This is a genomic window from Cellulophaga sp. RHA_52, assembly GCF_007827205.1.
GTDB classification, from domain to species: domain Bacteria; phylum Bacteroidota; class Bacteroidia; order Flavobacteriales; family Flavobacteriaceae; genus Cellulophaga; species Cellulophaga lytica.
On record NZ_VIRZ01000001.1, the window covers coordinates 2493564 to 2724249 of the forward strand.

The 230686-nt window shown below is 31.9% G+C and carries 200 protein-coding genes, 2 tRNA genes and 1 pseudogene (2 of these 203 only partly in view); 106 read left to right on the forward strand and 97 right to left on the reverse strand.

Features of this window, described 5'->3' with window-relative positions:
* On the forward strand, positions 1-804 hold the final stretch of the coding sequence (ccsA, locus tag JM80_RS11075; protein ID WP_186439766.1) for a cytochrome c biogenesis protein CcsA. 2394 nt of this gene lie to the left of the window's left edge; only the last 804 of its 3198 coding nucleotides appear in the window; the start codon falls outside the window, past its left edge; its stop codon occupies positions 802-804.
* A gap of 1 nt (position 805) precedes the next feature.
* Here ccsA and JM80_RS11080 read toward each other — a convergent pair whose 3' ends face one another.
* Positions 806-1606, reverse strand: coding sequence for a hypothetical protein (locus JM80_RS11080; RefSeq protein ID WP_013622706.1), 801 nt, complete (start codon positions 1604-1606; stop codon positions 806-808).
* A 138-nt stretch (positions 1607-1744) separates the two neighbouring features.
* On the opposite strand from JM80_RS11080, the gene JM80_RS11085 reads away from it, so the two are divergent.
* Positions 1745-2896, forward strand: a complete 1152-nt coding sequence (locus JM80_RS11085) for a PLP-dependent aspartate aminotransferase family protein (protein ID WP_144710111.1) — start codon at positions 1745-1747, stop codon at positions 2894-2896.
* A gap of 13 nt (positions 2897-2909) precedes the next feature.
* Positions 2910-3626: a bacillithiol biosynthesis deacetylase BshB1 gene (gene bshB1 / locus JM80_RS11090; protein WP_013622704.1), complete on the forward strand. Its 717-nt coding sequence runs from the start codon at positions 2910-2912 to the stop codon at positions 3624-3626.
* 3 nt (positions 3627-3629) lie between these two features.
* On the opposite strand, the gene JM80_RS11095 is transcribed toward bshB1, so the two are convergent.
* Positions 3630-5684 (reverse strand): ATP-binding protein, encoded by a 2055-nt coding sequence (locus tag JM80_RS11095; RefSeq protein WP_144710113.1) that lies wholly within the window; start codon positions 5682-5684, stop codon positions 3630-3632.
* 135 nt (positions 5685-5819) lie between these two features.
* The gene (locus tag JM80_RS11100) at positions 5820-7886 is read right to left on the reverse strand and encodes an ATP-binding protein (protein ID WP_144710115.1); all 2067 of its coding nucleotides are present in this window, start codon (positions 7884-7886) and stop codon (positions 5820-5822) included.
* Between the two features lie 275 nt (positions 7887-8161).
* Here JM80_RS11100 and JM80_RS11105 point away from each other — a divergent pair.
* A tRNA-His gene (locus JM80_RS11105) sits at positions 8162-8237 on the forward strand.
* 105 nt (positions 8238-8342) lie between these two features.
* Here JM80_RS11105 and JM80_RS11110 read toward each other — a convergent pair.
* The 3 genes from JM80_RS11110 to JM80_RS11115 form a co-directional block, all read right to left on the reverse strand.
* Positions 8343-9245 (reverse strand): IS3 family transposase, encoded by a 903-nt coding sequence (locus JM80_RS11110; RefSeq protein WP_222428954.1) that lies wholly within the window; start codon positions 9243-9245, stop codon positions 8343-8345.
* The gene (locus JM80_RS16530) at positions 9209-9643 is read right to left on the reverse strand and encodes a hypothetical protein (RefSeq protein ID WP_034647405.1); all 435 of its coding nucleotides are present in this window, start codon (positions 9641-9643) and stop codon (positions 9209-9211) included. The genes JM80_RS11110 and JM80_RS16530 overlap by 37 nt, the downstream gene beginning before the upstream one ends.
* Positions 9644-9749: 106 nt before the next feature.
* On the reverse strand, positions 9750-11312 hold the full coding sequence (locus JM80_RS11115) for a M28 family peptidase (protein ID WP_144710117.1): 1563 nt from the start codon (positions 11310-11312) through the stop codon (positions 9750-9752).
* Positions 11313-11966: 654 nt separating this feature from the next.
* Here JM80_RS11115 and JM80_RS11120 point away from each other — a divergent pair.
* Positions 11967-13904 (forward strand): hypothetical protein, encoded by a 1938-nt coding sequence (locus JM80_RS11120; protein ID WP_144710119.1) that lies wholly within the window; start codon positions 11967-11969, stop codon positions 13902-13904.
* Between the two features lie 77 nt (positions 13905-13981).
* Here JM80_RS11120 and JM80_RS11125 read toward each other — a convergent pair whose 3' ends face one another.
* Positions 13982-15121, reverse strand: coding sequence for a sodium:calcium antiporter (locus JM80_RS11125; protein WP_013622699.1), 1140 nt, complete (start codon positions 15119-15121; stop codon positions 13982-13984).
* 149 nt (positions 15122-15270) lie between these two features.
* Between JM80_RS11125 and JM80_RS11130 the strand changes: the two genes are divergently transcribed.
* Entirely contained in the window at positions 15271-16155 is an 885-nt protein-coding gene (locus JM80_RS11130; protein WP_144710121.1) for a sterol desaturase family protein, read from the forward strand.
* Here the strand turns inward: JM80_RS11130 and JM80_RS11135 are convergent.
* From JM80_RS11135 to JM80_RS11195, 13 genes are all read right to left on the reverse strand, one after another.
* Complete coding sequence (locus tag JM80_RS11135) at positions 16152-17105, reverse strand: aldo/keto reductase (protein ID WP_144710123.1); 954 nt, start codon at positions 17103-17105, stop codon at positions 16152-16154. The genes JM80_RS11130 and JM80_RS11135 overlap by 4 nt on opposite strands.
* Positions 17106-17118: 13 nt before the next feature.
* Positions 17119-18057 carry an L-histidine N(alpha)-methyltransferase gene (locus tag JM80_RS11140; RefSeq protein WP_144710125.1) on the reverse strand — a complete coding sequence of 313 codons (939 nt, stop codon included), beginning with the start codon at positions 18055-18057 and terminating at the stop codon, positions 17119-17121.
* A gap of 1 nt (position 18058) precedes the next feature.
* The gene (gene egtB, locus JM80_RS11145) at positions 18059-19207 is read right to left on the reverse strand and encodes an ergothioneine biosynthesis protein EgtB (RefSeq protein ID WP_144710127.1); all 1149 of its coding nucleotides are present in this window, start codon (positions 19205-19207) and stop codon (positions 18059-18061) included.
* The gene (locus tag JM80_RS11150; protein WP_144710129.1) at positions 19200-20420 is read right to left on the reverse strand and encodes a bifunctional alpha/beta hydrolase/OsmC family protein; all 1221 of its coding nucleotides are present in this window, start codon (positions 20418-20420) and stop codon (positions 19200-19202) included. Before JM80_RS11150 ends, egtB begins: the two co-directional genes overlap by 8 nt.
* Positions 20421-20946: 526 nt before the next feature.
* Complete coding sequence (locus JM80_RS11155) at positions 20947-21228, reverse strand: DUF427 domain-containing protein (RefSeq protein WP_013622693.1); 282 nt, start codon at positions 21226-21228, stop codon at positions 20947-20949.
* 108 nt (positions 21229-21336) lie between these two features.
* Positions 21337-22071, reverse strand: a complete 735-nt coding sequence (locus tag JM80_RS11160; RefSeq protein WP_144710131.1) for a flavodoxin family protein — start codon at positions 22069-22071, stop codon at positions 21337-21339.
* Positions 22072-22098: 27 nt separating this feature from the next.
* Positions 22099-23661, reverse strand: a complete 1563-nt coding sequence (locus JM80_RS11165; RefSeq protein ID WP_144710133.1) for a YdiU family protein — start codon at positions 23659-23661, stop codon at positions 22099-22101.
* A gap of 3 nt (positions 23662-23664) precedes the next feature.
* On the reverse strand, positions 23665-23940 hold the full coding sequence (locus JM80_RS11170; protein WP_013622690.1) for a GNAT family N-acetyltransferase: 276 nt from the start codon (positions 23938-23940) through the stop codon (positions 23665-23667).
* Positions 23941-23999: 59 nt separating this feature from the next.
* Positions 24000-24551, reverse strand: coding sequence for a peptide-methionine (S)-S-oxide reductase MsrA (msrA, locus tag JM80_RS11175; protein WP_013622689.1), 552 nt, complete (start codon positions 24549-24551; stop codon positions 24000-24002).
* Positions 24541-25008, reverse strand: a complete 468-nt coding sequence (gene msrB, locus JM80_RS11180; protein WP_013622688.1) for a peptide-methionine (R)-S-oxide reductase MsrB — start codon at positions 25006-25008, stop codon at positions 24541-24543. Before msrB ends, msrA begins: the two co-directional genes overlap by 11 nt.
* A 162-nt stretch (positions 25009-25170) precedes the next feature.
* Complete coding sequence (locus JM80_RS11185) at positions 25171-25596, reverse strand: 3D domain-containing protein (RefSeq protein WP_013622687.1); 426 nt, start codon at positions 25594-25596, stop codon at positions 25171-25173.
* Between the two features lie 111 nt (positions 25597-25707).
* A complete protein-coding gene (locus JM80_RS11190; RefSeq protein ID WP_144710135.1) occupies positions 25708-27939 on the reverse strand; it encodes a carboxypeptidase-like regulatory domain-containing protein in 2232 nt (743 codons plus the stop codon).
* Positions 27940-28106: 167 nt separating this feature from the next.
* Complete coding sequence (locus JM80_RS11195; protein ID WP_144710137.1) at positions 28107-28541, reverse strand: hypothetical protein; 435 nt, start codon at positions 28539-28541, stop codon at positions 28107-28109.
* A gap of 188 nt (positions 28542-28729) precedes the next feature.
* Between JM80_RS11195 and JM80_RS16445 the strand changes: the two genes are divergently transcribed.
* Positions 28730-28879 carry a hypothetical protein gene (locus JM80_RS16445; protein WP_013622684.1) on the forward strand — a complete coding sequence of 50 codons (150 nt, stop codon included), beginning with the start codon at positions 28730-28732 and terminating at the stop codon, positions 28877-28879.
* 120 nt (positions 28880-28999) lie between these two features.
* Here JM80_RS16445 and JM80_RS11200 read toward each other — a convergent pair whose 3' ends face one another.
* Positions 29000-30556 (reverse strand): NAD(P)/FAD-dependent oxidoreductase, encoded by a 1557-nt coding sequence (locus JM80_RS11200; RefSeq protein ID WP_144710139.1) that lies wholly within the window; start codon positions 30554-30556, stop codon positions 29000-29002.
* Positions 30557-30802: 246 nt separating this feature from the next.
* Between JM80_RS11200 and JM80_RS11205 the strand changes: the two genes are divergently transcribed.
* From JM80_RS11205 to JM80_RS11215, 3 genes are read left to right on the forward strand one after another with little or no spacing between them, the layout of a single operon-like run.
* The gene (locus JM80_RS11205; RefSeq protein ID WP_144710141.1) at positions 30803-31405 is read left to right on the forward strand and encodes a SatD family protein; all 603 of its coding nucleotides are present in this window, start codon (positions 30803-30805) and stop codon (positions 31403-31405) included.
* A complete protein-coding gene (locus JM80_RS11210) occupies positions 31399-32115 on the forward strand; it encodes a DUF3307 domain-containing protein (protein ID WP_034645480.1) in 717 nt (238 codons plus the stop codon). The genes JM80_RS11205 and JM80_RS11210 overlap by 7 nt, the downstream gene beginning before the upstream one ends.
* A gap of 11 nt (positions 32116-32126) precedes the next feature.
* Entirely contained in the window at positions 32127-32867 is a 741-nt protein-coding gene (locus JM80_RS11215; RefSeq protein WP_013622680.1) for a hypothetical protein, read from the forward strand.
* A 146-nt stretch (positions 32868-33013) separates the two neighbouring features.
* Here the strand turns inward: JM80_RS11215 and JM80_RS11220 are convergent, their stop codons facing one another.
* The 5 genes from JM80_RS11220 to JM80_RS11240 all read right to left on the reverse strand — a co-directional run bounded on the left by JM80_RS11220 (position 33014) and on the right by JM80_RS11240 (position 39994).
* A complete protein-coding gene (locus tag JM80_RS11220) occupies positions 33014-33643 on the reverse strand; it encodes a response regulator transcription factor (protein WP_013622679.1) in 630 nt (209 codons plus the stop codon).
* Between the two features lie 881 nt (positions 33644-34524).
* The gene (locus tag JM80_RS11225; protein ID WP_144710144.1) at positions 34525-36585 is read right to left on the reverse strand and encodes a type IX secretion system membrane protein PorP/SprF; all 2061 of its coding nucleotides are present in this window, start codon (positions 36583-36585) and stop codon (positions 34525-34527) included.
* 109 nt (positions 36586-36694) lie between these two features.
* Positions 36695-37912, reverse strand: coding sequence for a PD40 domain-containing protein (locus JM80_RS11230; RefSeq protein ID WP_013622677.1), 1218 nt, complete (start codon positions 37910-37912; stop codon positions 36695-36697).
* Between the two features lie 138 nt (positions 37913-38050).
* Entirely contained in the window at positions 38051-38431 is a 381-nt protein-coding gene (locus tag JM80_RS11235; protein ID WP_013622676.1) for a response regulator, read from the reverse strand.
* A 3-nt stretch (positions 38432-38434) separates the two neighbouring features.
* Positions 38435-39994 (reverse strand): sensor histidine kinase, encoded by a 1560-nt coding sequence (locus tag JM80_RS11240; RefSeq protein WP_144710146.1) that lies wholly within the window; start codon positions 39992-39994, stop codon positions 38435-38437.
* 969 nt (positions 39995-40963) lie between these two features.
* On the opposite strand from JM80_RS11240, the gene JM80_RS11245 reads away from it, so the two are divergent.
* Together JM80_RS11245 and JM80_RS11250 are read left to right on the forward strand one after the other, a co-directional pair.
* Positions 40964-44566 carry a carbohydrate-binding protein gene (locus JM80_RS11245; RefSeq protein ID WP_186439767.1) on the forward strand — a complete coding sequence of 1201 codons (3603 nt, stop codon included), beginning with the start codon at positions 40964-40966 and terminating at the stop codon, positions 44564-44566.
* A gap of 58 nt (positions 44567-44624) precedes the next feature.
* Complete coding sequence (locus tag JM80_RS11250; protein ID WP_144710150.1) at positions 44625-47363, forward strand: right-handed parallel beta-helix repeat-containing protein; 2739 nt, start codon at positions 44625-44627, stop codon at positions 47361-47363.
* Between the two features lie 103 nt (positions 47364-47466).
* Here the strand turns inward: JM80_RS11250 and JM80_RS11255 are convergent, their stop codons facing one another.
* From JM80_RS11255 to JM80_RS11315, 13 genes and pseudogenes are all read right to left on the reverse strand, one after another.
* Positions 47467-48294 carry an immunity 49 family protein gene (locus JM80_RS11255; RefSeq protein ID WP_144710152.1) on the reverse strand — a complete coding sequence of 276 codons (828 nt, stop codon included), beginning with the start codon at positions 48292-48294 and terminating at the stop codon, positions 47467-47469.
* Between the two features lie 10 nt (positions 48295-48304).
* On the reverse strand, positions 48305-48562 hold the full coding sequence (locus JM80_RS11260) for a hypothetical protein (RefSeq protein WP_144710154.1): 258 nt from the start codon (positions 48560-48562) through the stop codon (positions 48305-48307).
* Between the two features lie 6 nt (positions 48563-48568).
* Positions 48569-50941, reverse strand: a complete 2373-nt coding sequence (locus JM80_RS11265) for a hypothetical protein (protein ID WP_144710156.1) — start codon at positions 50939-50941, stop codon at positions 48569-48571.
* Positions 50942-50984: 43 nt separating this feature from the next.
* Positions 50985-51842 (reverse strand): hypothetical protein, encoded by an 858-nt coding sequence (locus JM80_RS11270; RefSeq protein ID WP_144710158.1) that lies wholly within the window; start codon positions 51840-51842, stop codon positions 50985-50987.
* Positions 51843-51883: 41 nt separating this feature from the next.
* Positions 51884-51997 (reverse strand): annotated as a pseudogene (locus JM80_RS11275) (transposase); the annotation flags it as partial.
* A gap of 81 nt (positions 51998-52078) precedes the next feature.
* The gene (locus JM80_RS11280) at positions 52079-52705 is read right to left on the reverse strand and encodes a hypothetical protein (protein ID WP_144710160.1); all 627 of its coding nucleotides are present in this window, start codon (positions 52703-52705) and stop codon (positions 52079-52081) included.
* Positions 52706-52718: 13 nt separating this feature from the next.
* Complete coding sequence (locus tag JM80_RS11285; protein ID WP_144710162.1) at positions 52719-53420, reverse strand: hypothetical protein; 702 nt, start codon at positions 53418-53420, stop codon at positions 52719-52721.
* Positions 53417-53923, reverse strand: a complete 507-nt coding sequence (locus tag JM80_RS11290) for a hypothetical protein (protein ID WP_144710164.1) — start codon at positions 53921-53923, stop codon at positions 53417-53419. Before JM80_RS11290 ends, JM80_RS11285 begins: the two co-directional genes overlap by 4 nt.
* Positions 53924-53925: 2 nt before the next feature.
* Positions 53926-57048, reverse strand: coding sequence for a hypothetical protein (locus tag JM80_RS11295; protein ID WP_144710166.1), 3123 nt, complete (start codon positions 57046-57048; stop codon positions 53926-53928).
* A gap of 1 nt (position 57049) precedes the next feature.
* Positions 57050-58417 carry a PKD domain-containing protein gene (locus JM80_RS11300; RefSeq protein ID WP_144711211.1) on the reverse strand — a complete coding sequence of 456 codons (1368 nt, stop codon included), beginning with the start codon at positions 58415-58417 and terminating at the stop codon, positions 57050-57052.
* A 1-nt stretch (position 58418) separates the two neighbouring features.
* Positions 58419-61781, reverse strand: coding sequence for a T9SS type A sorting domain-containing protein (locus tag JM80_RS11305; protein WP_144710168.1), 3363 nt, complete (start codon positions 61779-61781; stop codon positions 58419-58421).
* 3 nt (positions 61782-61784) lie between these two features.
* Positions 61785-63863: a hypothetical protein gene (locus JM80_RS11310; protein WP_144710170.1), complete on the reverse strand. Its 2079-nt coding sequence runs from the start codon at positions 63861-63863 to the stop codon at positions 61785-61787.
* Positions 63863-68584 (reverse strand): hypothetical protein, encoded by a 4722-nt coding sequence (locus JM80_RS11315; protein WP_144710172.1) that lies wholly within the window; start codon positions 68582-68584, stop codon positions 63863-63865. The genes JM80_RS11310 and JM80_RS11315 overlap by 1 nt, the downstream gene beginning before the upstream one ends.
* A 335-nt stretch (positions 68585-68919) precedes the next feature.
* Between JM80_RS11315 and JM80_RS11320 the strand changes: the two genes are divergently transcribed.
* From JM80_RS11320 to JM80_RS11380, 13 genes are all read left to right on the forward strand, one after another.
* On the forward strand, positions 68920-69906 hold the full coding sequence (locus tag JM80_RS11320) for a GntR family transcriptional regulator (RefSeq protein ID WP_144710174.1): 987 nt from the start codon (positions 68920-68922) through the stop codon (positions 69904-69906).
* Positions 69907-69908: 2 nt separating this feature from the next.
* Entirely contained in the window at positions 69909-71393 is a 1485-nt protein-coding gene (locus JM80_RS11325; RefSeq protein ID WP_089118552.1) for a xylulokinase, read from the forward strand.
* A 1-nt stretch (position 71394) separates the two neighbouring features.
* Positions 71395-72720: a xylose isomerase gene (gene xylA / locus JM80_RS11330; RefSeq protein ID WP_034646410.1), complete on the forward strand. Its 1326-nt coding sequence runs from the start codon at positions 71395-71397 to the stop codon at positions 72718-72720.
* A gap of 83 nt (positions 72721-72803) precedes the next feature.
* On the forward strand, positions 72804-74222 hold the full coding sequence (xylE, locus tag JM80_RS11335; protein WP_144710176.1) for a D-xylose transporter XylE: 1419 nt from the start codon (positions 72804-72806) through the stop codon (positions 74220-74222).
* A 330-nt stretch (positions 74223-74552) separates the two neighbouring features.
* Positions 74553-87404 carry a T9SS type B sorting domain-containing protein gene (locus JM80_RS11340; protein ID WP_144710178.1) on the forward strand — a complete coding sequence of 4284 codons (12852 nt, stop codon included), beginning with the start codon at positions 74553-74555 and terminating at the stop codon, positions 87402-87404.
* 119 nt (positions 87405-87523) lie between these two features.
* Complete coding sequence (locus JM80_RS11345; protein WP_034646407.1) at positions 87524-87718, forward strand: hypothetical protein; 195 nt, start codon at positions 87524-87526, stop codon at positions 87716-87718.
* 126 nt (positions 87719-87844) lie between these two features.
* On the forward strand, positions 87845-88711 hold the full coding sequence (locus JM80_RS11350) for a DUF4238 domain-containing protein (RefSeq protein ID WP_144710180.1): 867 nt from the start codon (positions 87845-87847) through the stop codon (positions 88709-88711).
* Between the two features lie 28 nt (positions 88712-88739).
* Positions 88740-89954, forward strand: coding sequence for a DUF4272 domain-containing protein (locus JM80_RS11355; protein WP_144710182.1), 1215 nt, complete (start codon positions 88740-88742; stop codon positions 89952-89954).
* A 123-nt stretch (positions 89955-90077) separates the two neighbouring features.
* A complete protein-coding gene (locus tag JM80_RS11360; RefSeq protein ID WP_144710184.1) occupies positions 90078-90695 on the forward strand; it encodes a hypothetical protein in 618 nt (205 codons plus the stop codon).
* 40 nt (positions 90696-90735) lie between these two features.
* The gene (locus tag JM80_RS11365) at positions 90736-91224 is read left to right on the forward strand and encodes an AAA family ATPase (protein WP_013622644.1); all 489 of its coding nucleotides are present in this window, start codon (positions 90736-90738) and stop codon (positions 91222-91224) included.
* Positions 91225-91247: 23 nt separating this feature from the next.
* Positions 91248-91631 carry a hypothetical protein gene (locus tag JM80_RS11370; protein ID WP_144710186.1) on the forward strand — a complete coding sequence of 128 codons (384 nt, stop codon included), beginning with the start codon at positions 91248-91250 and terminating at the stop codon, positions 91629-91631.
* Between the two features lie 21 nt (positions 91632-91652).
* Complete coding sequence (locus JM80_RS11375; RefSeq protein WP_144710188.1) at positions 91653-92336, forward strand: hypothetical protein; 684 nt, start codon at positions 91653-91655, stop codon at positions 92334-92336.
* Between the two features lie 124 nt (positions 92337-92460).
* Positions 92461-93066, forward strand: a complete 606-nt coding sequence (locus JM80_RS11380; RefSeq protein ID WP_038506932.1) for a DUF3592 domain-containing protein — start codon at positions 92461-92463, stop codon at positions 93064-93066.
* On the opposite strand, the gene JM80_RS11385 is transcribed toward JM80_RS11380, so the two are convergent.
* On the reverse strand, positions 93063-93872 hold the full coding sequence (locus JM80_RS11385) for a hypothetical protein (protein WP_144710190.1): 810 nt from the start codon (positions 93870-93872) through the stop codon (positions 93063-93065). The genes JM80_RS11380 and JM80_RS11385 overlap by 4 nt on opposite strands.
* 47 nt (positions 93873-93919) lie before the next feature.
* A complete protein-coding gene (locus JM80_RS11390) occupies positions 93920-94372 on the reverse strand; it encodes a hypothetical protein (RefSeq protein WP_144710192.1) in 453 nt (150 codons plus the stop codon).
* A 163-nt stretch (positions 94373-94535) separates the two neighbouring features.
* Between JM80_RS11390 and JM80_RS11395 the strand changes: the two genes are divergently transcribed.
* From JM80_RS11395 to JM80_RS11450, 11 genes are all read left to right on the forward strand, one after another.
* Positions 94536-96380, forward strand: coding sequence for a tetratricopeptide repeat protein (locus JM80_RS11395; protein ID WP_144710194.1), 1845 nt, complete (start codon positions 94536-94538; stop codon positions 96378-96380).
* Positions 96377-97111: a LytTR family DNA-binding domain-containing protein gene (locus JM80_RS11400; RefSeq protein WP_013622637.1), complete on the forward strand. Its 735-nt coding sequence runs from the start codon at positions 96377-96379 to the stop codon at positions 97109-97111. Before JM80_RS11395 ends, JM80_RS11400 begins: the two co-directional genes overlap by 4 nt.
* Positions 97112-97219: 108 nt before the next feature.
* Positions 97220-97630, forward strand: a complete 411-nt coding sequence (locus JM80_RS11405; protein WP_034646399.1) for a hypothetical protein — start codon at positions 97220-97222, stop codon at positions 97628-97630.
* A 12-nt stretch (positions 97631-97642) separates the two neighbouring features.
* Positions 97643-98104 (forward strand): DUF3806 domain-containing protein, encoded by a 462-nt coding sequence (locus JM80_RS11410; RefSeq protein WP_013622635.1) that lies wholly within the window; start codon positions 97643-97645, stop codon positions 98102-98104.
* A 14-nt stretch (positions 98105-98118) separates the two neighbouring features.
* Positions 98119-98673, forward strand: coding sequence for a hypothetical protein (locus JM80_RS11415; protein WP_144710196.1), 555 nt, complete (start codon positions 98119-98121; stop codon positions 98671-98673).
* A 25-nt stretch (positions 98674-98698) separates the two neighbouring features.
* Positions 98699-99409, forward strand: coding sequence for a DUF6882 domain-containing protein (locus tag JM80_RS11420; RefSeq protein WP_144710198.1), 711 nt, complete (start codon positions 98699-98701; stop codon positions 99407-99409).
* 287 nt (positions 99410-99696) lie between these two features.
* A complete protein-coding gene (locus tag JM80_RS11425; RefSeq protein WP_144710200.1) occupies positions 99697-101154 on the forward strand; it encodes an SH3 domain-containing protein in 1458 nt (485 codons plus the stop codon).
* A 139-nt stretch (positions 101155-101293) separates the two neighbouring features.
* On the forward strand, positions 101294-101785 hold the full coding sequence (locus JM80_RS11430; protein WP_144710202.1) for a hypothetical protein: 492 nt from the start codon (positions 101294-101296) through the stop codon (positions 101783-101785).
* Between the two features lies 1 nt (position 101786).
* Complete coding sequence (locus JM80_RS11435; RefSeq protein ID WP_144710204.1) at positions 101787-102371, forward strand: DUF1287 domain-containing protein; 585 nt, start codon at positions 101787-101789, stop codon at positions 102369-102371.
* A gap of 524 nt (positions 102372-102895) precedes the next feature.
* On the forward strand, positions 102896-103495 hold the full coding sequence (locus tag JM80_RS11445) for a DUF4272 domain-containing protein (RefSeq protein ID WP_144710206.1): 600 nt from the start codon (positions 102896-102898) through the stop codon (positions 103493-103495).
* A gap of 137 nt (positions 103496-103632) precedes the next feature.
* Complete coding sequence (locus JM80_RS11450) at positions 103633-105480, forward strand: PLP-dependent transferase (RefSeq protein WP_144710208.1); 1848 nt, start codon at positions 103633-103635, stop codon at positions 105478-105480.
* Positions 105481-106043: 563 nt separating this feature from the next.
* Here JM80_RS11450 and JM80_RS11455 read toward each other — a convergent pair.
* Positions 106044-107078, reverse strand: coding sequence for an NAD(P)/FAD-dependent oxidoreductase (locus tag JM80_RS11455; RefSeq protein ID WP_013622626.1), 1035 nt, complete (start codon positions 107076-107078; stop codon positions 106044-106046).
* 281 nt (positions 107079-107359) lie between these two features.
* Between JM80_RS11455 and JM80_RS11460 the strand changes: the two genes are divergently transcribed.
* The 3 genes from JM80_RS11460 (at position 107360) to JM80_RS11470 (ending at position 109157) form a co-directional block, all read left to right on the forward strand.
* On the forward strand, positions 107360-108169 hold the full coding sequence (locus JM80_RS11460) for a hypothetical protein (RefSeq protein WP_144710210.1): 810 nt from the start codon (positions 107360-107362) through the stop codon (positions 108167-108169).
* Between the two features lie 47 nt (positions 108170-108216).
* A complete protein-coding gene (locus JM80_RS11465) occupies positions 108217-108474 on the forward strand; it encodes a hypothetical protein (protein ID WP_051456111.1) in 258 nt (85 codons plus the stop codon).
* A 140-nt stretch (positions 108475-108614) separates the two neighbouring features.
* Positions 108615-109157, forward strand: coding sequence for a hypothetical protein (locus tag JM80_RS11470; protein ID WP_144710212.1), 543 nt, complete (start codon positions 108615-108617; stop codon positions 109155-109157).
* Positions 109158-109287: 130 nt separating this feature from the next.
* Here the strand turns inward: JM80_RS11470 and JM80_RS11475 are convergent, their stop codons facing one another.
* A complete protein-coding gene (locus JM80_RS11475; protein ID WP_034646388.1) occupies positions 109288-109680 on the reverse strand; it encodes a hypothetical protein in 393 nt (130 codons plus the stop codon).
* Positions 109681-109883: 203 nt separating this feature from the next.
* Here JM80_RS11475 and JM80_RS11480 point away from each other — a divergent pair, with 203 nt between their 5' ends.
* The 8 genes from JM80_RS11480 (at position 109884) to JM80_RS11515 (ending at position 116026) form a co-directional block, all read left to right on the forward strand.
* Complete coding sequence (locus JM80_RS11480; protein ID WP_144710214.1) at positions 109884-110342, forward strand: hypothetical protein; 459 nt, start codon at positions 109884-109886, stop codon at positions 110340-110342.
* 17 nt (positions 110343-110359) lie between these two features.
* The gene (locus tag JM80_RS11485) at positions 110360-110554 is read left to right on the forward strand and encodes a hypothetical protein (RefSeq protein WP_144710216.1); all 195 of its coding nucleotides are present in this window, start codon (positions 110360-110362) and stop codon (positions 110552-110554) included.
* Positions 110555-110585: 31 nt separating this feature from the next.
* A complete protein-coding gene (locus tag JM80_RS11490; RefSeq protein ID WP_144710218.1) occupies positions 110586-110951 on the forward strand; it encodes an arsenate reductase family protein in 366 nt (121 codons plus the stop codon).
* An 89-nt stretch (positions 110952-111040) separates the two neighbouring features.
* Positions 111041-111886, forward strand: coding sequence for a universal stress protein (locus JM80_RS11495; RefSeq protein WP_144710220.1), 846 nt, complete (start codon positions 111041-111043; stop codon positions 111884-111886).
* Positions 111887-112027: 141 nt separating this feature from the next.
* Positions 112028-112879 carry a universal stress protein gene (locus JM80_RS11500; protein ID WP_144710222.1) on the forward strand — a complete coding sequence of 284 codons (852 nt, stop codon included), beginning with the start codon at positions 112028-112030 and terminating at the stop codon, positions 112877-112879.
* 199 nt (positions 112880-113078) lie between these two features.
* Positions 113079-113387 carry a helix-turn-helix domain-containing protein gene (locus JM80_RS11505; protein ID WP_144710224.1) on the forward strand — a complete coding sequence of 103 codons (309 nt, stop codon included), beginning with the start codon at positions 113079-113081 and terminating at the stop codon, positions 113385-113387.
* Positions 113377-114624 (forward strand): DNA cytosine methyltransferase, encoded by a 1248-nt coding sequence (locus JM80_RS11510; protein ID WP_144710226.1) that lies wholly within the window; start codon positions 113377-113379, stop codon positions 114622-114624. Before JM80_RS11505 ends, JM80_RS11510 begins: the two co-directional genes overlap by 11 nt.
* On the forward strand, positions 114617-116026 hold the full coding sequence (locus JM80_RS11515) for a Sau3AI family type II restriction endonuclease (protein WP_144710228.1): 1410 nt from the start codon (positions 114617-114619) through the stop codon (positions 116024-116026). The genes JM80_RS11510 and JM80_RS11515 overlap by 8 nt, the downstream gene beginning before the upstream one ends.
* 22 nt (positions 116027-116048) lie before the next feature.
* Here the strand turns inward: JM80_RS11515 and JM80_RS11520 are convergent, their stop codons facing one another.
* Positions 116049-117095, reverse strand: a complete 1047-nt coding sequence (locus JM80_RS11520) for a polysaccharide lyase family 7 protein (protein ID WP_144710230.1) — start codon at positions 117093-117095, stop codon at positions 116049-116051.
* 120 nt (positions 117096-117215) lie between these two features.
* Here JM80_RS11520 and JM80_RS11525 point away from each other — a divergent pair, with 120 nt between their 5' ends.
* Positions 117216-117674, forward strand: a complete 459-nt coding sequence (locus tag JM80_RS11525; RefSeq protein ID WP_013622609.1) for an RNA methyltransferase — start codon at positions 117216-117218, stop codon at positions 117672-117674.
* 154 nt (positions 117675-117828) lie between these two features.
* Positions 117829-117913 (forward strand) — tRNA-Ser (locus JM80_RS11530).
* A 431-nt stretch (positions 117914-118344) separates the two neighbouring features.
* On the opposite strand, the gene JM80_RS11535 is transcribed toward JM80_RS11530, so the two are convergent.
* From JM80_RS11535 to JM80_RS11565, 7 genes are all read right to left on the reverse strand, one after another.
* Positions 118345-119109 (reverse strand): RDD family protein, encoded by a 765-nt coding sequence (locus tag JM80_RS11535; RefSeq protein WP_144710232.1) that lies wholly within the window; start codon positions 119107-119109, stop codon positions 118345-118347.
* 95 nt (positions 119110-119204) lie between these two features.
* Positions 119205-119702: a hypothetical protein gene (locus tag JM80_RS11540; RefSeq protein WP_034646369.1), complete on the reverse strand. Its 498-nt coding sequence runs from the start codon at positions 119700-119702 to the stop codon at positions 119205-119207.
* 600 nt (positions 119703-120302) lie between these two features.
* Entirely contained in the window at positions 120303-120683 is a 381-nt protein-coding gene (locus tag JM80_RS11545) for a Fur family transcriptional regulator (protein ID WP_013622605.1), read from the reverse strand.
* A 92-nt stretch (positions 120684-120775) separates the two neighbouring features.
* Positions 120776-121255, reverse strand: coding sequence for a DUF4625 domain-containing protein (locus tag JM80_RS11550; protein WP_144710234.1), 480 nt, complete (start codon positions 121253-121255; stop codon positions 120776-120778).
* Between the two features lie 53 nt (positions 121256-121308).
* Positions 121309-122097, reverse strand: a complete 789-nt coding sequence (locus tag JM80_RS11555) for a DUF4625 domain-containing protein (RefSeq protein ID WP_144710236.1) — start codon at positions 122095-122097, stop codon at positions 121309-121311.
* Between the two features lie 28 nt (positions 122098-122125).
* Positions 122126-124483: a TonB-dependent receptor gene (locus JM80_RS11560; RefSeq protein WP_144710238.1), complete on the reverse strand. Its 2358-nt coding sequence runs from the start codon at positions 124481-124483 to the stop codon at positions 122126-122128.
* A 173-nt stretch (positions 124484-124656) separates the two neighbouring features.
* Complete coding sequence (locus JM80_RS11565) at positions 124657-124980, reverse strand: hypothetical protein (RefSeq protein WP_144710240.1); 324 nt, start codon at positions 124978-124980, stop codon at positions 124657-124659.
* 266 nt (positions 124981-125246) lie between these two features.
* Between JM80_RS11565 and JM80_RS11570 the strand changes: the two genes are divergently transcribed.
* From JM80_RS11570 to JM80_RS11580, 3 genes are all read left to right on the forward strand, one after another.
* Positions 125247-125999 (forward strand): sulfite exporter TauE/SafE family protein, encoded by a 753-nt coding sequence (locus JM80_RS11570; RefSeq protein ID WP_089118489.1) that lies wholly within the window; start codon positions 125247-125249, stop codon positions 125997-125999.
* 15 nt (positions 126000-126014) lie between these two features.
* Entirely contained in the window at positions 126015-126647 is a 633-nt protein-coding gene (locus tag JM80_RS11575; protein WP_013622599.1) for a nitroreductase family protein, read from the forward strand.
* Between the two features lie 79 nt (positions 126648-126726).
* The gene (locus tag JM80_RS11580; protein ID WP_034646628.1) at positions 126727-127920 is read left to right on the forward strand and encodes a DegT/DnrJ/EryC1/StrS aminotransferase family protein; all 1194 of its coding nucleotides are present in this window, start codon (positions 126727-126729) and stop codon (positions 127918-127920) included.
* Between the two features lie 80 nt (positions 127921-128000).
* Here the strand turns inward: JM80_RS11580 and ribB are convergent, their stop codons facing one another.
* Genes ribB through tpx form a run of 6 tightly spaced genes read right to left on the reverse strand, consistent with a single transcriptional unit; the run spans position 128001 to position 134614 of the window.
* Positions 128001-129131, reverse strand: coding sequence for a 3,4-dihydroxy-2-butanone-4-phosphate synthase (gene ribB / locus JM80_RS11585; protein WP_013622597.1), 1131 nt, complete (start codon positions 129129-129131; stop codon positions 128001-128003).
* Positions 129121-130626, reverse strand: coding sequence for an LptF/LptG family permease (locus JM80_RS11590; protein ID WP_081457539.1), 1506 nt, complete (start codon positions 130624-130626; stop codon positions 129121-129123). The genes ribB and JM80_RS11590 overlap by 11 nt, the downstream gene beginning before the upstream one ends.
* 4 nt (positions 130627-130630) lie before the next feature.
* Positions 130631-131272, reverse strand: coding sequence for an outer membrane lipoprotein carrier protein LolA (locus tag JM80_RS11595; RefSeq protein ID WP_034646632.1), 642 nt, complete (start codon positions 131270-131272; stop codon positions 130631-130633).
* A 20-nt stretch (positions 131273-131292) separates the two neighbouring features.
* Positions 131293-133704, reverse strand: coding sequence for a DNA translocase FtsK (locus JM80_RS11600; RefSeq protein WP_013622594.1), 2412 nt, complete (start codon positions 133702-133704; stop codon positions 131293-131295).
* Between the two features lie 39 nt (positions 133705-133743).
* Entirely contained in the window at positions 133744-134115 is a 372-nt protein-coding gene (locus JM80_RS11605) for a diacylglycerol kinase (protein WP_013622593.1), read from the reverse strand.
* Between the two features lies 1 nt (position 134116).
* A complete protein-coding gene (gene tpx / locus JM80_RS11610; RefSeq protein WP_013622592.1) occupies positions 134117-134614 on the reverse strand; it encodes a thiol peroxidase in 498 nt (165 codons plus the stop codon).
* A gap of 228 nt (positions 134615-134842) precedes the next feature.
* Between tpx and JM80_RS11615 the strand changes: the two genes are divergently transcribed.
* Together JM80_RS11615 and JM80_RS11620 are read left to right on the forward strand one after the other, a co-directional pair.
* Positions 134843-136300 carry a catalase gene (locus JM80_RS11615; RefSeq protein WP_013622591.1) on the forward strand — a complete coding sequence of 486 codons (1458 nt, stop codon included), beginning with the start codon at positions 134843-134845 and terminating at the stop codon, positions 136298-136300.
* Positions 136301-136362: 62 nt separating this feature from the next.
* Complete coding sequence (locus JM80_RS11620; protein ID WP_144710242.1) at positions 136363-136836, forward strand: ankyrin repeat domain-containing protein; 474 nt, start codon at positions 136363-136365, stop codon at positions 136834-136836.
* A 140-nt stretch (positions 136837-136976) separates the two neighbouring features.
* On the opposite strand, the gene JM80_RS11625 is transcribed toward JM80_RS11620, so the two are convergent.
* The 5 genes from JM80_RS11625 to JM80_RS11645 form a co-directional block, all read right to left on the reverse strand.
* Positions 136977-137234, reverse strand: coding sequence for a hypothetical protein (locus JM80_RS11625; RefSeq protein WP_013622589.1), 258 nt, complete (start codon positions 137232-137234; stop codon positions 136977-136979).
* On the reverse strand, positions 137215-137529 hold the full coding sequence (locus tag JM80_RS11630; RefSeq protein WP_013622588.1) for a thioredoxin family protein: 315 nt from the start codon (positions 137527-137529) through the stop codon (positions 137215-137217). The genes JM80_RS11625 and JM80_RS11630 overlap by 20 nt, the downstream gene beginning before the upstream one ends.
* A gap of 7 nt (positions 137530-137536) precedes the next feature.
* Positions 137537-138181: a peroxiredoxin gene (locus tag JM80_RS11635; RefSeq protein WP_013622587.1), complete on the reverse strand. Its 645-nt coding sequence runs from the start codon at positions 138179-138181 to the stop codon at positions 137537-137539.
* A 118-nt stretch (positions 138182-138299) separates the two neighbouring features.
* On the reverse strand, positions 138300-139964 hold the full coding sequence (locus tag JM80_RS11640) for a Na+/H+ antiporter NhaC family protein (protein WP_144710244.1): 1665 nt from the start codon (positions 139962-139964) through the stop codon (positions 138300-138302).
* 84 nt (positions 139965-140048) lie between these two features.
* Entirely contained in the window at positions 140049-141251 is a 1203-nt protein-coding gene (locus JM80_RS11645) for an aminotransferase class I/II-fold pyridoxal phosphate-dependent enzyme (RefSeq protein ID WP_144710246.1), read from the reverse strand.
* 158 nt (positions 141252-141409) lie between these two features.
* On the opposite strand from JM80_RS11645, the gene JM80_RS11650 reads away from it, so the two are divergent.
* Entirely contained in the window at positions 141410-141877 is a 468-nt protein-coding gene (locus JM80_RS11650; protein WP_013622584.1) for an Lrp/AsnC family transcriptional regulator, read from the forward strand.
* Positions 141878-141996: 119 nt separating this feature from the next.
* A complete protein-coding gene (lpdA, locus tag JM80_RS11655; protein ID WP_034646639.1) occupies positions 141997-143397 on the forward strand; it encodes a dihydrolipoyl dehydrogenase in 1401 nt (466 codons plus the stop codon).
* A gap of 54 nt (positions 143398-143451) precedes the next feature.
* Here the strand turns inward: lpdA and thiD are convergent, their stop codons facing one another.
* From thiD to JM80_RS11670, 3 genes are all read right to left on the reverse strand, one after another.
* Positions 143452-144270, reverse strand: coding sequence for a bifunctional hydroxymethylpyrimidine kinase/phosphomethylpyrimidine kinase (thiD, locus tag JM80_RS11660; protein ID WP_144710249.1), 819 nt, complete (start codon positions 144268-144270; stop codon positions 143452-143454).
* Positions 144271-144413: 143 nt separating this feature from the next.
* Complete coding sequence (locus JM80_RS11665) at positions 144414-144644, reverse strand: CDGSH iron-sulfur domain-containing protein (RefSeq protein WP_013622581.1); 231 nt, start codon at positions 144642-144644, stop codon at positions 144414-144416.
* Between the two features lie 58 nt (positions 144645-144702).
* Positions 144703-145821, reverse strand: a complete 1119-nt coding sequence (locus tag JM80_RS11670; protein ID WP_144710251.1) for a heparan-alpha-glucosaminide N-acetyltransferase domain-containing protein — start codon at positions 145819-145821, stop codon at positions 144703-144705.
* Positions 145822-145944: 123 nt separating this feature from the next.
* On the opposite strand from JM80_RS11670, the gene JM80_RS11675 reads away from it, so the two are divergent.
* The 9 genes from JM80_RS11675 (at position 145945) to JM80_RS11715 (ending at position 156873) form a co-directional block, all read left to right on the forward strand.
* Complete coding sequence (locus JM80_RS11675; RefSeq protein ID WP_144710253.1) at positions 145945-146475, forward strand: NADPH-dependent FMN reductase; 531 nt, start codon at positions 145945-145947, stop codon at positions 146473-146475.
* Between the two features lie 9 nt (positions 146476-146484).
* Positions 146485-147789, forward strand: a complete 1305-nt coding sequence (pabB, locus tag JM80_RS11680) for an aminodeoxychorismate synthase component I (protein ID WP_144710255.1) — start codon at positions 146485-146487, stop codon at positions 147787-147789.
* A 20-nt stretch (positions 147790-147809) separates the two neighbouring features.
* Positions 147810-149114, forward strand: a complete 1305-nt coding sequence (tilS, locus tag JM80_RS11685; RefSeq protein ID WP_144710257.1) for a tRNA lysidine(34) synthetase TilS — start codon at positions 147810-147812, stop codon at positions 149112-149114.
* Positions 149115-149199: 85 nt separating this feature from the next.
* The gene (locus tag JM80_RS11690; RefSeq protein WP_144710259.1) at positions 149200-151599 is read left to right on the forward strand and encodes a penicillin acylase family protein; all 2400 of its coding nucleotides are present in this window, start codon (positions 149200-149202) and stop codon (positions 151597-151599) included.
* An 85-nt stretch (positions 151600-151684) separates the two neighbouring features.
* Entirely contained in the window at positions 151685-153220 is a 1536-nt protein-coding gene (locus tag JM80_RS11695; RefSeq protein ID WP_144710261.1) for a YifB family Mg chelatase-like AAA ATPase, read from the forward strand.
* A 110-nt stretch (positions 153221-153330) separates the two neighbouring features.
* Entirely contained in the window at positions 153331-154563 is a 1233-nt protein-coding gene (locus JM80_RS11700; protein WP_144710263.1) for an Nramp family divalent metal transporter, read from the forward strand.
* Positions 154563-155303: a 5-oxoprolinase subunit PxpA gene (gene pxpA, locus JM80_RS11705; RefSeq protein WP_144710265.1), complete on the forward strand. Its 741-nt coding sequence runs from the start codon at positions 154563-154565 to the stop codon at positions 155301-155303. Before JM80_RS11700 ends, pxpA begins: the two co-directional genes overlap by 1 nt.
* Positions 155304-155306: 3 nt before the next feature.
* On the forward strand, positions 155307-156035 hold the full coding sequence (pxpB, locus tag JM80_RS11710) for a 5-oxoprolinase subunit PxpB (RefSeq protein ID WP_144710267.1): 729 nt from the start codon (positions 155307-155309) through the stop codon (positions 156033-156035).
* Complete coding sequence (locus tag JM80_RS11715) at positions 156016-156873, forward strand: biotin-dependent carboxyltransferase family protein (RefSeq protein ID WP_370511817.1); 858 nt, start codon at positions 156016-156018, stop codon at positions 156871-156873. The genes pxpB and JM80_RS11715 overlap by 20 nt, the downstream gene beginning before the upstream one ends.
* Positions 156874-156914: 41 nt before the next feature.
* Here the strand turns inward: JM80_RS11715 and JM80_RS11720 are convergent, their stop codons facing one another.
* From JM80_RS11720 to JM80_RS11730, 3 genes are read right to left on the reverse strand one after another with little or no spacing between them, the layout of a single operon-like run.
* Positions 156915-157679 (reverse strand): TIGR02757 family protein, encoded by a 765-nt coding sequence (locus JM80_RS11720; RefSeq protein ID WP_034646652.1) that lies wholly within the window; start codon positions 157677-157679, stop codon positions 156915-156917.
* Positions 157679-158236, reverse strand: a complete 558-nt coding sequence (locus tag JM80_RS11725) for a CPBP family intramembrane glutamic endopeptidase (protein ID WP_075695643.1) — start codon at positions 158234-158236, stop codon at positions 157679-157681. Before JM80_RS11725 ends, JM80_RS11720 begins: the two co-directional genes overlap by 1 nt.
* 1 nt (position 158237) lies before the next feature.
* Entirely contained in the window at positions 158238-158900 is a 663-nt protein-coding gene (locus JM80_RS11730; protein ID WP_013622566.1) for an ABC transporter ATP-binding protein, read from the reverse strand.
* 162 nt (positions 158901-159062) lie between these two features.
* Between JM80_RS11730 and folE the strand changes: the two genes are divergently transcribed.
* Genes folE through JM80_RS11755 form a run of 5 tightly spaced genes read left to right on the forward strand, consistent with a single transcriptional unit; the run spans position 159063 to position 161930 of the window.
* On the forward strand, positions 159063-159662 hold the full coding sequence (gene folE, locus JM80_RS11735) for a GTP cyclohydrolase I FolE (protein WP_013622565.1): 600 nt from the start codon (positions 159063-159065) through the stop codon (positions 159660-159662).
* A 54-nt stretch (positions 159663-159716) separates the two neighbouring features.
* Positions 159717-160019 carry a hypothetical protein gene (locus tag JM80_RS11740; RefSeq protein WP_013622564.1) on the forward strand — a complete coding sequence of 101 codons (303 nt, stop codon included), beginning with the start codon at positions 159717-159719 and terminating at the stop codon, positions 160017-160019.
* Between the two features lies 1 nt (position 160020).
* Positions 160021-160206: a hypothetical protein gene (locus JM80_RS11745; protein ID WP_013622563.1), complete on the forward strand. Its 186-nt coding sequence runs from the start codon at positions 160021-160023 to the stop codon at positions 160204-160206.
* A 21-nt stretch (positions 160207-160227) separates the two neighbouring features.
* The gene (locus tag JM80_RS11750; RefSeq protein ID WP_144710269.1) at positions 160228-161448 is read left to right on the forward strand and encodes a sulfite oxidase; all 1221 of its coding nucleotides are present in this window, start codon (positions 160228-160230) and stop codon (positions 161446-161448) included.
* Entirely contained in the window at positions 161448-161930 is a 483-nt protein-coding gene (locus tag JM80_RS11755) for a hypothetical protein (protein ID WP_034646657.1), read from the forward strand. The genes JM80_RS11750 and JM80_RS11755 overlap by 1 nt, the downstream gene beginning before the upstream one ends.
* Positions 161931-162056: 126 nt before the next feature.
* Here the strand turns inward: JM80_RS11755 and JM80_RS11760 are convergent, their stop codons facing one another.
* From JM80_RS11760 to JM80_RS11815, 12 genes are all read right to left on the reverse strand, one after another.
* A complete protein-coding gene (locus JM80_RS11760) occupies positions 162057-163301 on the reverse strand; it encodes a hypothetical protein (protein ID WP_144710272.1) in 1245 nt (414 codons plus the stop codon).
* Positions 163302-163316: 15 nt separating this feature from the next.
* The gene (locus tag JM80_RS11765; RefSeq protein ID WP_034646660.1) at positions 163317-164801 is read right to left on the reverse strand and encodes a calcineurin-like phosphoesterase family protein; all 1485 of its coding nucleotides are present in this window, start codon (positions 164799-164801) and stop codon (positions 163317-163319) included.
* Positions 164802-164811: 10 nt separating this feature from the next.
* Complete coding sequence (locus JM80_RS11770; RefSeq protein WP_013622558.1) at positions 164812-166242, reverse strand: SusD/RagB family nutrient-binding outer membrane lipoprotein; 1431 nt, start codon at positions 166240-166242, stop codon at positions 164812-164814.
* A gap of 18 nt (positions 166243-166260) precedes the next feature.
* On the reverse strand, positions 166261-169692 hold the full coding sequence (locus tag JM80_RS11775; RefSeq protein ID WP_144710274.1) for a SusC/RagA family TonB-linked outer membrane protein: 3432 nt from the start codon (positions 169690-169692) through the stop codon (positions 166261-166263).
* 142 nt (positions 169693-169834) lie between these two features.
* Positions 169835-170773 (reverse strand): FecR family protein, encoded by a 939-nt coding sequence (locus tag JM80_RS11780; protein ID WP_144710276.1) that lies wholly within the window; start codon positions 170771-170773, stop codon positions 169835-169837.
* Positions 170774-170882: 109 nt separating this feature from the next.
* Entirely contained in the window at positions 170883-171461 is a 579-nt protein-coding gene (locus tag JM80_RS11785) for an RNA polymerase sigma-70 factor (RefSeq protein ID WP_013622555.1), read from the reverse strand.
* A 113-nt stretch (positions 171462-171574) separates the two neighbouring features.
* Complete coding sequence (locus JM80_RS11790) at positions 171575-171892, reverse strand: DUF6787 family protein (RefSeq protein ID WP_013622554.1); 318 nt, start codon at positions 171890-171892, stop codon at positions 171575-171577.
* Positions 171893-171924: 32 nt separating this feature from the next.
* The gene (locus tag JM80_RS11795) at positions 171925-172377 is read right to left on the reverse strand and encodes a DUF6146 family protein (protein WP_034646665.1); all 453 of its coding nucleotides are present in this window, start codon (positions 172375-172377) and stop codon (positions 171925-171927) included.
* An 81-nt stretch (positions 172378-172458) separates the two neighbouring features.
* Positions 172459-173103, reverse strand: a complete 645-nt coding sequence (locus tag JM80_RS11800) for a DUF937 domain-containing protein (RefSeq protein WP_013622552.1) — start codon at positions 173101-173103, stop codon at positions 172459-172461.
* 82 nt (positions 173104-173185) lie between these two features.
* The gene (locus tag JM80_RS11805) at positions 173186-174139 is read right to left on the reverse strand and encodes an NAD(P)-dependent oxidoreductase (RefSeq protein WP_013622551.1); all 954 of its coding nucleotides are present in this window, start codon (positions 174137-174139) and stop codon (positions 173186-173188) included.
* Positions 174140-174166: 27 nt separating this feature from the next.
* On the reverse strand, positions 174167-175231 hold the full coding sequence (gene serC / locus JM80_RS11810; RefSeq protein ID WP_013622550.1) for a 3-phosphoserine/phosphohydroxythreonine transaminase: 1065 nt from the start codon (positions 175229-175231) through the stop codon (positions 174167-174169).
* Between the two features lie 161 nt (positions 175232-175392).
* Positions 175393-176454: an acyl-CoA reductase gene (locus JM80_RS11815; protein WP_013622549.1), complete on the reverse strand. Its 1062-nt coding sequence runs from the start codon at positions 176452-176454 to the stop codon at positions 175393-175395.
* Between the two features lie 87 nt (positions 176455-176541).
* Between JM80_RS11815 and JM80_RS11820 the strand changes: the two genes are divergently transcribed.
* Positions 176542-176895, forward strand: coding sequence for a 4Fe-4S dicluster domain-containing protein (locus tag JM80_RS11820; RefSeq protein ID WP_013622548.1), 354 nt, complete (start codon positions 176542-176544; stop codon positions 176893-176895).
* 86 nt (positions 176896-176981) lie between these two features.
* On the opposite strand, the gene JM80_RS11825 is transcribed toward JM80_RS11820, so the two are convergent.
* Complete coding sequence (locus tag JM80_RS11825) at positions 176982-179672, reverse strand: TonB-dependent receptor (protein ID WP_144710278.1); 2691 nt, start codon at positions 179670-179672, stop codon at positions 176982-176984.
* A gap of 108 nt (positions 179673-179780) precedes the next feature.
* On the opposite strand from JM80_RS11825, the gene ychF reads away from it, so the two are divergent.
* The 4 genes from ychF (at position 179781) to JM80_RS11845 (ending at position 186640) form a co-directional block, all read left to right on the forward strand.
* A complete protein-coding gene (gene ychF / locus JM80_RS11830) occupies positions 179781-180875 on the forward strand; it encodes a redox-regulated ATPase YchF (protein WP_013622546.1) in 1095 nt (364 codons plus the stop codon).
* 229 nt (positions 180876-181104) lie between these two features.
* On the forward strand, positions 181105-182961 hold the full coding sequence (locus JM80_RS11835; RefSeq protein ID WP_013622545.1) for a DNA topoisomerase IV subunit B: 1857 nt from the start codon (positions 181105-181107) through the stop codon (positions 182959-182961).
* Positions 182962-182992: 31 nt separating this feature from the next.
* Positions 182993-185632 carry a DNA gyrase/topoisomerase IV subunit A gene (locus tag JM80_RS11840; protein WP_089118462.1) on the forward strand — a complete coding sequence of 880 codons (2640 nt, stop codon included), beginning with the start codon at positions 182993-182995 and terminating at the stop codon, positions 185630-185632.
* Between the two features lie 48 nt (positions 185633-185680).
* Entirely contained in the window at positions 185681-186640 is a 960-nt protein-coding gene (locus tag JM80_RS11845; protein WP_013622543.1) for a sterol desaturase family protein, read from the forward strand.
* 152 nt (positions 186641-186792) lie between these two features.
* Here the strand turns inward: JM80_RS11845 and JM80_RS11850 are convergent, their stop codons facing one another.
* Positions 186793-187173, reverse strand: coding sequence for a hypothetical protein (locus JM80_RS11850; protein WP_013622542.1), 381 nt, complete (start codon positions 187171-187173; stop codon positions 186793-186795).
* A 64-nt stretch (positions 187174-187237) separates the two neighbouring features.
* On the reverse strand, positions 187238-187585 hold the full coding sequence (locus JM80_RS11855) for a helix-turn-helix transcriptional regulator (RefSeq protein ID WP_144710280.1): 348 nt from the start codon (positions 187583-187585) through the stop codon (positions 187238-187240).
* A gap of 301 nt (positions 187586-187886) precedes the next feature.
* On the opposite strand from JM80_RS11855, the gene JM80_RS11860 reads away from it, so the two are divergent.
* The 3 genes from JM80_RS11860 (at position 187887) to JM80_RS11870 (ending at position 190178) form a co-directional block, all read left to right on the forward strand.
* Positions 187887-189002: a M14 metallopeptidase family protein gene (locus JM80_RS11860; RefSeq protein ID WP_144710282.1), complete on the forward strand. Its 1116-nt coding sequence runs from the start codon at positions 187887-187889 to the stop codon at positions 189000-189002.
* Between the two features lie 107 nt (positions 189003-189109).
* A complete protein-coding gene (locus JM80_RS11865; protein WP_013622539.1) occupies positions 189110-189589 on the forward strand; it encodes an Lrp/AsnC family transcriptional regulator in 480 nt (159 codons plus the stop codon).
* Between the two features lie 73 nt (positions 189590-189662).
* On the forward strand, positions 189663-190178 hold the full coding sequence (locus JM80_RS11870) for a DinB family protein (protein ID WP_013622538.1): 516 nt from the start codon (positions 189663-189665) through the stop codon (positions 190176-190178).
* A gap of 20 nt (positions 190179-190198) precedes the next feature.
* Here the strand turns inward: JM80_RS11870 and JM80_RS11875 are convergent, their stop codons facing one another.
* Positions 190199-190495: a hypothetical protein gene (locus JM80_RS11875; protein ID WP_013622537.1), complete on the reverse strand. Its 297-nt coding sequence runs from the start codon at positions 190493-190495 to the stop codon at positions 190199-190201.
* A gap of 98 nt (positions 190496-190593) precedes the next feature.
* On the reverse strand, positions 190594-191655 hold the full coding sequence (aroB, locus tag JM80_RS11880) for a 3-dehydroquinate synthase (protein ID WP_089118901.1): 1062 nt from the start codon (positions 191653-191655) through the stop codon (positions 190594-190596).
* A gap of 94 nt (positions 191656-191749) precedes the next feature.
* On the opposite strand from aroB, the gene JM80_RS11885 reads away from it, so the two are divergent.
* Positions 191750-192916: a proline dehydrogenase family protein gene (locus JM80_RS11885; protein WP_013622535.1), complete on the forward strand. Its 1167-nt coding sequence runs from the start codon at positions 191750-191752 to the stop codon at positions 192914-192916.
* 70 nt (positions 192917-192986) lie between these two features.
* On the opposite strand, the gene JM80_RS11890 is transcribed toward JM80_RS11885, so the two are convergent.
* The 4 genes from JM80_RS11890 to JM80_RS11905 form a co-directional block, all read right to left on the reverse strand.
* Positions 192987-193373, reverse strand: a complete 387-nt coding sequence (locus tag JM80_RS11890; RefSeq protein ID WP_013622534.1) for a hypothetical protein — start codon at positions 193371-193373, stop codon at positions 192987-192989.
* A 1-nt stretch (position 193374) separates the two neighbouring features.
* Positions 193375-194574 carry an alanine dehydrogenase gene (locus tag JM80_RS11895; RefSeq protein WP_013622533.1) on the reverse strand — a complete coding sequence of 400 codons (1200 nt, stop codon included), beginning with the start codon at positions 194572-194574 and terminating at the stop codon, positions 193375-193377.
* Positions 194575-194659: 85 nt separating this feature from the next.
* The gene (gene tsaE, locus JM80_RS11900) at positions 194660-195067 is read right to left on the reverse strand and encodes a tRNA (adenosine(37)-N6)-threonylcarbamoyltransferase complex ATPase subunit type 1 TsaE (RefSeq protein ID WP_034643420.1); all 408 of its coding nucleotides are present in this window, start codon (positions 195065-195067) and stop codon (positions 194660-194662) included.
* 53 nt (positions 195068-195120) lie between these two features.
* Positions 195121-196665, reverse strand: coding sequence for a bifunctional response regulator/alkaline phosphatase family protein (locus JM80_RS11905; RefSeq protein WP_144710283.1), 1545 nt, complete (start codon positions 196663-196665; stop codon positions 195121-195123).
* A gap of 37 nt (positions 196666-196702) precedes the next feature.
* Between JM80_RS11905 and JM80_RS11910 the strand changes: the two genes are divergently transcribed.
* The 19 genes from JM80_RS11910 to hisIE all read left to right on the forward strand — a co-directional run bounded on the left by JM80_RS11910 (position 196703) and on the right by hisIE (position 215656).
* The gene (locus JM80_RS11910) at positions 196703-197929 is read left to right on the forward strand and encodes an HD domain-containing protein (protein ID WP_144710285.1); all 1227 of its coding nucleotides are present in this window, start codon (positions 196703-196705) and stop codon (positions 197927-197929) included.
* Positions 197930-198153: 224 nt separating this feature from the next.
* Positions 198154-199179 carry a UDP-3-O-(3-hydroxymyristoyl)glucosamine N-acyltransferase gene (lpxD, locus tag JM80_RS11915; RefSeq protein WP_013622529.1) on the forward strand — a complete coding sequence of 342 codons (1026 nt, stop codon included), beginning with the start codon at positions 198154-198156 and terminating at the stop codon, positions 199177-199179.
* Positions 199169-200572 (forward strand): bifunctional UDP-3-O-[3-hydroxymyristoyl] N-acetylglucosamine deacetylase/3-hydroxyacyl-ACP dehydratase, encoded by a 1404-nt coding sequence (locus JM80_RS11920; protein ID WP_034643431.1) that lies wholly within the window; start codon positions 199169-199171, stop codon positions 200570-200572. The genes lpxD and JM80_RS11920 overlap by 11 nt, the downstream gene beginning before the upstream one ends.
* Position 200573: 1 nt before the next feature.
* Positions 200574-201359, forward strand: a complete 786-nt coding sequence (gene lpxA, locus JM80_RS11925; RefSeq protein WP_013622527.1) for an acyl-ACP--UDP-N-acetylglucosamine O-acyltransferase — start codon at positions 200574-200576, stop codon at positions 201357-201359.
* Between the two features lie 8 nt (positions 201360-201367).
* Positions 201368-201934 carry an elongation factor P gene (efp, locus tag JM80_RS11930; RefSeq protein ID WP_013622526.1) on the forward strand — a complete coding sequence of 189 codons (567 nt, stop codon included), beginning with the start codon at positions 201368-201370 and terminating at the stop codon, positions 201932-201934.
* A 45-nt stretch (positions 201935-201979) separates the two neighbouring features.
* Entirely contained in the window at positions 201980-202915 is a 936-nt protein-coding gene (locus tag JM80_RS11935) for a UDP-3-O-(3-hydroxymyristoyl)glucosamine N-acyltransferase (protein ID WP_013622525.1), read from the forward strand.
* A gap of 70 nt (positions 202916-202985) precedes the next feature.
* Positions 202986-203858 (forward strand): succinate--CoA ligase subunit alpha, encoded by an 873-nt coding sequence (gene sucD, locus JM80_RS11940; protein ID WP_013622524.1) that lies wholly within the window; start codon positions 202986-202988, stop codon positions 203856-203858.
* A 106-nt stretch (positions 203859-203964) separates the two neighbouring features.
* Positions 203965-204417, forward strand: a complete 453-nt coding sequence (locus JM80_RS11945; RefSeq protein ID WP_013622523.1) for a DUF1569 domain-containing protein — start codon at positions 203965-203967, stop codon at positions 204415-204417.
* A gap of 134 nt (positions 204418-204551) precedes the next feature.
* Positions 204552-205298 (forward strand): 3-oxoacyl-[acyl-carrier-protein] reductase, encoded by a 747-nt coding sequence (fabG, locus tag JM80_RS11950; RefSeq protein ID WP_013622522.1) that lies wholly within the window; start codon positions 204552-204554, stop codon positions 205296-205298.
* A 43-nt stretch (positions 205299-205341) separates the two neighbouring features.
* On the forward strand, positions 205342-207378 hold the full coding sequence (locus tag JM80_RS11955) for a VWA domain-containing protein (protein WP_144710287.1): 2037 nt from the start codon (positions 205342-205344) through the stop codon (positions 207376-207378).
* An 8-nt stretch (positions 207379-207386) separates the two neighbouring features.
* Complete coding sequence (locus tag JM80_RS11960; RefSeq protein WP_013622520.1) at positions 207387-208202, forward strand: prohibitin family protein; 816 nt, start codon at positions 207387-207389, stop codon at positions 208200-208202.
* 253 nt (positions 208203-208455) lie between these two features.
* The gene (gene hisG / locus JM80_RS11965) at positions 208456-209313 is read left to right on the forward strand and encodes an ATP phosphoribosyltransferase (RefSeq protein WP_144710291.1); all 858 of its coding nucleotides are present in this window, start codon (positions 208456-208458) and stop codon (positions 209311-209313) included.
* Positions 209313-210596, forward strand: a complete 1284-nt coding sequence (hisD, locus tag JM80_RS11970; RefSeq protein WP_144710293.1) for a histidinol dehydrogenase — start codon at positions 209313-209315, stop codon at positions 210594-210596. The genes hisG and hisD overlap by 1 nt, the downstream gene beginning before the upstream one ends.
* Positions 210596-211645 carry a histidinol-phosphate transaminase gene (gene hisC / locus JM80_RS11975; protein ID WP_144710295.1) on the forward strand — a complete coding sequence of 350 codons (1050 nt, stop codon included), beginning with the start codon at positions 210596-210598 and terminating at the stop codon, positions 211643-211645. Before hisD ends, hisC begins: the two co-directional genes overlap by 1 nt.
* Positions 211646-211687: 42 nt before the next feature.
* Entirely contained in the window at positions 211688-212821 is a 1134-nt protein-coding gene (gene hisB, locus JM80_RS11980; RefSeq protein ID WP_013622516.1) for a bifunctional histidinol-phosphatase/imidazoleglycerol-phosphate dehydratase HisB, read from the forward strand.
* Between the two features lie 25 nt (positions 212822-212846).
* A complete protein-coding gene (hisH, locus tag JM80_RS11985; RefSeq protein WP_034643453.1) occupies positions 212847-213428 on the forward strand; it encodes an imidazole glycerol phosphate synthase subunit HisH in 582 nt (193 codons plus the stop codon).
* A 65-nt stretch (positions 213429-213493) separates the two neighbouring features.
* On the forward strand, positions 213494-214222 hold the full coding sequence (gene hisA / locus JM80_RS11990) for a 1-(5-phosphoribosyl)-5-[(5-phosphoribosylamino)methylideneamino]imidazole-4-carboxamide isomerase (protein ID WP_144710297.1): 729 nt from the start codon (positions 213494-213496) through the stop codon (positions 214220-214222).
* A 70-nt stretch (positions 214223-214292) separates the two neighbouring features.
* Complete coding sequence (gene hisF, locus JM80_RS11995) at positions 214293-215048, forward strand: imidazole glycerol phosphate synthase subunit HisF (protein ID WP_144710299.1); 756 nt, start codon at positions 214293-214295, stop codon at positions 215046-215048.
* 11 nt (positions 215049-215059) lie between these two features.
* Complete coding sequence (gene hisIE, locus JM80_RS12000) at positions 215060-215656, forward strand: bifunctional phosphoribosyl-AMP cyclohydrolase/phosphoribosyl-ATP diphosphatase HisIE (protein ID WP_144710301.1); 597 nt, start codon at positions 215060-215062, stop codon at positions 215654-215656.
* Here the strand turns inward: hisIE and JM80_RS12005 are convergent.
* The gene (locus tag JM80_RS12005; protein ID WP_075695619.1) at positions 215653-217140 is read right to left on the reverse strand and encodes a HAMP domain-containing sensor histidine kinase; all 1488 of its coding nucleotides are present in this window, start codon (positions 217138-217140) and stop codon (positions 215653-215655) included. The two genes, hisIE and JM80_RS12005, sit on opposite strands and share 4 nt — an antisense overlap.
* A gap of 2 nt (positions 217141-217142) precedes the next feature.
* Positions 217143-217835, reverse strand: a complete 693-nt coding sequence (locus JM80_RS12010; RefSeq protein ID WP_144710303.1) for a response regulator transcription factor — start codon at positions 217833-217835, stop codon at positions 217143-217145.
* A 217-nt stretch (positions 217836-218052) separates the two neighbouring features.
* Between JM80_RS12010 and JM80_RS12015 the strand changes: the two genes are divergently transcribed.
* Positions 218053-218934: an anti-sigma factor gene (locus JM80_RS12015; RefSeq protein WP_144710305.1), complete on the forward strand. Its 882-nt coding sequence runs from the start codon at positions 218053-218055 to the stop codon at positions 218932-218934.
* An 82-nt stretch (positions 218935-219016) separates the two neighbouring features.
* Here JM80_RS12015 and JM80_RS12020 read toward each other — a convergent pair whose 3' ends face one another.
* On the reverse strand, positions 219017-219502 hold the full coding sequence (locus tag JM80_RS12020; RefSeq protein ID WP_013622508.1) for a hypothetical protein: 486 nt from the start codon (positions 219500-219502) through the stop codon (positions 219017-219019).
* A gap of 191 nt (positions 219503-219693) precedes the next feature.
* Entirely contained in the window at positions 219694-220134 is a 441-nt protein-coding gene (locus JM80_RS12025) for a hypothetical protein (RefSeq protein WP_034643469.1), read from the reverse strand.
* 85 nt (positions 220135-220219) lie between these two features.
* Between JM80_RS12025 and truA the strand changes: the two genes are divergently transcribed.
* Positions 220220-221014 (forward strand): tRNA pseudouridine(38-40) synthase TruA, encoded by a 795-nt coding sequence (gene truA / locus JM80_RS12030; protein ID WP_255436770.1) that lies wholly within the window; start codon positions 220220-220222, stop codon positions 221012-221014.
* 29 nt (positions 221015-221043) lie between these two features.
* Here the strand turns inward: truA and cysM are convergent, their stop codons facing one another.
* Both cysM and JM80_RS12040 read right to left on the reverse strand, forming a co-directional pair.
* Positions 221044-221925, reverse strand: coding sequence for a cysteine synthase CysM (gene cysM / locus JM80_RS12035; protein ID WP_144710309.1), 882 nt, complete (start codon positions 221923-221925; stop codon positions 221044-221046).
* Positions 221918-222709: a serine O-acetyltransferase gene (locus tag JM80_RS12040; protein WP_013622504.1), complete on the reverse strand. Its 792-nt coding sequence runs from the start codon at positions 222707-222709 to the stop codon at positions 221918-221920. Before JM80_RS12040 ends, cysM begins: the two co-directional genes overlap by 8 nt.
* A gap of 98 nt (positions 222710-222807) precedes the next feature.
* Here JM80_RS12040 and JM80_RS12045 point away from each other — a divergent pair, with 98 nt between their 5' ends.
* A complete protein-coding gene (locus JM80_RS12045) occupies positions 222808-223488 on the forward strand; it encodes a DUF2461 domain-containing protein (RefSeq protein WP_013622503.1) in 681 nt (226 codons plus the stop codon).
* Here JM80_RS12045 and JM80_RS12050 read toward each other — a convergent pair.
* Positions 223480-223887: a hypothetical protein gene (locus tag JM80_RS12050; RefSeq protein WP_034643478.1), complete on the reverse strand. Its 408-nt coding sequence runs from the start codon at positions 223885-223887 to the stop codon at positions 223480-223482. The genes JM80_RS12045 and JM80_RS12050 overlap by 9 nt on opposite strands.
* A gap of 102 nt (positions 223888-223989) precedes the next feature.
* Between JM80_RS12050 and JM80_RS12055 the strand changes: the two genes are divergently transcribed.
* From JM80_RS12055 to JM80_RS12065, 3 genes are all read left to right on the forward strand, one after another.
* Complete coding sequence (locus JM80_RS12055) at positions 223990-224886, forward strand: DUF72 domain-containing protein (protein WP_034643481.1); 897 nt, start codon at positions 223990-223992, stop codon at positions 224884-224886.
* 31 nt (positions 224887-224917) lie between these two features.
* On the forward strand, positions 224918-225307 hold the full coding sequence (locus JM80_RS12060) for an acyl-CoA thioesterase (protein ID WP_013622500.1): 390 nt from the start codon (positions 224918-224920) through the stop codon (positions 225305-225307).
* Positions 225308-225594: 287 nt separating this feature from the next.
* Complete coding sequence (locus JM80_RS12065) at positions 225595-227256, forward strand: response regulator (protein WP_144710312.1); 1662 nt, start codon at positions 225595-225597, stop codon at positions 227254-227256.
* Positions 227257-227717: 461 nt separating this feature from the next.
* Here JM80_RS12065 and JM80_RS12070 read toward each other — a convergent pair whose 3' ends face one another.
* Complete coding sequence (locus JM80_RS12070; protein WP_013622496.1) at positions 227718-228581, reverse strand: RNA polymerase sigma factor RpoD/SigA; 864 nt, start codon at positions 228579-228581, stop codon at positions 227718-227720.
* Positions 228582-228770: 189 nt separating this feature from the next.
* Here JM80_RS12070 and JM80_RS12075 point away from each other — a divergent pair, with 189 nt between their 5' ends.
* Positions 228771-229280, forward strand: a complete 510-nt coding sequence (locus JM80_RS12075) for a DUF6155 family protein (RefSeq protein WP_144710314.1) — start codon at positions 228771-228773, stop codon at positions 229278-229280.
* A gap of 149 nt (positions 229281-229429) precedes the next feature.
* On the forward strand, positions 229430-230686 hold the 5' portion of the coding sequence (locus JM80_RS12080) for a DEAD/DEAH box helicase (RefSeq protein WP_013622494.1). 255 nt of this gene lie beyond the right edge of the window; only the first 1257 of its 1512 coding nucleotides appear in the window; the start codon lies at positions 229430-229432; the stop codon falls past the right edge of the window.

The following is a 230686-nucleotide window of genomic DNA, read 5'->3' on the forward strand; positions in this document are numbered from 1 at the left end:
ACAATATACTTATTGTTTATATGGCATACGGCAGGCTTAATTTTGCGTTGGTATATTTCTGGGCACGCTCCTTGGAGTGATGCTTATGAGAGTATTATTTATGTGGCTTGGGCAACCCTAGGAATGGGTTTACTTTTTGCGCGTAAAAGTAATTTAACTATTGCCGCAGCTACATTTGTAACTGCAATGTTGTTATGGATAGCACACCAAAACTGGGTAGATCCATCTATATCTAACCTAGTGCCTGTATTAGATAGTTATTGGTTAATGATACACGTTGCTGTAATTGTGGGTAGTTACGGCCCTTTAACTGTGGGGATGATTCTTGGTGTTACATCGTTAATTTTAATAATACTAACAAATAAAAAGAACAAAGCTCGTATGGATCTTAACTTAAAAGAGTTAACTATAATTAATGAGCTTGTTTTAACAACAGGACTTGTTATGCTTACTATAGGAAACTTTTTAGGCGGTATGTGGGCAAATGAAAGTTGGGGACGTTATTGGGGCTGGGATCCTAAAGAAACTTGGGCCTTAATATCTATTATGATTTATGCGTTTGTTGTGCATATGAGAATTGTACCTGGCTTGCGCGGCAGATGGTTATTTAATTTTGCTAGTATAGTAGCTTTTGCAAGTATTATGATGACATATTTTGGGGTAAACTTTTACTTAGCAGGTTTGCATAGTTATGCTAGTGGTGCACAGGTAATTACCCCAATGTTTATATGGTATACAGCAGCAGGTGTAGCAATACTTGGTGCAATAAGTTACTGGAGGTATAAAGTAAACTATTCTAAATAGTTTACTTTCCGCCATTAGCTTGCAAGTCAGCTATACATTGTGGATCTAACGTTGGTATTTGACCTCCAGTAATGGAGTTTAAAAGTCCCTCACCTGTTTCTGCTGTCCAAAACATTAAACAATCTTCTACATTACAATGTTTGCCGTGTGCAGTGTCTTGGTGATCTGTTTGCATGTTAGAACCAACATTAACTAAACCAAGTAAATGCCCAAATTCATGATTAAGCACAGTAGAAGATAGTACTGTCCTGCTAGGAGCCAAGGGTTTGTTGCTAAACGATTTAACGGTGTTTTCAAAAATAGCAAAAGATGTGTTTTGGTAAGCAATACCTAAAACCGATCCGTTTTCTGTGTTATTAGCATATTCCGCATCTAAATAAATACCAAAAACGGCTATTTTATCATCTGTATTGTATTGGGTACGCAGGTTGTTTTCCATAGCAATAATATCATCTACAGTGTAGGATGTTTTTGCCGGAACCGTTATTTCTTCAAGACGTAATTCCCATCCTTTAGATTTATTTAATCGTTCTGTAACAAATTTTTTAAAGTTCTCTATAGTTTCATCTGTAGGTTTGTAATCTTTTACGTAGAATATTTCAAAAACAGTAGATTTGTAAGTGGAGTTAGAAAGTAAATCATTAGCAGAGGAACCAACGTTTTTTCTGTTTCTTTCTTTAATTTCTTCTGTTATAATATCATTATTACCATCTGTAAAAGAAGGAGTAGATTCGCTATCTGTAGAGCAAGCAATAAAAGAACTGCATATTAAAATGCTGTAAACTATAGTTTTAAATGTCATTTGTTGGTATTTATTCAATTTTTTATACTGTTGTTACATTTATATACGGTGTGTAATGCAAAATAGATTTGTTAGGTTGTTTAGGTTCTAAATTTGTAACTTTGATAGACCAACTAAAATAGAACTAAAACAATAAAAATGAAGCAATCTAAGGCAGGTTTAAATACAATTTGTACACACACAGGAGAGGTAGAGGATAAGCAGTTTAAAGGAGCAGTGTCTCCATTATATATGAGTTCTTCTTACGCTTTTGAAGGTGTAGATGTAAAAAGATATCCAAGGTATTTTAATACTCCAAACCAAGAAGCCTTATGTAAAAAAGTTGCAGCATTAGAACATACAGAAGCAGGATTAATTTTTGGAAGCGGAATGGCAGCGGTAAGCACATCATTAATGGCTTTTTTACACGCTGGAGATCATATTGTTTTGCAAAAAACATTATATGGAGGTACTTATAATTTAATTGAAGAAGAGTTTGCTAAGTTTGGAATAGAATACTCTTTAACAGACGGCTTAAAACCTGAAGATTTTGAAGCTAAAATTAAAAAAAATACCAAGGTTATTTATATAGAAACACCATCTAACCCTTTACTAACTATTACAGATTTAAAAGCTGTTGCTTTATTGGCTAAAAAGTATAATTTGGTTTCTATGATAGATAATACATTTGCTAGTCCTGTTAATCAAAATCCAATAGATTTTGGTATTGATGTTGTAATACACAGTGCTACTAAATATATGGGCGGACATTCAGACATTTGTGCAGGTGCTGTAGCATCATCAGCTAAAAATATAGATAAGATTTTTCAGCTAGCTAAAAATTTTGGAGGTAGTTTAAGTGATTATACAGTATGGTTGTTAGAGCGTAGTATGAAAACTATGGGAATACGAGTAAAAGCCCAAAATGAAAATGCACAAAAAATGGCAGAATATCTACATCAAAATAAAAATGTAGAAAAGGTGTATTATCCAGGTTTACAGTCGCATCCAGATTATGAGTTAGCAAAGTCTCAAATGAAAGGTTTTGGAGGTATGTTATCTTTTGAGCTTAAGAACGACATAGATGCTATGGATTTCCAAAATGCATTACAACTTATAAAGCCATCTATGAGTTTAGCGGGTGTAGAGAGTACAGTGTTATCTCCAACCTTAACATCTCATTCATTATTAAGTGCAGAGGAAAGAGAAAAACAAGGAATTAAAGATGGTTTAATTCGTTTTTCTGTGGGTATTGAAGAAGTAGAAGATTTAATAGCTGATATAGAACAAGCATTAGCTAAAGTAAAATAGATTATACTATAAAATGAAATTAGATATATTAGTTTTTGGGGCACACCCAGATGATGCAGAGCTAGGAGCAGGAGCAACAATAGCAAAAGAAATAGCCAACGGTAAAAAAGTTGGTATTGTAGACTTAACAAGGGGTGAGTTAGGTACTAGAGGTACGGCAGAAACTAGAGATGAAGAGGCAGCGGAAGCAGCTAAGATTTTAGGGGTTAGTGTACGAGAAAATTTAGCATTTGAGGATGGTTTTTTTGTAAATGATAAAGCACATCAATTACAAATAATAAAAATGGTACGTAAATACCAACCAGATATTGTGTTGTGTAATGCTATTGATGATAGGCATATAGACCACGGTAAAGGTAGTAAGTTAGTTAGCGATGCTTGTTTTTTAAGTGGATTATTAAAAATTGAAACAGACTTAAATGGTGAGTCGCAACAAAAATGGAGACCTAAGCACGTTTATCATTATATACAGTGGAAAAATATTGAGCCAGATTTTGTTGTAGATGTTACAGGTTTTATAGATACTAAGGTAAAGTCTGTTTTAGCTTACAAAACACAGTTTTATGACACTAATAGTAAGGCGCCACAAACACCTATTACCAGTCAAAATTTTTTGCAAAGTGTAACTTACAGAGCTCAAGATTTAGGCCGTTTAATAGGGGTAGACCACGCAGAGGGTTTTACTGTAGAACGTTACCCGGGTGTAAATAGCTTAAGTGATTTAATTTAAGAGTTAAATCTCTTTTTTTGGTAGTTCAAAATAAAAAGTACTACCTTCTCCCAAGGTACTTTCTACCCAGATAGTACCTTGGTTGTTTGTAATCATTTCTTTGCATAAAGGAAGTCCTAAACCGGTTCCTTTTTCATTGTTTGTACCATAAGATACAGCAATGGCATTATCATTTGAGAACAATTCTTCAATTAACTCTGGTTTTATACCTATACCAGAGTCCTGTATACTAATAATCCAACTATTTGTAGTTTCTTTTGCGTTAATTGTAATATTACCACCTGTTTTGGTAAACTTTATTGCATTACTAAGCAAGTTACGCACCACAACGCTCATCTGGTTTTTATCTGCCCAAATAATGGCATTTTCTGGTATTGTATTGGTTATTTTTATATTTTTATTTTCTGCTAGTTCTGCAAGTAAATTAATATTGTTATGTGCTAAGTTGTACATTTTTGCATTGCTTGGCGTGGTAGAGCCTCCGTTCATTTGTGTTCTACTCCATGAAAGTAGGTTTGTTAGTGTAAAAAATAATGCATCTACATCACTCTTCAATTTGGGTATGAACCGCATAAAGTCTTCAGCTTCTACATCTTTAGCAACAAACATATCTAACAGGCTTTGTAATGCTGCAATTGGATTTCTTAAATCGTGTCCAATAATAGAGAAGAGTTTATCCTTAGTCTTGTTTATATTTTCGAGTTCATTTTCTCTCTTTTTTAAAACCTTAGTTTGCTCTATTAATTGGTTATACAGTTTTTTTCTAGTATTAGCCTGAATTTTTATAAGTAATAAAATAAAGCTTAATACTACCAAGGCAGCAATTGCTATGTAAAGATAGTTCTGGTGCTTATCTATCTCTTTTTTAGCATCAGCTTCTGTATCTCTTTTTTGTCTTTCGTATTCAGTTCTTGTTTTAAAAGCGCCTAAACTGTTGCTATTTTCTCTTCTTAAGATAGAGTCAGATGTTTTTTTAAACATCTCTAAGCTCTCTAAAGCTAAATCAGTATCATTATTTTGTTTGTGTATTAGGTATAGAGTTTCGTACGCTTCTTCAAGTTCTTCAAGTAAGTTAAACCTAGATCCAATTTCTATAGCTTTGTTAACAGATTCTTCAGCCTTGTCTGTTTGTTTTAAACCTAAATAAGCTTTGGCTTTTGCATTTTCTAAAGACACTACAGTTCGGTCATCTGTTAAGTCATTTAAAATATTTTCACTAATATCTAGCCATTTTAAAGCAAATTTGGGTTGATTTTGCTGTATTAAAATTCTTGCCTTGTTAATGTAACAGTAGGATAGCCATTCTTTATCATTATGTTTTTCAAAAGTAGCTATGCTATTGTCTATGTATTTTGTAGCTAAATCTAATTGATTGGTTCTAATATATATATCAGACATATTAGCATGTGTTTCTGCTATATATATTGGGTTTCCAATTTCTTTATTCAACTTGTCAACCTCTTTGTAAAGAGCTATACTTTGTTTGTAATCTTTTTGAGTTGCATATAAGCTTGCAGTGTTGTCTTTTATAAAGGAAAGTAGTACTTTGTTGTTATTGGCCAATGCTATGTCAGAACCTTCTAAGTATGCTTTTAGCGCATCACTATTTTTACCTATGTAAGCGTTTTCAGATCCTATTTGGTTTAAAATATTTATTTGTCCTCTAATGTAGTCTCCTTCTCTTGCAAGTTTTAAAGCTTCATTTAATTGCTGTAGTGCTAATTCTGAGTTTCCTTGATAAGAATTGTAATATGCTAAATGAGCTATTGCATCTGCTTTTCCTTTTTTATAATTTATGGTATTACTTAGTTTGTAAACCCTTTCAGAAATAGATTTTAAGCTATCAATATTATCATAAGTGTAGTGGCTTGATAGAGATGTGAGTAAATCTATGTAGTGTTTTTTGTCTTCCTTTGATTTTATGTTTTTTGAAGCCTTTTCAACTAAATCTGTAATACTGTCAATTTTAGTCTGCGAATTACCAGTTAGCACTAAAAAACATACAAGAGTAAACAGAAGAATTTTTTTGTGTAAATAATTATGTAAACCTGCGTTCATATTCTGGTAAAAAATGGGTAAAAATGCCTAGCAATATATTGATAACGAATGAGTTTAACAAGTATTTTAATCTAAAAATACAATTTGTATATTATTTGCAGAGCTAGATTATGAATACTAAAATAAATCATCAAATTATAGGGTGTATTGATAATTGTCTTCTCCTTTAGGAACGGTAAAATAAAAAATAGTTCCTTTTCCTAATTTACTTTTTGCCCATAAATTTCCACCATTATTTTCTACCATTTCTTTACTTAAAGAAATTCCTAAACCAGTACCTTTTTCATTATCAGTACCAAAAGTAGTGTGACTTTGATTTGAAGCAAATACTTTGCTTAAATCCTCTTCACTCATACCAATACCTGTATCTTTAATAGTAACTTCAATAAATTGGTATTTTTCTTGGGCGTCTATTGTTATTTTGCCTCCTTTTGGTGTAAACTTAAGCGCATTACTAATTATGTTTCTAATAACAATATCTATTTGGTTGGGGTCAGAAAAAATTATAGTATTTTCTGGGATTTCATTAATTAATGTAATGTTTTTCTTTTTAGCGGTTTCTGCTAATAAATTTATATTGTTTTCTGCTAGTGTATTTAATTCTGCTAGGGTTGTATTGGTAGTAGCACCATTCATTTGTGTTTGCCCCCAAGATAATAGGTTATTTAGGGTAAAGGAAATATGGTCTACGTCTTTAATTAATTTAGGTACAAAATCTCTAAATTCAGTTATGGCTAAGTCACCAGATTTCATCATTTTTAATACATCTAACAAGGCGCCAATTGGTCCTCTTAGGTCATGTGCAATTATAGAAAATAACTTGTCTTTGGTTTCATTAATTTCTTGTAATTCTTCCTCTCTGTTTTCTAAAACAACCTGTTTTAACTGTAACTCTGTGTTAAGCTTTTTATGCGCTTTTCTACTTCTAGACATCATAAATGTAATAATAGCCCATATTATTAAAATAGATGAACCTATGTATATAGCACTCCTTAGTTTAGCGTTTTCTAACTTGTCTACTACTTCTTTAGTTTCTTTTTGTTTATCTCTTTCTATTTTTGTCTGTAGCATTAACAAGCTGCGCTTGTTTTCGTTCCTGGATAATGAGTCGGTTACTTTTTCATATAATTCATGAAAGAAAAGTGATTTTTCAAAATCTTTTTTATGTTTATTTATTTTGTATAAAATATCTGCAGCACTTTCTAAGTTTTTTATAGAATTAAGTTCTTTAGCATTGTTATAAGCTGTAAGTGCATATAATTCTGCTGTATCTGTATTGTTGTTGCCAAAGTGGGCATACGCCAATCCGCTCAATAAGGTTAATTTATCTCTGTTATTTTTAATTTGGTCATATAAATGAAAACTCTGATCATACCAACGAATGGCCCATTCATATTTCTTTTGCTTTAAATAGATATCTCCTTTAACTCTGTATGATTTGGCTATCCATCTTATGTTATTATATTCTTCAAAAATGCTTATACTTTTATTAATATTAAACATTGCGTTATTAATGTTTCCTATTTCACTTTGTAGATAAGCATAGTTACATAATGTTTTTGCAGAATTAAAATCGTTTTTTAGAGTTAAATTAAGTTTTAAAGACTTTTCTAAAAATAGTAAGGCTTGGTCATAATCTTTTTGGGCAGAGTAGAGGTTAGCAATGTTCTCATTCATAACAGAAAGCATTCTGTTGTTGTTGCTTTTTTCTGCCAGTTCTACACCTTCTAAATAGATGGCTAAAGAATTTGCATAATCTCCAAAGTAATAATAAGACTGTGCAAAATTATTCATAATAGATAGCTGTAAATGGCTATCATTTATTTTTTTACTTTCTTCTAATGCTTGGTTGTATAATTTATTAGCCTTTTTACTATTTCCGGCATCAGAGTAATAATTTGCGGTGTGTAGCAAGGCATTGCTTATTCCGTAGCTATATTCTAACTGTTCACTAAGTTTTAAAGCCTCATTAGCTAAACTTAATAAACTGTCTGAATTGTAAAAACGTAACCTTTTGGCTCTATTATTTAGAGTGTTTACATATATAGTGTCTTTAGGCACTATGTCATTACTAACTTTGGGAGTTTTGCCCTCGCTAGCATTTATTGTACAACTAAAAAGTAGTATACACGTAAAAACTAACTTAAAAAACAGCTTTTTGTTAGTTAAAAAATACACTTTGTTTTTAATTTCTGAAGGCATTAATTTTTTTAATATTCTTATGGTATAACTTAAACGTGAATTTATAAGTAAGCTTATGCTTTGACTAATTTATGTTGTGAAATGTCATTTTTTGTGTGTTTGAACTGTTTTTTTTAACCTATCATCGACTTTAAAAAAATAAAGCACAGGGGTAAAATTACGATAAATATTGATAATTAGCACATTACAATCTATTTTTTAAATTAGTGAAAATATGATGCAAAATTGTTTGATAGATAAAATAAAAAAAATTATCTTTGCATCCGCTTACAAATGGTGGATGTAGCTCAGCTGGTTAGAGTATCGGTTTGTGGTACCGAGGGTCGCCGGTTCGAACCCGGTCTTCCACCCAAAAGCAAAGCCTTATCAATTTTGATGAGGCTTTTTTGTTTTAAAAACTTAATTTTGACTAGTCCTAAATAATCGATACAGATTATTAAAGATTAAATTTATTATTTAAATCTCATTGAAACTAGTTTCAATGAGATTTTTTGATTTGTATTGTTTCATTATGATTTTGTTTTGCTGATGCATAAGCTCTGGTGTTAACATGTGGTTTGATAAATGTGGCCTTAAGTTGTTGTAAATGCAAATAGCTTGTTCTACCAATTTTCTCTTCATAGGTAACGACTGTAAATGTTTTGCAACGTTGAACTCTTGTTTGAGTATACCATTGATCCTTTCTGCAATTGCATTTTCATAAGGGTCGTATTTTTCGGTCATACTGGATTTAATTGCGTTTTGCGACAATAGGTTCTGATATTCATTAGAACAATATTGCAACCCTCTATCAGAGTGGTGAATAAGTGGTTCATCTTTATACATCCTATTGTTCAAAGCCATCTCCAAAGCTTTTATGGTTCCATCAACTGCCAGACTTTCCGATACATTATATCCTATTATTTTTTTAGAATAAGCATCTGTTATTAATGCTAGATAAGATGGGTTGTTTCTAGAACCTAAATAGGTTATATCGCTAACCCATACTTGTTCTGGTCGATTAATTTCAACATTGCAAACAATATTCTTATGCTTTCTAAATCGATGGTGAGAATCTGTAGTTATCTGATATGATCTTTTAGGTTTTATAAGCATATGATTTGCTTTGAGTATTCTAAAGAGTTTATCTCTGCCAACATTTAAAACAATGAGTTTGTCTTTCAATATATAATACAATTTTCTAGTACCTATTTTAGGCATAATACTACGAATACTGCGCACTAAAGCAATCACTTGTTTTACTATATGCTGATTTTTAGTCCTAGATTTTACAGCTCTATAATATACCTGTCTATTTAGCCTGAGTAAGTTACAGGTGGAAACTATTGTTTCTTTTTGTTCTTCTTTGAAGCGTTCAATAACTCGGGCGTGTAATTTTTTCTGATAGCAATATCATATTCTTTTTCCGCCATATCTACTAACATATCAAAAATGATTACCTTTTTATCAGCTCTTTCAGCTAAGTGCTCGGCACGAGCCTTTTGCTTTTCCAAAAGTTTAACTTTAGCCTCTAACTCAACGATTCTTTGTTCTGGTGTTTTTGCCACGTTTACTACGGATAGGTTTTCCCAATCAAAGGTACCATATTTTCGTAACCAAGATGTGATTGTCGATCTTGCTTGTATGCCATATTTAAGGTGAGCCGAAAGTCTATCCAGCTTACCAGATTCAATTTCCTCTACTACTTGAAGTTTAAAAGAAAGCGAGTAGTCTTTTTGGGTTCTTTTTGTATAACCCGTCTTTACTGATGTATTCATTACACTAAGTTTTAGTGTATCGCTATGTTAGGACGGGACATTTTAATCTATAAAAAAACCTCTGCTAAATAAGCAGAGGTTTTTATTTGTGTTTAAGTTGTTTGCCTTATTCTGTAGCTTTGTCTACAACTAATCTGTTTGCTCTGTTTGCAATTTCCCATGCTGTATAAAAAACCAATCTAGTTCTGTTTTCTAACAAGTCATAGTTAATTTTATCTGGCGTATCAGACGGTTGGTGGTAATCGTCATGAGTACCATTAAAATAAAAAATAATTGGAATATTATTTTTTGCAAAGTTGTAGTGGTCACTTCTGTAGTAAAAACGGTTAGGGTCGTTCTCATCATTATAAGTATAGTCTAAAACAACGTTTGTGTATTTTTTGTTTACTTCTTCAGATAAGTTATGTAATTCAGTACTTAATTTATCAGAACCAATAAGGTAAATGTAGTTTCTGTCTCCTTCACGCTTAGGATCTATTCTACCAACCATATCAATATTAAGGTTGGCAACAGTGTTTTCTAAAGGAAAAATTGGGTCTACATCTGTATAGTGTTGAGATCCTAGTAAACCTTTTTCTTCACCAGTTACATGTAAAAATACAACAGAACGTTTAGGACCATTACCATCTAATTCTGCTTTTTTAAATGCTTCAGCAATTTCTAATAAAGCAACAGTTCCAGAACCATCATCATCAGCACCATTATTAATTTGTCCGTCTGCAGATACACCAATATGGTCTAAATGAGAAGATATTACAAGGTATTCATTTGGTTTTTCAGAACCTTTAATGTAAGCTACAACATTCTCAGACTTAACATCTTTGTTTCCACTTTTTAAATCTACATTTAAAGTAGTGCTAACAACCTTAGGAGTGTTGTCTGTAGCAATGTTTGCAACAATAGCATTTGCTAAAGAACTATTAACTAAAATAGTGGCAAATTTGTTAGGTTTAGCTGGTTTAGGAGAAATTCTTTCTCTACCACTTTTTTGCATTTGAGCAAAATATTGTTGGTATCTTGGGTAGTTACTTTCATCATAAAAAATAATACCTGTGGCACCTTTTTCTTTAGCAACTTCTGCACGTTTTGCTAAAGCTTCAGAAGCATTACTCCATGAAGATTTTTTTGTAGATCCAGATACTACATATGTACCGTCTTCATTTTTAGGCTCACCAACTTTAGCTACAACAATTTTATCTGCAACGTCTAAGTTTTTGTAATCAGAGTAGTTTTCTTCATCTATACCGTAACCAACATATACAACATTAGTGTAGTCGCCAGTAGCAGCACTTGTAGCAACATAATCCTCTCCTAATTTATATTCTTTACCGTTAACGCTAAGTGAACCTGTAGGAAGCTTAGAAATTTCTAAGGGAACATCCTGAAAATAGTTACCATCTGCTTTTGCTGGTTTAATACCTAAGCCTACGTATTCTTTTTTTATGTACTCTATAGCTTTCTTTTGTCCTGGTTTACCTGTTTCACGTCCTTCAAACTCGTCAGATGCATACGTGTATAAGTGAGCTTTTAATTCGGCTTCAGTAATAGTTTTACCATAAGTTTCTGGATTGGCCTCTACAGCTTTTTCCGTTTTCTTTTCTCCTGTAGTTTTCTGAGTAGAATTACAGCTTATAGCCAGAGCTAAGGCTATAAATGCTAGTTTTTTCATATTTGGATTTTTAATTGTTCTTGTAATCTGAAAAGTACTAAAAAAAGAGGATATAACTATACAGATATTATTGTTTGTTAAAAAAGCAGTTTTAGCGCTTAATAATTATAAATTAAATTTAAATTATATTCTTTTTTAAGAGTATTTTCATATTTACTATTAAAGTTGTGTGAATTAAATAATGTGTAAAATCTTAATTAATTGCTGTTTTAGGTTAGATTTTGATACTTCATTTCTTTTATTAACATAAACACTATGTTTTATTCATCAATAATTCTTCTTTTTAACTTTTGTATTAAAATTTAGTTAAGAAATTTACCTTTAGTGCAATATCTTTTTAATAAATCTGTTATTTTAACTTAAATAGTAATTTGATTTACAGAAGTTTATACAAACATTTTACTCTTGCAATCAGTCTTAAAATCTAGTCTTTAAGATGTAATGTTTTGATATGTAGGCACTTAGTGTTAGTGTAGGTTTTTGTAGTTTTAAAAAGCTACAAACGTAAACTTTAACTTGTTAATATTTAATGATAATAGGTTGTTGTTTTAGATGAAGAGGATTATGAGGTTTTTACAGCAAAAAGAATAAAAAGTTAATAGCTGAGAAAAAAATACATCAAAATTTTAAAACTAAACAAACCAACCTTTATTTATGAAAAACTCTTTTTCTGAACGCTTAAATTATAAAGCAGAACGTTTTTTAAGCAAAGGAGGCTCATCAATATTTAAGAGTCTTTTAATTATTTTTATTATTGTATTTATATTTCTTGTTGGACTGCGTTTATTACTCATAAATCTTTTTCCAAGTTTAGATTATACTGGAAATGTTTTTAGAGATATTTGGGTTACTTTTTTAGAAATGACAGACCCTGGAAATATGAACCAGGATAATGAAGCACCTACATTTTTAAAAGTACTAACGGTTTTGTCTGGTTTAACAGGTGTTATTTTACTGTCTATGCTAATTGGTTTTATTACTACGGCTTTAGATACTATGTTGTATGATTTTAGAAAGGGTAGAGGTAAAGTTATAGAAAACAACCACACTATTATTTTAGGATGGAATGAGCGTGTTGTAGATGTAATTAGAGAGTTAATTTTAGCAAATGAGAGCGAGTCTAAAGCTTCTGTAGTTATTTTATCTAATACAGATAAGGAAGAAATGGATAATTTAATTACCAAACGTTTGCCAGATATGATGACAACAGAGGTAATTACTACACAAGGAGATTATGCCAATATTAATGAGCTTAAGCGTATAAATTTAGAGTCTGCCAGGTCTATAATTATACTTGCTAGTTGTTCTGAAAGTGCTACGTTAAGTAAAAAGAAAGCTAGTGATGTACAATCTGTTAAATCTATTTTGGCAATAACTGCTTGCCAAAATGGTAAAAATGAACTGCCAATTATTGCAGAGATTTTTACAAAAGAAAAAAGAGATATTATAAGCTTTTTTGAAGACGATAATATTATTGCTATTGATAGCTGGAATATTATGGGTAAACTTTTAATACAAACTTCTTTAACCAGTGGTTTAGACTCTGTTTATAAAGAAATTTTGTCTTTTGATGGTTGTGAAATATATTTTTATGAAGATGAATGGAATAATGTTCCTTTTGGTGAGTTAAGTTATTATTTAAAAGATGGTATTCCACTTGGTATTTATACCCAAGAGGAAGGTTTGGTTTTAAGGCCACCGTTAAATACCGTACTTGCTAATGGAGATTCTGTGGTAATTTTAGCAGAAGATGATTCTACTATTTCTTTTGAAGGAAAACAACATTTTTTTCCTGATAGAGATAAAAAAATTATAGATGTTCGTTTAGAACAAAAGAAAAAAAGAATTTTAATTTTAGGATGGCATAAAGTAGCAGAAGTTTTTATAGAAGAGGCTACAGATTATTTGTTAGAAGGTTCTGATTTTGATATTTTATTTGATAATCCTACAGATGAGTTAACAGAAGTTGTAACAGAAATAAAAGGTTTGTTTCCAGATTTTAATATCAATTTACACAACTCTAACCCTTTAGATTTACATAAGCTTGAAGAAATTAAACCTGCCAGTTATGATACCGTTGTAATATTGTCTCAGAGTATGGAGGAGCAATCTGCAGATAAAATTGATTCTGATACTTTAATTATTTTGCTTTTATTACGTAAACTAGTAGAAACCGCAGATGGTTTACATATTATAACGCAAGTTTTAAACTCAGAAAATCAAGAAATTATTACGCAAACTAATGTAGATGATTTTATAATTAGTAATAAGCTAATTACAATGATTTTAGCGCAATTAAGTGAAGAAGCCCTAATGAAAACTTTTTATGACGATATTTTTTCTGAAGACGGAAGTGAAATTTATGTAAAACCAGCAACACTTTATTTTGATACTTTTCCGCAGAAAATAAGTTTTGCTGATGCTATTTTTTGCGCACAACAAAGAGATGAAATTTGTTTAGGAATACGAAAAGGTAACTTAAGTAAGAGTTTAAATGATAATTTTGGTATCACTTTAAATTTATCTAAAAACGCAGAAATAGAATTGTTAGAAAATGATTTTTTAATTGTTTTGTCTGAAGACGAATTGTAATACTTAATTTTGTTTTTGCAACAAAAGAAAGGTGCTTATTATACTGTAATAAGCACCTTTCTTTGTAATATACTTTATTATAATAATGCTGTAAACCAATGAGATATTTGTGATAATCCATTAGAAACTTCACTAATTAATGGTATGTCATAACTTAATCCTTTACCAACAGAGTACACTACAAATAATACATAAAGTAGTAGTAATAGTTTTGCGTGTATGCCTTTTATTCCTTTTTTAGAAAAAATAAATATAAAAAATACTATAATAGTTAAAATAAGGAGTAACACGCGTAACTGACCTATGTTTTCAATAGTATCTGCACTCATTTCTATTGGTCCGTATATTAACGTAAATAAAAACAACGGAAAACCTAGCGCAAAGCAAACATCAAAAATATTACTGCCTAGCGCATTTGCAACAGCATCATCATAATTTCCTTTCATAGCGTCTTTGTAAGATATAATAGTATCTGGCACACTTGTAGCTGCAGATGCTAAAACAACAGATACAAAATAAATAGGCATACCAGTAGCGGCACCAAACTCTTGGCAAGCTTCTACCAACCAAAAACAAGCTAAACCAATAAATAAAACAGATATTAGTAATAGTAATATGGCTTTTAGTTGGTTAATTTTAGAATTTCCAAGAACCACTGTGGCTAAATCTCCTTTAAATAAAGCAACTGCTCTGTTACCGCCATCGGCTTCTTCTTCGTAATCGTTTTCTACTTCGCCTGGCCCTTGACTGAGCAACATATAGCCAACATAAACAAAATAAAGCGCCATTAAAATTAAGCCATGAATCCAATTTAAAGATGTACCGCTTATTACAAAAATTAAGGCAAGTTCTGCTAAAATTAAAGAAATACCGTCTCTATATATTACTTTTTTAGAAACCTCAATTTTAGAGGTTATTTTTTTTCCTATAACAACTAATATTACTACTGCAGGTATAATCATGGCATTAAAAACAGCACTACCAGCTGTTGTACCTATTCCTCCAGAAAAGCCATCTTTATCTTTTAATACAAATAAAAAAAATAGTGTTGTAAACAATTCTGGCAAACTGCTTCCTATGGCGTTTATAGTGGCACCTTTAATGCCTTCCTTCATGTTTCTGCCTAAGTAATTAGAAGCCATTTCAAAACCATCACAGGCTCTCCAAATTATTATACAAGTAATTAAAATTAATCCAAGTGAAGTTAAGATTGCCATAAATAGTTTTTGGTTTTGGGTAAATTTAAATAAATAAAAGGTAAAATGTTAAAAAATGTTTTTAGCAGACGTTAAATGCAGTTAATATGTAACTAATGTTGCATTCTGTTTGTTAGAAAATGCAGATATTTACGACTCTTATTTTTGTTATGAATAATTATTTAGAAGCTTTTACAAATGCGTTTTCAGGATCATTAAGTTGGACATGGAAATCTATTGTTTTTGATGTGCCTTGGTATACCAATTACTTTTGGGGTTTACTACTTATATCTTTACTTGTTTGGGGATTAGAAATTATGTTTCCTTGGCGAAAAAACCAATCAATATTTAGAAAAGATTTTTGGTTAGATTTTTTTTATATGTTTTTTAACTTCTTTGTTTTTTCAATAATAATAAGTGGTTTTTATAAAACTTTAGAGTTGTTTTTTGGTTCTTTTGGTATTACGGTAAAAAGCTTGGCTGTTGTAGATATATCTAAGTGGAGTATGGGCTTGCAACTTTTGGTGTTTTTTATTGTTTTAGACTTTGTACAGTGGTTTACACACGTATTGTTGCATAAGTTGCCAGTATTGTGGAATTTTCACAAAGTACACCATAGTGTAAAAGAAATGGGTTTTGCAGCTCACTTGCGTTACCATTGGATGGAAAACGTATTGTATAAGCCATTAAAAACCTTTGGAGTATTAATTTTAGGAGGTTTTGAACCTGAGCAAGCTTTTGTGGTTCACTTTTTTGCTATAACAATAGGGCACTTTAACCATTCTAATATTAAAATAACGTGGGGACCGTTAAAATATATATTTAATAATCCTGTAATGCATTTGTATCACCATGCATATACATTGCCAAAGGGGTCTTACGGGGTTAATTTTGGAATTAGTTTAAGTTTGTGGGATTATATTTTTAAAACAAATTATATTCCTGAAGATAGTGGTACTGTACGTTTAGGTTTTGAGGGTGATGAGCATTTTCCTAAAGGATTTGTAAAGCAAAATTTATACGGTTTTACAAAAGATAAAAAACATACATCTTAGTTCCATTTTAGGGAGCTACGTTCTTCCCAGTAATTATTAGGGTTAGTTTTTAGTTGTTTTAATTTCTCTAAATCGCTTTTACTTAAAACAATATCTAAAGCTTTGTAATTACTGTCTAATTGTACTGTGTTTGATGCACCACTTAGCAAATAGGTTGGCTCTAATGCATCAATAATAAAACGTAATGCAATTGCATCTACACTTACATTATGGTTGTTAGCTAGCGCTTCCAGCGTTTTATAATTTTTTTGATAGTTTTTAAAAGCATCACTCTTAAAAACTCTACCGTTAGCCAAAGACTCTTTTACAATTACTGTTTTGTTTTCTTTTAATAATTGATTTAAAATAGGGTAGGTAGACTGCTCTAAAACGTTGTACGTTACTTGGAAACTTGTAAATAAATCTTCTCCGTTAACTTTTACGCCTAAAGCTTTTTCTATTACATTGCTTTGTTGTGTTCCGCTAGTAGATATACCAATAGTTAATCCTGTTTCTTTTTTTATAGTGTACAGCTCTTCTAAGACATTAGTGTTGTCTAAAATTCCACTTTCTAAGGTAGCCGAGTGTACTTGGTATATGCCTAATTCTGGTAATAAGTTTTTTGATGTTTGCCATTGCTCTTTTAGTTTAGCTAAAGAGTGCTCTTTAATTTCATGCTTGCCATTAAAACCTATTTCCCAATTGGCAACATAGGTGTAACCCCATTTAGTGCCTAAAACAAGGTCTTTGTGTTCTCTTTGATTTTTCCAGTCTAGTAAAAATTGTTCTCCTTTACCGTATGATGGTGCAGTGTCAAAATACCGTATTCCTAACTCGTAGGCGTGGTCTAGCATTGTAAAGGCATTTTCTTTAAATGCAGCAACAGACTTATTTACATTAGTTGTTCTAATGTTTATATAATCTGGTCTTCCTAATGCTGCTAGACCTAATCCAAGTTTGGTGTTTTTCAATTTTTATATACTTTTATTTAACCCATAGACTGTCAGTAAAGTAATGTTTGCAATCTAAAAAGTTGGTTGCAACAGTGTAGTTTGTTTTTAGTGCTAACTCTTCAATCTCAGTAAGATCATATTTTTTAGATAATTCTGTCCAAATAAGCTCATTCTGATTAAAACTGATTACTTTATCTAGTTTTTTTAAGTAAACTTGTTGCTTTTTTAAGCTTACTATATAGCTTTTAACTTCTCCGTTAGTAGGGTTGTAGTGGCAATAAAAGTCAAAATCATCAATTTTAAAATCTGCTTCTAGCTCTCTGTTAATTCGTAGCAAAAGGTTAAGGTTAAAACGTTTTGTTATTCCGTCTTTATCAAAATATGCATTGTGTATAGTAATAGGATTCTTTTTTAGGTCTATACCAATTAGCAACTTATCTTTAGGTTTCATATTGTTATTAAAAAGCTGTAGTAGTTCTGTTGCTTCACCATAAGTATAATTACCTATGTTACTACCTAAAAATAGGAGTAAACTAGGGGTGCTATCTTGTTTAAGTTCTTTAAGCATTTTAAAGTAGTCGCCAATTTTAGGTTTAATGGATACATTTGGTAAGCGTTCTTTTAACTTATCTGTAAGCATATCTATAGCTTCTTTACTAATGTCTATAGGAATGTAATGAAAAGCAATATTGTTTTGCTCTAAATATTCTAATAGTTTAAAGGTTTTAAATCCGTCACCAGCACCAAATTCTATAATGTTAAACGGTACGTTAAATTGTAATGCATCTACAATTTGTTTGGCTTGAAGTGATAAAATCTCAAATTCACTATCTGTTAAATAATATGATTGCATATGCATAATTTCCTGAAAAATTCTGCTTCCAGCATCGTCATAAAAGTATTTGGAAGATAGGTGTTTTTTTGGCGCAGTAAGGCCATCTAATATATCTTTATCAAAGGTATAATCCATATTATTGTGCAAGTCTTATTCCAGAAAATAACCAGCGCATATCTGCCTGAAAAAAGTTTCTGTATGTTTTTCTACTGTGGTTTTCTGGTGTTGCTATAGAGGCTCCTCTAAGCACGTGTTGGTTAATCATAAACTTACCATTGTATTCACCTAAAGCACCAGGAGCTTTAGAGAAATTTGGGTAAGGTAAATATGCACTATTGGTCCATTCCCAAAGCTGACCGTAATTTAGGTGCTCTGCAGCAATTTCCCACTCAAACTCTGTAGGTAGGCGCATTTGCTTCCATTCTGCATAGGCATAGGCTTCATACATACTAATGTGTGTAACTGGCTTGTTTGGCTCTACAGGCTTAAAACCATTTAATGTATAGTAGTGCCAGGTGTCTTTAACTTTGTGCCAGTATAAAGGAGCAGTAATGTTGTTTTTGGTAATAAAATCCCATCCTTCTGCGTGCCATAGGTTAAAGTTGGAGTAACCGCCAGCTTGTATAAATGCAATGTATTCTGCATTAGTGGTTAAATTGTTGCTAATTTTAAATTGATGAAGATATGTTTTGTGTACGCCTAGTTCATTATCAAAACTAAAACCAGTTGTGTTATGTCCAATTTGGTATACGCCCTCTTTAATAGTAATAAACTCTTGCTTTTGTGTTATGTCATTTAATGCAATACTATTTTTAAGGGTAGGAAATGTAGGCTGATTGCCAAAAATGTATTTTATATCATAGTAAAATAACTCTTGGTGTTGTTGTTCATGGTTTATACCAAGTTCTATAATTTCTAGAGCTTTTTTAGAAGGATTGCTATCTAAAAAAACAACCATTTTACTGTCTACATAATTCCTGTATGCATACACTTCCTTTACAGTTGGGCGTGTCATTAATCCTCTGTTAGGACGTAAAACACGTTCGCCTGCATTGTTGTAATAGCTATTAAAAAGATAAGCAAAATCGTCATTGTAAACGGTATATTCTGAGCTAAATTCTTTTAAAACAAATTGCTCAAAAAACCAAGTGGTATGTGCTAAATGCCATTTAGGAGGCGACACAAATTCTGTTGGTTGTACGGAATAATCTTCGGTTTCTAAATTAGAACAGAGTGTTAAAAATTGGTTGCGAGTGTTTAAGTAAGCACTTTTTATGTTAATCATTTACGAGTACGGTATCTATTATAATATCACTTTGTAATGTTCTGTGAACAGGGCATTTAGACGCTATCTCTTTAAGTCTTTGTTTTTTTTTATCATCTAGGTTTCCAACAAACTTTAATTTCTTAGAAAGATGATCATATTTGGTTGGTTTGTCTACATCAAGCATTAAATCTGCACTGTGTTTTTTTGCATACGTAATATAAACAAAAACTTCTTGCAAATCCCATTTTTTGCGCTGCGCGTACATTTTTAAAGTCATTACAGTACAGGCGGCTAAACCAGCGCTTAAAAAATCATAAGGAGACGGGCCAAAATCATCACCAATATTCTCTGGTTCATCTGCAATTAAGGTGTGTTTTTTAGTCTGTATAGTTGTTGTGAAATTATCTTCTAATAAATTTAAATGTCCTACTAGTTGTTCTCCTTCTGTAGATAGCATTTCATTTTCTTTTGGCTCAAAATAACGTTGTACCCAAGTACCAATAACATTACCAGCATAAATACTGTCGGTTGGGTTTGTTAGTAGGTGATCTGCTTGGTCTAAACTAACAAAGCTTTTAGGGTGGTGTGCGTTTAAATAAAGCTCTTGTGCATTGTCTACACCAACAATGGTGTCTATAGGTGAATGTAGAATTAAAATGGGCTTACGGAGTTCTTTTGTTATTTTTGGTAAGTCTGTTTTGCTAAAGTCCTCTGCAAACTCCTTGTTTATTTTAAAAGGTCTGCCACCAATGTTAACTTCTACGTTTCCTTTTTCTGGAATACTGCTAACATCGTGGGTAAATAAATGTGTTACGTGACTAGCAGTAGAAGGGGCGCCAATAGTAGCAACGGCTTTAATATTTGCTAATTTAGACGCTGCAACAATAACTGCTGCACCACCAAGAGAATGCCCTACTAATAGGGAAGGAGCGCTATAGTTTTCAGTTAGGTAATTGTTTACCGCAATTAAGTCATCTACATTTGCTGAAAAATGACTATCTGCAAATTCTCCTTCACTGCGCCCAAGTCCTGTAAAATCAAACCTAAGAACCCCAAAACCGTGCGTTGTAAGAGACCTGCTAATGTTTTTTACAGCTGTTAATGTGCTGCTACAGGTAAAACAATGTGCAAAAATGGCAAAGTAGTTTGGTTTTTGGTTGGCAGGTAGCTCTAAGTAGGCTTGTAGCTGTAAACCATTTTTATTTTTTATGTGTAATCTAGTGCTCTTCATTCATTAATTTTTTAGTGTTTATGTGCTTAGAAAATTGTAATAAAAGCAATTGTGATTTTGATAGAATCAAGGTTTTGTAAAATGGTTTTTTTAAGATTTGTGTTAAGGTAATTTTTATATTCTTTTTGTAATGGTTTAAGTGCTAAAAACTGATAAATCTGTGTTGTAATTTTTTATAATTTAAACTTGAAAAGTTTTTTTGATGCTATCTATTTTCTGTGCTTTTTTCTGTTTAAAAACATCTTATATACTTATTGGTATTTTTTTTGTAAAACGCATTATTTAAATAGTTTAAATACACATTAAGTTATTGTTATCCAGATTTTTATTAATTTTTAATTAAACTTATCATTTAACTGTTTAGGTGTCGATTTTATTGACGCTATATCTGAATAGAAAAACAAAACCTTTCGTTATATTTTACATCCTAATAACAATTTTAAAATAGCATTTGCTTACTAATGGTAACCTGTGCTTGAGGTTATCTTATAAAGTGAATCTTCTGCTATTTTAAGCAAAAAAAATACTATTCTACTACTTCTACACCTTTCCAAAAAGCTACATAACCTTCTATTGGTTTTGCCATTTTAGAAACTTCTGGATAGTGCCAAGCAGCATCTTTATTTTCATTACCGTTTACAGTAACGGTATAATAATGAGCTTTGCCTTTCCAGGGGCAAGTAGTGTGTGTATTTGTTGGTGTAAAAAACTCTTGCTTAATGCTCTCTTTAGGGAAATAATGATTGTTTTCTATAACTACAGTGTCATTGCTCTCTGCTATTATGGTATTGTTCCAAATTGCTTTCATAAATGTGGTTTTTAAATGTTTTTATTGTTGTTGGTGATTTTGTCGGAAATAGTAGCTTAAAATTACAGTGCAACTATAGCGTTGCTATGCAGTTTATTAGCTGTTTTATTAGCGGTATTCAGGATTTTCAAAGTTCCATTTTTTACCATTATCCCAGCCTTCTCTAGAGTTTCCGTAACTAGGGTAACCTCCTTGTTCTTTTAGCATTTTAGCTAAGTGCATAAGGTTGTAGGTCATAAATGTTGTATTTCTATTTGTAAAGTCAGACTGCAAGCCAACAGGATTGTCTAATTTTTCTCCTTTCCACTTGGTGTCACCATAGCTAGGGCCTGGTCCAACTTCGCCAATCCAACCAGCATCAGCCTGTGGTGGTATAGAATATCCAATATGCTGCATAGCATATAAAATACCCATAGCACAGTGCTTTACACCGTCTTCATTACCTGTAATAATGGTACCACCTACTTTTCCGTAAAACAAATATTGTCCTTTATCATTAGTCATACCACTCATAGCATACAGTCTTTCAATAAGTTTTTGCGCTACAGAAGACTTTTCTCCTAACCAAATTGGGGTGCCAATGATAAGTATATCAGCATCTATAATTTTTTTAAACAGCTCTGGCCATTCATCTTTATCCCAGCCGTGTTCTGTCATATCTGGGTAAACACCAGTAGCAACATCGTGATCTACAAGTCGTAATTGTTCTACAGTAACATTCTCTTTGCGCATTATTTGCTTAGAAACCTCCATAAGTTTAGAAGTATGACTTATTGATGGTGATTTTTTTAGCGTACAATTAATGTACATTGCTTTTAAGTTGCTGAAATCTGTTTTATTCATAGTGTTATTTTTAATTTAGACCAGAAGTTATGAGCTACAGGATAACATAGAACAACCAACCTTATGTTTTGCCCAATCTGGTCTTTTGGCAAACCATTTTTGATGTTCTGGTTGTTCTTTATAAGGATTTTTTAAAAGTTGATATAACTCGTCTAATACAGCATAGTTGCCATTGTCCGCAGCGTCAATTGCAAGTTGCGCCATATAGTTGCGTAATACGTATTTAGGGTTAGTTAGGTTCATCTTTACTTTACGCTCATTATCTGTTGTTTTTTCTAACTTTAATCTGCTAGCATAAGAAGTAAACCAATTGTTCCAATGTGTTTTTACATCATCTGTTAGTGTGTTTGTATTATAAAAAGCCTCTTTAATGCTGTTTAGAGCTTCTTTAGGAGCGTTTTTGTTAAAAGTGGATAAGTTCCTGTAGAAGATAGTCATATCGGTTTCTACGCGCTGTAAATTCTCTTCAAGCTGTTCTATAAGTTTATAATCTGTGTCAAATTCTGTAAACAAACCAATTTTAGAACGCATCATTTTTAAAGAAGCCTTATCATAACCTAGTTTGTAATCATCTAAAATAGCTTCTAGGGGAGCAGCTTCATTAACCAATGGAAATAAAGCATTTGCCAATTGAAAAAGATTCCACAAACCAACATTAGGTTGGTTGTTGTAGCGGTAACGTCTGTTTTCTGCGTCTGTAGTATTTGGTGTCCAGTCCGGATTATAATCGTCTAACCAGCCATATGGACCATAATCTATGGTTAGTCCTAGAATAGACATATTATCGGTATTCATAACACCGTGTACAAAACCTACACGTTGCCAATGTACAATCATTTCTAAAGTACGTTCTGCAACTTCTTTAAAAAAAGCTATATAAGTTTCTTTAGACGGATTGCCTAAATGAGAATAATGATTTTTTATAGTGTAATTTACTAGCGTAGTTAAGGTAGAAATATCTTCTTTGGCTGCTAATAACTGAAAACTTCCAAAACGTAGAAAACTAGGAGCAACCCTAGTAACAACGGCACCTTTTTCATAAGCTGCATTGCCATTGTATAACATATCTCTTAACACATTATCTCCTGTAAGCGCTAAAGAGAGGGCTCTTGTTGTTGGTACGCCTAAGTGGTACATAGCTTCGCTACACAAGTACTCTCTAACAGAAGAACGTAAAACAGCTAAACCATCTGCTGATCTAGAATACGGAGTTTCTCCTGCACCTTTAAGCTGTAAAGCCCATATTTTGTTATTGTGTTCTACCTCAGCTAAATTTATAGCTCTACCATCGCCTAATTGTCCGGCCCAATTTCCAAATTGATGTCCGCCATAACACATAGCATATGGTTTGGTATTTGGCATAACGCTGTTTCCTGTAAAAACGTTTAAAAACTCTTTGGTAGCACTGTCTTTTTTTGTTAATCCAAGCGTGCGTAGCATATCATCAGAAACGTGAATTATTTCTGGGTTTGCAGTTTTTTTAGGTGTAACATAAGAAAAACACGCATTAGAAACCTGCCTTCTAGAATTTTCTAAAATAGGATCTGCGGGTAATTGCGATGTAAATCTATCTTTTAGGTTAAACTTCATTATTTAGGCTTGTTCAATTATAGTACTCCACTTGTCACTTCTTTTAGCAATAGCCTTAACGTATCCACAAACAGCTACAGCTTTGTACCCTTGTGTGGTAAGCAGCTCAAAAGTTTGTTCTACTAAAACTTTGCCTATACCTTTACCTCTTAAGCTGGTAGGTACTTCAGAATATACTAAGTACATTTTTCCATCTTTAAGCTTGTAATCTACAAATGCTGTATCACCCTCAACATTCATAGTAAATTTTTGATTTTCTTTATCGTGTATAACTTTCATTCTTTCTAAAATTTAAAATACCTGTAAGTCATAAAGAATTACAGGTATTATATGTTGTATTAAGCTGTTATGCTTTTTAATTTATCTGCGTGCATTTGTCGTAGTTTAGCTAGTTTAGGGTCTATGACTACAGTACAGTACCCCATTGTTTTATTATTTTGGTAAAAACGTTGATGTTCTTCTTCTGCATCATAAAAAACACCAATAGGGCTAAGTTCTGTAACAATAGGATCTGTGTAATACGGAGCCATTTCTGCTAAAACAACCTCAGCAAGTTCTTTTTGTTTAGGATTATGATAATAAATTACAGATCTGTATTGTGTGCCAGCATCTGCACCTTGTCTGTTTAGCGTAGTAGGATTGTGTGTAGTCATAAAAATAACTAGTAAATCTTGGTACGCTATTTCTGCGGCATTGTAGGTAACTTGTACCACCTCTGCATGACCAGTTAAACCAGAGCATATTTCTCTGTATGTTGGTCTGCCAGGTGCAATACCACCCGTGTAACCAGAAACTACCTTTTCTACACCTTTAACCTCATTAAAAACTGCTTCTGTACACCAAAAGCATCCTCCACCAACAGTTAATGTTTCTAATTTTCTATTCATCATTATTCTTTTCTTTCTCTTTTTGTAATTGTAATGCTTCAGAATTTATACAATAGCGTAGGCCAGTAGGTTCTGGTCCGTCTGGAAAAATATGTCCTAAATGTGCGTTACATGTATTACATAAAACTTCTACCCTTATCATACCAAAACTTGTATCTTTTATGTACTTAATAGCATTTTCCTTAATAGGCTGTGTAAAACTAGGCCAGCCAGAATTGGACTTAAATTTTATGCTAGAGTTAAATAAAGGTGTGTTACAGCAAACACAATTGTATTGTCCGTTTGTAAAAGAACTACACAAAGCACCACTATGCGCTGGCTCTGTACCTTTTTTACGTGTAATTCTGTATTGTTCTGGTGTTAGCAATTGTTTCCACTCAATATCTGACTTTTCAACTTTAAAATCGGGCTCTAAATTGCCTTTAACTGTAAAGTGAATTACATTTTTCCAAGTTAACATAAATCAATTTCCTTTCTACATTATAATTGTTATACTAGTGTTATTTTATTTGTAATATTTTGTCGTATTAAAATTACTTTCCTATCATTTACAAGCTAATGCAAATATTAACTAAATACTAGTATAATAGGTTTTTTTAAAGATAAGAAGAACGCTTTAAAATTAAGGTGTTTTTAAGCTATCTTTAAGAATTTTGTACTGTAAATTAATTTTTTTAACACCGTACTCTATAGCTTTTTTTACATCTGTTCCCATATAAATATCTATTCGGTTACGCCATTTAGAATGCATTTTATCTTTTACCAAATAAGTGCCACTAAACCCTTCTAGTTTTACTTCAGTATTTCTGTTTAAACCTAATTTTAAAAGATCTTTAGAAACAGCTATGTATTTGTCTCCGGGTTTAAGACTGTCTCCCCAAGCAGCAATAGTTGGGGTAGAAGAGGTTTGGTATGCCAAAGAGTTGTATGCAGTTGCTTTAACGCTAAGTGTTTTCCAAACATATGGGTTTTCTTTCTTTTCTACACTTTTGTTAGCACAAGAAAAGAGTGTTATACAGCATAAAACAAAGAAAAAGTTCCTAATCATTAAACTAAATATACTATAATTCTATAAAAAATGGTGTCTGTGTTTGGACAGATAAAAAATAAACCCACAACAAATGCTGTGGGTTTACTAGGTGCAATAAAAATACCGTTTTTAAAAAGTTACGGAAACTTTAGCTTTTAAAAAGAACGGAGTACCTGGTGTAAAATGAATTTCATCTATAGGATTATCTTCATTAAATAACCTTGTTTCTGTAGCAAACTGACTCTCGTTCCACTCTGTGTCAAACAAATTCTCTATAATAACTCCGTATGTCCAGTTTTTAGTATTGTAACTAATATTAAAATCTGATACAAAGTAACCGTCTGCAACAATAGAGTTATCTTCATTAGCAGGTCTGTCTTTTACGTATCTGTAATTTAATCCGCCAGAAAACTTACCTAAGTTTTTAAAAGTTACACCACCAGCAGCGGTTAATGAAGGAGCCAATGGTATGTAATCTTCACCATCTGCTTCTTCTGTGCTTCTGGCGTAAGCGTAGTTTGCATCACTATACAAATACAAATTAGGGTTTATGTTGTATCTAAAACCTAAATCTACACCATAACGTTGTGTTTTTCCACTAGGTTCTACAACTCCAGCATCACCAACATATACAAATTCTTGTTCTAAAAATAAGCTCCATAAAGCAGCGTTAATAACTAATTTAGATGATGGTTTAAGAATAACACCCAAATCGTTACCATAAGCAGCAGGTAATATCTCTTTACCATTGTTAGCAGTAACCACGCGTGTGTCATTAGAATGAAAACCAATACCCGATTTTAAAAATAACTGCACGCTAGGAGAAGCAGCATAAATAAAGTTTAACTTAGGACTAACAAAAACCTTGTCTTCACTTAAACTGGTGTATGTAGCTTGTAGTTTATCTATATAGTCGTTTTTAAAATAATCTAAACGCAAACCAGGATTAATTGTCCATCTGTTTTTCTTGTACGTAGCGTTTACAAAACTATACATATTAACTTCATCAATATCACCTAAAGCGTAAGTTTCTAAAGTAGTTTGCCTATTAGCTGTGTGAGATAGCTCCACGTCATTAACATCATCATACCTAAAACCAACACCAGCTTCTAATTTTAACTGTGAGTTATCTTTATTAAAGTGATAATTATGAGCGTAAACAGATTCTGCTCCAAAAATACTACGAGACTCTTTTTGTTTTATTTGATCTCCATTTATAGGATCTTCTAGAAAGAAGGTAAAGTTAGAGAACAACTCAAAGTCGTACTTAGATACAAATGCCTTTGAAGTAAGAGACTCGTGATCATTAAATTGTTTGGTGTGATTAAACCATAGGTTAGACCTGCTAGTTTTACCACCTTCAGTATCATCTATAGCGCCAAACCTACCAATTAATCCTTGGTCTACCGCACGCTGAGGTATTTGACCAGAAGCATCCCATTTACTTTGAAAATGACTAGCTGTAATAGTAAACTCTTGATCGTCATAATTATTAAAGTTATAACGGCCCATTAGATTAATTCTATTAAAATTCTGAGGAGAATCAAAAACACCATCTGTAAGTACAAGCTCAGAAGCTAAATACATATTATTTTGTTCTTCATCTAACAACTTAAGCATACTTACTGCACGTAAGCTGTTAAATTGTCCGGCTTCTACAGATAATAAATTGTTGTCTAATTTTTTCTTGGTTTTTAAGTTAACATAACCTGCAGTGTTAAAATTACCAACATTTGCGTAATAAGGGCCTTTGCCAAAATCTATGTTATCTATAGTTTCTGGTATAATAAAGTGCATATCTGCATAACCTTGTCCGTGTGCATGAGATACCATATTTACTGGTAAGCCATCTACGCTTATGGCAACGTCTGTACCGTGGTCAATATCAAACCCGCGTAAAAATATTTGTTCTGCTTTACCACCACCAGCATGCTGACCAATAATTAGTCCAGGAACTTTACGTAAAATTTCTTGTGATGACTTTACAGGATTTGTTTTAACATCTACATTTAAAAATGTACTTAAGGTATTAACATTAGAAACCAAAACTACTTGGTCTAAAGACACAGCACTTTCTGTTAAACTAATTTTTACAGTAGTGTTTAAGTGTTTCTCTGTAATTGTAATTTCTTTTGTTGCGTACCCTAGATTGTAAAAGAAAACAACGTCATTTAAAGAAACATTATTTAATTTAAAATAACCAGATGTATTAGAGTAGGTGTAATTACCTGTTGTTTGGTTGTACACACTAACACCTTCTATAGGTGTGTTGTTGTTAGATACTATTGTACCTTTTAACTCGTGTGCTTGTATACTGCCAATACCTGTTAAGAGCAGTAGTATTGCTATAAAATTTTTCATTTGTTGTAGTTTGTTGTAAAAAGTACCCTGTTTAAAACTGTAATATTGTTCTAAATTTAGGATACCAGTAATGTATATACATAGCTAACTTATAGGCATAAAACAGCCTGTAGTAACTAGTACTTTTATAAAATAATTATGAATTTGTCTGCTGTTTATAAGCAGTGTTAAGCAAATGGGCTTTTGGGTGGTTTTTTTGCTGCTAATATGTAGCCTTTTGCAGTTTTATATGGGCTAGTATATATATAATTAGTGGGTAGTATACTATAATTTTTAATAGTGTAAGTAGTTGTGTCTACAATATGTTTATCTATTTTAACTTGCTGTACAAGACCATCATTAGAATTGTTTTCTGCTTCACTAAAAAGATTGTTTATAAATGTAATTATTTGATGCTCGTGGTCTTGAGCGTGTGTATGACTATGGTTATGCCCCGCTGTTGAGGTATGACTATGTGTATGTACAGCAACTGTATGGGAGTCTATAGCGTGAGAAATAGCGTGTAAACCATCTTTAATTTGATGTTGCAATGGATGTAGCACATACAATAAGCTTATACTTATTGCTATAATTTTTAATATATATTGTTTGCTACGTATCATTATATGCTTTAAAACAACTTTGTTACTATTGTATTTTTAAGTGTTATTTTTGCAGCTACCAAAGCTATAAAAACTAATACACTCTTGCCATACTAACGAGATAATTTGAAGTAGGGTTTTAAAAAAAGTAAAAAAAAGATAAGTTTTTGTTTTAGGTTGATATAAAAGTGTTTAAAAAAGAGCTAGTTATGGGTAAAACAGGAAAAGAAAAAAATACATTAAATAAGGCTAAACACTCTAAGTTAATGGCCAGAAAAATAAATAAGAAGAAAAAAGAAGAAGCTTTACGTAAAGAACGCTTAAAAGCTATTATAAAAAAAGCGCAACAGAACAACTAAAGTTAGGAACTACTAAGTAAAATGCATTAAGTCTTGTGTTGTGGTATTGTTTATTTAAAACAATGTAATATTACAATAGCCTAAAGCTTATTGCTAAAGGCTAGTTTTAGTCATTATAAATTATATTTTTGCAACTGCTGCTTCTGCACATCTTTCGCCATCCATAGCAGCAGAAATTATACCACCTGCATAGCCACCGCCTTCACCACAAGGAAATAAACCTTTAATTTCTGGGTGTTCTAATTTTTCTGTTCTTGGAATATTAACAGGAGATGAGGTTCTAGATTCTACCCCAATAATATTAGCTTCAGAGGTGTAATACCCATTCATTTTATCTCCAAATGCTTTAAATCCGCCTCGTAAACGACTTCCAATTAGTTTAGGAAATAAAGAGTGTAGTGGAGCAGATTTTAATCCTGGTTGGTATGATGTTTCATTTAGTGTTGTAGATAATCTTCCTTCTACAAAATCTGTTAATCGTTGTGCAGGTGCAACTTGACTTCTTCCGCCTGCGGTAAAAGCTAGTTTTTCTAGGTCTTTCTGGTATTCTAACCCTTTTAAAACCCCAAACTTATTGTATTTAGGAATATCTTCATCAACATTAATTTCTACAACAATACCAGAGTTTGCATATAAATTATTTCGTTTAGATGGAGACATACCATTTACCACAACCTCTCCAGGAGCTGTTGCAGCAGGTACTATAAATCCGCCTGGGCACATACAAAATGAGTATACACCTCTTCCTTTTACTTGTTCTACAAGGCTGTATGCAGCTGCGGGTAGTAACTCATCTCTTTGTCCGCTGCAATGGTATTGTATGCTGTCTATTATATGTTGCGGATGTTCTACACGTACACCCATAGCAAAAGATTTAGCTTGTAATGCAATTTCTTTTTTATGTAGTAAATAATAAATATCTCTAGCAGAATGTCCGGTAGCTAGTATTACACTATTTACCGCCATTTCATTTCCATTTTCTAAAATAATAGCTTTTAAAGTGTTATTTTTTATATCAAAATCTATCACTTTAGTATTAAAATGGACTTCACCACCATACTTTATAATATTTTCTCTAATATTTTGTACCAGCTTTGGAAGTTTATTTGTGCCTATGTGTGGGTGTGCATCTACTAAAATTTGGTCTGTTGCACCGTGGTATACTAGGTTTTCAAAAATTCTACGTACATCTCCACGTTTAAGGCTTCTGGTATATAACTTACCATCAGAGTATGTGCCGGCACCACCTTCGCCAAAACAATAATTAGAGTCTTGGTTTACAATGTGCTCTTGGTTAATGGCTTTTAAATCTCTACGTCTGTTTTGTACATTATTACCACGTTCTAAAACAATAGGTTTATACCCTAATTCTATACAACGTAATGCAGCGTACATACCTGCGGGACCAAAACCTATAATATGCACTTCTTTAGCATTAGAAACATCTTTATAGTTAAAAGTATAGTTGCTATTTTCTGGTGCAGGTTCTTGTATGTATACTGTAACTTTATAATTAAAATAAATGGTAGCTTTACGTGCATCTATAGACTTACGATCTATTTTTAGAGCTGTAATTTCTGTTTCAGGAATACCTAAATATTTAGCAGCTTTTTTTGTTAGAATACCTTGTATTGGTTCTTCTTTTAATGTAGTTCTAAGCTGAATGTTTCTTACCATACCGCAAAAGTACTATTTTAAAAGAGTATCTCTTTTTTGTTAGTTAATTATTTTAGGTTGATGCTATAATTTGACTCATCATTTATATTAATTACTATTTTTGTAAATATAATATTGTTAAAAAAATCTATTTTTAAATTGATACACTCTTTTATATGTTTAAACGCATATATTTTAAATTATATGTTATATGGCATATAATTGCAATTATATGTTAAATAGCATATATTTGATAAAAAATAAAAAATGATAGCAGTTATAACAGGAGACATTATTAATTCTAGAGCAGAAGATGTAGGTGTTTGGTTACCAGAGCTTAAGACTGAGTTGAAAAAAATAGGCTCAGATCCAAAAGATTGGGAAATATATAGAGGAGATAGTTTTCAGCTAAAAACAACACCAGAACAAGCTTTAAAAATAGCTTTAGTATTAAAAACTGTTTTAAAGCAATTTAAGACTTTAGATGTTAGAATGGCAATTGGTATAGGAGAAGAAAGTTATACATCAGAAAAGGTAACAGAGGCAAATGGTAGTGCTTACATAAATTCTGGTGAGTGTTTTGAAGACCTAAAAAAACAAACTTTGGCAATTAAAACACCTTGGCAAGAGTTTAATATCGTTTTAAATTTAGTGTTAGATGTATTGGAGCTTACTATAAATAATTGGACACCTAATTATGCACTTTTAATAAAAGAAAGCTTAAAAGATACCAGTGTAACGCAAAAAGAGTTAGCAGATAGGTTAGACAAAAAGCAAAGCAATATTAGTACTAGTTTAAAAAAAGCTGGTTTTGATGAAATTTTAAAAATATTAGATTACTATAACACACAAATAAAAAAACTATGTTAGTACTTACATTAAAGTTGCTTTTAGCTCATATTTTGGGTGATTTTGTGTTGCAACCAAATAAATGGATAAAAGACAAGCTAGAGAAAAAACAAAAGTCGGCTTACTTGTACTGGCATATAGTTATACACTTACTAGCCTTAATGGTAGTTTTAGAATTTAATACAAATTACTTTATTGGTATTGCTACTATTGTAATTACACATTATTTAATAGACTTAGCAAAATTAATATTGCAAAATGATGGTAATGCTAGAGTCTTATTTTTTCTAGATCAATTGCTACATTTATTAGTGTTAGTAATTGTAGCTACTACTTATACAGATTATAGTTTAAACTTAGCTTACCTAACAGCTCCTAATGTAATATTATTTTTAATAGCAATTTTTTTACTAACAAATGTATCTGCTATTCTTATGAAAGTAATAATATCTAAATGGAAATTAGAAGACGAATCTAAAAAATCACTTAAAAACGCAGGTGCATATATAGGTGTTTTAGAGCGCTTGTTTATTTTTATGTTTATAGTACTAGGGCAGTGGAGTGGTATTGGCTTTTTATTAACAGCAAAATCTGTTTTTAGGTTTGGAGATTTATCTAAAGCAAACGACCGTAAATTAACAGAATACATACTTATTGGTACCTTAATAAGTTTTGGTTTAGCCATTTTAATAGCCTTAGGCTATAAGTTTATGTTACAACAATTGCCATAATTAAATTTGTTATGAAGCAAAAAAACAAGCAAGAGTCTACTTCTAAAATGCAGAAAATGTTACATTTAGATTATAGGAGAGATGATGATATTTGGTTAACAAACACGCAAACTTTGCGAAGATTAATAGGAGTTTTAGGTATAGCTTTGCCTATTTTATTGTTTGCTTTTTTATGGGTAACAGCAGAACACACAAGTACTTTAGAGTCTATTAGCCATTATTACTACACACGCGCAAACCCTATATTTATTATAGTTGTGAGTATAATGGCAATATTTTTAATGGTGTATAAGGGCAGAGAGCCTATAGATTTTTACATTTCTTTTGTTGCAGGTGTTTTTGCTATTCTACTATTATTATTCCCTACAGATAATATAGCTATTACCTGTTGTGATGCAGATGCAGCCTATAGTGTAACTTATATACAAGATAATACTTGGCGGGTACGTTTTCATTACATAGCTGCTGCTATATTTTTATTGAGCCTAAATTATATGTCGCTTTTTGTTTTTACAAGGTCAGATAAGCCAAAAGCAGAACGAACAAAAGAAAAAAAACAGCGAAATACAATTTATAAAATAACAGGTGCAATTATGTTTTGTGCTTTGCTTGTAATAATGCTTGGCTTACTAAAAGTAATACCAGAAGATGTATATTACCAAAACCACATTACCTTTTGGATGGAAACCATAGCAATAGAGTGCTTTGGAATTGCCTGGTTGGTAAAAGGAGAAACAATTTTTACAGACTAAAAATATAAAACCCCTGAAAAAATCAACAATTTCAAGGGTCTTATGGTAAAATATGGACAATCTACATAAATAGTTTACACTATTTAAATTTTAGTATAAGCAAAAGCATAAGTAGGTTTTGTTTGTTTTTGCTATACTGTTTTGCTTTAAGCACAATCTAACTGTCTAAGCTTGTCCAGTGCTTCAGACTTAGAGTTTACGTTAAGTTTTAAATATATATTTTGTATATGAAAGTTAACAGCACTTGCAGTAACAAATAGTTTTTCTGCAATAGTTTTGTAGGTTTCTCCTTCAAATAAAAGATCAATAATTTCATTTTCTCTTTTAGAAAACTCATTAAAAGACTTTCTTTGAAACATTGATATAACTTGCTTAGCAATATCATTACTAATTGCTGCACCATCAATTTTAATAGAGTTTAGTGCATCATACAGTCTCATTTCTGTTAAAGGTTTGGTTAAATAACCGTTTGCACCGTTTTTAAATGCTTTTTTAATTAGTGTAAAATCATTTTGTTCACTAACAATAATAATTTTTGCGTTTACAGCTTTCTTTTTAAATTTAATTAATACATCTATACCACCAAATTCTTCTTCTGGAATATCTGTGATAATAATATCTGGTGCTACTGTAGTAGAAGACCTTAGGGCTTCTTTTGCAGAACCATAAATACCAATTAAGTTGTAGTCTGAGTATAGACTAAAATAATGTTTGTACGTTTTTTTAAACAGCGGATCGTTATCTATTACAATAACATTTAAATTTTTTGTTTGCATAAGTTGGGGGTTTTTGCATACTATAATAGCATACAGGTTAAGTTTATAAGTGAAATTTGGGGTTGTATTTAATTTTAAAATAGAAAATAGAAATCCAGTCTTAACTTATTTTTTACAATAATTAAGTGCAATTTATTAGTCAGAAATTATAATTAAAATTAAAAGGGTAGGGGTACTCTTTATTTTAATTTTAGTTATAATACCTACTATAAACTATAGCTTTCTAGTACTATCAAAAAATTAAATACAGAGATTATTATACCGTTTACAGCGTAGATTATCATTTTTTTGTAGGTGAAAAAATGACTGCTGATCGCAGGTTTTGTAGGTTTGTTTTTGGTTACTTTTTGTAATGTAAAAAAGCTTCATATAATTTGGGTTTTTGGGGGTGAAAGAAACCTTTTTACAAGTTTCTAAAATCTATTTTTTAGAGTAAATAAATACTATATTTTAAAAATGTAACTCTTTTCTTAACGTTCATTTTAATAGAAAAGATTTACCTAATTAAATAGGTTCTATACTATTTATTTGTTTCTCTATACTAAAGATATGACTTTTGCGTTATTTGACAAAATTTAAAAAGTAGGTAATTTCTGGTTTAAAATGGGTTAGTGTGTATTTCGTCGTTACTTTAATGCTTTTAACCGTATATTATAAAAGGCCTAATCGATAAAGTGTTAAAATTTTAACTTATTATTTAGAATGGTTCTAAAGTAATTTTTTAGATGAACTACACTTTTTTGTAAAAAAAAATAGTCCAAAAGACAAGTATAAGAACGTTATATACTTTGTCTTTTAGGACTACCCGCAACCCCCGATGCGTAATTTTCACTTATAAAATAACCCAATTTATACTCTAGGGAGAGTCAACTTATATTGTATTAATCTTCATATATATTTGCAGCTGTTGCTGTAGATGCAGAATAAGTAGGTTTGTCTACTTTTAAAATCCATTTTTCATCTTGGTATTTACCGTTAAGGTTAGATGCGTAAGCGTCTTCTGCTTCTTCCATATAGTTGTAATCTGCTATGTATACATAGTAAAGATCATTTTCTTTATTGTAAAATTGTTTTGCATCAATGTTTTGCTTTTTAAGTTTTGTCATAAAAGCATCTAAATACTTTTTAGTTTTGTAAACATTTGCAATTACGTAGTATCCAGACTTAACACCATCCATATCAGACTGGTTTACTACTTTTAAAGGAATTTCTTTAAATTTTTTGTTATCAGTTTTAGCAGCAACTGTGTTAGTTGTAGTTGTTTTATCTGCATCTAACTTATAAGTAACCTTTTTAGTTGTTTTAGCAGCTACAGCATTGTTTGGTACAGTATTAACCTGTTGTGCTGTAGTTTGTATGTTTTGCTTAATATCGTTTCTTAAAATACGTACAATAGTTTCAAACTTTTTTTCTAATTCTGCGCTACGTGCATTTTCAATAGAATCTTGTCTTAAAATAAGCTCATCTAATATTAATCTGTTTTGGTAAGCTAAAGAGTTCTCATCTTCTTGTACTGTTGTTTCTGTGACAGCTTTAGATTTAGCAGCTTTTTTGTTTTTACGGTTGTTTTTTCTTTTTTTACTGTTTAATGTTACGCTTTGAGACTCAAAGTTTTTAACCATTGTGTTAAACTTGTCTTGCACTGCGTTTTTAGGACCAACAGTTTTTACAGTACCAGCATATGCATTTTGCGTGCTTTTTGTTGTAGGTGTAGTGTTATTAACTGTACTAGTTGTGTTTTTAGCTTCTGGTGTATTTTTTTTATTTCTTTTTAAACTATTTTGTTTTGTAATTAGTGCTAAAATCTCATTTTCTCTTTTTTTGTTAGAAATAGCCATTTTAGTAGCATCTTTTCCGCTTTCTAAAGCAACAATTCTTTCTTTATCTCTTTTTTGATCTTCCATAAGGGCTAAAATTTGCTCCTCATAGTTTTTAATAATATTATCTACTTTACTATCATAAGACTCTTGCTTATCATTTGTAGCAAAAGCAGGACCGTTATTTTTAAATGTATATGCTAAAGATAACTCGTGGTTCCAGCCTAAGTCTGTTTCCTTGTTCATTACATCTTTTTCTAACAAATAACCTAAAGACATTTTGTTGTTTAAGTTAAAACCAAGTCCCATAGAAATACCGTGCTCATTATCTATAGTAGATTGTAACCATCCGTACTTAGGTAAATCTAATAACATAGAACCTACATAAGATATTCCTCCGTTTTCATTTTTACCAACCTGTACAAGTGGCATAAACCTACCTTCTGCAAATAAACCTCTAGTAGCGCTAAACGGTTGCGTGTACTGTAATGATGCTTTAACACTTCTGTCATTAAAATTAGTAGAAAAAGCATTTGTTGTTTGGTTGTATTTTACCAAATCTTTAGCGTAGATACCAACATCAAACCTACCAACAGATAGTGTAATAGCTGGTTGTATAGCTAATTTACTTTCCTTTTTTGCATCTATTAACTGTAAATCGTTATCATCTGCAATAACTCTGTTTTTATCTAAACCTTCGTTAAAGTAAGTTACGTTAGCACCAAAAGTAAGTTTACTTTTTTCACTTAACTGTACTGCTGTAGCATAGTTTGCATTAAAACCAAACTCTTGTACAACACCTGCCCACTGGCTGTAAATACCAATACCAAAAGCGGCATTGTCGTTAATTTTACTACTAAAACCTACAAAATAGTTTTGTACATTATCATCAAAAGTAGCGTACTGGTTTCTGTGTAAAATGTTTAAGTAAGATTTGTTTTCTCTTACCAAAGAAAAGGTAGGATTTATTAAAAATCTATTAAAAAACAATTGATTGTGATAAGAATTGTTTGAACTATTTTCTGAAACTGTAGCCTCTTGTGCTGTTAATGTTTGTATGCTTAGTAAAATAGATACTAAAACTAGTAAACAGATTTTGTGAGTAAATGAAACTTGACTTTTCATAGTAGTAAAAATTACGGTTATTTTGGGGTGAAAAATGTAAGTACTTTTTTGCCTAAGTACAGTAAAGAAATATAAACTAAGGGGGTAGGTTGTTTATATAACTTGGGTCTTAATCTTCAAAAACAGATGTTGAATAGTTTATTGAAGATTCATCATTAACAGCTTCTAGAGAGTTAAAATCTCTGTTTTTGTTAGTGTATGTAAATGCTACTCTTTCTACATTTCCTTGTCCACGGTTAGACATTACGTAGCCCATTCCGTTTTTAGATTGTAAATCCAAAGAGAAATCGTCTTTATCACTATTAATTCTGCTACCTAAATTTGCAGCAATACCAACTTTACGCTGACCAACTTCTACCATGTAAATATCTAATCCTCCGTAGCCTTTGTGACCATTTGAAGCAAAAAATAATGAGTTTCCGTTTACAATTTTAGGATATAAATCGTTTTTTTCTGTGTTTACTTTTTGACCTAAGTTTTTTGCAACTCCAAAGTCACCGTTTGCTTTAATTGAAGCAACATAAATATCAAACTTACCAAAAGTACCAGGCATATTAGATGCAAAAAATAAACGTTTTCCGTCTGCAGAAACTGTTGGGTGCATTGCAGAGTAATTTTTTGGAGCTAAAGCAATTTCTTTAACGTTTTTCCATTGTCCGTTTACATTTTCTGCTCTATATATTTTATGTACCAATTCTTTTTTAGAGAAAATGCCAGTTGCTGGCTTTACATAAACACCTTTACTAAAGTAAGCTGTTTTACCATCTGCAGTAACTGCTACAGGTGTTTTATAAGCGTTGTGCTTGTCTGTAATTTCTTCTAAATAATTGTTTTGCTGTGTTACAGTCTCTAAAGAAGAGTTTCCTTTTGGGTTAAAACTATACTCACCATACTTACCCGTATAAGTAGTATTGTTTTTTTGCTTAGTAGTTTTGTAATCATTAGCTACAGCAGCCATCCAATCTTTATTGGTGTTGTGAGCATCTTTAGTTGTACTAACACCAACTTTTTTTAGTGCAAATTGGTAACGCTCTTGGTAACTTTTGTTTAGCATTTTGTCTTTACTAACATCTTTTAGCTTTTTGTACCAAAAAGCGGCAGTTTCATACTTTTTTACTAAAAAGTTAGCGTTACCTAGATCTTCGTAAATTTCTTTGTCTGTGTAACCTAAACTTTTAAGTTTTTTGTAGTTGTCTACTCTCTTTTTTACTTCAACAGTAGTTGTTTTAGAAGCGTTACTTGCAACTGTATTTTGTGCAGATAACGAATAGCAGAAGAATGTAGAAATACATACTATAGCTGCTTTGTGGGTTATAAAATTTTTCATAAGATAGGGGTTAAATTATCACTACATCAAAGATCTAGAATTAACCCGTTACCTGTACTAGTAAATATTCATAGGTTTTTGCTAAAAAAGGTCATTTCATCGATTAAATAACGCTTTTTTGAGTTGAAATGCACTTTTCTATGGTTTTTCGGTCAATTTACTGCATATAATTTCAAACTCTGCTTTAAGCTGATTTTCATCTATTGGTTTACGAATTATGTGCATTGGTTTTGTTTTTTCTGCACGTTTTATAGTAGAAGCATCAGAATTGCCTGTTATAAATACAAAAGGTATCTTATAATCTTTATTTATTATCTCTGCAACTTCAATACCATCTTTATCTCCGCTTAAACCTATATCTAATAATATAATGTCTGGTGAAAAAAAACGCAAAGCAGAAATAGCTTCGTTACTATTGCTTGCGGTTCTTACAATATTTTCGTCTATAGATTCTATTATGCTCTCTATAAACATTTGTATAATCATATTATCTTCTACAATGAGTACTTTTAATGCCATAATTTATGATGTTTGTTCAATTTCTTGAAATGTGATGATGTAATTTGTTCCTTTCTTAGAGTTATCTTTTTCAATATTACCTCTAAGTTGTAGGGCTAGTTTGTGTATCAATTTTAATCCTAGTGATTTAGTGTTTCTAAAATTGATGCTTTTAGGAAATCCTATTCCGTTATCTCCTATTAGTAATAAAAAATTAGGATACACTAATTTTTTAACCTCAATGCTTAAAGTTCCTCCTTCTTCATCTTTAAATCCATACTTTAAGGAGTTTGTAATTATCTCGTTAATCATTAAACCCAATGGTACAGAGGTGTCTAAGTTTAAATACAAATCTGTAGCTTTAATATCTAGTTTAATGTTAGTATCATTACCTTTCATAGATATTAGCATAGTATTTGCTAATTGCTCCATATACTCTCCATAATTAATTCTGCTTAAGTCATTAGACCTGTAAAGCATTTCATGAATTATGGCCATAGAGTTTATTCTATACTGGCTGTACCTAAAAAGAGCTTTTGTTTCTTCGTCTTTAATAAAGCTAGACTGTAAACTTAGTAGGCTTGTAATTACTTGTAAGTTGTTTTTAACTCTGTGGTGTATTTCTTTAAGTAATGTATCTCTTTCAGATAATCTGTTTTCTACAGTTTGGTTAAGGTTAGATATATTTTCATTATTAATATATAAAGAATATACAATAATTAAAAAAATGAGTAATCCTAAATTTAGTAATCCTGCATTTTTATAGGTCTCAAATTTAAATCTAGCCAAGTTTTTTTCTGTATCTTCTAATTTAGTACTGGTATATATAGTCCAAGGGTGGTTGCCCTCTAAACTTACAGTTTTAGACATATATATATTGTTTCCTTTAGCGTCTTTTGTTGTTAAGTCTACCTTAGAGGGCTTATATAAATTGTTATGGTCACCATAAAAAACTTCTCCTTTAGAGTTTAGTAATGTTAAGTTGTAAGTGTCTAAATTTTTAAACCAATTTTTAGCATTTAAGTTTAACCCAACAATTCCTTGTAATTTATTATCTACATATACAGGAGTAAAAAAGCGAATTGTTGGTCTGTAAGGTTTTTCTATCTTTTGTTTCTCTATATTAAGATCTAAATGAGAAATGTATACTTCATTTTTTTTAGCTTTAATAGATTCTTTAAAATAATACCTATTAGACTTGTCTTGGTATTTATTAGAAGAAGCTAAAGAATCTATATCTACGCGTATAACCTCTATACCTTCTTTATTTATTAGCCTTGCCTGAAAGTAATTGGGATCTATATCTATAAAAGTTTTTAGCTTTTTTTCTATTTCTACAGCAGAAGTATTACTTTTTAAATCTAACTGTATTAGTTTACTTATATAAAGCACATTTTTTTTACTAATACTATAGAGCTCATTTAATTTAGACTCTGTTTCTACTAGTTTATTGTTAGATTTTATGTTTTCTACTAACATTATGTTATTAGTGTACGTTTGTACTTGATTATATGAAACATTCCATATAATTACTGTTATTAGTAAGAATAATATTACAGAGACTATAATTAGTTTTTTTCCCATAAAGTAAGGTTAAAAAAAGGGGTTAGTATGTAACTAAGGTAAATGGTACTCATGAATTTACGAAAATACTTCTAATTATAATAAGATTTATTAAGTACAGAAAACTGTAAACTTTGTTATAATAGTATAAAAAGCAGAGATTTAATGGTAATTAGTAGTATTTATTGTATAGATGGTAGCTTACAGTACATTAAAAGTTATGACTTAAAAATGTTAATGTTTTGTAAATTAACTATTTAGTGTACAATTGTTAATTTTAAAGTTACTTTTAGCACACTATTTTAAGCACTAAAAGCACACTTAAAGAAGAAGTTAATTCTTGTTAAATTAGTGGTTAAATCCCAATTTAATTATTTATTAAGCTACTGTATTTCTATAATTCTGAATTATTGTTAATTTTTTTTATTTATATGAATTATTTTTTATTATTAAGTAAGAAATAACTTACCTTTACTGTATCCCCAAAGAATTTTTTTATCAACTTAATTATTTACAAAATGAAAACAATTGTACTTAAGTTCTACTACATTGCTAAAAACGAGCTTTGGGCTTGTTATTCTTTAATCACTCATTATTTAACATTTTATCATTTTTCATCTTTTAGTACGAGTTAAAAAAGTACTGTTTGGTAAAATATAGGGCGTATCTATTTAGTCTGTTCATAAGGTTAAATGCGCAAAATGGGCTAATACTATTAGCTACATAACGGATAACCTATGTTTTAACTGAATATTCTTTTTGTTGATACATAAAAAAATAATGAATCTTGTGACTCTACTGTTCAGTTTTTTAACAAAACTACATAGGCCTTAAATAATTTCTTATGCATAGTTGTTTGTACACTTAAGCCATAGCTAAGCTATTATTTATATGTCTTTTAGTAATGTAAAAAACAAAGTCTTAAACTTTTTTTACAGTCATAAGTCGTTTGTTACTAATTGTTTAATTCTTAATTTAAATTTTACTACTATGAAATTTTTTAAACCTCATCTATTAACGGTATTCATACTTTTTGGTATGTTTTTAAGTGCTCAAACTCCAGAAGGAGAGCTAAAACGGTGGCACAAATTATCAATAACTTTTAACGGACCAAGTACATCAGAAACCGCTAATCCTAATCCTTTTTCAGATTACAGATTAGACGTAACTTTTACACACAAAAACAGCAACAGAAGTTTTACTGTACCTGGGTACTATGCAGCTTGTGGTAACGCAGAAAATACGGGTTGTAATTCTGGTAATAAATGGAGAGTACATTTTACACCAGATGATATAGGACTTTGGAACTGGACAGCAGTTTTTAAATCTGGTACTAACGTTGCAATTAATAGTGGCGGTAGCAGTGGTGGTTTTATGGATGGTACAACAGGTAGTTTTACCATTAGTGAATCTAATAAAACAGGCAGAGACTTTAGAAATAAAGATTTGGGTAGACTACAATATGTGGGAGAACACTATCTTAAGCATACTGGTACAAACCCAAATAACCCTAACGGAGCTTGGTTTTTAAAAGTTGGGGCAGATTCTCCTGAAAACCGTTTCCATTATGTAGATTTTGATGGTACTCCGGGCAATACAGCTGGTGGTAATAAAAGTAAAACCTGGCAAGCACATGTTACAGACTATAATGCTACAGATGCAAGTGCGTATACTTGGAACAGTGGTAAAGGTAAAGGTATTTTAGGATCTATAAACTATTTGCACGGGCAAGGTGCCAACGTAATCTCTTTTTTAACATGGGCAGCTGGTGGTGATGATGGTGCTGTTTTTCCACACATATTAAAAGGGTCATCATCAGATTACTCTAGCGCAAGCAAATCTGAACAGTGGAATAAGCTACATAAAGATAGGTTTGATGTATCTAAACTTGCCCAATGGGAGAAAGTAATGGAGTATGCAGATAAAAAAGGTATGTACTTACATTTTAAAACAATGGAAACAGAAAATTGTGAAAAAATGGATGGTCATACTTTTGGTAGGGAACGTAAGTTATACTACCGCGAGTTAATTGCCAGGTTTGCACACCATTTAGCATTAAACTGGAACCTATCTGAAGAATCTACCATTAAAGATGAAGTGGTAAAATCTACTATAAATTATATTAAAAATTTAGATGCATATAACAACCATATTGTTTTACATACATACCCAGGTCAGCAAGACCAAAGGTATAACCCATTAATAGGTAACAAGTCTAACTTAACAGGTGTGTCTGTACAAACAAGTCAAAATAATGTACATAAAGATATACGTAGATGGGTAATAAACTCAAGAAATACAGGTAAAAAATGGGTGGTAGCAAATGATGAGCAAGGTACTGCATCACAAGGTATAATGGTCTCGGACAAACAAGTTAGAGAAAAAGTACTTTGGGCAACTTTTTTAGCTGGTGGTGCTGGTGTAGAATATTACAGTGGTTATACTAGTAATGATGGTGACCTTAATGGCCAAGATCATAGAAAAAGAGGTGCTAAGTATAAAGAAGGTAGTTATGCGCTCTCTTTTTTTAATACACATTTACAGCCATACTTAACAGAAATGATTTCTGCAGATAATGTTACGGCAGATAATAATGACTATGTATTTACTAAAGAAGGTAAAATATATGCTATTTACAGACCCAATGGCGGTAGTACATCTTTAAGTTTGCCAAGTGTTAATAATAAGTATAATGTACAGTGGTTTAACCCTAGAGCAGGAGGTAATTTATCAGCAAAAACAACCTTAGGTAATAATTTGGTAGCACCAGATACTAATGACTGGGTTGCGTTAATTACAAGCAAAAATGATGATGGCAATACTGTTTGTGATAATGTATTAACATCTACCTTAACAAACGATGCTTATTTGCAAGGAACAACTAGGTTTAACAACGCAGAATTAAGAGTAGAAAGTGGTAGAAGACTAGCTTACCTAAAGTTTACAGTACCTACAACCTCTAAAACAGTTACAAGTGTAAAGTTACAACTTACAGTTTCTAGTGATTCTGGCAATGGTTTAATAGAGGTTTTTAAAGGAAGCTCTACTAACTGGACAGAGGCTAATTTGTCTAACACAAACAAACCTGCAGAAGGCACAAAATTAGGGCAATTAAACACTACTTATAGTGTAGGTAGTACTTATGATTGGAACTTAACTGATGTAACACCTGGGGAAACCATTACTTTAATACTAAAGCAAACTGCGGGTAATGATGTGTCTTTTTCATCAAAAGAAGGGGCTACATCTCCTAAATTAATTTTAGAGGTTGAATGCGATGAAGCTAACGGAGCAGTAAATAACAATATTTTATTGCCTGGAATTTTAGAAGCAGAAAACTTTACAGATCAATTGGGTACACAAGTAGAAAACACATCTGATGTTGGTGGAGGAAAAAACATAGGCTATATAGAAGATGGAGATTATACCAATTATAAAGTAAATGTAGCGCAAGCAGGTACTTACAAAATACAGACAAAAGTAGCAACAAATACAACAGGAGGTACAATTAAAATTGATGCAGATGGTACTAATATTGGTGAACTTACTGTAGTAAATACTGGAGGTTGGCAAACTTGGAAAACGGTAACTGCAACTGTTAATTTAGAAGCGGGGGAGCAAACACTTCAATTGAACTTTACAGGTGATTCTGGTTATTTATTTAATGTAAACAAACTAATTTTTGAAGAAGATGTTACTACAGTAGAACCTGGTAATGATTGTATTGCTGTAGAAAAAAATGGAGTAGTAGCTGTAGAAGCAGAACATTTTTTCAGTCAATCTAAAGATGACGATAGAAAATGGTATACTTTTAATGAAACCACAACAGGTACTCCAACTCCAGATCCAGATTCAAATCACTATAGCGAAGCAAGTGGTAATGGGTATTTAGAAATTTTACCAGATACAAGAGTAACTCATAGCGACCCTCTTAATGCTCAAAATTTTTCTAATGAACCAGGAAAAATAGCAATAGTAAATTATAAAGTTAAGTTTACTAGTCCAGGAAAATATTTTGTTTGGGTAAGAGCACATTCTACAGGATCTGAAGATAACGGTGTACACGTTGGTATTAATGGAACTTGGCCAGCTTCTGGGCAAAAAATGCAATGGTGTACTGGTAAGCAACAATGGACTTGGGAGAGTAAGCAACGTACAAATGCAAATCATTGTGGCGAAGCGCAAAAAATCTTTATTGATGTACCAACAGCAGGAGTGCATACAATTTCTTTTTCAATGAGAGAGGATGGATTTGAGATGGATAAGTTTGTACTTTCTAAGACCTATACTAAACCTGTAGGATCTGGACCAGAAGAAGTATTAGAGGGTTGTTCTAATTCTGAAAGCGCAAGTGTGGCTTTAAAAATCAATGAAAGTAAAGTTGTTGTTTTTCCTAATCCAGCACAAGAATACGTAACAGTATCTGGTGTTAGTGTAGGTAAGCAAATTATTTTGTATGATTTTTCAGGGAATGTAATTCTTAAAAAAAGAGCAACAAATGATTCAGAAACACTAATTGTATCTGGTTTAAAAGCTGGTAAATATATTATTGGTGTAGAAGGAGAAAAGGGTATTCATTTTATAAAAAAATAACAACAACCAAAAGCCGCTTAACTTAAATAGTTAAGCGGTTTTTTTAACATTATAAACTATGATATTAATTAAACAACAATTAAAAACCTATTTATTAGGTATGTTTTTAGTATTATGCAGTACAACTGTATTTGCACAAAAAAACTACTATGTAAGTGCCTCTGGTAACGACTCTAATAACGGTACATCTGCCGCTACGCCCTGGAAAACTATAAATAAAGTAAACAGTCAAAAAAGCAAAATTAATGCTGGTGATGTTATTAATTTTAATAAAGGAGATGTGTTTTATGGCTCTTTAGATTTAAAGGGAAAAAAAGGCTCGTCTAGCAAAGCTATTGTTTTAAAAGCATATGGTTCTGGTAATAAACCAATACTTAGGGCAGCAAAAAAAATAAATAACTGGACACGCCATAATGGCAACATTTGGAAAACAAATTTAGCTAAGGTTAATAATGGCAGAATACCATCGTTATTTTTAAACAACCAAGCACAACAAATAGGTAGAGAGCCAAATGTTAGTGCAGCTAATGGCGGTTACAGAACAATAAAATCTCATGCAGGAAATAATAAATCTATTTCAGAAGCATCAAGTTTACCTTATGCATCAAATAGGTTTAAAGGAGGTGAAATTACCATTAGAACTACAGATGACAATGTTAAGGTAGAAACTGTGACATCTCATGGAGGTACAACGGTAAATTTTAGTTTATCAGACCCTAGTGCAGGTTTTGAAAACAATATCGAAAACAATTTTGGATACTTTTTTCAGAATCACGTTAATACACTAGACCAAAATGGTGAGTGGGCACATGATACAAACGCTGGTGTTTTGTATTTGTATAGCAATAGCAACCCTAACAATTTAAATGTAGAAATACCAGCAGGGGATGAGGCATTGGCTTTAAATAATACCAATTATATTAAAATTCAGGATTTAAGAGTAGAAGGAGGTTTAAGTCAGACTCTAGCTATTAGCGGTGCTTCTAACTTAACTATTACAAACTGTAATTTTTACAATGGAAATAATTACTTGTCTTTAGGTTTTACCTTAAGCAATATAAAAGTAACAAATACTGTTTTTGAAGAAAGTAATAACGTTGCTATACGTTGGGAGGGTATAAATGGACTAACTTTTACAAATAATAAGGTGCAAAATATAGGTATGCGCTCTGGTATGGGTGCGCCAGGTTTTATTGGGTATACAGGAGTTAGGTTTATTAGTAAATCTGGATTTTCTACTAACATTATAGAAAAAAATACAATTAAAGATATAGGCTATCATGCATTAAATTTTGGTGGTGGTAACTTAAAAATTAGGTATAACAATATTAGTAATTATTGCTATACCAAAGATGATGGTGGTGGTATATATTCTGTAGGTAATAAAAACGGAAATAACAGTATTTATAACAATATGGTACATGATTCTCCTGGTGCCATTAGAGGTATACCTGCCGGAAGAGGTGTTAAAACAGCTGGTATTTACATAGATAATGACTCTCAAAACCAGTTAATTTATGAAAATACGGTATATAACATTGTAGGCTGGGGTTTAATGGCAAACCTGTCTAGTAAAAATACAATTAAAGACAATACGGTTTATAATTGTGATAATGGGTTAGTACTATCTACCTATAATAATAGTTTTGGTGCTGGTGGTAGTGTAGCAAAATCAACAAATAATACAGTTACTAATAATATTTTGTTTTGTAAAAAACCAAACCAGTTTTCTGCAAGGTATACCAACCAAATTACAGATGCTGGTTTTAATACTTTTTTAGGAGATGTAAATAGTAATTATTATTGTATGCCCTTTAATGGAAGTAAACAAATTAGTATAAGAGCTGGCAGACAAAATACAGAGTATAACTTAAATGAATTTAAATCAAAATATCCTAATTACGAGAAAAAAGGAAAGAGTGCTCCGGTTACTTTTGCAGCAACAGCAAATCCAAATACTTTTATAAAATTTGTAGTAAATACAACAGGTGTGGCAAAATCTGTAAGTTTAGGATCTACAGATTATGTAGATGCAAAGCATAATAATTACACAGGAAATATAACTGTAGCTCCTTATTCTGCTATTGTATTGTTAAAAGGAAAAGCAGATGCAGGTTCGCCAGTTACCTCTCAGTTAATAGATAATGGAATGTATACTATAGAGTCTGTAACTTCTAACCAAAGATTATTGTCTAGAGCCTTAGAGACATTTAACGCTAAAATGGTAAATCCGGGTAATTATGATGATCAAAAATGGATTTTTACGCATTTAGGTGATAATGTATATACTATAAAAAACAAAGCAAACAATAGATTTTTAGAAGTGCCTTATGCTAAATGTGAAAACGGAATTCAAGTAGCAACTTATACAAGTGCTGCTGGCAAACATCAACAATGGAAAGTTATAGAAAACGGAACTAATGTATACGGCTTATTGCCTAACCACTGCCAAACACAAGGTTTAGACCGTAATAACGGAACACTTAATACCAATGCAATAACTTATACTTATGAAAAAGGAAATGGCAACCAAAAATGGAAAATAGTACCAACAACAGCTAGTTTAAGAAGCAGTGAAGTTGTTTTAACAGTATATCCTAATCCTGCAAGTGAATTAATAAAAGTAGCAGGAGTAAAAGTAGGAGATAAGCTTGTAGTTAGGAATATGAATGGTGTTGTTGTAAAAGAGATGAATGCAACAGCAGAAGAAGCAGTTATTATTTTAGATAATTTAAAAACTGGAATGTATATTATTTCTATACCAGGAACAGAAAGTAAACAGTTTTATAAACAGTAATACTTTAAAAATTAGTAAAATGCCACCTGAATGTACCATTTGGGTGGTTTTTTAATTTGCTGTTACTCTGCTTACTCTTTACGGCACTAGCGTGACGCTCGCGCTAGTGGGGTTCATCCTTCAAAAAATCATAGGGTATTTCGTAATTATCTAAAGGCTCAATTGGCAATATTTCCTTAGGGACAAGCGGAGAATTAACTTCTACTTCTATGCCTTGTCTCCAAGCAAGTTTTGCATAACCCAATGCAGGTTGAGAAACATATTGAGCTAAGACATCATTAGTATTTCTTTTCTTATGAATTTTAGGACTTACCAACTGCTCTAAAAGTTCCTCACATTTAGATTTATCTTTTGACAAAAGAGCTTTATAAAAATCATAATCGATTTTTAACTCTTGTTTATTCTTTGGTAGTTTAGAGAGAGTTAAAGTTTCAATGATATTTAGATTTCTTTCAATCCCTTGGACATCATTAGCCATAAAAAATTGAACTGTATTACACCAAACAGCATCTTTTCCTTTTAACACGTTTTCATCCATACTGGGCATTCGCCCCCAGGCATTATATCTTAATTTCGAATACGTCTTAATTAAAATTTCATTATCGCTCAAAATAGGGTAGACAATATAAGGAAGTCCAAAATCAAATAATGTATCATTAAATTTTTTAACTCTCATTTTGTCAAGAAGTGATGCTATATAGAAATGTAGTTTACTTTGCATATAATCTTTATCATTAATTGCTTTGACAGCTAAGTCTACCTCCAAGAATCTAAAATTCAACCCCATTGGCTTTAAATTTCTCTCATCATCACTAATATGTTGAATCCAAATATCGGTACTCTTTAATTTATCAGAAATTCTATCGTTAATTGTTATCATATTTAAAAGTCCCCCCGCTATCGCAAGCATCTTGCTTGTGCCGTTAAACAAACTAAAAGTTTTACTTATTTTTACTAAAGTCCCTTATTATTTTATAAATATAATAGCTACTTAAAACAAGTAAAGTTCCTTTACCTAAAAATACACCAAATTTGTTGTTGTGTAGGTATCTTAATATTGCTTCTAACAAACCGGCTCTCCAACTAGAAGGAAATTCCTCCATAGGAGTCCAAAAGTCATAAATATAGTAGAGAAACTCTAAACAGAGTACCGCAAATAAGTTATGTAACAGCTCTTGTGTTTTTTCTGAGAGTTTCATTATAACCTATTTCTTAATCTGCTTATGGTATAAATCAGCTAAATAATACTCTAAAAAGTTTACAATGTCTACTTCGGTTTTACCATTGGTGTACATCAAATAAACTTTGTTTATATGCTTGTCTTTAAACGCAGTTAAACGTGTACTATTAATTTCATCCATAATGTCCCAAGTACGCATACCTTCTAGCATATTTCTATGGTTGTCAAAACGCTCATTAACAACCTTTAGTTTTTCTACAGAAGCTTTTGTTTTTTTAACTTTAGGGTCGTTATTCTCAGCATTTAAACGTATAAACTCTTTTTCTAGTTTGTAGTCTATATCTTCTGCATCTTTAACCAACTTGTTATAAGCACGTAGTACAAAGTCGTTGTATTTTTCCTGAAAATCTTTAAAATCTTCTAAGGACTTTAAATAGATAATAGCTTGCTCTTTGTAAACCGCATCTTTTTTACCAATAGCCTTAATCATATTATCTGCCAAGCCTCTTAACTCAAGGTTTTTATCGTCTGGTATTTTTCCAAAGTTAGGATCTTTGGTTAGTTGTAAAATGGTGTCTGTAATATTATTAGCATAATCTACATACTTGTATTTTTTGTAATTAATAGTAATAATACTGTCTCTAGTTTTACGTTTTTTGTCTTTTTTACCCCATTTAATTTTAGGTTTTTTAACGTCAAAAGAATAGTTGTAAGAGAAGGTTGCTGTAAATTCTTTTAGACCAGAAACCGTTGGTGTGGTTCTAAAAAGTTGAACTGCATTTAGGCTAAAATTGTGCTTTTCTAATAATATGTAAGACACACCACCTCTAAAGTTAGTTATGTTAGTAGTGCCACCAGTGTTTTCAGTTTTATTGTAGGATGATGCTAAAACCGATTTTAACTTATTGTCAAAAAAGCCTTTTTTAACGCTTAGAGTAGGACCCCAAGTAGTAGCATCTTCACGACCAATGGTATTGTATGTGCCATTTAATGATGGTGTAATATTTAGGTTTAACTCTGTAAAACCAATAGTGTAGGAGGTAGCTATGTTATGAAAAGTAGATGCATCACCAATCCTAACAATTCCACCTTGCTCGTTGGCAATATCACTTACATTGTAGTTTAAATTTATATTCTCTTTTTTTGTTTTAGAGCTCGATAAAATATAATTGATATTTAAATTTGCATTCTGCGATATCTGCTTGTAGTTTAAAGAATCAGTAGCATTGTCTAGTAAATTATCATCGTTAATATCATCAAACTGATTGGTTCTAACGTTGGTATAAGTACTAAAGTTAGAGTAGGAGCCAGTAAATGTTAAACGCTCTGATGCCGTATAGGTTGCATTTGCAGCACCAACAAATCTGCTTGTAGGGTTTGCTTTTTGGTCGTCTAAATCATCTCTCTGAAAACCGACATTAAAGCTTAAATTAACTTTGTTGTTAAATAGTGGTCTAGATAAGTTTAGTGTAATATTCTCAAAATCGTTATTAAAAAAATAAGCACCTAAAGTCTCGTAACCAGGATCTACACGCTCATAATTAACACCAAGGTTAGCTTGGTAAAACGAGTAATTTACACCTAATTTATACGCATTGTAATATTCTGTAGAAGCTCGGTTTTTAAAAAAGCTTCCCAACAAACCTTTTTTACCGCTAGAGGTCTCTTGTGCTCTAGTATCTTGTGTTATGGCAGTTGTAGCATATTCTGCACGCAACTCTAAGTTTTTAGATAGGTCTACACTACCTTCAAAACCAAGAACAAGGTTTTCTTTAGGTAACACACCTTCTTCATCTGGGTTAATATCAATAGAGTTTTCTCTGTCCGATGCATAAAACGTAGACACACCTACACTGTATTTATCTTGCTCAAACACCGTTTTAAACCCATAACCCATTCTTTGGTATGCAACAACAGCACGCTCATCTTCTACAGGTTCTGTGGCCTTTAAAAGCCGTCCATACATTGCACTAAATGTAAAACCTTTGCTAGGTGTTAGTTCTACACCACCACCAGTAAACTGGTGTCCGCTTAGGGTATATGGAGAAAATGTCATATTTACATCTCCAATGTGTGCAGTAATCCACTTGTATTTAGGGTGTAAGCTTAGCCTGTTAAAATTAAAAGGCAATTGGTAGCCTAGTTTTTCACCTTGGTTAGAGTAGCTATAACTAACAGGAATAGAAAAATTATAGTAACTAAAATTCAAATTACCTTGTGCGTAGTACGTAAAAGGTTCTCTGTTGTTTCTTTGGTTACTACTGTAAAATACAGAACTAGCGGAAATACCTCCGCCTACTTTAAAAGGCGAAGATTTTCCAAAAGTTTCTAAATCTACACTTTGCGATATGGCAAGTGTAGGTAGTAGTATAAAAAGTGAAAGTAGTAGGTTTTTCAAGAAAAAAGTTGGTTGGTGTTTATAGTAGTTGTAAAAACAAGAATTATAGTTTTTCTCTTAAAATATGGTTTATAGCCATAGCTTTTAAAACCTCTTCTTTGGTTTTTAATTTGTCTAGTTTATCACTTTCTTCTTTTCTAAAAGGAACGTATGTTTTGTAATTATAGGTTACGTATGATGCCAAAGGCACTCTTTTTGCATTTAATAAGTACGTTTTTTTATACGTAGTATTATTTGCAAATGTTTTATACTCATACACACCGTAACCAATTAATAGTGGCTCACTATCTGGGTTTTCTTCTGTAGCAGTATTTTGGTAAATTTCTAACTCAGTAGCAGTAACCATCATAGTACTTTTAATACTAGTTGTTTGCTTAGGAGCATAGGTTTTTATAAAAATATCACGGTTTTCAAAGTCTCTTTCTACTTTGTAGCCAATGTGTTTTTTAAGTTCTTTTTCTTTGTTTTGTAGCTCTACCAATTTTGTTGGTATTTTGGTAGATTTAGCAATTAAATTAGGAATATTAGCTTCATTATAGCCATTACTATTTAAAAAGCCAGCTTCTACCAAGTACTTTACAATTCTTTTTTGCGTAATGTAAAAGCCTTTTTCTACTATAGCAAGTGTGTCTTGTATTTTGTCTCCTGTAACCACGTGGTAGTCTTTAGTTTCATCATCATGAAATAAGATAGACTTGTAAACAAAAGTTTTTACTTTAAAAAGCGGATTACCATCTACGTCTGATATTTGGTAGTATTTAGGTTTTTCTGTTTTTACCTTTTCTATGTTTGCAATTTTCACTTTATCTAAAAATATCTCTCCTTTTTTTTCTTTTATTTTCTGTGCGGTAGCACCAAGAGATACTAAAAATAATGAGGCAATAAGCAATTGTTTTTTCATAATTATATGTAATTTATTTGGGTGATTTTTATTGTTGATTCTTCTTCTAATACATTAAAATAAGTTTGTCTAGTAAATACATCTATCCAATAAACAGTAGCAAAACTTACAAAGTAAGCTGCTGTTGGATTATTAAATTTGTATTTTCTGCTCATTTTACTTTTATATTGTTTTGTTGCTCTGCTTACTCTTTACGTCAGGAGCTGGATGATTGTTCTAGCGGGGAATGTAAAGACTTACTCTAAATACTTACTTAATTCTGTCTTATTCTGTTTTAGAACCTCTGCTAGTTTTTTTGTGTTAATGACACCATTATCTTTAACTAAAGATTTTAACCTATTAATGTCAGTATATTTAGGGTCATTATTTGCATTGTAGAATTGAAATAATATATCTAAATTTGAGTTTAATAGAATTTGTTCTAGAATTTTTATTTCTTCATTGGAAATAGATAATTCTTCCCAATTTGTTGATGTTTTTACTGTTTTAAATATTAAATTTTCTGAGATAGATTCCTTTGAACGTGTTCTGTATTTGATCAAGTATATTTGTTTAGTATTAATAGCTACTACTAAACGAGAATTCATAATAATTTCAAAAGTTATTGAATCTTTTTTATTTTTAGAAAGTTTTTCTTCATATTGGCTAGTTAAGAGTCCTTCAGGTATAGATGAACTTAAATTCCTAGTAATGATTGAATCTTCTTTACTTGAGTTTAACTTGTAGCTATACGCATTGGAGTAAAGATATTTCTTATTAAAAGTTAACTTACCTTTTTCTCCTAAAAATTTTTTGTAATCAAGTTGAGAAAATACAGATTGAGATAATAAGAAAAACAGTATTGTAATTTTTATAAATTTCATATTATTTATTTTTCTACCAAGTTTTTGGGTCTTTATACATTGTAATTTTAGTGTCATCAACTTCAGGACTGTACCAACTAGCAAATTCTTTTTCAAGAAGTAATAGATCGAGTATACCATCATTAGAAACTCTATTGGAGATAGCTATAATATTAGGGACATCTGAATTTTGTAAAACAATACCTTTTATGACTTCCGTTTTCATACGCATAACAATTATAGAAAGAGTTGATAATGAGGGATGAGAGGTTTTTTGCCATCTACCATCATTTAATTGCATAACAGCAGCCCCTGATAGTACTTCAGTATCTTCGAAATGAGTAAAAAATTTAATAATAACAGTGGGTACTCCACCAATATTTAATTTTAATTTATGTATAAGTTCAAAATAATTTTTATCCTTATTCATCGATTTTACTTTGTCAAAGTGGCTTTGCTTTTTTTCTGAGGCTTTTTCCGCACCTCCCAAAGTGTTATAGTTTACCCACTCTTGATCTGTAGCAGAAAGAATTGACTCTAGTAATTGTTCTGGGTATTCATTTGTTACATTTTCCTTTTTTTTATAAATGGCTTTAGCAAAAGTGTTTTTTGGGTATTCATAGAAAGAAATTTCTGATTCTTCTGGGTAACTTAAAATTAAGTTAGCATCTTCTTGTGATCTAACTAGACTAGATGTAATTATTGTGAGTAATAGTAAAAAATTTATTTTTTTCATTTTTTTCTTAATTTAATCCATTTTTTTATTTGCCAAATTATTGAATATAAAGCAATTGATAATAGTAAAATGTTAATAGTAATTTGTGTTAAGTAGCCATCAATGTTGATGTCTGTATCTTCTTCTAAAGCAAATTGACCATCTATTCGTGGATGATACCAAATAAGTAAAGAGTCGTTATGTTTTTTTAAATAGTTTAAAGCTTCATTATTTTTTCTAATTTCATTAGAATTAGGAAATAAAGCATCAGTATTATTCACACTTGTAATTTTTTTTTCATTACCATAATAAAAGTAATATGTTAGTATATTTCTGTTTCCTGCTTTACTGGAGCCTTCATCAGAACTTATCACTAATGAGTCTATAACAACTTCTTTTTTTATAAAATCGCTTTTATTTATTAAATATTTAGATTTTTGACTTATGTTAATTAGAGTAAATGGAATACATAAAATATTAATTAGTAGTGTTATGGTTATTATAAATTTTAGTGCTTTTTTCATTATTAAAATGTATGTTCAATTTTAGATATAGGTATTTTATCAGTTATAGAAATACTTTCATTCCAATTTACAAGTTCGAATTCTAGTGTTCCTTTAGTTTGTATTACAATTTCACCCGAAAGTACTACTGGAGGAATGTAAAATTCAGCGATTAAATTTTTTGATTCAAAGTTGTAGTTCCCTGATCCCGCTATACAAGCAGAAGCTTTAAAGTCTACGTTAAAATCTAATAAGTTTTTGGCAACCAATAGCTCAACTCCAATACCTGCATTTATACATCCTGTAGCTTTTAGTTCAAAATAACTTTCATCTTTACTGTAAGTAGTACTTTCAATATACTTTTTTCGTTCTACACCTCCCTCTGCTGAAATTGAAAAACCAAAATTTATATAAGGACCAATTTTTAAAATACCAGACCTGTTGAGAGGTTCTAAGACAGGAATAGGAATAGTAATATCAGGAGATGTAACTGAAATACCTCCACTAACATTTTCTTTTTCTAATAAATAATATAGTCGTGAATTTATATCTTCTTCATTTACTTGACTACCATTTATTTTTATATCATCTATTTCAAAATCGATGTCACCAATAGGTAATATTTTATCTGCGAGTTCAAGATTATCCTCTATGTCATTAAAGCTTTTGGTTATTAGTTGACTTATAAAAGGAGGCATAAAACTCCAAGATTTTTCTCTACCATCAAACCAAACTATATCAATACCTTTTTCTACTAAATTAGGTTTACCTGCTTTAACATTTACAGAATAATTAGTATCCTGTTCTGTTAGGTTTAAATGAATGTCTTTTTTTCCGTAATTTTTGCCGAGATTACTTTGTTGTTTAGGTTCTTCATAATACCACACAATATCTTGTGATGAAATGTCACCTTGTGATAGATTAGGTCTTATATAAATACTAAAGTCTACCTTACGTTTTTCATTTACGAAAGGAGTTGATGATTTTTGTAAATATAGTTTTTCACCTGTTTTAGCAACTCTCTTTTTGTGATCTTCGCCTTGAGGTTTTGCATAAATGTCAACAAGCTCAAAATCTTCTAATTCTCTTTTTATTGTTATTTTTATGTTCTTATTGTTATAGTTAGCTACAATATCAAGTAAATAGACATTTTTCATATCAATGCCTAAATTATCATATTTTGTATCGTTAGTTACAAATGCAGAAGTATTGTCAGTACCTCCTTTTAAGACTTGCCAGTTAAATGTAGCATCTTTTGGGTAGTTTTTTAGTGTAAAAGCATAATGTGAATTGTTTTTATCATAAGGAACTTCTATAATATCATTATTATTATAATCTACGCCATTATAGACAATTACAACACCTTCTTCTGAAGATTCATTATTATCAGAATCTTCATTTGTATTTTCATTATTAGCTTCATTTGATGAGTCATTGCTATTTTGTCCTTCTGTAGAATTTGAGTTATTATTTGACGAGCTGTTACTATTGCTATTAGTGTTGTTGCTTGTATTAGAGCTATTGTTGTTTGTATTGTTAGTAGTTGAGCTGTACTCAGTATCTGTGTATTCAGGTGTTGGTGCATTTTCTTCATTATCAACTTCAAAAACGCTTGCTATAATCTCACTAGCACTTTCGGCTAAATCTCCAATGGCATCTAACTCATTGGCTATATCATCCATACCTCCCCATTCTTCATCATACTCCGTTTCTACAATACCATTGGTTAATTGCTTGTCTGTATTTATTTGTATGTTGTTAAAAGTAACCCTTATTTGTGTGTCTCCTAAATAAGGTACTACTATAAAGCCCCAACCTGTGTAATTGCCATTGCCGCCGTTTACTTCTTTTACAGTTACAGGAAAATCACCTGCTGTAAAAACATCATTAACGCCTAGTAGTTGTAGTGGGTCTTGGTTGGTAATTACAATTTCTGGTGGTATGCCGCAATTGTACTCATTAGCGTCTTCTTTACCAGGAGTTGTAAATGTGTTTATAGCCGAGTAGCTGTAGCCTCCGTTTTGTACACATTGGCCACCAACTCTATACTCATACGTAGTTTCAGCTTCTAAAAAGAATAATTTCTTTTTGGTTTCCTCAGTTTCAGACTCAAACCACACATTATTACTACCGCCTTCTTTTCTAAATTGTATTTGGTAGTTAATATGGTCTGGGTTTTGTTGCCACGTAATTTCTTCTGTGGTTGTACCTTCAGACTTTGCTAAAATATACTGTGGAGCATCGCACTTGCCAGTATAGGTAAAGTAAAAAATTTCGCTATAACCACCATTTTTAAATACAGCAGTTTCACTAATGCCATCGCTAACAACAGCACGTACACGCCATCCGTATGTTTTGCCTTCTAACAAACTAGTTTCCCCTGGGCCGTAGAGTAGGGTATTGGCAAAACCTGTAGTTTGGTATAAGTTGGGTGAAGCTAAAAAAGCTGCTTGTGGGTCTACGTTAGTATCCCAAAGTTCACGCAGTTCAAACTCATATTCTACACCAGTTGCATTTACGTGTCTTGGTGTCCATTGAAAAATAATATTTTGAGGATCTCTAGCAGGTACTTGTTCCCCGTTTTGTGGTAAATTTAAAAAAGGAGGATCGTTAAGAACTAAGTAAACAGGATAGCATTTTTTTTCTGATAAAGGTCTTCCTGTTGTCCAATCAAAAACCTCAAAACAAAACTGATACAGGCCATCTGGTAGCGGTTTGCTGTATTCACTAGGTGTAATGCCATCTAAGTTTTGTAAGTCAAAATACGGTTGTAAATCTAGGTTAGATAAGCGCAACGGAATACCACCAGTTAATTGTATTGGCGCAGCATTTTGAACAAAATCTTTAGATTGTATGTTTACACTGTTGCCAGAGATAGAAAATCGTAAACGCACTTGTAAGTCGGACTCATTAACATCTGTTAAAAGCAAGTTTACCAGTAGTTTTTCTGTGGTAGAAGTACTGTAGTCAGACAGTTTTAAACTGTAAGGAGGTGTTAGCTGTGGCGATACTTGTACAGGGAATAATTGTGCCGATGCTACAGAACTCGTAAGTAGTACGAGCATTACTAATGCGACACCTAAAAACTTGTTTATAGGTGCACTTAATAAGCTTGTTTTAAAAGGTATTAAATTACGTATTTTCATCTTACTGTTTCTGTATTTTAATATCGGTTAGTATGTAAGAGGCTTGTCCGTCTTTTACATATTCTTTTATTTTTATAGCACCATTTCTACCATCTGCAGTAGTAAACAATACAATTCTAGGTACTGTAGCATCTGTAAAATGCTGCGATCCTCCGTTTGTTTCTGTAACGGTTAAATTGCTTAAAACGCTATCGTCTACCATAGCATCAAACTCTGCAACAGTTAGTAATGTAGAGCAGCCACATTGTTCTTGAGAATTTATAATACGTGTGTTTTGTGCATTTGCTAATGCAGGAAACGTAGTAGTGCTTAAATCGTCTGGAGAAACAAATTTGTTAAAAGTAAAATCTTCGCCCAAGCCAAAAAATACAATATCTATTAAGCTACCATCTATAGCGCCTAGTTCTTCTTTAGTGTAGATTTCTCTGGTTGTGGCAGAATAAAAAGCACCTATAGCATTGTTGTTATGTGCAGTGTTAATTCCGAATTTTATATCCGTTAAAGTTCTAATATTAGTATCGGCTAAAAGTTCTATAGTTTTAGAAATAGATTTTGATTCTTTGCCGTTAGAAACTGTTAACGTAAGCGTTTGTGTGCCTTCTACGTTAAAAGTAACAGTTGGGTTTTCTTCTGTACTAGTTGATGGTGTAGCATTAGTAAAGCTCCAGTTGTACGTTAAAACACCTGTACTATTGTTTTGCATTGTAAGGGTTACTGGAATTTGAAGATCATCATCTTGAAAAGCAACTTCCCAATCAAAGTTAGCCAATAACCCATCTGCAACGGTTATTGTTTTTTCTAGTTGATGGGTTTCTTTACCGTTACCAACCACTAATGTTATAAGATGATCGCCAGGTTCATTAAAAACTACTGTTCCTGGTTGTTCCTCTGTTGAAGTTTCTGGAGTACCACCTGCAAACATCCAATTATAAGTTGTAGCTCCTTTTGTGTTATTGGTTATTAAAACTGATGCAGGTGCAAAATTATTAGTTTGTATTTCGGCATCAAAAGCAACTTCTACAGCAGCATCTATACTAAATGTAATTTCTTTACTATCTGCAGAGTCATCTTTATTTGATGCGTCTAAACGTATGGTATAGTCACCTTTAGTATTGTAGACTAAAGCACCAGGATTTCTATCTGTACTAGATTCCCTATCCGCTCCAACAAAAGACCAAGAGTAGGCGTCTGCGCCAACAGTTTTGTTTAAAACTTTAACCGTAACAGGTATAGAATAATCTTCATTAATTATAGCAATTTCAAAATCTATAACAACAGGTACAGCTTGCTCTTGTGTACAACCAGTATACAAAAGTAAAATTGCAATTAAATTACAATAGTAAAGCGTTATTTTTTTAGAGTTAAGCATACTAGTTAATAATAATTTTTCTGATTTCACTCCCTTTAGCAGTTTCTAGTAACAAAACATATGTTCCAGAAGCTAATGTTGTACCATATTCTAGATTAAAATTAACAGCAGCTTTTTCTTTACGCTCGTTTACCAAACCTTGAGACGCCATACTAAATATTTTAAGTGAAATAGGGCTAGCCTCAGAAAGTAAAATATCTACATAAAATTGGCCACTAGAAGGGTTAGGATATATTTTAAACTCTTGAATGAAAGGCGTTTCAGCATCGCCAATATCTGGAATGTTTTCTGCTTCGCCAATAATAATAGTTTTCATATAGTCTAAGAAACAAGTTCCTTGGTTAGAGCGTAGCAATATATCATAAGAACCAGGTTCATCAAACAAAAGAATAACATTTTCATCTGTTTTAGCAATAACTACAGCTTCCTCTGGTAAAAACCATTCTACTTTATCGCCTATAGGTTCACTAATATTTACCAAAGCTAATTCTTCACCAGCAAAAGCCTGAGTACTTACAATAAAGTGAGCATCTATTGGCGTATCTGATACTGTAATTACAATACTATCACCACCATTACAACCAAGTAAAGTTGTAACTTCTACAGTATAAGTGCCAGCTTCTGTAACTTCAATGCTAGGCTTTGTACTTGTAAATCCGTTATCTGATGTCCATAAATATGTGGTGCCACTACCTTGGTATGTTGCATCTAAAACAACACTTTGTCCGCCACAAAGTAATCTGTCTTCTCCTAAGCTAATTAAATCTGGACTAGGATTTTCTAATGTAATTTCTACTGTTTCTGAACATAAATTAGCGTCTGAAACTGTAATGGTATATGTACCTGCGGTTAAGTTGTTGGCGTAAAAACCAGTCTGACTAGGTATAACATTACCATCTTTAAGCCAATTGTATGTGTAATCTTCTAATCCGCCACTAATACCTAAAGATATTACACCGTCTGATCCGTTGTTACAAACAGGATCGTTTTCTTCTAAAATAGCAACTTGAAGTGGGTTAGGAGCATCAATTATAACTTGACTTGTAGCCTGACACCCCTTTTCGTCAGTAACAAAAAGAAGGTAAGTTCCTTTTTCAAGATTTTCAATTCTAGGTTCCGTAGAACCGTTAGACCAGTTTAATGTATACGAACCAGTTCCACCAGTGATTGTAGCTTCTGCCCAACCTTCAGTGCCATCAGAACATAATAAATCTCCTTTGGTGAAAGTAATTACAAAAGGTTCAGGATCTAGTAAGTCGTGAATAACATCCGTCTCATTAACCAAACTATTGTTTACATAATTACCAATAACAATACCGTTTGCATCTCTAATATTTACTGAGTAACGAGCAGCAGTTAAATTGCTGATAATACTATCTTTTTCTTCTGTAAGTATTTGAAAAACTCCGTTTTCATCTTCTTTTTTCCAAGTATAATAATATGGTAATCCACTATTTGCTAAAGCATCTAATTTAATACCACCTGTAGCGTGAGCAACTAATTGTCCGTCTCCAACAGGATTGTTAAACTCATTTAAACTGTTACAAGAAACAGGGTTTGCTTCTTCAATAGTAAGTAGTAATTCATCAGGATCTTCTATAGAAAAATCTCCTTCAGCAAAACAAGTAGTTTTTTGTGTTGCTTGCGTATGGTTAGCGTCTGTTACAGTTAAAGTATACGTGCCTTCTCCAATATTGTTTAAAGTAAAAGTTTGACTTTCTTCAACGTCATCAAAAGTAGTATTAGAAGCATAACCATCTCCAAATACAGTTCCGGCTGAGTTTTTCCAAACTACCGTATATGGACCAGTACCACCAGTTACAATGGCAGTAATACGGCCATCAGTGAAGCCATTTGCGGTAGCGTCATTACTTTCGTTTAATCTATCTACTGTTACTTGTAAAAATCCTAAAGCTAATATGTTGTTAGGTTCTTCAGTTGTTACTGTTAATTCCTTATCCTCATCTTGAACAGGAACATACTCACCCTCTACTAATATTAAGTTTTTAGCAACACATTGGTTGCCATCCATAACCTTAATTTTGTTAAGTCCTGCAGACAAGTTATTTATTCTATGTGTATGTGTATCTTCAAAATCTTTCCAACCGTCATCAGTACCATCAGGCTTAATTACCAGATACTGATAATTACCTTCTGTACCACCCTCAGCGGTAACTAAAACGGTACCATCTTGCCCATTTTTACAGTTTACTTTAGTAGAGTCTGAAAGATCAAAGCTAACATAATGTGGTTCATAAACATCAAAATCAATTTTATGATTATCACCATCAGCGAAAAGGGTAGTACCGCCAAGAAATTCAATACGAAAACCATCATCAGTACTTCCTGGTAGCCCCGTTATTGTTAATCTATCATTAACAATATCATCAGCAGTAATATTATTAAATTTTGGGTCTATGGTTATTTTAGAATATAAAGGCTCTCCATTTACATCGGTACCTGTTTCTTCAGATAAGTCTAAAACTTCTAATGCAAAACTTTCTCCAGGCTCTAAATTTTCATCAAAAACAAGTGTTATTTCTGCGTCATCTGTACCGTTACATTGTAAGCCAGTATTATTTTCAATAGCAGTAATATGGGGTGCAGATGGGAGGATTTTAAATACATTATTGGTTGGAGACTCTAAATCACCACACGTATTAACTCTAATTGCTAAAAATTTACCAATAGTACTTTCATCTAAAAAACTAGAAGGAGTTAAAGAAAATGAAGTTTGACCTTGAGTAGCAGTTGAAAAGGGCATATTTAACCAATTGTTATTGGATATATCACTTTCGTTATCTACAACTTGATATTGCCAATTGTAGATAGATGTGTTAAAGCCCATTGAATTAGCTGTGACACTAACATCAAATTCATCTTCATAACCAATTAGGTCACTAGGTGGTGTTTCTAGTTCTATTACAGGATTAATATCGTAATCTAAACTAATTGATAATCTAGCATCCCCTCCATCATCGTTCCCTTGTATATGTCCCTGGTAAATACAACCAGTTGTTGGAACGGTACTTGTTATATCTAAAGATGCGGTATCACCATTACAATCTCTAGGAAATCCTCCTTTCTCATGAAGAAAAGAATGGAAGAAAACACTTTTTATTCTTTTACTTACTATTTTTGTTAAGAGTAAAGCTGCTGTTTTGTCATCATTATAGACTTCATAAATTCTCTCTTGTGTATTGTCGTAGTAAGTTATATCAATCCATAAATTGTTTGTGCCGCACCTATCATCATCATGATATTCGTCAAATACATAATTGTAAATTTTTAATTCATAGGATTGACTTAATAGAGAGTTGGAAACACCTAAAAAGATAATGAATAAAAGAAATAATTTTTTCATAGCTTAATAATTTACTTCTATAGTCTCCAAAGTTCCAAAACTACCATTAGCAAATACAGGGCGTACTTGGTAGATATAGATATTATTAGGAGATATATTGTTGTCTATAATTTTTGTAAGTGATGCAGTTAATTGCTTCCAAGTAGAAGGTTTTCCTTCTTTTTTAGATTTAAAAATGACCAATTCCTTAATTTCCGATGGTAATTTTCGCCAGTTTAGTGTAATGCTGTTTTGCTCTCTGTCTACTGTTGCGTTTAAACCCTTTAAAACTTTGTCTTCTGTATTAGAAGCTGTTTCTATGGTTAGGGTAGGTGAGTCCGCAGATATCAGTCCGCTATCATCTATCGCCTGAATTTTATAGGTGTATTTTGTTGCAGCTGCTACTTTAGTGTCTTCAAAATTTGTGATAGTGTCATTTGTTTCAAAAACAAGTTCCCATTCGCCCACAGTGCTTTTATTTTTACGGTAAAGTTGGTGCCTGTCTACATCTGCACTTACACTTTTAATCCAAGAAAGCGAAACTCCATCTTTATTAACCTTATATTTTTTAAAAATAGGGGAAGATGGTGGTACAACATCTGGCTTTTTAATTTCTAACACCTCAGAGTAGTCTGAGTTATTGTATCTGTTATCTACAGCTACTACAGTATAGTATACTTTATCGTTTAAAGATTTAACTTGTACGGTATCTTTAAACTTATTTGTGGTAACCGGATCTATCGTAATTTGTGCGTATTCTTCGTTTTTTATATTACCTCTAAAAACGCGGTAGCCTAGCATATCCTTTTCTGTGTTTGGTTCCCAAGTAATTGTAGTTATTCCTAAACTATCCATAACACCAATTAGTCCAACTGGTTTTGCAGGCGGAATAGAATCTACAAACTGAACTAAAGCAGAAAACGATGCTGTTTCTGTACTATCTTTACCTACCGCAATTACTTTTATATAATTGGTAGCGTAAGGCGCAGTAATGTTTGCAGACCTTGTTTGTGGTGTTATTCCTTTTTTAATAATTTCATATTTGCCATTATCTTTTGTAGCAGCTCTTATTTGAAATTCAGCTACTTCCGGTTCTTTTTCTTTTGGAAACTCCCAGAATATATCGGCATTGGTATCTCCTATTAACTTATGATTGGTAATAAAAGGTGTAGCTGTTAGAGCTTTTTGACCTTGACCAACGATAGGTTTAGATGGCTTACCTTGCTCTCCAAAAGGCGAAACGCCTAATACTCTATAGTAGTATTTTTTGTTGTTTTGGGCTAAAGTATCTACATAATACATACGTTTTGTGGGCGAATCTTCTGTGTTGTTTAGATTTACTAATGGTAAGTCGTCTAAGCGCTTATAATTGGTACCATCTTCAGAACGTTCTACATAGTACGTTGCGTAAATGCTTTTAAATAGTTCATATTCCCACGTAAGCAATACCTCTTTATCTTTAAAAACACCCACTAAATCTATAGGAGCGGGTAGTGGCTCTGTATTAGAAGCTTCAATATAAATTAAACCTTCTTTTACGTTGGTTGCTAACTCTGCGGGAATAGCAGATTTTACACGATATAAATAGCCTTCATTACTTTTAATATTTGTGTCTTCAAAACCCAAGCCAGCTAATTTTGCCGCTTCAAAATTCATATCAGCAGCAAATAAAGCAAAAGAATAACGCTGTTCTAATTGTTGTACTTTATTTACAATAGCCATTAGTTCACCTTCATCTGTACCTACTTCAAAATCTTCACCGTGAATTGCTTGTGCTAGTATAGCGGCATTATCATTAGCCATAGAAATTTCTTCCCAAGATGCTACAGGAGCAGGTTTTAAAGTGCCAGTAACAATAGTTTTTTGTTCTGGTGCGTCTAACCTTTTACCATCTCTGTATACTGTAAAGCGTTCTAGTGTATAACCATAAGTATTTGCTCTTTGCCATACTACAGCATCTGTTGGTGCCCAACGCACTAAAATTTTGCCTTGTTGAGCTCTGGCAATAACTTGTATAGAAGGCGTTGTAATGCTATCTTGTTGTTGTGAATAAGCAGAGAACATTACAAATAAAGAAAAAAAGAAAAATATTTTTTTTATCATTAGTCTAAATCTAATAGATTTTTAAAGTTTACAGTTTCAGATGTACCCAATTTATTTCCAGGTAAAACATATTGTACTTTTATAGTATATGTTCCTTTTGGAATAAAAATATACTCTGTATCTAGTATTGCTGAATTTGGGTTAGTTAACGTAATTATACCATCTACATAATCATTTAAAACATTGGTTTTAGTAGTAGTGTAGTCTAATTTATAGATTTCAGGCAAATTATACCTAAACGGAAAATGTGTTCTTGTCCATCCTTTATTAATACCGTATGCGATGTTTGTAACATAATTTGTAAACAACGGTAATGCTCTTTTTGGAGGTAAACCATATGGATCTTCTGGGCGTTCTATTTTATATGCACCTGAACTGTATTTTTGATATAAAATTGGATTAATGTCTTGCTTAAAATAACTGTCATTTAAGTCGGATTCTGCAACTACCATTGGTTTGTTATCTGTATAGGCAGTACCTACTAGCTCTGCAGTTTCAAAAGCCTCGTGGTTATCTATAGCGTTATATAGGTAAACCACATCATTTGCAATTTTACCCCAACCATAGTTATTAACTTTTATTGCTTTTATCTTTTTAGCAAAAGTGTTGTAAGCACTACTACTAAAATTATAACCTATACGTTCTATACTACCATCTTTAGAAACAGATTGCGCATTATTATCTGTAACAGTAACTGTATTATCATCACCAAAATCTGTATTGTTTTCTGTTCTAGTAGATGTAGATTCTGAACTTGCATTTTTTGGTTTACTAAAAATAGATAATGAATAATTTGTAGATTTATCTAATGTTGGTAAAGTATAATTAATTGTGTTACTAGTATTGTTGTATGAAAATTCAGGTTTTTCTTCTTCACCTGTTTCACTAATTAATGCTAATTCACTTTTCCATTGCGAATCGTCAAACAAATAATCTTGACCTTGTTTTAATTGTATATAACCTTTATTATACTCTTTAGGATAGTAATACTCTTGATCTATAACAGGGTAGGAGTATACAATGTTTTTTAAAGGAATGTATTCTGGTGCTCCACCTGTAGTAAAAGAACGTTCTTCTGTTTCTTTTGCAGGAGCACCATCTACCATTACTATTTGGTAAACACCATTTACTCTCTCTTTAAAACCAACTGTTACGCTGACTTTTAATGGTGTTGAAGGAGGTAAAATATCTTCAGGAACAAATGTTACATTGTTACTATTTTCTCCCCATTCTAAAGAACCAGTGATTTCGGTATTACTTTCATCTGTAATTTTAAATTCGTCTAAGGTAATTTTATAAATATGGTCGCCATCGGCTTCAGGAATTGTCAATGCTTTTTCTACAGCCATATTAAATGCTGCTTGTGGCGTTGCAAAAACATCAGCTTCTGTTTCACCATCTCTTGGTGTTAGGTCACTAATTATTTTTAACCCTCCAAGTGGTGATGCATTGTCAAACTCGCACTCTTCACCAATAGTTACTTTAAAGTTAAATTTACCTTTAACTAAACCACCTAGTAAGTCATAATGTCCGCCTACATAACCACGCATCCAAACAGGGTTAGGGGCTTTAGCTTGTAATAATACAGCCGCACCAGCTTTTATAATAGGAATACGTTTTTTAACAAAGAATAATTTTAGGTTGATACCTAGTTCACCTTGTAAATAAGCATATGCTTGTCCGTTAGCATACCAACCATTAATACCAACTTGGTCTCCTGTGTTTACACATTGTGCCTGGCCGTAATCTTTAAGCATAATATCAAACCCTAAACCAGCCTGAAAACGAGCGTAGAACATTAAAAAGTTCATATCGCCAGTGTCTATAGAAAAGTCCGTTCCAAAGGCAAAACCGCGTCCATCACCTAGAGCATTTTCATCTCTCATATAATTTAAGGACTCAGCATCTACTCCTAAAATTTCTGCTACAATAGCAGGAGGAGGTGGACTACCAGGTATGTTGTCACCCAACATAAAATATCCGCCTGCTTGTGCAGATATTGCACCAACTCCTAGTTTTAAACCAAGTCTGTCTGTTGGTGTACCCATATGTACATACCATTCGTCTTCCGAAGAATGAAAAACACCCCAACCAGCTCTACCACCAGAAGCTCTACCTTGTAATACGCCACCAACAACATTTACATATAAATCCATAGTTGCATGGAATGATTTGTTTACAAAATCGAACTCCATTCCTATTTTAGCTGTTATACCAGCTTCACCAACAACTTCACTTTCATATTCATCATCTGCTTTGTCTAAAAAAGTTTTACCAACTTTGCTGTCCATTACACCATTTAAGGCCTCTGTGTCTACCATTTTACCTAGCTTATCTGTAAGTTTAGCAACAGGGTTGGGAATATCAAAAGCTTTCATCATTTGTGCTTCACCAAAGAAACCTAATCTATTTACACCGCCATTGTTGTTAAATTCTATTTCAAAACCAGCACCAATACTTATTGCACTTTCATCAGGAATACCTCCAAAAATCATTGCCTTTACACCTAAGCCAGTATCAGCATTAGGAATGTATGAAAGTCCTGAAGGAGAAAAATCTGGGCCAGCATTTGGTTGCCTGGTCATTTTGTAAAACGCGCCACCTGCAAAACCAGAAAGCTGTATTGGTCCTGCATTTATTTTAAGCCCGTGAACAGCAGCATCTACATACCAATACCTGAATTCTCTTTTTCCAAAAATAGCTTTACACGTAATTGGTCCAAATTCACTAAATGTACCTTCTATATTTCCAGAGAAGCCATTGCCATAAATAGGGTCGTCATTCATAAGAAGTAAGCCTCCTTTTATTTTAACCGCACCCATATTAGCTTCAATATTTATTTCTGAAAGATCTATACGGTCATACTTCCATTTTTGAACAAAATTCTCCTCACTAAATTTACCTATGATTCCTAATCTTGCATCCGCAGCAAAACCTTTATCTGATTTTCCCATAAGATTTATTTTCAAATCAAATGAAATACCAGCTTCTTGGTTATTAGAGTTAAAAGCAATATCTGCTATTGATACAGGGAAGTTGGCAAGTTTAACTTCATCTTTGTATCCAAAATAATCTACTTGTAAAATAGGGGCTTCAGTCTGTAATACTAAATTCTGAAACTCTATACCTTTAAAGTTAACCATGCTACTATCTGCATCTTTGGTGCCTTCATTTTCTAAAGATTGTTTTTGACTAGCAGATATTGCCATACGACCATTTAATACCGCTTTAGGCTTAAAGTTATTATCTGCTACTTTTAACTCAATAAATGAATTTGGTAGTAATTGTGCTTTAGCTTGCCATACATTAAAGTTTAGTGTATCTGCAGTAGCAACACGCACAAGATATTCCTCTTCACTTATTAAACCTTTATATGATAAGCCTAATTTTTTATCATCTTTATTAGTAGAAGAAGTTGTTTCTTTTTTAGCTGAAATAGGCAAAACTATTTGTCCGTCAAACGCAGCACTAGTTATGCGGTTTGTAGTAAGTTCAACATCAATATAATCAACAGAAAAAGCCCAAGCTTTTTTGTCATTAGTTCTTCCTTTATCTAGTGGAATAATATTTTCTGCAGAAAATAGTCCAGATACTCCATTGTTATCAATAATCATATTGGTGGCAGCAAACTTTACACGCTCTTGTTTAGCTATACTTTCTGATGTTTTAAAAGTCTTTGGTAAAGAAACCTCTAAAGACTGAACGTACACACCACGCCACAATTCGGCATTTGGTAATAGTAAACCTTTCTCATGATAATGCTGAGGAAAAGGAATATCAGGAGTTCTAGTATCACTAAAATCTAGCGTAGCTTCGTTTAAATTAAAAACAAATTTATCTGGATGTTTAGATAGCGTAAATGGCTGAAGGTCTATTGTTGCAACAATATCATTCCATCCACTAGCAACCATATTAAATTTTCCTGTTACTCTATTTGGTACCTGAGCTGTTGTACCATCTATTCTTTGTACATTTTTAAATTCTTTTTCTGGTTCACCAAGGTCTGTAACTGGTATAATTAAATTCCTTGAGAATTGTACCTCAGCTGCTAAACCCATTTCTTTTACACCATTACAGTCTATAGTAACATAGGTAAGGTTATCTGTATTACCTGTTTTATAGTCAAAACCACCTTTAAGTTCTAATAGCCAGTTACCAGCATTAAAAGGTATTTGTACATCTCCTAAAAGAACAAGGTTTGCATCGCCAAAAATTCCACCATCGTGAGAGAGTTTTACATTATTTGCGCCAAAAAATATTTCTAAAGGATCTCCGCTTTCATCTGTTTGGGGTAGTCTAACTCTAGCAAAAACAGTTAACTCAGTATAATCTTTGTGTATTGTTGCTTTTGCTATTCCAATAGAGTATTCTACTTCACTAACAGTGGTTTTAATACCTACTGGTAAGGTTACAATATCGTTATTTGATAAAGTATTAACCCAAGTATCTTTTAGGTCTATTTCTTCTAAAACTGCTGCAGCTTCATTTCTGTCATTGATTATTGCTTTAGGTGTCGGAAACTCTTCTTCAATGTTTTTTAAATTGAAAGAATTACTTACACTGTATAAATTTAAAATACCAGCATTCGCATTTGTACTCTTTAAAATACTATCCAATAATCTGTTTGTAGGGGTAGGGTTAAGGTTTCCTAAACACAATACAGGAACAAGAAGTAGTAAAAACAACAAAAAATTAGATATTAATCTATTTTTGTAATTCATAAGTAGGTTTTTTAAAATTGGTTTCCGTTGGCAATATAAGAATTTACTTTCACACGTTTTTAACAATTTATATTATTGCTTGTCAAGAATGTATATTCGTTATAGGTTTGTATATATACGTTATTTTGTGACTATTGGATCTTGCTTTTTAACATTTTTTTAATAAAAGCTTTTTTAGCTCTCAATATTGTATTTTTTAGATAAACGGTATTTTATTTACGACTAAATACTTTTTCGTTGTTTGAATTTACTTACATTATATGTTTGTAATCTATATTACTAATTTTAAAATAAAATTTCTATATTTGACAAACCAGAACAGAACAGAACGGTTTATGAAATTTGAAATTAATTCTAATAGTGATATACCAAAATACTTACAATTGGTTAATGCTATTAATGATGCTTTAGCTACAAACGTATTAACTAATGGAGATGCGTTACCCTCTGTAAATAAGGTGTGTAAAGACTTTAATTTATCTAGAGATACGGTTTTTAAAGCATATTCACTTTTAAAGGAGTATGGTGTAATAGCATCTGTGCCTAACAAGGGGTATTATATAGCTAATGAAACCAAAAAAGTGCTTTTGGTTCTAGATACTTTTAAAGCCTATAAAGAAGTTTTATATCATTCTTTTGTAAATAACTTGCCAAAAAATGTAATTGTAGATGTACAGTTTCATCATTATAAAATAGAAAATTATAAAACCATACTTAACAATAGTAAGGGTAAGTATTATAAGTATGTAGTTATGAATTTTAACCATAACAAAGTAGCAGAAATTTTATCTGATTTTGATACAAGTAACCTGCTTTTAATAGATTGGAATATACACGCAAAAGAAGATAGTAACTACGTATTTCAAGATTTTGGAGTTTCTTTTTCTAATGCTTTAAAAGAGGCTATTTCTAATTTTAAAAAATACAAGCGGTTGGTATTTGTGTATCCTACATTCACGTATCATCCTTTTGAAACGGTTACATATTTTAAAAAGTTCTGTAAAGAAAGCAATTTAGATTATGATGTTATTTTAGATGTAAATGACTTTAAAGTAGTTAAAAATGAGGCTTACATAAGTGTAAGTGATAGAGTTTTAGGTAACTTTTTAGAACAATGTAAAGATCAAAATCTGGAACCTGGTACAGATGTAGGTTTCTTATCTTATAATGAAACCCCTATGAAAAAATTTATATATAAAGGTATTAGTGTAGTATCTACAGATTTTAAAGCTCTAGGTTCTACAGCTGCTTCTTTTGTAACTAATGATAAGCCTTTGCAAAGCTATATTCCAACACAATTAATATTAAGAGAATCATTATAAGTATGTATTATATAGGGTATGATATTGGTAGTTCTTCTGTAAAAGCAGCATTGGTAGATGCAGACACAGGTAAACAAATAATTGTTGTTAATGAACCAGAAACCGAAATGGAAATTATTGCTCATCAACCAAATTGGGCAGAACAAGACCCTACTCTTTGGTGGAAACACGTATGCAATGCTACAAAACGGGCAATTAAAGAATCTGGTATAAACGCATCTAAAATTTCTGCAATAGGTATTTCTTACCAAATGCACGGTTTAGTAGTTGTAGATAAGGACTTAAACCCTTTACGTAATGCAATTATTTGGTGTGATAGTAGGGCTGTAGAAATTGGAGAAAAAGCATTTGAAGAAATTGGTAAAAATAAATGTGCAACAAGGCTTTTAAATTCGCCTGCAAATTTTACGGCATCTAAATTAAAATGGGTTAGAGATAATGAACCAGATGTTTACAATAAAATTTATAAATACATGCTTCCGGGAGATTTTATTGCAATGCAGTTTACGGGAGAATTAAATACTACAAAAAACGGATTATCTGAGGGTATTTTATGGGATTTTAAAAATGATGAGTTGGCTTCTTTTTTATTAGAGTATTATGAGGTAAATGAAGACTTAACGCCAACCATTGTATCAAATTTTACAAGCCAGGGTCTAGTAACAGAGAAAGCATCAACTGAATCAGGGTTACCTGTTGGTATACCTATTAATTACAGAGCCGGTGACCAACCCAATAATGCACTTTCTTTAAACGTATTTAACCACGGCGAGGTTGCCGCTACAGGAGGTACATCTGGTGTTGTATACGCGGTAACAAATAATGTGCAATCTAAAGAAACTTCTAGAATTAACCATTTTGCTCACGTTAATTACACACAAAAACAACCTGTGTTAGGTAAGCTTTTAAATATTAATGGTGCAGGTATACAGTACCGTTGGCTAAAAGATAATTTAGGGGTTAATAGTTATGATGAAATGAATAAAATGGCCTCTAATATTTCTGTAGGGTCAAATGGGTTAAGCTTAATACCTTTTGGTAATGGTGCAGAACGTATGTTTAATAATAAAACTATAGGTACCCATTTTTGCAATTTAAACTTAAATAAGCATACCAAAGCACATTTGGTTAGGGCAGCTCTAGAGGGTATTGCTTTTTCATTTGCATACGGTATGCAAATATTAAAAGATGATAATACTGCTATTAATGTTATTAGAGCAGGTAACGACAACTTGTTTAGGTCTGCTATTTTTTCTGAGACAGTAGCTACACTAATTGGTCATGAGATAGAAATATATAATACTACAGGAGCTATTGGCGCTGCAAGAGCAGCAGGAGTGTATAAAGGTGATTTTACAGCATTTAAAAATAATAGCAGTGCTAATGATCACGTAAAAACATACAAACCATTAAAAAATAAGATACCATATGTTACGGCGTATGAGAAATGGAAAAACGAATTAGAAATCATTTTAAAACATAAATAATATGGCATTAATTGGCAATAAAGAATACTTTAAAGGTATAGGAGATATTAAGTTTGAAGGGAAGGAATCTACAAATCCCTTAGCATTTAAATATTACAATGCAGACCAAGTTGTTGCTGGTAAAACAATGAAAGAGCATTTTAAATTTGCAATTGCGTATTGGCATACTTTCTGTGGTCAAGGTTCTGATCCTTTTGGACCTGGAACTCAAAATTTTCCTTGGGACTCTTCATCAGATCCATTACAAGCAGCAAAAGATAAAGCAGATGCAGCTTTTGAATTTATAACAAAAATGGGATTTGATTATTATTGTTTTCACGATTTTGATTTGATTAATGAAGGTTCAACTTTAGTAGAGTCAGAAAAAAGAATTCATAGTATTACAGATTATCTAAAGGATAAAATGGAAGCTTCAAAAGTGAAGTTACTTTGGGGAACATCAAACTGTTTTTCTAACCCAAGGTATATGAATGGTGCTGCTACTAATCCAGATTTTAATGTGGTTGCTAGGGCAGGAGCACAAGTAAAGTTAGCATTAGACACTACTATTGCTTTAAACGGAGAAAATTATGTGTTTTGGGGTGGTAGAGAAGGTTATATGTCTTTGTTAAACACAGATATGGGCAGAGAATTAGACCATATGGCACAGTTTTTAACTACAGCTAAAGATTATGCAAGAGCTCAAGGGTTTAAAGGTACGTTTTTTATTGAGCCAAAACCTATGGAACCAATGAAACATCAATACGATTTTGATTCGGCTACGGCAATTGGTTTTTTACGTAAGTATGGTTTAGATAAAGATTTTAAAATTAATATAGAAGTAAACCACGCTACTTTGGCGCAACATACTTTTCAGCATGAGTTGCAAGTTGCAGCCAACGAAGGTATGCTTGGTAGTATTGATGCTAACCGTGGAGACTACCAAAACGGTTGGGATACAGACCAATTTCCTAATAACATACAAGAAACTACAGAGGCAATGTTAGTATTTTTAAAGTCTGGAGGCTTGCAAGGAGGTGGTGTTAATTTTGATGCTAAAATTAGAAGAAACTCTACAGATTTAGAAGACGTATTTTTAGCTCATATTGGAGGAGCAGATACCTTTGCAAGAGCATTACTAACAGCAGATAAGATTATAACTTCTTCTGCTTATGATGAGCTTAGAAAAAAACGTTATGCCTCTTTTGACTCAGGAAAAGGTAAAGACTTTGAAGATGGAAAATTAAACCTTCAAGATTTACATAAAATAGCACTAGAAAATGGCGAATTAGATTTAATTAGTGGAAAACAAGAATTGTTTGAGAACATCATAAATCAGTATATATAATAACTAAAAAGGTGTAAACTTTAATAAATAGTTTATGCCTTTTTTTATAGCCATATACATAACCAACTAACCTTTTTAAACTTATGAAGACTTCTACTAATACCTTTTTTTTATGGAAATTAACCTTGGTAGCTACTTTAGGCGGACTCCTATTTGGTTATGATACTGCAGTTATATCTGGAACCGTAAGTTCTTTAGAGCATTTTTTTGTTTTACCTTTTGGTTTATCAGAAACAGCTTCCAATGCAAGACTAGGGTTTTTAGTATCTAGTGCATTAATAGGGTGTATAATTGGTGGTATTTTTGGTGGTGTAATAAGTAAAATTCTAGGCAGAAAAAAGGGGTTAATATTAGCAGCTTCTCTATTTTTAATTTCGGCAATTGGATCTGCAATTCCAGAGGTATTTGTAAAACCTATTGGAGAAGGAGACCATACTTTTATGTACATTTTTATTGTATACCGTATTATTGGCGGTATTGGTGTGGGGTTAGCATCTATGCTATCTCCATTATATATTGCAGAAATTTCACCAGCCAATAAAAGAGGTAAATTAGTGTCAATGAATCAGTTTGCTATAATATTTGGTATGTTGGTTGTTTATTTTGTTAACTATTTTATTTCTAGTCACGGAGATGACAGTTGGTTAAATACCGTTGGTTGGCGTTGGATGTTTGCATCAGAAATAATACCTGCAAGTTTGTTTCTATTTTTTTTACTTTTTGTGCCAGACACCCCAAGATCTTTGGTGTTAAAATCTAACCCTAAAAAAGCATTAGATGTATTAATTAAAGTTAACGGTGTAGATAATGCTCCAGTAATCTTAAATCAAATAAAAAGTACAGTTACTAACCACTCTGCAAAGTTATTTTCATATGGCGTACCTATTATTATGATAGGTGTTTTATTATCCGTTTTTCAGCAATTTGTTGGTATTAATGTAGTGTTATATTATGCGCCAGAAATTTTTAAAAGTATGGGTTCTGGTACAGATGTAGCATTGTTGCAAACTATAATTGTAGGTGCTATTAATTTACTTTTTACAGTGTTAGCTATACAAACGGTAGATAAATTTGGTAGAAAACCGTTAATGATTATAGGTGCTGTAAGTATGGCTATTGCTATGTTTGCCCTAGGAACAGCATTTTACAACACATCTTTGGGAGTATTTGCATTGGTTTGTATGTTGGTATATGTAGCTGGTTTTGCTATGAGTTGGGGACCTGTGGCTTGGGTTCTTTTATCAGAAATTTTCCCTAATAGCATTAGAGGTAAAGCTTTAGCTGTAGCAGTGGCGGCACAATGGATAGCAAATTATTTTGTTTCTTGGACGTTTCCTATGATGGATAAAAACAGTTATTTAGTAGAGAAATTTAATCACGGTTTTGCTTATTGGGTATATGGTTTAATGGGAGTATTGGCAGCACTATTTGTATGGAAATTTATACCAGAAACCAAAGGAAAAACACTAGAAGAAATGAATGATTTATGGACTAAAAAATAAATATATTTTATATATTAATTACTCAAATTTATTCATTTAAATTTAAGTCTAAATGAGGAAATTTTTTGGTTAAAAAGCCATTAAATACGACGAAATTCATCTATTGCTTTTTGTGTTTTAAAATCTTCTAAATACTAAAGAACAGTACGTTCACCGATGTTTTTTGCATAATTTTAAAAATCATTTTAACTTTTTATTTACACTGATGTTCACAATTGTTATTGTGGCAACAACCTAAAGCTGTTTTACAACAAAATATTGCTTTTATGCCTACTTAATGTTCTTTTTGATAGTATTAATTATAGTGTTGTTACAACAAAATACCATCTGATGAACAAAAAAATACTTATTTTATTTCTACTATTAATCGGCTTTAGTTTTTCAATTCAAGCTCAATTAAGTGATTTACATTATTTACCGCCATTAAAGCAAGGTCAAAATAACCAAGCAGTGCAACAACAGGCTGTTTATTTATCTACACCAGAGCCAACTACTTTTACAGTAAATGCTTATAGGGGTACTAATACTACTCCCGTAGCTACGTTTAACATATCTAATGTTAGTCCGGCTGTATACACACTTGGTAACGGAGATAATAATATTACCTTGGTTACAAATGAAAATACTGGTGTTGTATTAAATAACAGTGGTTTACGATTTGAGTCGCCTAGCGGAAACAAATTCTATGTTAATTATAGGGGATATTCTGCAGCACAGGCCGCTTCTTTAACTTCTAAAGGTAGGGTTGCAATGGGTACAAGTTTTAAATGGGGTGGTATTCCCAATTTAGGTCAGCACTCATCTAAATCCAATACATTAGGCATAATGGCTACAGAAGATAACACTGTAGTAGATGTATATGGGTATGATCCAGACTGTGTGTTTAGAAATGGTAATGATGTAGACGGACATACAGATAACACATACCAAATAACATTAAACGCAAATGAATCTTTTGTTTTTGAAGCCTATGTTGGTAATTCGCCAACTCAAGCTCAAAGAGATGGTTGGATAGGAGCTTCTATTAAGTCAACAAAAAATATTGTAATTAGTAATGGTGGTATGAACTTTGGTCGTCAGGTAGGTTCATCAAACCGTGATGCAGGTATAGATCAACCTGTACCAGAAAATAAATTAGGAAAAGATTATGTTTTTGTAAGAGGTAATGGTAGTACAAATGGTACTACAGAATTTCCTTTAATTATAGGAACAGCAGACAATACAAATATTTATGTAAACGGTGCTACAACACCAATAGCAACAATTGATGAAGGAGAATATTTTGAAATACCTAGTAGTTACTATTCTAGTAACAGCGTAGGAGCAAATATGTTTGTGCAAACCTCTAAAGATGCTTATGCTTACCAATGTATGGCAGGTGCGGCTGCTGTTTATACACAAGGTTTAAACTTTGTTGCTCCTGTAAACTGTTTGTTGCCAGATAATATGGATAATATTCCTAATATTAGAAATATGGCAGGAACTACTGTAACAGGTGGTGTTACTATTATTGCGGCAACTAATACTCCAGATGCAAACATAAAAGTTTATGAAAACGGAACAGAAATAACATCTATGCCAGCTTCAGTACCTATTGCAGGTACGTCAGATTGGAAAACATTTTTTATACCAAATTTAGATGGAGATATAAGTGTACAATCTACAGGTCCTGTAGCTATTGGTTTTTTTGGTTATAACGGTGCTAGGGGTGTTGCAGGATATTTTTCTGGTTTTGATACAGTACCAGAAGTTATTTTAGAAATAAGAGGAGGTAGTGGTTGTTTTGTTGGATCAGAAATATATGAAGCCACAAGTAATTTTGATGCCTACCAATGGTTTGAAGATGGTGTACTTATACCAGGAGCAAATAGTCCAAATTATGCGCCGTCTGGGGCAGGAGAATTTTTTGTAAGAGGAACAAAAGGACCTTGTACATATGATTCTCAACCTATTAAAGCACTTTATTGCGATCCGGATGTTGTCTTGGATAAAACAGTAGATAAATCTGAGATTGTTGAAGGAGAAACAGCAACCTTTACAATTAAGGTTCGTAACTTAGGACTTGGGCCATTAACAAATCTTCAAATTACAGACAATATACCATCAGGCTTAACCTTGGTGTCTAGTTTTACTATTACTGGTTCTTTTAGTGGTAATGTATGGAACATTGGTACATTAGATGGTGGAGAAACGGCTGAGCTAGAACTAGTGGTTAGAGGAGATGAAATAGACATACTTCCTTTGTTAAATTTAGTAAATACCGTTACTAATACTCAAGACCAAACAGATACCAATCAAACTACAGATAGTCCTACAGCAAGAATTATTGTACATAACGATTATGATAATGACGGTGTAATTGACTCTATAGATTTAGATGATGATAATGATGGTATTTACGATTCTGTAGAACAGCTTTGCACAATATCTAATGATGTAACTTTTACTTCTCCTTCTTCAACAATACAGGGAGGTACTCCAGTTACTGAAATTTTTACCAATTTTAATGATTTTTGGAGAAGTTCTTCAGCAAGTCAAAATAGCGTAAGGCCAAACCTTTCTCATGAATTACTGGCATTTACTACTGGTGGAACTACTTTTTCTACTGGTGTTATAGATGATGATCTTTTTGATGCCAATAGTAATGGTTTAATGGATGGTATTGATACTAACAATGATGGTATCTCTGACTTAACTATTTCAGAATCTAATTGGTTAGGCTTAACACCTTCTAATAATATCTATGGTGAAATGACTATAGAAGGTAGTCTTAATGATGGCGATGTAAATAATGCTTTAGGTTTAACTGTAGTAAATGACCCAACTACAGATCCATTAAATCCATTATTAACTAATGGACAAAATGGTTTAGATTTAGGTACAGCTATAGCAAATATAGGAAACAGTTGGACTTATGAAATAGACCCAATTGTAGCTGCTACAGTTGGTGATGGTACACCAGATATTTTATTAACACAAATTGCCCAGCCAGGCGGAGCTGGTCACGTTATTAGCTTATATGATGCTAGTGGTGCTCCTTTAGGTAATGCAGTACAAGTAAGTGCTTCAGGTACAGGAGCATTATCTACCGTAGTTGGTTCTTATGATTTAGATGTGTATTACCCAAATGGTAGTGTTTTCTTTGCAAACACAAGTAGAGACTACCGTTTAGCAACCATAGAATTATCAGAATTTGGTATACCAGCTAGTAGTATTGGTGATGTTGCATTTTTACGTTTAGAATTATCTAGTGATGCAGATATTGCTTTTTTAGCTTACAATACAGACTCTTTTTCTGGTTTTTGTGCTAATTTAGATACAGATGGAGATGGTATTCCAGATCATTTAGATTTAGATAGTGATGGTGATGGTTGTAGTGATGCTAATGAATATTATAAAGACGATAATGCAGATGGTGGAGACGATGGCTTTTATGGTGCAGGAACACCTGTTGTAGATCCTTCAGATGGTACTGTAATAGCAGCACCATACGTAGAAGTTTTAGCTCCAGAAATTTTACTAGGGAATACTGTTGAAGATTTATCTGGTAATGATATTAATGGTGATGATGTTACTTTAGGACAAACAATGCAGTATGTGTTGCGTTTTCAAAATACCGGAGATGATGATGCTACAAATTATACCATAAGAAATATACTACCAGAGAATGTTATTTTAGATGGTGTAGATGTTTCTGGTGCTCCTGGAGTTTCTTATACACATGATGTTGCTAACCATACATTAAACTTTACTGTACCAGATAATCTGGTAGAAGTAGGGGATACAGAATATGTAATAAGAATAAAAGTATCTATTACAGCTAATTGTTCAGAGTTTGTTGCAGCTTGTTCTTCAACTTTAGAAAACGTAGCTTATTCTACCTACCAAGGAACAGTAAATACAAATACTTTTACAGATGAAGGGGGGGCAACTTCTATTGGGGCTTGTACAAGAGATCCAGAAGTAGCAAGTAATTCAATTTTAAGTGACTTGTCATCTTGTAATCAAGCAAGAACAGTTCAATTATGTGGAGACTTTGTAGTTTTAACTGCAGGTGAAGGGTTTACTGCATATAACTGGGTGCTAGATAATAACAATAATGGTGTTGTAGATGCTGGTGACACTGTGTTAAATGATGGTGATCCAGATGGTACCCCAAGAACATACCGCACAACAGATATAGGCAATTTTATTGTAGAAAAAACAGGAGACGGTAGTTGCCCTAATTTAGTAGAGCGTATTACTGTAGAGCGTTTTGGCACAACACAAACTAACCCTGTGTTAGACTACTTTAATTATGTAAATAGTGATGCTAATCCGGATAATGATATGCAAGGTGAAGTTATAGAATGCCCTATAGATGGTAGTCTATTACCAAAAATTTATTTATGTGGTGCAGCAGATGAAGCAACAATACAACTAGGTATTACAGATGCAGAAAGTATTACTTGGGAAAAATTAGATGAGGCTAGTTGTTCTGATGCTGGTGATGATTGTGCTAATAAAAACTTAACATGTACATGGAACGCTGTTTCTAATGTAGATAATTTTACAGCAACAGAAAGTGGTGAGTACAGAGTTGTTGTAAGTTATTCTGGTGGATGTTTTAGTCGTTTTTACTTTAAAGTTTATAAAAACGAATTAGATATAGAATATACCTCTAAAAACATTTTATGTGATACAGATGGTAATATAAGAGTAACCAACGTAGGTGCAGGTTATGGTTTTCAGTTAGTAGATGCAGTTAGTGGTGCTATAGTAGTTCCTTTTTCTGATAATAACGGTCCTAATTTTGATATAGCAACTATTGGTACTTATAGAGTACAGGTTACACAATTAAACCCAGCAGATAATACGCCTATAGATGGTGCTTGTATTTTTGAAACCGAAGATATAGGTGTTAGAGAAGATATTTTTTCAACAGAAATTACTACAACTCCAGAAGATTGTAATCATGGTGGTACAATTAAAGTACAAGTATCTAATGCATTGCCTAATTATAGTTATGAGCTTCGTTTAGATGACGGCTCTAATGGCGGTACAGGTTCTCCTTTGCGTATTCACCCAACAGAAACAGATAATACTTATGAATTTACTGGTGTTACAGCTGGTGACTATATTGTAATTACATCTACACAAGATGGTTGTTTAGATACTAAAAACATTACTGTAGATAAAATTGAAGACCTAAGATTAGGAGCAGTTACTACAGCAAACATCACTTGTACATCTGGTGTTGTAGATTTAACGCCAACAGGTGGTTTACCAAGTCCAGTATACAAAATGGCTATTTGGAGTAAAGATGGTAGTCAACTATATACTGATGAAGCTTCTATACCAGATTCTGCTTTTACAGAAAGTACTAGTTTCTTATTTGGTTATAAAGGTTCTCCTTTAACTTATTTCCCTAATGAAGATGGTGAATACACATTTATAGTTAAAGATGGTAATGGTTGTTATGCTATTTCATCTCCGGTAACTGTTGAAGATTTGGGAACACCACAAATAACAGCTTCACACAGTACAATTACGTGTGCAGATTCTGCTACATCTACATTAACAGTAAATGTTACTGGCGGTACAGCTCCTTATAGATATAGTTTAGATGATGGTACTACTTACCAAACAGTTAATGAGTTTAGCAACTTGGCAGCAGGTTTTTATACCATTACTGTTATGGATGCAAGCGGCGAAACTATAGATACTGGTTGTAAAGAAAGTATAGATTATGAAATAGACCAGCCATTTAGACTTACAGCTTCTGCAGCTATAATAGAAGATGCTTCTTGTAACCCTGCTGGAGCTTTAGTAAAAATACTAAACCCTAATGGAGGAGATGGTACATACGAGTATAGCTTTAATGGAGGAGGAACTTTTAGTGCTACAGATACAGCAAATTTAGCTCCTGGAGATTATGAGTTAGTTTTAAGAGATGGTTTAGGATGTACTTATGAGATGGAAATAACTGTTCCGGATCCAATTACAGCACCAACTTTTGATACTGATGTTACTTATAATTGTATTGGAGATGGTACAATAACTGTTACACCATCTAATACATCAGATTTTAGATATGTTTATAAACTAAATACAGTAGATAATACACCAGCAGATAATAATGTATTTACAGGTGTAACTAATGGCACACATACTATTTCTGTAGATTATGCAAGTGCACTTACTGCTAGCCAGTCTACATTATTTTACGAGAGCTTTGGATCTGGTGCTACTACACAAATAGCAGAAATAGGATCTGATTATTGTTATGAACCACAAAGTGGTGCAGAAACAGCTTGTAATCGTGGTCCGGCTGGTATTTTAGTAAACGGAGAATATACAGTTACAAATTTTGTAACCAATCCGGTTCCTAGCTTTAGAAGCCCTAATGACCATACAGGTTTAACAGATGGTCGTTTCTTAGCTATTGATGTTAGTACATTTTCAGACGTATATGCAGCGCCAGTTTTAAACGGAGTGTTATGGTCTAGAAACGGAATAGAAGTATTACCTAATCAAGAGATTACATTCTCTTTATGGGCTTACAACTTAATGCAGGTTGGTAGTAGTGGTAATAATCCAGAAATGACAATAGAACTTGTAGATGGTTCTGGTACAGTAATTTCTAGTGTTGCAACTGCAGAAATTCCTAAAAATACAAATGAAGACGATTGGCATAACCGTACAGTTACTTTTAATCCTGGTGCTAATACAACAGTAGGTATTGTTATACGTAACAATGTAAATAGTAATGATGGTAACGATTTAATTATAGATGATTTAAGAGCAACACAAGCGCCAGAAGCTTGTGCACAATCTGCAGAAATTACAGTAATTGTAGAAGACAATAAAGAGTTTAGTGCTACTTTATTAGGAACAACAGATCCTAGCTGTAATGGAGGTTCAGATGGTAATATCCGTTTTGAGGTTACTAATTATGATGCTGTAACAGGATTTGAGTATTCTGTAGATGGAGGTACAAATTGGGTAACTTCATTAACATCACCAGTAACAACTGCAGCAAGTTTAGCAGATGGTACGTATAATGTACAAGTTCGTAAGGTTAGTGATAATGCTTGTATTACAAACTTTAATGCAACCCTAACAGAGCCATCAGCAATAGTTCCTAGTTTAGGTGAAACTTCTGAATACACCTGTTTTAATACAGGAGCAACATTAACAGCTTCTGCTACAGGTGGCTCTCCTGGTTATGAGTATCAGTTAGAAAGAGCTGCAGATAACTCTATTGTTAGAGCATACCAAACAGAAGTAGATTTTATAAATGTTACTGAAGGAGATTATGTAGTTCGTGTTAAAGATGCAAAAGGCTGTGAGGTTGTATTAACTACAGCTGTAACAGTAGATAAATTTGAAGACATAGATTTTGATTTAACTGCTACATCATGTTATGATGGGGCTAACAACGCAACTGTAACTGCTACAGTTACAAGTGGTAATGGTAATTATAACTTTAGAATAAATGGTGGAGCTTGGATTACTCCAACGCCATCAACTTCAAACATACATACATTTACAGGTTTACCTAATGGAAGTTATGATGTAGAAGTAACTGATGCATTTGGTTGTGTATCTGCAACACAGACAATTGTTATTCAGCCAAACTTAAACGCAACAGTAGATGTTGTAGATGTTAGTTCTTGTGCAGATGGTAGTATAACTGTAGATGCAACTGGCGGAGATGGTAATTTAGCTTATGCTTTTGTACCAACTACAACTCCTGTTACTGCAGCAGATTTTTCAGGAACAGATACATTTGTGGTGGCTGCAGCAGATGCAGGTACTTATGATGTATATGTATGGGACAACGGTGCAGCAGACCCACATTGTGAGTTTATGGAGACGGTAACAGTGAATCCAGCAACTCCTTTAACTTTTACTGCTACACCAACAGATCCAGAATGTTATAATGGTTTAGGAACTATAGCTGTAGAGGTAACGTCTGGTATAGCACCATATACGTATGAAATTATAGATATAGATAACGCTGGTGCTTCTAATGAGACAGTTACCAATGTAATTAATAATACCAAAACTTTTTATAATCTAAACCCAGGAAATTATACAATTAACATTACAGATGCTAGTGGTTGTACAGTAACAACAACTCCTAATGTAACTATTAATAATCCTGATGAATTAACAGCAGATATTATAGGGGTTACACCTGTTACTTGTACTGGTACAGCTAGTGATTTTGGTTTTAGATTTGATGCTTACCCATCTACATTAGGAACTATAGAGTTTAGTGCAGATGGTGGTGCTACTTGGACGGCAGATAACTCGGTTCCTGGAACATCAGATAGGTTAACAGGTTATTTATCAGGAGAAAGTGTTTATCCTTCTATGAGAACGGTAGATGGCTCTGGAAATACAATTTGTCAAACAGATTTTCCTAGATATACAATTCCTTATCCTTTAGATAACTTAGATATTACTATAGACGCTGTTGTTGTAAATTGTAATGAGTTACAAGTTAAAGTACAAGGTTCTCAAGGTACTCCAGGTTATGAATATGCATTTTCTGATGATCCAGCAAACTTTAACCCTGCTGCTGCTACTTGGATAGCTGGTGGTTCAGTTAATGATTCTTCTGGATCGGCTGTAACAGTTCCGGCAGGACACGGTAATTACTTGTGGACGGGCTTAACTCCTGGTAGAACTTATGTGTTTTATGTACGTGATTTTAATGGTTGTGTACGCCAGAGTGATGTAAATGTGAACGATATTGTAGATCCGCTTCCTTTAGATGTTGACTTTACATCTACTCCTTCTTGTGATGGAGCAGATAATGCAACTATAGATTTTACAATTACTGATAATGCCGCTCCATTTGGAACACAATACAGATGGGAGTTATTTAATATGGCAGGTAATATTATTAGATCTAGTGGTAATGGTACTACGCCTGGTATGGCAGGTACAATTGTTACTTTTGATAGTAATTTACAAATAACCAATTTGGCGCCAGATGAATATTACATTGTAGTAACAGAAATTGACGGTGCTACAGATACCTGTATATCAGCGTCAGAGAATGTGTTGTTAGAAGAATTAGAGCCTATTACTGCAACTTTAACAAAATTAGAAGATATTGCTTGTGATACTCCAGGTCTTATCGCTGTAGAAAATATCACAGGTGGCGGAGGTACATATACATTTACACTTACAGATCCTTCAGCTACAGTTATTGCTACGGGTACTCCAGATAACCCATTAGAGATTCCTGCAGGTTCTGTAGCTGGTAATTATACAGTTAGTATTAGTGATCAATATGGTTGTGAGTATCCTTTAGGAACAATTAATATGTCTTTAGCTGCTAACCCAACTATTGATGGTGTTGATGTAGATAATTGTGATACATCTGCAACAGTAACAGTGAATACAACTATTGGAGATTCATCAACTTTAGTTTATTCTATAGATGGTGGTGCAAATTACGTTTCTAACGGAGGAGTTTTTAATAATGTAGCTGTAGGTACTTATACTATTTTTGTAAAAGATGGTAACGGTTGTACAGATTCATTCGCAACAGAAGTTTTCCCAACATTACAAGCCTCAGCAACTTTAGAACAAAGTTTAGGATGTATTAATGATGCAGAAATTTTAATAAGCGCATCAGAAGGTTCTGGTAATTATGAGTATAGAATTTTAGACTCATCTTCTGTAGAAGTAATAGGTAGAACAGCATTTACAACATCTGTTACCGCTACTGTATCCGCTACTGATATATATTCTGTAGAGGTTTATGATACAAATACAACAACTCCAGAGTGTGTAAGAACGTTTACTGTAAATGTTCCTGCGGCTATACAGCCAGACTTTACAGCAACAGCAACAGACTTAACGTGTAACAGTTCAGCAGACGGAATAATTAAAATTACAGAAGTTAATAATGGAAATAATCCTTTATCATATTCTATAGTACCGAATGTTGCTACGTATGATGCTACAACAAATTCGTTCTCTGGTTTACCTGCAGGATCTTATGATGTTACAGGTACAGGACCAAACGGTTGTGTAACTACTAGAACATCTATAGTGGTAGCAGAACCAAATATAGTAGCATTTGATACACCAGTTGTAAACAACTTTGGTTGTACAACAGACAATAGTACAAATAACGCAACTATTGTTTTAAATGAAGCAAGTATAACAGGAGGTAGTAACACATATTCTCGTTATGAGTTTGAAGATGTAGCTACTGGTGATATATTACAAACAGGTACAACTGCAACGTATATATATACAGATTTTGCAGGTGGAGATGTAATAGTTCGTGTTTTTGATGATAGAGGCTGTAGTGCAGAGCAAACGGTTAACGTACCTGCTTACAATCAATTATTATCTGCAGATGTAGTTGTAACAGATGCTATAGCTTGTTCTAATGCAGGAGAAGACATTAGAGTAGAAGTTACAGGTAGTATTACTAGTTACACTACAGGTGCTAACCCAGGAGATTATCAATTTACAGTATTGCCAAGTGGTACACCACAGGCATCAAATGTATTTGCAGATTTACAACCAGGTACGCATACTATTTTAATAGAAAACACAGCTACAGGTTGCCAAATTACAGCAGAACACATTGTATCTGAACCAAATACTTTTGATGTAGAGGTTAATATACTGTCTGACGTAATATGTTTTGGAGATGAAGGGCAAATTAGTCTTACTATGAGTGATGCTACTTATACAGGAGGATTTACTTATAGAGTTTACCAAACAAATAATACACCAGCAGATCCATCGGATGATGGTATAGCTATTAGAAGTGGTGCTTCTGTAGATTTTGGACCAACTGCTCCAATAAATGTACCAGCTGGTAATTATAGAGTAGAGGTTATACAGGATGGTTTCCCAGACTGTACTCAAAATAGATTATTTAATATTAAATCGCCTAGCGCAGCTTTAGCTTTAGATCCTATAGCTACAGAAGAAGTTGGTTGTACAAATGATATGGGTACTGCTAATATTAAACCAACTGGCGGTTTGGCTCCTTATACAATTACCATTGTAAATAATGTTACAATGGCTACAGAAACAGTAAACGGAGTTAACTCTTACTTGTTCCAAAACTTAGCTGCTGGGCAATATACAGTTACTGTAGATGATGCTTTAGGTTGTTCTAACTCATTCTCTAATGCGTTTAACTTAGTAGTTCCAGATCCAATAACAGGAAATATTTCTACTACAGCATTAGTTTGTTATGGAGATTCAGATGCAACTGCTACGTATACAGTAAATGCAAGAAACGTAACTACTACGTATAAGTATGTTTTAAATAAATATACAGATGCTAGTGGTAGTACTTTAGAGTCTAGTAGTGTTAGTCAGTCTGCAGATACATTTACAAATTTAAGTGCAGGTTTTTACAGTATTAGTGTAACAGATGCTATGAACTGTGCAGTGGAGTCTTCAATTGTAGAAATTGTAGATCCTTTAGAGCCTAATGCTAGACTAATAACTACAGCAGCACTTGGTTGTACAATTGGTGCAGAATTAGAGTTGTCTGCCGTTGGTGGTACTGCTCCGTATACTTGGAGTGCAGATGGTGTAACGTTTACACCAATGAACAATGCAAACGGTGCTAATACGCACGTATTTAGTGGTGTTGCAGATGGTACGTACCAATACTACGTTAGAGATAACTTTAATTGTATTTCTACGGTTTCTAATGTAGTAGTTATAGATCCTATAGCGCCATTAACATTGGTTGTAGATGAAAGTGCAGCGGTTATTAATTGTAACGGAGAAAGTACAGCTGTAATTACTGCAAGAGCAGATGGTGGTTTAGGTAATTATGAATACGGATTGTTTGCTGATGCCGCATTAACAAACCAAGTTAGAGCATACCAAACATCAGAAACATTTGCAGATTTACCAATGGGTACGTATTATGTAAACGTGCAGAGTGAAGATTGTGAAACATTGTCTAGTGCAATTAATATAACAGAACCAACTGCCTTAAGTGTAACACCAGATATTACTAATGTTAGTTGTAATGGTGATGATGATGGTAGCATTGTATTAAATGTAACAGGCGGTACGGGTAACTACCAGTACGCAATATCGCCAGACCTTAACAGGTTTGATGATGAAAATACGTTTGATGAACTTGTAGCTGGTGATTACAGTGTAATTGTACAAGATGCTAACGGTTGTTTTGAGCTTATAGAGTTTACAATTACAGAGCCTTTAGAACTAGAAATGAGTTTAACTTCTACAGCAGAAATTTGTGCTGGTGAAGAAGATGGTACAATTACAGTTACAGCAACTGGAGGTACAGCTCCTTACAGTACAAGTATAAATAGTAATGATGATGCAGATTTTGTAGAAGGAAGAATGTCATTTGCAGATTTAGCAGCTGGTACTTATGTAATATTTGTAAAAGACGCTATGGGTTGTATAACAAACGAAGTTGTAGAAATTGAAGGTGGTGCAAACTTAACAGCAAGTACAGAGGTTATTTATGAGTGTACAGGTGATACACCAAACAATAGTGTTGCTATAATTTTTGAAGATCCTACTGTAGCAACAGATGTATTGTATGGTTTAGATACTACAGACCCAGCGTTAATGGTATTAGATCCAGACTTTACAAACTTAGCACCAGGTATGCATTATATAACTATTGCACACGCTAACGGATGTATTAATACAGTAGATTTTGAAATAGAAGACTTTACACCTTTACAACTAATTGTAGAGCAACAAAGTATTAATGAAATTACTGCATTAGCAACAGGTGGTAAGCCAGGTTATACATATTACTTTAATGATGTAGATAACGGAGAAGATAATACGTTCTATATTACTAAAACAGATACGTATACAGTACGTGTTGTAGATGAAAACGGATGTGAGTCTATACAAACCATATTTATGGAGTTTATAGATATTGAAATTCCTAATTTCTTTACACCAGATGGTGACGGACAAAACGATTTTTGGATACCTAAAAACATAGATCAGTTCCCAGATATTTACATTACTATTTTTGACCGTTATGGTAGAGAAGTATATAAATTAGAGGATAACGAGCAAGGTTGGGACGGTTTATACCAAAATACAAATTTACCAACCGGAGATTACTGGTATGTTATTAAGCTTAATGGTGAAAGTGATGACAGAGAATTTATGGGTCACTTTACATTATACAGATAACAACTTTTGTTATAATTTTACTAAACCCTTCTAATTTTTAGAAGGGTTTTTTATTTACACTTATAATTAAAATTGTATTTATTACATTTGAAAAATCTTATACAAACAAACTTTTAAGGTTGGGAACTACCAAATTTGTACTATTTACCGCAGACAATAAATACGTAGTAGAGTATTTGTTGCAACAACTTATACTTAGCGATAGTATTACAGAAGCCTTAATTTTTGAAGAATATGACCTAGCAGTAGGTTTTAGAAAAATGCTTGCTAAAAATTGTAAGTTAGACTGCTCTATAAACACATATATAGAATAATTTTTTGCTGTATTAAAAAACAATCTCTAAATTACTAACTGTAAGAACTATCTTTTCTTGTTGAGGGGTGATACTTTATTTTTTTTGAGTTTTATTTTTATAAAGTATTTTTAAATTAGTTATAATATGAGTGTTCCTAGAAACCATCATTATGTGTCCCGAGTACACCAAAAAAAATTTTTCAATTCAATAGATCAAAAAATTTATATTTACGATAAAGAAAGAGCTAATTTTTATTCTAAAAATACGACAAAAACTTTGTTCAGTCAGCGAGATCTTAACACTAGGTTAGAGAATGAAACTACTGATTATAAATCTTTGGAAGAAGATTTAAAAATAAATTTTGAAGATGATTTTAATAAAAACTTATTGGTACTTGAAAGTTATATAAAGTGTCTTAATATTGATGAAGAGGTTAATAATGCTATTTATTTTTTTGCTAAATATGGTGTTATAGGGAAGTTAAGGACTCCTAGTTATAAAAAGAATACTCACAATCTCTTTAAGGATGCTATTCTTGAACATTTTAATCAATCTACAGAAGAATTTAAAAAACTGGTGAATGAAAAATTTTCGTATAAGCAAATAAGTGAATATAATAATCTTGTTGATTATTCAAAAAGATCAGAATCAATAATAGAATTAATGGGAAATTTAGTTTTTAGGATTTTTATACCGAAAAATGAAAATGATTATTTTATTTTACCTGATTGTACATCAATAACAGAAAGGGAAAGAATAAACAATTATAATAATCCTGATATAAAAGAAATAGCTTCGATCGGAATACCAATAACAAGTAAAATTTATTTAATGATATTTTCTAAAAAACTCTATAAAGAAAATATAGAGGAAGCAGCTATAACATTAATTACCTCTGATGTAGTTAATGAAATAAATGAAATAAGTTATAATATGTGTTTTACTAAAATAGTATGTATCAATAATGATTATTTGATAAATTTCATCAATCATCAAAAAAGTAAAAATTAAAAAACTATAAATATTAATAATAAAACATATGATTTGTACCGTATACACACATAATATTGGTGTAGATAAAATTGTAGAAGTATTAAAAAAAAGCATTTCTAATGTAAGTGTAAATACTACAGAAAATTCTAGTATAATAGTAGCAGAAACCAAAGGTGGTTTGTTTGGTAAAGACAGTAAATTACTTATTAATTACAGAGAACGTTTACAACCAGATTATCAAATTCACGCAACAGAAGATTGCCCCTTAAACGAGAATTTAAAAGGTTTATATGGTTATATAAACTCTTTACCTACTAATAATGACAAAGTAAAAGGATTGTTTTTAGCCAAAGTACAAACCTTAAATGCAGAGTTTTCTATTCAGCAAGAGGGTAGTATTAAAAACTTAAAAGAAATAATTTTAGAGTTAGCACAAGAGTTAGACGCGGTACTTTTTGTACAGCCAGATGCACCAATATCTAAATCTAATGGTCAGCATTTTTTAGATAAAAATTTAGATTTAATTATAGATGGTGAAGGTAATTGTGAAATAGACGATCTGGTAGTGAATATAGACACTAAGTATTATGATAAACCAATGCATAATGTTACAGAGGATCAAAAATTAAGAAAAGAACAAAATGATGCTTTTATAGCATCAAAAAATATAAAAGTAAATAAGAATTTACCATTTGTAGAGAGTGAAGAAAGTGTAGAAATTCGTTCGGCAAAAGAAATAGCAGAGCGTGTAACTATATTGGCTATTACAAACTTTGTTGCATTCAATTCTATGTCTGGGGCAGATGCTTTGGCATATATTAATGAACACAATTTATTAAGTTTGGTTACTCCAGCAGAAATGGATTTTTTACAAGACCCTACTGAAGACAAAAAAAGTCAAGAAACTTGGAAATGTGAGTGTATTTGGGTGCTTTTTTGGGCTTTAAACAAGGTAAATAACATAGGTTTTCCTAATACTTTAGCAGACCTAAATAATATACCATCAGAGGAGTACCCGGTTGGTAAAAATAAAAATCCTTGGGACTTTATAAACGGTCAAACAACAGTTAGGAGTACTACAGAAATACTTAATGCAAACGATTTATATTACCGTTTAGATTGGGCTTGTGTAGACGCAAGAATTAATGGTGTACAATTAGAAGAAGTACACCCAGGCGTGGTTTATGAGCGTCATTATGCGTTAAACTGGCTTATAAATTACAATAATGTCCAGTGGGATGATGTTACGTGTGACACTTAAAATTTATAGAGTAATTGATTTTATATTCAAATACAAAACAAAATGCAACGCATATAAAAGGCTTTCTTTTTTAGCTGATAGTTTTCTTATTTTAATACTTAGTTTAAATATAAAATTAGTAGAATGAGTGATTTTTTAAATGAAGATGAAAGATCTAAAGAAATAGAAAAATTAGCTGAGCAAGCAAAAAATGGTGAACATAAAATTTACCCAATACTTAAACCAGGAGATTGGGTAGGTATTAAAGCAGGCGCTGTAAAGTCTAATTTTATAGGTACAGATGATGATTTAAAAGTGGTTATTGGTTTTGGTTATGATACTCCAAATGATTTTATATTTTTAACTCACAAACATTTAGAAACACTAGATCCGGATGCCGTATTAAAAGAAGCATTTAAAAATTTAGAAGAATTTGAAACTGAATTTACAGCTTTAGAAAAATTAGATAATAAAGTTTTAACTTCTAGTGGTTTAGATTTTTCTAGTGAGCGCATATTATCACCTAAGCATATGCGCAAAGCACATGAAATGCTAGATGCTGAAGAAATTTTAGTAAGTATTCCTAGGCGTACCTGTATGATGGCTGTATCTAGACACGCAGATGCTACGCTATTAGGCACTTTTGTAAATCTACATATTGCTACTTGGGAAGATGATAGTTATGGAAATGCACCAATATCAAATTTACTTTTTGTGCTTAAAGAAGGGCAAATTGTTGGTACAATTCCTATAGATAAGTAATTATTTACGTTCTTTATTTTTTTAAATAAAGTATAAGGTTATGATACATTTAATTGTTGGTAATACTGGATCTGGTAAAACTACTTATGCAACTAAATTAAAAAAAGAAACAAACGGGGTTGTATTTTCTATAGATAAATGGAACAACACATTGTTTCTTGCAGATAAAAAACCAGAAGATGGTTTAGAGTGGTTTTTAGAACGCATAAATAGGGCAGAGGATATTATTTTAAATGTAGTGCAGCAACTGCAGGAGTCTAATGTTGCTGCAATTTTAGATTTAGGACTCTCTAAATATAGTCATAGGGAGAAGTTTAGAAAATTTGCAGAAGAAAATGGGTTTAAAGTAAAAACTCATTTTTTAGATATTTCTAAAGAAACTAGGTTTAAAAGAGTAATGCAAAGAAACACACAAAAAGGAGATACGTTTGAATTTGAAGTAAGCAAAGAAAATTTTGACTTTATGGAAACTTGGTTTGAGAAGCCAAGCAATGATGAAATGAAAAACGGAATTGTTATTAAAGAATAACGGTTAAACTATAAAAACAAAAAATGAGTACATTACAGTTAAAAGAAAATATAAATTCAAAAGTACAAAACCTAATGATTGATACTTTTGAGATTGTTGGAGCAAACAAAGGAAACTTATCTATTGCAGACTTATTAAAAGGAGAACCAACATTAGAAAATGTTTTTTTTATGGTAAAGGACACCGGCTTTTATGAAGAAAATGATACTATGAGCCTTTTAAAGGCTTTAAATATAGAGTTTTCAGAAAACAACGGAACTAAAGAAGATGAGTTGCATAAAGCTTGGTCTACAATGGTTGCAACTATGAACAAAGCAACATCTCAAGAAGACTTTAATGCAAAATTTGCCCTATTTGTTCCATTAGTATTAAAAAAAATGAACGAGTTTAAGGCACAAGCAAACTAGTTTATTCAGTAAATATAAGGTATGAACAACTTGCTTTATGAGGTTAAATATGCTGTAGAAACATATTTTAAATTTCTGCAAGACAATTACAATTTTACTTCTTTTGAGCAAGTTCCCTTGGCGTATGAATATCATTTTAAAGCCAAGGATAAAGCTAATAATTTTATAAATATTCATATAGAGTTAATAGCCTCTACACCAATTTGGGTAAACTTTAATGGTGCTTATATTGAAGATATAATATCTAGTGATGTAGTAAATGCATACAATCAAGAGCTACACAGTTTATATGATAAAAACTTTAAAAAGTATTTAAAAACTAAAGATGTTGCTTATATAAGTGCCAATATAGATAATTACAATTTATATGGTAAAAGTATAAATGAAAAACGACTACAGTATATAGCAAAAGTTATTAATAAAGATTTTTATACGCTAGTTGAGGCTAGTAATAAATTAAAACAACTTAAAAATAGTAAGGATAAAGAAGCTAATAAGCATATAAATTCTAATACGCTTAACGAGTTTGTTTTACTATCCAAATCACAAAAATTTAAACAAAAATTTAAGTATAATAAAACACTATGTATAGATACTGAAAAGTGCCAAATAGAAGTGGTAAGTTATACTGAATTAGAAGATGTAATAAAAAAATTATTAAAAAGTAAGATAAACTTACAAATAAAATGGTTTTTTGTTAATTAACTGTTTAATTTTCAGTTAAATGGCGTATTAGATGAGAATTTACTATAAAAACACTTTTTTTTATGATATATTTTACATATATTAAGTATCAAATTTATTATCTACTATAACTTTTGAGCTTTATATGGCTATAATTGCAAGTACAATTTTTTTGGTAATTGGGTTGCTGTTAATTTTAGGTTTTCTGTACATCTTATTTAGAAACGGAAGAATTAAAAGAAACGGTATATTAACTAATGCAAAAGTTGTATCTATATCTTTTGAGAAAGGTTCAGAGAATGAAGAAGGATTCTCTGGTATTATAAAGGTTCCTGTTTATAGTTTTGAGTATTTTAAAAACGAAAAAATAAAAAGTTGTAGAATTAAAGGAAGAAGCAATTCTAAAGTAAAAATAGGAGATATCACACCTGTTTACTATCACCCTAAAAACCCATCTAAAGATTACTTTTTACCCAAAAAAGATTTTTTTGTTAAGTATATGTATTTACTTATTGGCTTTATATTTTTTAGTATAGGAATTTCTAAAGGGTATAATTTTTATAGTAATTATTTTAATGTATTAGGAATACCTGATGTTACTAAGGAAAACTTTTTAAAAGTTATTTTATTGGTCTTTATAGGCTTTGTTTTATGGTCTTTGCTTATTAATATTGTCAATACATTTATCTACAATAGAAAAAATAAAGGCATTAAAATTAATTCGCAAAAATTTTATAAAAAAGCAGTTTAATTCCAATCAGTTTTTTGGTATTCATCTATCCATTCTTTTGGGTAAGTAGCATATAAATCTTTTAAAAGTTTTTTGTTAGCATCTGTTTTTTTAAAGTCCATATAAAAGCTACCTAAAAGCCAAACATCTGTATTTTTTAAATTTGTTTTATGCAAGTTGTATAATACTTCCTTAGCACTATCACTAGTATCTAATAGCAGTAAAACTAATGAGCCAGCTGTTAAAAAACTACTCTTAAAATAATAATGAAGTCCTTTTTTTATACGGTTAACCAATGCTTTGTTATTTAAAAAAGGGGCAAACTTAGCGTGTTTTTTTCTAAGATTAGGAAATGTGGTATAGCTATTACAGAGTTTTGTAAATTGTAAAAAATTAGCATAGTCATTATATAATATATCGTAAACAGAGTCAGAGTTTTTATTGTTTTTTATTCCAAATAATAAATACAGTATATCTGCGTCTAAAAACGTATTATCTAAATCATTGTCATCTATATTGTGCGCTAAAGCTTTTAAAAATAAAGGGTAATGTTTCTCTAAAGGCTTGTATATGTTACCTAGTTTAAGTTGGTAATAAAATGCCAAATAAATATCTTCATCATCAATTTTAGACATTTTGGTACTCATTACTCTGCTTATTTCATAGTGGTATGAAGGATAAAATTGTCCTTGAAAATTATTTTCATACGCCTCTTTTTCACTCGCAATAAAATGTTTTATAATACCAACATTGTCTTTTTTAATTGCTGCTGCAAAATTTAAATTACCATATAATTCATTTTGCTTTTCTAATAAACTATTGCTCATTTATTTCATTTTAATAACTAGTTACACCTATTGTTTAATTGTATTTTTTAAACATAATCTACTAGTGTACCCTTAGCAGCTTTGTTTGCTAATCTTTTTGCTTTAGTTTCTTGTGTGTCAAAAGGTGCAATATTGGAAAGTGAAACTCCAAGATCTTTTTCTATATTTTCTTTAGAAACTTCTAACGCTTTTTTTATAAATAATGGATACATATCTTTATAAAACCAATCTTGTAAGTTGTCATAAAACTTATTACCAAAATCATAAAAAGTATTTTTAGTGCTTATCTCATACTTTTTATCATTAAAAATAAAAAAATAGTTTAAGTTAATTATAATACTAGTGTTAGCACCTTCCTTATCGTCTGGCCAATCATAAATTAAAAACATAGCATCATCTATACTAATTTTTGGTGTAATTTTTTTTGTAACTTCTTTTTTGTGTGTTATTTCAAAACCACCACCTTTTGTTATGTTTTCAATAGTTTCTGTATAGTCCATATTCACTTTTTATAAAGCCAAAATAACATTCATTTTTATAAAGTTATAGATGCTTTTTATAACCGACGCTAACGGTTTTATATTTGTCATTTAGTTGTTAAAAAAATTTCTGTTTCACCTTAAAAATGTTAGTTTCGTTTGTTAAAGAATAGTACTTGCATACATGAAATATTGCTTTTTTGTTAATAGGTTGGTTTATAGTGTTTTATTACTTATTTTATTTAGTTGTACCAACACAGAAAACAACCAAATAGATTTTGATGAAACTCTTAAAATTACAGACAGTCTCTCACAGTTTAATTATGAAAAATCTATTAATATTTTAGATAGCTTACAAAGCAACCTAAAAGGACTTACACCGCAGCAAAACGCTTTAATTTTATTTAAAAAAGGAGAAATTTATTATGTAAACGATTTGTTTTTAGAGGCTATTAATACACATAAAAAAGCAAAAGATTTATTTATAAATTTAAATGATAACTACAATACAACCAGAAGTTTAATAACGCTAAGCGCCGCAAATTTACGCTTTAATAATTTAGAAAAAGCACAAGAATTTGCTTTAGAAGCATTAAAAAATGCTAGTTCATTAAAAGACAAAAGGCTACTTGCTAAGGCAAATAACTTACTGTTTCAGTTACACTTTGCATTAAAAGATTATCCTAAGGCTTTAGAGTATATAAAAAAGGCCGATAATATTTTTACAAACCAAAACGATACCACTTCTGTAATTGCTATAAAGTCTAATATTGCTGGTATTTATTTAAAACAAAAAGAGTACAACAAAGCATTACTAGCTTACCAGGAGGCTTTAGAACTTGGTAAAAACATAAAATCTCCGCAAACTATTGTAAAATTGCTTAACAATATAGGTTACACTTATATAGAAACAGAACAATATGCTTCTGCAGCTAAATTTTTACAGGCAGCAATTAGCGTAAATAAAAATATTAGCGTAATTAATGGAGCTCCGTATAAGGGACTTGGTTTTACCTATTTTTTAAATAACGATTTTGTTACAGCTAAAGCATATTATAAAAAGGCAATAGAAATTTTTGAACAGAATAAAGATACGCCTCAACAAATACAAATTTTAGATAAACTTATAACTATTGCAATACGCACTAATAAGCCAGAGGAAGCTTTGGCGTATCAAGAAAAGAGGGATGCTTTACAAATAAAACAGCATACTAAAGAAACAGAACGCTTACTGCACTTTTCTACTGTAAAATATAAGGCAAAAGAAAAAGAAGCAGAACTTTTGTTTTTAAAACAAATTAGCGCAAAAAACAGGTTGCTTTATGGTAGTTTGGTTGCTGCTTTGTTATTACTTTTAGTGCTATTGGGTGCTTATTTATACATTACCAAGCTTAAAGCGGCCAATAAGGCATCAGAACTAGAGCAAAGCTTGTTAAGAATGCAAATGAATCCACATTTTATTTTTAATACACTAGCTGCAATACAAAATATTACTCTAGAAAAAGACCCTGTAAAATCATCAAATTATATTGCCAAATTTGCTAAGCTTATACGCCAAAATTTTGATTATGTACGTAAAGAAGAAATTAGTTTGGAACGAGAAATTAATATGATATCTAACTACATAGAAACACAACAATTACGTTTTGATTATGCTTTTAAATACATTTTAAATGTAGCCGAAAATTGTGATGTTAAAAGCTTAAAAGTACCGCCAATGCTATTACAACCCTTTTTAGAAAATGCTATAGAATACGGGTTAAAAGAGAAGAAAGATGGTGGTATTTTAGAACTAAATATAACCAAAGAAAATACTAAACTTTGTTTTGTGATAAAAGATAATGGCGTGGGAAGATCACATCAATCTAAAACAAAAAAAAGTAAAGAGTTACACGCAACAGATGTTTTTAAAGAACGATTAAAATTGCGTAAAAAAGGAGAAGAAAAAAGTTTTAAGATACAAGATTTGTATAGCGAAAATAATGAAGCTATAGGAACCAAAATTACATTTAAAATTAATATTGTATGATACAAGTTGTTATAATAGAGGACGAGTTTAATGCCCAAAACACCTTGTCTAAATTACTAGAATACACACAAAAAGACATAGAAATTATTGCAAAAATAGACTCTGTTGATAAAGCCATACAATTTTTAAAAACGCATACACCAGATTTAGTTTTTATGGACATAGAACTAATTGGTGGTAATGCATTTTCTATACTAGATGCTTTAAAAAATATTTCTTTTAAAATAATTTTTACAACTGCTTATGATGATTTTGCCATACAAGCAATACGTGTAGATGCTGTGGACTATTTGCTTAAACCTATAGATTCTGATGAGCTTACAGCTTGTGTAGATAGGTTTAGAGTTGCATATAAGCAAGATAAAAAATTAAAAAACTTAGAAAAAAAAGTTGAAGCTTTTGAGGCCAAAGAAGAGCAAAAAAACTTACTTATTAAAACAACTCAAGAGCAGCATATTTTGCCTTTAAATGATATAATTAGGTGCCAGTCAGACGGTAGTTATACCATTTTTTATACTGCAGATAAAAAAATAATGAGTGCACGTAATTTAAAATATTATGAGAACATTTTAAGTGATCAAATTTTTGTTAGGGTACACCAGTCGCACCTAGTAAACATTAATTATATAGAGTCTATAATATTAAGTAATATATTACTAAAAGACGGAGAGAAAATACCATTGGCTTCAAGAAAAAAAAGTTATTTAAAACAGTTTTTAGCCAATTTATAAACGGATTTAAAACAAAAAACAACGCTTGTAAAACCGTTTATAATAAGGTGTGTTTTAGTGCTATTTTAGAATCTTAGATTATTAAAATAAACACTAAAACATACTATTATGGGACTTAAAGAAAAGAAAATTACAAAAGCATTTCAAGACGAAAAATTTCCTGCGTTAAAAGACCAAATTGTTGCTGCAGCTGGCTTTGATGTACCTTTAGAAATAGAATGGGAAACATTATTTGAAGACCGTTTTACGCACTTGTATATGGATACATATTCTCAAATTTATTTTGAGCCATTAGTGCAAGCTTTTACAGCAATTACTGCAGATGATATGGGTAAAGAAGCATTACAAGAAGGACTTAAAAAAGTTGTAATTGTAAACAGAGATAATCACCACAATCCAGAAAGAGCCTATACTTTTACAGATGGTACTTTAGAAGTAAACCATTGCCCAGTAAGTAATGCTCCAGATGTTAATAGCAGAGTAAAAGTACTTACAGATTTGTTAGAAAACAACCTTTAAATTTTAAGTAATATGCAAACTACACTAAGAGATTTAACAGAAGAGGAATTAAGTACTTTAGAGTTAGACTTAGATTTAGCATATTCTATTTGTAAAAAATATGAGCCAGAATTTAAAGGCGAATTTACTGTTAGTTTGTTAACCAAGGTTTTTGAGCTTTGGTTAGCAGACAATACAGATATTATTGCAAATGAAGACATAGCAGATTTTAATTCTAAATGTGCTACTAAACCAACACCAAAAATGGTGCAATTTGGTTTGGGAGCAGCTTACGGTGAAGTATTAAATGAAGAGTTTGCTACGCATTGGAAACATATTACAGATGAGTATGGGCAGGAGATTTGCATTCGTCATAAAAACCCTGTGTATACCACATTTCCTTATACTATTGTTAGCAAAAGAATAGACTCTAAAGAAACAAACTTTTTTGCGCCAATTATGGAAACAATGAGGTATAATATTACTAAAAATTAAGAATTACTGTTTTAATGACTGATGGAGATAAAAGTACAGACCAGTATGCTCAAATAAAAAAGGATACTTATACTGGTTTGCTATTGTTTTATAGAGATTGTGATTTAGAAGAATCAATACTATTAAACTATAAAAAAAATCAAATACTAAAAGAAGAAGGTTTTACAGATGTATCTGTGTTTTCTGAAGGATTGTCTAAAAATGTACGCTTTACCATAGCAACAAATAAGGCCATTAATATGGCTAAAATTAATCCGGATGTAGCAAAGTTTGGCTTTTTTGTTTTAAGAGCACCAGCGTATTATAAAGTGTTAGATATTTATAAGGAAGAAAACAAAACACATATTATTTTACTACATTTAAGTATGGAGTATGTACCTTTCTTTAAATACAATACCACAGCTACAGATGAGCAAATTATTAAGTTAGCAAAAGACAGGTTTAGCCGTAATATTGCTAGTGAATGTAATAAGTTTTTATATGAAGAAGAGTGGTTAGAAAGAACCAAACACCCAATAGGTATGACAGATGATGGTGAGCTTTTTTTGTCTTTAGAAACTAAAAATTAATAAAAACAATTACTTAAAATTAAAAATGGAAAACGATAATATTTTAGATACTAGTAAATTTACAAATATAGCTAAGCAAAAACCACAATCGTTTAATGATTTGTTAGAGGCTTTTGCCGGCTTGTCTTTTGAGAAACAATTTGTTTTTGCAGATGTAATAGGAGACAATGGTTGGCAGCTAAATATGAACACTGCAAGTATTGTTTTTGGAGATGTATCTTTTCCAATACAAGTAATAGGTTCTTTCTCATTTAATAACAACTCTTGGATGTGGGGATGGGCAAATACCCAAAGCGGAATTCCAGAAAATTTATTGTTACAGTCTAACAAATTAAAAGAATTTGGAGAGGAGCACGGTATAAATGAGCTAGTAGAGCCACATTTTAACTCAGATGAAGGTTTTGAACACAAAATAGGAATGGTAGCTTGTGGTTTATTTAACTCTAAAAGTTATTACTGCGCTAATTACGGACAAGGAACATTAGTTGTAACTATAGATGATGAAAAAATACCAGCTATAGATAAAAGTCAGTTAGAAAAAGTACTAACTTCTTTTCCGCAATTAATTAGTTCTGTTGTGCTAAACCACAAACAAGCTTTTAAAAATTACTTAATAGATCGTGATTTTAAACTTTATATTTCAGACAGTGAAATAGAAGGACTAAAAGACGGTAAAATAGTAACTGCTAAGTTTGATGAATTAGATAGATTAGAATCTTTAAAGGGAAAACTCTAAAATTTAGAATCCAACTAAACCAAATAAGTAAGGCTCTGTAGCATAATTGTTACAGAGCTTTTTATGTTGTAGCCAACTATATAGTATAAATGTTGGGATATTACAACAAGTAAACAGGCTTTAAAAACCCAACAGTAGCAATTAAAGTATTTTTATATTATTAACAATAAAACTAATTTAGAGGAGGTTAGCGTATTTTATAATTAGTTTAGAATCCCTTTATGCAGTGATGTATTCATAAATTAGATATGCTTAATTTGTAAATTATAAACCTAAAGAACTGTCTAATGAAATTATATTATATATTAATTTTCCTTTTTGTATGTTTTACTACTAAAGCGCAAGAGTATTATATTATAAATGCAGAAAGCGGACTAAATGTTAGGAAAAGTGCTAATGTAAGTGGAAAAAAAGTGGCAAAAATACCTTACGGAGTTTTAGTAAAAAAAATTGAAGATACTGCTATACCATTAACAGTTTACGATAATGGCACACCTGTAATGGGCAAATGGGTTAAAATTAGATATGATAATTATTTGTATTTGGTTTCTAAAGAAGAGCAACAAATACAAAAAGAAGGTTATGTTTTTGATGGCTATTTAAAACAATATAATAACCCTAATTTAAAAATTTCTACAAAAAAAATAAACGAATTAGCGTATACTAAAATAGTTTCTAAACTACCTAAAGTTTCACACACCTATAAAAAAATAGGAGATCTTGACTCAGTAAAAACCTTATTAAAAGATAAGGTTACTTGGAAAACGATTTTTTATGATGAAAAATATTTAAGAGATGATGCTCTAGAGAGCATTACATTAGCTAACGGACAAAAACTTTTGCTAAATCAAGAATCTAATGATTATGGTTTTACTAAAGGGTGGTCTGGTTATTATCCAGATCTAGGTATTTTAATGCTAGAGGGCGGACATTCTTCAGATATGGTAATACATATAAAAACAGGCGAGTCTAATAATACTGTTGGTAACCCAGAGTATTTAATTACTTCTCCTACAGGTAAGTATCGCCTAAACGGTTACTATGGTGGTCAGGAATGCGTTACATATTCTCTTCAAAAAAAAATAGATGGTAAATATAGTTATTTGGGTAAGGTTAACCCAGATTATGATATTTGTGTGTTTCATAGTTTTACTTGGGTTAGTGATACTCAGTTTGTATACACATTAATATTACCTGAAGATTATGCAGAAAAGACCCCTAGACTAACATATTATTCAGGAGAAATAGAGGATAAAACACCAATAACACAGCAAACAAAAAATTTTAAAGCTATAGCTAGTTTAATAAAAACAAGAACATTACCAACTATAGATACTACTAATTTTGACAATTTTAGCAAAACCAATTTCTATAAAAAAGAAGCAGTTAAAGTATTACAGTTACAAAAAATATACCCTAATTATTTTAAAGAAGGGTATAACAACAAATCTATTGCATCATACAAACTAGAATTTTCTAAAGATTTTTATTCGCTAGTAATAGTTACTTACAAAGGAGATCATGAAATGGAATCTACGTTAATTAACTACAGTTTAAATGGTAAATTAATAGATTATAAAACAATTTCTTATGACGAAATAGCAGAAGGTTGGGCAAGAATAGAATCTAAAATTGACAAAGACAAACTTACAATTACAGATATTCTTTGGACTGATGACAAACAAGAAGAAATAACGTATTTTAAAATAGCATCAAACGGAAAAATTATTCAAATTACAAAATAACTATTAGTTACACTAATACCCTGTAAAATGGGTGTTGTTTTCACTAGAAATAGGCTTATAATACAGCTATAATAGTTTCATCTTTGGTGTGTATAACTACTGTTTGTCACGGTAGTGAAACAAAATTTAAAAAGATAGTATGAGACTAAAACACACTTTACCCTTTATAGCTCTAATAGGTTTAATTTTTGCTTCTTGTAATAACAAGCAATATGCTTCTAGTTTAGACATAGAAACTACTTCTTTAAGTACTAGTGATAGTTATATGAATAATAAAATAATGCTGCTAGAAGATACCATTAAGGGGTTAAAAGAAGAAGTAGACTCTTTAACCACATATAAAAAAGAAACGCTAAGTGGTAAATTAACTTTTGGCGTAGAAGTTGCAACTTTTAAACCCTGTAATAGTGATAAGGTGTATTGGATTAATGATAAAACAAAATCGGGCAGATTAGAGAAACTGTATTATGCATTGGTTAACGGAAAAGAACCCTATACACCAATAAATGCAAAGGTTGAAATTATAGATAAAGGAAAAGAAAAATATGGTTTTGCAGCTGATTATGACGGTACTTATGAGGTTATAAATGTGTTAAAAATACATCAAATTGTAGAAGAAAATTGTAAATAATATGTATATAAAAAACCTAGCCTTAGTACTCTTTTTAAGTTGCTACTTTGGCTTTTCACAAGTAAGTATCAATAAAACTAATTTAGTTAAAGCTGCTTTAGAGTTAACAAAAGATAAGGTTACTTATGATCCTAGTTACTTTTCTATAGATTACCCCAATGGTGATGTGCCAAGTAATAAAGGTGTTTGTACAGATGTTGTTATTCGCGCATATCGCAAAATAGGTGTAGATCTTCAAAAAAATGTGCATTTAGATATGAAAGCTAACTTTAATAAATACCCCAAATTGTGGGGTTTAAAAACAACAGACAGAAACATAGACCATCGTAGAGTGCCCAATTTAATGACGTATTTTAAACGAAAAGGAGAAGAAAAATTAATATCTACAAAGGCTAAGGATTATGTTGCTGGTGACATTGTTTGTTGGAATTTAGGAGGAGCAATTACACATATTGGGATTGTGGTAGATAAAAAATCTAAAGATGGCAAAAGAAATTTAATAGTGCACAATATTGGAGGCGGACAAGTTTTGCAAGATTGCCTATTTTCTTTTAAAATTATTGGTCATTATAGGTATAAAATATAAATTTCACTACCCTGTAAACTGCTACTTTATTTTTACTACAAGTAGGTTGTTTTTTTAAACTAAATATCTTCAACTTTGTTGCGTTATTAACTATGAAATGATCAGAAAAAAATCACTATCACTTAGCTTACAGCGACAACTAATGATAATGATATTTATGACCTATTAAGCAATTAATAGTAGTTACAAATGCTAAAAAAATAATACTGTAAGATGTTTTACATTATAACAACCATACTCACTATAATAATTGTAATAGCGCTTGGTATGTTTAAAAAATACGCTACGCTACATCCAAAAAAATATTTAATTACAGTTTCTGCTATAGGTTTGGTTGTGAGTCTAATTCTGGGCCTTTTAATAGGTACAGCCTATAGTCACGGTATAGACATTTCTTGGTGGGTTTTTAGTGTTTTGTTTTTTATAATGATAATAATTCCGTGCCTTATTTTAGTTGGGTTAGCGCAACTAAAATTAAAAATAAAAAAACACAAAAATCATAAAAAAAAGATATAAGAATAGTAATGAAAGACAATTTTGATAATAAATATAAAGATATGGATAACGAAGAGTTAGAAGATGATATGCAAGTAAGAACACCAAAAACAGTAGCAGAACGTATTTTAGGTTTACTAGCAGTTATTGGTAAAGCCCACCAAGGAGAAGATCCAAATTTTAAAGCTTGGATTGCTACTAATGATATAAAAAACTATTTGTCTTTTAAGGAAACAGAATTTATAAATTCTAATGAACCAGAACAAAATGCTATTATTAATTTTAGTTGGCGTGCAGAAGCTTTAACATCGTTATTTTGGGCAGCAAATTTAATTGAAGAAATGCCAGCCTTAAATGCACAGTTTGATGTGTACAGTATTAAACAACTCGCAGAAACAATAGGCAATCCAAAAGAATTTATAACAACTATTACATTAAGACCAGATGAAGATTTAACAGCTATGGAAACAGAGTTATACAATCAGCATTGGCGCGTAAGAGATGCACAATTATTTGGTAAAGAAATGCCAGAAGAGCTAAACCCTAGTGTTGTGTATGAAAGAAGATACGGACTTAGTTGGATAATTGGTTATGGAGATGATTGGGACAGTGTGCCAACAGATACATAAACAGTATTAAAAAAATACCAAGACAGTAAAAAGTACAAGGCGTTAAATCTATTGTAAAATAGAACAATGCGCCTTGTTTCACTTCATAAAAAAATCTAATTAACGTATCTTGCAGGCTTCTTTTAAAGATGAATCTTATGCAAGACAATAAAACACTAAATTATATAAAAGACGTAGTAGCTAATATGCCAACAGATTGGTTAAATTTAACTACACACCGTCTAGATATTTACAATGAAGAATTGGCTAAAGTTCAGTTTTTAAACGAGCTAGAAGCTTTATATGTAGCAAATAACAGCACTACAGCTGCTTTAAGTGAGCTACACACTGCTTATGACTATATTAGGTTAGGTCATCCTTTATCTTGTGTGTTGGAGTGGGGAATAGCAAAATTACAAGGTTTAGATACACAAAATGTTATAAGTTTTGACTCTAATACTGTTCCTGTATTATCAATATTACGTAAAAATTTATTTGATAAAAAAGACACTAATATCTACTACAAAGGCAGTTTACCTAGTAATTTTAATGAAGAAGTTATAAAAAGTGTTTACGGATACAACTTCAATCTTAAAAAAATAAGTAGTACAGATGAAATTGAAGCTACTAATGGTAGCACTGTTTTTATTGAAGAGCAGAAAACCATTGGTGCAGTTACATTAAATTCTAACATAGATTTTTACATAAACCTACACGGTAAATTGGGTAGCATTTTAGTTGTAAATACTACAGATAACGCTACAGCATACGTAAAAGACATACAGCATGTACGCAGAAGAGAAACCATTGCAATGACACCTGCAAACTCGCTTTTAGCATTAAATTCACTTACTACAGAAGCGGAGTATACATATAATGAAGAAGACGTAAAGGCAGATAAAGCAAATGTTTTAGCTTCTATAAAAGATATTACACGTGCAAGTACAAAACCATTGGTTGCCTCTAGCGGATTGTCTATTCAGTATGCAATTTTAATGGGCTTAATTAATGATGCATTAGAAGATTATAAAGGAAAAGCTATAAAAATTGTTGTGCCACCAAATTGTTACGGCGGTACAAATGACCAGGCTAGGAGAGTAGCAGCTTGTTTACCAAATGTAGCTATTGTAGACTTGCCTGTAGATGGTGATAATGATATGGTACAAAGCATACACACTGTTTTAGATGCTATTGCTACAGAGGATGCAGTGCCATTAATTATTGCAGAAATACCAACAAACCCAAGAGTAGAAGTGCCAGATTTAGTAGCACTAAAAGATGCATTAAGTAAGGAACGTAAAACACCGTCAGGGGCAATGGCTATAGATCCTGTTTTTATTTTAGATCAGACATTTTGTCCAAATGTGCACTTTTTAGGCGAAGATGATATATTGGCTTCGGTTAGAACTATTTCTTTTGCTAGTGGCTCTAAATTTCCTAGTGGAGGAAAATGTACAGCTGGTTACTGTGTTGGTAATAGTAAAGCGGCAGATTTAATGGTTAATATTGAAGCACACTTAACACTTTGTGATAACGAAGCAACAGCCTTACAGTACAGCATATTGGCAGAACAATTGCCAAGTATGAACCAAAGGATTGCAGATGCGTATACAAACACACGAGATTTTGTAAACTTTATACACCAAAACTTACCAGGAGCAAAAATTAACTTTGTATCTCAAGAGTTAGCAGCAGAAGGCTTTACACCATCTGTTTTTTCATTAGATCTACCAACAAAAGGAGACACAGAAGAAGAAAGGGAAACGTATAAACGTGCATTAAACTTAAAGTTGATTAATTTAATGATTACCAAAATACCAAACGAGAGTAAGTTTTGTGTGAGTTACGGACAATTAAAAGGGTGTTATTGGACCATACCAGCAACCTCTACACAAGGAACAACCAAAGAAGGTGATAAAGACTATATAGTACGTGCCTCTTTATCTCCTAATTTAGATTTAGATTTACACAAACAAGTGTTTTTAGAGTTTGTAGCATCAATATAAACCTATTTAAAACGTAATTTATAAATCGTAAATTGAGATTTGTTTTAGGACTTTCTCAGTTTACGATTTCTGTTTTGTACAGATAACACTCTTTTTAGATAGGATTCTAATTTTTAGTCCGACCTACGAAAGTATTGCGTAAAACTAAAGTTGAGATTTCGTGCAAATAATCCGTTTGTTATGAATTCAAACAGCGTTTGAAGAAGTTAGCGATTATTTAGAAATTGAGACGTATAGTTTAGTGATGTGTTCGTGAGTCTAGATTTTTTGGGATAGCTCACAAGATTTTTATTGTTTTTAAAGGAGTTCGTGAATCTATATTGTGATTTGCCTAGTGGCAATCTCAATCTGCGATTTCGTTTTTTTATCAATGAAAAAAATGAACAAGCTTATTAAAAAGGCAAATGTTACTTTGTAATAAATCCTTAAGTATTAGTACTTGAATAAATAATAGTATTAATTAAAGGTAAATTTCACAATGCTTCTAATTAAAAACGAGCAGTTTAATTTTAAGTCCGACCTAAAAAAAGGAACATAAAAGAATTTCTTTAAAACAAAAAACCTTACCTAATAACACTAGCCAAATAACTAGCATCTTTTTGCACACCACCTAAAGTAGCAGAACCACGCGTATACATCCACGGTAAGCCAATAAAGTACAAACCTTTAATATTACTAACACCACGTTTGTTTTTAGGGTAATTATCAGCATCTAGCTCCAAACCTTCAATCCAGTTAAAATTAGGACGGTAACCCGTAGCCCAAATGATATTTTTAATGGTAGATACCTTCTTTTTCTCAAAAAATAGCTTTTCATTTAAAGCATCATTAGTTCTACCAACAGCAATAACATTTTTCCTAGCTAAAATTTCTTTTACATTAGTGCCAATAACAGGTTGTTTAGCAGCATTAATACGCTTACCAAGCCAACTATATTTGGTAAAGCTTAAAAAACCAGTAACTGTAAACCACCACCAAATGGTTTTACCTAAAAATTGTTGCGGAATAGATTTTACAGTGGTATCACCAGAAAAATAAACAGTTCTAGAACCATCTTTAGAGAGTTCATTTAAAATTTGGTAACCAGAGTCTCCTGCGCCAACAACCAAAGCATCTCCGCTTTGTAATTGTTCTGGTGTTTTGTAATAGTTGCTATGCATTTGTAATATGCTACTAGCAAGTTTTGTATGGCAAGGCGGAGTGTATGGTATATGAAAAGGACCTGTAGCAACAATAACATTTTTAGCGCTAATTTCTCCGTCTTTATGGGTAATAAAAAAACCTTTATTGGTTTTGCGTACAGCAGTAACCAGTGTGTTTAATTGTACAGGAATATCATACTTCTTAACGTAAGCCTTAAAGTAGTCTGCAACTTCAAATTTAGAGGGGTAGTGGTTTTTAGGAGCATCAAATTTTAAACCAGGTAAGTTATTATAAGTGGTAGAGGTAAATAGTTTTAAAGAGTCCCACCTGTTTAGCCAAGAAGCCCCAATTTGGTCTTCGCCATCTACAACTAAGAAGTTCTTATTCATTTTTTTTAAATGATACGCCATAGCTAATCCTGCTTGTGCACCACCAATAACCACATAATCTAACATTAAACTGCGTTGTTTTAATTTGTGCAAAAGTAGAAACATTACTTAGACCAACAAGGAAGTAAGCAGTAAAGCTTTAAACAATTGCTTGCGAACCACTAAGGATATTAAAAAATTAAATTACAACAACCTAAAAATTAAAATATGTATAAAAATACTGCGTTAATTAAAAAGTTGCACGAATATAGTTTTTGTACTTACGCTTATAGGTTAGATATTTTAAACAGTAGACATTAAATGTAATTTTAGCTTATAATATTTTTAAAGATTTAAATAGTAAACATATGGGTTGGGATATAAGTTATCATCCAATTAATGAAAAGCAAATAAAGAGCTGGTATTTTGATGTAATGGATAATCAAAATTTAATAAACACACTTGCAGAAGAGCACAGTCTAGATGATTTTTACAAAGAAAAATATATAGATACTATAAAAGTTGCCTTAGAGACCAATAAAGAAGATAGTTTTGATACCACACACGGCTTTTATGTAGCTGTAATACAAGGTTTCTTTAGTAAGTTTTTTTACACTAGAGGTTCAGCTCTATCTTTTATAGAACAACCATTTTTTAAAAAATACTATAAAAAATGGAATCAAATAATAGATCCTGGTAAATACCCCAACAGTATAAGCAATAGTATAAGTACTAATTATAGTTCTGGTGTTTATATACCAGCTAATATGGTTGTTCAGTTGTTAAAGGATTATGATACTAATGTGGACGTTAAAAGTGAGCTCGATAATTTATTTTCTTACAATAGAATTACTGTTTTTTTAAAGGCTCTAAATTATGCTAAAGAACACAATTTAGGACTTTTAGAGGCAACTGAAGTAGTAGAGCCTAACCCTATGGATTTAAATAAATCTGTTTGTTATTCTAATTTGTTTAACTGCGATCCAGAAGGTGCATTGCTCTACCAACAAGCAGCAATGGAACAACTTGCACAAATAGAAAAAAAGGAAGGTTTACCAGAAGGTCATATAGCATCTAAGGCAGAGTATAAGGTTACCAATATAGACCCAAATGATACGACTAAGCCAAAAGAAGAAAAAGTAAAAAAGAGTTTTTTTAAACGATTATTTGGTAAGTAACCAATTGTTAGATTAATTAAAAGTTAAATAACCATATAAATAAAATTATGTTAGAAAGATTACTATTAAAGCATTTAACTAAAAAAGGAAAAATAGGGTATTTTGTAGGTGTAGTGGTATTATTTGCCTTATTGGCAGTTTACCTTTTTGGAATAGCAGATTACAGTATGGACCGTGGGCGTAACCCATTTTTTATAGGTATGATTATTTTAAACCTATCTTGGGCAGGTGTTTCTTATGCTTTATGGAAAAAACCTAAAGAAGAAGAAGGTGCAGCTACAAAAGAAGAAGTGTTAGAGAAATAGAATAACAGTACCTCATTGATATTATAAACCTCAAAACAACCTGTTTTTTGAGGTTTTTTTATTCTAGAACTAGTAGTAAGTAGTAGACAGTTTTTCTATATTTATGAGCTAAACAACCACAAAAGCATCAATTATTACAAATGAGTTTATACGCTCTATACCCAAAACTAAAAATAACCAAACAAGATTATCTGGACTACAATACCTATGTTGTTAAGCATACTAGTGACAAGGTTTCAGAAAGCAATATAGCATCTAGGTTAGACACAATAACCAAAATGTACACCAATAAGCACACGCTATTAAGTGACGCATCTATCTTAAAAATTAATAATAAGGTTAAAAAAGAATTGAAATATGAACAGCGAATTTTTCTATCCTTTGCCTTTGCTGCTATGGTACTGTTATATTTTGGAATTAAATATTTAAAACCAGTTATAGGAGTAAGTGTTTACTATAAAGTTCCTGTAGTTGGTAATAATCCTTGGGAAATTATATTGGTTGTTTTACTATTTTTATGGGCTTGGTGGTACGAGAGAAAAAACTACAAAACAAAGCTCATAACTGGCGTAAAAAACAACATTATTGCCAGTATAGAAGCGCATATTGCTTCACCAGAATACCGTAAGCAAAAACACTTAGCAACTAAAAGCAAAAAAGCAACTAAAAATCGTAAGTGGTAGTTTTTACCAATACAACAATATAATAAAGACCTGGCAGCTCTAGCTTTAAAGGTTTTTTTAGGTATTTAATACAATAAGTAAGAAAATCAGTGTTAAATTTTGGTGATTTTTTAATAGAATTGTAAAGGGTTTAATTATCGCCTATTTCTGCTTGTGTAATATTTGTAAAAGTTGGTAACCCCTCGGTAATGCTACCTGCGCCCTTTTTGTTTATTTTAAAAGTAACGTCTTTGGTAGTTGTAAAAAGTAATACCGAAAAAAATGAAGTTTTTAAGTGCTTTTGTAGTATTGGGAAAGCTTCATCTAAAGTCAATTTTTGCTCTATATCTTCGGTTTCTCTAGATCTGTAACGTAATTTAAGTAATACCATAAAACCGTCATTAGAATATACAGGTCGTACAAAAATGTTTTTCAAATTAGGTTTACCAATGGTTTTAGCCATTGTAAGCTTAGCAAAACGTTCTTCTTCAACACTTTGTTTTACTTGTTCCCAAAATTCAATAAAAACGTCTGTATACTGCATAAAAAGCTCCTATAATTACAAGTTATTTTTAGGCCATAAAAGTACTACATATATTTTTATTTGTAGCGCATCTACCCATATTTATAAGGTGTTAAAACAATATATTTTTGCAAAAACTTATGTAAATTTTTTAGTTCTGGGTATGATAAATATCATACCTAAAACAATTTTATGCTTTTACTTTTACTAGAAAATAATTTAGTATGAGTAATTTTAGAAACAGACCAGCAGACAATTATATTAACGAAGCCAATTGGCAACAACTGTACCTTTTAACAAAGCATTGGAAATCTGATTTGTTGTTTTATAAAGACGATTTACGGTTTTTACACCGACTAATAAAAAAGTACTTGTTGTGGATTTCTAAAAAGGAAAACGTAGACTTGGTAAAAGAAATAGAAATAAGTTTATTAATTGTAGATAAACAATGTACCGGTTTGTTAGAAAAAACCACCAGTCATTTGCACCACTTAACAGAGCTTATAGAAAACCCTTTTGCGTACGATTCTCATAAGTTTAGATCAGAACACACAGCTTTAGAAGACAGTTTGGCACATTTTGTAAAAGACTTTAGAAAAAACCGAAAAGAAATTTTTAGTATAACAGAGTATATTATAGACGGTGAGCAATTGGTAAAGCAATTTACCAACCTAGCAAATTAAATAGTAACACATAAGTTATGGAAAGTGTAGACCATATTTTAAAAGAAATTACAGACCTAACTACAGAGATAGAGACCAATTACCCAGAGCTTTATCGTAATTTAGATGAAAATCCTATTACACTTAAAGAAAGTCATAGTTCGCATTTAAACAAAAAGGCACTGCAAGATTATTTAGAGCGTTTAAAACAATTGTTAAAGCACCATACTTAAAAAGTAAGCTGCAATATATAAATACAAAAATATGGGAGAAATAGCTACGTCTTATAGGCAAATTACGTTGTATTATAGTTCAGATTCTGTTAGGGCAAAGCAAACCATAGCGTATGCAAAAACAGAAGGTTTTATAGTGCAAGAAGTAGACATTTTAAAAGAAAAACTTACAGGCACACAAATTATAGAGCTTACAGATAGGTTGCAGATCTCGGTTGCAGACTTGGTAAACCAACAGCACCCTGAATACAAGAAAAATTTTGAGCCTCATAACTTTTCTACCAACGATTGGATTAAAGTGATACAACACAACCCTACTATAATGAAGCAACCCATTGCAGTAAGAGGTGATATTACCATTTTAATAGAAACACCAACAGACATTCTTAAAATTTAGTGCATTTTTTAATGCATTTGTATGATATAAGTCATTTTATACCTGGTGTTTAGCGGTTATATTAGTGTGTAATTAAAAACCACTATGTAATGAAAAAAATAGTTATTCCCACAGATTTTTCAGAAACCGCTATGAATGCCATAATGTATGCCATACATTTATTTAAACATGATATTAGTGAAATAACAATAATACACGCCTTTGCAGATGAAGTGTATAAAAACACAACCACTTTAGATAGGGAAGGTTTTGAGGAATACAAAAATGCTTATCAACAAAAAATAGAAACAGCATTACAAAAAGAAGTTGCAGAAATACTAGAAGCATCTCCTAATCCAAAACACAAATACACCTATGTATCTTGTTTTGGTAGCTTGGTAGACGAGGTAAATCAAATTGTAGAACAACAAAATGCAGATTTGGTTGTTATGGGCACTAAAGGCAAAACAAACAACCGTAATATAACCTTTGGCAGCAACACACTACAAGTTATAAAATATGTAGAGTGTCCGGTTTTGGCAGTACCAGCAGGTTACCACAGAGAGTATCCTAAAAACATACTTTTTCCTACGGACTATATGCTGGCGTATAAACGCAGAGAGTTAAAGTTGCTAAGTACGTTGGCAAAAAACTATAGTGCAATGGTAAACTTCTTGTACGTGTCAGACTTTAAGCCATCATCTCACAGGCAACTAGACAATAAAATGTTTTTAGATGCCACATTTAAAGACAATAGTTTTAGTCACTTAAATAGCTCTGGTACAGACATAACAGCAAGTATAAATAATACCATAGCAGCACAAAAAATAGATATGCTAGTAATGGTAAATCGCAGGCAATCCTACCTAGAAAACATACTTTACAGCTCTACTATAGAAGAAATAGGGTTGCAAATTAAAATACCATTTTTAGTACTGCAAAACCTTAGTCGGTAGTAGTTTACAACCAATAATTGCAAAAGTTAAGTTTGTTTATTTATAGGTTGATGTGTTTTAGTTTTTAAAACAATAAGCACGTTTACACAGCATTTTTAGTACTACGTATTTAAAATTTTAATCAGTTAAAAACCAGTTGTTATGAAAAAAAAGATACTATTACCCACAGATTTTTCTAAAAACTCTACTAATGCAATACACTATGCCATTCAGCTATATAAAGAAGAGCAATGTGAGTTTTTTATACTACATTCTTGCTATGTACCAGGTTATGCTAAAAGCAATCTTATAAGCGTAGATAACGTAGACCGAACTCTAACGGCAGCAAAAGAAGCAGCAGAAAAAAAGATGGAAGCGTTACAAACACAACCTCCGTTTACTGTTACAAACACCAACCATACATTTAAATATCTTATAGAAATTGGCGACCTTACAGACAACCTAAAAAACACTATTAAAAACAATACTATTGCATTGGTGGTAATGGGTACAAGAGGAGAAACAGACAGCAAGCACCTAATTTTAGGCAGTAATGCAGTAGTTACTATGGAAAAAGTTAGAGGTTGTCCAGTACTAGCCATTCCGGGGCATATTACATACAAAGCACCATCAGAAATTGTTTTTCCTACCAGTTTTAAAACAACCTATACCAAGGCAGAATTGGCTGTTTTAGTAGAAATTGCAAGCATAACCAATGCACCAATACGCGTATTGTACATCCAAAAAAACTTAGATTTTAGCACTAAGCAACTAGAAAATAAAGCACTACTAAACACACTGTTAGAGCCCACCACATATACACACCATAAACTATACAACCAAAACCTGCATAATGGTGTACGTTCTTTTGTGCAGAGTAGAGATAGCGGTATGATAGCCTTTGTAAACAAAAAACACAACTTTTTTGGCAGTATATTCTCTAACCCAATGGTAAAAGACCTGGGTAACAATACCAATGTGCCCATACTAGCATTGCATAATTTAGAACACTAAAGTAACCCTACATAAATTTAGTTGTAAAAGCCCTTTTTGGGCTTTTTTGTTTTGTAGTCTCTTTTTAAAAAGGTTTTATGTATTTTCCTTTTTAATCTAAAGGGTACTAATATTTTTATTGAATTAATAAATTTTTTAAGTAGGTATTCTAAAATATTTCATAAATTTGGACAATATCTGTCTAAAACAATTTTGACCAATGAAAACATTAGGCGACACATTAAAATGTGCAAGAGAAGAAAAAGATTTGATACTTCGAAAAGTTGCGGCTGAAGTCGATATTGACCAATCTCTGATAAGCAAATTCGAGAAAAACGAAAGAAAACCGACAATGGAACAAATCGTAAGACTTGCAAAATTTTACGGACTTCCCGAAAGTGAACTAATCATAAATTGGTACTCTGAAAAAATTGCAGACGAACTAAAATACACAGAATCTACTTCTGAAATATTAAAAGTAGCAGAAGAAAAAATTAATTATTATAAAGCTCAAGAAAATGGAAAATAAGAAAATGAAAGTTGCAGAATTATTTGCAGGAGTTGGAGGGTTTCGTCTTGGACTTGAAAAAAGCAATTACGAAGTTGTTTGGAGTAATCAATGGGAACCGTCAACCAAAACGCAACACGCATCAATGGTTTATGAAGCTCGTTTTGGTAATGAAAATCATTCTAATGAAGATATAAACGAAGTAGTAACAAGAAATGTAGAAGAAATTCCAGATCACGATTTATTAGTTGGAGGTTTTCCTTGTCAAGATTATTCTGTTGCTACTACATTGCATAATTCAAAAGGTTTAAAAGGTAAAAAAGGTGTTCTTTGGTGGTCAATTCATAAAATTTTAGAGAACAAAAAAAACAAGCCGAAATATCTTTTTTTAGAAAATGTTGATAGACTTTTAAAATCACCAGCAAAACAAAGAGGACGTGATTTTGCTGTTATGTTACAAAGTTTAAATGATTTAGGTTATGCAGTAGAATGGCGAGTTATAAATGCTGCTGAATATGGAATGCCACAAAGAAGACGTAGAGTTTTCTTTATTGGTTATCATAAATCAACTGAAGTTTACAAAAGACTTCAAAAATCAAAAAAAATAAATTGGTTAACAGAAGAAGGAACAATTGCAAATGCTTTTCCTGTTTCAAAAACAAATTCAATTCAAGAAGTTGAATTGAAAGGAGATTTAGTAGAAATAACCAATAATTTCAATAAAGATGGAAAATTATCACCTTTTCAAAATACAGGTTTACTCGTAAAAGGTAAAGTTTACACAACTAAAACAGAGCCAAATTATGATGGAAAGAAAACTGTTTTAGCAGACGTATTACAAAACGGAGAAGTAACACCTGAATTTTTCATTGATGAAAACGACAAACCAAAATGGGAATACTTAAAAGGTGCTAAAAAAGAAAAAAGAAAAACAAAAGAAGGTTTTGAATACAATTATAGTGAAGGCGGAATGATTTATCCTGATGCTCTAGATAATGCTTCAAGAACAATAATAACAGGAGAAGGTGGAAAATCACCTTCAAGGTTTAAACACGTAGTTGTTTCTGATAGAGGTTTAAGAAGATTGACACCAATTGAATTAGAGAGATTAAATATGTTTCCAGATAATCACACTAAATTGGAAGGAATTACAGATACTAAACGAGCCTTTTTTATGGGAAATGCATTAGTTGTAGGTATAATTGAAAAAATTGGAGAAGAACTTTATAAACAAATAAACCAATTTGAATATGCTTGATATAACTTCGGCAGATTCAATAATTGAATTTGCAAAACAACTTAAAAACCAAACTTTAAGACAAGCTTGTGGAGTTGAAATTGAAAAACACGGTTATAAAGGAAAGGGAAATTTTGGTCAGATTTTAGAGAAATTCTATTTTGGTTACGAACCCAATTCTGATGTAGAACCAGATTTTAAAGAAGCAGGAATTGAACTAAAATCAAGTCCATTAAAAACTTTAAAAAATGGAGAATACCGTTCAAAAGAAAGACTTGTTTTAAATATTATAAACTATTTAGAAGTTCACAAAGAAGAGTTTGAAACCAGTTCATTTTGGAAGAAAAATGCACATTTACTTTTAGTATTCTATCTACACGACAGAGATTTAAATCTACTTGACTACTTAATAAAGTTAGTTGAAGGTTGGCAATACCCAACTGAGGATTTAAAAATAATTAAACAAGATTGGGAGTTTATCAATCAAAAAATTAAAGACGGGAAAGCTCATGAATTATCAGAAGGCGATACGTTTTATCTTGGAGCTTGTACAAAAGGATCAACTGCTCTAAAATCATTCAGAGACCAGCCATTTAATGATATAAAAGCAAAACAAAGAGCGTATTCTTTAAAACAAGGTTATGTTAATCATATAATTGCAAATATTGCTCAAGAAGAACCTGCTGTCTATGGAAAAATAATTGAACAACCTGAAATATTAGATGTTGTTGATTCTATTGAGGATATTATATTAGAAAAATTCAAGCCCTTTTTTGGACTTATACCTGAAAAAATAGCAGAAAAATTTGATTTACATTTTAATAAAAAAGCCAAAAACTATTTTGCTTCAATTACAAATGGCGTTTTGAAAGCTATCCTCGGTGTAGAACAAGACAAAACGATTGAAGAGTTTGAAAAAGCAGATATACAAGTTAAAACTATTCGAGTAGAACAAAATAATAGAATAGAGCAATCTGTTTCCTTTCCTGCATTTGATTTTGAACAAATTTATAATATAAGTTGGAGAGATAGCGAATTGAAAGATTTAACAGAGAAAAAGTTTTTATTTCTATTTTTTAAAAATGACGGAACTGATTATGTTTTTGACAAAGTTAAATTCTGGAATATGCCATACCGTGACAGAAATGAAGTTCGTAAAGTATGGTTAAAAACAAAAAAAGTAATACAAACAGGAGAAATAATTAAAGAATATAAAACAGATAAAAATGGAAAAGTTTCAAGAATAAATAATTTTCCTAATAAATCTGAAAATAGAGTTTGCCACGTTAGACCACATGGACAAACTGCTTTAGACACTAAACCACTTCCTGTGATGGAAAAAGACACTAAAGAAATGTCATTTACTAAACAATGTTTTTGGATAAACTGGGATTATTTAAGAGATGAAATATATCTAAAATAAAAAAATTAATTGAAAAATTTTTTTATTTATGCCCACTCTCTAAGCTGTAAAAAGTGGCCTGTACATAATCTGTAGCAGTACCGGTATTGTTTTGGTTGTACACGCCAGCTTTAAAATACATATACTGTCCGCCAACATCGTAACCACTGTTGGTCATATCTACAAATTGTTCAATAGCATCTTTGCCGTCTCTGTTAATGGTAACCCACATACTATTGCCTGTAACTTTTACGGTATAACTAAATTTTTCATCTAAAGCAATACCATCTTCTGGGTTGGCTGCACTTTTAGATCTACTACCAATAAGGTCATAAAACGTTTCATTGGCAGCATTTTCTTCATGTGCTATATAAATACTCCCTAAAGTGTTGTTAGGTAGTTTGCGGTAGTAAATACGCAGTGGCTCATCATCATTAGCGTGTATTTGGCCAATAATAACTCTTCCTACTTGGTCATCATCACCAGTTGTGGTAACGTGGTTTACGGCTAATGTTGCGTGTAATTCGCCATCATAACCACCAGCATTGGTTATATCTTGTTGTGGTGCACTACCAAAAACCCAGTTATTTTTAGTAACACCTTGTGTGTCTATATTAGTATTGCCAGCGCGTAACATTTCTCGCAATTCTGTTCTGGTATACTTGGTGTTTTCAGAAGTTTTAAAGCCATCTATAGGACATTTAAATACCATACCACCATCTGCTGCGGTATAAAAGTAATTGTCATTAGTAAACCCATTGTTAAGTTCGTTTTCCTTAACGGTATCGGCTTTGTTATTGTTATCTTCGTCTATAGGAATACTAATATTCCAGGTAGCTAAATTAAAATTTGTAGAAGGCGGCATATTGGCGTTTAAACCATTGCTATTTTCATTGTTGTTAGTGTTGTTATCTTGGTTAACATCTTGTTCTTCAGCCTGTGTGTCTTCTGTAAGGTCTTTTTTCTCCGAGGACGAACCATCACCAGAACTACAAGAAGTAACAAAAAATAAAGAACTAAAAATAACGCATAGGCGTGTTGCTATACACCTAAAAATTAGGTGTTTTGTAAAAGAATTGTTTCCGTGCATAAACAATATAATAATATGTTAAAGTTGTAATATACCATAAAAAAGTAATTTGACTATGTAATAGTTGTAGAACTAGCCAAATGGCTGTTTAAAATAGCAAAAGTTTAATATTTTTGCGGTATGAATGATAATTTTGTAAATGAATACTTTGGTATAGGCATACAAAACGGCAAAACACCAGAAAATTTAGGTGTTTTATGGCGTACAGCGCAAAACTTAGGGGCTAGTTTTATTTTTACCATAGGCAACAGGTATGCAAAACAAGCTTGTGATACACACAATGCGGTAAAATCTATACCATATTACCACTACAATACGTTTAATGATTTTAAAAATAACATACCAGTTGGCACCAGAATAGTAGGAGTAGAGCTAGATGATACTGCGGTAGATTTAGAAACCTTTGAGCATCCTAGACGCTGTGTGTACCTGTTAGGAGCAGAGGATCACGGGTTAAGCAAAGAAGCTATAGAGGAGTCGCACTTTTTAGTAAAATTTAAATCTACCTTAAGCTTAAATGTAGCAGTTGCGGGCAGTATTGTTTTATATGATAGGCAACTTGGCAAACCAAGAAGTTAATTTGTAATTTTTTTTAGGGTCTAATTTTTTAAGAAACAAAGAGTTATCTAATACAGCAATAAAAATTACAGAAAAAAGCATAAAATAGTTTTATAGAATAAAAAAAGGTTCTTATATTTGCACCCGCATTAAGGGAATACCTTATGAGACACTTGGAGAAATGGCAGAGTGGTCGAATGCGGCAGTCTTGAAAACTGTTGAGGGTCACACCTCCGGGGGTTCGAATCCCTCTTTCTCCGCAAAAGAAACCCGTAACGAAAGTTACGGGTTTTTGTTTTTTAAAACTATGCTGAAAATTTATTTTCAGAATTAGTTTAAAAAACAAAAAACTACAAACGTAGTTTGTTAAGGTTTTATGCTTGCCAAGGATACTTACCTGGGATGCACGCAGTGAATCCTCTTATTGATTTAATGCAAAATGTTTTAAGATTTAGGCATTTGCAAAATGCGGTAATAGGGATAGAGTAGTAATCCCTTTTGCTTGTATTTCAGAAGTAGTTTAAAAAACAAAAAACTACAAACGTAGTTTGTTAGGGTTTTATGCTTGCTAAGGATACTTACCTGGGATGCACGCAGTGAATCCTCTTATTAATTTAAGATTTATGCATTTGTAAAATGTTTTAATATTTATGTATTTGTAAAATATGGTAATAGGGATAGATTAGTTTTCTTATTGTTTACTAAGCTCTATCAGTTCCCATTCACCATTGCCCTCTTTTATTAGGTAAACATCTACATTAACATCTTTATCATTACCAATTACTTTTATTGATAGTAGAGCTTCGCCATTGCCGTTAGTCATATTAATGCTTCCTGTAGGCATTATACCATAGTCTTTAATACCTCCAGTTTCAGATTGTATTTTTTCATTTTTTTCAATTTCAATAATAGCAACCTTATAAGCATCAGAATTTTTCATTACAGAGCCAACAAAGAAAAATACAACTATAAAAAATGTGAATCCTGCTATTACTAATGCTAGTATTCTAGGTAGTTTTGCTGGTTTGTTAGGGTTTTTAACTACAATAGCTTTTGCCGTTTTATCTCCTAATCTTTTTTTATGTTGATTGGTCGCAAGAACTATAAATTCTACAGGCCAAATAATTAAATATAAGTTTCTAATAAATAATCTGCCAAAAGAAGGAACATTAGACGAGTTATTTTCATCACGAACCATAATTCCCATAATCCATTTACCTAGACTAATGCCTTTTATAGCGTCTTTTGAAAAATATAGAAATAAACCAATACCCATTACTGGTAACATTTTAGACAAAATATTACTAAAATTAGTTTCGTTTATAAAGTCTGATCCAAGAGATAAAAAAGTAATACTTGTAATTAGAAATGAAAATATATAGTGATCAATAATAAATGCTACTATTCGTCTTTTTCTGCTAGATAAGTTATGGGTATTTTCTAAATTTTGATTCATTAGTTGGTGGGTAATATTTATGATTGGCTTAGTTAGTAAATGTAAAAACTATTTAAAACAAAAAACTTTTTTCTGGTTATCAAGTAAATCTAGAGTTATTTTATAGCAATAGAACTATCTATTACTTGGAGTAATGGTTGCATTTTTTTGTTGTAGGCACCAATTTCTCTAACAATTATATCTGTAATAATTAACCTTCCGTGTACGTGTTTGGCAGTTGTATAGTAATATTGAGTTTCTTCATCAACCTTAAAACTTTTGGTTATGAATGAATCTGTTACTTTTAAGTCATCATAAGCTTCATATTCACCTTCGGTTACAAAATTATCATACAAGTCCAATTTTAATTCCTTAAAAAATTGACTATTTATTTCGATAGTGTTTTTTCCATTATTCTGATAGTTTACAAGAGACATTTGTAACATTCCATCATCTGTTTTTGCTCTAAACCTATCGCTATCATAAGGTATCCAATCCACTGGTAGATTAACAAGAAGTAAGTTGTCTATCAAGTGTTTTTTAAAATCTGTAACAAATTCAAAACCTTTTTTTTCTTCTTTCTTTTTACTATTAAAGAATGAAAATAATCCCATATTATTTCTGCTTTTAATGATTGTAGTATACTAATGTAGTGCATACAAACTAAATATAGAATATATAGATTGGTAAACTTTAGTAGTTTCTAAAGTTGTTTTAGGTGGTAATAGCGGTAGACTGTTATAAGGTATATTTTTTTAAAATTTCGCCATTTTAAACAAGGGTAAATATTACTTGCGTTATCTTAACGAAGGTAAATATACCAAAAAATTACCTTTGTTTAAATAATAAAGGTAATTATAACTCTCATTAAATAGATAAGAATAAAATATAAAAGCAAATATAAGTAGCCACATAATGCCAACGCTAAATGCTATAAAGATTAAGCCCTAAAGGGTTTTAAATAAAACTTTTTTCATAATAGTTCTTTTATTTCATTAAACATAATTAACACAAAAAAAATTATTCAAAAACGTTCTGTACTCAATCACATTTTGTGCAGTATCATAATCAACTTTTAAGAAAACAGAAGTAAAACTAACACGAGTTACACCATTTGGATAAGTAATATTGTTTTATTTACTACCTACTTATAAAAACAAAAAAAAGAGATAATCACAATTACCTCTTTTATATACTTTAAGTACATTAGTTGTTTATGAGTAACACTGCTCACACTTACCTTGTAGCAGTACTTGTGAAACATCTACAATTCTGTTAGGAATTTTAGGTATTACAACATCTGCAGGCAGGCAATCTACCTTACCACAGTTAGAACATTGAAAATGAGGGTGGGCATCTGAATGATTGCTAGATGAGCATCCGTTGCATTTTGCGTACCATTTGTGACCGTTTTTACCTAAAAAAGAATGCAAGTAGCCGTCGTCTTCAAGCTTGTCTAAAACACGATAAATAGTGGTTTTATTCATTTTAGAGCTAAAACGTTCTATTAAAGCAGTTACAGAAATTGCCGCTGAACTCTTATCAAATTCATCAAGTAAAATTTTAACCGATTTTGTTTTTCTAATCACTCCCATACCACAAAAATAATGCAACTGGAATGCAAAAAAAAGAAACCGTCTATTTTTAACTTAATTAACAAGCAGTTGAGTGGCAATTTATAGCAAAATTAATCTACTATTTTTATGTCTATAGATGTTCTAGATTGCCATCCTGTTTGGTCTGTAACCGAATAAGCACAATGATAATCACCCGTATCAATATCATCCGGAATTGTTAAACTTACGTTTATTTCATAACTGGTAGAACCTTCTGGAACGGTAAAATTCTCCATATAAATAAACGGGTTTACGGCTTGTTTTACAGGGTATAAATTACACTCTCCTTCTTGATCATCATGGGTGTGATGATCAAAATTATGGTGCAAATCTAAACTATAAGAAGCTAAAGCTTTATTGTCTGTAACCTGCGCTCTAAAGTTATAGGTTTCTCCTTTTTTTAGTAGCGTACAAGGCTGTGGAAAACCTTGAGTATAATTAATACTAATTGTTGGTTTTTCTTCATCCTTATCATTGCTGTCATCACTAGAACAAGAAGTAATAATAGCAAACAACGATAAAAAGAAGAAGTATTTAAGTGTAATTTTCATTTTTAAGAATTTTAAAACCGCATAGCGTGTTTTACTCTATGCGGTATTTTTTATTACTCAGTTACATCAATATGTGTATCGTATTTTTTGGTGTTACCGTCTTCATCTTCAACAGTAAAAACCATATGGTATTCACCAGCAGGTGCAGTTGCAGGTACATCTATATGTTCATGAAATTCTGCTTCAGTTTTCTCATAGTACTTTTCTAAATATTCTTTTTCAAAATCCCATTCTACTTCACCGTCTTTTAAAGTAAGTCCGTGAGCATGAATATCTACAGTTATATTATGTATGCCATTAACAGCATTAATCATAAACTCTGCGTGAAAATCTGTTCCTCTAGCAACGCTTTCATCAATAGACACTTCACCTAAAGTAATAGGATCTTTAACATCTATATGGCCTTCTATTTCTGTACTATTACCTTCTTCATCTGTAACTACCAACTCTATATGGTACTCACCAGCAGGTATGTTTGCAGGTACATCTACATGTTCGTGAAAAGTAGGGTTTATTGCTAGGTATTTTTCATCTGTAAATACTTTTTCAAAATCCCAGTCAACTTCATCTTCACCTATTTCTAAGTCGTGTGCATGAATGCTAAGCGAAATGCTTTTAACAACTGCTTCTGCATCTATTTTTGCTTCTAAATGAATGTCAGATCCTTTGTAAACGTATTGTTCTGTAGAATGATCACCTCCTTCACCATACTCAAAATCAGTAATAATTGGCGCGTTTAAAGAGTTACTGTCATCATCACTACTACATGATTGTAAAAAGAGTCCTAGAAAAGCAACTATTGCTAAAAGTTTAAAGTTGGACATTTTAATGTTTGTTCTCATTGTTTTTAATTTTAATTGTTGTTTATATTTATTTAAATGGAATTGTTAATGACACCGAAATGTTTCTACCAGCTTCAGGAACGTCTATCAGCCTATAAAAACTAGTGTGATTGTAATATGTGGTATTGAATACGTTGTTTAATTTTAGCCGTACATCTATAGGTGCACTATTTTTAAAAATGTCTAATTTTGATGTAAATGACATATGTAGCACATTGTAACCGTCTGTTGTTTGCTCTGGTGGTACAATATCTTCTTGTGTAGCAGTAATTCTATAGTCCGCGTTAATTGCAGGTGTTTTAAAAACTGAAAAATCTTTAATTTTATAACTAACAGAAAAAAGTCCAGATAAAGGAGGCGAAAACGGAAGTGTAAAATCTTTTTTTAATCCGCTTGTTTGTCTAGAGTACACATATTCTGCAGATGCTGCCAGCTCTAGGTTTTTAATAACAGTAGTGCTAGCATTAAGTTCGCCACCAATTCTAAAAACTTTACTTTGTGTGTATTCGTAAATTTGTAAGGTTTCAAAATAATTAGAAGTAGGATTTAAATAGATGTAGTTCTCAAATAAATTAAGAAAAGGACTAATGCCTAAACTAAACTGTTTTTTAGTGTGATTTATATCTAGGTCTAGTTGATAAGCAACCTCTGGTTTTAGGTCAAGATTACCTTTCTCAAACCTATACATGTGGTAGTTTACTCCGTCTGAAGCCAACTCGTTAGCAAGTGGCATTCTAAAACTTTTGCCTAAGTTTACTTTGTACGTGGTGTTGTTTTTAATGTGACTAACACCAAATGAAGCGCTTATATTTTTAAAATCTAGTGTTTTGTTTTTTGCTCTTTGCAAGTATACCTGAGAAGTGGTATTATCTTTATTTTTTACAGTAGATCTAAACCAATCGTTATAAGAGTTAGTCTTAAGCACGCCATAATCATACCTAGCACCAGCTAAAATGTGCCAGTTTTTATTTATTTTATATTGATTGTAACCAAAAGCACCAGCAGTAAAACGGCTATATTCCGGAATTAAAAATCCCCAACCACCAATAGTATTTTTTTGGTGCTCTAAATTTACACCCACAACAACATTATGCTTGTTGTTAATATTAAATGCATCTCTGGCATTTAAAGAGTAGGTGTTTTTAGTAAAAACACGTTCTTTAGTATTTGGCGGCTTGGGCATATACCCATGCGGAATAGGCTCTGAGTGTTCTTCTCTTTTATTATTTTGAAAACCAAGATCAAAATGTAATACATGATTACCGGTGTTTATCGTAGTATTATTGCTAATTTTAAAATGATTTACATTATGGTACGGAAGATCTATGTCTCTGTTAGAGGTATCATAATCTATTTTAGACGTTCTAACTTCTAAGCCATGTGCATTTGCAAAAAATCCGTTTTTAGCATTTACATTACTAAATAGTGTTTCCGTTTTTATGGTATTGTCTACGTAGCCAATACTAACACTAGCGTTAGCTTCTCTGCCGGCAGTGTTTCTTAAATTATTATTGTGAAGCTCAAAAACGTAATTTTCATAGTTAATTTTAGTTGTAGGTACTTTATAGTCACCATAATCTCTGTACGTTACTCTAGTACGGTAAAACCATTTTTCTTTTCTAGCTGATATACCTGCTGAAATGCCCAATAAGTCGTTATTACTTTCTCCAAGAATATTTACTTCGCCATTAAAAGAATTTTGTAATGGGACTTTATTTGGTTGAATATGAACCACACCAGCAATAGCATCTGATCCAAAAAGTAATGAAGCCGGACCTTTTATAATTTGTATATTTTCAATTCCTTGTTGGTCTATCTCTAATCCGTGATCATTGCCCCATTGTTGTGCTTCATGTTTTATTCCGTTTTGTACAACCGCAACTCTATTAAAACCAAGTCCTCTTATAACAGGTTTGCTTTGTCCGGAGCCAATGTTTATAGTGCTTATGCCAGGTATTTTACTCAATGTTTGCATTAAGCTGTTTTCTCTGTTGTTGTTAAGAAACTTTTTGGTAACCGTTTGCGTAACCATAGGTGTTTCTTTGTCTTTATTATGGTAAGTACCAACAACTTTAACCTCGTTTAAAACAGTAGAAGTTTCTTTTAAGTAAATTTTAATGCGTTCCTGTGTATTTTTAGGGATAACAGTAAACTCTTTTGTGCTGTAACCAACGTGAGATACGGTAAAAGAACTAGCTTGTTTTTTATTATCTTCTATGGTAAATTCACCTTTAGAAGAAGAAACTGCAAATAGGTGATCTCCAATAATATTAGCACCTTCTACAGGTTGTAAAGTGTTGGCATCTAGCACAATTCCTTTAATTTTAAAAGAATTTTGTGCAGTTGCAATAGAGCATACGCTAATAAATAAGCATATACTCAGCATTTTATAAAGCATAATTAGCTGTTATATAATTTTAATAATGTGTAGTGTACAAGCCTTGTAGACAATAACGGTATACACTTTTTTGTAGTTGCTTGGTATTAAGGCAAATAATGTAGAATCAATTCTGTATGTAATTTAATTTTTATTACACCTAAATACCAAACAATAAAGGTTTATGTGAGGCTAAAAAGAGGAGGAGGCCTAGAGAATAGTAGTGTGTTACTTTCTGTTTTAAAATACTGATTGTTATAGCTTACTTGTATTTTTTTTACAGGATTGTAAGTTGTAATACAGGTTTTAGTATATGCTTCCTGTGTAGGTACAACGGGTATAGTGTTATGGGTATTTATATAATCACAAATAGTACATTCATGATGGTCACCATCTATAGTATGCTCATTAATATGAGATATAGAATGTAGTCCTGCAATTTTTATGACAATAAAAAAAGCAAGCAACACATATGTAATACTATTTTTAAACTGATATATTTTCATTAATAACCGTTACAGTTTTTTGTTATTGCAACTTAGTTTTGTTAATTAAAGTGCAAATATATTATTATTTTGCTTTAATGCAACATTGATGCAATAGTATAATTATACTTAAATGCAAAACAATTGATAGTTAGTTGGTTACATAGTAAAATTGCATATAAAATTGTTGTACGGTAATGTGTTGAGTAGGGTTATTTTTATATTTTTAAATCACTAATTATGCAAAATCTATATAAAAACACCATAAAACCGTATTTTTGTACGCTATGGATCAATGGTATCATTACCTATTATTAATAGCAGTAGGCTTTATTGTAGGTTTTATTAATACAGTAGCCGGTGGTGGTTCACTACTTTCATTAGGGGTTTTAATCTTTTTTGGTATACCGCCAAGTGTTGCTAATGGTACCAATAGAGTAGCTATAGCAATACAGTCTATGTTAGGCGTAGCAGGATTTAAAAGTAAGGGTGTAAGTACATTTCCGTTTAATATTTACCTAGGCATATCTGCAATGTTGGGCTCTATTGTTGGGGCAAATATAGCAGTAGAAGTAAGCGGAGAAACTTTTAATAAAATACTAGCTATTGTAATGATAGCTGTATTGTTAATTATAATATTTAAACCAAAATTAAAGGCTGAAGACATACAAGAACGTATAACAGGCAAGCATTTATGGATAGGTATAATTGCTTTTTTCTTTTTTGGTGTTTATGGTGGTTTTATTAACGCAGGCTTAGGTTTTATTATTATTTTGTTTTTACATTATGCTAATCATATGACGCTGGTACGTGCAAACGCAACAAAAGTAGCAGTAGTTTTAATTTATACGTTAGCTGCGCTAGCGGTGTTTATTTACTACGATAAAATAATTTGGGAAATAGGCCTTGTTTTAGCTATTGGTAATGGCTCTGGTGCTTGGGTAGCAAGTAGAGTATCTGTAGCTAAAGGTGATGGTTTTATAAAAAAGTTTTTAATGCTAATGATTATTGTTATGGCTGTTAAACTTTGGTTTTTTTAATGCAATAGATGAAAAATGGAGATTATTAAAAAGTTAGAATGGCGTTACGCTGTTAAAAAATTTAATGAAAATATTGTACTACCAGATGCTAAAATAGAGGCAATTAAAGAGGCTTTTAATTTAACAGCTACATCTTACGGTTTACAGCCAATAAAAATGGTAGTTGTTAAAAATAAAGCATTGCAGCAACAATTGGCGGTAAGCTCATACAATCAACAACAAGTAGCACAGGCGTCTCACGTTTTGGTATTGTGCAGAGAAACTACTATAAATGCAGATTATATTGCCAACTACTTTAAACGTGTACAGCAGGTTAGAGGCACTAGTAATGATATTTTAGATCCGTTTAAACAGCAATTAATTGGTAGTTTTAGTAAAAAAACTAGTGATGAAGTAGCGCAGTGGGCAACCAACCAGGCCTATCTTATTTTAGGTAATTTGTTAACCGTTTGTGCAGCTACAGAAATAGATGCTTGCCCAATGGAAGGTTTTATTCCTGCCGAGTACGATAAACTTTTAGGATTACAAAAATTAAATTTAGCATCTGTATTAACTATGCCAATAGGTATTAGGGCAGATGATGATGTGTTTGCAACCTTTAAAAAAGTACGTAAAGAGACTGTAGAAAGTGTGATAGAAATTGCCTAAAATTGCTAACTTTACAAATCAATTAAAGCTATTGTTTTAATAGCATTAGAAAGAATAAAAAACAAGAAAAATATACAATATGCCAGGATTTGAATTTTTTGGAGATAAGGAAAGAGCAGAAGTACAAAAAGTACTAGACTCAGGTGTTTTAATGCGTTATGGTTTTGATGGTATGCGTGGTGACCAATGGAAAGCATTAGAACTAGAAGAAGCCTTAACAAAAAGAATGGAAGTAGGTTACGCACAATTAGTTAGTAGTGGTACAGCAGCATTAACTGTTGCGTTGGCTAGTGCAGGTATTGGTGCTGGTGATGAAGTTATTATGCCAACTTTTACATTTGTTGCTAGTTTTGAGTCTATTTTAGCTTTAGGTGCTGTACCTATTTTAGTAGATGTAGATGATACATTAACACTAAATCCAGAAGCGGTAGAAAAAGCAATTACACCAAAAACAAAGGTAGTTATGCCTGTACATATGTGTGGTTCTATGGCTAATTTAAGTGCTTTAAAAGCCATTTGTGATAAGCACAATTTATTGTTATTAGAAGATGCTTGCCAAGCAATTGGTGGTACGTATGAAGGTAAACCTTTAGGTAGTTATGGAGATTTAGGTTGTTTTTCTTTTGATTATGTAAAAACAATAACTTGTGGTGAAGGTGGTGCTGTAATTACTAACAATGAGCAGTATTACAAAAATGCTGATCATTATTCAGATCATGGTCATGATCATATAGGAAAAGATAGGGGAGCAGAAGATCACCCGTTTTTAGGATACAACTACAGAATATCAGAATTACACGCTGCTGTTGGTGTAGCTCAGGTGCAAAGATTAGATGAGTTTATTGCAATACAGAAAAAAACATATACTATTTTACGCAATGCATTGTCTACAATACCAGAAGTAACGTTTAGAGCAGTACCAGAAGGTGGTGAAGAAAATTACTCTTTCTTATCTATATTTTTACCAACAGAAGAACAGACAAGAAAAGCACACAAAGCTTTAGGTGAACACAGTGTTGACGCTTGTTTTTACTGGTATGCTAATAACTGGCATTATTACAAAAAGTGGGCTCACTTAACTAATTTAACTTCTTTAGGTAAATTACCAAATGAAGTTAAAGAACAATTGCCAGACTATAGCAAGTCAGACTTTTCTAAGTCAGACCAATGGATTAGTAGAACAATTTCTTGTTTGGTTAAATTAGGATGGACCGAAGAAGAGGTAGAGCAAAGAGCTGCTAATATGGTTAAAGCTATAAAATCTGTATTATAATTTATTACAGATTATTAAAAATAGAAAAATCCCTTAAAACTAAGTTTTAAGGGATTTTTTATTTGTAGTGGTTAAGTTAATTAATACTTAACGTAATCTATAATTTCTAAACCATAACCAACAATACCCACACGTCTAGACTGTGTAGTATTTGTTAGTAGTTTTACTTTACTAATATTTAAATCATGTAAAATTTGTGCACCAACACCAAAATCTCTACTATCCATATCTACTTTAGGGGCTTTTACTAAGCCGTTTCCTTGTAATTTTTTAAGTTGAGATAATCTGTTTAATAAATTAAGAGATTGAGATTCTTGGTTAATAAAAACCATAGCTCCCTTACCTTCTTTATTAATGGCTGCAAACATATCCTCTAATTTTTGATCAGGATTATTGGTAAGCGTACCTAAAATATCATTATTTACTAAGGTAGAATTTATACGCGTAAGTATTTGTTCATCCTTATTCCAGCTACCTTTGGTAAGTGCAATATGTACTTGATCGTTAGTAGTTTGTTGGTAAGCGTGTAGTCTAAACTCTCCAAAACGAGTTTCAATTGTAAATTGCTCTTTCTTTTCAATAAGGCTGTCGTGCTCCATTCTGTAAGCAATAAGAGCTTCAATAGAAACAACTTTTAAATCAAACTTTTTGGCAACGTCTATCAATTGAGGTAAACGGGCCATAGAGCCATCTTCATTCATTATTTCAACAATAACACCAGCAGGTTTAAATCCTGCTAAACGAGCAAAATCAATTGCAGCTTCTGTATGCCCTGTTCTACGTAAAACTCCACCTTCTTTGGCAATTAACGGAAAAATATGTCCTGGTCTTGCTAAATCTTGTGCTTTAGTTTCATTTTCTGTAAATGCTTTAACTGTTGCAGCTCTATCTCCTGCAGAGATTCCTGTAGTAACACCTTTTCCTTTTAAATCTACAGAAACGGTAAAAGCAGTTTCCATAGGGTCTGTGTTGTTGGTTACCATTACGTGTAAACCTAACTCTTTACAACGACCTTCTGTTAAAGGAGCACAAATTAAACCACGACCGTGAGTGGCCATAAAGTTTATCATTTCTGGTGTTACAGCTTCTGCAGCAGCTACAAAATCACCTTCATTTTCTCTGTCTTCATCATCAACAACAATAATAACCTTTCCTTTACGGATGTCTTCTATTGCTTCTTCAATTGTATTTAACTGTATTTTATTTTCCATTAGTTTTAGTCTTGGAATTTTTAGTAAACTGTTTTTTTATTAGGTAAATGATATCGCCAAAAGTAATTAAGCCTTTATCATTTGTTGCTCTTATAGTTAAAAATACACCTAGTGGTAGCATAACCAGTGTAGGTATCCAAGCAGCTAGTGCAGGTGGTATTTTACCAACTTTAGCAGAGTTGCCCACAAATACTCCTAAAAAGTAGTAGGCCAAGAAAAGTATAATGGCAATTACCATTGGTAACCCCATACCGCCTTTTCTAATAATTGCACCCAAAGGCGCACCAACAAAAAATAAAATGATACAAGAAAAAGCCAAAGCATATTTACTATGCAGGGCTAAAATATGTATGTTGTAACGCTGGTATTTTATGTCTAACTCTTTTTTTCTTGCAGAAACAGAACTTAAAACATTGGTAGTTGCACTATGTGCTGAGCTGTACAATTGCAATTGCATAGACTCATTATACAAACTAGCAATGTCTCCTGTGTAGGTAACTGTATCTTTTACAACCTCTTTTTGTTTGTTGTTAGGAGTTTCTTTTTTAGAAGCTTCATCTAACATAGGTTTTGGCTTTTTGTAACCGTAATCAGATTTAAAAGCACCTGCTCTAATAGATATATTTTTAGAAAAAGCTTTTATGGTTTTTATATTGTCGTTTCTTATAGAGTCTATATCAACAATAAGTCTAGATACTTTTTTCATTTTTTCAGTATCTACATTACGGTCTTCTTCTAAATCCTGATCGCTCATATCTGTAAGCTGTATGTTAATGATATACTCATTAAACTTAGCTTTAGCAAAAGGTACTTTTAGTTTGGTTTTACTATTTTTAGATTGTACGTCTTCATAATAATTACCATCTTTAAGTATAAGTTGTACAATATCAGAATCTTCACTACTAACTAATTCTCCTTTTTTTGCTTTAATAACAACATTACTAATAACATTGTTAGATTTTTTGTGGATAATAATGTTTTCTAAAAAGCGGTCGTTTTCACCAGACTTTTTATCAACTTTAATATTCATTCCTTCAAAATCACTAAAAATACCTTCTGCTATAATTGCAGCTGGTTTTACATTACCAATATTACGTTTAAGGTTGTAAATTTTATGAGCTGCAGCAGGGGCAACGTTGTTTGCAAAAAAGAAGGCAACAACACCAAGGAACAAAACAAAAATTATTATTGTACGCATTGCACGCTGTAAAGAAATACCAGAGGCTTTCATAGCGGCAAATTCATAATTTTCTGCTAGTGTACCAAAGGTTAAAATAGAGGAAAGTACTACCGTTAAAGGCAATACTTTGTCTATTAAACTTGGCATAAAGTAAAAAATAAACTTACCTATAATTTCTAGGTCTAATCCTTTACCCGCTAAGTCTCCTATATACAACCAGATCGTTTGAAATATGAAGATTAACATCAATATTGCAAACGAACTGAAAAAGTTAAAAAGAAACTTTGTTAGAATGTAACGATCTAATAATTTCAATGGCTTAATTTCTTATGATATAGTACCCGTTATCTTCGTACTTTTTTAGGTCAAAAGTAAATAAGCTTTTTGATAAAGTTTGATTTGTTTTAAAAGAATTAACAGTAATTGTGGTTTTTGTGCCATTATCTCCTGTTTCAATAAGGTTGTAAATGTGTTTTGTTTCTACATCTATACCTAAAAGTCTAGATTTAATTTCTGAATTAGAATCTATAGGAATTAATTTTATATACTGAATTTTTCTTCCGTTTATAGTCTGCAACTTATCCCAAGCATAATTATGGCCTGTTTTATAAAAAGTTAGCATTTTAGATGGCGTTATAGCGTTATCATCTGTAGACTTATCTTCTATAGTTACCTCTTCGTTATCAGGAACAACGGTGTATACTTTTTTACCATCAAACAATTGCATAGATCCTAGGTAGTTAAACAAGTATTTTTCACCTTGTAAGGTAACATCACCTCTGGTTTCTCTGTTTATATTGGCTTCACTGTTATTAAGTGAATGTTTAAAGTCCACAAAAATATTATTATAACTAGTTACTTTATTGTAAACTTGGTCTAATAAAGCTTTTGCCTTAGCGGAATTTTGCGCAAAAGAAACATTTGCTATTAATATGAATACTAAAACTCCTAATTTTTTCATTTTGTATGATTTGTTAATTGTTATTTTTTTTCGTTATCTAGTAATTGGTCTAACGCCAACATATCTGGTACTAAAACTTGCCTTGCCTTACTACCTTCAAACTGACCAACAATACCGGCAGCTTCTAGTTGATCTATAATTCTACCTGCTCTGTTATATCCTAATTTTAGTTTTCGTTGTATTAAAGACGCAGAACCTTGTTGTGCAATTACAATTACTTCTGCAGCTTCTCTAAATAATTTATCACGATCTGCTATGTTATTATCAATACTTGTGCCAGAGTCATCTGGTCCTACATATTCTGGCAGTAAAAGAGCCTCTGCATATGCTCTTTGTGATCCTATATAACCTGTAATTTTTTCTACCTCTGGGGTGTCTACAAAAGCACATTGTACACGTATAACATCATTACCTTGTGTGTAAAGCATATCTCCACGACCAATTAATTGGTCTGCACCTTGTGCATCTAAAATAGTTCTGGAGTCAATTTTAGAAGTAACTCTAAACGCAATACGTGCCGGGAAATTGGCTTTTATAATACCTGTAATTACATTTACAGATGGTCTTTGTGTGGCTATAATTAGGTGAATACCAATGGCTCTGGCCAATTGTGCTAAACGAGCAATAGGTGTTTCTACCTCTTTACCAGCGGTCATAATTAAATCTGCAAACTCATCTATTACCAATACAATGTATGGTAAAAACATATGTCCATCATTAGGATTTAGTTTACGAGCCTTAAATTTAGCATTGTATTCTTTTAGGTTACGTACCATTGCAGCTTTTAGCAGTTCGTACCTGTTATCCATCTCTATACAAAGAGAATTTAATGTATTTATAACTTTTGCATTGTCTGTAATAATGGCATCTTCAGAGTCTGGCAGTTTGGCTAAAAAGTGGCGCTCTATTTTATTAAATAGCGTTAGTTCTACTTTTTTGGGATCTACCAATACAAATTTAACCTCTGCCGGATGCTTTTTATATAAGAGTGATGTTAATACAGCATTTAAACCAACAGATTTACCTTGACCTGTAGCACCTGCCATAAGCAAGTGAGGCATTTTAGCTAAATCTACCACAAGAGTTTCATTACTAATGGTTTTACCAAAAGCAATTGGCAGTTCCATTTCTGCTTTCTGAAATTTTGTACTTGCTATTACAGAACGCATAGATACTATAGAAGGATTTTTGTTAGGAACCTCTATACCAATAGTTCCTTTACCTGGTATTGGAGCTATAATACGTATACCTAATGCAGCTAATGATAATGCAATATCATCTTCTAAATTTTTAATTTTTGAAATACGCACACCAGCATCTGGTACAATTTCATACAGTGTAACTGTAGGTCCAATAGTGGCTTTAATTTGTGCAATTCCTATTTTGTAGTTTTTAAGAGTTTCTACAATTTTATTTTTGTTTTCCTCTAATTCCTCTTGGTTAATTGTTATTCCGCCACCTGCTCCGTGTTGATCTAACAAATCTATATGTGGAAATTTGTAGTTTGCTAGCTCTAAAGTAGGGTCAAACTCACCAAAATCATCAACTAACTTGTCTGCTAGGTTATCTATTTCTTCTTTTTCTTCGGTAATTTTTTCTACCTCAATATTTAGGCTTTCTTCTACGTTTTCTTCATCCTCAGCAACAGTAACTTCAAAACCATCATTTGCAGGTACTTCTTCTTTTTCTATTGGAGGTATTTCTTCTTTGTGAGTATAAGTATCTACAACAACAGGAGTTTCTTCTACAGTAGCTTCTTCAACTGTTTCTGCCGTTTGTTTGCTTGTAGCATTTGCAGAAGAATTTTCATCATCGCCAGAATTGTTTAACTCATCTGTTAATGCAGCTTTTTTCTGTTTAAAGTATTGTAAGGTGCTTTCTGGAGTAAATTTAAATAGCCTTACTAAAATAAATATCAACCCAAAAATTAAAAGAAGTAGTACGCCAATTTTACCAGTATAGTCTTGCAGAAAATCATTCATTTCAAAACCAACTAAACCTCCTAAAAGCGGCCATTTTTCAGCAAAAAAACCAAAAGCTACAGAAAACCATAAAATAAATATTAAGCCCCATATCCATTTTTTTACGAGTCCTTTTTTAGGTAGACTAAAAAATAATGTTAATCCTGATAAAAATAACAAAACAGGAAAAACAAAAGATGCAACACCAAACCCTTTGTATAAAAACAAATGTCCAATACTAGCGCCAAACTTATTTAGTAAGTTTTTAGCTTGTTCATTTCTGTTTGCAAATTCAGACAGCAAGCTTTGGTCATCTTGCCACGTAAAATAAAAAGATGTAAAAGAAAAAAACAGCGCAATAGCAAAAAGCATTATAACACTACCTAACAATATTTTATTTTGTTTAGATAAGCCAAAACTGCGTTTTTGTTTAGGAGTAGCTGCTTTCTTTTTAGTAGTCTTTTTTGCCATTAAATATGTGTACCTTAATATATGTAACCTAAAAATTGGTTACAAGTTAAAAATTTTTGGAATGTAAATAATACACCCTATTATAGATGCTGCTATAGAAACAATCATAACAGCACCTGCAGCAACGTCTTTTATAAAGCCAATTTTGGCATCAAACTCTGGTTGTATATAATCTGCTATTTTTTCTACAGCAGTATTTAGTCCTTCTATACCCATAACCAAACCAATAGCAAATATTTGCAGTATCCACTCTGTATTAGATATGTTGTAATAAAAACCAAAAATGGTAATTAAAATACATATAAAAAACTGAACCTTAATACTTGCCTCGGTTTTTAATAGTAAAAAAGCACCTTTTAAAGCGTAACCAACGCTACGTATTCTGTTTAATGCAAAATTTTCTTTAGGCATATTATAATGCTTCTAAAGCTAGCTTGTAATTAGGTTCTTCAGTTGTTTCTGCAACCTGCTCTGTATGTATAACTTTACCTTCTTCATTTAAAACAACAATAGATCTAGATAATAAAGCCTCTAAAGGTCCGTCTGCAAAAGTTACATTATACTTTTCTCCAAAGTTACCATCTTTAAAGTCAGATAACATTTCTACATTATCTAAACCTTCTGCACCACAAAAACGTGCTTGTGCAAATGGTAAGTCTTTAGAAACACATAATACAACAGTGTTTTCTAATGTAGAAGCTTCTTTATTAAACTGTCTAACAGATTGTGCACACGTACCAGTGTCTACACTTGGGAATATATTTAAAACTACTTTTTTTCCCTTATAGTTCTCTAAGGTAGCAGTAGATAAGTCGTTTTTTGTTAACTTAAAATCTGGAGCTGTAGCACCAACTTCTGGTAAATTACCTAATGTATTTATTTTATTTCCTTTTAAAGTAACAGTAGCCATAATGTATGTGTTTTAATTTTGGTGTGAAATTAAAAAATATATGAGTGATATGTAACTATTTTAATAAAAAAGTAATCCTTATATATAAGTTACTGTTTAATAGTGAATAGCTATGGTGTTTTTAATTAATATAAATTAAGCTTATTCTTTGATAAAAACTATCAATTTCTTAACTTATATCCGAAAAGATTTTTAATTAATTTTATCTCATTAAAAATATAGACTGTTATGGAAAATAAAAAACTTACCACATCTGCAGGAGCCCCAGTATCTAACAATCAACGTTCACAAACCGCTGGTGACAGAGGCCCTGTTTTAATGCAAGATTACAAATTATTAGAAAAACTAGCACACCAAAATAGAGAGCGCATACCAGAACGTGTTGTGCATGCAAAAGGTTGGGGTGCAATGGGGACTTTTACAGTAACTCATGATATAAGTAAATATACAAGAGCAAAACTATTTTCATCTGTAGGTAAAAAAACACCAGTTTTAACTCGTTTTTCTACTGTTGCTGGTGAAATGGGAGCTGCTGATACAGAAAGAGATGTACGAGGTTTTTCTGTTAAGTTTTATACTGAAGAAGGTAATTGGGATTTAGTAGGTAACAATACTCCAGTTTTCTTTTTAAGAGATGGTTACAAATTTCCAGATTTTATACACACTCAAAAAAGACATCCTAAAACAAACTTGCGTTCACCAGAAGCAATGTGGGATTATTGGTCTTTATCACCAGAAAGTTTACACCAAGTAACTATTTTAATGTCTGATAGAGGAATACCAACAACTCCTATGCATATGAACGGTTATGGCTCGCATACATTTAGTTTTTGGAACAATGACGGCGAACGTTTTTGGGTGAAATTTCACTTTAAAACACAGCAAGGACATAAGCATTACACAAACGAAGAGTCGGCTAAAATTATTGGAGAAACAAGAGAAAAGTATCAAGAAGAACTTTTTGGGGCAATAGAAAAAGGAGATTACCCAAAATGGACGTTAAAAGTACAGGTAATGCCAGAGGCAGATGCAGAAAAAACACCGTACAATCCGTTTGATTTAACTAAAGTTTGGCCACATGCAGATTATCCGTTAATTGAAGTAGGGGAGTTGGAGTTAAATAAAAATCCAGAAAATTACTGGCAATATATTGAAAATGCAGCTTACTCACCATCTAACATAGTACCAGGAATTGGTTTTTCTCCTGATAAAGTATTACAAGCACGTATTTTTTCATACGCAGATGCACACAGGTATAGATTAGGTACGCACTACGAGGCTTTACCAGCAAATGCTCCTAAATCTGAAGTAAACCATTATCATAAAGATGGTTCTATGCGTTTCTTTACAAATGATTTTGGCAATCCAGATGCTTACTATGAGCCAAACAGTAAAGGAGGAGCTGTAGAAGACCCAACTGTAGAAGAACCACCAATGAAAATTAGTGGTGACGCTAAGCGTTATGAAGAAAATGACACGTATGGCGAGTACAAACAACCAGGTGATTTATTTAGGATGTTTAATGATGACCAAAAAAATAGGTTATTTAATAATATAGCTGCAGCAATGCAAGGTGTTTCTATGGAAATAATAGAGCGCCAGTTAGTTCATTTTGATAAAGCAGATCCTGAGTATGGTAATGGAGTACGTAAAGCTTTAGGTATTTCTGAACTAGAAAATTACTAAAAAATAAAATTGTTTAATTGGGGATAAGCATTAGTGCTTATCCCTTTTTTTATAGCTATAAAATGACAGAAACAACAACAGCATTTTTTAATGCAATACGAGAAGAGAATATAGAAGAAGTAACAAAAATGTTAAAAGAGAACCCAGAATTAGTATCTGTAAAAGATACACGTGGTTCTACACCTTTAATTTTAGCAACTTATTATAACTATTTAGATATAGCTAAGGTTTTATTAGATAACAACGCACCAATAGATGATAAGGATGCCTCTGGTAATACGGCTTTAATGGGAGTGTGTTTTAAAGGTTTTGATGCAATTGCAGCATATTTAATTGAAAAAGGGGCAGATGTAAATGCTGTAAATTTATCTGGAGCTACACCTTTAATTTACGCAGCTACATTTAACAGACAGTCTATTATTAAAATGTTATTAGATAAAAATGCAGATAAAACTGTAGCAGACCAAAGAGGAAACACAGCTTTAGATCATGCAAAAATGCAAGGTTTAAGTGATTTAGAATCGCTTTTAGTATAAAAGAAAGCAATAAATATAAAAACCTCTAAAGTTTTACTTTGGAGGTTTTTTTGTTGCATTTAAGCAAGTCTATGAAAAAGAAAAAGCCACTATTCTAATTAAAGAATAGTGGCTTTTATTATGGAACAGTATGTACTGTTTTATTTATCTATAGAACCTAATACACGTTTCATAAACCCGTTTAATGCTTCTTTTTCTGGTACACCTTCTTTAATAGATTTTTGTACCTCAATAGCACCATACATGTTAGAAATTAGTTCTCCAATAACATCTAGCTCTTCATCTTTAAGAGAAGAAACTTCTGTTAATGCCTCTAAGGTTTCAATTGTTTCAAGAACGTAATCTTCATCGTTCTCTTTTATAAAACCTGTAAGGTGCTTAATTACTGGCAATTTCATGTACTAATTCTTTTAAAACATCATATTTATTAGTCTGTGTCTGGTTTTTAATACTTCCGTTTTCAAAAGTTGCAAACGTAGGTAAATTGTCTACATTGGCTAATTTTCTAGATTCCGGAAATTTTTCAGCATCAGCTAAAATAAATGTAATGTCTTCGTTAGCGGCAGCCTCTTTTTTAAATTTAGGCTTCATTATTCTACAGTTTCCACACCATGTAGCAGAGTATTGCACAACCACTTTTTTGTGCTCAGCAATTAATTCTGCTAAATTGTCGTTTTCTAGTTCTAGTAACATACTAAAATTAGTTTACGTTAGATGCTAAATATTCTGCAGTACCTTTAGCGTTAGCTTGCATAGCTTCTTTACCTTCTTCCCAGTTTGCAGGACAAACTTCACCTTTTTCTTGTACGTGAGTGTAAGCGTCTACTAAACGTAAAAACTCATTTACATTTCTTCCTAGAGGCATATGGTTTATTCCTTCATGAAAAACAGTACCTTCTTCATCAATTAAGTAAGTAGCTCTGTAAGTAACATTATCACCATCTACAGTAACAACACCAGTTTCATCATTATAAGTTTCGTTAGAAATATCTAAGATACCTAATGTAGAAGCTAAGTTTCTGTTGCTATCTGCTAAAATTGGGTAAGTAACACCTTCTATACCACCATTATCTTTTGGAGTATTTAACCAAGCAAAGTGTACTTCTGGAGTATCACAAGAAGCTCCAATTACTATTGTGTTTCTTTTTTCAAATTCTGCTAATGCTGATTGAAAAGCGTGTAATTCCGTTGGACATACAAAAGTAAAATCTTTAGGGTACCAGAATAATAATACTTTTTTATTATTGTTCTTAGCTTCTTCCAAAATATTTAATTTGAAAGTATCACCCATTTCATTCATTGCGTTAACAGTTAAATCTGGGAATTTTTTTCCTACAAAAGCCATTTATTTTTTATTTAAGGTTATACATTTTGTTACTGCAAATATAACCTACAAATATGCTTTTTTAGATTAATAAAATTTTAATTCTTTATAGAAGAATAAAGATTCTTTATGTTAAAATTTATTTAGCGCGTAACTGTCTAATTTTTACGTTTAATGCAGCAAATAATAATGTAGTAAACGGACTTAACCAGTTAAACATAGCGTAAATAAAATACTCACCAACCCCAACGCCTAAAACACTAGATTGGTAAGCTCCGCAGGTGTTCCACGGTATTAATACAGAGGTTACTGTACCAGAATCTTCTAAGGTTCTACTTAAGTTTTCGGGAGCAAGGCCTTTGTCTTCGTAAGCTTTTTTAAACATTTTACCAGGAATAACAATAGCTAAATATTGGTCACTAGCAATTGCATTTAATCCTAAGCAACTAGCAACAGTACTAGCAAATAGTCCAAATGTAGATTTTGCTACAGATAAAAGTGCTTTAGTAATTCTTGACAAGGCTCCAATACCATCCATAATTCCTCCAAAAACCATTGCACAACAAATAAGTAAAATTGTCCATAGCATACCATTAATACCACCAGCACTAAATAGTTTGCGTAGTCTTTTTTTGGTAATTAATTTGTCTAGGTTATCTGCTATGTTTACTAAACTAGCTTTGTCTGTAGTGCTATTGGTAAAAACAGCAGCTAAATCTTTTTTAGTGTAAATGCCTTTTACATCATCTTCAGTAAAAACATTAGACAAATCATTATGTTCCTTAATAATAGCTAATTCTTCTGCAGATAATTTAGCAAGCTCTTCACTGTCATCAATACTCACATTGGTATCTGTTAAAACAGCTGTAACAATAGCATTTGTTTTAGAATCTGCTAACCTATCTAACAATTTTGGCTGAAAAACAAAAGCAAAAACAATAGCTAAAACAACACCAGATAGTAATGCTAATAAAGGTTTTGTTTTAAGTAGTATTAAAGCAACAACAGCAACAGGTACAATAAATAATAAAGGGGTAATTGTAAAGTTAGCATCTATTGTGTTTAAAATAAAAGCAACATCTGTAGTTCCGTTTGTGTCTATATTAGCACTTAAAACACTAAAAAATATAAGTGTTACAATTAACGTAGGCACTGTAGTTATGGTCATGTATTTAATATGCGTAAACAAATCTGTACCAGCCATAGCAGGAGCTAGGTTTGTTGTGTCACTTAAAGGAGACATTTTATCTCCAAAATAAGCTCCAGAGATTACAGCACCAGCAATCATTCCTGGGTTAATACCTAAGGCAGAACCAATACCAACTAAAGCAATACCAACGGTTGCAGAAGTGGTCCAGCTACTACCAGTAGCTATAGATATTATTGCAGCTATAATTACAGATGCAGGTAAAAATATACTAGGGTTTAAAACTTGCAAGCCATAATAGACCATAGCAGGTATAATACCACTAACTAGCCAAGTACCAGCCAATGCACCAACCAATACCAGTATAACTAGAGGAACAAAAACACTTTTAATGTTTTCCCAAACTTCTTTACCCATTGTAGCAAAAGATGTCTTATTGTAAAGACCTACAATTGCAGCAACAGCACCACCAATTAAAAGTATAATTTGATTGGTGTATGCACCAAACCATTCTTGTCCGTCTACAAAAAAAATGTTGTAGGCTAAAAGCGACATTAATATGATAACCGGAATTAAAGCTTCAAAGAAATTTAATTCTTTATTTTCTACAATATGCTCATTTTTAGGGTCTGAGGTGCTTAAATTTTGGTTTTGCATTAAATTGAGTTAGTTAATTACCTTGTAATATTACAATTTTGGTGTGTTTCTTGCAAGTTTTATATCTTTTAGATAGTGGTTAAATTATGATAAAATACCCAAGTCTATCATACACTTTCTCATCATATTATAGGTTCTGTTAATATCATTGTCTAAACCAATAGATAGTCTAATTAATCCGTTAGACAATCCCATTTTTTCTTGTTCTTCCATAGGTATTTCTGAAGAGGTAGATGTGCCAGGAGCGCTAAAAAGTGTTTTGTAAAAGCCTAAACTAACTGCTAAATACCCTAAGTTACGTTCTTGCATAAGCTCCATTAATGCATTTGCTTTGTCTAAAGAGCCCACGTCTAATGTCATAATACCACCAAAACCATATTCTGCAACCATTTGTTGTTTCATTTTAGAATGACTAGGGTGTGATGCTAACCCAGGGTATACAACACGTAAACCATCTTTTTCAAAGTTCTGAGATAAGTACAATGCATTTTCACTATGCTTTTTTATTCTGATGTGTAGCGTTCTCATATTTTTTAAAATAGATGCAGCTCTGTAGCTATCTAAAGTACTACCTAAAAGCATTGTAGCACCATTATTTACATCTTTTAAACTGGCACAAAAATCTGTAGTACCACAAACAACACCAGCAACAGTATCACTAGTACCGTTAATAAACTTGGTTAAACTATGTATTACAATATTAGCGCCTAACTTGGCCGGAAGAATAGATAATGGGGAAAACGTATTATCTACAACAAGCGGTATATTATGTTTTTTTGCTAATGCAGCCAATGCCTTAATATCAGCTATTTCTAACAATGGATTACTAACAGCCTCACAGTAAATCATTTTTGTTTTAGGTGTAATTGCGTTTTCAACAGCATCTATAGTAGTAATGTCTACAAAAGATGTATCTACATTAAACTTTTGTACAAAGTTTTTTAAAAAAGCATAGGTTCCACCATAAATGGTTCTACTACTCACTAAATGGTCACCTGCATTGCAAAGTTGCAATATAACAGATGTTATAGCGCCCATTCCGCTAGCATAAACATTAGCATTTTCTGTACCTTCTAAAGCAGCTAAAGCTTCAGCTAAATAAAGGTTAGAGGGTGAGGAGTGTCTGCTGTACAGGTAGCAGCCTTCTGTGTTGCCATCAAAAGTATCAGACATCGTTTTGGCAGATATAAATGTATAGGTAGATGAGTCTGATATAGATGGGTTAACGCCTCCAAATTCTCCAAAATATTGTAGGTCTAGTATATTGTCTGAAGCCTTGTAATCCATAATAGTATAGTTTAGGTGATTAATAATGGATTAAATGTATTTTTTAGTAGTTAGATTGTCAATATATTTTAAAATTTGATTTAAATAAAACTAAATATTATGCTTATAATAGATTTAAATTCTATTTTTAATCATAATTACTTTAATCTTAAGAAAAAATGGCAAGTTTTGATGAAACAGATATTAAGTTGTTGGCACTTTTGCAAAACGACTGTAAAAAAACAACTAAAGAATATGCATTGCACTTAAATTTGTCTGTTACTGCTGTTTATGAGCGTATTAAGCGTTTAGAGCGCACAGGTATTATTACAAAATATGTAGCTTTAGTTGATAAAAAAACAGTAAAACGTTCTTTTGTAGTGCTCTGTCATATTAAATTAATACAGCATTCTAAAGAGTTTTTAATGCAATTTGAAAAAGAGGTGCAAAAGTTAAAAGAAGTAGGAGAATGTTACCATGTTAGTGGAGATTACGATTATATTTTAAAAGTATACGTAGAAAATATGGAGGCTTTTAGAGATTTTATGGTAACTAAGCTAACAGTATTAAACCACATTGGTAGTACACAAAGTTCTTTTGTAATAAATGAAGTTAAACATACTACAGCTATAGAAGTTGGCGTTTAGCATATGTGTTTTTACATAGTAAACGCTAAAAATTTGTTATAATAAAAATAGGAATGTATTATAATTTCCTATCCACAAAAAATAGTGCTAATTTTACAACTTTAATCAAAGAAAAATATATGAATTCATATGATGTTGCCGTAATAGGCTCAGGTCCTGGAGGGTATGTTGCAGCTATACGTTGCGCACAATTAGGAATGAAAACAGCAATAATAGAGAAATATTCAACTTTAGGTGGTACATGTTTAAATGTAGGCTGTATTCCTTCTAAGGCGTTGTTAGACTCTTCTCATCATTATGAAGATGCCGTAAAGCATTTTGAAGAGCACGGAATTGATATTCCTGGCGAAATTAAAATCAATTTAGAGAAAATGATTTCTCGTAAGCAAGCCGTTGTAGACCAAACTACTGGTGGAGTTGATTTTTTAATGAAAAAAAATAATATTGATGTTTACGTAGGTACTGGTTCTTTTAAAGACGCTACACACATTTCTATAGCTGGTGAAGAAACTACAGAAATTGAAGCTAAACATACAATTATAGCAACTGGTAGTAAACCATCTACCTTGCCTTTTATTAAGTTAGATAAAGAGCGTGTTATAACTTCTACAGAAGCTTTAAAACTTAAAGAAGTGCCAAAACACCTTATTATTATTGGTGGTGGAGTTATTGGTTTGGAGTTAGGGCAAGTATACAAAAGATTAGGAGCAGAAGTATCTGTTGTTGAGTATATGGACCGTATTGTACCAACTATGGATAAAGGCGTGTCTAAAGAATTAAACAAAGTTTTAAAGAAACAGAAGTTTAAAATGAACTTGTCTCACAAGGTAAAATCTGTAGAGCGTAAAGGAGATGAAGTTATAGTTAAAGCAGATAATAAAAAAGGCGAAGAAGTTACTTTTACAGGAGATTACTGTTTGGTAGCTGTTGGTCGTCATGCATATACAGATGGTTTAAATGCAGAAGCTGCTGGTGTAAAGTTAACAGACAGAGGTTTGGTAGATGTTAATGAGCATTTACAAACTAATGTTTCTAATATTTATGCTATTGGTGATGTGGTTAAAGGTGCTATGTTAGCACATAAAGCAGAAGAAGAAGGTACATTTGTTGCAGAAACTATTGCGGGTCAAAAACCACATATTAATTACAACTTAATTCCTGGTGTAGTATACACTTGGCCAGAGGTTGCTGCTGTTGGTAAAACAGAAGAGGAATTAAAAGAAGCTGGTGTTGAGTATAAAGTTGGTCAGTTTCCTATGCGAGCTTTAGGTAGATCTAGAGCTAGTATGGATTTAGACGGATTTGTAAAAGTACTTGCAGATAAAAATACAGACGAAATTTTAGGTGTACATATGGTTGGTGCACGTGCTGCAGATATGATTGCTGAAGCTGTTGTTGCTATGGAGTACAGAGCTAGTGCAGAAGATGTATCTAGAATGTCTCATGCGCACCCAACATTTACAGAAGCTATTAAAGAGGCTGCTTTGGCGGCTACAGGAGATAGAGCTTTACACGTTTAAGGTTTCTATTTTATAAATTTTAAAAAGGCTGCTCACTAGAGCAGCCTTTTTTATTTAATACAGTTTGTAAAAATGATTTACTGGTCCGTTACCTTGACCAAGTTCTTTTCGTTTACCAGCAACAATAGCCTGGTGTGTATATGTTATTCCTTTTTGTACAGCATCTTTAAGTGTGCAGCCCAAAGCTATATGCGTTGCTATGGCAGAAGATAAGGTGCAACCTGTACCGTGAGTGTTTTTTGTATCTATTTGTGTCTTAGAAAAATTATGCAAGCTTTCTGTATCATACACATATAAAACATCCATTAAAGAGGTACAGTTTTCTAAATGTCCGCCTTTAAGTAAAACAGATGTTTTATAGGTTTTTCCTATTTTTTTAGCCATTTCTGGCATATTTTCAGGAGAAATAGTATCAATATTTAATAAAACTAGAGCTTCTGGTATATTAGGTGTTATTAATGTAGCCATTGGTAAAAGCAATTTTAAGGCTTCCAAGGCAGAATTATCCAGTAAATTATGACCAGATGATGCTACCATAACAGGATCTAAAACTACTGGTATATTGTTATATGCCCTTAAGGAGTCTGTTACAGTTTTTATAATTTGGGTAGACTGTAACATTCCTATTTTAATAGCTCCAATATTAATATCAGTTAATACTGCTGCTATTTGGTTTTTAATTTCAACTGTTGGTATTGGATAAATAGCGTTTACCCTAAGTGTATTTTGTGCTGTAATAGCTGTTATTGCTGTTGTAGCAAAACCGCCGTTAGCGCTAATGCTTTTTATATCTGCTTGTATACCGGCACAACCGCCAGAGTCGCTACCAGCAATTGCCAATACAGCATTGTAAATGGTTGTAGTGTTTTTCATTTGTAATGTTAATGTCTGTTTGCAAATCTATGTAATTTGTAGATTTTGCGCTATACTGTTTTGTATTAACATACGTACAAAACCTAAAAAAAGTCCTTATGAATTTTACATAAGGACTTTTAGTATTGATGCTGTGTAGATTACTACTTGTGAGATCCGTCACAAAAAGGAGGATTACTAGTTAATTTACAAGTACACATATTGTATGTTTTTGTTTCTTCTACAGAAAAACGCATAGATGGTGTTGCGTTATGTGCTTTATGAGAACCATCACAAAATGGTTGGTTGCTACTGTGTGCACAAGTACACCAGCCGTAATTTTTATCTTTTTCTAATTCTACCTTTATTGGTGAGTATTTTTTTTCGTTGCTCATTTTATAGTTATTTGGCCGTAAACATAGCGCAAAACTAAGCATCAAAAAATAGCAAATGTCAATTTTTAGCTAGTCTAAATAGCTTTAAGGCTCCAAACTTTATCTTCTGCAGTGTAGCTTTTATTTTATCTTCATAAGTATCATACAATAAAGCTAAATAAGTACAACTAATCATAAATAAAATAGCTCCAATTATGGCTGTTGCTGGGAGTAAAGAATATTTTAAGTAGTGGTAAATTCCAAGTCCAGTAAAACTACCATATAAAATAATAAAATGTATAACGTAAATGGCTAAGGTGTTTTGCCCTATCCTTAAAACAACTTTATTGGTTAAAAAAGAGCGCAACATCATAAATAAAGAAAAAATAATAAGTACGTCTCCAAGCCTAATAAACAAGTAGTTGTTAGTGTATACTGCATATAAAAAGTTATTGCCTGTAACATCACAAATAAATGCAAACAATGGTGATGATCCAAAAATTAAAAACAACCCTAAAGTTGTACAAATAAGTATAGCATTTAGGTATAAATGCTTGTGGTTTTTGAATTTGGTAAATAACATAGCCATAAACGCACCAAAAGTAGCATACCCAAACCAAGGAATAATGGTAAATACAGAACCGTATAGTTTGGTAATATAATTTGCTATGGCTTTTGGTAAATAGGTGTGTGGTAGTTTATCATAACTAGGTTCATATAAAAATAATAGTAATGTTATGCTAAGTAAAATAGTAGCAAACACAATTGGTTTAGTTTTACTGGTAAGCAAATACAATGCTATAATACCTAAAATAGAAAAGCCTATACAATGCAATACATCTACATAATAAAAAGAGTCGTACAGCTCTGCAAAAAGCACGCTAAACAGGTTCATTCTAAGTAAATAACCTATTAAAATTAGTTGTAATCCACGTTTAATTCCTTTTTTAACACGCGGATTTTTTAAACCAATTTTATCTCCTTTAACCAGCAAATATGTAAATATAAAACCGGATACAGTAAAGAAAACAGGAGCTGTCATTCCTCTAAAATAGCTCCAAATAGCATAAGGTAAAATGGTTTTGTCTCGGTATTCAAAATCTAGTAATCCGTCTATAAAATGACCTTGTAACATCATTAAAATAGCCCAAGCACGCATAGCGTCTATAAAGTATAATCTATTGGTTTTCTTCTCCATTGGTGGTTATAAAAAAGCTATGTGCTTGTTTTACAGTTGGTTTTATTATTTTCGTCTGCAAAATTAGCTAAAATGCTCGCAAATGATTGTTATTTACGGTATTTTCGTTAAAAACTATTTAAAATGAGTAATATTTTAGCTTTTGCCGGAAGTAACAGTAGCACATCTATAAACTATAAATTAGCAACATTTACTGCTAGTGTTTTAGGTGATAACGCAGTTACGTTGTTAGATATGTCTAAGGTTAACATTCCTATGTATAGTGAAGATGCAGAAAAAAATGATGGTTTTTCTACAGAACTAAAAAATGTAAATAGCGCAATTGCAAGTGCAGATGCTTTAGTAATAGCAGTAAATGAGCACAATAGTGGGTTGTCTTCTTTTTTTAAAAATTTAATAGACTGGCTTTCTAGGCTAGATCGTAATTTTTTAGAAGGTAAAAAAGTACTTTTACTTTCAACCTCTCCTGGTAAAAGAGGCGCAATTAGTGCAATGGAACAAGCAAAAGGCGTATTGCCACGCTTTGGAGCAGAAATAGTTGCTAGCTTTTCGTTGCCTTCTTTTTATGATAATTTTAAAGAAGATGTTTTTGTAGCAACTAATTTAAAGACCGAATACCAGGCAGTTGTAGATCAATTTTTAGCTAAATTATAAACCATACCATTGCGCAAATCTTTTTCTTTTACGGTTGATGATGTTCAGGTATTTAAAAACCAATTACTTGTTTGGAGTCAGCAATTTTACGAGGTTGTTTGGTTAGACAGTAACTTGCATGAAAACAAATACAGTTCTTTTGACGGAATGTTAGCTGTAGATGCATTAACGGCCTTGTCTACAGACAGTTTTAATGCTTTTGACGATTTAAAAACTTACCAAACAGAAACCAAAGATTGGATTTTTGGTTATTTAACGTACGACTTAAAGAATACCACAGAGCAATTAAAATCTGCAAATTTTGACGGACTGCATTTTCCTGAATTGTACTTTTTTCAGCCTAAAAAAATAATACAATTACAAGGGAATACTGCTCATTTTTTATATTTAAATATGGTTGATGATGAGCTAGAATCAGATTACGAAGAAATTACCAAAATCAACCTAAAAGTAAAACAAAAACAAGAAGAAAAGAACATACATATTAAAATGAGAATCTTTAAGGACGATTATTTTAATAGAGTAGGTAAAATGCTTCAAAAAATACACAGAGGAGATATATATGAAGCCAATTTTTGCCAAGAGTTTTATGCAGAAAACACTGCTATTAATCCGTTAGAAACTTACTTACAATTAAATAAAATATCTAAAGCACCATTTTCTGTTTTCTTTAAATTAAATGATAAATATTTAGCTTCTGCATCACCAGAGCGTTACATAAAAAAAGAAGGTACAAAGGTAATTTCTCAGCCAATTAAGGGAACTTCAAAAAGATCTGCTAACAAAATTGAAGACAAAAATTTACGGATTAATTTAGGCAAAGATGAAAAAGAACGTGCAGAAAATATAATGATTGTAGACTTGGTACGTAATGATTTGTCTAAGAGTGCTGTGAAAGGAAGTGTGGAAGTAGAAGAATTATGCAAAGTATACACTTACAATCAAGTACATCAAATGATTTCAACTATTACTTCAACTGTTGAAAATGATAAAAATGTAGTAGATATTATAAAAGAGACTTTTCCTATGGGGAGTATGACCGGTGCTCCTAAGGTCTCTGCAATGCAAATTATAGAAGAGTTAGAAGCTACAAAAAGAGGCTTGTACAGTGGTACCGTTGGGTATATTACACCGGAGCAAGATTTTGATTTTAATGTAGTTATACGTAGTATTTTGTATAATGACACAGAAAAATACGTGTCGTTTTCTGTTGGTGGTGCTATAACAGCAAAAGCCAGTCCAGAAAAGGAGTATGAGGAGTGCTTACTTAAGGCAAAAGCAATGAGACAGGTTTTAGAAGGTAAAATATCTTAAACTTTAGTTACATTTGTAACGTGCTAAAAGAATTTAAAAATCATATTAAAGCCCATTTTCCACTGTTACTGCAACGCCCGTTTTTGGTAGCTTGTAGCGGTGGTGTAGATAGTGTTGTGTTAGCACATTTGTGTGCAGCATTGCAGTTAGATTTTTCTATAGCGCATTGTAACTTTAAATTGCGTGATGCAGCTAGTGATGCAGATGAAGAATTTGTTCGTCAACTGGCACTACAATTACAAAAAAAAATATACATAACTAATTTTAATACAGTTGGTTATGTTGCTAAAAATAAGGTTTCTATTCAAATGGCAGCAAGAGATTTAAGGTATTCTTGGTTTGCTAAATTAGTTAAAGAAAACAATCTAGAAACCGTGTTAACAGGTCATCAAGCAGATGATAATTTAGAAACCTTTTTAATTAATTTATCTCGTGGTACTGGTGTAGGTGGTTTGTTGGGTATACCATCAAAAACTAGTGCATTGGCTAGGCCATTATTGCCTTTTACTCGTGATGAGATAGAAGATTTTGCTAAGCAAAACAATATTAAGTGGCGAGAAGATAAAAGCAATAAAGAAACCAAATATTTAAGAAACAGAATAAGACATAAAATTGTACCAGAATTAAAAGAATTGCATCCAACATTTTTACAGAATTTTAATAATACACAAGACTATTTGCAAGAAACTTCTGTTTTAGCGGAGGATTACATTAAACTTCTTAAAAATAAATTATTTGTACGTAAAAATGGCGTTATAGAGGTTTCTGTTTCTAAATTATTAACCTACAAACCCTTAAAAACCTATTTGTATGCATTGTTTAGTAGCTATGGATTTACAGAATGGCAAGATGTTGCTAATTTACTAACGGCAATGAGCGGTAAACAAGTTTTGTCTAGAACACATAGGTTGGTTAAAAACAGAGAAAATTTACTATTACAGGAGCTTAAAGAGGCAAATTCTGATGTGTATTTGGTGAACAAAGACCAAGAAACTATAAGTTATCCTATAAAATTGCATTTTCAAAATGTATCTGAAATAGGAATTACCAATTACACCACTATTTATGTAGATAAGTCTAAATTAAAGTTTCCTTTAGTTTTGCGTAAACGTGAAGAAGGAGATGTTTTTTATCCGTTTGGACAAAATGGTAAAAAAAAGCTTAGTAAATTTTATAAAGACATTAAATTAAGCGTTGTAGCAAAAGAAGAGCAGTGGTTACTATGCTCGGAGTCTAACATAGTTTGGGTAGTTGGCAAACGTGCAGACAATAGGTTTAAAGTTAATACTGATTGCACTAATATTCTTAAAATCAGTATTTTGTAGCAATGATGTTCTTTTTTTTAATTATAGCAGTAAAATAGGTTTTCTTTTTTAAAATTTAATTCTACCTTTAGGCAAACAACCTATTATGCGCCGCTTAAAGAAGATACTAAAAATAATTATTCCGGTTTTAGGCTTGTTATTTTTAGCTTTTTGTATGTTTATTTATTCTTTAACTCCTGAGTATGAAGGAGAAAAAGATTTAAAAAATTTATCTAACCAAGTAGATGTCTATTATGACAATTACGGAATTCCTCATATTTATGGCGCTACAGAAAAAGATGCTATACGCGCATTAGGTTATGTACACGCACAAGATAGGTTGTGGCAAATGGAATTACTAAGGAGAATTGGTCCTGGTGAATTATCAGAGATTTTTGGAAAAGACTTAGTAGAAACAGACAAGCTTTTTTTATCGTTAGGTATAGATGATTACTCTAAGGAAACGGTAGCTAACTTAGATCCTAATAGTGACTATGTAAAGCTTGCAGAAGCTTATTTAGATGGTGTTAACCAGTTTCAGGAAGAAGGTCCAACTCCAGTAGAATTTTACTTAACAGGTGTAGATAAACGCCCTTTTACCCTAAAAGACATACATAATACTATTGGGTATATGGCATTTAGCTTTGCAATGGCGCACAAAACAGATCCATTACTTAGTACTATAAAGAGCAAGCTTGGTAGTGCTTATTTAAAAGATTTATCAATTACAACAGAACCATCTTCTACACTTATAGAAAATTACGACCCATTAAAAGATACTTTACAACTTAATTTGGCTAGCAAATTAGCTTCTACATTTAAAAACCTACCAATACCTTTGTTTGAGGGAAGTAATAGTTGGGTTTTATCGCCCCAAAAAACAAAAAACAAAGCTGTAATTTTAGCAAACGATCCACATATTGGTTTTTCTCAACCAACCGTTTGGTATGAAGCTCATTTAAGCACACCAACGTATAAAAAGTATGGGTATCACTTAGCAGGTGTTCCTTTTCCTTTATTGGCACACAACAGACAGTTAGCCTATGGTTTAACAATGTTTGAGAATGATGATGTTGATTTTTATTATGAAGAAACCAACCCAAAAGATACTACACAGTATAAAACAGAAAATGGTTGGAGAAAATACAATTACAAGCATAAAATAATTAAGGTAAAAGGTGAGGATGATGTAAAATTTACGGTAAAATCTACCAGACACGGTGCAGTTTTAAACGGCATAGCAACTAGCGTAACAGGAGAAAAACCGGTTGCAATATCTTGGATTTTTACCCAAGTAGAAAATAAACTTTTAAGTGCATTGTATGGTATGTCTCACTCAGAGTCTATGGGTACTTTTAAACGTCATTTAAGAGATTTACACGCTCCAGGTTTAAATATAATGTACGGAGACGCAGAAGGCAATGTAGCTTGGTGGGCAACAGCTAAGTTGTATAAAATGCCAGATAGTACTAATACCAAATTAATTTTAAACGGAACAAATGGTATACAAGAACGTGGTGAGTTTTTAGATTTTTCTGAAAATCCGCACGCAGAAAATCCGCCTTGGGAATTTGTGTATTCTGCAAACAACCAACCAGACACTATAAACGGAAGGTTTTTTCCGGGATACTATTTGCCAGAAAACAGGGCTAAACGTATAGAGCAGTTGCTAAGGCCTAAAAATGATTGGGATAAAGTGTCGGTTTCTAAAATGATTACAGATGTTACTTCTGCTGTAGACCCAACCATTGTTACTAATATGGCTAAAAATATTGATATTAGTAAGTTAGATATTAATGCTATTAAATTATTAGACCAACTAACCAATTGGGATGGAAGCGCTACGGTAAACAGTGTAGAGTCTAGCTTATACCAACGCTGGGTGTTTTATATGCTTAAAAATACCTTTAAAGATGAGTTAGGTGAAGAACTTTTTAACCAGTTGCTTACAACACATTTTCATAAAAGATTAATTGCACCAATGGTAAGCAATAGCTCATCAATTTGGTGGGATAATGTAACAACTACTAAGGTAGAGACTTCAGATGATATTTTTCAGTTGTCATTAACAGATGCGCTATTGTCATTAAAAAATCAATTTGGAGAAAATACAGAAGCTTGGACTTGGGGAAAAATACATACATTAGAGCATGAGCACCCTATAGGTAAGGTAAAAACGTTACGCAAGTACTTTAATGTTGGCCCTTTTCCTGTGAATGGCACTAAAGAAGTTATAAATAATATGGGTTTTACCTATAGTGAAGATAGTATTTATAAAGTAACCTCAGGACCATCAACACGTAGGGTAATAGATTTTTCTGATATAGAAAATAGCATAAGCATACTACCTACAGGGCAATCTGGTAGTCCGTTTAGCTCTCATTATAACGATCAGGCTCAAATGTACTTAAATGGCGAGTTTCGTAAAATGATGATGAATAAAGAGGAAATTATAGCAACTAAAAAATCGTTATTGGTTTTTAAGCCACATGCAAGGGTAGAGTAGATATACTCTTTATAAATTCACCAAAATATAAACAAACGTTAACTTTTAGAATATTTTTCTTACTTTTAAGAAAAATAAATAATTAATGCTTACAAAGGTTTTTGGTAGTGCTGTATTTGGTGTAGAGGCTACAACTATTACAGTAGAAGTTAATATTAACAAAGGTATTGGCTACCATTTAGTAGGTTTGCCAGATAATGCAATAAAAGAAAGTAACTACAGAATTGCTGCAGCTTTGCAGAATAATGGTTACAAAATTCCTGGAAAAAAAATAACTATAAATATGGCTCCCGCAGACCTACGTAAAGAAGGTTCTGCGTATGATTTAACTTTAGCATTAGGAATTTTAAGTGCATCCGGACAAATAAAATCAGACAATATAGAAAAGTATTTAATTATGGGTGAAATTTCCTTAGATGGTAGTTTACAACCCATAACTGGTGCTTTACCCATTGCAATAAAGGCTCAAGAAGAAGGTTTTGAAGGGTTTATTTTACCTAAACAAAATGTAAAAGAAGCTGCAATTGTGTCTGGCTTAAAAGTGTATGGTATAGAAAAAATTACAGAAGTAATAGACTTTTTTGATAAAGATGTTCCTTTAGAGCAAACTATTGTAGATACTAGAACAGAGTTTTATAAAAGTTTAGATTTTCCTGAGTTCGATTTTTCTGATGTAAAAGGCCAAGAAAGTATTAAACGTAGTATGGAAATTGCAGCAGCTGGCGGACACAACATTATATTAATTGGTCCTCCTGGAGCAGGAAAAACAATGTTAGCTAAGCGTTTACCTTCTATTTTACCTCCAATGACCCTGCACGAGGCTTTAGAAACCACAAAAATACACAGTGTAGTAGGTAAAATTAAAAATGCCGGACTAATGAACCAACGTCCGTTTAGAAATCCGCACCACACCATTAGCTCTGCTGCTTTAGTAGGCGGTGGAAGTTACCCGCAACCGGGTGAAATATCTTTATCGCATAACGGAGTTCTTTTCTTAGATGAGCTTCCTGAGTTTGAGCGTAAAGTGCTAGAGGTTATGCGTCAACCAATTGAAGATAGAGAGGTAACCATTGCTAGAGCACGTTTTACAGTAACCTACCCAAGTAGTTTTATGTTAGTTGCAAGTATGAATCCTAGTCCGGGTGGTTATTTTAATGATCCGGATGCTCCTGTAACATCTTCACCTGCAGAAATGCAACGGTATTTAAGCAAAATATCAGGTCCGTTATTAGATCGTATAGATATACATATAGAAGTTACTCCCGTTCCTTTTGAAAAACTATCAGAAGAGCGTAAAGGAGAAAGTAGCGTAGAGATTAGAAAACGTGTTACTGCAGCAAGAGAAGTACAAACAAAACGTTTTGAAGCCTTAGAAAACATACACTACAACGCACAAATGAATACCAAACAAATACGAGAGTATTGTGTTTTAGATACACCGTCTAAAGAATTATTAAAAACAGCTATGGAGCGCTTAAACTTATCTGCTAGAGCGTATGACAGAATTTTAAAAGTAGCAAGAACAATATCCGATTTAGCGGGTTCAGAGGCTATTTTGGGTGATCATATTTCTGAGGCTATACAATACCGTAGTTTAGATAGAGAAGGGTGGTTAGGGTAGGTTTCATTAAGCTAAAAATAGAATACTTTTTTAATATTATACCTCTTTAAACTTTATATGCGTATAAGTTTTTTTATCTTTCAACTTACATTAAATAACCAAACTACAGAATGATAAAAAAATGGTTTAAAAACATTGGACCCGGTCCGCTAATAGCAGCAGCTTTTATTGGTCCAGGAACTATTACAGTATGTACACTAGCGGGAGTTTATTTTGGGTTTGCATTGCTTTGGGCTATGGTACTTTCTATAGTTGCTACAATTGTTTTGCAAGAGATGTCCGCTAGAGTAGGTATTGTATCTCAAAAAGGACTAAGCAAAATTATACGTACAGAAATTAAAAATCCAATTGTAAAATGGTTTACCATAGTACTTATACTTTCTGCAATTGTTATTGGTAATGCTGTTTATGAGGCTGGTAATATAAGTGGTGGTATATTGGGTTTAGAGGCAATACTGGGAGATTCCTATGTAAATGTGGGGAGTTTTTCGTTTAACTATTTAAGTATTTTAATTGGTGTAATAGCTTTTGTATTACTATTTATTGGTAATTATAAGGTTTTAGAAAAAGCATTAATTTCTTTGGTTATAGCAATGAGCTTGGCTTTTTTAATTACCGCAATTATTACCAAACCAAACATAGCAGCTATTTTTAGTGGTATTTTTAAACCAACTTTACCTAAAGACGGTATATTAACAGTAATTGCTTTAATTGGTACAACCGTTGTGCCTTATAATTTATTTTTACACGCATCTTTGGTGAGTGAAAAATGGAAATCGGTTACCGACTTACAATATGCACGTAAAGATACCATTGTGGCTGTTATTTTAGGAGGTATAGTATCTATGTGTGTTATAATATCTGCTGCTGCAATACAAGGAAGTGACATTAATTCTGCTGCCGATTTAGCCAAAGGGCTAGAGCCTTTGTTTGGTAGTTTTGCAAAGTACTTTTTAGCTATTGGTTTATTTGCCGCTGGTATTACTAGTGCAATTACAGCTCCTTTAGCTGTGGCCTATGTTACTTGTGGTTGTTTGGGGTGGTCTACAAACTTAAAATCATCAAAATTTAGAGTTGTTTGGATGTTTATTTTGTTTTTGGGTGTTTTGTTTTCTTCATTAGGAATTAAACCTATTGACATTATAAAATTTGCTCAGATAGCAAACGGAATTTTACTACCAATTATAGCTGCTTTTTTATTATGGATAATGAATAAGGAGTCGGTTTTAGGTGTATACAAAAACAATATAAAACAAAATATACTAGGCTTTATAATTCTTGCAATTAGTATTTTACTATCTGTAGCAACTTTAAATAAAGTATTTTCTTTAAACTTATTTTAATGGCAGTAAACACAATAGATATTAATGTAGATGTTGGTGAGGGAGTAGGTAATGAGTCGCAATTAATGCCTTATATTTCTTCCTGTAATATAGCTTGTGGCGGACACGCTGGTACTATAGATTTAATGAAGCATATTGTCCGTTTAGCAAAAAAACATAACGTAAAAATAGGTGCACATCCTTCTTTTCCGGATAAAGAAAACTTTGGAAGGGTTGTAATGAAAATGAGTAACCAGGAGTTACTAAATTCTATTCAAAAACAACTACTAAACTTACTTACTATAATTGAAGAAGGAGAAACTACTTTGCATCATATAAAGCCACACGGCGCATTGTACAATTTAGCAGCAGTAGATGAAAATGTAGCAAAAGTGATAGTAAAAGCTGTAAAAAGCATCAATTTACCTGTAAAATTATATGTTCCTTATAATTCTGTAATAGCTAGTGTTGCTATAGAACAGGGTGTAGAAATTATGTTTGAGGCTTTTGCAGATCGTAATTATAATGATGATTTAACACTAGTTTCTAGATCACAAAAAAATGCAGTTATACAAGATTTTGATATGCTGTTTAATCACGTGTACGGTATGTTTTACAGTAAAAAGGTAGTTACTGTGCAAGGAACAATAAAAACAATTAAAGCAGATACGTTTTGTGTGCACGGAGACAACCCCAATGCGGTAAAAATTATAAAACAGTTAAAAGATAAATTAAAGAGTTTAAATATTGATGTTACTTAACATATGACAACTAATGTAAACTATAAAATATTTGGAGATACTTCTATTTTGGTAGAATGGCAGCCTGTTATTACAAAAGATATTTTACGTGATGTATTAGAGTTTAGATCTAAAATTGAAACTTTTTACACATCAGGAATTCAGGTTACAACGGCTTACAATTCTCTTTTAGTAGCTTTTGATGATGTTAAAGTAGACTTGCCTGTTGAAATTGAAACTCTAAAAACAATATATCTTGATAAATCCAAATTAAACGTTAGTAATTATACGCTTTGGAAAATTCCCGTTTGTTATGATGATGAATTTGGAATAGACCTTAAAGAAATTGCTGCGGAGAAAAATAGTAGTGTAGACCAAATTATAGCACTGCATACTAAAACCGTATATACTGTATATTTTGTGGGTTTTTTACCTGGATTTTTATATCTAGGAGGGTTGCCAAAAGAAATAGTAATGCCCAGAAAAGCAACACCGCGTTTAAAAATAGAAAAAGGTGCGGTGGCAATAGGAGGTAACCAAACGGGAGTTTACCCTGTAGAAAGCCCTGGAGGTTGGAATATTATTGGCAACTCGCCACTTCCTTTTCTTGATGTAACCAAAGATGTTCCTTGTTTTGCTAAACCAGGAGATGCTATTCAGTTTTATTCGGTTACAAAAAAGAAGTATGATGATATAAAAACTTTAGTAAATGCTGATGTTTTTCAAATAGAAAGTGAGGATTACAATGGTTAAAGTATTGCAAACAGGTTTTTTTACCTCGGTACAAGATTTAGGTAGGTTTGGCTACCAGCAATACGGAGTGCCTTACGCAGGTGTAATGGATGAAAGAGCTGCTTTAATAGCTAATTTGTTATTAGGAAATGCTAAAAATAATGCCGTTTTAGAGTTTACAATGACAGGTCCAAAACTTCAGTTTTTATGTACCACTAAAATATGTATTTCAGGAGGGGATTTTCAGCCAAAATTAAATAGCATACCTATAAATAATAATAGTGTAATTGTTGTAAAAAAGAACGATATTTTGTCTTTTGGAGCAAAAAAGAGTGGTTTTAGAGGTTATATAGCTGTTTTAGGCGGATTTTTAACTGATGTTGTTATGAAAAGTAGAAGTATGTTTAAAAACGTTACTCAGCATCAAACCATACAAAAAAATCTTCTTTTACCTATTAAAAATGCTCTAACTATAAAAAAACAATCAAACGCTAGTTTAGCTGTAAATAATGTTTATTTAGAAGAAAAAATCATTACCGCGCATAAAGGGCCAGAGTTTCATAAGTTAACTATTCAACAACAGAAAAAACTATTAAATGCAGGGTTTACGGTTTCAAAAAATAATAGTAGAATGGCGTATCAACTAACAGAGCTTTTGCCTAATACTTTAGAACCTATAATAACATCCGTAGTATTGCCAGGAACAGTACAGCTAACTCCGTCTGGGCAACTTATAATTTTAATGAAAGATTGCCAAACAACAGGTGGTTACCCAAGAGTGTTGCAATTATCAAACACCGCAATAAATATACTAGCTCAGAAATTTACTGGAGATGAACTTGTTTTTAGTTTAATATAAATAAGAGATAATAGAAAATAGAGAAAAACTAAAAATCTAGTCTAAAACCCTTCAAAAACACCAAGTCCAAACAAAGCAAAGTCGTACTTAGATGGGTCTTTAGGATCTAGTTTACGCAAGCTTTTATCTAATTCAGCTAAAGCTTTAGCATCATTCTGTTTTCGTTTTAGCAACCCTAATTTACGGGCAACGTTGCCAGAGTGTACATCTAGGGGGCAAGAGAGTAGTGCGGGGTCAATGGTTTTCCAAATACCAAAATCTACATTTGTGTTTGAGTCTCGTACCATCCAGCGTAAAAACATATTAATACGTTTAGCAGCAGAACCTTTTAAAGGGTCAGATATATGTTTTGTGGTACGTAAAGGGTGTTCTATTTCAAAAAAAGTAGCTTTAAATTTAGAAATAGCAGTTTGTAAGTCGTTTTCTTTGGTATGCGTTTTAAAAACAGCTTCTAAGCCACCGTGATTTGTATAAATGTTTTTTAAACTCTGTACAAAAAAAGCAAAATCGGTTTCATTAAATGTACGGTGTACAAAACCTTTAAAATTACCCAAATCATCATCAGAATGGTTTAAAACAAAATCGTGCGGAGAGTTGTGCATAAGAGCCATCATTTTATCCGCATTTTTAATAATACTTTTACGGTTTCCCCAAGCTATAGTTGCCGTTAAAAAACCAGCAATTTCAATATCTTCTTTTTTTGTAAAACGATGCGGAATCTGTAGTGGATCTGAATTTATAAAATCTGGATTGTTGTATTGTACAACCTTAACATCTAAAAACTCTTTTAACTCAGCTTTTGTCATTATTCTATAGGAAGTTCTAAAAGTTTAATAAGTGCCAAAGGTAAAAACAGAATAAAGTTGTGGCAAGCGTGTAGCGCAATAGACCAAATTAGACCAAATTTTATTCTAATAAAGCCAGCAAAAGTACCTAAAACTAGTTGTGGAGCAACTAAAAAAGGCGACAATACAAGTGCCATTGGTGTAATTTCAAAATTACTAATGTGTACTGCGCCAAATAATAAAATAGATACATAGAGAGCTATTTTAAACCTTTTGGTTTCTTTAAAAAAAGCAAGCGGACCTCTAAAAAGCAACTCTTCAAACAAAGGTGCAACTATAACAATTAATAAAAAAAGCATAGGAGTAGTATAATCATCCATAGCAGAGCTTAAAGCGTGCTCATTAGGTCCTAAAATACCTGTTGTTTCCCAAATAGAGTTAAAAACAACAATACCAATACCTATTAATAAGCCCCAAAAAAGCAGCTTAATAAAGGTTACAAATCTATACCCAAAGTCTGTATTTTCATCTGGTGTATTGGTAGGATTTTTTAAAAAAGCGTAAACTATTTTTAGCATATTATGATGTTATTTGTCCGTCTACCATTACCAATTTTCTATCTGCCATATCTGCTAACTCTTGGTTATGAGTAACAATTACAAACGTTTGGCCAAACTCATCTCGTAATTTAAAAAATAGTTTGTGTAGGTTGTCTGCACTTTCAGAATCTAAGTTACCACTAGGTTCATCTGCAAAAATAATAGAAGGGTTATTTATTAAAGCTCTTGCAACAGCTACTCGTTGTTGTTCTCCTCCAGATAGCTCACTAGGTTTGTGATGGTATCTATGAGAAAGTCCTAGAAAATCTAAAAGTTCTTTTCCTCTTTTTTCGGCAGTTTCTTTAGTTGTTTTTTTTATAAAAGCAGGGATACAAACATTTTCTAAAGCTGTAAACTCTGGTAATAGTTGGTGAAACTGAAAAATAAAGCCAATATGCTCATTTCTAAATTTAGCTAGTTCTTTATCTTTTAATGTGGTAATGTCTGTATTCTTAATTATTAATTCACTAGATGCTGTTTTAGAAATAGCATCTAATGTACCAAGTATTTGAAGTAATGTTGTTTTACCTGCCCCAGAAGAACCAACTATAGATACAATTTCATTTTCTTTTATATGAATATCTAAACCTTTTAAAACCTGAAGGTCTCCGTAAAACTTTTGAATATTTTTAGCTTTTATCATTCCCTATCTTTTTCGCCAATGAAAGTACTCATTAGCGTTGATATGGCAAAAATAAATAAAAGAAAGCGGTATTCAATTTTAATACCTATTTTTGAATAAATAGAGCATTTTGCTTTAAAATTAGTGCACAGCATAATAAAACGAGTACAAAACAATATATAGATGTCTTTTTATAAAAATTTTGAAGAATACAATTTAGAAGCAACCGAATCTGTAAAAGAAAAATACGCTAAAATAATTGAAGGTGTAGGTGAAGATGTTAGTAGAGAAGGTTTGGTAAAAACCCCAGAGAGAGCAGCAAAAGCTATGATGTTTTTAACACAAGGGTATGAGCAAGACCCTGTAGAGATATTAAAAGCTGCAATGTTTAAAGAAGATTATGATGATATGGTTATTATTAAAGATATAGAATTATACTCTTTATGTGAGCACCATATGCTGCCCTTTTTTGGAAAGGCACACGTAGCATATATACCAAACGGACATATTGTTGGGTTAAGCAAAATACCTAGAATTGTTGACGTTTTTGCAAGAAGGTTACAAGTGCAAGAACGTTTAACTCACGATATTTTAGAATGTTTAAATAATACCTTAAAACCACAAGGGGTTGCAGTTGTTATAGAAGCATCTCATATGTGTATGATGATGCGTGGCGTGCAAAAACAAAATTCTGTAACCACAACATCTGGTTTTAGAGGTCAGTTTGAGAAGCAAGAAACGCGTAATGAGTTTTTAAAGTTGATTAGTTCAGACCTATCATAACAAACAGTGGCATTACTTTTGTATATTAGTAGGTAAACACTAACTTTTTTTAATATGACAAATACTAAAAATACAAAATACAGAGACCTATTTTTAGGACTTCTTTTTGACGCCGTAGGTATGCTTTCTTTTTCTGTTTTAGGAATAGGAGAGTTTTCTGATGTTATTTGGGCGCCACTATCATTTTGGCTAATGACCAGAATGTATAAAGGTGCTGCAGGTAAAGCAGCTGGTATGGCATCTTTTGTAGAAGAATTAATACCTGGCACAGATTTTATACCTTCTTTTACCATTATGTGGTTTTATACCTACGTTATAAGTGGCTCAAAACTAGGAGATGTGCTAGAAAAAAAATAGTATGAGTAAAAAAATTATACCATTTATTGTAATATTCTTCTGTTTATTACTAATTTTAATGCACCTACTTACTGCAGATTTTAACAATTTAAGCATTGGTTTTTATGTGGGTATTGCATCCGCTACAATAGTTACTATTGCAATGATTTTTAACATAAGAGCAAGAAATAGGGGAGAAATTGAGTAATAATTTGATCTTATAACTAATTTGAAAAGAAGAAATTTTGTTAAAAAGGCTTCCTTAACTACTATGGCAGGTATTATTGGAGCCGATATTGTTTTTGGTTCTAAAATCCCAGTAAATTACCAACCTTTAGCTTTACAAGAAACAGACCCGTTTACCTTGTTTAATTTAGATAAGGAAATGGTTGTTTTAAACGATAAGCCTTGGAATATTGAAGCTAAAGCACATTTGCTAGATGAAAAAGTAACATCTAACAAAAATATGTTTATTAGGAATAATGGTATTCCGCCAGAAAATATAGACATCTCTAAATGGACACTTACCATAGATGGCGAATCTGCACAGCGGAAAAAAACATATACTTTATCAGAATTAAAATCTAAATTTAAACAGTATACTTACCAATTAACAATAGAGTGTGGTGGTAATGGTAGATCTGAGTTTAACCCGCCTGCTAAAGGAAACCAGTGGACTGTTGGTGCGGTGTCTTGTGCAAGTTGGACAGGAGTTAGACTTAAAGATATACTTGATGATGTAGGTATTAAAGATTCTGCCGTTTATATTGGGTACCACGCAGCAGACTCCCATATTAGTAGAGATCCTAACAAAGAGCCTATCTCTAGAGGCGTGCCAATGAGCAAAGCTTTACAAGATGAAACTTTGGTTGCTTTTAAAATGAACGGTAAAGATATACCAGCGGCTCACGGTTATCCTTTACGTTTGGTATGTGGTGGTTGGCCAGCATCTACATCTGGCAAATGGCTAAATGGTATTAGTGTACGAAACAAAGAACATGATGGAGCTAAAATGAAAGCTCCGGCTTACAGAGTACCAAAAAATCCGGTTGCACCAGGAGAAAAGGTTAAAGACGAGGATATGAAAATTATAGAGTCTATGCCTGTAAAATCTTTAATAACTTATCCTAAATCTGGAGCAATGATAGATTTGGGTAAAAAACTAAACATTCGCGGACACGCTTGGGCAGGAGAGTTAGAGGTAATTAAAATGGAGTTTTCTATAGACTTTGGTGCTACCTGGCATACTTGTACTGTAGAAAAACCTGTAAACAAGTTAGCGTGGCAGCATTTTAATGCAGCAATTACATTTCCAGAAAAAGGGTATTATGAAGTTTGGGCTAGGGCAACAGATGCAAATAATGTAGCACAGCCAATTCTTGTACCTGGCTGGAACCCAAAAGGATATTTAAACAATGCTTGTCATAGAATAGCTGTAAAAGTGAAATAATGAGCGAAGAAAACAAGTTTAAAAATCAGGTTAAGCAAATATACAGAATGCTTGTTGTAATTTGGTGTGTAGTACTTTTAGGAGTAGTATTTGCCATTTATGCACTAGTAGATCCAAATTTTTCTGCTTTTAATACAGATGAAGAATTGCAAGCTGTTGTAGTAGAAAATACTATTGAAGAAGATGATTGGGACAAAATTGAAAATGGTATACACTTAAGAACAGGTTTTGTAGAGGATGATGGGTTAATGACTGTGGTGAATAATTGTACTAGCTGCCATTCTGCCAAAATGGTTACTCAAAACAGAATGACTAAAGAACGTTGGATAGCAACAATTAGATGGATGCAAGAAACCCAAAACCTTTGGGATTTAGGTAATAATGAAGAGATTATAGTAAACTACTTAGCTAAAAATTACGCACCCAAAAGTATGGGTAGACGTGCTAATTTAGAAAATATTGAATGGTATAATCTAAACTAATTTACCACTTGTTATTAGCAGGTTTTAAACTTATTAAATGACCTTATTTAAAGTTTTTATTTAAACCTAAGCCCTTAAGAAAATACTCTAAGGGCTGTAGGCAACTATTAACGAAAAAACTAAAAATTAATCATAGTGAGAGTAACGTACAGCAAATACTGTTCTGTTTTCTTCGCCATACTTAGAGGTTTCATACTCTGTTAAATTCCATAATAAGCCTGTGCTTTTCTCAAGGTAAAAATCCTCAGCTCCATGTGGCCATCTATATCTTGTTCCAGATGCATCACCGTCTGTGTAACGCACTAATCTTGCTGTAGAACCTTTATAACTACTTTTACCTGTAACAGCAAAAACACTTGTGCTATCTTTTCTGTAAACACCTTGTATGTTGTATAGTGGTCCGTTATTACCTGATGCATTATCTTTAGGAACACTTATTTCTGCCGGTATGTAAGTATCAATATCTCCGTTGCTTGTTAGGTTAAACCCGTAAACAGAAGGTATAATACTGCTGTTACTAGTTTTATATTGTGATGTGTAAAGCATATTATTACCAGTGGTGTTTTCTCCTAATGATACACAAGAAAAAGGATCTCCATCTAAAATATCATAATATCCAGATTGCGGTAAAATATACCCATAATTAAAAGCTTTTAAATTTCCGTTTGCATCTTGGCCAATTTTGTTTTTGGTATTGTCTGAACTAGCAGCTATAATATTATTTAAATCAAAAACACGTAATCCTAAACTAGTAGAAGCTACATATATTTTCTGATTTGCATAAGCTACACCACCAGCGTGTATGGTAACTGGTGCAAACAAATTTAATTGATCATAACTATTTGTAGCCTTAAATAACTTAGGGTTACTAATGTTGTTTTTGTCTTGTACTAATAGTATATGGCGGTAAGTTATGCTGCTTGGGTTTGTGATATCTACTAAAGAAATTCTAACTCCTTTATGTTGGTTTTCAACTCCGTCTATATTAGATGGACCAATACCATACCAAGTTGTTAGTAAAAATCGTTTTTGATTCCACGTAAAACCTGTTATTCCTTGTGGTCTCCAATCTGTAGTGTTTTGGTCACCAGTATTCCATTTAAAACCTAATACTTGGTTATCTTCTGGAATATTAAAACCATAAACTTGGTTGTAGCCAGCAGTTGTAGCATTCCTGTTTAGGCTAATATCTGTTGGGTTAAGGAAAGTTTCTGTACTTAAAGAGTTTATAAAAGCACTTTCATCTACGTAGTTAATACCTGTATTAGGAGGGGTAGCTACAGCGTCCTCTGTTGTGTCTATTGCCTCTGTTTGGCAACTTATTGCAGTAAAAGCAGCGCATAATACACTTATAATTATATGTTTTTTCATAATGTTTTTGTAATGTTATACTGTTTGTGAGTATTTATTTCCAAACCTATCTGTAACCTCAACAGTAATAGTTTTTGCTTTTTCATTTGGGGTAAAAAAGAACATATGATCATTTAGTTGTGGCTCTACCCATGATCTTCTTTTAGGTAATTTTGGTCCAGTATGTAGTTTAATACTAAGCGGATCTAAAGCCATAATTTTAGATACGTCAGTTTTTTTAATTCCGTCTTCATACCAACAAATTTGCCATTCCGGATCCCAGTTCCAAACATTTAAACACCATTTATCCTTATGGTCTGGATGTTCTCCTTTTTTATAGACTGTAAACTGGTAATTTTTATCGTGTCCAATAGATTTATAATACCATTTAAAATCTGAACCTTTTGCAGAGTATACGCCATAGCCACTAGGAGTTCCGTCCCAACAAATAGGGCCACTCCACCAAGCACCACAAACGGTTCCATGACAATGCTCAAACCTGTTTTTAGCAACCATATTATCATTAAAATGAGTATGACCAGACATTATATGAGTATTATAAGGTTCTAGTATTTTGTATAAATATGCTCTGTTACTAACAACACCTCCCATTACATCTCTTTCTGGATAACGGCGTACTGCACCGGTATAAGTTGGTATATGTAATGATACCACAACTGTTGTTCCTGGTTCTACAAAACTTAAGTCTTGCTCTAACCAAGCAAGTTGTTCTTCATTTATATAACCAATGTATTTTTTATCCTGACCAATAAAAAATACATCGTCTAAAACAACATAGTGTATTTCTCCACGATTAAAAGAGTAATATGTTGGACCAAAAAGAGACTCAAAGGTAGTTGTTGTCATTTTATCACTACGCACATTTAAATCCATATCATGATTACCAATAACTTGGTAAAAAGGTACATTTGTATTTTTTATAGATTGGTTATAGTCTTTAAATAATTCTAGTTTATCAAAAACTAAGTCGCCACACCCAATACCAAATGTATTAGGATGATTTAGCTCTTTTACGGTATTAATAAAATCTGGTGTAGCAACGTCTAACAATTGCTGGGCCTCATATTTACTTTGTATTTGAGGGTCTGCAAGTAATAAAAAATGATGTTCATTATCTGAAACTACACTAGGTGTTAGCTGAAACAAAAATTCATTATTTTTTTTAGTAGCATCTATAGGTTTAAAAAAATCTGCAGAACCATTGTCTAGTTGGTTTATTTTATACCCTGCAGGTTGTGTAATGTATACAAACTTTCTGTTGTTATTGCTTAAAAAATTAAAATTACCATTTTGGTCTGTAAGCACAATTTGCTGTCCGTCTGTAACTTGAACATTAGCAACACCTTTACCATTTGTAGTAACTCGCCCATTAATTTTAATGGGCTTATTGGTTACTAATTGCTCTTTGGTATTTGCAAAAATGGGAGATAAGCCACCAATTGTAGATATACCACCAGCAGTAATTCCTAATTTTTTTAAAAATTTTCTTCTATTTTCCATTATGTGCTTTTTAGTTGTTATCCCACCAAACTTTTACATTAATTTCATTACCTCCAATACGGTTTACAGCTTCTTGGTAATTGTCGCTATTTAAAGTACTAGCAGCAATTGGATAGAAAAAGCGACTTGGCATTTTTTTGTCATTAAACATAGCATCAGTAGTAGGCAAAACAGGAAACCCAGTTCTTCTGTGCTCAAACCAAGATTGATAATCTGTTAAATATAAAGCGTAGTATTTTTGTAACATTATGCGTTCTAGCGTATTATTGTAAGCTGCATCTGAATTGTTAAAATAGTCACTAGGAACCTCTGCACCCCATAATTCTATAGCAGCAGTAACACCATTGTTATAAGCAATTTCTGCATTAGTTAAATAGCCTTTTTGTGCTAGTTCAGCTTTAATAAATTCTACTTCTGAATATGTCATAAGAGGAATAATCATTGGAGCTATTATTTGCTCTTGGTTTATACCAGAAGCACTAGCAATATTGTCTGGTAACGGATTATTACTAAAATCTATAGGTTGACCAATGTATCCTAAATCTTCATCATTTATACCTCTTGCTGGTGTAGCGTATATGCTTCTACGCGGGTCGTTAAATTTGTTTAAATTATCTATAAAAAAATCGCCATAATACCTAAATAAACCAAAATCTGAAGCTCTGTCCCAAGGAGATAGATTAGGGGCTTCACCTGTTACGTTTAATACAGCTGCATCTTCATTAGAAGTAAAAACAGGATATTTGCTAGGGTTATTTAGTATTGAAACCATTTCTTGGTAAGTGTCTTTTTTACCAGAAATACGTAGTAGTAAGCGTAAGCGTAATGAGTTTGTAAACTTTTGCCATTTAGTTACATCATTATCAAAAAGAATATCATTTTCATAAACCATACCCACAGATGTATCATACAAATTATTAGCCTGTTCTAAATTTGCTAATAACTGTGTGTATATTTCTTCTTGTGTACTAAATTTAGGGAAAAGAATACCAGTTTCAGCTTGTAAAGCTTCGGTCATAGGAATATCACCAAAAGTATCTGTTAGTATAGAGAAAGCATAGGTTTTTAAGGTTAAAGCAACCGCCTGGTAGTTTACTTTTTCTTCTAATACAGCAGCTTTTTCCATTTCTACAATATTGGTAAGCGCTTTGTAATAATCTCTCCATAAAGAGGCTCCTATATCTGTTCTTAAGTCATATAAAAATGGTTGTCCAGATAAATCATCTATTCTATAAAAAACCTGCATTAGGCCAAAATTGTTATTACGAGCTTCATTAGCATTACGTACTGCTAAGGAATAAATAATTGGATTAATGGCGCTACCAGCTGTTATGTTTTCTAGCTTGTTTGGATCTGTATTTGTTTCTTCAAAATCTGATGTACAAGAAATTAGTTGCACTAAGATTAAACTTGAAAAAAGTAAAAATTTTATAGTTTTCATAGTATATATTGTTATGTGTTATAGTCCTAATTTTACATTAAACCCAAATTCTGTTGCAACAGGTAATTGTCCTACTTCTACACCTGTAAAAATATTTGTGCCACCTGCCTGTGCAGCAACTTCTGGATCATAAATAGGAAAGTCTGTCCATACGCCCAAGTTTCTTCCGTAAACAGAACATCTAGCGCTAGATATAAATAGGGATTTTAAAAATTTAGCAGGAACTTTATATTCTAAACTAACCTCTCTTAACTTTACAAAAGAAGCATCAAAACTATTGGCTTCTGTATTTACACGTTCATAATGCTTATCATAATACACCGCAATTGGTAAAGGAGTAGTGTTTGGTCTGTAAGTACCATCTCCGTTATCTACAACACCCTTGCCTATAAGTTCACCTTCTTCACGACCACGTAAAGTGTGTTTTAGTTTTCCTTGCTGAGTTAATTTATGGTGTGTGTGAGAGTAAATTACACCTCCATATTGGCCATCTATGACCATATTAAGTCTAAGGTTTTTGTATTTAAAAGAATTAATGAAGCCCGCACGCCAATCTGGAGTAGTTTCTCCTATATAAATGTCATCATCAGTTTTTATAGGGTAACCATTGTCTGTATATAAAATATCTCCGTTTTCATTTCTTTCAAAACCTCTACCGTATAAAGCTGTTGCAGATTCACCTTCTTTAGCAACAAGCCTAGCATTAGAAGAGCTCATCATTTGTAATTTGCCTTCTAGTCTGTCATCTAAACTCATTACTTTACTTTTATTAGTAGACCACGTCATTGTAGTATTCCAGTTAAAGTTTTTAGTTTTTACAGGAGTTGCTTTTAAAGACAATTCTACACCTCTGTTGCGTACTTCGCCAGAATTAATCCAAGCGTAACTATAACCGCTACTTTGCGCTAATGGAACTTTTAAAATTTGATTATCTGTAAACGTTTCATAAACAGCAGCATCTAAACTTAATCTGTTTTTTAATAAGCGAAGATCTAAACCAGCCTCATAACTTGTAGTTTGCTCTGGCTTTAATTCTGTATTATATAAAGTAGTAGGTGCCACTGCAGAACTCGCAAATTCATAACCGCTTCTGCCAAAGTATTTTTTAGTGCTATAACGTGGTGCATCATTACCAACTTTAGCATAAGAAAAACGAAGTTTAGCAAAATCTATAGCAACTGGTAGTGTAAATATTTCATTTAAAAGTATGCTGGCATTTGCAGATGGGTAAAAGAACGACCAGTTTTCTTTTGGTAATGTACTAGACCAGTCATTACGTCCGGTAATATCTAAAAATAACTTATTATTAAAGCCTAATGATAACATTCCGTAAAGGCTATTTACTTTTTCATTTCCTTCATACTCATTTGTAAAAAGGTTTGTACCATTAACAAGGTTGTAAATGCCAGGTGTTTCTAAACCAACGGTCCAAGAATCTAATCTGTTGTACTTGTAAACCATAGCATTTGCACCTACAGAAGCATTTAAGTCTATGTTTTTAATATTGTTATTATAGGTAAGTAAAAAATCAGAATTAACTTCTCTTTTAAAAATACTAGTTGTTTTATAATAACCAGTTTTATACCTGTTTATATCATATGGTCTACGTTGTTCTGCATTTTTGTTGTAAGAGTTTAAAGAGGTTCTTAGCATTAAATCTAACTTAGGAGTAAGATTAATATCTGCACGTATGTTACCAGTAACAGCATCATGCTCTAATGTGTTTTCTACCTCATATGCAATACCGTAAGGGTTGTCTATATAACTACTATAAGGTCTTATCATACTTAAACCCTCTTTATCTTTTTTCCAAATAGGTCTGTACCAATCTAAGTTTACATTAGGATTCTGAAAAATCATAAAATAAGCTATAGAGTGGTTGTTGTAACCAGTTCCAGGAAGGTTATCGCTATTTCTGTCTCTATAATTAACAACAGAACTAATTTTTACGTTATCTGTTATTTGGTATTTACTATTTACAGATATTGAAAGCTGATCAAAACCAGTGTTTGGCATAATCCATTCATTTTTAGAATGTGTAAGAGATGCACGCATACTTCCTTTGTCATTACCACCCTGAATTGCTAAATTTTGAGTTAGTGTGCTACCTACACGCCAAAAATCACTTCTATTATTTTTGTATGGTTGCCACAATTGACGCTCTAATGATTGTCCCTCAACAGTTGGGTCGTACTGAAAATAATATTGCCCTTCAAACTTAGGACCAAAAGCACTACTACTACCAGCGGTACTTTTTCCGTCTTCAGAAGCTCCGTAAGTGTAGTAAGTACTACCATCTGGTTTTAGATAGCTTCCTTTACCACTACCTTGTCCATATTCATATTGGTAATCTGGGTATCTAGTAACTACATCAAACTTGGTATTAGAACTATACGTAATTCCTAAGCCTTGTTGTTTTTTTCCAGATTTTGTTGTGATGATAACTACACCGTTTGCTGCTCTAGAACCGTATAAAGCAGCTGCGCCAGCGCCTTTTAATACAGATACACTTTCTATATCCTCAGGGTTAAGGTCAGATATTCCGTTACCTAAATCTACAGGCGTATCGTTAGATGCATCACCTCCCATATAGGAATTACTTGCACCTGTAGATGCTAAACCACTAGTAACAGGAACACCATCTACAACAACCAAAGCAGCATTGTTGCCTGGATTTAAAGAGCTGTCTCCTCTTAACTTTATCTCTTGAGAATTTAATGGTCCGCCTAAAGATTGAATATTTAAACCAGGAACCTTTCCACGTAAAGCATCAGACCAGTTATTAGGGCGTGCGTCTGTTAATTGTTCTCCTTTAACGGTTTGTTGTGCATAACCTAATTTTTTTTCTTCTCTTTTAATACCCAAAGCTGTTACAACTACTTCGTTTAAGGCATTAACGTTTTCTTCTAAAATTATTTGGTAAAAAGAGCGGTTATCTGTTGTAATTTCCTTAGACACAAACCCCATATAATTAACAATTAGGGTGGTAGCTTGCACATTAATGTCTAAAGAAAATTTACCGTCAAAATCTGTTGTTGTGCCAGTTTTAGCTCCTTTAATAAGCACACTTGCTCCAGCTAATGGTATGTTATCTTTATCAATAACAATTCCTTTAATTGTCTTTAACTGTTTGGTTTTTTTAGCAACAGTTATTGTCTTATTAATAACTTTAAACGCAATTTTTTCTTCGTCACTAAGTTTTGCTAATATTTCTTTAAGTGTAGTATTAGTGTAATTGTAGTTTTTTTTGGTAGTAGATTTAACAATGCTATTATCATAAACAAAGGTGTATTCTGTTTTGTTTTCTATTGCTTTAAAAACCTTGTCTAAACTAACTTTATTTAAAATTACTGATATTTTTTCTGGTTGATTAAAACCCAACACTATGTTGGATGTTAATACAAGACTAATGACAAAATATAGTTTTATATATGATTTGAGTTTTTTCATTAGCTTTTTTTGTAAATTTGATTTCATTTTGGCTTTTTAGTGTTAACTGATAAGTCTTTATTAAAGTTTTTTTCAAGTTTTAGGCTTGAAGATTCATTATAGCCCATTACTGTTCCCGCAGAAATGGGTTTTTTTATTTGTGTTACATAGGCATTTCTTCTTTTTTAGTTTTTAGAATTGTTATTTGGTTGTTTGTAATAATATATTCAATGTTTTTTAGGAATTTAATACTTTCCAATATCTCAATTAATTTTGGATTTTTATAAGTACCCGTAAGTTTTAGTGATTCTAAATCTTGGTCTTTAATTGTAATTTTTACATTAAACCAGTTCTCTAATTTTTCTGAAACTTCTTTTAGGTTATTGTCTTTAAACCACAAAGTATTTTTGGTCCAAGCATTGTAATTGTTAGAGTTACTTGTGCTTTTTTCTAAATTAGAAGAACCATAAACATAAGTAGCGCTTTGATTTTTTGTTAAAAACAGTTGTTTATTTAAATCTGTAATCATTTGTACCTTTACCTTTCCTGTGTTTACAGTTACTTTAGCATTGTTTTTAGGGTAGGAGCTTATATTAAAAGATGTACCTAATACTGTAGTTTTTATGGTATTAGTTTCTACGCTAAAAGGGTTTAGGCTGTCTTTAGTAACCTTAAAAAATGCTTCACCATTTAGTGTTACATTTCTGTTATTTGTAAATTCTTTAGCGTAAGAAATACTACTTTTCGAATTTAGAAAAATAGAACTTCCATCTGGTAGCGTTATATTTTTTCGTTCTCCTTTTACTGTGGCATAGGTTACTATGGTTTCTTTAGTAATAGTATGTATAACAAATGTACCTAAGCTTATAAATAGTATTATTGCAGCAGCAATTTTCACAAAAGTTGTTTTTTTAGACTGCTTAACGGTTTTTGCCTTAATGGCGTTAAACATTTTTTGCTTTCGTGCTTCATTAGTAATTTCTGTGTTTACTTCTTTATCTTGTAATGAATCAAAAAAGGTAGAAACAATATTTTCTTCCTTTTTAGATGCTGTACCTTTAGCAAACTTTTCTGTAATTTTTATAAATTCTTCTTTCTTCAATGTTATTGCTTTTACTAGGTAGTCACAAAAACATAGGAGTACACGTAAGCAATTTTTTAAAAAATGAGCCTTTTAACAATTGGTTAATCTGCGGATTATTTTAGTGATATTAAGTTAACATTAGAATAATGCTAGCGTAAAGAGAAGTGGTGCTTAAATTATTTTTTAAGTGTTTAATAGCATTACTAATATGCGTTTCTACAGTGCGTATAGATAAGTTTAGTTTTTCTGCTATTTCTGCATTTGTAAGATCATCAAACCTACTCATAATAAATACTTTTTTGCATTTATCGGGTAGTGTAGCAATCACAGAGTTTATTTCTTGCTGGAGTTCTTTATATTCTACACTGTTTTCTTGAGAACTGTCTGATGGAAGATCTAAAAGCTTAGATAAGTGTATGTTTGTAAATTTTAAATCTCTAATGGCGTTTGCCATTTTGTATTTAACAGATTTAAAAAGGTAGTTTTCTAGTTTATTTACATTTAAACTTTCTCTGCGTTCCCAAAAGTTTATAAAAACTTCTTGTACTATATCTTCACACAATGACTCATCTTCGTAAACTTTAAAAGCGTATAAATAAAGTCTTTTCCAATATGTGTTAAATATAGTCTCATAGGCATTTATATTGCCTTTATATACTTCTTTTAAAAGCAGTTGTTCGTTAAATTGATTTTGGTTTACTAGCATTTAGGGGACACTATCTAATACTTTACAAAAGAAAGTGTATCTATATAGCAAACAAAAACCTTAAGATTAAGACTTGGTTAATAAATTGTTATTAGAGGATTTATTGCAAATTTTTATTTAAAAAAACGACCAAAACCAAGTCTAGAGAGCATCTTTTTTTCAAAAGCCCAAAAGAATTTGAACTGACCAAATAGCCAACCAAAAGCAACTAGTAGTATTTGATATATTGGAAATATAATTAGTATACGAACTGTCCAATACAAAATTGAAAAATACCAATCTGATGGGAAAATTTCTCTTGTAAAGCCTATAAAGTCCAGAAAAGGTCTTGCAATTTTTAAAGAAGAAGAACCTGTTAGGGCAAATACAATAAGTATCATAACAATGGCGAAATTAGAATCTATTCCCCAGCGTTGTTTTAATTTTTCCATAATAGCATTTAATCGACCGCAAATATAACAGCTTATATGCGAGGAACAAAATGGCCTAGACGTTGATTGTATTTTCTTTGAAAATAAATAAAGTAATTGTAGAGTTTATAATTTACTTCATAACCATAATCTATGTTTGCAGAATAGTTAATTTGCATTTCATATAAATTTGGATTAAATCTAAAGGGTTGTGTAACTCTTTGGTTCCATTCTGTAACATATAAACGGTTTCTTGTTTCTAAATAACTCTGTGAATAGTATTGTTCTGGCCTAGCAAAACTTACTAGCCAAGCATTAAAACCTGGGTCTATAATTGTTATTTCATACTCAGACTCATCATCAGCTATAACAACAGGGTCTCCATTTTTTTGTTCAAATACATCTTTTTCTGCATCAGATATTAATACAGTTTCTTTGGTACTAGTACAATTTATAAATAGGGTAGCGGAAATTAATAAACTAACTAAATAAATTTTCTTTTTCATAGCATCTGTATTTATTCTAATATACAAAAAAAAAGCCACTCGATTTTGTCAAGTGGCTTATGTAAGTTTGTTAAAACGTGTTTATTTTCCAAAAAGTCCGCCTAAAAGGCCTCCAATTCCAGAACCACCACCTTTGTTACTTCCTCCAAGAACCATACCGGCAACATCATCTAAAATACTACCATCTCCGTCAGAGTCTAAAAAAGACTCTATTAAAGATTGTTCTTTATTGCTGTTTTCATCACTTCCTAGTAAACCTCCTAAAAGATTTCCTATACCGTTAGACTCAACAACATTTTCGTTTCTTGCTTGTTTACCTAAAACACCCATTAAAAGTGGTGCAGCAACTTTTAAAATAGTAGCAACAGTATCCGAACTTACACCAGCTTTTTGACTTAGTGCATTTTCTACCTGTGGTTGTTTAGCTCCTAATACGTGGTTAAGTATTCCTTGACCGTCGTTCATTACATTGTCATCTACACCGCCACCAAATAAACTTCCAAGGTTGTCTAAAATACTACCATCATGTTTATTTGTTAGAGCACTCATAAGTCCTTGCGCACCTTCTGGAGTAGCTGTGTTTTTTTTCATTGCACCCATTAGTAAAGGTAGTGCCATGCTAAGTACACCTGCTGTTTTTTGTTCTGATTCTCCAGCCTGTCCTGCAACACCTTTAATAATTTGCGAGCCAATTGGGCTATTTAATAAGTCTAATAATCCTGACATTTGATTTGTTTAGTTAATGTTTAATAATGCTTCAATTTACAAAAAAAATAAATGCTATTATAGAATAACCGATAATCTGCACTTATTTTAGTAAACTTACAATTTGAGCAGCTAATTCTTCTCCAATTCTATTTTGAGCTTCATTAGTAGCAGCGCCAATATGCGGAGTTAAAGAAATTTTAGGGTGCATTAATATTCTTATTTCAGGATTAGGTTCAGATTCAAATACATCTAAACCAGCAAAAGCAACTTTATTTTCTTCTAAAGCATCTACAAGTGCAACTTCATCTAAAGCGCCACCACGAGCAGCATTTATAATACCAACACCGTCTTTCATTTTATCAAAATCACTATCAGCAATAGTGTAATTTGCTTGTGCAGGAACATGAACTGTAATAAAATCTGATTCTTTTAAAAGTGTATCTTTTGGTGTGTTTTTTAAATTAAAGGAAACTGTTTGTCCATCAAAAAAAGGCACTGTAACAGTAGCTTCATCTACCTGCGTATCATGGTAAATTACTTTCATACCAACACCAAGTGCTATTTGGGCTGTAGCTTTACCAATTTTACCAAAACCAATAATACCTATTGTTTTACCTCTTAGTTCTACACCTTTAGCGTAGGCCTTTTTAAGTTGTTTAAACTTGCTATCACCCTCTAAAGGCATTATACGATTGGCGTCATATAAATAACGTACACCATTGTATAAATGTGCAAATACAAGTTCTGCTACAGAAGCAGAAGAAGCAGAAGGTGTATTAATAACGTGTAAGCCTTTTTCTTTTGCGTAATCTACATCAATATTATCCATACCAACGCCACCACGACCAATTAATTCTAGAGTAGGGCAGTTGTCTATAATATCTTTTTTTACCTGGGTGGCACTACGTACTATTAACCCAGCAATTTTATGTTCATTAATATAATTAGCAAGCTGTTCTTGTGCTACAGTAGTGGTAATTACTTTAAAACCAGCTTTTTCTAATGCGTCTATACCGTTTTGTGATATACCGTCGTTTGCTAATATTTTTTTCATACGTAATCTTAAATTATTTATAACAATTTATGCTTTTCTTTCTAAGTCGCTCATAACATCTACTAAAGTACCTACGCTATCTAAAGACAATGCATTGTACATAGAAGCTCTGTAGCCGCCAACAGATCTGTGGCCATTAATACCATTAATACCAGCCTCTTTACACATAGTATCAAAAGTTTCTTTTAATTTTTCATCTGTTAAATTAAAAGTGGCATTCATATTAGAACGGTCTGCTTTTTCTGCAAAACCTTTAAATAATGGGTTTAAATCTATTTCGGAATATAAAAGTTGAGCTTTTTTATCGTTTATTTCTTCAATAGCTTCTATACCTCCAAGGTCTTTTAGCCATTGCATTGTTAACATAGATGTGTAAACAGCAAAAACAGGTGGTGTATTAAACATACTGTCTTTACTAATATGTACTTGGTAGTTTAACATAGAAGGTATTTGTCTTGTTACTTTGCCCAGAACATCTTCTTTAATAACCACTAAAGTAGTACCAGCAGGGCCCATATTTTTTTGCGCCCCAGCATAGATTAAATCAAACTGAGAGAAATCTAATTTACGAGAAAAGATATCTGAACTCATATCACAAACTACAGGGACTTTAGTTTTAGGAAACTCCTTAATTTGTGTTCCAAATATGGTATTGTTAGATGTTAAATGAAAATAATCTAAATCTGCAGGAACCATATAATTTTTAGGTATGTAGTTGTAGTTTTTATCTTTAGAAGATCTTACTTCTACAATTTCACCAAACATTTTAGCTTCTTTAATAGCTTTATCACTCCAAGTACCAGTGTTTAAGTAGCCTGCCTTTGTTTCTAATAAGTTATAGGCAGTCATTAAAAACTGCATACTAGCACCACCTTGTAAAAACAATGCTTTGTATCCTTTGTCTGTTAACCCTAAGTGCTCTAATGCTAAAGATTGTGCAGTTTCCATAACAGTTACAAAATCTTTACTACGGTGAGATATTTCTATTAAAGATAAGCCAGAACCATTAAAATCTACAACAGCTTCTGATGCTTTAAGTAATACTTCTTGTGGTAAAATACAAGGTCCTGCGCTAAAATTATGCTTTTTCATTAGTATGTGTTTTGTTTGTAATTGGTTTGCTAGCCAATTTATGTTTGTAGCTATAAGTAATTGATTGTTTTTTAATTGTTTATAGCTTTATTAAATTTATTTAAATATAAGGTAAAGGTCTAAATTTTATAACAATACACCTTTTTTAATTTGAATTAATTCTAGGATGTTTTCAACAAGAATTCAACAGTGTCTATATTATCTGCGTAGTCTGTTAAACTAGGTTGTTGTGTTTGTCCAAAAGCAACTTCATTCTCTAACAAGCCACTAGCAACAACACATTGTATTTTATTGTTATCATTGGTAAGCTTTTGTTTTAGAGTGTCTAAGGACTCATAATACTCATAAAAAACAGAAGAAATAGGAGAAGCGTAACTTTCATCTTCCTTAATCATCAAAAATCCATTTTCTAAAATATTAAATTCACTCATTAAGTACACAGCTTTATTGTAATCATAATTATTTGCGTACTTAACGTGGTGTATTATGTCTTGTTTAGGATACATTGCTTTAAAAAAAGCATCAAAATTATATCCTTTAGGAACAAATAGTTTAGAAACACTTCTACAACCCAAGCCATAGTAGGTAAATATGTCTTCAGCAAGATTTTCTAATTGCTCATTGGTTTCGTTGCCTGTTAAAACTGCAACAGAATTTCTGTTTTTTCTTATAATATTTGGTTTTTTACCAAAATAATGCTCAAAATACCTTGCAGTATTATCACTTCCTGTGGCTATAACAGCATCAAACCCCTCTAATCTGCCGTCTACATAAGTAATAGAGTTTGCTAGTTCTGGCAGTTGTTTTATTAAGAATGAAGAAACAAAAGGTAGTAGTATTTTATCGTTAGATGATAACTTAATTAAAGCGGTATTACCTGTTAATATGGTTGCTAAAAAATCGTGAAAACCAACAAGCGGAATGTTACCAGCCATTATTATCGCTACTTTTTTGATTTTCAATAAATTTAAGTCATATGACTTAAACCAATTATTTAAGTTTTTTTGAGTTAATAAATTACTCCAATTTTTTAAGCAAAAAAGAATATTTTCTTCAGTAAACCAACCGTTGTGTAAGCTAGCTGTATGTACTGCATCTTGTAATTTTAAGACCCATTCATTTGTATTTTCTTCTTGTTTTTCTGAGTTTGCAAATTCGTAATAATCTGCAAACAAAGTTCCTAATTCAGAAAAAGCAACTATTCTATCTTCAAGTTTAGCCATTTTATTTGTATAGTGATTTAATAGGGTTTACCTTTGTGCAAAAGTAGATATACTGATTAAATATCAGTCTAAAAATTGATATAAATTATGGCAATAATAATAACAGACGAATGTATTAATTGTGGAGCTTGCGAGCCAGAATGTCCAAATACAGCAATATATGAAGGTGCAGACGATTGGAGATATGCAGATGGTACATCTTTAGAAGGTACAATTGTTTTACCAAATGGTAAAGAGGTTGATGCTGAAGAGTCTCAAGAGCCTATTAGTGATGAAATTTACTATATATCTCCAGACAAGTGTACGGAGTGTAAAGGATTTCATGAAGAGCCTCAGTGTGCTGCTGTTTGCCCTGTAGACTGTTGTGTGCCGGATGATGACATTGTAGAAACTGAAGAAGAACTTTTAGCAAAGCAACGTTTTATGCACCCAGAAGGGTAGTAGTAAAAGAGTTTTACGTATTATTTATGATAAAAAAAGCGAGGATATTATATCCTCGCTTTTTTGTGTTTGTATATTATCTACTCTTAGAAGTTAAAGTTTATTCTGCTAAAAATATAAGTTCCGTCTGAGCCCATTTGTACAGAATCTGCTAAACCACCTTGATCTGTCCATCCATCAAATTGTGGAGTAGGGTACTCATTAAATAAGTTATTAGCACCAACTGTAAGTTTTAAATTTTTACAAAACTGATAGCCAATACTTAAATCTACAACTAGTGCAGCTTCATAAATATCTGTAGCTACTGGGTATAATAAATCTGCTTCTGCTTGTGTAGTTGCAGGTGTATCTACCCACTGAAAATCTTGCAATTCTACTTCGCTAAACTGCGTTAAAGTAGCTTGTGCGTTAAACTTAGGAGTAGAATATCCTAGGTTAAGTCCAAATTTATAATCTGGTGCAGCGGCTTCTAAATAAGCTTGAGAAAAAGGTCCAAAGAAAGTAAATTCATTTAAATTGCCATTGTGTATTTCTTTTACCTCTAAATCATTAAAGTTACCAATTAGTCCAATATTAGCTTTTCCTTTTGCGCCAATTGCAGTAGTGTAATTAAGCACAATATCTAAACCAGTAGTTCTGGTATCTACGCCATTTGCAAAAAATTGTGCTGCATCTACACCTAAAGGTCCAAGTACAGTTTGGTCTGTAAAGTTATCCGTTAAAATAATACGGTCATCAACAGCAATAGAATAAGCGTCTATAGTTGCAGAAAAACCGCCATTTGTATAAGTAAACCCTAAACTAGCATTTACTGCTTTTTCTTCGTTTAACTGTCCTATTCCAAAAGCCTTTGTTACTGTGCTGTTATTAGCAGATAGTAAAGAAGGTACAGATTTGCCAGCAACAATATTTGTAAATATTAAGTTGTAGTATAGTTGCGCTAAAGAAGGCGCTCTAAAACCTGTAGAAACAGATCCTCTAAAAGCTAAATTATTATTAACCTTATATCTACTTGCTAGTTTAAAGTTAAAAGTGTTACCAAAATCACTATAGTTTTCATAACGTAAGGCGCCACCAACCATAAATTGGTCGCTAACATTTAACTCAGAATCTACATAAATACCGTAATTGGTTCTACTGCGGTCTACCTCATTAGCAGGGCTGTATCCCGGAAAACCTTGCGAGCTTCCTGGTAAATCATCTCCGTTACTGTCTTGAGCTGCAGTTTGTGTAGCAGGATTTGTAAGTACTACGCCATTTTCATCATATAAGGAGTAAGAAGCTTCTTCACCAGAAAAAATACCAAAGTTTTCTGTGCGGTATTCAAATCCATATGCAACGTTTAAACCGGCTGCAACATCTTCAAAATACTTATTAAGTTCTAATCCTGTTGTATTCATAGAAAGGTAGTGTCCTCCTGCATCAAAATCCGTAGGAGAAGCATCTTGCATAGAAGCGTTGTTTGTATTCTTTACAAAATAATGAAAGTTGTTTTTACCGTAAGTATTGTTAAAATCTACGTTCCATCCATTTTTAGTTTTGCTTCTAACACCAGCAGAAACAGAAACATCTGTAATTAATGATGTAATTTGAGGAGTAAACCCGTCTGGATATAAGCTAGGTACAGCTCTATTGTCGCCATCCGCAAAACCATCTCTAGAAAATGCATTGGCGTTAGTGTCTCTATAGTTTCTACCACCAAAGGCGTAAACTTCAGTATTTTCATCAATAGGAACTGCAGAGTTAATCATAAAATTAAAACCATCTATTGCAGCGCCGCCATAACCTTTTCTCCAGCTAAATCCTGGTCTAAGTGTTTTTTCTTTAGATAAAAATTCGGTTGTAACATTAAAGAAACCGCCATTTTCGCCAAGAGCCATACCGTAATTAAGATCTATTTTGGTGGTTTCTCCATCAAAATTTTTCTCTTTTCCATCCAGTCTGTTTTCACCTTCAACATTATAAAGAGTTTCTCCTGTTTCTTCTGCCCATCCATCTCCAATAGCAGTACTGTAGGCTCCGTATGTAATTCCACCAGAAAATCCGTTAGTATTATTTTTTAGTACAATATTTATTACACCAGCAATGGCATCAGATCCATACTGTGCAGAGGCGCCATCTCTTAAAACTTCAATTCTTTTAATTGCAGAAGCAGGAATAGCATTTAAATCTGTACCAGAGTTACCACGACCTCTAGTTCCAAAAATGTTTACCAAAGAAGATTGGTGTCTTCTTTTTCCGTTTACTAGTACCAGTGTTTGGTCTGGGCCTAAACCCCTTAAACTAGCAGGTACAATATGGTCTGCACCATCAGAACCCGACTGTTTTGTTGCATTAAAAGAAGGAGCTGCATATTGTAAAATATCGTTAACTTCTACTTTTCCTGTATTAGAGGCTATTTCCGCAACATTTAACACATCTATTGGTACTGCCGTGTCTGTTGCAGTACGCTTAGGGCTTCTAGAGCCAACCAGTTGTATTTCATCTAGCAGCATACCCTCAGACAAGGTTATATTAATAGTTGTTTTACCAGAAACGCTTATTTCTTGTGTAGTAAAGCCTATGTAACTAAAAATTAGTGTGGCATTTGCTTGGGCATCAATAGTATATTTACCATCAAAATCTGTAGATGTTCCGTTTGTTGTGCCTTTTTCAAGAATGTTTACTCCGGCTAGTGGTGCTCCTTCATCATCTACCACAGTACCTGTGATTGTAGATTGACTAAACGCGAACGAGAAGCATAAAAGACTAAAAATAAGAATGCAATTTTTTTTCATATAGGTTGATATTTAGGTTTTTATAAATCTAAAGGTAATGAAAAACGTTTTATTTGTTCTTGAAAATTTATAAATGGTATATTTGCGGCACTAAAAATAGAATTTGAAATGAAAGCAGGTATTGTTGGATTGCCAAACGTAGGGAAATCTACCCTTTTTAATTGTTTATCTAATGCAAAAGCGCAAAGCGCAAATTTTCCGTTTTGTACTATAGAGCCTAATATTGGTGTTGTTAATGTACCAGATGCAAGGTTGCAAAAATTAGAAGAATTGGTGAACCCAGAGCGTGTTTTGCCAGCAACTGTAGAGATTGTAGATATTGCAGGTCTTGTAAAAGGTGCAAGTAAAGGAGAAGGTTTAGGAAATCAGTTTTTAGGAAACATTAGAGAAACTGATGCTATTTTACACGTATTACGCTGCTTTAATAATGATAATATTGTACACGTAGATGGTTCTGTAGATCCTATTAGAGATAAAGAAACCATAGATATGGAATTGCAGTTAAAAGATTTGGAAACTGTAGATAAAAAGCTAGAAAAAGTAAAACGTACTGCTAAAACAGGAAATAAAGAGGCGCAGAAAGAAGAGGCTATTCTTTTAAAGTTAAAAGAAGGATTAGAAGCTGGAGTTTCTGTTAGAGCTATAGAGGTTGAAGAAAAAGACCATTTAGAGTATGTTAAGCCACTACAGTTTATTACAGATAAGCCAGTAATGTATGTTTGTAATGTAGATGAAGATGCAGCTGTAAATGGTAATGAATATGTAGAAAAAGTTAAAGAAGCTGTAGCTAAAGAAAATGCAGAAGTTATTTTCTTAGCCGTAGGTACAGAAGCAGATATTACAGAGTTAGATAGTTATGAGGAGCGCCAAATGTTTTTAGAAGATTTAGGTTTAGAAGAGCCTGGTTCTGCTAAGTTAATTAGAGGGGCTTATAAATTATTAAATTTAGAGACCTATTTTACTGCAGGTGTTAAAGAGGTTAGAGCTTGGACTATACCAATTGGTGCCACTGCACCACAAGCTGCAGGTGTTATACATACAGATTTTGAAAAAGGTTTTATACGTGCAGAAGTTATTGCTTATAATGACTATGTTACTTACGGTAGCGAAGCTAAAGTTAAAGAAGCAGGAAAAATGCGTGTAGAAGGTAAAGAGTATATTGTAAAAGATGGAGATGTTATGCACTTTAGATTTAATGTGTAACTATTTACGGAACTAATATATTTTAAAATGCTGTAACCTTGTTGCAGCATTTTTTTGTGCTATAAAGTTAAAATGATGAATTTTTTATCTTATTTCTTAATTGTAACTACTTAATTTCTATATATCAACAAAATTAAATGTACTATTGTTAATTACTTTAGGCTGTAGGTGTTTCATTTTTTTCTAACACTTACTATATTAGCGTGCAAACTGCAATTATCCTAAATCAATGTCAGACAATACTAAATATACTGAAGACAATATTCGTTCCTTAGATTGGAAAGAGCATATACGTATGCGTCCGGGGATGTATATTGGTAAATTAGGCGATGGTTCATCTGCAGATGACGGTATCTATATTCTTTTAAAAGAAGTTTTAGATAACTGTATAGATGAGTTTGTAATGGGTGCAGGAAAAACCATAGAAATTAACATAAAAGATAATTTAGTTAAGGTTCGTGATTATGGTCGTGGTATTCCGCTTGGTAAAGTTGTAGATGTAGTATCTAAGATGAATACAGGTGGTAAGTATGACTCTAAGGCCTTTAAAAAATCTGTTGGTTTAAATGGTGTAGGTACCAAAGCTGTAAATGCACTGTCTAACTTTTTTAAGGTAGAATCATCTAGAGAAGGGCAATCTAAGTGGGCTGAGTTTAGTCAAGGTAATTTAGTTGCAGAAGAAGGCCCTGTAGATAGCTCTAAAAGAAAAGGCACAAAAGTTTCGTTTACACCAGATGAAACTATATTTAAAAACTATAAGTACAGAAATGAGTATGTGGTACGTATGCTTAAAAACTACGTGTACCTAAATCCTGGGTTGACTATAGTTTTTAATGGTGAAAAATATTTTTCTGAAAATGGACTTAAAGATCTTTTGGAGGATAATAATAATGTTGAGGATTTACTGTATCCTATCATTCATTTAAAAGGTGATGATATAGAAATAGCTATAACGCACAGTAAAACGCAATATAGTGAGGAGTATCAATCCTTTGTTAATGGTCAGCACACCACACAAGGAGGTACTCATCAATCTGCTTTTAGAGAGGCTATAGTAAAAACAATTAGGGATTTTTACGGAAAAAATTATGAGGCTTCAGATATTCGAAAGTCTATTATTTCTGCGGTATCAATAAAAGTAATGGAGCCTGTTTTTGAAAGTCAGACTAAAACAAAACTTGGTTCTACAGATATGGGAGGTAACTACCCAACTGTACGTACTTATATAAATGATTTTGTTGGTAAGTATTTAGATAATTACCTTCATAAAAACCCTGAAACAGCAGAAGCGTTACAGCGTAAAATAATACAAGCAGAACGTGAGCGTAAAGACTTGTCTGGTATTCGTAAGCTTGCAAGAGATAGAGCTAAAAAAGCCAGTCTGCATAATAAAAAACTGAGAGATTGCCGTGTTCACTTGGGAGATTTAAAAAAGGATAGAAGATTAGAGTCTACCTTATTTATTACCGAGGGAGATTCTGCATCAGGATCTATAACAAAATCTAGGGATGTTAATACACAAGCTGTTTTTAGTTTGCGTGGTAAGCCTTTAAACTCATACGGAATGTCTAAAAAGATAGTGTATGAGAATGAGGAATTTAATTTACTGCAAGCTGCTTTAAACATAGAAGAGTCTATGGAAGATTTGCGTTACAATAATATTGTAATTGCAACAGATGCCGATGTAGATGGTATGCACATTAGATTACTTTTAATAACCTTCTTTTTGCAATTTTTTCCAGAATTAATAAAAGAAAATCATTTGTACATATTGCAAACGCCTCTTTTTAGGGTTCGTAATAAAAAACAAACATATTACTGTTACAGTCCAGAAGAAAAAGCTGAAGCAATAGAAAAATTAACTGGCAAACCAGAAATTACCCGATTTAAAGGTTTGGGTGAAATTTCACCAGATGAGTTTAAACATTTTATTGGTGATGATATTCGTTTAGAACCTGTGATGTTAGACAAGGCAATGTCTATAGAGCAATTGCTTAGTTTTTACATGGGTAAAAATACACCAGACCGCCAAAAATTTATTATAGAAAATCTTAAAGTAGAACTTGATTTAATCGAGGACAACTAATTATAAACCAGATAAACACGAGTCTTTCTTTATGGAAGAGAACGAAGAAGTTAACGAGAATCTAGACAATAATACAAACAATCCGCAAGATGAGCTTACAAAGGTCACTGGGATGTATAAAGATTGGTTTTTAGATTACGCCTCTTATGTAATTTTAGAACGTGCAGTACCTGCTATAGAAGATGGTTTTAAACCAGTGCAGCGTAGAATCATGCACTCACTTAAGGAGTTAGATGATGGTAGGTATAACAAAGTTGCAAATGTAGTTGGTCATACAATGCAGTATCACCCTCACGGTGATGCTAGTATTGCAGATGCTATGGTGCAAATTGGTCAAAAAGACCTTTTGATAGACACACAAGGTAACTGGGGTAACATTTTAACAGGAGATAGAGCAGCAGCATCTAGATATATAGAGGCTAGGCTGTCTAAATTTGCTTTAGATGTTGTTTTTAGTCCGAAAATTACAGAATGGCAACAATCTTATGATGGCCGTAAAAAAGAACCTGTAAATTTACCTGTTAAGTTTCCTTTGTTGCTTGCTCAAGGTGCAGAAGGTATTGCAGTGGGTTTGTCAACAAAAATACTACCTCATAATTTTATAGAGCTAATAGATTCTTCTATTAAACATTTAAAAGGGCAAAAATTTAAATTATTTCCAGACTTCCCTACTTCTGGTATTATAGATGTAACAGGTTATAATGACGGACTAAGAGGAGGAAAAATAAGAGTTCGTGCAAAAATTTCACAATCAGATAAAAATACACTGGTTATTAGTGAAATACCTTACGGAACTAATACTTCTTCTTTAATAGATTCTATTTTAAAAGCGAATGACAAAGGGAAGATAAAAATTAAAAAAATTGAGGACAATACAGCTGCAGATGTAGAGATTTTGGTTCATTTGCCAGCTGGCATTTCTCCAGATAAAACTATAGATGCTTTATATGCATTTACTGCTTGCGAGTCTTCTATATCTCCTTTGGGTTGTATTATAGAGGATAATAAGCCATTATTTATTGGGGTAACAGAGATGTTGCAGCGTTCTACAGATTATACAGTAGAATTACTAAAGGAAGAATTGGAAATTCAGCTTGGAGAGTTAGAAGAGCAATGGCACTTTTCTTCTTTAGAGCGTATTTTTATAGAAAACCGTATTTATAGAGATATAGAAGAAGAGGAAACTTGGGAAGGTGTTATAGCTGCAATAGATAAAGGTTTAAAGCCACATACTAAACATTTAAAAAGAGCTGTAACAGAGGAGGATATTACTCGTTTGACAGAAATTAGAATTAAGCGTATTTCTAAATTTGATTTAGATAAAGCACAGCAGCTACTAGATAGTTTAGAAGAGCGTATTGCGGAAGTAAAGCATAATTTAGAGCACTTGGTAGAGTTTGCTATTAATTATTTTAAAAATCTAAAAGATAAATACGGTAAAGGTCGTGAGCGCAAGTCTGAGATTAGAGTTTTTGATGATATTGAAGCTACAAAGGTAGTTATAAGAAACACAAAGCTTTATGTAAATAGAGAGGAAGGTTTTGTGGGTACATCCTTAAAGAAAGACGAGTATGTAACCGACTGTAGTGATATAGATGATATTATAGTATTTACTAAAGATGGCCATATGATGGTTTCTAAGGTAGATTCAAAAATATTTGTAGGTAAAAATATTATACACGTAGCTGTATTTAAGAAAAAAGACAAGCGTACCACTTATAATATGATTTATAAAGATGGTAAAGGAGGAGCTAGCTACATAAAGCGTTTTAATGTTACATCTGTTACAAGAGATAAACTTTATCCGCTTACTACAGGAAAACCTAACTCAGATGTCTTGTATTTTTCCGCAAACCCTAACGGAGAAGCAGAAATTGTTACCATTCACTTAAGGCAAGTAGGTAGTATTAAAAAACTTAAGTGGGATATGGATTTCTCTGATATTTTAATAAAAGGGAGATCATCAAAAGGTAATATTGTTAGTAAATATGCTGTTAAGCGTATAGATTTAAAAGAAAAAGGTGTTTCCACATTAAAACCACGTAAAATTTGGTTTGATGATGTGGTGAGTAGACTAAACTTGGATGGTAGAGGTGAATTGCTTGGAGAGTTTAAAGGGGAGGATTTAATTCTTGTTATAACTCAAAAAGGAATAGTAAAAACAGTTAAACCAGAAATTACAACTCATTTTGATGAGGATATGATAGTTTTAGAAAAATGGAATCCTAAAAAACCTATTTCAGCTATTTATTTTGACGGTGTTAAAGAGCGTTATTACATTAAGCGTTTTTTAATAGAAAACGAAAACAAAGAGGAGTTGTTTATTTCTGAGCATCCAAAGTCAGTTTTAGAATTGGTGTCTACAGATTGGAGGCCAGTTGTAGAATTGGAATTTGCAAAACCTAGAGGTAAAGAGCAAAAACCTAATCAAAAAGTTGATATAGAGGATTTTATAGCAATTAAAGGAATTAAAGCTTTAGGTAATCAGTTAACTGCAGATAAGATTAAAAACACCAATGTTCTAGAGTCTTTGCCTTATGAAGAAGTAGAAGAAATTGAAGAGGTTCCAAAAGAAACGAAAGTAACAGAGAAGGAAGAGGTTACGGATTCTAAAGCGGATGATAAAGATGATTCTGCTGACGATGATACCGAACAAACAACTCTATTTTAGAAATAATAACCTTTAATATAGTTATCTTAGCAAAAAAAATATTTTTATATGGATTTAACAAATCCGCTAGTATACGGCGGTCCAGCGTTTATAATTTTTATTTTATTAGAATTAGCTTATAGTAAAAGTCATGAAGAACACCATGATCTTTACGACTGGAAAGATCTTTTTGCAAGTGGTTTTATGGGTGTTGGTTCTGCAATATTAGCTGCTGCACTTAAGGTAATATCTGCCATAGTAATTTTTGAGTTTGTTTTTGAGCTTTGTAATCCAGAGGTAAATGGTGTAAACACCAACCTTTTAGGTTATGAGTCTTTTGGCTATGCATGGTATGTGTGGTTACTTTGTCAGCTTGCAGATGATTTTACTTATTATTGGTTTCATAGAGCTAACCATGAAATTAGAATTTTATGGGCAGCACATATTGTGCATCACTCATCAGACAACTTTAATTTAGGAACAGCTGTTAGAAATGGTTGGTTTACATTACTATATAAGCCACTTTTTTATATGTGGATGCCAGCTATAGGTTTTGAGCCAGAGATGGTTGTATTCTGCTTGGGTATAGAGGCTTTGTGGCAGTTTCAGTTACATACGGTGTTGTTACCAAAGTTGGGTATTTTTGAGAAGTTTATGAATACGCATACGATGCACCAGGTACACCACGCGCAAAACGTAGAGTATTTAGATAAAAACCACGGTGGCTTTTTAAATATTTTTGACAGAATGTTTGGTACTTGGTTGCCTTTAGATGATAGTATTGATGTTAAATATGGTGTAATACACGCGCCAAATTCTAACAATCCAATTGTTATTTTAACGCACGAGTTTAAGGATATTTGGATGGATATGAAGAAATCAAAAAAACTATCTCATAAGTTGATGTATGTATTTGGACCTCCAGGTTGGAGTCATGACGGAAGTACAATGACTGTTAAGCAGCAACAGAGACAATTTAAAGAGTATGCAAAAAGCAACTCTAAAAAATCTTTTGAAAGACCTAATTAATTAATAGTGTCTTTTAAAAATAAAAAAAACCTCGCTACAAAAGCGAGGTTTTTTTTATTTTAAGCCTTTTTAAAAGGTGTAATGTTTATTCTGAGTAAATATGTTTTAGCTGATGAGTAATGCCTTAAAACGGTTGGTAATTGATTTATGAGCTACTTTTTAACCCTGATGGCTTTACCTTTCATAACAATCAATTCTTTTTTTGGGTCTCTAGCAGCGTTACTGTATTCAAAAGTATAACTATCGCTGGTTGTTTCTAAAATTTTAAAATGAATAGAAGACTGATCTTTAAGTGATTTTAAAACAAACTCACAATCGTTTATCCAGCGTACAGATGAGCTATCCACTTTGTTTTCATAATATTCAACACTGTATTTCTCATCTCTTGTAAAACGTCCTGTTTTCTTCTCTCCGTTAATCTCGTAATTAAAAGTAAATTCGCCAGTTTTAAAGTCGGTACAATCCCTTTTAGGAGCGTAACAAGATGTTAGTAAAGCTGCAGAGGCAATAAGGTAAAAATGTTTTATTTTCATAAAGCAAAAATAATTAATTATGTCAGACTTCTAAAGCGTTATATTGTTAAATAAGTAATTGAATTTAATTTTTATCAAAGGTTTCAAAAGTTCCATCTGTGTAAAAAATAATTACTTTACTTACTTCTTTTCTTAAAGCTTCTTTTTCTTTTTTAATTGTGGCAGAGGGAGTGTTATAATCATTTACTTGAGGAAAACTTCCTTTCCCATTTAAAAGCCAATATAAATTTACTTCAGGAAAGTGGGTTACTACTTTTAAAACAAACTCTAAACTAGGTTTGTTTCTTCCGGATAGTAAATGTGATATACTGGACCTTTGTACTTCTACTTTTTCTGCAAAAGCAGCAGCGGTTAAGTCGTAGTAATTAATTATTTTTTCTAGTCGTTTTATAAACTCTTCAGAATTTACCATTGTAACATTTAGAGGTTTTATATGTTGCTTTTTTATTTAAAATAGCTTGTATAATTAATTTTATTATTATATTTTCACTTTAAGTAAATTGATTTAAGTTATTAAAAAAGAATAGTTTATTGTGTTTTCATAAGTAAAACTTATACTTTACTATTTTTAATATTACAAATGTAACTAAATAATAGTTATATTTATTTTTTATGTTTACAAAAGTAAATGCCGTAGTTACATATGTAACTTAAGTTGTTACATATGTAACTTAATATAGCGTTATATTTACTGCTTAATAATAAGGATGTAGATGATAGATTTTAAGCAGATATTTTTAAGTTGTAAGGAGGATAAAGTAGCTGGGAGATACGTAACAAATGAGGATGTTTTTCCTTTTTTAGAAGCTAGCATTTTTAAGAATGAAATTAAGCAAGTAGGAAAATCTGTTTTGGAAGAACCTATAAAGTTAATTACAATTGGTGGTGGAGAAACTAAAATTTTAATGTGGTCTCAAATGCACGGTAATGAGTCTACAACAACAAAAGCAGTTTTAGATTTTATTAATTTTTTAGAGGAGCCTTCAGATTTACAATCTTCAATATTAAAAAAGTGCACAATACAAATTATTCCAATATTAAATCCTGATGGTGCAAAAGCATATACCAGAATTAATGCTAATGAAATAGATTTAAATAGAGACGCACAAGATAGGAGTCAGCCTGAAAGTATAATTCTAAGACAAGTTTATGAAAACTTTAAACCTGATTTTTGTTTTAACCTACATGATCAGAGAACAATTTTTAATGTAGGTGAAACAAATAAACCTGCTACAGTGTCTTTTTTAGCTCCCGCCTTTAATAAGGAAAGAGCTTTATCTCCTTCAAGAGAAAAAAGTATGCAGCTTATAGTGGCAATGAATAGTGTTTTGCAAAATTTTATTCCAGGTCAAGTTGGTAGGTATGATGACGGATTTAATAGTAATTGTGTTGGAGATGCTTTTCAAATGTTGAACACACCAACCATTTTGTTTGAATCTGGACACTTTCCTGAGGATTATGAAAGAGAAAAAACTAGAGAATTTATTTTTTATTCCTTGTTAAAGGGAGTTGAGACTATAGTAAATAACTCGCTAAATAACTTTAAAGTTAGCTCTTATTTTGAAATACCAGAGAATGGTAAGCAATTTTTAGACCTTATTATATATAATACTAAAAATATAGTAACTACATATTCTGAAGCCAATTCTTTAGGAATTCTTTATAAAGAAGTGTTAAAAGATGACAAAGTTGTTTTTGAACCTGTTGTAGCAGAGGTTAAAAATTTAGACAATTTTTATGCACATAAAACACTTAATTTACTGAATAGTAGTGATTTAGATTTTGTTAAAAATAACAATCTTTTATCTACTGCATTGCTTGGTAATTAACAATTTAATTAGTATATGTAAAATAATTGCATTATTGATAAAAAAAAGTCATATTTAGTGCGTATATCTTCTTATTTTACTATTTTTGTTCCAAATTTAATTATATAATGACTAAAGTTAAGCTAGACGAAATTGATCACCAGATTCTGGATATGTTAATTGACAATACCAGAACTCCGTTTACAGATATCGCAAAAAAATTACTTATATCTGCGGGTACTGTACATGTAAGGGTAAAGAAAATGGAAGAAGCCGGAATTATACAAGGTTCATCTTTAACATTGGACTATGTTAAGTTAGGTTATTCTTTTATTGCTTATGTAGGAATATTTTTAGAAAAAACACATCAAACTAAGTTTGTTTTAGAGCGCTTAATAGGTATACCTTACGTTACTGTAGCGCATATTACAACAGGCAAGTTTAATATTTTTTGTAAAATTAGAGCTAGAGATACTCAACATGCTAAAAATATCATTTTTAAAATAGATGATATTGATGGCATTAGCAGAACAGAAACAATGATTTCTTTAGAGGAAAGTATTAACGATAAAAAACGTTTAATGCATACAATTTTTAATGAATTGTAATTTCTTAATATTGAAAGTAAATTAATAACACCAACCCAATGTTTTACGCATTGGGTTTTTTTATTTTTTTTAAATGAAAGCAACAGAATTAACACTGCAAGATTATAATGCTTATTATAAAGGGTATATAGATTTGGTAGGAGATGTAAGTTTACTTGCCGCTTTGCAAAATGGAAAAAAGAAATTTAAAGACTTAATAGCTGTTATTCCAGATAGTAAGTTAGATTTTTCTTACGCAACCGGAAAGTGGACTGTAGCAGAGGTTTTAGTACATATTATTGATACAGAACGTATTTTTCAATATAGAGCTTTGAGGTTTTCTAGATTAGATGCTACACCTTTACCTGGTTTTGAGCAAGATGATTATGTACCAACATCTAATGCAAACTCAAGAAACAGAAAAAGTTTGCTGCAAGAATTTTTAGATGTGAGAGCGGCAACAATTTCTTTATTTGCTAACCTAACACAAGAGCAATTAAAATTTATAGGTACAGCAAGTAATTCGCCAATGAGTACTGCTGCTGCAGGCTTTGTTGCGTGTGGTCATTTAGAACATCATTCTAAAATAATTTTAGAAAGATATTTATAAAAAGAATTTAAGAGAAATAATTATTCGGTCTCCTCTGCGTCTTCAAAATTTGCAGATGCAGAAGTTTCTGTACCTGTAGACTCTAGTTCTTTTTCTATAGCTTCATCAAAATTTGCAATAAAGTTAGATAAGCTTTTACTTATTCTAACTAAATAAATAGTGTCTTCGGTTTTAACTTCAACAGCTTCTACAAATTCTCCTTTTGCATTTTTAAAAACAATAATGTCGTTATCACCATATCCGTGTGGGTAAGACTCTATTAATTTTGCAGCTACTTTGTGGTCAAGTTTTTTGTAATCTACTAGTTTGCGTAACATAATTCATTGGTTTTAGTTTTACAAGAACTAAACTAAAACTTTTTTCCCTTCAAAATTGTAATTAGTTGTGTAGCAGGGGTATTATGTAGGTGTGTGTCTTAAACTTTGTAGTATGCAAAAGATTGGTGTAATAAATCTTCATCAACAGTAACATCAATTTCACATTCTCCAATAGATTTTAGTAAAACAAAGTTAATATTACCGTGAGAGTTCTTTTTATCAAACTTTAAGTAGGTTAAAATATTTTTAATATCCTCTTTTGTAAATGCTACTTTACCGTATTGTTTTGTAAAAGTACTTTTTATAGCTTCTAAAGCTTCGTTAGTTAAACCTGTTAGTTTGTTGCTTAAATAGGCCTCTAGCACCATACCTACAGCAATAGCTTCACCGTGTAGCAATGTTTCTTTGTCTTCAGTTTCTAAAAAGTAAGACTCAATAGCGTGGCCAAGTGTGTGACCGTAATTTAAAATTTTACGTAAATTTTGCTCGGTTGGGTCTATAGTTACAACATTGTTTTTAATAACAACAGAATCGTAAATAAACTCATCTAAATTTGTAAAATCAGCTACTAAATTTAGTTCATTCCAATATTTTTTATCCTTTATTAAACCGTGTTTCAGCATTTCTGCAAAGCCACTGTTTAATTGTCTTTCCTCTAATGTTTGCAGAAATGAAGAAATAACCAATACCATTTGTGGTTGGTTAATAACGCCAACTTGATTTTTTAAAGAGCCTAAATCTACACCAGTTTTTCCTCCTACGGAAGCATCAACCATAGATAATAAGGTGGTAGGAACATTAATAAAATCTATTCCTCTTTTAAATGTAGAAGCAACAAATCCTCCTAAGTCAGTAATAACACCGCCACCAAGATTTATCATAACGCTTTTGCGGTCTGCGTCTAACTCAGATAAAACGTGCCATACTTGTACACAAGTTTCTATGGTCTTGTTAATTTCACCTTCTTCAATTTCAATTATCTCAAAATTATAATCGCCATTAATTTGCGCCATAAAATTTGGTAAACAGTGTTGGTGGGTGTTTTCATCAACCAAAATAAACACCTTAGAGTAGTTAGCTTTAGCTAAATGAGTGTTTAGTTCTGAGTATGCTTTTTGGTTAAAATGAACTGAATATTTTTGAGCTGAAATTGACTGCATGATTCTTATTTTAAAATATGCAAAATAAACACATATTTTAGTTATTAGAATATAAAATCTGTATTTATATTTGCTCTTTACGAAATTATTAAAAATGGAACAAATTTTTGAAAATACAGCAACTGCTTTTGCTTTAAAATCGGATTCTGAATTAGAAAGAGCCTATTTTTTATTCAAGCTTATTGCTAATGAACCGTTAGTACGCATTGGTACTGCGGTTACAAATTTTGCTATTAAAGCACATTTACCTGTAGAGGGCTTAATTAGAGCTACTGTTTTTGACCATTTTTGTGGTGGTGTTAGCGAAGTGGATTGCTTACCTGTAATAGATAAAATGTACGATAAAAAAGTAAGTACAATTTTAGATTATTCTGTAGAGGGTAAGGAAGAAGAAAATCATTTTGATCTTGCGTATCAAAAAATACTAAATGTATTAGATTTTGTAAAAGAGAAAGAGTCTATACCGCTAGCTGTTTTTAAACCTACTGGTTTTGGAAGATTTATTCTTTTTGAAAAAGTTGGGGCAGGCATTGCTTTAACAGAAATGGAGCAGTTAGAGTGGGATAGAATTGTTGCTAGGTTTGATAAAGTTTGTAAAAAGGCTTACGATTTAGATGTTGCGCTTTTAGTTGATGGTGAAGAAAGTTGGATGCAAGATGCAGCAGATGATTTATGTACTTTAATGATGCGTAAATACAATAAAGAAAAAGTTGTTGTGTATAATACGTTGCAGATGTATCGTTGGGATAGATTAGATTATCTTAAAAAATTACATATAGAGGCTAAAGAAGAAGGTTTTAAAATTGGGATGAAAGTGGTGCGTGGTGCGTATATGGAAAAGGAAAATGAAAGAGCTGAAGAAAAAGGTTATCCTACACCAATTTGTGCCTCTAAAAAGGATACCGATGATAATTTTGATGCTGCTGTGGCCTATATGATTGATCATTTAGATGACATGTCTATTTTTATGGGTACACACAATGAAAATAGCTGTTACACTTTGATGCAGTTAATGGAGAAGAAAAATATTCCTCATTCAGATTCTCGTGTATGGTTTGGGCAATTGTATGGTATGAGTGATCATATCTCTTTTAATTTAGCTGATAAAGGATATAATGTTGCTAAATATTTACCTTTTGGACCAGTTAGAGATGTAATGCCTTACTTAATACGTAGAGCAGAGGAAAATACATCTGTTGCAGGGCAAACAACAAGAGAATTATCTTTATTAAAAGAGGAGCGTAAAAGAAGAAAAATATAATATATGACTATTAATAAAAAAAGGTGAGTTTTTAAAACTCACCTTTTTTTTATGTCAATTTTCAGTAAAGTTATTTGCTAAGATCTATTTTATCTATAACAACCTTGTCTGTGCAGTTTATTACAGTTAAAACGGCTTCTTTTTCTTTAATTAAACCTTCAATTTTATAGGTTTTGCAAGGTGTAGATTTAGTGTCACTGTTTCCAAAATCTATGTCTCCATCGTTTAAAAAATAAGCAACTGTTGTAGAGTCTATAGTCTTATTGTTTAGTAAAGTTTTTATATCGTTAGAGTAGGATAGTGGTTTAGAGCGCAGGTCTTTAAGAACTCTACAATTAGGAAAATAACAGAACTCTGTTCCTGTTTCGTCTGATTTCTTTTTTAAGAAAAAAGTTAAAAATACAATACCGATTGATAGTCCTACTAAGTACCATCCTAATCGTTTGATGAATGCCATATTAAAAAATTAAAAAATTGATATCACTATACTGTAAGTCGTACCATTCTCCTACAGATTTGTTTGTTAAAATTCCGTGGTACATATATAGTCCGTTTCGTAAGCCTTTATCAAAACGTAATGCATTTTCCATTCCACCATCTTCACCAATTTTTAAAAGGTAAGGTGTAAAAATATTGCTTATAGATATTGATGAAGTTTTTGGGTATCTAGACGGTATGTTAGGTACGCAATAGTGTACTACACCGTGTTTCGTTATAGTTGGTTTATTATGTGTGGTTAGTTCAGAGGTTTCAAAACAGCCACCCATATCTATACTAACATCAATAACTACAGCATCTTTTTTCATATTTTCTACCATAGTTTCTGTAACTACAATAGGAGAACGGTCTTTACCTCTAATGGCTCCAATGGCTACATCACACCTTTTTAAAGACTTTAAAAGGTTTTTTGGTTGTAATGTAGATGTGTATACGGTTTGTTTTAAGTTGGTTTGTATTTGTCTTAACTTGGTAATAGAATTATCAAAAATTTTCACGTTAGCACCTAGTCCAATTGCAGATCTGGCTGCAAACTCACCAACGGTGCCAGCGCCAATTATAACAACTTCTACAGGAGGCACGCCACTAATATTTCCAAACATTAATCCATTACCATTATTTGTTGTGGCCATTAGTTCAGATGCAATTAGTACTGATGAAATTCCTGCTATTTCACTCAAAGATCGTACAGCGGGGTATTTACCATCTTCATCTTGTATATATTCAAAAGCAATTGCTGTAATTCGTTTTTTTGCTAATTCTTCAAAATATTTTTTAGATTGTGTTTTAATTTGAAGTGCAGATATGATTGTTGTCTGCGGATTTAGCATTTGTATTTCAGAAAGCGTAGGTGGTTCTACTTTTAAAATAAGCGGACAAGAAAACACTTTTTTAGTGTCTTTTGTTACTTCTGCACCTGCGTTTGTGTAATCTAAATCAGAAAAACTTGCACCTTCACCAGCGCCAGACTCTATTAAAACACGATGTCCGTTACAGGTAAGGGCATTTACTGCATCTGGAGTTAAACATATTCTTTTTTCTTGATACTGATTCTCTTTCAGCATCCCAATAAATAATTCTCCCTTTTTTCTAAGGATTTCTAGCTTTTCTTCTTGTGGTAGTAATTGGTATTTGCTAAATGGCGAAGAAGGCTGATTCATATCCGTTAGTGTTTGTTAAACTGACCATCAAAATTACAATTTTATTTTTAAAACCATTGGTTAATTAGGTTTTTCTAAGTCGCTATTAAAAACTGATTCTACGGTCTGTAGGGTTAATTACTTCTAGTTTTATATTAGTAGCATCTTCAGGTAAAAAAGACGTTATTTTTTCTGGCCATTCTATAAAAACCCATTTATTGGCATAAAAATAATCTTCTATACCTATGTCTAGTGCTTCCATTTCATCTTCTAACCTGTAAAAATCAAAATGATAAGCCAAGGTTTTGTTTTTGTTATCGTGGTACTCGTTTACAATACCAAAAGTAGGGCTAGAGGTATCGCCAATAACACCTAGTTCTTTCATTATAGCTTTAATTAAAGTGGTTTTTCCGGCACCCATTTCACCATAAAAACAAAGTGTTTTGGTAGGTGCGTTAGCAATGATTTTTTTAGCTATATTTTGTATTTCAGATGTGGAAAATGTAGTGTTCATTTTGCTATAAATTATAAAAACGCAAATGTAGTTGCCAATTAGTTTGTGTGCAATTATCTAGGCTCTAAAACAACAAAAGGTATAATCATTTCTTCTAAGGAAACGCCCCCATGTTGGTAGGTGTTTCTGTAGTAACTTACATAATGATTGTAGTTGTTTGGGTAAGCAAAAAACAAATCATTTTTAGCAAAAATAAAAGAGCTACTCATATTAATAGTAGGTAGTTGCAAGTCTTTAGGGTTTTTGGCAGAAAGCACGTCTTTATTGTCATATGATAAGCTTCGACCTGTTTTATATCTTAAGTTTAGGCTAGTGTCTTTATCCCCCACAACCTTAGATGGTTGCTTAACGTTAATTGTGCCGTGGTCTGTGGTAATTATTAGTTTTTGCCCCATAGCTTGCGCTTGCTGTATAATTTCTAGCAAAGGAGAATTTTTAAACCAACTTACAGTTAAAGATCTGTAAGCTTTGTCATTGCTTGCAAGCTCTTTTATTACTTCCATTTCTGTTTTTGCATGTGATAACATATCTACAAAATTGTAGACAATTACAGTAAGATTATTGTCTTTTTGAGTTTTGTAGTTTTGAGACAATTGTTTGCCTTGTTTTAGGCTGCTAATTTTGTGGTACTCCCATTTTAAATCTAACCCAAGCCTTTTTAATTGTGCACCAAGAAAATCCTCTTCGTGTAAATTTTTACCTCCTTCATCTGTATCATTTTTCCACCAGTTTGGGTGTTGTTTTTCCATTTCTAGTGGTGTTAAACCAGAAAATATAGCATTACGCGCATATTGAGTTGCTGTGGGTAAAATGCTAAAATAAGGCGTTTCTTTTTTCTTTTTGTAAAAAGAATTTACGGTACTCTCAAAAGCCAACCATTGGTCATACCTTAAGTTATCTACAACAACAAGTAATGTAGATTTATCTTTTAGCTCGGGCTTAATTAAGTTTTTAAATAGCGTATGTGATAAAACAGGAGTATTGTCACTAGAAAACCAATTAGGGTAGTTTTTATCTATAAACTTACCAAACTGATTATTTGCCTCAATTTTCTGAGATTCAAGAATTTCAAACATACCAGAGTCTTCTATTTCCTCTAGTTGTAACTCCCAATGAATAAGTTTTTTATATAAATCTACCCACTCTTCATAAGAATTAACCATAGATAAATCCATAGCAATTTTACGAAACTCTTGTTGGTAATTAGACGTTGTTTTTTCTGATATTAATCTAGTGTGGTCTAAACTCTTTTTTAAACTAAGTAATATTTGGTTTGGGTTAACAGGTTTTATTAGGTAATCTGCTATTTTAGAGCCAATTGCCTCTTCCATAATTAGCTCTTCTTCACTTTTTGTAATCATTACAACTGGTAAAGAAGTGTGTGTTTTTTTAATTTCAGAAAGTGTCTCTAAACCACTAATTCCGGGCATATTTTCATCTAAAAAAACAATGTCCACTTTAGTATCTTCTAGTTCTTCCAAAGCTTCTCTGCCACTTTGGCAAGTTATCACTTGGTAATTTTTCTTTTCTAGAAATATTATGTGTGGTTTAAGTAAATCTATTTCATCATCTACCCAAAGTATTGTTATCTTGTTCATTTAGTGTCTATATTTGTAATTGTAAAGAAAGAAGATTTTGATTATATCTAACAAACTTAAAATATTCAATGATCCAATTTACGGATTTATTGGCATACCAAGCACGCTAATTTTTAATATTATTGCGCACCCTTATTTCCAAAGGCTTCGCAGAATATCGCAAACAGGTTTAACGTATTTAGTATATCCTGGTGCACAACATACTAGATTTCAGCACGCACTTGGCTGTATGCATTTAATGGAGCAGGCTGTTCAAATACTCCGCTTTAAAGGTGTAAAAATATCCAAAAAAGAAGAAGAAGGACTCTTATGTGCTATTCTTTTGCATGACATTGGTCATGGTCCCTTTTCTCATGCAATGGAGCATACTATTGTAGAGGGTGTGGATCATGAGGCAATTTCATTGGTCTTTATGCAACAATTAAATAAAGAGTTTAATGGTAAATTAGATACTGCTATAGCTATATTTAAAAAAGAACACCCAAAAAAGTTTTTAAATGATTTGGTATCTAGTCAGTTAGATATGGATAGGTTAGATTATTTAAAAAGAGACAGTTTTTACACAGGTGTAGCAGAAGGTAATATTAATGCAGAACGCCTAATTACAATGCTTAATGTAGTAGATGGTGATTTAGTGGTAGAAGAAAAAGGAATTTACTCTGTAGAGAAATTTTTAATGGCCCGTAGGTTTATGTATTGGCAAGTGTATTTACATAAAACAGGCTTGGTAGCAGAGCAATTATTAATAAAAACATTAAAAAGGGCAAAGGAATTAATACATAGCGGTAATAATTTGCCTTGTAGTTCTATTTTATCATTTTTTATAAAAAACAAAATAACGTTAAAAGATTTTAATGCAGATGTTATTGAAAAATTTTCAGAGTTAGATGATATAGATATAATGGCAGCTATAAAAGAATGGCAGCATAATAGTGATTTTGTATTATCTACTTTAAGTAGAATGATATTGCATAGAGATTTGCTACATATTAAAATAAAGAAAAAGCCAATATCTGCAATAAAAGTAAAAAAAGAGTTTAATTTATTTAAAGAAAAACACAATTTAACTGATGAAGAAACAGCATACTTTGTGTTTAGTGGAGAAATAAAAAACACGGCATATATACAGCATGTACAACCTATAAAAGTGCTTAAAGAAAACGGAAAAATAACAGATGTTTCAAAAGCATCAGACCAGTTAAATAGCAAAACATTATCTAAAACAGTTACTAAATATTATGCTTGTTATCCTAAAATAGAATAGGTTTATGTAAAAAAAATGTAAAGAAAATTTAGATATATTATAACAGGTTAAAGTTTATAAGCCAGGGCTTTACTGGGTTTTGTAAAAACACAACTCAAGTAAAATGTAAACATTTCACTATTTTTCTTACTTTTGTCACCGTTAATTATGGTTTTGCAAAACCTTAATTTTTTAATAATACATAATAAGGACAAAAAACACCTTACTAAATTAATTAACAACACGTGAAGTTTACAGCTAGTCAAATTGCAGGTATTTTAGAAGGTGAAGTTCAGGGAGATCCTGAAATTACTGTACATACACTTGCTAAAATAGAAGAAGGAAAAGCGGGTTCGCTTACCTTTTTAGCTAATCCAAAATATACCCCGCATTTATATACAACAGAAGCATCTATAACTATTGTAAACAAAGACTTTTCTCCAGAAAAAGAGTTTACAACAACTTTAATAAAAGTAGAGGATGCCTACCAGTCTTTTACAAAATTGTTAACCTATTATGATCAGGTTAAAAATGATAAAAGCGGTATAGAACAACCTGTTTATGTAGATGAATCTTCTAGCTATGGAGAAAATGTTTACTTAGGTGCATTTACTTATATTGGTAAAAACGTAACCATAGGTAAAAATGCAAAAATATATCCAAACGTATACATATCAGATAACGTAACCATAGGAGATAATGTATCTTTATTTTCTGGAGCAAAAATATGCTCAGACTCTATAATTGGTAACAACTGCGTAATACATACAGGAGTTATAATAGGATCTGACGGTTTTGGTTTTTCTCCTAATACAGATGGTACTTTTACAAAAATACCACAAATTGGCAATGTAATTTTAGAGGATAATGTAGATGTTGGTGCAGGTACAACAATAGACCGCGCAACTATGGGATCTACAATTATTAAAAAAGGTGTAAAATTAGATAATCAAATACAAATTGCCCATAACGTAGAAATTGGAGAAAATACTGTAATTGCTGCACAAACAGGTATTGCAGGGTCTACTAAAATTGGGAAAAATTGTATGATAGGTGGCCAAGTAGGTATTGTAGGTCATATTTCTATAGGAGATAATGTACGCATACAAGCACAGTCTGGCATAGGTAAAAACATTAAAGATAATGAGGTTTTACAAGGCTCACCTGCTATGAATTATGGAGATTTTAATAAGTCTTATGTTCATTTTAAAAACTTACCAAAAATAGTAAAAGGAATAAATAACATTGAAAAAAAGTTTGATGGCAAATAAACCCAATGCAAAACAGAGAACTATAGCTAAAGAAGCTACGCTTACAGGTGTAGGTTTACACACAGGTGAAAAAGTTACAATGAAGTTTTTACCTGCTCCAGAAAACCACGGTTATGCTTTTAAACGTGTAGATTTAGAAGGAGAACCTATAATAGAGGCCGATGCTAATTTTGTAGAAAACACACAGCGTGGTACTAATTTAGAAAAGAAAGGAGTTAAAATACAAACTCCAGAACATGTATTAGCTGCACTAGTAGGTTTAGAGATAGACAATGTTTTAATAGAGTTAAACTCTCCAGAGTTACCAATAATGGATGGCTCATCAAAGTTTTTTGTTGAGGCTTTAGAAAATGCAGGTGTAGTAGAGCAAGAAAAAGAAAGAGAAGAATACATTGTTAAAGATGTTATCTCTTATAAGGATGAAGCTTCTGGTAGTGAAATTACTATTATTCCTTCTGATGATTACCAAATAACAACTATGGTAGACTTTGGAACCAAGGTTTTGGGTACACAAAATGCTACTTTGTTAAAATTATCAGACTTTAAAGAAGAAATTTCTAATGCAAGAACATTTAGTTTTTTGCATGAGTTAGAAATGTTATTAGAACACGGACTTATAAAAGGAGGTGATTTAAATAATGCCATAGTTTATGTAGATAAAGAAATATCTGATGAAACAATGAAAAAGCTTGAAAAAGCTTTTGGAAAAGAGAAATTATCTGTTAAGCCTAACGGAATTTTAGATAACCTAACACTGCACCAGCCAAATGAGGCTGCGCGTCATAAATTGTTAGATGTTATAGGGGATTTAGCTTTAACAGGTATTAGAATACGTGGTAAAGTTATAGCTAACAAGCCAGGTCATTTTGTAAATACACAATTTGCAAAAAAATTGGCTAAAATTATTAAGCTAGAAAAAAGAAATAGCGTTCCTAAATATGATTTGAGTTTACCTCCATTAATGGATATTCATCAAATTATGGATATGTTACCACACAGACCTCCGTTTTTATTAATAGACAGAGTATTAGAACTTTCTGATAATCATGTTGTGGGTATGAAAAACGTAACTATGAACGAACCTTTTTTTGTTGGACATTTCCCAGGAGCACCTGTAATGCCAGGTGTTTTACAAGTAGAGGCAATGGCGCAAACAGGAGGTATTTTGGTTTTAAGTACAGTTCCAGATCCAGAAAATTATTTAACTTTTTTTATGAAGATAGATAAAGTTAAATTTAAACAAAAGGTTTTACCAGGAGATACATTAATATTTCACTGTAGCCTTATAACACCAATACGCAGAGGAATATGTCATATGCAAGCGTATGCTTATGCAAATGATAAATTAGTTTGTGAAGCCGAAATGATGGCACAAATAGCAAAAAAACAATAGAATGAATCAACCTTTAGCGTATATACACCCAGGTGCTAAAATCGCAAAAAATGTTGTTGTAGAACCTTTTACAACAATACATAATAATGTAGTAATAGGAGAGGGAACTTGGATAGGTTCTAACGTAACTATTATGGAAGGCGCAAGAATTGGAAAAAATTGTAATATTTTTCCAGGAGCAATTATATCAGCAACACCACAAGATTTAAAATATGCTGGTGAAGAAACTATTGTAGAGATAGGAGATAATACAACTATTAGAGAGTGTGCTACTATAAACAGAGGTACATCAGACAGGCAAAAAACCAAAATTGGAAAAAACTGTTTAATAATGGCTTATTGCCATGTTGCTCATGACTGTTTTGTGGGAGACAATTGTATTTTTTCTAACAACTCTACTTTAGCAGGTCATGTAACAGTAGGAGACAATGTTGTATTGGCTGGTTTAGTAGCGGTTCATCAATTTGTATCTATAGGTAACCACGCTTTTGTTACAGGTGGTTCTTTAGTGCGTAAAGATGTGCCACCTTATGTAAAAGCTGCCAGAGAACCATTATCTTATGTAGGTATAAACTCTGTAGGTTTACGTAGAAGAGGTATTTCTTCAGAAAAAATTAGAGAAGTACAGAATATTTACCGAATATTATATCAGAAAAATTATAACAATAGTCAGGCTGTAGAAATTATTGAAGCAGAAATGGAAGCAACTCCAGAACGCGACGAAATTCTTCAGTTTATTAGAGATTCTCAAAGAGGAATTATGAAAGGCTATTTTAGTTCAAATTAAATAAAAGTATGGCATCAACATCAGACATTAGAAAAGGATTGTGTATAAGATACAATCATGATATTTTTAAAATTGTAGAATTTTTACACGTAAAACCTGGCAAGGGACCAGCTTTTGTAAGAACTAAGTTAAAAAGTGTAACCACAGGTAAAGTAATTGATAATACTTTTTCTGCAGGCCATAAGATTGATGATGTGCGTGTAGAAACTCGTTCTTATCAGTTTTTATATGCAGAAGGTACCACGTATCATTTTATGAATACGGATGATTATAACCAAATTACGTTAGAAGAGAGTAGTTTAGATGCACCTGGCTTATTAAAAGAAGGAGAAGTTGTTACTATTTTATTTAATACAGAAGATAGTTTACCTTTATCTGTAGATATGCCTGCTAGTGTTATTTTAGAGGTTACGTATACAGAACCAGGAGTAAAAGGTAATACAGCTACAAATGCTACCAAGCCAGCTAAAGTAGAAACAGGAGCAGAAGTAAATGTGCCTCTTTTTATTAATGAAGGTGATAAAATAAAAGTTGATACAGAAAAAGGCTCTTACATGGAGCGTGTAAAAGAGTAAATCTTTTACTTTTTTGTAAAATATAAACATTAGGTACAATAACATTTGAAATTTCCTATTCCACATACTTTAAAGCAAATTGCAGCTATTATTAATTGCAGTTATGTTGGTGATGATAGTTTTTCCGTTTTAGGAATGAACGAGATTCACGTAGTTACCAAAGGTGATATTGTTTTTGTAGATCACCCTAAGTACTATGACAAGGCTTTACAATCTAACGCTACCATTATTTTAATAAATAAAGAAGTAGCTTGTCCTGAGGGTAAAGCATTGTTAATATCAGACGATCCTTTTAGAGATTTTAATAAGTTAACAGCTTACTTTAAACCTTTTAAAAAATCAGTTTCTACCATATCAGACTCTGCTATTATTGGAGAAGATACCATAATACAACCAAATGTCTTTGTAGGCAATAATGTTGTTATTGGAAAAAATTGTGTAATTCATTCTAATGTTTCAATTTATGATAACTGTGTTTTAGGTGATAATGTAACTATACATGCAGGATCTGTTTTAGGTGCAGATGCATTTTATTATAAAAACAGACCAGAGGGTTTTGATAAGTTATTGTCTGGCGGAAAAGTTGTGATAGAAAACAATGTAGACATAGGTGCACTTTGTACAATAGATAAAGGCGTAACTGGTAATACTACCATTGGTGAAGGCTCTAAGCTAGATAACCAAGTACATGTTGGTCATGATACTGTAATTGGTAAAAAATGTTTAATAGCATCACAAACAGGTATTGCTGGCTGTGTTATTATAGAGGATGAAGTTACACTTTGGGGTCAAGTAGGTACTACTAGCGGTATTACAATTGGTAAAAAAGCAGTTGTAATGGGGCAAACAGGTGTTACAAAATCTATTGTGGGTGGTAAAAGTTACTTTGGCACTCCTATAGAAGAATCCAGAGAAAAACTTAGACAATTGGCTAATGTTAAAAAAATACCATCTATTTTACAAAATATTAAAAATAAATAAACAAAGAATACTTTAATAATCGCCAACAAAGCTATATTTTTGTGAAGCGAAAAAAATAACAAACGATATAATGAGTGTTTTAGTAAATAAAGATTCCAAAATAATTGTACAAGGTTTTACAGGTAGTGAAGGTACTTTTCACGCTGAACAAATGATTGAATACGGTACCAACGTTGTTGGTGGTGTAACACCAGGTAAAGGTGGTCAAGAGCATTTAGGAAGACCAGTTTTTAACACAGTTTTAGAAGCTGTTGAAAAAGTAGGTGCAGATACAACTATTATTTTTGTACCGCCAGCATTTGCTGCAGATGCAATTATGGAAGCTGCTAACGCTGGTATTAAAGTAATTATTACTATTACAGAAGGTATTCCTGTTGCTGATATGGTTAAAGCTTCAGATTATATTAAAGATAAAGATTGTCGTTTAATTGGTCCTAACTGTCCAGGTGTTATTACTCCAGGTGAAGCTAAAGTAGGTATTATGCCTGGTTTTGTATTTAAAAGCGGTACTGTAGGTATTGTTTCTAAATCTGGTACATTAACGTATGAGGCTGCAGACCAAGTTGTACGTCAAGGTTTAGGTATTACTACTGCAATTGGTATAGGTGGAGATCCAATTATTGGAACAACTACAAAAGAAGCTGTAGAGCTTTTAATAAATGATCCTGCTACAGAATGTGTAGTAATGATTGGTGAAATAGGTGGGCAATTAGAAGCTGATGCTGCTAAGTGGTATAAAGAGAGTGGAAGCAAAAAACCAATTGTTGGTTTTATTGCTGGTGAAACTGCTCCTGCAGGTAGAACAATGGGGCACGCAGGTGCTATAGTTGGTGGTAGTGATGATACTGCACAGGCTAAAAAAGCAATTATGAAAGAATGTGGTATCCACGTTGTAGATTCTCCTGCTGAAATAGGTAAAAAAGTAAAAGAAGTTATGGGTTAATCCTTTAACTTTGCTACACATATAAAAGCGTTTACTAATTTAGTAAACGCTTTTTTTGTGCTTTAAATTAATGTACATTAGTTGTATTAACCACAACCAATTTGTTATGAAAAATTTGTTTTTAGAAAACGATTTAAATTACACTAAAGAAAGGATACATAAGCTAACCCCAGAAACCAAAGGTTTATGGGGTAAAATGCAAGTTTCACAAATGTTAGCACACTGTAATGTTGCTTATGAAATGACTTATGAAAACAAGCGCCCTAAACCAAATGCATTTAAAAAGTTTTTACTAAAAACATTTGTAAAAAAAGCTGTTGTTGGTCCAAAGCCATACCAAAAAAATGGAAGAACAGCACCTGAATTTATTATTGATAGTAGTAAAAATTTTGAAGAGGAAAAGAGTAGGTTACTATCTTATTTAGACAAAACAATGCATTTAGGAGAGGCACATTTTAACAATAAAGAGTCGCACTCATTTGGAAAATTAACTAGCAAAGAGTGGAATGTTATGTTTTCTAAACATTTAGATCATCATTTAAATCAATTTGGAGTATAAAGGAGTTTACTTTACTATTGATAAATAAACAGTTATAAAGATTTAGAATATCAATATTAAAAAAAAGAACTATACCTTTTAAAGGTCTAAAACATACGCTATATTTGACTTGCAACAACGCAAAATTTTATTAGATGAAATTGTTAGAAGGAAAAAACGTAATTATTACTGGTGCCAGTAGAGGTATTGGTATGGGAATAGCAAAAGTATTTGCAGATAATGGTGCAAATGTGGCCTTTACATATAGCTCTAGTGAAGCTCCTGCTTTAGAATTAGAAAAAGAGTTAACTGCTAAAGGTGTAAAAGCTAAGGCATATAAAAGTAATGCAGCAAGTTTTTCTCAGGCAGAAGAATTGGTAGCAAACGTATTAGAAGATTTTGGTGGTATAGATGTGCTAATTAACAACGCAGGTATTACTAAAGATAATTTATTAATGCGTATGGGCGAAGAAGATTTTGATGCTGTTATTGAAATTAACTTAAAATCTGTTTTTAACATGACAAAAGCAGTACAACGTACTTTTTTAAAGCAGCGTAAAGGTTCTATTGTAAATATGAGTAGTGTTGTTGGTGTTAAAGGTAATGCAGGACAAACTAATTATGCAGCATCTAAAGCCGGAATGATTGGTTTTACAAAGTCTGTTGCATTAGAGTTAGGTTCTAGAAACATTAGATGTAATGCAATTGCACCTGGTTTTATAGAAACTGAAATGACAGATAAGTTAGATGAAAAAGTAGTACAAGGATGGAGAGATGGTATTCCTTTAAAAAGAGGTGGTTCTCCTGATGATGTAGCAAATGCTTGTTTGTTTTTCGCTTCAGATATGTCTGCTTATGTTACTGGCCAAGTGCTAAATGTAGATGGCGGAATGTTAACTTAATAGAAGATTTAAATTTATATTGAAAAACAGAGATAATTAATACATGCAAATTACAACTGTAGTGTGGGTAATTTTAGCGGCAATATTTGCGCTGCTTGTAGTCTTGTTTCAATATTATTATAAAACTAAAAGGAGAGGTAAACTTGTTGTTTTACTCTCCTTTTTACGTTTTTTAGGTGTTTTTGGTGTGTTGTTACTGCTTATTAATCCAAAAATCACCAAAACTACCTATAGGGTAGAAAAAACAAAACTTGTAATATTAACAGATAATTCTGCTTCTATAAAAAACAGTAAATCTGTCAAAAACGTTACAGATTTCCTTAAAAGCCTTACTCTAGATGCTAACGTAAAAGATAAATTTACAATAGATACGTATTCATTTGGAGACAATTTAAATTCCATAAAAGATTCACTAACATTTGCAGAACAAAGTACCAATATAGGAGCGGCATTACAAACAACTGCAGACATTTACAGGAATACCAATTTAGCAGTAGTTTTATTAACAGATGGTAACCAAACTTTAGGTGCAGATTATGAATTTTTATCATTAAACAATAAAACACCAATTTACCCAGTAGTTGTAGGTGATACAACATCTTATACAGATATAAAAATAGACCAAGTAAATAAAAATAACTTTGCTTTTTTAAATAATAAATATCCTGTAGAAGTTTATATCTCATACACAGGAATTAAGCCTGTAACCAAACTATTGACTATTACAGAAAATGGTAATACAGTATTTAAACAGAATATATCATTTAGTAAAGCAGAAAATAGCAAAACTATAAGTGCTAATATTAATGCTAAAACTATTGGAGTTAAAAAAATTAAGGTTTCTGTAGCTGCACTAACCAATGAAAAGAATACGCAAAACAACACAAAAACAGTAGCTTTAGAGGTTATAGATGAAAAAACAACTATTGCAATAGTTACTTCTATTGAACATCCAGATTTGGGAACCTTAAAAAAAGCGATAGAAAGTAATGAACAACGTAGCGTAACAATTTTAAAGCCTAATTCTAATAAAAACTTATGGCAGAACACAGATGTTTTTATTTTTTATCAGCCTAATACAGCTTTTAAAAGCATAGTAGACTATGCTAAAACGGCTGCTAAAAACTCCTTTGTTATAACTGGTTTACAAACAGATTGGGACTTTTTAAATTCGGTTCAGAACACTTATATTTTTGAAGATGGTTTTCCTGCCCAAGAGGTAATGCCAATGGTAAACTCTTCTTTTTCTAAGTTTGATGTATCTGAATTTTCTACAGCTAATTTTCCTCCCTTACAGAGTAATGTTAGTCCGGTTTTTTCGCAAAATGAAAGTTTAACTGTTCTAAAAACAACAATAAGAGGTGTTACTATAGAGTCTCCTCTGTTGGCAGTGTCAGAATTTGATACAACAAAACAAGTTTTTTTGTTTGGAGAAGATATTTGGAAATGGAGGATGCAAACTTATAGAAATGATAAAGATTTTAAATCTTTTGATGATTTTATAGGTAAAATTATTCTGTATTTGGCCTCTAGTAACTCTAAAAATAGTTTTACTCTAGATTATAAGCAAGTGTATTTAGGTAGTAGTGAGGCGGTTATTAATGCATCGGTTTTTGATGATGCTTTTGAGTTTGACTCAAATGCTACAATAGTTTTAAAAATAAACAACAAAGAAAAAACTATTTACAAAGAAATTCCAATGCTTTTAAACGGTTTTAATTATAAAGCAGATTTAAGTAGTTTGCCAGCAGGTGATTATACATTTACAGCTACGGTAACAAATACAAATACATCAAAATCTGGAACTTTTACCATTTTAGAATATGATGTAGAGCAGCAATTTACTTCTAGTAATTACAAGAAAATGAATCGTATTGCAACAAACACAAATACAAGTCTATTTTATATTGATAATGCAAAAGGTCTAAAACAGGAATTGCTTAGTAAACAAACCCTAAAACCCACACAAAAGAGCAAGGAAAATATTGTATCTTTGGTAGAATTTAAATTTCTACTAGGCTTTATTTTATTGGTATTTGCAATAGAATGGTTTATTAGAAAATACAACGGATTAACTTAAAAACTACTATGGAAAGATTACCAAAAATTGCATTACCTGTATTATTTGTTATCATACTAATTATTGTTATTATCTCTAAATCAGCAGTGACAATAGATTCTGGTCACGCAGGTGTTTTATACGAGACTCTTGGAGATGGTGTTGTTACAGATGAGCCTCCAATGGGAGAGGGGTTTCATGTGGTAGCTCCTTGGAATAAAGTATATATTTATGAAGTACGTCAGCAAGAGGTATTAGAAAAAATGAATGTACTTTCTAGCAACGGTTTAGATATTAAATTAGAAGCTTCAGCTTGGTTTCAACCAAAACGTAATGAATTAGGAAAGTTACACCAAGAAAAAGGCGAAGATTATATACAAAGAGTGTTATTACCAACTATAAGATCTGCAGCCCGTTCTGTTGTTGGGCGTTATACGCCAGAGCAGTTATATTCTAGTAAAAGAGACGCTATACAGCAAGAAATTTTTGATGAAACAAAAAAAATTGTAGATGGTGAATACATTCAATTAAACGAAATTTTAGTGCGTGATGTAACATTGCCGCCAACAATTAAAGATGCCATAGAGCGTAAATTAAAACAAGAACAAGAGTCTTTAGAATATGAATTTAGACTGGTAACGGCAAAAAAAGAGGCCGAAAAAGTAACTATTGAAGCACAAGGTAAAGCAAATGCAAACAAAATATTAAGTGCATCGTTAACAGATAAAATTTTGCAAGACAAAGGTATAGATGCTACTATAAAATTGTCTGAATCTCCAAACGCTAAAGTAATTGTAATTGGTAGTGGAGACTCTGGTTTACCATTAATTTTAGGAAACCAATAAATTTACAATCATTTGTTAAGAAATTATCAATAGTGAACTAAAATTATAAATTCTCTTTTTTATAAAAGAAATAAGTTTTACTTTTACACCATAATGAGAAATAAAAACACACATCATCATCACTTTACACCTTGCTATCAAGCGAGCTAGAAGTGTTTTGCCGTGTTTAAACATATATCTAACCCGTTTGAGAAATCAAGCGGGTTTTTTGTTTTTATCCATTTTGATTTCTTAAACACATACTAAAAAAAGAATGACTAAAATTAGAATTGCAATTCAGAAAAGCGGACGTTTAAATGAAGATTCCATAGCTATTTTAAAAGACTGTGGTATCTCTATAGACAACGGTAAAGATCAGCTAAAAGCATCTTCAAGAAATTTTCCAATGGAAGTTTTTTACCTAAGAAATGGTGATATTCCTCAGTATTTAAGAGACGGAGTAGTAGACATTGCTATAATAGGAGAAAATGTGTTAATAGAAAAAGGAGAAGACATTACATTTTCAGAAAGATTAGGATTTTCTAAGTGTAAAGTATCGTTAGCAGTACCTAAATCTTTTAAATATACATCTGTACAAGATTTTCAGGGTAAACGTATTGCAACATCATACCCAAATACAGTAAAAAATTATTTAGCATCTAAAGGTGTTACAGCAGATTTACACATTATTAATGGTTCTGTAGAAATTGCACCAAATATTGGTTTGGCAGACGGTATTTGTGATATTGTATCTAGTGGTAGTACATTATTTAAAAACAACCTTAAAGAGGTAGAAGTAATGTTAACTAGTGAAGCTGTTTTAGCGGTTTCTCCAAAAATATCTGAAGAGCGAAAAGAGATTTTAAGTCAGTTAGAGTTCAGAATAGAATCTGTTTTAAGAGCTAGACAATCTAAATATGTACTGTTAAATGCACCAAATGAAAAATTAGATGCAATTATATCATTATTACCAGGAATGCGAAGCCCTACTGTATTGCCATTGGCAGAAGAAGGTTGGAGCTCTGTTCACACTGTAATAAATAAAGATAAATTCTGGGAAGTAATTCAGGAGTTAAAAAAAGAAGGTGCAGAAGGTATTTTGGTTTGTCCAATTGAAAAAATGGTACTATAATGAATAAGATTGATAATCCAGCTGTTGCAGATTGGAAGCAAGTTTTAGAAAGACCAACACAAACTGTTGCAGATATAGAAGGTACTGTAGTTTCTGTTTTTAATGAGGTTAAAACTGATGGTGATAAAGCTGTAAATAAGTACACTACTAAGTTTGATGGTGTTTCTTTGCAATCTACTATTGTCAGTGTTGAAGAATTGGTTGAAGCAGAAAAATTAGTATCAGAAGAACTAAAAAAAGCAATACAATTAGCAAAAAGTAATATTGAAGTTTTTCATACTGCCCAAAAAACTGAAAAAGTAGCTATACAAACAGCAAACGGAGTAGATTGTTGGCAAGAAAAACGACCAATTCAAAAAGTTGGTTTATACATTCCTGGTGGTACTGCACCATTATTTTCTACAATACTAATGTTGGCAACACCAGCAAACATAGCAGGTTGTAAAGAAATTGTATTGTGTTCTCCTCCAAACAAAGAAGGCAAAATTAATCCTGCTATTTTGTATGCAGCAAATTTATGCGGTGTAACTAAAATATATAAAGTTGGTGGTATACAAGCTATTGCAGCTATGACGTTTGGTACACAAACAATACCACAAGTATATAAAATATTTGGTCCAGGCAACCAATTTGTTACCGTAGCTAAACAAATAGCAACCAAATATGGTGTAGCTATAGATATGCCAGCAGGACCAAGTGAATTGTTAGTTTTAGCAGATGATACAGCTAATGCAGCATTTGTAGCATCAGACTTATTAAGTCAGGCAGAACACGGTACAGATAGTCAAGTGATATTAGTATCTACTTCAAAACAAATGATTTCTGACGTAGAAACTGAGTTAGAAAAGCAATTAGCAGTTTTACCACGTGTAGAAATAGCAACACAGGCCATAGCAAATAGTAAACTTATATACATAGAAACGCTAGAAACGGCTATGCAATTGATTAATGAATATGCTCCAGAGCACTTTATAGTTTGTGTAGAAAATGAGGATTATGTATTAAACACAATTGAAAATGCTGGGTCTGTATTTATTGGCAATTATACGCCAGAGAGTGCAGGTGATTATGCATCGGGAACCAACCATACTTTACCAACAAACGGTTATGCAAAACAATACAGTGGTGTTAATTTAGATAGTTTTACCAAGAGTATTACGTTTCAAAAAATATCTGAACAAGGTATACAAGAAATAGGTGAAGCTATAGAGTTAATGGCAGATGCAGAAGGTTTACAAGCACACAAAAATGCAGTTACATTACGTTTAAAGAGTTTAAAATAATGAAAGATTTTAACTTAGATAAATTAACTAGAGAGAATGTAAAAGGACTTAGTCCATATTCTTCTGCTAGAGATGAGTATGTTTCTGATGGTACTGAAATGGTTTTTTTAGATGCCAATGAGAATCCGTTTTCTAACGGAGTTAACAGGTATCCAGATCCGCAACAGCGTAGTTTAAAATCTGTTTTAGCAGAACAAAAAGGTGTTAAAACAGAAAATTTGCTTTTAGGCAATGGTAGTGATGAAGTTTTAGACTTAATCTACAGAGCTTTTTGCGAACCTAAAGAAGATAACATTATAACGTTGCCGCCAACTTATGGTATGTACAAGGTGTTGTCTGGTATTAATAATATAGAGAATAAAGAGGTGTTACTTACAGCCGATTTTGAACCTAATGTAGATGAAATTTTAGCTACAGCAAATAACAATAGTAAAATTTTGTTTTTATGCTCGCCAAACAACCCAACTGGCAATAGTTTTACAGCTGCAAAAATGCATCAGTTGTTAGAGGAGTTTAATGGTTTAGTGGTAATTGATGAAGCTTATATCGATTTTTCACCACAAGAGAGTTGGGTGACTCAGTTGGCTAATTACCCTAATTTAATAGTAACACAAACACTTTCTAAAGCATACGGATTAGCAGGTGTACGATTAGGAATTTGTATTGCATCAAAAGAAATTATATCGGTTTTAAATAAAATTAAACCTCCTTATAATGTAAACGAATTAACGCAACAACGAGCAAAAGAGCGTGTTTTAGATATAGATTCTGTAAAACAAGAAGTATCTAAAATAATGTTAGAAAAAGAAGCTTTATCTAAAGTGTTACTTGAAGTTGGTTTTGTTGAAAAAGTATATGCTTCTGACGCTAATTTTATTCTTGCTAAAGTTGACGATGCTACAAAAAGATACAATCAGCTTTTAGAAAAAGGAATAGTAATACGTAATAGAACTACACAGCCTTTATGTGAAAATACATTGCGTTTTACAGTAGGTACACCAAAGGAAAATAAGCAATTAATAAACGCACTAAACCAAATTAATAACTAACTGTAATTCTTTTTATAAAAGAATTACAACGAACTATAAAAGATGAAAAAAGTATTATTTATAGATAGAGACGGTACCATAATAAAGGAAACTGTAGACGAACAAATAGATGCATTTGAAAAAATGATTTTTTATCCAAAAGCATTTACATATTTAGGAAAAATAGCAAAAGAGTTAGATTATGAGTTGGTAATGATAACCAACCAAGATGGCTTGGGTACAGATGTTTTTCCTGAAGATACATTTTGGCCAGTACACAACTTTATTTTAAAGTCTTTTGAAAATGAAGGTGTAGTTTTTGATAAGGTTTTTTTAGACCGAACTTTTCCTCACGAAAATGCAAATACTCGTAAACCTGGGACAGGCTTGTTAACGGAATATTTTTCAGCTGAATATGATTTAGCAAACTCTTTTGTTATTGGTGATCGTTTAACAGACATAGAGTTAGCTAAAAATTTAGGTTCTAAAGGTATTTTTATTAATGATGAAACCAATTTAGGTACCGGGGAAATTACAGTAAAAAGGGAAGAATTAGACGATGTTATAGCCTTAGAAAGCAATGACTGGGAGAAAATATACGAGTTCTTAAAACTAAAAGATAGAGTTTCTGAAGTTACACGTAAAACCAATGAAACTGATATTTACATAAATGTAAATTTAGATGGCACTGGAAAAAGTGACATAAAAACAGGATTGTCTTTCTTTGATCATATGTTAGACCAATTGGCACGTCACGGTCAAATGGACTTAGAAATTAAGGTAAATGGAGATTTAGAAGTAGATGAGCACCACACTATAGAAGATACTGCTATTGCTTTAGGAGAAGTATTTGCTAAGGCTTTAGGTACAAAACTAGGAATAGAACGTTATGGTTTTTGTTTGCCAATGGACGACTGTTTAGCGCAAGTAGCAATTGATTTTGGTGGTCGTAACTGGTTGGTTTGGGAAGCCGATTTTAAACGAGAAATGGTTGGTGATATGCCAACAGAAATGTTTTTGCACTTTTTTAAATCGTTTTCAGACGGAGCAAAAGCTAACCTTAATGTAAAAGCAGAAGGTATAAACGAACATCATAAAATTGAAGCTATTTTTAAAGCGTTTGCAAAGGCTATAAAAATGGCGGTAAAAAGAGATGTAGAAAAAATGGTTTTACCTAGTACAAAGGGAATGCTGTAAATAGTGATAATACTTAAAGTTTAAAATGAAAATAGTAATTATAAATTACGGAGCAGGAAATATACAGAGCATTAAATTTGCTATAAAAAGACTAGGTTTTGAAGCCGTTTTAACAGATAATGTAGACGATATTTTAGCTGCAGATAAAGTTATTTTTCCTGGTGTAGGTGAGGCTAGTAGTGCAATGAGTAAGTTACGTGCTAGTGGTTTAGATACTTTAATTCCAACTTTAAAACAACCTGTTTTGGGTATTTGTTTAGGAATGCAGCTAATGTGTAATGCATCTGAAGAAGGAAAAACAAAAGGTTTGGGGATTTTTAACGTTGATGTTGTAAAGTTTTCAAACAAGGTAAAAGTGCCACAAATTGGATGGAATGAGATATCAAACTTAAAAACAAATCTTTTTAATAAAGTAAAAGAGAAATCTCATATTTATATGGTTCATAGTTTTTATGCTCCAGTTACTAACGAAACCATTGCAACATCCAATTATGATGTAGATTACAGTGCGGCATTACAAAAAAATAATTTTTACGGAACTCAATTTCACCCAGAAAAAAGTAGTGAAGTAGGAGAGCAGATTTTGATGAATTTTCTGGAAATGTAGAAGTTTAATTAAGTCTAAAGTTAACAAGCAATTAATTCTTTACGCTTTTTTACAAAAAAACAAAAATGAGAATAATACCAGCAATAGATATTATAGATGGCAAATGTGTACGCTTGTCTAAAGGAGATTACAACACTAAAAAAATATATAACGAAAATCCTTTAGAAGTTGCTAAAGAGTTTGAGGCTCACGGTATAGAGTATTTACATTTAGTAGATTTAGATGGTGCAAAGTCTAAACACATAGTAAACCATAAGATTTTAGAGCAAATAGCGTCTAAAACAAGCCTAAAAATAGATTTTGGTGGCGGATTAAAGTCGGATGAAGATTTACGAATAGCCTTTGAAAGTGGTGCTAACCAAATAACAGGTGGTAGTATTGCAGTAAAGGATAGAGAGATATTTTCTTCTTGGCTTGAAAAATTTGGTGCAGATAAAATTATTTTAGGAGCCGATGCTAAAGATGAAAAAGTAGCTGTTTCTGGTTGGTTAGAAGAATCTAAAGAAGAATTAGTACCATTTATACAAGAGTACCAAAAACAAGGCGTAACCTATGTTATATGTACAGACATTAGTAAGGATGGTATGCTAGAAGGACCTTCTTTTGATTTGTATTCTAAAATTTTACAATCATCAGAAAAAGGTTTAAAACTAATAGCTAGTGGAGGAATTTCTACTTATGATGAACTACCAAAACTAGCCGAAATTGGTTGTGAAGGTACTATAATTGGAAAAGCTATTTATGAGAATAGAATTTCTATGAAGCAGTTAGAAAAATTTATATTAAATAAATAAGAATTTAGAATAGAGAGTACAGAAAAATAGAAGTCTATTTTTTATCTCTTTTCTATGATCCATAAATATTATGTTAACAAAAAGAATAATTCCGTGTTTAGATATTAAAAACGGTCGCACTGTAAAAGGAGTAAATTTTGTGGATTTGCGTGATGCTGGTGACCCAGTAGAATTAGCGGAAATATATGCAAAAACAGGAGCAGACGAACTTGTTTTTTTAGATATATCTGCCACAGAAGAGCGTAGAAAAACATTAGCAGACCTAGTTTTACGCGTTGCAGAAAAAGTAAATATACCATTTACTGTTGGTGGTGGTATTTCATCAATTGAAGATGTAGATATATTGTTGCAAAATGGTGCAGATAAAGTATCTATAAATTCATCTGCAGTTAAAAATCCACAATTAATAAACGACTTAGCAGCCAAATTTGGATCGCAGTGTGTGGTTGTTGCCATAGATGCTAAAAATATAGATGGCAACTGGGTTGTTCATTTGGTTGGTGGTAAAGTACCTACGGAATTAAACTTGTTTGATTGGGCAAAAGAAGTTGAAAAAAGAGGAGCAGGAGAAATTTTGTTTACGTCTATGGACAATGACGGTACTAAAGATGGTTTTGCTAATGAAGCATTAGCTAAATTATCAACCGAGCTAAATATTCCAATTATAGCTTCAGGTGGTGCAGGTTCTATTCAGCATTTTACAGATACTTTTAAAGATGGTAAAGCAGATGCAGCATTGGCAGCAAGTGTTTTTCATTTTAAAGAAATAGAAATAAAAGAATTAAAAGAAGAATTAAAAACTAACGGCATACCTGTTAGATTATAATACTATATAAAATGACAATAGATTTTACAAAAAGTACAGATGGTTTAGTACCTGCAATAGTACAAGACGCTACTACTAAAACAGTTTTAATGCTTGGTTATATGAACCAAGAAGCGGTAGATAAAACTAACCAAACAAAAAAAGTAACGTTTTATAGTAGAAGTAAAAACCGTTTATGGACTAAAGGAGAAGAAAGTGGAAACTTTTTAAATTTAGTTGATATGAAAGTAGATTGTGATAATGACTCTTTATTAGTTGCTGTAAACCCTGTAGGGCCAACCTGCCACACTGGTACAGATACGTGTTGGAAAGAAGAAAACACAAGCAGTTATGGCTTTTTAACAGCGCTAGAAGATATTATTACAGACCGTAAAGAAAACCCAGAAAATAAAGACAGCTATGTAGCATCTCTTTATAGAAAAGGAATTAACAAAGTTGCCCAAAAAGTAGGAGAAGAAGCCGTAGAAGTAGTTATTGAAGCAAAAGATAGTGATGACCACTTATTTAAAGAAGAAAGTGCAGATCTACTATTTCATTACTTAATTTTACTACAAGCAAAAGGCTTTAAATTAAATGATATTGTTACCGTACTAAAAAATAGACATTAGTGCACAGGTAATGTAAAACTAAAGGTGCTGCCTTCTTTAGGTTTGCTAAGTACAGTTATAGTGGTGTCATGCATTTCCATTATTTTCTTAACTATGGCTAAACCTAAGCCAGCACCTCTTTTCTTTTCAGACTTGTCTAGCTGCTTGTATCTGTCAAAAATATATGGTTGCTCATTAATTGGTATTCCGGCACCAGTATCTGTAATATTAATTTCTACTTTTTTAGCTTGTTTTTTAATAGCTAGTGTTACTTTTCCGTTTGGTTCTGTGTACTTAATAGCATTTTCTAATAAATTTTGCAATGCGCGTTCTACCATACTAACATCTGCATACACAAAGTTATTTTCATTAGAAGCATCCATTTGAAGTGTAATTTGTTTTTTTTCTGCGATTACTTTAAATTTCTCAATTAAATCATAAGATAGTTCTGTTATAGAAAAAGGTTCTTTTACAGGAGTAACCTGTTCTGACTCTAGTTTAGAATACTCAAACAATTGATTTATTAAGTTTGATAAACGATCTATATTATTATGAGTAATTTGTAAGTACTCATCTTTTTGAACCTCTGTAAGTGTATCTTTTTTTATTTGTAGTGTTTCTACATATCCTTTTAAAATAGCAAGTGGCGTTCTTAAATCATGAGATACATTAGCAATTAACTCTCTACGCAATGTATCTACAGATTGTATTTTATCAATATTACTAACAATAGTATCTGCCATATCATTAAAAGAATTGGCAAAGACTTCAATATCAGATTTTTCTGGATTTTTGATACGCGCAGTACGGTCTCCTTCCTGAAATTTATTTACAGTACTAATCATTACACGTAAGTTTTTAGTTAAAAACCAAATACTTAATAGTCCTAATAATGCGGCAAAAAGCATAGTTAGTAGAGTAGCGCCAATACCTAACTTCATAAAGTACTGAGATAATAAGCTATTACTTATGGCTTGAAACTCTTGACCAGCAAGAATAATATAAATGTATCCCTCTTTATCTCCGCTCTTGTAAGGAGCAGCAGAAAATATTTTTTTCTCTTCAGTATTTCTTGGGTCGTCACCTAAAATATACTTTTGACCGTCTGTTTTAATAAACTCTTTTATTGGGGCAAGGGAAACGTGTTTTATAGGTTCGTTGGCATCATGTTTTAAAACAACAGAATAAAGTACAGAACCTGCACTGTCTAGTAAATACACTTCTATGCTGCGGTTAACTGCCATCATATCATGCATTAAGTCTCCAAACAACGGCTTATTTACGCTACCATCTTCTAAAAAAGGAGATGCATTTTGAAACTTTTCTTCAATTAAGTGGTTTGCTACTTTAGCATTTACTTTTTGTATAGTAGCTTCATTATATTTATTAGCAAAGTAACCTGTTATTAGTATGTAACAAGCTCCCATCAATAAAATAATAAAAATAAAAGCTAGCCATAATTTTTTAATAAGCTTGGTGCCTAAAACTTTTTTTGATGCTCCCATAATTATATTTCTTCATTAAATTTATAGCCAACTCCCCAAGTGGTAAGTATGTACATTGGTTGTGCCATATTAGATTCTATTTTTGCACGTAACCTATTAATATGAGAGTTTACAGTATGCTCATAACCTTCAAAATTATACCCCCAAATAATATTTAAGAGCTCTGTTCTAGAGTAATTTCTGCCTGGGTTAGATGCCATTAAAACCAACAATTCAAACTCTTTAGGAGATAAATCTATTTTTTGTTTGTTGTGTAGTACTTTACGCTTATCAATATCTATAAAAAGTCCTTCAAAATTTAAGGTAGTAGAATTGTTTTCTTCAACCTTGGGAGCATCAGACCTACGTAAAACAGCTTTTATACGTGCAAGCAATTCTCTAATGCTAAAAGGTTTTGTTAAATAATCGTCTGCACCAATTTCTAAACCTAACACACGGTCAATTTCTTCAGACTTGGCAGTAAGCATTATAACAGGAGTATTTTTTTTGGTTCTTAGTTTTTTACAAACCTCAATACCATCCATAATAGGTAAAGTTAGATCAAGCAAAATAAGATCATAATCGTTTTCTAAAGCTAAATTTAGACCAGTTTCACCATCCATAGCTTTAGTTGTGGTATACACCATATCTGTTAAATGTATTTCCAGTAATTGAATAATTTCTGGATCGTCTTCAATAATAAGTATCTGTTTCATAATATGGTTGCAAAGAAGTTAATATATATCACAAAGCTATCACAAAGCCAAAAAGATTAAGTTGCCAATGAAATTAAGGTTTTTACAGCTTTTATCTTAATAAAATGTAGAAGTTATCACAAATACCTTACAAAATTGGATGTAAAGTTTACTTTTCTGTGATTTCATCGTTAAAAACAACCCGTTAATTTGTGTCATAATCTTAAAAACTCTAAAAATGAAAAAATTACTTTTATTATTTATGGCAACTGCTTTAGTAGTTAGTTGTGATAAGGATGATGACACAAATGAACCACAAACAAAAAACTTAACTATGGGTATTGAAGGTTTAGAAGACCTTGGTGCCGATTATGTTTATGAAGGTTGGATAATAGTAAATGGAGCTCCGGTATCTACAGGTGTATTTACTGTAGATGGTAACGGAAACCCTTCTAAAACATCTTTTAGTGTAGATGCTGAAACACTAGACCAAGCAACAGCTTATGTTTTATCTATAGAACCTGCTGTAGATAATGATCCTGCACCTGCTACTACAAAGTTACTTTCTGGGGCATTTGCAGCAGAAACAGCAACTGTTAGCATTACAGATTTAGTAGGCGATTTTACAAGTGCAAGCGGAGAATTCTTTTTAAGAACACCTACTGATGAAGATGATGGAATGAATAATGGTAATGACCAATATGGAATTTGGTTTGGTATACCAGGCGCACCACCAGCAACTGGCTTAGAATTACCAATTTTACCAGATGGTTGGGTTTATGAAGGTTGGGTAGTAGGTGAAGATGGACCAATTACAACTGGTACATTTATGGATCCTACAGCGCAAGCAGAAGATTCTGGTAATCCTTTTAGTGGAGCTAATCCTGGACCTCCAATTCCTGGTGAAGATTTCTTTAACAATGCACCTACAGGCTTTACTTTTCCTTTAGATGTTAGAGGTAAAACGGTTGTTATTTCTGTAGAACCATCTCCAGATAATAGTCCGGCTCCATTTTTACTAAAACCATTAGTAGGCACGTCAGGACAAGAAACTGCACCAACAACACATTCTTTAAGTTTAAACAGTGACTCTTTTCCAACAGGTTGGGTTAAGAGATAATTTGTTTTAGTCAATAAAAATAGCCTCTAGAAAATCTAGAGGCTATTTTATATATGTTTGTATTGGTTTTGTCTTAGTTTTTTTAAGGCCAAGTATCTAAATCTTCCTCTTCATAACAATCTGTACTATAGTTGCCAATTTTATTTTTACGAATAGAAAATATTTGTAATGTAATTAAACATAAGCCTAAATAAGCAAGTACAATAACTATTCCTACAGGTAAAAAGTGATCTGGTAAAATAAGATCGTTATATGAACTGTATCCAAAAACAATGCTAGCTATATCTACCATTTTGTATACATAATAAGCAAATATGGCATAAAACCCATATTCTAAGTTTCTCATTTCTTTGTCTGGGTACTCGTTTTCTGTGAGTTTAAACCAAAAAGCATACAAATAAATAATATGTACTGTAGCTAAAAGAATAAAGAAATAACTACTTGCTTTGTTAAAATGAAACTTGTCTGTTAATAACCCGTAAAAATTAGAAAAAGATACAATTAGTAATAAAAGTACAGATAACAAGACAGAAAACTTCCAAGAAATTTTTATAGACGGTATTTTCATATAATAATAAATAGAGTATAAAAAGCTGGGGGGCTCTATGTTTAATTTAACACAAAATTATACCATATGTTAAATTAAGTTTAATAAAATCGGTTAAAAACAAAAATATAAGGGTAACTGTATTAGCATAGATAAACGGTATTCTTGTATAGATTATGTGCAACTGTACAAATAAAAAAAACATTTAAAAACTAAGCGAGCCAACCTTTTTTTGTTGCGTAATTTGAAAATAAAAACAATAAAACTGCAATTACTACAATCACTATAGGAAAATAAATAGAGGAGGTGCCAAGTACATTAAGAGCATCACTAATAACAAAAGTGTAAACATTTTGAGCAATTACACCAGCTAAAGAAATTAAAAATACTGTTTTAGCCAGTTTTTTACGCAATAACAAAAGCATACTTGCTAATACACCGCCAAAAACGGCTATTGCGTATGCCCCTGTTACCCATGAAGGTCTTTTGTTGTATAACTCTTGTACTTCTTTGGTAAAGGAAGAAAAAATTTCATCAGACATAAAAGCTTCTGCTAAATATGCTACTACTCCCATACAGTTCCAAATTAAAGCCACTACAGCTATAATATAAAACCAAGTAGGGATTTTACTTGTGGTTGATGCGTTAGTCATTTTGGTTGGTTGTTTTGTTAATTAATTGTAAAATACAAAAAAAAAGTTATTTTCTAATGTTTAGTTTATGCATACTTTTGCTGATGTGAAAAAAAAGAAACAGTACTATTTAATAAGACTACAATTTTTAGGCTACAGATTTAGTGGATGGCAAAAGCAACCAGGCTATAAAACTATTGAAGGTATGCTTGCTAAAACACTAAAATTTATACTGCCAGAACGTCAATATAAAATTTTAGGAGCAGGCCGTACAGATGCAAAAGTGTCTGCTTTAGATGCTGCTTTTGAGCTTTTTTTAGATGGTGAACCGTTACAAGATTTAGATTTTTTTTTAAAGGACTTTAATAAAAATCTACCGTCAGATATTAGAATTGTTAGTGTAAAGCACGTAAAAGAAAAGTTTAATATAATACAGCACAGCAAAGAAAAGGAATATGTGTATTTGTTTTCATTTGGAGAAAAAAATCATCCGTATACCGCGCCTTTTATGGCAAATATACAAGACAACTTAGATTTAGATTTAATGAAAAAAGCAACAAGCTTATTTGTTGGTACACATAATTTTAAAAGCTTTACTGCAAAGCCTAAAGAAAACGGAAAATTTATACGTAAAGTAAATTCAGCAGAAATAAAAGAGAACACCATTTTAAAAGCAAATTTTTTTCCTGAAAAATCTTATGCTTTTCATATAAAAGGAGAAGGTTTTATGCGGTACCAAGTACGTATGCTTATGGGAGCTTTAATTCAGCTCGGAAAAGGAGAAGTTACTCTTTCTGATATTGAAGAGGCTTTAAAGCCCAATAGTACAACTAAGTTTGTTTTTGTTGCTCCAGGATCTGGATTAATGTTGCATAGTTTAGATTTTAAAGATGATGTTTAAATTAAGGTAAACATCATCTTTAAAGTATTTTATCCAAATAAGCCAGATGACAAATACCTGTCACCTCTATCACATACTATAGACACAATGGTGCCACTATCTAATGTACTAGCCAGTTTTGCAGCAGCAAAAGCAGCGCCACCACTACTAACACCAGCAAAAATACCTTCTTTTTTAGCTAATAAAAGTGTAGTTTGTTCTGCTTCTTCTTGGCTAACATCTATAATTTGATCTACTTTAGAAGCATCAAATATTTTTGGTAAATATTCTTGTGGCCATTTGCGTATTCCTGGAATTTTTGTACCTTCTTTTGGTTGTACGCCAACAATTTGTATGTTGCTGTTTTGCTCTTTTAAATAGGTAGATGTTCCCATTATAGTGCCCGTTGTACCCATAGATGATACAAAGTGTGTTATTTCTTTATTAGTATCTCTCCAAATTTCTGGTCCGGTAGATTTGTAATGAGCTTTCCAATTGTCGTTATTTCCAAACTGATTAAGCATTACAGCGCCTTTTTTCACTTGCTCATCTGCATAATCTCTAGCACCTAAAATTCCGGTTTTTGCAGGTGTTAAAGTTACTTTAGCACCATAAGCACGCATTGTTTGTATACGCTCTTTGGTAGATCCTTCAGATAAAACAATTTCTATATCTAATTTAAAAATACCAGCAATCATAGCTAACGCAATACCTGTATTGCCACTTGTAGCTTCAACAAGTTTAGTGTTTTCATCAATATCACCTCTATCTAAAGCGCTCTTAATCATATTATAAGCAGCTCTGTCTTTAACACTTCCTCCAGGGTTATTTCCTTCTAACTTAAAAAAAAGTCTAACGTTAGGGTTTGTATTTAAAACTTTAGACTCAACTAAGGGCGTATTACCTATTAAATCTAGAATAGTATTAGACATTTTGTGTAGTTTTAATTTTAATTTCTGTTTTATGAAAAACTTTAGAGTTTGCAGGTATAGAGCTAGTAACCCATGCATTACCACCAATTATAGTATTTTCTCCTATAATAGTGTCACCACCTAAAATAGTGGCATTTGCATAAATTGTAACATTATTTTTAATGGTAGGGTGCCTTTTGGTTTGCTTTAAGTTTTTAGCAACAAATAAAGCGCCTAGAGTAACACCTTGGTATATTTTTACGTGGTTTTCTATAACTGCTGTTTCTCCTATAACAACACCAGTAGCATGGTCTATAAAAAATGAATTTCCAATTTTAGCTCCTGGGTTAATATCTACACCAGTAAGCCTATGTGCATACTCGGTCATTAAACGCGGTACTAAAGGAAAACCAATAGCGTGTAACTCATGAGCTAACCTGTAAATAGCTATAGCGTAAAATCCAGGATATGCCATATACACTTCTTCTATAGATAGTGAAGCAGGATCACAGTTTACAATAGCCTCTGCATCTAAATTAAGCTTTTCTAATATGCGAGGTAAGGTAACCACGTATTTATCCCAAATCTTTTTACAAGGCTTTTCTAATTTCCAGCAGGCAAGATTCACAAGTTCATCAAACTGCAGCTCTAACTCTTCTAAATTTTTAGCAACAGGTGTTTGTGTATCAAACAAAGTATAAAAAAGCTTTTGGGTAAAAACTTCTGTTTTTTCTTTTAAACTAAAGTTTAAATTGGGTTGCTTTTTATGCAACTCTATCTCTTTAATTACAGATTTTAGTGTCATATGTAATGTATTCAACTATCAAAATTAACCATTATTTAGATAAATAAACTTTTAAAAACAGTTAACTTTAGCATAAATAATAGATTAGTAAGATTTTTATGAAAAATGATGTAATCTCTAAAAATACCTTTAGTTTTTTAAATAAGCTTAAAGAAAACAATACAAGAGAGTGGTTTTTAGAGCATAAAGAAGAATTTAAGATTGAAGAAAATGCCTTTAAAGGGTTTATTACTTTATTAGAAGAAAAACTTAATGAACATGATGATATTGAAAAATCTAAAGTTTTTAGAATTTATAGAGATGTACGTTTTTCTAAAAACAAAACCCCATATAAAGTACATTTAGCGGGTTCTTTTACTAGGGCAGGAGCACGTTTAAGAGGTGGTTATTATGTACATATAGAACCAGGTAATAGTTTTATTGCTACTGGTTTTTGGGCTCCTAATAAAGAAGATTTATTTAGAATAAGAAAAGAGTTAGAGCTTGATGCGTCTGAATTTAGAGAAGCAATAGGTTCTAAAAAATTTAAAGCTGTATGGGGAGAATTAGCTGGTGATGAATTAAAAAGAGCTCCCAAAGGTTTTGATGTTGAGCACAATGATATTGACTTAATACGTAAAAAACAATACATCTTTACCAAAGAATTTACAGACAAAGAAGTATTGTCTTCTAATTTTTTAGATACAGTAAATCAATCGTTTGCTACAATAAGGCCATTTTTTGATTTAATGAGCGATGTATTAACAACTAATTTAAATGGAGAGTCTATTTTAGACTAAAACGGGCTCATCAAAGTACTGTAATTGGTCTTTAAGCCTTGTAATAGCCATAGACATCATTCTTTTATTAAGTGCAGATGAATTTAGTGTATAGGTTTCATATTCCTCTACAGTAAACTGACCTATAATTATGCCTTTAAGAGCATTTCTAAATTTAATGTCTCTTTGTATTGCATTTTCAATATACTCTAGTCTTTTTTCTAAAGAAAGGTTGTAAAATTTGTTTTTGTGTTTTTTAATGTAGTTTTTAAAAACAACCAGAATTAAATCGTTTTGCAATTTAAGAATAGGTCTAATTGTTTTGTTCTGAAAAAGTTCGTCATTACTAATTCCTGCTACTATTTTAGTAGCTTTAATCTCTGGCCTAATACGCAAGAGATCTGTAGATCTTTGGTTCATAACTAGCGTTTTACTAAAGATACAACAACATCTAATTAAATAATTATTACTTAAATATAGTTTTTAACTGGGTTATGAACATTTAACAAAAAGGTATTAAAAATGAAATTTGGAAAAGTAACCAATCCTGAAATAATAGATTTTAAACTACCTAAAGATCATATAGATACTGCTGCAGTATTAAAAAAGTTTTCTGATAGCGGTAATTTTAATGTTTCAGTTGGTTGTGCAAAATGGAATAAACAAGATTTAAAAAACTTTTATCCTAGGGGAACAAAAGACGAATTAAAATATTATGCATCACAATTTAATTCTATAGAATTGAATGCTACTTTTTACAGGGTTTTTCCAAAAGAACAGTACCAAAAATGGTACAATAAAACACCTAGTAACTTTAAGTTTTATCCTAAAATAACCAAAGAAATTAGTCATATTAATAGGTTAAACGCTAATGTTTACCCTATTTTAGATAGGTATTTGGAAGCTACATCAACCTTAAAAGAAAAACTAGGAACAATATTTTTACAATTACACACAAATTTTGATATTACTGAATGGGATAAAGTAGTGCAGTTTGTAAAATATTGGCCCAAAGAATTTAAATTAGCTATAGAATTTAGGAACCCAAATTGGTTTGCAAATACAACTGTAGCACAAGAATTGTATTATTTGTTACAAGAAAATAATATAGCTAATGTAATTGTAGATACTGCAGGAAGAAGAGATTTGTTGCATATGAGACTAACAAACAACGAAGCTTTTATACGTTTTGTTGGTGCTAACCATAAGAGTGATTATGATAGGTTAGAGGAGTGGGCATCTAAATTAGAAAGCTGGAAAGAAAAGGGACTTAAAAATTGTCATTTTTTTGTGCATCAAAATATGGAATTAGAATCCCCTCTGTTATCAGCTAGTTTTATTAACAGTTTAAACAAAAAAGTTGACTCTAATTTAAAAATTCCTAAAACTTTGTTAGATAATAGTCTAACCTTATTTTAATACCTAATTTTGTAATCTAAATCGTAATATTATGAGATTTCACAGTAGAAAATGGGTTAAACCAGGAGATTTAAATGCTAACAAAACACTTTTTGGAGGTAAAGTATTGGCGTGGGTAGATGAAGAAGCTGCTTTGTATACAATTATACAATTAGAAAACAAAAAAGTGGTTACCAAATACATGTCTGAAATTAATTTTATGAGCTCTGCTAAAGAGGGAGACATTGTAGAAATAGGAATAGAAGTTATAAAGTTTGGTGTTTCATCATTAACATTAAATTGCGAGGTACGTAATAAAATGACTAGAGAAACAATATTGACAGTAGACAATATTATTATGGTAAATTTAGATGAAAACGGAAAACCAAAACCTCACGGAAAAACAAAAATTGAATATGTTAGAGATAGACTAGCAAAATAAGACTACACATTTAAAATTTATAAAAGCCTTAGTTTATAGCTAAGGCTTTTTTTATATCAACCTAAATAAACACCTAACTTTTTAGTTTAAAAATTAAGCTTAAATAGGGTAAAAGGTCAATAAAAACGGCTAATAACAACTTTTAAAAACTAATAACTTACAAATAAGGGAGTTTCACAACAAAAAAAGATACCTATATAACATTTTATTGGTAGTACACTGTTAAATATTGAGATTTACATTGTAATAAAATTAATTTAAGATTTAACAACGTAAATTTCCCTAAATTGAAATTGAAAGACTTACATACTTCATTATCAAGTTTACAAGAAAAATTAGACAGTTTTTCTTTTAACGAGTTGTCTGTTAAACAAGCAGACGCGCTTAGGGGTGTTTTAAATAATTTTAAAAAACTACTTGTTAATAGGAGTAATGCACAAGCAACTTCCTCATCTTCACAAAATACATTACAAGGCAAATTAATTACTGAGGCTAATAGCGAAATTAAGAAACCGTTACATAGTATATTAAACAATACAGAAAAACTATTAAAAAGCAACTTAACTATGGAACAAGAAAAAATAGTGAAGGAGATACAGGCTACATCTAATACTATATTAAGTGTTTCTGAGGATTTAATTGGTTTTACAACTAACACTACAGATAGTAATTTAAGCATTCCTATTAAGTTTAAAAATGTAGTTAATGATGTATTGTTTTTATGTAATACATTAATTACCAATAATGAGCTTATCTTAAATAAAGAAATAGATAAATCTATACCAGAAAAGTTAATAGGCGATCCGTCTAAATTATCTCAAATATTACTAAATATTGTAGGCAACAGCATACAAACTACTGCTAAAGGTCAAATTTTAGTTACTGCAGCAGTTAAAGAAAATTATACAGATAATGTAATTGTAGAGTTTAATGTAAACGATACAAATGGTAGTATTTCTGACGATAAAGTTTCACAAATTTTTGATATTTATAGTCAAGATAAATCTAAACTTGGTTTAGGTTTAAATGTTGCCAAAGAGTTAGTAGAATCTCTTAACGGATCCATTTATGTATCTAACAGAGAGTCTGTTGGTACAACTTTTACTTTTACAATACCATTTAAAAAACCTCTAAAACCAGTTACAGCATTTAATGTTGCTAATATTAGTGGTATTAATGTTTTGGTTTTTGAAGATAACAAACTAAACCAAAAGTTACTAGAATTTAAGTTAGACAAATGGCAGTGTACATCTTTTGTTACCGACAATTATAAAGACGGATTAGAAGTTTTAGAAAACAAAATCATAGACATAATTTTAATGGATATGAGAATGCCAGAAAAAAATGGCGATGAAATAGCAGAAATAATTAGAACACACCACAATGTAAGAATTAGCAATACCCCAATAATTGCTGTTACTGCAGATGAAGAAATACAAAAAAGTACAGAATTCAACACCTCAAATTTTACTAATTTTTTATTAAAACCCTACACCTCTGAAGAGTTACTAAATACTTTATTGGAGCAATTACAAAAAAATGCAAGCATGGAAACATTAACAAGTAATCATATTAATGATCACGGAGAAACACGTAAATTAAACCTAACACCAGTTTTAAATGAGTGTATGGGAGATTTAAGTATGCTTCAAGAGTTAGTTAAGCTGTTTAAAAATAATGCCTTAGAATTTATAGGTAAAGCAATAGTACATATAAAAAATGAAGATTATGAGGCTTTAAAATTTGCTACACACAAAATAAAAGCAGGTTTAAAAATGATGAAAACCGATGCTTTATTTGAAAGTGTTTTGCAAATGGAAAATGCAATTAAAGATGATATAGATGTAAAACATTTAAATTTTCTTTACAATTGTTTTATAAACGAATTTCCTTTGGTAGAACAACAGTTAGATGAAGAGTTATTAAGATTAGCTGAAGAAGAATTGTAATTCTTTTAATTTTTAATTGGTGATAATATTAAAGGCATGTTTTCACAACAAAAAATAATAAGTTCACCACATTTTATTGTAACAACAAAAGTGTTTCAGTAGTTTTAAACCAGATTAGAAACCCAAATAACCTACTTATTATGTTATACGATACTTACGGAGAAGAATACCTTAACTTCTTACACGATTTAAACGAAATTTTAAGTCTAAATGAATTAGTAGAATTAGATTACATATAACTGTAGTTGTTATTTAAATATTTTAATAAACCCCAAAATCTTTTGTTATGGCACACCAAAACAACTCGGCTTACTTATCATTTGTAGAGAGCCTAAATGAAATTCTATCAGAAGTAAATATTACCAAGCTAAATTATTCTTAGTGGCGTATTTACACTGTAAAAAGCATAAAAAAAAGAGCAACTAAATTAGTTGCTCTTTTTTTTTAATATATTTAAAAAACTACCCTAAGTATGTTTTTAATATTTTACTTCTAGAGTTGTGCTTAAGCTTACGTATAGCTTTTTCTCTAATTTGCCTTACACGCTCACGTGTTAAATCAAAAATTTGACCTATTTCCTCTAAAGTCATAGAATGTTTATCTCCAATACCGTAATACAACTTAACAACATCTGCTTCTCTAGGAGATAATGTTTCTAATGCTCTATTAATCTCTGTATTTAAAGATTGGTGCATTAATTTTTCATCTGGGTTAGGAGATTCACCATATTTTATAACATCATATAGGTTAGAATCTTCTCCTTCTTTAAAAGGCGCATCCATAGATACGTGTCTCCCAGAGTTTTTCATAGATTGCTTTACTTCACTAACAGACAACTCTAACTCCTTAGCTATTTCTTCTGCAGAAGGTGGTCTTTCATGTGTTTGTTCTAAATAAGAAAATGCTTTCTTAATTTTATTTATAGAACCAATTTTGTTTAGTGGTAAACGTACAATTCTAGACTGTTCTGCTAGGGCTTGTAAAATAGACTGTCTAATCCACCATACAGCATAAGAAATAAACTTAAAACCTCTGGTTTCATCAAATCTTTTAGCAGCTTTTACCAAACCTACATTACCTTCATTAATTAAATCTGGTAATTTTAGACCCTGATTTTGATATTGTTTAGCAACGGAAACAACAAATCTTAAATTTGCATTTGTTAATTTTTCTAGTGCGGCTTCGTCACCGGCACGTATTTTTTGAGCTAACTCTACTTCTTCATTGGCAGTAATTAGATCTATTTTACTGATATCTTGCAGGTATTTATCTAATGATTTTGATTCTCTGTTAGTTACCTGTTTGATGATCTTTAGTTGCCTCATATATCTGTTCTGTTAATTTAAAGTTTAAAACTACAGTATACATTTTAAAATGTTATTTTCCAAACATTTAACATACTGTTTATACATTACTTATTAATAAAAAACTTACTTTTTGTAAATTTAGCAGCTTATAAATAAATTATTGCAGGTTTATTTTATTTGGTAACTTTCGGGCTTATAGATTTTTGTATGAGTAAAAGAGCTTTAAAAAAATATTTATCAGAATTAAAAAAAAGCGAATTAGAAGAACAGTTATTAGGACTTTATGAGAAGTTTCCGGCTGTTAAAGCTTATTATAGTTTTGTTTTTAACCCAAAAGAAGAAAAACTAGTACAAGAAGCCAAGTTAAAAATAGGTAATGAGTATTTTCCTGTAAAACGTAAACGCCCTAGAGCACGCAGATCTGTAGCTCAAAAATATATAAAAAACTTTTTATTGCTAGGGGTAGATGCCCCTTTAGTTGCAGATGTTATGCTGTATAATTTAGAAATTGCTCAAGAATTTTCTGTACACAAAAATGTACCAGATGCTTTTTACAAAAGTATGCTAAACTCTTTTGAGCAAGCTATACAGTACATTGCTCTTAATGCAATTTTGCCAGAGTTTAAAGATCGTATTTTAGTTATTTATAAAAACACACAAGATAATAATTGGATGTTTTCTGACGGATTTTCTAGAGCTTTAGATGCTATAGATTAAATGTAATTATCTTTATTTATCAGCATTTTTTATCAGTTTTATGCTCTAATGTTTTCTAAAAGAACAAAAATCGCCTAATTTAGCAAGGTTTATTTTTAAACTTAAATACATCGTTTTTCTACGATTAATTACAAAATAGGTTATCCAATTTGGAAGAACAGAGAACAACTACAGAAAAAACATTATACGACTACCAACTAGAGGATTTAAACAAAATATTTACATATTTTGATGAAAATCCTGTTGGTACAAACTTGTTGTATCAATTGCCTACCGGTGGCGGAAAAACAGTAGTTTTTTCTGAAATTGCCCGTAGATATATAGCTCAAAAAAATAAAAAAGTTGTAGTACTAACTCACAGAATAGAGCTAAGTGCGCAAACGTCTAAAATGTTAAGCAGTTTTGGCGTAGAAAATAAAGTGATAAATAGTAGTGTTAAAGATTTAAATGATCAAAATAGCTATATGTGCTTTGTAGCTATGGTAGAAACACTAAATAATAGATTACAAGAAGATAATGTAGAGCTAAAAGATATTGGACTTGTTATTATTGATGAGGCTCACTACAACTCTTTTCGTAAGTTATTTAAATACTTTAAAGACTCATCTATACTTGGTGTAACGGCAACACCGCTTAGTTCTAATATTAAGCTACCAATGAAAGACAATTATAAAAAGTTAATCATTGGCGAGTCTATACAATCTTTAATTAAACGTAACTTTTTATCTAGAGCTAACCAATATAGTTATGATGTTGGTTTAAAAACTTTAAAACTGGGTATTAATGGCGATTATACCGTTAAATCATCAGATGAGTTGTATAGCAACCAAACTATGCAAAGTAAGCTATTATCTTCTTATGAAGAATTAGCAAAAGGTACTAAAACACTAATCTTTAACAACGGTATTAGTACATCATACTACGTATATGAAACCTTTAAAAAAGCAGGTTACAACATACGTCATTTAGACAATAAAAATTCTGCTGCAGAACGTAAAGAAATTTTAGAGTGGTTTTCTATAACACCAGACGCTATTTTAACATCTGTAAGTATACTAACTACTGGTTTTGATGAGCCTACGGTAGAAACTATTATTTTAAATAGAGCAACAAGGTCTTTAACGTTATATTTTCAAATGATTGGTCGTGGTTCTCGTGTTACAGAGAATAAAAATGAGTTTACGGTTATAGATTTAGGAAACAATACAAAAAGATTTGGATTGTGGAGTGAGCCTATAGACTGGCAAGAAATCTTTCATTTCCCTGACTTTTTCTTAGAAAATATTAAGAATGATGAAGAAATAGAACGCGATTTTGTTTATGAAATGCCTCAAGCTTTACGAGATGAATTTTCTAAATCTGAAAACATATTTTTTGATATTAAAGCCGAATATAAGGCTGCTTTT

Coding starts and splice junctions, on each gene's coding strand:
- JM80_RS11080 (WP_013622706.1), bottom strand. CDS start 1,606: ATGACATTTAAAACTATAGTTTACAGCATTTTAATATGCAGTTCTTTT.
- JM80_RS11085 (WP_144710111.1), top strand. CDS start 1,745: ATGAAGCAATCTAAGGCAGGTTTAAATACAATTTGTACACACACAGGA.
- bshB1 (WP_013622704.1), top strand. CDS start 2,910: ATGAAATTAGATATATTAGTTTTTGGGGCACACCCAGATGATGCAGAG.
- JM80_RS11095 (WP_144710113.1), bottom strand. CDS start 5,684: ATGAACGCAGGTTTACATAATTATTTACACAAAAAAATTCTTCTGTTT.
- JM80_RS11100 (WP_144710115.1), bottom strand. CDS start 7,886: ATGCCTTCAGAAATTAAAAACAAAGTGTATTTTTTAACTAACAAAAAG.
- JM80_RS16530 (WP_034647405.1), bottom strand. CDS start 9,643: ATGAATACATCAGTAAAGACGGGTTATACAAAAAGAACCCAAAAAGAC.
- JM80_RS11115 (WP_144710117.1), bottom strand. CDS start 11,312: ATGAAAAAACTAGCATTTATAGCCTTAGCTCTGGCTATAAGCTGTAAT.
- JM80_RS11120 (WP_144710119.1), top strand. CDS start 11,967: ATGAAAAACTCTTTTTCTGAACGCTTAAATTATAAAGCAGAACGTTTT.
- JM80_RS11125 (WP_013622699.1), bottom strand. CDS start 15,121: ATGGCAATCTTAACTTCACTTGGATTAATTTTAATTACTTGTATAATA.
- JM80_RS11130 (WP_144710121.1), top strand. CDS start 15,271: ATGAATAATTATTTAGAAGCTTTTACAAATGCGTTTTCAGGATCATTA.
- JM80_RS11140 (WP_144710125.1), bottom strand. CDS start 18,057: ATGGATTATACCTTTGATAAAGATATATTAGATGGCCTTACTGCGCCA.
- egtB (WP_144710127.1), bottom strand. CDS start 19,207: ATGATTAACATAAAAAGTGCTTACTTAAACACTCGCAACCAATTTTTA.
- JM80_RS11150 (WP_144710129.1), bottom strand. CDS start 20,420: ATGAAGAGCACTAGATTACACATAAAAAATAAAAATGGTTTACAGCTA.
- JM80_RS11155 (WP_013622693.1), bottom strand. CDS start 21,228: ATGAAAGCAATTTGGAACAATACCATAATAGCAGAGAGCAATGACACT.
- JM80_RS11160 (WP_144710131.1), bottom strand. CDS start 22,071: ATGAATAAAACAGATTTCAGCAACTTAAAAGCAATGTACATTAATTGT.
- JM80_RS11165 (WP_144710133.1), bottom strand. CDS start 23,661: ATGAAGTTTAACCTAAAAGATAGATTTACATCGCAATTACCCGCAGAT.
- JM80_RS11170 (WP_013622690.1), bottom strand. CDS start 23,940: ATGAAAGTTATACACGATAAAGAAAATCAAAAATTTACTATGAATGTT.
- msrA (WP_013622689.1), bottom strand. CDS start 24,551: ATGATGAATAGAAAATTAGAAACATTAACTGTTGGTGGAGGATGCTTT.
- msrB (WP_013622688.1), bottom strand. CDS start 25,008: ATGTTAACTTGGAAAAATGTAATTCACTTTACAGTTAAAGGCAATTTA.
- JM80_RS11185 (WP_013622687.1), bottom strand. CDS start 25,596: ATGATTAGGAACTTTTTCTTTGTTTTATGCTGTATAACACTCTTTTCT.
- JM80_RS11190 (WP_144710135.1), bottom strand. CDS start 27,939: ATGAAAAATTTTATAGCAATACTACTGCTCTTAACAGGTATTGGCAGT.
- JM80_RS11195 (WP_144710137.1), bottom strand. CDS start 28,541: ATGATACGTAGCAAACAATATATATTAAAAATTATAGCAATAAGTATA.
- JM80_RS16445 (WP_013622684.1), top strand. CDS start 28,730: ATGGGTAAAACAGGAAAAGAAAAAAATACATTAAATAAGGCTAAACAC.
- JM80_RS11200 (WP_144710139.1), bottom strand. CDS start 30,556: ATGGTAAGAAACATTCAGCTTAGAACTACATTAAAAGAAGAACCAATA.
- JM80_RS11205 (WP_144710141.1), top strand. CDS start 30,803: ATGATAGCAGTTATAACAGGAGACATTATTAATTCTAGAGCAGAAGAT.
- JM80_RS11210 (WP_034645480.1), top strand. CDS start 31,399: ATGTTAGTACTTACATTAAAGTTGCTTTTAGCTCATATTTTGGGTGAT.
- JM80_RS11215 (WP_013622680.1), top strand. CDS start 32,127: ATGAAGCAAAAAAACAAGCAAGAGTCTACTTCTAAAATGCAGAAAATG.
- JM80_RS11220 (WP_013622679.1), bottom strand. CDS start 33,643: ATGCAAACAAAAAATTTAAATGTTATTGTAATAGATAACGATCCGCTG.
- JM80_RS11225 (WP_144710144.1), bottom strand. CDS start 36,585: ATGAAAAGTCAAGTTTCATTTACTCACAAAATCTGTTTACTAGTTTTA.
- JM80_RS11230 (WP_013622677.1), bottom strand. CDS start 37,912: ATGAAAAATTTTATAACCCACAAAGCAGCTATAGTATGTATTTCTACA.
- JM80_RS11235 (WP_013622676.1), bottom strand. CDS start 38,431: ATGGCATTAAAAGTACTCATTGTAGAAGATAATATGATTATACAAATG.
- JM80_RS11240 (WP_144710146.1), bottom strand. CDS start 39,994: ATGGGAAAAAAACTAATTATAGTCTCTGTAATATTATTCTTACTAATA.
- JM80_RS11245 (WP_186439767.1), top strand. CDS start 40,964: ATGAAATTTTTTAAACCTCATCTATTAACGGTATTCATACTTTTTGGT.
- JM80_RS11250 (WP_144710150.1), top strand. CDS start 44,625: ATGATATTAATTAAACAACAATTAAAAACCTATTTATTAGGTATGTTT.
- JM80_RS11260 (WP_144710154.1), bottom strand. CDS start 48,562: ATGAAACTCTCAGAAAAAACACAAGAGCTGTTACATAACTTATTTGCG.
- JM80_RS11270 (WP_144710158.1), bottom strand. CDS start 51,842: ATGAAAAAACAATTGCTTATTGCCTCATTATTTTTAGTATCTCTTGGT.
- JM80_RS11280 (WP_144710160.1), bottom strand. CDS start 52,705: ATGAAATTTATAAAAATTACAATACTGTTTTTCTTATTATCTCAATCT.
- JM80_RS11285 (WP_144710162.1), bottom strand. CDS start 53,420: ATGAAAAAAATAAATTTTTTACTATTACTCACAATAATTACATCTAGT.
- JM80_RS11290 (WP_144710164.1), bottom strand. CDS start 53,923: ATGAAAAAAGCACTAAAATTTATAATAACCATAACACTACTAATTAAT.
- JM80_RS11295 (WP_144710166.1), bottom strand. CDS start 57,048: ATGAAAATACGTAATTTAATACCTTTTAAAACAAGCTTATTAAGTGCA.
- JM80_RS11300 (WP_144711211.1), bottom strand. CDS start 58,417: ATGCTTAACTCTAAAAAAATAACGCTTTACTATTGTAATTTAATTGCA.
- JM80_RS11305 (WP_144710168.1), bottom strand. CDS start 61,781: ATGAAAAAATTATTTCTTTTATTCATTATCTTTTTAGGTGTTTCCAAC.
- JM80_RS11310 (WP_144710170.1), bottom strand. CDS start 63,863: ATGATAAAAAAAATATTTTTCTTTTTTTCTTTATTTGTAATGTTCTCT.
- JM80_RS11315 (WP_144710172.1), bottom strand. CDS start 68,584: ATGAATTACAAAAATAGATTAATATCTAATTTTTTGTTGTTTTTACTA.
- JM80_RS11320 (WP_144710174.1), top strand. CDS start 68,920: ATGAAATTTGAAATTAATTCTAATAGTGATATACCAAAATACTTACAA.
- JM80_RS11325 (WP_089118552.1), top strand. CDS start 69,909: ATGTATTATATAGGGTATGATATTGGTAGTTCTTCTGTAAAAGCAGCA.
- xylA (WP_034646410.1), top strand. CDS start 71,395: ATGGCATTAATTGGCAATAAAGAATACTTTAAAGGTATAGGAGATATT.
- xylE (WP_144710176.1), top strand. CDS start 72,804: ATGAAGACTTCTACTAATACCTTTTTTTTATGGAAATTAACCTTGGTA.
- JM80_RS11340 (WP_144710178.1), top strand. CDS start 74,553: ATGAACAAAAAAATACTTATTTTATTTCTACTATTAATCGGCTTTAGT.
- JM80_RS11350 (WP_144710180.1), top strand. CDS start 87,845: ATGAGTGTTCCTAGAAACCATCATTATGTGTCCCGAGTACACCAAAAA.
- JM80_RS11355 (WP_144710182.1), top strand. CDS start 88,740: ATGATTTGTACCGTATACACACATAATATTGGTGTAGATAAAATTGTA.
- JM80_RS11360 (WP_144710184.1), top strand. CDS start 90,078: ATGAGTGATTTTTTAAATGAAGATGAAAGATCTAAAGAAATAGAAAAA.
- JM80_RS11365 (WP_013622644.1), top strand. CDS start 90,736: ATGATACATTTAATTGTTGGTAATACTGGATCTGGTAAAACTACTTAT.
- JM80_RS11370 (WP_144710186.1), top strand. CDS start 91,248: ATGAGTACATTACAGTTAAAAGAAAATATAAATTCAAAAGTACAAAAC.
- JM80_RS11375 (WP_144710188.1), top strand. CDS start 91,653: ATGAACAACTTGCTTTATGAGGTTAAATATGCTGTAGAAACATATTTT.
- JM80_RS11380 (WP_038506932.1), top strand. CDS start 92,461: ATGGCTATAATTGCAAGTACAATTTTTTTGGTAATTGGGTTGCTGTTA.
- JM80_RS11385 (WP_144710190.1), bottom strand. CDS start 93,872: ATGAGCAATAGTTTATTAGAAAAGCAAAATGAATTATATGGTAATTTA.
- JM80_RS11390 (WP_144710192.1), bottom strand. CDS start 94,372: ATGGACTATACAGAAACTATTGAAAACATAACAAAAGGTGGTGGTTTT.
- JM80_RS11395 (WP_144710194.1), top strand. CDS start 94,536: ATGAAATATTGCTTTTTTGTTAATAGGTTGGTTTATAGTGTTTTATTA.
- JM80_RS11400 (WP_013622637.1), top strand. CDS start 96,377: ATGATACAAGTTGTTATAATAGAGGACGAGTTTAATGCCCAAAACACC.
- JM80_RS11405 (WP_034646399.1), top strand. CDS start 97,220: ATGGGACTTAAAGAAAAGAAAATTACAAAAGCATTTCAAGACGAAAAA.
- JM80_RS11410 (WP_013622635.1), top strand. CDS start 97,643: ATGCAAACTACACTAAGAGATTTAACAGAAGAGGAATTAAGTACTTTA.
- JM80_RS11415 (WP_144710196.1), top strand. CDS start 98,119: ATGACTGATGGAGATAAAAGTACAGACCAGTATGCTCAAATAAAAAAG.
- JM80_RS11420 (WP_144710198.1), top strand. CDS start 98,699: ATGGAAAACGATAATATTTTAGATACTAGTAAATTTACAAATATAGCT.
- JM80_RS11425 (WP_144710200.1), top strand. CDS start 99,697: ATGAAATTATATTATATATTAATTTTCCTTTTTGTATGTTTTACTACT.
- JM80_RS11430 (WP_144710202.1), top strand. CDS start 101,294: ATGAGACTAAAACACACTTTACCCTTTATAGCTCTAATAGGTTTAATT.
- JM80_RS11435 (WP_144710204.1), top strand. CDS start 101,787: ATGTATATAAAAAACCTAGCCTTAGTACTCTTTTTAAGTTGCTACTTT.
- JM80_RS11445 (WP_144710206.1), top strand. CDS start 102,896: ATGAAAGACAATTTTGATAATAAATATAAAGATATGGATAACGAAGAG.
- JM80_RS11450 (WP_144710208.1), top strand. CDS start 103,633: ATGCAAGACAATAAAACACTAAATTATATAAAAGACGTAGTAGCTAAT.
- JM80_RS11455 (WP_013622626.1), bottom strand. CDS start 107,078: ATGTTAGATTATGTGGTTATTGGTGGTGCACAAGCAGGATTAGCTATG.
- JM80_RS11460 (WP_144710210.1), top strand. CDS start 107,360: ATGGGTTGGGATATAAGTTATCATCCAATTAATGAAAAGCAAATAAAG.
- JM80_RS11465 (WP_051456111.1), top strand. CDS start 108,217: ATGTTAGAAAGATTACTATTAAAGCATTTAACTAAAAAAGGAAAAATA.
- JM80_RS11470 (WP_144710212.1), top strand. CDS start 108,615: ATGAGTTTATACGCTCTATACCCAAAACTAAAAATAACCAAACAAGAT.
- JM80_RS11475 (WP_034646388.1), bottom strand. CDS start 109,680: ATGCAGTATACAGACGTTTTTATTGAATTTTGGGAACAAGTAAAACAA.
- JM80_RS11480 (WP_144710214.1), top strand. CDS start 109,884: ATGAGTAATTTTAGAAACAGACCAGCAGACAATTATATTAACGAAGCC.
- JM80_RS11485 (WP_144710216.1), top strand. CDS start 110,360: ATGGAAAGTGTAGACCATATTTTAAAAGAAATTACAGACCTAACTACA.
- JM80_RS11490 (WP_144710218.1), top strand. CDS start 110,586: ATGGGAGAAATAGCTACGTCTTATAGGCAAATTACGTTGTATTATAGT.
- JM80_RS11495 (WP_144710220.1), top strand. CDS start 111,041: ATGAAAAAAATAGTTATTCCCACAGATTTTTCAGAAACCGCTATGAAT.
- JM80_RS11500 (WP_144710222.1), top strand. CDS start 112,028: ATGAAAAAAAAGATACTATTACCCACAGATTTTTCTAAAAACTCTACT.
- JM80_RS11505 (WP_144710224.1), top strand. CDS start 113,079: ATGAAAACATTAGGCGACACATTAAAATGTGCAAGAGAAGAAAAAGAT.
- JM80_RS11510 (WP_144710226.1), top strand. CDS start 113,377: ATGGAAAATAAGAAAATGAAAGTTGCAGAATTATTTGCAGGAGTTGGA.
- JM80_RS11515 (WP_144710228.1), top strand. CDS start 114,617: ATGCTTGATATAACTTCGGCAGATTCAATAATTGAATTTGCAAAACAA.
- JM80_RS11520 (WP_144710230.1), bottom strand. CDS start 117,095: ATGCACGGAAACAATTCTTTTACAAAACACCTAATTTTTAGGTGTATA.
- JM80_RS11525 (WP_013622609.1), top strand. CDS start 117,216: ATGAATGATAATTTTGTAAATGAATACTTTGGTATAGGCATACAAAAC.
- JM80_RS11535 (WP_144710232.1), bottom strand. CDS start 119,109: ATGAATCAAAATTTAGAAAATACCCATAACTTATCTAGCAGAAAAAGA.
- JM80_RS11540 (WP_034646369.1), bottom strand. CDS start 119,702: ATGGGATTATTTTCATTCTTTAATAGTAAAAAGAAAGAAGAAAAAAAA.
- JM80_RS11545 (WP_013622605.1), bottom strand. CDS start 120,683: ATGGGAGTGATTAGAAAAACAAAATCGGTTAAAATTTTACTTGATGAA.
- JM80_RS11550 (WP_144710234.1), bottom strand. CDS start 121,255: ATGAAAATTACACTTAAATACTTCTTCTTTTTATCGTTGTTTGCTATT.
- JM80_RS11555 (WP_144710236.1), bottom strand. CDS start 122,097: ATGAGAACAAACATTAAAATGTCCAACTTTAAACTTTTAGCAATAGTT.
- JM80_RS11560 (WP_144710238.1), bottom strand. CDS start 124,483: ATGCTGAGTATATGCTTATTTATTAGCGTATGCTCTATTGCAACTGCA.
- JM80_RS11565 (WP_144710240.1), bottom strand. CDS start 124,980: ATGAAAATATATCAGTTTAAAAATAGTATTACATATGTGTTGCTTGCT.
- JM80_RS11570 (WP_089118489.1), top strand. CDS start 125,247: ATGGATCAATGGTATCATTACCTATTATTAATAGCAGTAGGCTTTATT.
- JM80_RS11575 (WP_013622599.1), top strand. CDS start 126,015: ATGGAGATTATTAAAAAGTTAGAATGGCGTTACGCTGTTAAAAAATTT.
- JM80_RS11580 (WP_034646628.1), top strand. CDS start 126,727: ATGCCAGGATTTGAATTTTTTGGAGATAAGGAAAGAGCAGAAGTACAA.
- ribB (WP_013622597.1), bottom strand. CDS start 129,131: ATGGAAAATAAAATACAGTTAAATACAATTGAAGAAGCAATAGAAGAC.
- JM80_RS11595 (WP_034646632.1), bottom strand. CDS start 131,272: ATGAAAAAATTAGGAGTTTTAGTATTCATATTAATAGCAAATGTTTCT.
- JM80_RS11600 (WP_013622594.1), bottom strand. CDS start 133,704: ATGGCAAAAAAGACTACTAAAAAGAAAGCAGCTACTCCTAAACAAAAA.
- JM80_RS11605 (WP_013622593.1), bottom strand. CDS start 134,115: ATGCCTAAAGAAAATTTTGCATTAAACAGAATACGTAGCGTTGGTTAC.
- tpx (WP_013622592.1), bottom strand. CDS start 134,614: ATGGCTACTGTTACTTTAAAAGGAAATAAAATAAATACATTAGGTAAT.
- JM80_RS11615 (WP_013622591.1), top strand. CDS start 134,843: ATGGAAAATAAAAAACTTACCACATCTGCAGGAGCCCCAGTATCTAAC.
- JM80_RS11620 (WP_144710242.1), top strand. CDS start 136,363: ATGACAGAAACAACAACAGCATTTTTTAATGCAATACGAGAAGAGAAT.
- JM80_RS11625 (WP_013622589.1), bottom strand. CDS start 137,234: ATGAAATTGCCAGTAATTAAGCACCTTACAGGTTTTATAAAAGAGAAC.
- JM80_RS11630 (WP_013622588.1), bottom strand. CDS start 137,529: ATGTTACTAGAACTAGAAAACGACAATTTAGCAGAATTAATTGCTGAG.
- JM80_RS11635 (WP_013622587.1), bottom strand. CDS start 138,181: ATGGCTTTTGTAGGAAAAAAATTCCCAGATTTAACTGTTAACGCAATG.
- JM80_RS11640 (WP_144710244.1), bottom strand. CDS start 139,964: ATGCAAAACCAAAATTTAAGCACCTCAGACCCTAAAAATGAGCATATT.
- JM80_RS11645 (WP_144710246.1), bottom strand. CDS start 141,251: ATGGATTACAAGGCTTCAGACAATATACTAGACCTACAATATTTTGGA.
- JM80_RS11650 (WP_013622584.1), top strand. CDS start 141,410: ATGGCAAGTTTTGATGAAACAGATATTAAGTTGTTGGCACTTTTGCAA.
- lpdA (WP_034646639.1), top strand. CDS start 141,997: ATGAATTCATATGATGTTGCCGTAATAGGCTCAGGTCCTGGAGGGTAT.
- thiD (WP_144710249.1), bottom strand. CDS start 144,270: ATGAAAAACACTACAACCATTTACAATGCTGTATTGGCAATTGCTGGT.
- JM80_RS11665 (WP_013622581.1), bottom strand. CDS start 144,644: ATGAGCAACGAAAAAAAATACTCACCAATAAAGGTAGAATTAGAAAAA.
- JM80_RS11670 (WP_144710251.1), bottom strand. CDS start 145,821: ATGGAGAAGAAAACCAATAGATTATACTTTATAGACGCTATGCGTGCT.
- JM80_RS11675 (WP_144710253.1), top strand. CDS start 145,945: ATGAGTAATATTTTAGCTTTTGCCGGAAGTAACAGTAGCACATCTATA.
- JM80_RS11690 (WP_144710259.1), top strand. CDS start 149,200: ATGCGCCGCTTAAAGAAGATACTAAAAATAATTATTCCGGTTTTAGGC.
- JM80_RS11695 (WP_144710261.1), top strand. CDS start 151,685: ATGCTTACAAAGGTTTTTGGTAGTGCTGTATTTGGTGTAGAGGCTACA.
- JM80_RS11700 (WP_144710263.1), top strand. CDS start 153,331: ATGATAAAAAAATGGTTTAAAAACATTGGACCCGGTCCGCTAATAGCA.
- pxpA (WP_144710265.1), top strand. CDS start 154,563: ATGGCAGTAAACACAATAGATATTAATGTAGATGTTGGTGAGGGAGTA.
- pxpB (WP_144710267.1), top strand. CDS start 155,307: ATGACAACTAATGTAAACTATAAAATATTTGGAGATACTTCTATTTTG.
- JM80_RS11720 (WP_034646652.1), bottom strand. CDS start 157,679: ATGACAAAAGCTGAGTTAAAAGAGTTTTTAGATGTTAAGGTTGTACAA.
- JM80_RS11725 (WP_075695643.1), bottom strand. CDS start 158,236: ATGCTAAAAATAGTTTACGCTTTTTTAAAAAATCCTACCAATACACCA.
- JM80_RS11730 (WP_013622566.1), bottom strand. CDS start 158,900: ATGATAAAAGCTAAAAATATTCAAAAGTTTTACGGAGACCTTCAGGTT.
- folE (WP_013622565.1), top strand. CDS start 159,063: ATGTCTTTTTATAAAAATTTTGAAGAATACAATTTAGAAGCAACCGAA.
- JM80_RS11740 (WP_013622564.1), top strand. CDS start 159,717: ATGACAAATACTAAAAATACAAAATACAGAGACCTATTTTTAGGACTT.
- JM80_RS11745 (WP_013622563.1), top strand. CDS start 160,021: ATGAGTAAAAAAATTATACCATTTATTGTAATATTCTTCTGTTTATTA.
- JM80_RS11755 (WP_034646657.1), top strand. CDS start 161,448: ATGAGCGAAGAAAACAAGTTTAAAAATCAGGTTAAGCAAATATACAGA.
- JM80_RS11760 (WP_144710272.1), bottom strand. CDS start 163,301: ATGAAAAAACATATAATTATAAGTGTATTATGCGCTGCTTTTACTGCA.
- JM80_RS11765 (WP_034646660.1), bottom strand. CDS start 164,801: ATGGAAAATAGAAGAAAATTTTTAAAAAAATTAGGAATTACTGCTGGT.
- JM80_RS11770 (WP_013622558.1), bottom strand. CDS start 166,242: ATGAAAACTATAAAATTTTTACTTTTTTCAAGTTTAATCTTAGTGCAA.
- JM80_RS11775 (WP_144710274.1), bottom strand. CDS start 169,692: ATGAAAAAACTCAAATCATATATAAAACTATATTTTGTCATTAGTCTT.
- JM80_RS11785 (WP_013622555.1), bottom strand. CDS start 171,461: ATGCTAGTAAACCAAAATCAATTTAACGAACAACTGCTTTTAAAAGAA.
- JM80_RS11790 (WP_013622554.1), bottom strand. CDS start 171,892: ATGGAAAAATTAAAACAACGCTGGGGAATAGATTCTAATTTCGCCATT.
- JM80_RS11795 (WP_034646665.1), bottom strand. CDS start 172,377: ATGAAAAAGAAAATTTATTTAGTTAGTTTATTAATTTCCGCTACCCTA.
- JM80_RS11800 (WP_013622552.1), bottom strand. CDS start 173,103: ATGTCAGGATTATTAGACTTATTAAATAGCCCAATTGGCTCGCAAATT.
- JM80_RS11805 (WP_013622551.1), bottom strand. CDS start 174,139: ATGAAAAAAATATTAGCAAACGACGGTATATCACAAAACGGTATAGAC.
- serC (WP_013622550.1), bottom strand. CDS start 175,231: ATGAAAAAGCATAATTTTAGCGCAGGACCTTGTATTTTACCACAAGAA.
- JM80_RS11815 (WP_013622549.1), bottom strand. CDS start 176,454: ATGGCTAAACTTGAAGATAGAATAGTTGCTTTTTCTGAATTAGGAACT.
- JM80_RS11820 (WP_013622548.1), top strand. CDS start 176,542: ATGGCAATAATAATAACAGACGAATGTATTAATTGTGGAGCTTGCGAG.
- JM80_RS11825 (WP_144710278.1), bottom strand. CDS start 179,672: ATGAAAAAAAATTGCATTCTTATTTTTAGTCTTTTATGCTTCTCGTTC.
- ychF (WP_013622546.1), top strand. CDS start 179,781: ATGAAAGCAGGTATTGTTGGATTGCCAAACGTAGGGAAATCTACCCTT.
- JM80_RS11835 (WP_013622545.1), top strand. CDS start 181,105: ATGTCAGACAATACTAAATATACTGAAGACAATATTCGTTCCTTAGAT.
- JM80_RS11840 (WP_089118462.1), top strand. CDS start 182,993: ATGGAAGAGAACGAAGAAGTTAACGAGAATCTAGACAATAATACAAAC.
- JM80_RS11845 (WP_013622543.1), top strand. CDS start 185,681: ATGGATTTAACAAATCCGCTAGTATACGGCGGTCCAGCGTTTATAATT.
- JM80_RS11850 (WP_013622542.1), bottom strand. CDS start 187,173: ATGAAAATAAAACATTTTTACCTTATTGCCTCTGCAGCTTTACTAACA.
- JM80_RS11855 (WP_144710280.1), bottom strand. CDS start 187,585: ATGGTAAATTCTGAAGAGTTTATAAAACGACTAGAAAAAATAATTAAT.
- JM80_RS11860 (WP_144710282.1), top strand. CDS start 187,887: ATGATAGATTTTAAGCAGATATTTTTAAGTTGTAAGGAGGATAAAGTA.
- JM80_RS11865 (WP_013622539.1), top strand. CDS start 189,110: ATGACTAAAGTTAAGCTAGACGAAATTGATCACCAGATTCTGGATATG.
- JM80_RS11870 (WP_013622538.1), top strand. CDS start 189,663: ATGAAAGCAACAGAATTAACACTGCAAGATTATAATGCTTATTATAAA.
- JM80_RS11875 (WP_013622537.1), bottom strand. CDS start 190,495: ATGTTACGCAAACTAGTAGATTACAAAAAACTTGACCACAAAGTAGCT.
- aroB (WP_089118901.1), bottom strand. CDS start 191,655: ATGCAGTCAATTTCAGCTCAAAAATATTCAGTTCATTTTAACCAAAAA.
- JM80_RS11885 (WP_013622535.1), top strand. CDS start 191,750: ATGGAACAAATTTTTGAAAATACAGCAACTGCTTTTGCTTTAAAATCG.
- JM80_RS11890 (WP_013622534.1), bottom strand. CDS start 193,373: ATGGCATTCATCAAACGATTAGGATGGTACTTAGTAGGACTATCAATC.
- JM80_RS11895 (WP_013622533.1), bottom strand. CDS start 194,574: ATGAATCAGCCTTCTTCGCCATTTAGCAAATACCAATTACTACCACAA.
- tsaE (WP_034643420.1), bottom strand. CDS start 195,067: ATGAACACTACATTTTCCACATCTGAAATACAAAATATAGCTAAAAAA.
- JM80_RS11905 (WP_144710283.1), bottom strand. CDS start 196,665: ATGAACAAGATAACAATACTTTGGGTAGATGATGAAATAGATTTACTT.
- JM80_RS11920 (WP_034643431.1), top strand. CDS start 199,169: ATGGCAAATAAACCCAATGCAAAACAGAGAACTATAGCTAAAGAAGCT.
- lpxA (WP_013622527.1), top strand. CDS start 200,574: ATGAATCAACCTTTAGCGTATATACACCCAGGTGCTAAAATCGCAAAA.
- efp (WP_013622526.1), top strand. CDS start 201,368: ATGGCATCAACATCAGACATTAGAAAAGGATTGTGTATAAGATACAAT.
- sucD (WP_013622524.1), top strand. CDS start 202,986: ATGAGTGTTTTAGTAAATAAAGATTCCAAAATAATTGTACAAGGTTTT.
- JM80_RS11945 (WP_013622523.1), top strand. CDS start 203,965: ATGAAAAATTTGTTTTTAGAAAACGATTTAAATTACACTAAAGAAAGG.
- fabG (WP_013622522.1), top strand. CDS start 204,552: ATGAAATTGTTAGAAGGAAAAAACGTAATTATTACTGGTGCCAGTAGA.
- JM80_RS11955 (WP_144710287.1), top strand. CDS start 205,342: ATGCAAATTACAACTGTAGTGTGGGTAATTTTAGCGGCAATATTTGCG.
- JM80_RS11960 (WP_013622520.1), top strand. CDS start 207,387: ATGGAAAGATTACCAAAAATTGCATTACCTGTATTATTTGTTATCATA.
- hisG (WP_144710291.1), top strand. CDS start 208,456: ATGACTAAAATTAGAATTGCAATTCAGAAAAGCGGACGTTTAAATGAA.
- hisD (WP_144710293.1), top strand. CDS start 209,313: ATGAATAAGATTGATAATCCAGCTGTTGCAGATTGGAAGCAAGTTTTA.
- hisC (WP_144710295.1), top strand. CDS start 210,596: ATGAAAGATTTTAACTTAGATAAATTAACTAGAGAGAATGTAAAAGGA.
- hisB (WP_013622516.1), top strand. CDS start 211,688: ATGAAAAAAGTATTATTTATAGATAGAGACGGTACCATAATAAAGGAA.
- hisH (WP_034643453.1), top strand. CDS start 212,847: ATGAAAATAGTAATTATAAATTACGGAGCAGGAAATATACAGAGCATT.
- hisA (WP_144710297.1), top strand. CDS start 213,494: ATGAGAATAATACCAGCAATAGATATTATAGATGGCAAATGTGTACGC.
- hisF (WP_144710299.1), top strand. CDS start 214,293: ATGTTAACAAAAAGAATAATTCCGTGTTTAGATATTAAAAACGGTCGC.
- hisIE (WP_144710301.1), top strand. CDS start 215,060: ATGACAATAGATTTTACAAAAAGTACAGATGGTTTAGTACCTGCAATA.
- JM80_RS12005 (WP_075695619.1), bottom strand. CDS start 217,140: ATGGGAGCATCAAAAAAAGTTTTAGGCACCAAGCTTATTAAAAAATTA.
- JM80_RS12010 (WP_144710303.1), bottom strand. CDS start 217,835: ATGAAACAGATACTTATTATTGAAGACGATCCAGAAATTATTCAATTA.
- JM80_RS12015 (WP_144710305.1), top strand. CDS start 218,053: ATGAAAAAATTACTTTTATTATTTATGGCAACTGCTTTAGTAGTTAGT.
- JM80_RS12020 (WP_013622508.1), bottom strand. CDS start 219,502: ATGAAAATACCGTCTATAAAAATTTCTTGGAAGTTTTCTGTCTTGTTA.
- JM80_RS12025 (WP_034643469.1), bottom strand. CDS start 220,134: ATGACTAACGCATCAACCACAAGTAAAATCCCTACTTGGTTTTATATT.
- cysM (WP_144710309.1), bottom strand. CDS start 221,925: ATGTCTAATACTATTCTAGATTTAATAGGTAATACGCCCTTAGTTGAG.
- JM80_RS12040 (WP_013622504.1), bottom strand. CDS start 222,709: ATGACACTAAAATCTGTAATTAAAGAGATAGAGTTGCATAAAAAGCAA.
- JM80_RS12045 (WP_013622503.1), top strand. CDS start 222,808: ATGAAAAATGATGTAATCTCTAAAAATACCTTTAGTTTTTTAAATAAG.
- JM80_RS12050 (WP_034643478.1), bottom strand. CDS start 223,887: ATGAACCAAAGATCTACAGATCTCTTGCGTATTAGGCCAGAGATTAAA.
- JM80_RS12055 (WP_034643481.1), top strand. CDS start 223,990: ATGAAATTTGGAAAAGTAACCAATCCTGAAATAATAGATTTTAAACTA.
- JM80_RS12060 (WP_013622500.1), top strand. CDS start 224,918: ATGAGATTTCACAGTAGAAAATGGGTTAAACCAGGAGATTTAAATGCT.
- JM80_RS12070 (WP_013622496.1), bottom strand. CDS start 228,581: ATGAGGCAACTAAAGATCATCAAACAGGTAACTAACAGAGAATCAAAA.
- JM80_RS12075 (WP_144710314.1), top strand. CDS start 228,771: ATGAGTAAAAGAGCTTTAAAAAAATATTTATCAGAATTAAAAAAAAGC.